The sequence below is a fragment of the Streptomyces lydicus genome (genome assembly GCF_000717345.1).
In the GTDB taxonomy this organism is placed as follows: Bacteria; Actinomycetota; Actinomycetes; order Streptomycetales; family Streptomycetaceae; genus Streptomyces; species Streptomyces lydicus.
Genome location: NZ_JNZA01000007.1, coordinates 1 through 219310 on the forward strand (window position 1 = coordinate 1; position 219310 = coordinate 219310).

Here is a 219310-nt window from a genome sequence, read left to right on the forward strand (position 1 = left end):
TCGTCGGCAGCGTCAGATGTGTATAAGAGACAGGTGTGGGGGTGTGCGGAGAGCATGGGTGGCACCGCCTCGGTGGGGTGGGAAGGAACCGGCGATCACCACCGTGCCGCAGTTCGCTCCGGCCCGCTCCGGCCTGTGGACGGCCCCGCCCGTGTGGATAACTCGGCCACCCGGGAGAGGGAGACCGAGGGGCGGCGGCGTGGCGCTACGGCAGCTCGATGCCCAGGTCCAAGCCCCCGTGGGCGTCGACGCACGGGCAGTCGCGGGCCGTGGTCTCAGGGAGGGCGGCGACCGTGTCGAAGAGCACCTCGCGCAGCCGGCCGACGTTCTGCGCGAAGACCTCCAGGACCTCTTCGTGGGAGACGCCGTCACCGGTCTCGGCGCCCGCGTCCAGGTCGGTGACCAGGGTCAACGAGGTGTAGCACAGGCTCAGTTCGCGGGCCAGGACGGCTTCGGGGTGGCCGGTCATGCCGACCACCGACCAGCCCTGGGCGGCGTGCCAGCGGGACTCGGCGCGGGTCGAGAAGCGGGGGCCCTCGATGACGACGAGCGTGCCGCCGTCGACCGGTTCCCAGTCGCGGCCGCGGGCGGCCGTGAGGGCGGCTCGGCGGCCGGCAGGGCAGTAGGGGTCGGCGAAGGACAGATGGACGACGTTGGGGACGCGCCCGCTCCACTTCGTTCCGCCTCCGCTCTCCGTCGCGTCCGAAGAGGCGGGGCCGGGCAGCGGCTCGCCGTCGAAGTAGGTCTGGACGCGGGCCTTGGTGCGGTCCACGAGCTGGTCGGGGACCAGCAGGGTGCCGGGGCCGTATTCGGGGCGCAGCCCGCCGACCGCGCAGGGGCCGAGGACCTGGCGCACGCCGAGTGAGCGCAGCGCCCACAGGTTGGCGCGGTAGTTGATGCGGTGCGGCGGAAGGCGGTGGTCGCGGCCGTGCCGGGGCAGGAAGGCGACCTGGCGGCCGGCGATCTCGCCGAGGAACACCGAGTCGCTCGGGCGGCCGTAGGGAGTGGCGACCGTGATCTCGGTCACGTCGTCGAGGAAGGAGTAGAAACCCGATCCGCCGATTACACCTATGTCCGCGTCAGCCATGGCGGTCACCTTAGCGGGGCCGCGCACGCCGGACCGTGGCGCCCCGGTGGCGGACATGCGGCGGACCCCGCCGTCAGGGACGGCGGGGTCCGAAGAAGCCGGTGGTGCCGGTGGCGCCGGTCGTCAGGCCGCGGAGCTGGTGCTCGTCGTGCTGCTCGACGACGACGCCGCCGGGGTGGACGACTTGGTGTCGGAGCTGCTCGACGAGGAGCCCGCGGAGTCCGAGGAGGACGAGCCGCCGGACGTGGTGGAGCTCTTCGCGGGGCTGCTGCTGGACGACGAACCGCGACTGTCGTTGCGGTAGAAGCCGGAGCCCTTGAAGACGATGCCGACCGCGGAGAACACCTTCTTGAGGCGTCCCTGGCAGGCGGGGCACTCCGTGAGCGCGTCGTCGGTGAACTTCTGCACCGCCTCGAGGCCCTCGCCGCACGCGGTGCACTGGTACTGGTAGGTCGGCACTTGACTTCCTCCTGGCACTCTCACTCGATGAGTGCTAACGACGCTCCATATTGCAGTATTCCCGTGCGTCCGTCCACCGCGACGAGGCCACGGTGACCGACCCCACGTCCCGGACCACGTCCGGCAGCGGGTCCGTCAGGCGTTCGTCAACTCCCGTCCCCGTTCCTGTTCCCGCTCCCCGGACGCGTGTCCGGCGGCGGTGGCTGCCGCGGAGCCCGCCGCGGCGGACGCGGCTGCCGGGCGCGGCACCAGGTGGGCGCGCAGCGCCAGCAGGACCACGAAGGCCAGCGCCGTGCCGGCGAGCGGCACCAGGAAGCCGGTGCTCGGCCCGAAGCGGTCCGCCAGCTGGCCGGCGGAAGTGGCGGCGGCCGCCTGGCCCAGCGCGACCGCGCCGGTCAGCCAGGTGAACGCCTCGGTACGGGCGGCGGCCGGCACCAGCGACTCGACCAGCGTGTATCCGGTGATCAGGGCCGGGGCGATGCACAGGCCGACCACCAGGCCGACCGCGCCCAGCAGCGGCACCGCGGAGAGCGTCCACAGCGGGGTGGTGGCCAGCGCCAGCAGGCCGTAGGCGACCAGCAGCCGGCGCCGCGGGCCGACCTTCCAGGCGACGGCGCCGCAGACGATGCCCGCGAGCATGTTGCCGCCCGCGAAGATCCCGTAGAGCACGCCGTTGATGCCGGGCTGGCCGATGTGCTGGGTGAACGCCGTCAGCGAGACCTGCATGCCGCCGAAGACGGCGCCGATGCCGAGGAACGCGACGATCAGCACCCGCACGCCGGGCACCGACAGGGCCGAGACCCGCGGTGCGCCACCGGACGCGTCCGTGTGGACCGGGGGCTGGCTGCGCTTCTGCGAGGCGAACAGCAGGCCGCCGGCCAGCGTCAGCACCGCCTCGGCGACCAGGCCGGCCGCCGGGTGGATGCCGGTGCACAGCGCCGTCGCCAGGACCGGGCCGACGACGAAGGTGAACTCGTCGGTGACCGACTCGAAGGCGGCGGCCGTCGGCATCAGCGGGCTGCCGCCGAGCCGGGAGGCCCAGCGGGCCCGCACCATCGGGCCGACCTGCGGGGTCGAGGCGCCTGTGGGGACGGCCACCGCGAGCAGCGCCCACAGGGGGGCGTGCGCGAGGGCCAGGGTGATCAGCGCGCACACGCCGGCGACGTGCACCAGCACGCCCGGGATCAGCACCGCGCGCTGCCCGAAGCGGTCCGCGAGCTTGCCGCTCTGCGGGGCGAACAGCGCCATCGAGACACCGGTCGCGGCGGAGACCGCGCCGGCGGTGCCGTAGGAGCCGGTGGTGGACTGGACGAGCAGCACGATGCCGATCGTCAGCATCGCGAAGGGCTGCCGGGCAAGAAAGCCGGGCAGCAGGAATGTCCATGCGCCGGGGGTGCGGAGCAGTTGTCCGTAACCGGGACGGGAGTCCTTGACCGCGGATGCCACGGCCGGGCCTTTCTGCCGCCTGGTAGCGCGCCGCCCGCAAGGTCGTCACGGGTACGCGCCGAGAGCTGTCCTCTCGCGCAGGACCGAGTGATACCGCGTGGTCCGCACCCCGAGAGGCGGCTGCGTGTGGCAGGGGACCGCGGCCGCCGAGCGGTCGCGCCAGCTCTGCATCAGGCAGAGTTGGTTCGTAGATGTTCGTTCTTCATACTACAGGTCGCACCGCGTGAAGCCCTGGGATTAACCAGGGCTTCACGCGGTTTTCCTTGGGATCCGTGGAGATCTGCAGCACATTTCCGGGGTGATCGCGCCCGGACCGGCGCGGCGGTCCGCCCGGGCCGCGGCCCGTGGGCCGCCTGTTCCGCCTGCTCCGCCTCAGGTCCGGCCGCCGCGGTGCGGGCGCCGGTGCGGGGTGCCGCCCGTGCCCAGCCAGCCGGCCAGCTTGCCGCCCTGGGAGACCGCCTGCAGCCGCCGCTCGGCCGCGTCGCGCACCGGGTCGGTGGCGACCACCAGCAGTTCGTCGCCGCGCCGCAGCACGGTGGACGGCGCCGGTACGAAGCTGGAGCCGTCCCGGACGACGAGGGTGACCGCGGCGCCCGCGGGCATCCGCAGCTCGCCGACCTCCACACCGTGCATCCGCGACGACGCCCCGATGGACGTCGACAGCAGATGGCCGCGCAGCCGCTCCAGGGGCGCCGACTCGATGCCCAGGTCCGCGGCCTCCTCGCCGTCGCCCAGCCGCAGCCGTCTGGCGAGCCAGGGCAGGGTCGGCCCCTGGATGAGGGTGTAGACGACGACCAGGACGAAGACGATGTTGAAGACGCGTTCGCTGCCGGGCACGTCGCCCACCATCGGGATGGTGGCCAGCACGATGGGGACCGCGCCGCGCAGTCCGGCCCACGACAGCAGGGTCTTCTCCCGCCAGGGCACCCGGAACGGCAGCAGTGCGGTGAACACCGACGTCGGCCGGGCGACGAGGGTGAGGATCATGCCGATGACCAGCGCGGGAACGATGTCGTCGAGCAGATTGTGCGGGGTCACCAGCAGACCCAGCAGGACGAACATCCCGATCTGGCCGATCCAGCCGAGGCCCTCGGCGAAGCCGCGGGTGGCCGGCGCGTGCGGCAGTTTGGCGTTGCCCAGGATCACCGCGGCCAGATAGACGGCGAGGAAGCCGGAGCCGTGGGCCAGCGCGCCGGCCGCGTAGGCCGAGACGGCGATGGCCATGACGGCGATCGGGTAGAGGCCGGACGCGGGCAGCGCCACGTGCCGCATCCCGTAGGCGCCGAGCCAGCCGATGGCCAGGCCGATGGTGGCGCCGATCGCGAGTTCCAGGGCGATCTCGCCGAGCAGGACGTACCAGTGGTCGACCTGTCGCGGGGTGGAGAAGGCGACGACCAGGATGACCACCGGGGCGTCGTTGAAGCCGGATTCGGCTTCGAGGACACCTGTCAGGCGCGCCGGCAGCGGCACGCTGCGCAGCACGGAGAAGACCGCCGCGGCGTCCGTGGACGAGACCACGGCGCCGATCAGCAGCGCCTGCCGCCAGTCGAGCCCGGCCAGATAGTGCGCGCCGGCCGCGGTGACGCCCACGCTCACCGCGACGCCGACCGTCGACAACGCCGCCGCCTGGGGAAGGGCCGGTTTGATCTCTTTCCATTTGGTGCCCAGGCCGCCCTCGGCGAGGATCACGACCAGCGCGGCGTAGCCGAGGAGTTGGGTCAGTTCGGCGTTGTCGAAGACGACGCCCCCGATGCCGTCCTGCCCCATGGCGATGCCTATCCCCAGGTAGATGAGCAGGCTGGGGAGCCCGCTGCGCGAGGAGAGGCGTACTGCGGCGACCGCGATGAGCAGCACGAGCGAGGAGAGCAGCAGGAGTTCATTGAGATGGTCGACAGTCAGGAGCTGGTCCTTCCTCGCACGGCCGGGCGTCGGACTGGGGGTGTTTCCTTACCGTATCTAGTTACTGAGACTAACAATTTACCATTACTTGAAAGTCGGATGCGCTGGCCCTGACTCCGCGTAGGGGTCGCCAAACCCGTGCGCCTATGGTTGCTCCAGCACTCCCACCCTGCCCCTCGAAGGACAGAGATGCCCGCCAACAAGTCCGGCCCGGTCCCCAGGAAGAAGAAGGGGCGGCGCGGCCGCCTCGTCGCGATCACTGTCGTGCTGCTGCTCGTGGCGGGCATCGGTTTCGGCGCGTTCTGGGGAGTGAGCACCGTGCGTGCCTCCTTCCCGCAGACCACCGGCTCGCTCAAACTCCCGGGCCTGACGGACCCGGTGGACGTCGTCCGCGACGCCAACGGCATCCCGCAGATCTACGCCGACACCGATGAGGACCTCTTCCGCGCCCAGGGCTACGTCCAGGCCCAGGACCGCTTCTGGGAGATGGACGTCCGGCGCCACATGACCGCCGGCCGGCTGTCGGAGATGTTCGGCAAGAGCCAGGTCAAGACCGACGAGTTCCTGCGCACCCTCGGCTGGCACCGGGTGGCGCAGAAGGAGTACGACACCAAGCTGTCGGCCGGGACCAAGAAGTACCTCCAGGCTTACTCCGACGGCGTCAACGCCTACCTCAAGGACCACGGCGGCTCCGCGCTGTCCCTGGAGTACGCGGCACTGGACTTCCAGAACGACTACAAGCCGGAGAAGTGGACGCCGGTCGACTCGGTGGCCTGGCTCAAGGCGATGGCCTGGGACCTGCGCGGCAACATGCAGGAAGAGATCGACCGCTCCCTGATGACCAGCCGCTTCACCCCCGAGCAGATCGCCCAGCTCTACCCGGCATACCCGTACAAGCGCAACAAGCCGATCGTCGACGGCGGCACGGTCGACCCGGCCACCAAGCGGTTCTCGCCCAAGGGCTCGGCCCACTCCACCGCCGCGTCCGCCGGCGCCGCCGCCACCGGCCTGCAGTCCCAGCTGTCGTCGCTGTCCAAGACCCTCGACAAGGTCCCCGCGCTGCTCGGCCCCAACGGCAACGGCATCGGCTCCAACTCGTGGGTCGTCTCCGGCGCGCACACCCCCACCGGCAAACCGCTGCTCGCCAACGACCCGCACCTGGCGCCCCAGATGCCCTCGCTCTGGTACCAGATGGGCCTGCACTGCCGTACCACCGGCCCCAAGTGCGGCTACGACGTCTCCGGCTTCACCTTCTCCGGCATGCCGGGCGTCGTCATCGGCCACAACCAGAACATCTCCTGGGGCATGACCAACCTGGGTGCGGACGTCACCGACCTGTACCTGGAGAAGATCAACGCAGACGGGTACCTCTACGACGGCAAGCAGCAGCCCTTCGTCACGCGCAAGGAGACCATCAAGGTCGCCGGCGGCGAGAGCCGCGAGATCACCGTCCGCTCCACCAACAACGGACCGATCGTCTCCGACCGCGACGACGAACTCGGCAACGTCGGCAAGGGCGCCCCCGTCGGCAACGCCGCACCGGACCGCGGCGACGGCTACGCCGTCTCGCTCCGCTGGACCGCGCTGGACCCCGGCAAGTCCATGGACGCCATCTTCGAGCTGGACCGGGCCAAGGACTGGAGCAGCTTCCGCAAGGCCGCCGGGCACTTCGAGGTGCCCTCCCAGAACCTGATCTACGCCGACACCCAGGGCAACATCGGCTACCAGGCGCCCGGCCGGATCCCGGTCCGCGGCAAGGGCGACGGCCACTTCGACGGCACCTACCCGGCGCCCGGCTGGGACCCGGCCTACCAGTGGAAGAGCTACATCCCGCAGAAGGCCCTGCCGTACGAGTACAACCCCGAGCGCGGCTACATCGTCACCGCCAACCAGGCCGTCGCCGATGAGAAGTACCCGTACCTGATCACCAAGGACTGGGGCTACGGCTCCCGCAGCCAGCGGATCAACGACCTGATCCAGTCCAAGATCAAGGACGGCAGCAAGGTCTCCACCGACGACATGCAGGCGTTCCAGAAGGACAACAGCAGCGAGATCGCCCGGGTGCTCACGCCCTACCTGACGAAGCTCGACATCAAGGACAAGTACGTCCGCGACGCCCAGCAGCTGCTGGAGGGCTGGGACTTCACCCAGGAGCCCGACTCCGCTGCGGCCGCCTACTTCAACGCCGTCTGGCGCAACACCCTCAAGCTCGCGTTCGGCAACAAGATGCCCAAGGAGCTGCGCCCCGAAGGGCAGTGCCTGACCGTCCGCCCGGCCGACGAGACCGGACCCGCCGACGAGAACGACAAGTACGTCCGCGAATGCGGCCAGCGGGCCGGCGACACCGCCCAGCCCGACGGCGGCGACCGCTGGTACGAGGTCGTCCGCACCATCCTCGACGACCCCAACAACGCCTGGTGGAAGACCGAGGACCGGCCCGGCCGCCCCGGCGACAAGAACCGCGACCAGCTCCTCGCGCACGCCATGAAGGACGCGCGCTACGAACTGACCTCCAAGCTGGGCAAGAACATCGACAACTGGACCTGGGGCCGGCTGCACCAGATGTTCCTGAAGAACCAGACGCTCGGCACCGACGGTCCCGGCTTCCTCCAGGGCCTGTTCAACCGCGGCCCGTGGAACGTCGGAGGCGGTGAGGCCGCGGTCGACGCCACCGGCTGGAACGCCGCCGGCGGCTACAAGGTCACCTGGGTCCCGTCGATGCGGATGGTCGTCAACCTCGCCGACCTCGACAAGTCCCGCTGGATCAACCTCACCGGCGCCTCCGGGCACGCCTACGACGCCCACTACTACGACCAGACCGACAAGTGGGCCAAGGGCGAGCTGCTGCCCTGGGCGTACAGCGAAGCGGCCGTGAAGAAGGCGGGCAAGGACACCCTGACGCTCTCGCCGTAGGGCCGCCGCCCTCGCACACCGCCGACGGGCGGGCCGGAGTCCTCTCCGGCCCGCCCGTCGGCGTTCCCGGGCTCAGCCGGGGAACCGGTGCACCGCCGACGGCGTCACCGCGGCGTGCACCCGCCGGTCGTGCGGCTCGGCCGGCACCTCCTGGAGCACCTCGTCGTCGTACAGCAGCACCACCAGCGAGGTCCGCGCGCCGGCCCGCTCCAGCCGCGCCAGCACCCGGTCGTACGAGCCGCCGCCGCGCCCCAGCCGCAGCCCCCTCCGGTCCACCGCCAGACCCGGCAACAGCACCACGTCCGCCCCGGTGACCGCCTCGGGGCCCAGCCGCTCCCCGGCAGGCTCCCGCAGCCCCCAGCCGGCCGGAACCAGCCGCTCGGGGCCCTCGTAGAGCGCCCATTCCAGATCGTTATCAGGCAGCAGCACGGGCAGCAGCACCCGCACCCCGGCCGCCCGCAGCCGCTCCAGCAGCGGCCCGGTGGCGGGCTCCCCGCCGATCGAGACATAGCCGGCGACCGTAGGGGCGGGGCCGGTCCGTTCGGCGGGCGGAGCGGCGAGATACCGCGCCAACTCGTCAAGTTCCAGGGCCCGTCGGGCCAGGGCCTCGCCCGTCGCCGCGACGACATCCGGCGGCAAGGATCTTCTTACCTCCAGGAGACCCCGCCGCAACCTGCGCTTTCTATCGTGCTCAGTGCTCACTGTGTGCCCTTGCTCCCGCTCTCATGCCCTATTCACCGGACCCTCATCATCGTTCCGAATGGGCCGGTTATGGTGTCGCGCATGACCCCATCGCACACACGGATCAGCAAGGCTGTCATCCCGGCAGCCGGCCTCGGCACCAGGTTTCTCCCCGCCACGAAGGCCACACCCAAGGAGATGCTCCCGGTCGTCGACAAGCCCGCCATCCAGTACGTGGTGGAGGAGGCGGCCGCCGCCGGACTCTCCGACGTCCTGATGGTGACCGGCCGCAACAAGCGCCCGCTCGAGGACCACTTCGACCGCAACTACGAACTCGAAGAGGCCCTGCACCGCAAGGGCGACGAGTCCCGCCTCGCCAAGGTCCAGGAGTCCAGCGACCTGGCGACCATGCACTACGTCCGCCAGGGCGACCCCAAGGGGCTGGGCCACGCGGTGCTGTGCGCCGCGCCCCACGTCGGCGACCAGCCCTTCGCGGTCCTCCTCGGTGACGACCTGATCGACCCCCGCGACCCCCTGCTGGCGCGCATGGTCGAGATCCAGGAACAGCACGGCGGCTCGGTCATCGCCCTCATGGAGGTCGACCCGGCGCAGATCCACCTCTACGGCTGCGCGGCCGCCGCCCCCACCGGCGACGACGACGTGGTGACCGTCTCCGACCTGGTCGAGAAGCCCGACCCGGCCGACGCCCCCAGCAACCTCGCCATCATCGGCCGCTACGTCCTCGACCCGGCCGTCTTCGAGGTGCTGCGCAAGACCGACCCGGGCCGCGGCGGCGAGATCCAGCTCACCGACGCCCTCCAGGCCCTGGCCGCCGACCCCTCCCTGGGCGGGCCGGTGCACGGCGTGATCTTCAAGGGCCGGCGCTATGACACCGGCGACCGTGGCGACTACCTGCGTGCCATTGTCAGACTGGCATGCGAACGTGAGGACCTGGGCCCCGACTTCCGGGCCTGGCTGCGCAGTTACGTCACCGAGGAGATGTAGGACGTTGAACAACGCCACCGGCCGGACCAGCCACCAGGACCGCGTCTGGTCGGTGGCCGAGCACCTCGACGACGTGCTCTCCACCATCGCCCCCCTGGAGCCGATCGAGCTGCAGCTCCTCGACGCCCAGGGCTGCGTCCTGGTGGACGACCTCACCGTCCCCGTCGCCCTGCCGCCCTTCGACAACAGCTCCATGGACGGCTATGCCGTCCGCGTCGCCGACGTGGCGGACGCGAGCGGGACCGCCCCGGTCACCCTCACCGTCATCGGCGACGTCGCGGCGGGCAGCGGCGAGCTGCCGGAGCTCGGCCCCGGCCAGGCCGCCCGGATCATGACCGGCGCCCCGGTCCCGCCCGGCGCCGAGGCTGTCGTCCCCGTCGAGTGGACCGACGGCGGCTCCGGCGAGGGGCCGGCGGACACCATGCGCGCCCACAGCGCCGCCCCCCAGGACGCCGCCGGCGAGGTCCGCGTGCACCGCCCGGTCACCGCCGGCGCCCACATCCGCGCCCGCGGCAGCGACGTCACCGAAGGCGAGCCGGCCCTCACCGCGGGCACCGTCCTCGGCCCCTCCCAGATCGGCCTGCTGGCCGCCCTCGGCTACGGCACGGTCCGGGTCCGGCCCCGCCCCCGCGTCGTGGTGATGTCCACCGGCAGCGAACTGGTCCAGCCCGGCGAGCCGTTGGGCCCCGGCCAGATCCACGACTCCAACAGCTTCCAGCTCACCGCCGCCGCCCGCGCCGCCGGCGCCCTCGCCTACCGCGTCGGCGCGGTCGCCGACGACGCCGACACCCTCCGCGCCACCCTGGAGGACCAGCTCATCCGGGCCGACATCCTCGTCACCAGCGGCGGCGTCAGCGTCGGCGCCTACGACGTGGTCAAGGAAACCCTGACCGCGCTGTCGGAGGAGACGGCACCGGACGGCTCGCCGGTGTCCGGCCGGGTCGAGTTCCGCAAGCTCGCCATGCAGCCCGGCAAGCCCCAGGGCTTCGGCCTCATCGGCCCCGACCGCATCCCGCTGCTGGCCCTGCCCGGCAACCCGGTCAGCTCGTACGTCTCCTTCGAGCTCTTCGTCCGCCCCGCCATCCGCGCCCTGATGGGCCTGCCCGACGCGCAGCGCCCCACCGTCCCCGCCCGGTGCACCGACGCCATCGCCTCCTCGCCCCAGGGCAAGCGGCAGTTCCTGCGCGGCTCCTACGACGCAGCGGCCGGCACGGTCACCCCCGTCGGCGGCCCTGGTTCCCACCTGATCAAGGCCATGGCGCACGCCAACGCCCTGATCGTCGTCCCCGAGGACACCACCGAGGTCCCCGCGGACGCGGACGTGGACGTCCTGCCGCTGGGATAGCCCGCCGGGTGGCCCACGGCCGCCAGGGGTACGGTGTCGTCCCACAGGCGGCAGTTTGGACCGGGAGAACGATGAGCAGCGGCCAGCAACACCTCACCCATCTCGACGCGGCGGGCGCGGCGCGGATGGTCGACGTCTCCGCGAAGGACGTCACCGCCCGCACCGCCACCGCCCGTGGCCGCGTCCTGGTATCGCCGCAGGTCATCGAGTTGCTGCGGGGCGAGGGCATGCCCAAGGGCGACGCCCTGGCCACCGCCCGGATCGCCGGCATCATGGGCGCCAAGCGCACCCCCGACCTGATCCCGCTCTGCCACCCCCTCGCCGTCTCCGGCGTCAAGCTCGACCTCGCCGTCACCGACGAGGCCGTGGAGATCACGGCCACCGTCAAGACCACCGACCGCACCGGCGTCGAGATGGAGGCGCTCACCGCCGTCTCCGTCGCCGCGCTCACCGTCGTCGACATGGTCAAGGCCGTCGACAAGGCCGCGGTGATCTCCGACATCCGCGTCGAGGAGAAGACCGGCGGCAAGTCCGGCGACTGGAGCCGGTCATGAGACCCGCCCGCGCCCTGGTCGTCACCGCCTCCAACCGCGCCGCGGCCGGCGTGTACGCCGACAAGGGCGGCCCGCTGCTCGCCGAGGGCCTCACGGCCATGGGCTTCGAGGTCGACGGCCCCCAGGTCGTCCCCGACGGCGACCCGGTGGAGGCCGCCCTGCGCCAGGCCGTCGACTCCGCCCGCTACGCCGTCATCCTCACCACCGGCGGCACGGGCCTCTCGCCGACCGACCGCACCCCCGAGGCCACCCGCCGGATCCTGGACCACGAGGTCCCCGGCATCCCCGAGGCGATCCGCGCGGCCGGCCGCGCGAAGGTCCCCACCGCCGCCCTCTCCCGCGGCCTGGCCGGAGTCGCCGGTACGACCCTGATCGTCAACCTCCCCGGCTCGACCGGCGGCGTCCGCGACGGCCTCGCGGTCCTCGCCGACCTCCTGCCGCACGCCGTCGACCAGATCCGCGGCGGCGATCATCCCCGTCCTTCCGGGAGCCCGAGCTGAACGCGCCCTGGCCGGTGGTCCTGACGGACGGTGATGTCACCCTCCGCCCGATAAAGGTGCGCGACCAGCGGGCCTGGCGCGAGGTCAACCGCCGCAACCGCGACTGGCTGCGCCCCTGGGAAGCCACCATCCCGCCGCCCCCGCCCGGCCTCGCCCCGCCCCACCGGCCCACCTACCGGCAGATGGTCCGCCATCTGCGCGCCGAGGCACACGCCGGCCGGATGCTCCCGTTCGTCGTCGAATACCGGGGCCGGCTCGTCGGACAACTCACCGTCGCCGGCATCACCTGGGGCTCCATGTGTTCCGGCCATATCGGCTACTGGGTCGATCAGGAAGTCGCCGGCCGCGGCGTCATCCCGACCGCCGTGGCGCTCGCCGTCGACCACTGCTTCCGTTCCGTGGGACTGCACCGCATCGAGGTCTGCATTCGCCCCGAGAACATCCCCAGCCGCCGCGTGGTGGAAAAACTCGGCTTTCGCGAAGAAGGCATCCGCCCGCGCTACCTGCACATCGACGGAGCCTGGCGCGACCACGCGGTTTTCGCCCTCACCGCGGAAGAAGCCCCCGAAGGGCTGCTCAGCCGCTGGCACCAGCAGAAACCCGCCGCTCCCGGCACACCCCACAAATAAAATAAACGTTCGAATGCAATCCCGAATTGGCCCGATTGGTGGGGGTGCGGATCTCTACCATCACAAAAAAGTTCGAGATATCAGCCAGATCGTGCGACACACCGGCCCAATTGGCGGATGGCCCCATGCAAACCCCTCTACCGTGTGAGTTGTGAGAAGCAGCGGCCTCATCTACGCAGTCATCGTCGGGGCCTGGGCCGCCTACTTGGTGCCGATGTGGCTCCGTAGACAGGACGAGCTCAACGAGGCCCGGCCGACCGAGCGCTTCAGCACCGCCATCCGGCTGCTGTCCGGACGCGCGGCCATGCAGCGTCGCTACGACAAGGAGCGCGGGGAGTACCCCGCCGACGACGCGGGCGACGAACCGGCCCCGGACGCCCTTGCCGACGAGGCCGCCGCGGGGCCCTACGGCGACCCCGCCCCCGTGGACGAGCCCGAGACTCACACCCGGGTGCAGCCCTCCGCGCCGCGCCCGTCCCTCTCCGAGCGGGCCAAGCGCGCCAAGGTCCTCGCCCGGCGCCGGCGCACCATCACCGTCCTCTTCCTCACCTTCACCACCGGCGCCATCGTCGCGGCCGTCGGCGGCCTGCCCTTCCTCTGGGCCCCGGCGATCCCCGCACTGCTCCTGACCGCGTACATCATTTACCTGCGCGCCCAGGAGCGCCGCCGCTTCACCTTCACCATGGACCAGCGCAAGGCGGAGGCGGCGGCGCAGCGGCTGCGGGAAGGCCGGCACCGCCCTCGCCAGGCGGCCGACCAGCCGCCCGCCGACGACCACCCGGCCGACGTCCACGCTGACGCCCCCCTCGACATCGCCCCCGAACCGCCCCGCGCGGCTCCCTCGTCCCGCCCTTCCCCCACGGCCGGCCGCCGCGCCGTGGTCGAGGAGACCGACCACGCCGAGTGGGTCGACCAGCAGCGCGAACGCGAGCGCCCGCGCCCGGCCACCGGCAGCTGGGACCCCGTCCCGGTCCCGCTCCCCACCTACGTCACGGCCCCGGTCGCCCCGCGCGCCACCAGCCACGTCGACCTCGACGCCGAGGACGCCTGGAGCTCCGCACGCTCCAGCGCCGCCCCCGACCACCCCCAGCCCGACACCCCCGCCCGCCGCTCCCGCGGCCGCACCCCGCTCTTCGACCAGTACGAGGACGAGGACCGCCCCCGCGCCGCCAACGAGTGACCCACCCCGCACCGGGCGAACGAGTGACAGCCCTCCACTGACCAGCACGGGAAGCGATTTCCGAGCACCGCGACCGGGATGCTAGAGTTTCTCTCGTCGCAAGGGCCTGTGGCGCAGCTGGTAGCGCACCTCGTTCGCAACGAGGGGGTCAGGGGTTCGAATCCCCTCAGGTCCACAGCACGTCAAAGCCCCCGCCGGGGATATCCGGTGGGGGCTTTGACGTGGTCAGGGCTGGGTGCGGCTGATCACTCGGCCTCGTTCGTCGCGGCGGTGCTTTCCCGCGCTGATCGACAGGCAGACCACCGCGGCGAACACGATGAAGCCGGCGGTCACCGTCAGCAGGTGCCACCAGCCTCCGTTGCCGACGCCGACCCAGGCCAGCACCACGGCGATGGCGAGCAGGGTGAGCCCCATGGAGATGCCCACCCAGTCCCTGGAGCGCACGTCCTCGTCCTCGATGAGGGTGGAGATCGAGGCGTCGACGTGTTCCCGGTACCGGCTCTTGCCCTCCAGGTCGTCGGGCATCATCGCCAACAGCTCGATGTCGCGCTTCAGTCGGTCTCGACCGTCGTAGCGCGTCCGCCGGCTTTGCCAGACGACCCCCGCGAGCGACAGCAGAGCGATCAGCACCGGGGTGAGGTCGGTCCACTTCATGGGGCTGGAGGCTACGGAGTGCGGCACCGCACCTCAAGGGCACGCAGGGCGCCGGGACGTTATTCGGGCGGGGCGTCATATTCGTGGGGGCGGGCGGGGTCAGCACGGTGACGTACTCGCCACGGCCGGGGGCGCAACGCCGCTCCGGCGACTGCCTGATGAGGAGCCTCTTCGATGTCCATTGCTTGTGGGGCTTATGAGGCTTGGGGGGCTGGTGGGGTGTCAGTTCGGGTGGGGGTGGGGGCGGGTGGTCAGTGGAGGAGGAAGGGGAGGTGTACGCCGTGTCTGGCCAGGTAGGTGAGGGGGTTGATGTCTGATCCGTAGCGGCGGCTGGTGCGTACCTCGAAGTGGAGGTGGGGGCCCGTCGCGCGGCCGGTGGTGCCGGTGTAGCCGAGGCGGGTGCGGGCGCCGACCTTCTGGCCGGGGCGGACGGTGATGCGGGAGAGGTGGCCGAAGAGGGTGTAGCGGCCGTCCTTCATGCGGATCGTGACGGCGTTGCCGTAGGCGCCGGACCTCTTGGCGAGGACGACGGTGCCGGAGCCGACGGAGCGGACCCGGGTTCCGTTGCGGACGGCGAGGTCGATGCCGGTGTGGTGGCCCGCCTGCCAGGTGCCGCGTACGCCGTAGGGCGAGCTGACGCGGTAGTGGGACCAGGTCTTGATCGGGCGGGTCCAGGAGTCCGCGGGGGCGGCCAGGGCAGTCTGGGCCACGGTCAGGCTGATGACCGAGCCCAGGGCCGCCGACGCTATGGCGTGCAGCAGCGTTCTGCGAAGCGGGGTGCTCGTGCGGTAGGTGGTCATAGTTGCGAGCCCACGCCCTGTGGCCGCCGGTCGCATCCCGGGGAGGGGCGGCGGGCGGCCGATCGGGTGGCGGGACCGTACGGGTGGCGGGACCGTACGGGAGGGTGGGCGAACCCCCCTGGCGGTGTCCGGCCGGTGGTCGGCCGGGTCGCTCAGGTGGTCAGGCGGGCGACCGTTGCGGCCACCGAGCCGGCGCCGTCCTCGGTGGCCAGGCGGCGGGCGGCGTGGCCGGCGCGTTCGCGGAGGGCGGGGTCGGTGGCGGCCCGGCCGAGGGCGTCGGCCAGCCGGGCCACCGCGTCCTCGGCGGAGAGGTCCTTGAAGGGGATCGGGGTGGCCGCGGCGCCCAGCGAGGCCAGGCGGGCGGCCCAGAAGGGCTGGTCGGCCGTGACCGGGACGGGGACGGTGGGGATCCCGGCGCGCAGGCCCGCGGCGGCGGTGCCGGCGCCGCAGTGGTGCACCACCGCGGCCATGTGCGGGAAGAGCAGGTCGTGCGGGACCGCGTCGATGGTCAGGACGTCGTCCGTCGGGGCCGCGGTCAGGCCGGCCCAGCCGGACTGGAGGACGCCGCGGACCTTGGCGCGGCGCAGGGCCCGTACCGCGAGGTCGCCCAGCCGCTCGCCCTCGCCGCCCGCCATGCTGCCGAAGCCGAGGAAGACCGGGGGCGGGCCGGCGGCGAGGAAGTCGTGGAGCACGGGCGGGAGTTGGGTGTCGGGGGCGTGCCAGGGCCACCAGTTGCCGACGACCTCCAGGCCGCTCGGCCAGTCCGCGGGGCGGGGCACCAGGACCTCGCTGAAGCCGTGCAGTACCGGCCGGCCGGTCGCTTCGGCGCGGCGGCGGACCGTACGGGGCGTGGCGGGCGGCAGGCCGAGCCGGGTGCGCAGTTCCCGGGTGGCGTCCGCGTAGAGGCGGTCGATGACGCGGAGGGAGAGGCGGCCGGCGGCGCGGTTGCCCCAGCGGCCCAGGGAGCGGCCGCCGCTGACCACGGGGGCGAAGTCGCCCGTGGGGGTGCCGGGGACGAGGGGCAGGTCCAGGGCGGGGATGCCCATCGCCTCGGCGAGGTTGCGGCCGAGCGGTGCGGTGGTGGCGGACAGCAGCAGCAGGTCGGTGCCGGGGCCCTGCTGGGCCGCGTCGGCGAGGCCGCCGCCCAGCTCCTTGACGAAGGCGGCGGCCCGGCGCAGGAGGTCGCCCCGGCCGGCCGGGGCGGCGGGCCGGGCCGGCGCGGTGGGGTCGGGGTGCCGGGTGCGCGGGTCGGCCGGCAGCCGGCGGAACTCCAGGCCGGCGGCGCGTACGAGGGGGGCGTAGCTGTCGTGGGTGGCGAGCGCGACGTGGTGGCCGTCGGCCAGGAGGCGGGCGCCGAGGCCGGTGTACGGGGCGATGTCGCCGTACGAGCCGGCGGCGGCGAGCAGGATTCTGGGCATGGGTGGACCAACCTTCGGGCCAGGGGGAGGGAACTATGAGCTAGCTACGGGGCGGGGCGTGGCCGCGCGGGTGGTTCAGGAGGCGTCGGGGGCCGCGGGCGGCGGCTCCGGTGCGTCCGGTGGCTGCGGTGCGTCCGGCGGGGTGGCCGTGGCCGGTGTGCCCGGCGGGGTGGGGGACGGCCGGCGTGCGGCGTTGGCGTGTACGGCCGTGCGGAGATACGGGGCGAGGCCGGGGCGCTGTTCGCCGGGCGGGACGATCAGGGCGAAGGCGCGCGGGTCGGCGGCGAACTCGTCGGCGATCCGGCCGTGCATGTCGGTGGGGCACGGCGTGAACCAGCGGATGAGGTGCTGCCGGTGGTCCTCCGCGAGGTCCGTCGCCCGCGCGCCGTCCGCCGGTTCCCCGGCCTCGAAGGCGGCGATCAGCTGCCCGCGCCACTCGGCGGACTCGGCCATGATCTTCGCCCAGTCCTCCTTGGAGTGCGCGGCGGCCCGCGCCATCGAACGCTGATGGCCCTCGCTGTGCTGCCACTTCAGGTGTGCCTGGGTGGCGTAGGTGAGGTCGAAGGTCACCTCGCCGAAGACCTCGAACCGCTGCTCGGGGGTCAGCTCCACCCCGGTCTGCTGGACCTCCATGGCCCGCTCGGCGACCTCCACCAGCCGTTGCAGCGAGGCGATCTGCTCGGTGAGCAGGCGGTGCCGGGCGCGGAGGTGGTCCAGGGCGTTGGCCTGCGGGTCCGCCAGGATGGTGGCGATCTCGTCGAGGGGGAAGCCGAGTTCCCGGTAGAAGAGGATCTGCTGGAGCCGGGCGAGGTCGGCGTCGCTGTAGAGGCGGTAGCCGGCCGGGCTGCGCTCGCCGGGGCTGAGCAGGCCGGTCCTGTCGTAGTGGTGCAGGGTCCGCACCGTGATCCCCGCGAAGCCGGAGACCTGCCCGACCGAGTAGCCCATCGCAGCGTCCTTCGCCCCGTCGTCGTGCCGGTTGCCGGCCGGGTGGCGGCCCGGCCGGTGGTGCGGCGTGCCACCACCGGCGTACGGGCTGCTTTCTCCGTACGACGCTCAGGGTGCGGCCTGACGTGGGGTCAGGGTCAACCCGGAGGGGCGACCCGGCCGGGCCCCGCGGGCCGGGGCCCGCTCACCCCTGCGCGTACCGCTCCTGGAGCACCGAGTTCACCAGCGCCTGGACGTCCTCCCGGTCCAGGCCCTCCCGCTGGGCACGCTCCATCCAGGAGCGGAGTTCCTCGCGCAGCAGGGCGTCCGCCGCGGAATCGGGGCGGGCCAGCGTACGGCTGACGAACGTGCCGAGGCCCGGGCGGGGTTCGACCAGGCCCTCGCGCTCCAGCTCGCGGTACGCCTTCAGGGTCGTATTGGGGTTGACCTTGGTGGTGGCGGCGACCTGCGCGGCGGTGGGCAGCCGGTCGCCCTCGACGAGGATGCCCAACCGCAGTGCCTGCTGGACCTGTTGGACGATCTGGAGGTAGGTGGCGACGCCGCTGCGGCGGTCGATGCGGAACTCGACGACGCTCACCACCTCTCTGCTGCTTCCACCCGTGTCACGCCGTGTGCCGCCGGGGTCGCTGTCACGCTGTGTGCCGCCGGGACTGCGCTGCCCGACCGCTTGATGATCGGGCCGCCCGTGCCGGGTGTCAAAGCGCCGCCCGGGTGCCGCGCCCCGCTGTTCAGAGCGGCCGCCGGTGGGTCCGCCACACGACGAGGGCCAGGACCGCGGCGGTCAGCGCCAGCAGTATCCCCGCGCCCAGCCACTGCATGCCGGGCATCTGCCCGTAATCGAAGTACTGGGTCACCCGGTTGACGATGCCGAGCTTGGCCCGGCACGCCGCGGTGTCGCCGTTGACGCAGGTGCCGTAGCCGTAGAGCCTGCCGTCGGCGGTGGAGACCCAGTCGTCGATCCGTACGGAGCCGGGCGGCAGGTGGGGGCCGTCGCCGTCGTACGGATAGCTGAGGCTGCGGAGCGTGCCGAGCCGCTCGCGGACCCGCTCGGACCAGACCACGGAGAAGGCGAAGCCGAACACGGCGGTGGCCGCCATGGCCGGCACCACCCGCTTGGCCAGCAGGCCGAGGGCTATGCCGCAGGCGGCCAGGAAGAGGGTCTTGGCGACCGGGACGGGGCCGGTGCTGTCGAAGGCGCCGCTCTGCAGCCAGTCGCCGCCGCCGACGAGGTCGTGGGCCGGTGACCACAGCCAGGTGAAGGCGGCCGACAGCAGCGCGGTGCACACCGCGGCGACCGCCAGCGGCAGCCCGAGCGCGACGGCGATCCACCGGCCGCGGCTCACCGACTGGGTGGTGACCAGCCGGATCGTGTTGTGCTCCCGCTCACCCGCGATGAGCGGGGCGCCGAGGAAGACGCCGACGAGCAGCGGCAGGGACTCCATGAACTGGAGGTCGCGGTTGAACATCGGGGTGAAGCTGCTCTGGAACTCGTCGAGCAGCCGCCCGTCCCCGCCCGGCGCGGACCCCTTCCCGTGCAGGAAGTCCAGCACGCCGATGCGCTGGTACGCGAAGAGCGCGCAGCTCGCGAGCGTCACCAGCAGGCCGATCCGCAGCAGGGTCCGGTGCCGGCGCCAGACCACCCAGGGCAGGCCGCGCAGCAGGGCGCGGCGCGGGGCGGGGGTGCCGGCGGGGGCGGGCGCGGAGTCTGCCGCGGCCGTCGTCGTGCCGGCGCGGCCGGCCGTACTGTTCCGGCTCATGCCGCCGCCTCCTTCGTGGCGTCGCTGTCGATCCGGGCCTCGTCCGTGATCAGGACGGGCGCCTCGGGCGAGCGGAGGTAGGCCAGCAGGACCTCCTCCATGCTCGGCACCAGGGCCTCCCAGCTGTCGGAGAGCGGGCCGCCGGGCCGGATCAGCGCGCTGAACTGCCGCCCGGTGACCCGGGACTCGACCACCGTGTGCTGCCGCAGCAGTTCGTCGGGCACGCCGCTGTCCCCGCCGGCCACGCCGGTCACCAGCATGTGCGCGGGCACCAGCTCCTCGGTCTGCCCGGCCATCCGCAGCCGGCCCTCGGCGAGCACGACGAGGTAGTCACACATGTCCTCCATCTCGGAGAGCATGTGGGACGACATCAGCACGGTCGTGCCGTGCTCGGCGGCCTCGGCCATCAGCAGCCCCGACAGCTCGTGCCGGGCCAGCGGGTCGAGGTCGGACATCGGCTCGTCGAGCAGCAGCAGCTCGGGCCGCTTGCCGAAGGCGAGGGCGAAGGCGACGCGGGTGCGCTGGCCGCCCGAGAGGGTGCCGATCCGGGCGGTGAACGGCACGTTGCCGGACCGTACGATCCGCTCGGCCAGCGCCTGGTCCCAGCGCGGGTTCAGCTCGCGGCCCAGCCGCAGGATCTCGGCGACCGTGAAGCGCGGATAGAGCGGCTTGTCCTGCGCCAGGAAGGCGAACCGCTCCAGCACGGCCGGGTCGCCGACCGGCACGCCGAACAGCTTCAGCGAGCCGGTGGTCGGCTGCACCAGCCGGGTCGCGGTGCCCAGGAAGGTGCTCTTGCCCGCGCCGTTGGGACCGACGAGCGCGCAGATGTGGCCGGCGGGGAGCCGGAACGAGCAGTCCTCCAGGGCCCAGCCGCGGCGGTACTTCTTCCCCAGTCCTCGGGCCTCGACGGCCCATGAGTTCGGCTCGCTCACCTGGATCCCCCTTTTAGCTAGTTCATTAGTGGAATGAGTATGGGGAGCGGCGCGGAACCCTGTCAACAAAAGCGTGGCGGGCCGGCCCGGCCCCTCAGCCGGCGGGCCCGGTCAGCGGCTTCGCCATGCACCGGCTGTCGTCGTACGTCCGGTACAGCCCGAACTTCGTCACCGGCGCATAGCCGGAGGAGGCGTACAGCTCCAGCGCCTCGGGCTGCTTGATGCCGGTCTCCAGCACCATCCGGGAGCGGCCGGCCGCCCGCGCGTCGGCCTCCAGCGCGGCCAGGATCTGCCGCGCCAGGCCCCGCCCGCGGGCCTCGGCCGTCACAAACATCCGCTTGATCTCGGCGTCGCCGGCCGCGTACCCCTCGGCCGCGTCCTCCTGCACCCGCCAGCCGCCGCTGGCCACCGCCCGGCCGCCGTCGTACGCGAGCAGGTAGATCCCCTGGGGCGGCACGAACATCCGCGGGTCCAGCGGGGTCATGTCACCGTCGCCGTAGCGCTGGACGTACTCCTGCTGCACCAGCGCGTCCAGCGCGACCGCGTCGGGGTGGTCGTAGCGGACCGGGCGGATCTCGACGGGGCGGGTGTCGACGGGGCGTATCCCGGCGGGGCTGCTCTCCATTCCATGAAGCGTACGGGGGGCCGGGCGGGGGCGGCGAAGGGACCGGAAACGATCAACCGGCGGGGATGGGTATCGTGCCGGGATGCTCACCGTGACCTCTGTGAATGTGAATGGACTGCGCGCCGCGGCCAAGAAGGGCTTCGTCCCGTGGCTCGCCGGGACCACGGCCGACGTGCTGTGCCTTCAGGAGGTACGGGCCGAGCCCGGCCAGCTGCCGGACGAGGTGCGCGAGCCCGCCGGCTGGTACACCGTGCACGCACCGGCCGCCGCCAAGGGCCGGGCCGGCGTCTCCCTCTACAGCCGCCGGGAGCCGGACCGCGTCCGGGTCGGCTTCGGGTCGTCGGAGTTCGACAGCAGCGGCCGCTACGTCGAGGCGGACCTGCCCGGCGTGACCGTCGCCAGCCTCTACCTGCCCTCCGGCGAGGTGGGCACCGACCGCCAGGACGAGAAGGAACGCTTCATGGCGGAGTTCCTCCCGTACCTCGTCGACCTGCGCGAGCGCGCGGCGGCGGACGGCCGTGAGGTCCTGGTCTGCGGCGACTGGAACATCGCGCACCAGGAGGCCGACCTCAAGAACTGGAAGGCCAACCAGAAGAAGTCCGGCTTCCTCCCCGAGGAGCGCGGCTGGCTCACCGACGTGCTCTCCGAGACCCGCGGCGGCTACGTGGACGTCGTCCGCGCCCTCCACCTCGGCGCCGAGGGCCCGTACTCGTGGTGGTCCTACCGCGGCCGCGCCTTCGACAACGACGCGGGCTGGCGCATCGACTACCACATGGCCACGCCGGGCCTGGCCGAGCGCGCGCTCAAGGCGTACGTCGAGCGCGCCGCGGCCTACGACCAGCGGTGGAGCGACCACGCACCGGTGACGGTGGTGTACACGTCCTAGCCGGGGTGGGGCGCCCCCCGGGGGAGTACGGGGGCGCCCCGGGGCGGCTCGCCGGGGTGGGGCGGGCCGCCCGGTCCGGGTCAGGGACGGCTGAACTTCACGTAGCCGCCGTTGTCCGGGCGGTCGAACCAGCCCTTGAAGGCCCAGTTGATGTAGCCGCCGTCGCCCTGGTTGGTGAACTCGCCGTCCTCGAAGACCCAGATGCCGTAGACGACGCCGTCGTAGGTGGCGGAACCGTACGCCTTCACGCCGTTGAGGTGCTCCTCGTAGGGCTGGCTGAGGTTGTGCACCATGACGTTGTACTGGCCGCCGCTCGCGTAGAACGCCGACTCCATCAGGTTCTTGACGAAGCCCTCGCGGTTCTGGGCGGTCTTGATCGACGACTCGATCTTGTTGGCTATGCCGAGCACGTCGACGTTGAAGTTCAGGTTGGCGTTGGCGCCGACGTCGACCGGGGAGTCACCCGCCGCCGCCGCGGCGGTGGCCGGCGCGGCCGACGCGGCCACCGGGAAGGCGGCGGCCGTCGCGGTGAGCGCGGCGCACAGGGCCACCGCGGCCAGGCTCTTCTTCAGGACGCCCGATGTGGACATGGTTCTCCTCCAGGAGTGGGGGGTGGACGGCTCCGGACCGAGCGGAAACGGAGCGCCGGGCCGGAGCGGCGGCAAGGGGTGAGCCGCCGCTCCGGCACTGCAACGAGCTTCGGCGGGGCCGCTCATGAACTGCTCACGCCGCGCTCACGCGGGCCGTCGTGGCAGGTCGGACGCGTCACCGGGCGCCGGCGCGGTCCATATAGTGAGAGCGGTGGCAAGGGCCGCAACCAGCCATGGTTTTCCGCGTCTTCAGTGGCGTGAGGGCGGGCCGTGGTTCCGTCCCGTTCGGCTGTTCGCACCAGAGGACACGATGGTTCAGTTGCGGCTCCTGGGGCCGGTGGAGATCGAGACCGACGAGGGCCGTCCACTGGCTCTGGGGGCGGGCCGCATCCGTACGGTGGCCGCGGTACTGATCAGTGAGGTCAACCAGGCGGTCACGGTGCAGCGGCTGATCGACCTGGCGTGGGACGGGGAGCCGCCGGCCCGTGCGCGGGGCGTGGTGCACAACCACGTGCACCGGCTGCGGCAGCTGCTGGACGGGCATGCCGAGCTGGTCACGCGGGGGCAGGGGTACGTCCTGATCGCCGACCCGGCCGCGGTGGACAGCCACCGGTTCCGGAGCCTGGTCTCCGCTGCCCGGGACGCCGACCCGCGGGCCGCGGTCGCCATGCTGCGCCGGGCCCTCGGGCTGTGGCGGGGCGAGGCGCTGGCGGACGTGCCCGGCGACCGGGTGCGCCGGACGCTGGGCGTCGGCCTGGCCCAGGCGCGGGTGGCCGCGCTCCAGGAACTCGGCGCGAAGCTGCTGCTGCTCGGCCGGTACGGGGAGCTGGTCACGGAGCTGACCGCGTGGACCGCGGAGCACCCCCTGCACGAGGAGCTGGCCGCGCTGCTGATGCGCGCCCTGCAGGCGAACGGCCGGCAGGCCGAGGCTCTCGACCACTACCACCGCACCCGCCGGCACCTGAAGGAGCAGCTGGGCATCGACCCCGGCCCGGCGCTCGGCGCGGCCTATCTGGAGGTGCTCGGCAGGGGCCCGGCCGCCTCGCCGCCGGCCGCCGCCCGCCCGCCGGCCGGACCGCCCCCGGCCGGTCCGTACGCCGAGGGCCCCCGGCCGGCGGTACCGCCCCGGGTCGCCCAACTGCCGCCCGCCGTCGTCGACTTCTGCGGCCGGGCACGCGAACTGGCGGTGCTGGAGCAGCACCTGGACCGGGTGCCGCGGCCGCACTGCCTGGTACTGGCGGGCGGCGGCGGGACGGGCAAGACCTCGCTGGCGGTGCAGTGGGCGCACCGGCTCACGGCGGAGTTCCCCGACGGGCAGCTCTTCGTCGATCTGCGCGGCTTCGAGCGGCCCCCGTTGCGGGCGGGCACCGCGCTGTCGGCGTTCCTGCGGGCCCTGGGCGTCCCGGAGGCGGCGATCCCCGATTCCGTGCCGGAACGCGCGGCGCTGTACCGCTCGCTGCTCGCCGGCCGGCGGATGCTCGTGGTGCTGGACAACGCGGGTACGGCGGAACAGACGCGCCCGCTGCTGCCCGCGACGCCGGGCTGTCTGGCCGTGGTGACCAGCCGGCGGCGGCTGAGCGGGCTGGTGGTCCGGGACGGGGCCGTCCTGGTGGGGGTGGGGCCGCTGACCCCCGGCGATGCGCTGCGGCTGCTGGCCAACGCGCTGGGGCCGCAGCGCATCGAGGCGGACAAGCCGGCGGCCAGGGAACTCGTCAGGTGGTGCGACGGGCTTCCGCTGGCACTGCGGATCGCCGCCGCGCGGCTGATGGCCCACCCCGAGTGGCCGTTGGGCTGGTGGACGCGGAAGCTGGCCGACGAGCGCCGCCGGCTCCAGGAGCTGTCCGCGCACGACGCCGATCTGGCCGTGGAGGCCAGCCTGTATCTGACCTACCGCGCGCTGTCGAGCGGTGCCGCCCGGCTGTTCCGCGTCCTCGGACTGCATCCGGGCCCCCGGGTCGGTGAGCTGGACGCCGCCGCGCTGGCCGGGCGGGACGTCGCCCGCACCCGTCGGCACCTGGCCGAGCTGTGCGACGCCCATCTGCTGGAGGAGCAGCCCCAGGGACACTACGTACGGCCCGAGTTGGTGCGCCTGTACGCGGCGCAGCGCGCGGTGGCGGAGGAGACGCGGGCCGACCGGGACCTGGCCGTGCGGCGGCTGCTCGACCAGGTCGCCCGGCTCCGTCCGGCGCGCGGCTGAGCGGCGGCCGTCCCGGGCGGTGCGGGTGGCGCGGGCGCTACGGCGCGTCCGCGGGGCCTTCCTTGTCGGCTCGGCAGTCCCGTTCCGGGCAGTCCCGGTCCCCCTGCTCGCGGAGCCAGGTCTCCAGTTCCGTGCGCACCCGGCGGTCCATGGCCATGGAGAGTTCGGCCTCCACCACGCCCTTGGACAGCGGGCGGAGTTTTTCGATGGTCCGGGCGATGTGGTCGACCTCCTGGGGGCCGGGGAGGTCGGCGGTGCCGGGGCGTTCGAGGATGTCGGCGAGGAGGTGGGTGCGGATCAGGGTGGTGAAGACGTCGGCCAGCGCGTCGGCGTGGGCGCGGACCGTGCGGCCGGCTTCCAGGACGGCGGCCAGCGGGATGCCGCGGTGGACGAGTTCGGTGGAGGCGTCCAGGAGGCGGCGGCTGATGTGGACGAACTCGTCGCCGTCGACGGCCAGATAGCCCAGGTCCAGGGACGCGGTGAGGTTCTCCGCCGTGACGTCCTGGCTGAAGTGGTCGGCGAGCTGTTCCGGGGTGAGCCGGACCGGGGTTTCCTCGGACCACGGCGGCAGCAACGGGGTCTGCAGGCCGAGCAGTTCGCCCACGTCGCGGCCGGCGTCGAAGGCGGCGAGGAGCTCGCCGATACCGCCGAGGGTGTGGCCGCGCTCCAGCAGGGCGCCGATGGTGCGCAGCCGGGCGAGGTGGTGATCGTTGTACCAGGCGATCCGGCCCTCGCGGCGGGGCGGCGGGATGAGCTTGCGTTCGCGGTAGAAGCGCAGCGTACGGACCGTGACGCCGGCTTCCGCGGCGAGTTCGGCCATGCGGAATTCGCGCGCGGGGCGGCCGCTTTCCGGGGGCCGCGCGGGCTCGTCCTGGGGGGTCTCGTTCGCTGCCACGGGGTCAGCCTATGCCGGGGGCCGGACGGCCGGCCGGGGTGCGACCGGCGGTAACTTCCTGCCGCCCGACCCCTACCGCTCGGTACGTGGGCTGCCCTACGCTCCCCCTGTGCCCAATCGCGCCAGTGATTGCTGGCACAGTTGGGACTCCCGCGGCCGCCAGGGCCGTGGGGTCGGGGTGGAGCGTCGGACTCGGGAGGCGGCGGATGGCCGAGCGCGAGCAGCAGCACGTGCGGGTGGCGGTGATCGGATCAGGCTTCGGTGGACTGGGGGCGGCCGTACGGCTGCGCCGCCAGGGAATCACCGACTTCGTGGTCCTGGAACGGGCCGATTCGGTGGGCGGTACCTGGCGGGACAACAGCTATCCGGGGTGTGCGTGCGATGTGCCGTCGCACCTGTACTCCTTCTCGTTCGCCCCCAACCCCGAATGGCCGCGGAACTTCTCCGGGCAGGAGCACATCCGTGCCTACCTGGAGCGGGTGACGGACACCTTCGGGCTGCGGCCGCACATCCGGTTCAACGCGGAGGTGCGCGGCCTGCGGTGGAGCAACAGCGCGCTGCACTGGGAGATCGAGACGGCGAGCGGGGCGCTGACCGCGGACGTGGTCGTCTCCGCCACCGGGCCGCTGTCGGACCCGAAGCTCCCGGACGTCCCGGGGCTCGGCACCTTCCCGGGGAAGGTCTTCCACTCCGCCCGCTGGGACCACGACTACGACCTGCGCGGCAAGCGGGTCGCCATGATCGGCACCGGCGCCTCGGCGATCCAGATCGTGCCCGCGATCCAGCCGGAGGTGAGCCGGCTGACCCTCTTCCAGCGCACCCCGCCCTGGGTGCTGCCGCGCGCCGACCGCAAGATCAGCGCGGCCGAGAAATGGCTGCACACCAAGGTGCCGGCGACCCGGGCCGCGCGCCGCGGACTGCTCTGGGGCATCAGGGAGTTGCAGGTCAGCGCCTTCACCAAGCGGCCCAACGAACTGGGCCTGATCGAATTCCTGGCGAAGAACCACATGCGCAAGGCGATCAAGGACCCCGGGATGCGGGCCGCCCTGACGCCGGACTACCGCATCGGGTGCAAGCGGATCCTGCTGTCCAACACGTACTACCCGGCGCTGGCCCGGCCGAATGTGGACCTCGTCCCGGCCGGGCTGACGGAGGTGCGCGGCGCCACGCTCGTCGCGGCCGACGGGAGCGAGACGGAGGCCGACGCGATCGTCTTCGGCACCGGCTTCCACGTGACGGACATGCCGATCGCCCAGCGGGTCACCGGGGCGAACGGGACGACGCTGGCCGAGGAGTGGAAGGACGGGATGGCGGCGCTGCGCGGTGCCAGCGCGGCCGGGTTCCCGAACTTCCTGACCCTCATCGGGCCCAACACCGGGCTGGGGAACAGCTCGATGATCCTGATGATCGAGGCGCAGCTGAACTACATGGTGGACTTCCTGCGGCAGCTGGACGTCCTCGGCGGGAAGATCGCGCTGACCGCCCGGCAGTCCGCGGTGGACGAGTGGACCCGGAAGATCCAGCGGAGGATGGAGCGGACGGTGTGGAACACCGGCGGGTGCGACAGCTGGTACCTCGACGCCAACGGGCGGAACACCACCGCCTGGCCGGGCACGACCGCTGAGTTCAAGAAGGTGACGCGGCAGGTCGACCTCGCCGAGTACGAGGTGCTGCGGCCGCCGGGGGCCGCCGTCGGCACGTCCGGCAGCGCGCGGGCGGAGGTGGCCGTATGAGCCGCCGGCCCGGACACGTCACGACCGGCCCCTACGCGCCGCCGGTGCCGCGCGAGAGCGTGACCCTCACCTCGGCCGACGGCGCCCGGATCCACGCCGAGATCCACGGCCCCGAGCACGCCCCGGCCGTCGTGCTGGCACACGGCTGGACCTGCTCGACCGCCTTCTGGGCGCCGGTCGTCCGCGACCTGTCCGCCGACCACAAGGTCGTCGTCTACGACCAGCGGGGCCACGGCCGCAGCCCGGCCGCCGTCCCGGCCGGCCACAGCACCGAGGCGCTCGCCGACGACCTGGTCGCCGTACTGGAGGGGACCCTCGCGGTGGACGAACGCGCGGTGGTGGGCGGCCACTCCATGGGCGGCATGACGATCATGGCCGCCGCCGGGCGCCCGCAGCTGCGCGCCCGGGCCGCCGCGGTCCTGCTGTGCAGCACCGGCAGCGCCGAACTCCCCGCCGAATCAAGGGTGTTCCCGCTGCGCAGCCCGGCCGGCCGGCGCCGCGCCCACCGGCTGCTGCTGGGCTCCCGCGCCCCGCTCGGCCCGGTATCACCGCTCACCAGGAGCGCGTTGAAGTACGCCACGATGGGCCCCGGTGCCACCGCCGAGCAGGTGGAAGCCTGCGCGCGGATCGTGCACGCCTGCCCGGCGGGCGTCCGGGCCCGCTGGGGCCATGTGCTGTCCGGCCTGGAGCTGACCGGCGGACTGGGCGCCCTGGAGATGCCGGCGGAGGTCATCGCGGGCACCGCGGACCGGCTGACGCCGCCGGTGCACGCCCGCCGGATGGCCTCCGTCCTGCCCGACCTCCGCCGGCTGACCGAGCTGCCGGGGCTGGGGCACATGACCCCCATCGAGGACCCCGGCGCGGTCGCCGGCCGGCTGCGCGTCCTCGTGCAGAACCATCTGCGGGCGGCCGGCACCGACGACGAGGGGCCGGCCGCGGGCGCCCCCGACCTCCCCGCCCAGGCCCCCGGGGCCGGGCGGCAGAAGAAGGAGAGCACGGCATGACCGGGAAACTGCAGGGACAGGTCGTCGTGGTGACCGGCGCGGCGCGCGGGGTCGGCGCGCTGCTGGCCCGCAAGCTGTCGGCGCGCGGCGCGACGCTGGCGCTGGTCGGCCTGGAGCCGGACGAGCTGCGCGCGGTCGCCGCCTCGCTGCACGGCCCCGCGCACCACTGGTACGCCGATGTCACCGACCACGAGGCGATGGCCCGCGTGGCGGGCGAGGTCAAGGACCGCTTCGGGAAGGTCGACGTGGTCGTCGCCAACGCCGGGGTGGCGACCGGCGGGCCGTTCGTCGACTCCGACCCGGTGGCCTGGAAGCGGGTCATCGAGGTCAACCTGATCGGCGGCGCGGTCACCGGCCGGGCCTTCCTGCCCGTACTGATGGAGTCCCGCGGCTACTTCCTGCAGATCGCCTCGCTCGCCGCGATCACCCCGGCCCCGATGATGACCGCGTACTGCGCCTCCAAGTCGGGTGTCGAAGCCTTCGCCCACAGCCTGCGCGCCGAGGTCGGCCACAAGGGCGTACGGGTCGGCGTCGGCTACCTGAGCTGGACCGACACCGACATGGTGCGGGGTGCCGACCAGGACGACGTGATGCGCGAGCTGCGCTCCCGGCTGCCCTGGCCGTCGAACAAGACCTATCCGCTGGGCCCCGCCGTCGACCGGATCGTCGCGGGCGTCGAGCGCCGTTCCGCGCACGTCTACGGGCAGTGGTGGCTGCGCGGGATGCAGTCGGTGCGCGGGTATCTGCCCGCGCTCATCGGCTCGGTGGGCCAGCGCGAGATGCGGCGGTTCGGGGAGCGCCTGGACGGGATGCGGGTCGGCCTGGTCGGGGCGGGCGGAGAGGCGGACGAGAAGGCGCGCGCGGACCGGTAGAGCCGGCCCGCGGATCACGGAGGGTAGCCATTCGTGATCGAAATGCGACGAATGTCCGGTCGTGTCACGCTGGTCGAGGCCCACCCCCTACACCCCACTAGGAGTGAACAGCATGGGCATCAAGGACCAGTTCCAGGACAAGGCCAACGAGCTCAAGGACCAGGCGCAGCACGCTGCGAACCGTGGTCGCGACGAGTCCCGGGAGCGCGGCCAGCAGGGCCGCGAGCAGGGCCGCGAGCAGGGCCGTGAGCCGGGCCGTGAGCCGGGTCGCGAGCCGGGCCGTGAGCGCGGTGGGCAGGAGCGCGAGCGTGGCCAGCAGGGCCGTCGCCCCGCCCCGGACCCGATGGACGAACTGCGCGACGAGCGGGACCGCTTCCAGAGCTGACGCCGCAGTCCTGAAGGCACGTGGCGGCGGACGCGCCGCCACGTGCGGGGCGCACCCGGTCGACCGGGTGCGCCCCTCAGCACGTTCCCCCGCTGCCCCCGTGCTGTCGCGCGCTCAGCGGCTCCGGTTTCCCGGACTCAGCTGACGACCGTGAGCTTCTTCGGCCAGCCGTAGTGCGCGGCCTTGGCGAAGAGGTTCTTGATGTGCGCGGGGGTCAGCTTGATGCAGCCCAGCGAGAAGTAGTCGTTGCTGCCGTCCCAGCGGTACGGGTTGTCCCGGCCGGGCTGCCGGGCGCCCTGGGTGCCGTCCGGCCGCATCTCGCTGTGCACGAACAGTTCGGTGCGCTTGGTGCGGCCGTTCCTGCACACCTTGTCCTGCACCTGGATCGCGTACCCGTTGACGCCCCGCGCCCCGCCGTTGTGGTGCGTGGTGTGGGCCAGCACCCGGTAGCTGCCGTTGGGCAGCCAGCCCTGCATGCTCGCGCACTCGTTCCTGCCGTTGCGGCCGCCGTTGCCGGAGCCCGCGCGGTACTTGGCGAGAACCTTGTCCCGGCCGTTGGGCACGCTCTTCTTGAGGTAGAGCACCGAATTGCTCGGGCTGCTCTGGTTCTTGTCGAAGTACAGGTACGTACCGCCGGCCGCGGCCGCGGTCTGCCCGGACGCCGGGTGGGCGGCCAGCGCCGGGGCGGCCTCGGTGGCGGCGAGGCCGCCGGTCAGCGCCAGCGCGGCGGCGAGCGGAACGATCCGTTGACGGATGCGCATCGGTGCATCTCCCGTTGTGGTGGTGGTAGTTGACGGCCCGGGCCGGTGCTCCGGCAGGGCAGGACAGACCTTGCTGGGGCCGCCGGTGTCCGGCAAGGGAATCCGCCGTCCCGGACGGGCCGCCGGCTGTCCGGGCAGGTCGGACGGGTGAGAGCGGCCCTGTCCGGGAGGGGGACGGCCGCTGTCCGGAGTGACGCGGACCGGTGTTGTGGCGGTGGCCGGGCGGCGGTTCAATGGCCCGCATGACACGCACGGGGGGAACCGGCGGATCAACCTCACGCCCGGCCGGCGGGGCGGACGCGCTCGTCGCACGGATGCAACAGCTCAAGGACCAGTCGGGGCTGACCTATCGTCAGCTGGAGCAGCGGGCCGCGGAGAACGGCGAGGTGCTGGCCCGCAGCACGCTCGCCGACGTCCTGCGCAGGCGGGCCCTGCCGCGGGAGGAGCTGCTCGGCGCGTTCCTGCGGGCGCACGGCTGCCCGCCCGACGAGGTGGCGGAGTGGCTCGCGGTGCGACGGCGCATCGAAGCGGGCGTAGCGGCCGGACCCGGCCGCGGCCGCCCGTCCCGCAAGCAGGTGCTGACGGCCGGCGCCGCCGCGCTCGTCGCGCTGCTGCTCGCGGGGGGCGCACTGCTGCTGGCCCGCGGCGGGGGCGGGGACGCGACCGGCGGCGGTGGTGCGCGGCCCGGGGCGGCGAACGCCGTGCCGCTGCCCACGGGCGAGGTCCTCATCCGTCCGCTGCGGACGCCCACCCTCTGCCTCACCGACGGGCGGGTGCTGCGGGCGCACGCCTACCGGACGGTCGCCGTCCGGCGGCCCTGCGCGCAGGCGGTACCCCCGCACACCCACCTGACCGCCGCCGGGGCGGGCCGCCACCGCATCCGGTGGACCCACCCCGACCACGGGACGGGCTGCCTGGTCCTGCTCCGCGACAAGGGCGTCGCGGGACTGCTGGAGCCCTGGGAGGACTGCACCGCGGGCGGCCCCGCGCAGTTGTTCCGCGTCGAACCGGTCACCGGGCGGCCCGGCCGGGCCGGCGCCGAACGGACCGTGTACCGGCTGCGGTTGAGCGGCCCGGACGGCGCCGACGACGGCCGGTGCGTCACCCTCGGCGGCGACGGGCCGGACGCCACCGCGCTGGTGCGGCCGTGCAGCGGGGCGGACGACCAGAAGTTCCTGATCGGCCCGGCGTGAGCGGCGCGTCGGGCGGGCTCAGGCCCCCTCGGCCCCCGCCTCCTCCTCGCCCGCGTTCCGCGGCGGCAGCGGGGGCCGCCGCCGGTCCGGCACGTCCGACAGGTCCGGCGGCGTGGCCGCCGGATGCCGCTCCAGCAGCTCCAGCGCCGTGCGCACGGCCACGCCCAGCGTCGGGTGCCGGCCCTCGGCCCAGTGCATCGGCGAGCGCAGCGTCTCGATGTCCGGCTCCACGCCGTGGTTCTCCACGTCCCAGCCGTAGAGCCGGAACCACGCGGCGTTCATCGGCACGGTGATCGCGGTGCCGTCCGCGAGCCGGTGCCGGCCGGTCATCCCGACCACCCCGCCCCAGGTGCGCATGCCCACCACCGGGCCGATGCCCAGCAGCTTGAACGCCGCGGTGATCATGTCGCCGTCGGACGAGGTCATCTCGTCGGCGACCGCGACGACCGGGCCGCGCGGGGCGTTGCTGGCGTACGAGACCGGCTCGGCGTCGCGGGTCAGGTCCCAGCCGATGATGGTGCGGGTCAGCTTCTCGATCACCAGCTCGGAGATGTTGCCGCCGGCGTTGCCCCGTACGTCCACGATCAGCGCGGGCCGGGCGACCTCCTTGCGCAGATCGCGGTTGAACTGCGCCCAGCCCGACCCGCCCATGTCGGGGATGTGCAGATAGCCGCACCGGCCGCCGCTCAGCTCGCGCACCACGGCGCGCCGGCGGGCGACCCAGTCCTGGTAGCGCAGCGGCCGCTCGTCGATCAGCGGGACCACCGCGACCCGGCGGGCGGGGCCGTCGCCGTCGGCCGGGGCGAAGGTCAGCTCGACGGTGGTGCCGCCGGCCGCGGCCAGCAGCGGCGCGGGACCGGCGACCGGGTCCACCGGGCGGCCGTCGACATGGGTGAGCGCGGACTCCTCGCGGATGCCCGTGCCGGCCAGCGGGGAGCGCGCCTTGGAGTCCGAGGACTCGCCGGGCAGGATCCGCTGGAGGATCCAACGCCCGTCCCGCTGGACCAGGTTGGCGCCGAGCAGGCCGATGGCCCGCTGGTAGTGCGGCGGCCCCTCGTTGCGCCGCGCGCCGGTGACGTACGCGTGGGAGGTGCCCAGCTCGCCCATCACCTCGCGTAGCAGGTCGGCGAACTCGTCGGGGGAGGCGACCCGTTCGACCAGTGGCCGGTACTGCGCGAGGATCGCGTCCCAGTCGATGCCGGACAGCCGCGGATCCCAGAAGTACGCCCGGATGATCCGGCCCGCCTCCTCGAACCCCTGCTGCCACTCGGCCCCCGGGTCCACGTCGTGCAGGATGCGCCGCAGGTCCAGGTAGACCGTCGAATCGCTGTCCCCCGGCTCGGTCGCGGGCACCGCGCGCAGCTCGCCGTCGTCGTTGACGACCAGCCGGGTGCCGTCGCCGCTGACCGCGAACTCGTCGAGGGAGCTGGTGAGTTCGGTGCGGCGCGCCTTGGTCAGGTCGAAGTGTTCCAGGGTGGGCTTGCCGGAGGTGTTGTCGGGATTGGCGAACGTCTCGCCCAGCGCCCCGGAGATCGGCCAGCGCAGCCACACCAGCCCGCCCCCGCTCACCGGCTGCAGCGAGGAGTACTTCGACGCCGCCACCGGGAACGGCGTGACCCGGTTCTCCAGCCCCTCCACCTCGACCAGCACCGGCCCCTCACCTCCCGGCGGGGGGTTCTCGTCCGGGTCCAGACCGCCCGCCGCGGGCCGCCCCTCCGGCGACAGCGCGAACGGCGAGGGGGTCGCCGAGGACAGCGGTACGAGGTAGGGGCGGCAGCCCAGCGGGAAGGACAGGTCGCCGGTGTGCACGTCGTAGACCGGGTCGAAGCCGCGCCAGGACAGGAACGCCAGGTAGCGGCCGTCGCGGGTGAAGACCGGCTGCTCGTCCTCGAAGCGGCCGTTGGTGACGTCCACGACGTGCCGGTCGGACAGCCGGGCCATCTTGATCAGCCGCAGCGAGCGGCCGATGCCCGGGTGCGACCAGGTCAGCCAGCGGGAGTCGGGGGAGAAGGCCAGGTCGCGGACCGGGCCGTTGGGGGAGCGGATCAGCTCGGTGACACCACCGGGCCCGGCGGCCTGCTCCTCCGCACTGCGGTCCTCCTCGGTCGGCTCCTCGTCCGGCCGCGTCACGTCCACCAGCAGCAGCCGGCCGTCGTTGGAGGCCACCGCCAGCCGCTCGCCGTCGGGCGACGAGGCCATCTCGTGGACCCGGCCCAGCTGCCCGACGGCCAGCCGGCGCGGCTCGCCCGGCGCGCTGGCCCGCGGCAGATTGGTGATCTCGACGGCGTCGTCGCCCTCGGCGTCGGTGACGTAGGCGATCCGGCCGGTGGAGCCCAGCATCTCGGGCAGCCGGACGCGGACGGCCGGGGTGTCGTGGATCGTCCGGGCCGGGCCGTCGCGGTGGGTGAGCCAGTACAGGCTGCCGCGTACGCCGATCGCGCTGGCCCGGCCCGTGGTGTCCACCGCGAGCGAGGTGACGTGCGAGGCGGCCGGGACCTGGTAGCTGCGCCGGCCGGCCCGCGGCCCGCCCAGCCGGACCGTCAGCTTGCGCGGCACCGCGTCCGGGCCGAGGTCGTCGACCAGCCAGAGGTCGCCGGCGCACTGGTAGACGATCCGCTCGCCGTCGGTCGAGGCGTGCCGGGCGTAGAAGTCGGCGTGGTCGGTGTGCCGGCGCAGATCGGTGCCGTCCGGCAGGCAGGAGTAGACGTTGGCGATGCCCTCGTGGTCGGAGAGGAACGCGATCCGCCCGCCGACGAACATCACCGAGTCGAGGTGCCCGTACAGCTCGGGCAGCAGCCGGGTGCCGTGCAGCCACATCCGGCCCATCGCGCCGCCCCGGTAGCGCTTCCAGGACGCGGGCTCGTGCGGCGGTTTGCCGGTGAGCAGCAGCGTGCGGCGCTCCCCGTCGACCTCGGACACCGCGATGTCGGCGACCGGGCCCCAGGGCAGCTTGCCGCCCGGACTGCCGTCCGTGGGCACGCTGTAGGCCCACGAGTAGTACGAGAACGGCTGGCCGTGCGAGGACACCGCGAGGACGTGCGAGGCGCCCTCGTGGTCGGGCGGCGACCAGCCGCAGACCCGGGCGTCCGTGCTGCCCCAGTACGTCAGCCGGCGGGCCGGGCCGCCCTCGACCGGGGCGAGATGGACCTCGGGGTCCAGGCTGCGCCAGGTGGTGAAGGCGATGTGCCGGCCGTCGGGCGAGAAGCGGGGGTGGCCGACCCGCGTGCGGTCGACGGTCAGCCGCCAGGCGCGGCCGGGCTCCTGCCCGTCCGCGGCGAGCGGTGCCACCCACAGATCGTCCTCCGCGGCGAAGCAGAGCAGCTCGCCGTGCAGATGCGGAAAGCGCAGATACCCGCCGGGCGGCGCGGGGGGTGTGGTCGGCATGCGGCGCAGCCGGCCCCGCGATTCGGCGGCGTCCGTCTCCGGGCGCGGCCCGGCGGCTTCGGGTGCATCGCTCACGTCCCCATCGTTTCGGCCCACGGATCGGGTGGCAACTCGGCCCGACGGCCCCGGCGCGCCCGCCGGGCGGTCAGATCCAGAGGACCTCGGGGCTGCGGCGGGTGTCGTGCCGGGGCTCCGCGATGCTGTGCACGGCGCCGCGGAATTTGACCTCGACGGTCTCGTCCTGCTCGGCGGCCAGCCGGGCTCCCAGCCTCAGCCAGGCGGCCGCGTACTGGGAGCAGAGCGCGCGCACCTGGGGCGCGGGCAGCTTGGCCACACCCGAGGCAAGGGCGTCGTCGAGAATCGCGCACCACGCACGGCTCCGCGTCGGAGCGGAGGTCGACATGCCCTTCCGCAGCTCCGCGGCGACGGATTGCAGCAGGTTCACCGTGCATGTGTGATCGCTCTGCGCGTCACTTTCCTGAAGCATTCCCGGTGGGAAGTCGGACCGCCGCGCGGCCGCCGGGTCGCTTTCCTGTACCGCGGCGATGAGAGTGGCCCGGTCGGCCCAGTCGCTCGGGCGGCCGCCCACGACGGCACGGAACGCGTCCCAGGCTCTCTCCTCGGCGCGCAGCCAGCATTTCAGGGTGTCGACGGCCGTGGAGCCGTTCCCGGCGCGTTCGCGCCAGTTCAGTTCCATCACCAGAGCGGCATCCCGCAGGAGGCGGCGGGTATAGCCCTCCAACAGGCACGCCACGGGGGGACAGGCGGAGTGCCCCCCTGGCGGTTCGGTGCTCGGGTAGGTGCTCCGCACGAAGTCGGCGAAGCACGGTTCCTCGCGCAGCCGGGCCAGGTCGGGGTCCTCGAACAGCATCCATGACCGTTCCAGCCTGGTGAATCCGCTCTCGGCTCGCAGGGCTGCCGTTTCCAATTGCTCCACGGCCATGTCCGCCAGTTTCTGGTATCTGTGTTCATCGATGTCGTCACGGTTTTCGGGCGGATACCGTTTCATCGCCACGGCATAGACGCAGGCGCTGTTGTAGTGGTCCTGCCATTCGTAGGAGGACATGCGCTGCGGCATGATCTCGCGGATGTGCGTGGCGAGGTCCGCGGGCGTCCGCCAGTCCCTGTGCCCGCGCCGGTCATAGCTTCGGCCACGCCAGCGGTCCGGCTCAGGGTGGCCCCACGGCCCGTGAGGTATCCGTGGCAGGTCGCCCATGGCCTGGTCCAGCTGCAGCGGCGCCCACACGTCGCGGTTGAGCTTCAGCGCCACGCGGCTGAACAACCGGAGCGGGCGGGTCTCAGTCACGTATGCGGGCGGCCAGATCCTTCGCAGAGCCCGCTTGATCCGGGCCCACCACTCCCACAGGGAGAGGCGCACACACAGATCGTCCCCCACGAGCCGGTAAAGCTCCTGCGCGGCAGCCCGTTGGAAGACCACGCGCACCATGTGCCGATCGTAGGTTGAGGCGTTGGTGGATCTCAGCCGATCGGCGAGCCACTTCTTCGTGATCTCTTCCACCCCGCACTTCGTGTACCTGCAGGCGGAAATGCGATCGCGGACGGCCGCCGCGAGGGCGAAGTCGACGGCGGCGGGCCAGTAGCGCTCGGCCAGGGTGAGCAGCAGCCCCTCCCATCTCCCGTCATGTTCCTCGGCAGGGTTCGGGTACCACGCCTCCGTGAGCCGCTCCCCGGTCCCAAGGATGATCGCGTTCCGGTAGCGCAGCCCGAGTGTCTCCCTGAACTGGAGGGGGCGCCACAGATACCGGAGCCTTCGCAGGGCCAGACGCCGGCGGACCCACAGCCGGTCGTTGTACGCGTCGGCGGTCTGACCGTCGAGGGCGAGACTCCGCTGGCAGGTGTCCAGCGCCTCGACCTGCAGGCCCAGCTTTTCCTGCGCCCCCGCGAACTCCGCCCGGATGTACGGATTCTGCGGGTCGAACCGCAGGGCATCGCGGTAACGCTCCAGCGCCTGGTCGTACCGTTGCCCCGCGCTCAGCGCCTTCGCCTCCTGGTAGGAGCGCAGCAACTCGGGCGGCAGTTCGCGGGCCCACCAGGCGTGCCACGGCGGCCGCCGGCCGGCCCGGGTCACCGGCAGCAGCGAGGCTTCCACCCAGTACGCGGCCCGGCACACCGCGTGCTCCCAGTCCCGCCCCCAGACCGTGGTGGCCCGCGCCCCGCTGAAGACGTACGCGGTGAGCGTGACGGTGATGCCGCAGGGTTCCGTCCGGTGCTCCCGCAGCTGGAGCACACCGCCCACGCGGTAAGCCAGTTTCGGCCGGAGCCGGCTGAGCAGGCGCGGAATCGTGGTGCCGGGCTTCGCGAGGTCCACGTCCCCGAGCAGGTCGAGGAAGCCGGTGGGCGGAGCCTCCGTCGGCACCGTCGTCGGCGGATAGAGGCTGCTCTCGGACAGCTGCATACGGAGGCGGGACGTCAGATCGTCCACCGGAAGCGGTTTGCGGTGGGCCGTGGCGTCGACGAGCTGCTGCACCTGCACGGGGCCGGGCCGGTAGCCCAGGAGGGAGCGGGTGGCCCGCCAGTACGCGTACAGGGCCAGCACCACCAGCAGCAGTCCCGCCAGCCGCAGCCCCGGGCTGATGCCGCTGCCGCTGAGGAAGGCCGCCAAGCCGTTGAAGAGGCGCGGGAGGACCCGGCCGAGGGCAACCGACCAGGTGTGCCCGCCTGCCCGCCACGCGAGCACCGCCACGGCCAGCACCAACACGGCCGCGGCCGACCCCCACGCCACGACCCGCGGAACGAGAAGCGGCGACGTAGGAGTCCGGGAGAGTTTGCCCGGTCGCTTGCCCATGTCAGCTTCCCCGACCGATCTCTGGTTCCAGTCTCTGCCGCTTGGCAGGTATCTGCCACTGCGCGGGAGAGCGGGCCCGCGGCGGCGTGCCGTGCGCCGGTGCGTACAACTGGCAGCCGTGGTCCACGCCGTTTCGCATGACGGGCGCTCTTGCAACTTGTTCGCAGCAGGCACCACCATTGGCTGGTTGCAGACCCTGGAGCGGAGAACCCGAGATGCACGTACCCGATGGATTCATCAATGCGCCGGTGTCGGTGGCGACCGGTGCGCTCGCCGCGGCCGCCGTCGCCGTCAGCCTGCGCGGCGCCCGCCGGGAGCTGGCGGGTACGGGCCAGGGCGGCGGCGCGGGCGCGGAGCGTACGGCGCCGCTGGCCGGTCTGGTGGCGGCCTTCATCTTCGCCGTGCAGATGCTGAACTTCCCGGTCGCCGCCGGCACCAGCGGGCACCTGCTCGGCGGTGCCCTCGCGGCGATACTCGTCGGCCCGTACACCGGCGTGCTGTGCGTCTCGGTCGTGCTGCTGATGCAGGGCGTGCTGTTCGCCGACGGCGGGCTGACCGCGCTGGGCGTCAACATCACCGACATGGCGATCGTGACGACCGTGGTCGCCTACGGCCTGTTCCGCGTGCTGGTCAAGGTGCTGCCGCGGAGCCGCCGCTCGATCACCGTCGCCTCGTTCGTCTCCGCGCTGGTCTCGGTGCCGGCCGCCGCCGTCGCCTTCACCGCGCTCTACGCGCTGGGCGGCACGGCCGACGTGCCGATCGGCAAGGTCTTCACCGCCATGGTCGGGGTGCACGTGCTGATCGGCATCGGCGAGGCCGCGATCACCGCGCTGACGGTGGGCGCCGTGATCGCCGTACGCCCGGACCTGGTCCACGGCGCGCGCGGCCTGACCGCGCCGCTGGAACTGCGGACCTCGCCGCTGACCGCCGCCGACGCCGCCCCGGCGGCCGCCGCCACCCCCGTCCCAGCCCCGGCCGCCACCGCCCCGCGCCGCTCCGTCCGCCGCGTCTGGCTGGCCGGCCTCGCCGCCGCCCTGGTCTGCGCCGGCGGCATCAGCTACTACGCCTCCGCCAGCCCCGACGGCCTGGAGAAGGTCGCCCACGACCAGGGCATCGACGCCAAGGCCAGGGACCACGCCGCCAAGGACTCCCCGCTCGCCGACTACAGCGTCAAGGACATCACCGACCCGCGGCTGTCCGGCGGCCTCGCCGGCGTCATCGGCGTCGGCGCGACCCTGGCCGTCGGCACCGGCGTGTTCGTCGTGCTGCGCCGCCGCCGGAACGCGGCGGACGCCCGGCCGACCGCCGCCGGCGCCCCCGCGGAACGGGTCTGAGATGGGCGCCGGCCACGCCCACAAGCTCTACCGGCACGGACACTCGCCGGTGCACGCCCTGCCCGCGCACTGCAAGATCGCCGCGGTCTTCTGCTTCGTGCTGGTCGTCGTCTCCACCCCGCGCGAGGCGGTCTGGGCCTTCGGGCTCTACGCCCTGCTGATCGCGGCCGCCGCCGGGGCGGCCCGGGTCCCGGCCGGGTTCCTGCTCAAGCGGCTGCTGATCGAGGTGCCGTTCGTCGCCTTCGCCGTCCTCATGCCGTTCGTGGCCGAGGGCCCGCGCGTCCACGTCGCCGGACTCGGGCTGAGCGTCTCCGGCCTCTGGGGCGCCTGGAACATCCTCGCCAAGGGGACGCTCGGCGTCGCCGCGTCCGTGCTCCTCGCCTCCACCACCGAGCTGCGGGAACTCCTGCTCGGCCTGCAGCGGCTGAGGATGCCGCCGCTGCTCGTGCAGATCGCCTCCTTCATGATCCGCTACGGCGATGTGATCACCGACGAGATGCGGCGGATGCGGATCGCCCGGCTCTCCCGCGGCTTCGAGGCCCGCGGGGTGCGCCACTGGGGCGTGCTCGCCAAGTCCGCCGGCGCGCTGTTCATCCGCTCCTACGAGCGTGGCGAACGCGTCCACCTCGCCATGGTCAGCCGCGGCTACACCGGCACCATGCCCGTCATCGACGCGACCACCGCCACCCGCACACAATGGACCCGCGCGGCCGTCCTCCCGCTCGCCGCGCTCGCCGTCTGCCTCCTGGGATGGACCCTTTGAGTACCACCACGCCCGCGCCCGCCCCCTCCCTGCACGTCTCCGGCCTCGCCTACGCCTACCCCGACGGCCACCAGGCCCTCTTCGGCGTCGACCTGACCGTCGCCCGCGGCGAACGGGTCGCCCTCCTCGGCCCCAACGGCGCCGGCAAGACCACCCTCGTCCTGCACCTCAACGGCATCCTCGAAGCGGGCGCCGGCAGCGTCGCGGTGGCCGGGCTCCCGGTCGCCAAGGGCAACCTCGCGGAGATCCGCCGCCGGGTCGGCATCGTCTTCCAGGACCCCGACGACCAGCTGTTCATGCCCACCGTCCGCGAGGACGTCGCCTTCGGCCCGGCCGCCGCGGGCCTGCGCGGCGCGGAACTCGACGCCCGGGTCACCGAGGCGCTCACCCGCGTCGGCATGGCCGACTTCGCCGACCGACCCCCGCACCATCTCTCCTTCGGCCAGCGCCGCCGGGTCGCCGTCGCCACGGTGCTCGCGATGCGCCCCGAGATCCTCGTCCTCGACGAGCCGTCCTCCAACCTCGACCCGGCCTCCCGCCGCGAACTCGCCGACATCCTGCGCTCGTTGGACGTCACCGTGCTGATGGTCACCCACGACCTGCCGTACGCGCTGGAGCTGTGCCCGCGCTCCGTCGTGCTCTCCGGCGGCGTGCTGGTCGCCGACGGCACCACCCAGGACCTGCTCTGCGACGAGGAACTGATGCGGAACCACCGGTTGGAGCTGCCCTTCGGCTTCGACCCGCGCTCGGTCACCGTCCCCCGGTGACGTCCCGGCACCCCCTCGCCGTGTGAGGAACACCACGGGCCGTGGCCCTGGTCATCAGCACCGATCCGCGCGTTGCACCATTGATGGGTCACGCAAAGCGACGGATGAACGGGAAGCGGGAAACAGTGGTGGACGTCCAGGGCACGGTCGAGGACGGCTTCGAGCCGGTCCGGGACGCCTTCGTGGCCAACTTCACCGGACGCGGGGAGCGCGGCGCGGCGGTCGCCGTCTACCGGCACGGGCGCAAGGTCGTCGACCTGTGGGGCGGTACGAAGGACGGCGACGCCTCCGACGGCGCCGCGCCCTGGGAGGCCGGCACCGCGCAGGTGATCCGGTCCGCGACCAAGGGCATCGCCGCCCTCGTCCCGCTGCTGCTGCACCAGCGCGGACAGCTCGACCTGGACGCGCCGGTCGGCACGTACTGGCCCGAGTTCAAGGCCGCCGGCAAGGAGCGGGTGCTCGTCCGTCATCTGCTGTCCCACCGCGCCGGACTGCCCGTCCTGGACACCCCGCTCACCCCCGAGCAGGCGATCGACGGCGTCAGCGGCCCCGCCGCGGTCGCCGCCCAGGCGCCCGCCTGGGAGCCCGGCACGGACCACGGCTACCACGCCCAGACCTACAGCTGGCTCCTCGGCGAGCTGGTGCTCCGGGTCACCGGGCGCACCCTCGGCAGCTGGATCGCCGAGGAGATATCCGGGCCGCTCGGCCTCGACCTGTGGATCGGTCTCCCGGAGGCCGCGCAGTGCCGCGTCGGCCGGCTCGCGGACCTCGAACCGCCGGCGGCGCCCGCCGCGTCCGGCCTGCGCGTCCGCCCCAAGCGGTCCGTCGCCGACGCCTACGCCGATCCCGCCTCGCTGACCAGCCGCGCCTTCGGCGCGATCTCCCCGGCTCCGGACGAGAACGCCGCGGCCTACCGCGCCGCCGAACTCCCCGCCTCCGCGGGCGTCGCCACCGCCCGCTCGCTGGCCCGCTGCTACGCCGCGCTGATCGGCGCCGTCGACGGCCACCCCCGCCTCTTCGCGCCGGCGACGCTGACCCTCGCCCGCACCGAGGAGTCCGCCGGCCTCGACCGCACCCTCCTGGTCAACACCCGCTTCGGCCTCGGCTTCATGCTGCACGGCCCGGCCTCGCCGCTGCTGGCCCCCGGCTCCTTCGGCCACCCCGGCCGCGGCGGCGCGCTGGCCTGCGCGGACCCCGAGAGCGGCCTCGCGTTCGGCTACGTCACGAACGGGATGCAGCGCAACGTCACGGCGGACCCCCGCGCGCAGGCGCTGCTGAGGGCCGTCTCCCGAGCCGCCGGCTGACCCGGGGGCTGTCGTTTTTCCCCTCCTCCCACCGGGCGGGAGCGCCCCACCGACGGGAGGGGGCGGGCCGGAGGGGGCGGGGTTCCGGACGTAGAGCGAAGCAAGTCCGGAAACCCGCCCCCGGAGGCCCGACACCGGCACCCACCACGAACCGGGCGCCCCCCGGCCCACCACCTCTCCGCTCCCGCCGAAGGCGGGAAACAGCAACCCCCACGGCGGGCCGGCCGACGACGTGGGAAGCAACCTCACAGGTCAGCCCGGATGCAGCATCAGCGCGATCCCCGCCACCATCAGCCCCGCCGCCGCGATCCGCGGAGCGCCGAAGCGTTCCTTGAAGAAGAGGGCGCCGATCGCGGCGCCGACGATGATGGACGATTCGCGCAGGGCGGCGATGGGGGCGAGCGGGGCCCGGGTCTGGGCCCACAGGACCAGGCCGTAGGCGAAGACCGACAGGACGCCGCCGGCCAGGCCGCGCAGGGCGAACGGGCGGAGCTGGCTGAGGAGTTGCCCGCGGCGGACGGCGAGCGCGTAGGCGGGGATGACGATGCCTTCGAGGATCATCAGCCAGCCGATGTAGCCGAGGGCGGTGCCGGAGGCGCGTACGCCCAGCCCGTCGACGGTGGTGTAGGAGGCGATGGCCAGGCCGGTGGCGACGGCGGCGAGGAGGGCCGGCCACTGCGGGTGGCTGCCGGAGCCGCGGATGCCCCACAGGGCGACGCCCACCAGGCCGGCCGAGGCGAGGGCGACGCCGGCGAGCGCCCAGGGACCGGGGATCTCGTGGACGAAGACGGCCGCGAGGACGGTGACCACGAGGGGCGCGGTGCCGCGGGCGATGGGGTACATCTGGCCGAAGTCGCCCAGCTGGAACGACCGCATGAGCAGGGCCTGGTAGACGATGTGCAGCACGGCGGAGCCCAGGAGGAAGGGCCAGGCGCCGGCGGCGGGCAGCGGTGAGCAGCCCGCCAGGACGGCGCCGCAGAGCGCACCGCCGCCGCCGACGAGGGTGAAGGCGAGCAGTTGGTCGCGTATGCCGTGGGCGATGGCGTTCCAGCTGGCGTGGGTGACGGCGGCCAGCAGGACGGCCGCGACGACGAGCGGGGTCATGCGGTGCGCTCGCGCACGTCCACCACGCGGCCCCGGGCGTGGTCGATCAGGGCGGCGGGGGCGAGCGGGAAGACGGTGTGCGGGGTGCCGGCGGCGGCCCAGACGGTGTCGTGGGCGAGCAGTCCGCGGTCGGCCAGCACGCGGGTGCGGGTGCGGTGGCCGAAGGGCGGTACGCCGCCGATGGCGTAGCCGGTGGTCTCGCGGACCAGCGTGGCGTCGGCCCGGCCGACCTTCGTCGCCCCGAGTTCGGCGCGGACCCGCTCCAGGTCGACGCGGGAGGCGCCGTCCATCAGGACCAGGACCGGTTCGCCCTCGCCGGAGCCGGGCGCCTCGGGGGACCCCCACACGGTGAAGATCAGGGACTTGACGATCTGCGCGAGGTCGCAGCCGACGGCCGCCGCGGCCTCGGCGGCGGTGCGGGTGGCCTCGGGGAAGCGGCGGACCTCGACACTCAGCCCCAGCTCCGCGAGCGCCTCGGCGAAGCGGGGGTGGGCCTGGGATGCCGCGGGTGCGGTGGACGCGGAATCGGTCATGGCCCGCAGGCTAGCGAAAGCTGTACGGGCCACGCGAAGGGAATCCGGTGGCTGGGACGGGGGCCCGTGGGCCCCCGTCGTGGCTCAGTGCGCGGTGAGGATGGCGCGGACCACCGGGCCCGCGTTGGAGCCGCCGTGGCCACTGGCCGGGACGACGGCGGCCGCGGCCACGTCGTCGCGGTAGGCGGTGAACCAGGCGTTGGGCTTCTTCTGGTTGTCGACCTCGGCCGAGCCGGTCTTGGCGCCGATGTCACCGCTGAGCCCGGACATCGCCTCGGCGGCCGTACCGGCGGTCGCGGTCAGCCTCATCAGCGACTTCAGTCCGCTGAGGGTGGCCGGCTTCATGGTGCGGGCGGCCTTGGCGAAGGGCCGGTTGTCCAGCGTCGGCGCGACGATGTACGGCTGGTGGAACGAGCCGGCGCGGACCGTCGCGGCGAGCGTGGCGACGTTCAGCGGGTTCATCCGTACGCCGCCCTGCCCGATCAGCGAGGCGGCCATCTGCGCGTCGTGCTGCACCGGCACCGCACCGTCGAAGGTGGGGATGCCGGTCTGCCAGTTCAGGCCGATGCCGAAGACGTCGCGGGCCTCGTTCGTCAGGTCGTCGTCGCTGAGGTCCTTGGCGTGCGAGATGAAGGCGTTGTTGCAGGAGGCGGCGAAGCTCTGCGCGAAGGTGCCGTCCTTGATCTCGGACTTGTTGAGGTTCTGGAACTTCCAGCCGCCGACCGTGACGTACTTGGGGCAGGGGTTCTTCTTGCCCGGCGAGGTCAGGCCCTTGTCCATCAGCATCGCCGAGGTGACGATCTTCATCGTCGAGCCGGGGGCCAGCGAACCCTGCGTGGCCATGTTGAACCCCTTGGCCGGGGAGTTGGCGAGCGCGAGGATCTCGCCGGTGCTGGGCTTGACCGCGGCAGCGGACGCCGACTTCTTGCCCGCGACGGCCTTCTCGGCGGCGGCCTGGAGGCCCGCGTCCAGCGTGGTCTTCAGGGTGCCGGGGGTGCCCTTGGAGAGCACCTTCAGGGTCTTGTCGGGCAGCTGGTCGGCGGGCTTGGCGCTCTTGGCGCGCTTGATGAACAGCTCCACGCCGGGCTTGCCGTCGGTCTTGTCGCCGTACTTGTCGCGCAGGCTGTCCAGCACCCCGGCCAGCGACGGATGCGCCTGGGGGGTCAGCTCGGCGCCGTTGCGGTCCACGGCCTTGATCGGGGGTGCCTCGGCCTCGCCCGTGCGCAGCTGGTCACCCTTGGCCAGGCCCGGGTGGAGCACCGCCGGCTGCCAGGCGATCTGCGGCTTCCCGGTGGTCTTGTCGCGCTGCACGGTCGCCGAGGTGCGGTAGGTGTACGGCGCCTTGGTGCCCTTGTAGTCGATCTGCGCGGCGACCGTGTACGGGACCTTGTCGCCGGCCGGGGTGCCCGGGGTCACCGTCACCTTCGAGAACCTGGCCTGCTTGCTGAAGGTCTCCAGCGCGGCCTTCGCGGCCGCCGGGCTGTCGGTGAGCCCGGCCGCCTTGGCGGCGTCGCCGGACTGCCAGGCGGTGAGGAACTGCTGCCCCGCCGTCTGGACCTCCTTGGCCGACAGCGGGCCGGTCGGGATCTTCGGCCCGGCCCCGCCCGGCTTGGCGTCGGCCGACCTGACCTCCTGCGGGGAGGCGTCGTCCGAGCCGCCGAACAGCGTGAAGCCGCCCACGACTCCCGCCACCAGGGCCACCGAGCCGCCGATCAGCCCGTACTTCACCTCACGGCGCATTGCCACCGATCCCCTCCCAGGAGTCTCGTCCTTGAATACGCACACAAGAACGTGCACCGCACTCTAAGGGACACGGGGAAGTGGTCGAGTCTCGATCCGGGCACGGTCCGGTGACGCGCTGTTGTACAGCTGTGACGGAATTGTCGAAGAGCGCGCCGGCCTCCCGCCTCACACCCAGCTGTCGAACCACATCCGGTGGTGCCAGGCCGACTTGGGGATCGGCATACCGGTATAGAGGGGATAGAAGTAGATGAAGTTCCAGACGATGAGAAGCACCAGGACACCGGCGCCGACCGCGCCGATGGTCCGGCGGCGTTCGGTGGAGCCCGGCGGGCCGATGAGCGCGCCGATCATCATGGCCAGCGCCAGGCACAGGAACGGGACGAACACCACCGCGTAGAAGAGGAAGATGGTCCGCTCCTGGTAGAGGAACCACGGCAGGTAGCCGGCCGCGACCCCGCAGGCGACGGCGCCGGCCCGCCAGTCCCGCTTGAACAGCCAGCGGTACAGGACGTAGAGCAGCGCGAAGCAGGCCGCCCACCACAGCAGCGGAGTGCCCAGCGCCAGCACCTCGCGGGCGCAGCCCTCGGCCGCGGTGCAGCCGTCCTGGCCGGCCTTGGGGTCCTCGTAGAAGTACGAGACCGGGCGGCCGAGGACCAGCCAGCTCCAGGGGTTGGACTGGTAGGTGTGCGGGGTGGTCAGGCCGGTGTGGAAGGCGTAGACCTCGGTCTGGTAGTGCCACAGGCTGCGCAGCCAGTCCGGCAGCCAGGTCCAGCCCGCCTTCTGGCCCTCGGGGGTGGTCGCCCAGTCGCGGTAATAGCCGCCCTTGGTGGCGATCCAGCCGGACCAGGACGCCAGGTAGGTGGCGAGGGCGACGACGACCGTCGAGCCGAAGGCGGGCAGGGCGTCACGGCGTACGGCGGAGCGGAAGGGGCGCCGGGCGCCGGCCGTACGGCGGGCCGCGACGTCCCACAGCACGGACATCAGGGCGAACGCGGCGAGGAAGTACAGGCCGTTCCACTTCGTCGCGGCGGACAGGCCGAGGCACAGGCCGGCCGCGATCCGCCAGGGGCGCCAACCGAGCCGCAGCCGGTCGCCGACCCCGGCGTCGGGGCGCGCCAAGCCGTCGGGGCCCAGCGGCAGCGCGTCCGCCAGCCGGCCCCGGGTGCGGTCCCGGTCGACCAGCAGACACCCGAACGCGGCCACCACCCAGAACATCACGATCAGGTCGAGCAGCGCGGTGCGGCTCATGACGAAGTGCAGCCCGTCCACCGCGAGCAGGGTGCCGGCCAGGCAGCCCAGGGCCGTCGAGCGCAGCAGCCGCCGCCCGATCCGGCAGACCATCAGGACGGACAGCGTGCCGAGCAGCGCCACCATGAACCGCCAGCCGAAGGGGTTCATCCCGAACACCCACTCGCCGAGCGCGATCAGCCACTTGCCCATGGGCGGGTGCACCACGTACGAGTGCTCGGGCGAGAGCAGGATCTGCGGCGGGTGCCCGACCAGGGCGTCGTTGGCGTTCTTGGCCCAGGTGCCCTCGTAGCCGTACTGCAGCAGCGACCAGGCGTCCTTGGGGTAGTACGTCTCGTCGAATATCACCTTCCGCGGGCTGCCCAGGTCCCAGAACCGCAGCACGCCGGCGAACAGCGTCACCAGCAGCGGACCGGCCCAGCCCGACCAGCGCGCGAGCCGGGCCGCCGCCCGCGGGCCCACACCGAACGCCGCCCACATCCGGCCGCCGGGCTCCGGGAAGGCGGGCACCAGCCGCGCCCGGACATCGGCCTGCGGGCGCGCCGGGTACCCGAAGCGGCGCAGGCGCCGCTGCCACACGGGGGGCTGCCCGGCCGGTTCCGGGGCGCGGTGCGCGGCGGCGTCGGTCGCGGTGGTCTCACTCGTCACCCGGCCCATCGTAGGGAAGCGGCCTGTGGACCGGTGCGGAGCGCCACCGGGGATGGCGCCGGACGGGGACGCGGCCCCGCCCTGGGAGGATGGGCGGGTGACTGGAACGCTGGTACTTGCAGGGACGCCCATCGGTGAGATCGCGGACGCGCCGCCGCGACTCGCCACCGAGCTCGCGGCCGCCGATGTGATCGCCGCCGAGGACACCCGGCGGCTGCGCCGGCTGACCCAGGCGCTGGAGGTGACTCCGGCCGGCCGGATCGTGTCGTACTTCGAGGGCAACGAGGCGGCGCGGACCCCGGAGCTGGCCGACGCGCTGGCCGGCGGCGCGCGGGTGCTGCTGGTCACCGACGCCGGGATGCCGTCGGTCTCCGACCCCGGCTACCGCCTGGTGGCCGCGGCCGTCGAGCGCGGCATCAAGGTCACCGCCGTACCGGGCCCGAGCGCCGTGCTCACCGCCCTGGCCGTCTCCGGGCTGCCGGTGGACCGCTTCTGCTTCGAGGGGTTCCTGCCGCGCAAGGCCGGCGAGCGGCGCTCCCGGCTGAGCGAGGTCGAGGGCGAGCGCCGCACGCTGGTCTACTTCGAGGCGCCGCACCGCCTGGACGACACCCTGGCCGCGATGGCCGAGGTCTTCGGCGCGGACCGGCGGGCCGCGGTCTGCCGGGAGCTGACCAAGACCTACGAGGAGGTCAAGCGCGGCCCGCTGGGCGAGCTGGCGGCGTGGGCGGCCGAGGGGGTGCGCGGCGAGATCACCATCGTGGTCGAGGGCGCGCCGCAGAGCGGGCCGCAGGAGACCGACGCCGCGGAGCTGGTGCGCCGGGTGCGGATCCGCGAGGAGGCGGGGGAGCGGCGCAAGGAGGCCATCGCCGCGGTCGCCGCGGAGGCGGGGCTGCCCAAGCGGGAGGTCTTCGACGCGGTGGTCGCGGCGAAGAACGCCGAGAAGGACGCCGCGAAGGACGCCGCGAAGGACGGAAAGGGCGCCGGGAAGCCGGGGAGTCCTGAGAAGAACGGTTAGCGGAATCCGGTCACCAGCGGGGGTCACGAAACCGTCCGCCGGGGAATGATGCGCAGCGCACGGCGAAAACCGACTCATCAGAAGGTAAACGGCTGGCCGGAAAGGTAAAGCGCGGGCCGAGGCAATGGGGTGATTTTCCTACCGTCGGCCAAATCTGCGCCAATACCACCGGCGATCAGCTGCGTCGCGGCCGGGAAAGGCGTCCACTGGGTGAGGGAACGAACCGTTCCCGAAGACCTTGTCCAGCGGACAAGAGGAGCGCACATGAGCGAAATCGCCAAGACCACCGGCGCACCCACGACCAGCGGCGCCCACCCCCAGCCCGAGCCCGCCGCGCACGAGGCGTACTCCTTCGCCTGCATGAGGTGCGGCCACGGCTGGGAGCAGGCGTACGAGATAGTCCACCAGCTCGACGGCAAGGGCGAGCTGCATGTCGTCTATTACGCGGACGGCGAGCGGGTGCCCTCACCACTGAGCCACCCCGACTGCCTCAAGTGCAGCAGCAACATCGTCCGCATCATGCGCTCCGGTCAGGTCACGATGGTCTCCGACGCGATCGCGCACCTGCACCAGCGCCAGCCCGGCAGCGGCCGCAGTGCGAAGCACGACCGGCACGACAAGCACGGGAAGCCCGAGGAGAACGCCGACGGAACGGTGCCTGCCGCAGCGACCCGGGGGCGCACCGGCAGCACCGCCGAGGACGGCCCGGACGCCGGCAAGCACCACTGGCACCTCTCCGACCTGCTGCACCCCTTCCAGCACCACCGCAGGTGAGGCGCCGGCCGCGGTCCTCGTAGGATCGCGGCCATGGCACCGCAGGACAAGAACACCCCGCCGCCGCTGCCCGAGCCCCTTCGGGTGGCGGTCGCGGACTCGCACACCCACCTGGACATGCAGGAGTGCACCGTCGAGGAGGCGCTCGCCAAGGCCGCCTCCGTCGGGGTGACCACCGTGGTCCAGGTGGGCTGCGACCTGGCCGGCTCCCGGTGGGCCGCGGACACCGCGGCCGCGCACGACGCCGTGCACGCCACCGTGGCCCTGCACCCCAACGAAGCGCCCCGGATCGTGCTCGGCGACCCCGATGGGTGGTCGCGGCAGGGCGCCAGGGAGCCCGGCGGGGACGCCGCCCTGGACGCCGCGCTCGACGCGATCGACGCGCTCGCCGCCCTGCCGCACGTCCGCGGCGTCGGCGAGACCGGCCTCGACTACTTCCGTACGGGCCCGGACGGCATGGCCGCCCAGGAGCGGTCCTTCCGCGCCCACATCGAGATCGCCAAGCGGCACGACAAGGCCCTGGTCATCCACGACCGCGAGGCCCACGACGACGTCCTGCGGATCCTGCGCGAGGAGGGCGCCCCCGAGCGGACCGTCTTCCACTGCTACTCCGGCGACGCCGCGATGGCCGAGATCTGCGCCGAGGCCGGCTACTTCATGTCCTTCGCCGGCAACGTCACCTTCAAGAACGCCCAGCCGCTGCGCGACGCCCTCGCCGTCGCCCCGGCCGAACTGGTCCTCGTCGAGACCGACGCCCCCTTCCTCACCCCCGCCCCGTACCGCGGACGGGCCAACGCCCCGTACCTCATTCCGGTCACCCTGCGGGCGATGGCCGAGGTCAAGGGGCTGACGGAGGACGCCCTGGCCACCGCGGTCGCGGCGAACACCGCCCGCGCCTTCGGTTACTGAGCCGCCGGCCGGCCGGCGGCGCTGCGCCACGGCCGCGAGCCGGGGCGCCGCGGGGCCATCCGAGGTACCCCGAAATGACCACTTTACGTATCGGTGTGACTTTGGCGAGGTATCCCCGCTCCGCTACATTCCGCCCGTCAACCGCATCCGGGCATGTGGAGCGCGCCGTGAGCCATTCACCAAGCACCCACCGCGCCGCGCGCAGCCGTCGCAGGCGCCGCGCCGCACACCCCGAAGCGCTGCGCCGGCTGCTGCCCCGGGCCGTGGTCGTCGCCTTCCTCGCCGGCGGCACCACCGCCTTCATCGCGCACGACAAGGCCGTCCGGCTCACCGTCGACGGCACCCCGCGCACCCTGCACACCTTCGCCCACGACGTCGACGACCTGCTGGCCGACGAGCACCTCGGCATCGGGGCCCACGACATCGTCGCGCCCGCCCCCGGCACCGAGCTGACCAGCGGCGACGAGGTCGTCGTACGGCACGGACGACCGGTCGTGCTCACCATCGACGGCCACCGCCGCACGGTGTGGACCACCGCCGGCACCGTCGCCGAGACGCTCCGCCAGCTCGGCGTCCGTGCCGAGGGCGCCTACCTGTCGGCCTCCCGCTCCCGCCGGATCGAGCGGCACGGCATGGAACTGGCGGTCCGCACCGAACGCTCGGTGGTCTTCCTCGCCGACGGCCGCGAATACCGCATCCGCACCAACGCCGCCACCGTCCGCCAGGCGCTCGCCGAGGCCGGCCTCGGGCTGCGCGACCAGGACACCACCTCGGTGCCGCCGGACAGCTTCCCGCGCGAGGGCCAGACCGTCTCCGTACTGCGCATCACCGGCTCCAAAGAGGTCCGCGAGGAGCCCGTCCCCTTCCGCACCGTCCACCGGCCCGACCCCACGCTGACCCGCGGGACCGTCTCCGTCGTGCAGCAAGGACGGCCCGGCGTGCGGCGGGTCACCTACCGGCTGCGCACCGTCAACGGCGTCAAGCAGAAGCCGAAACGATTGCGCACCGAGGTCGTGCGCGCCGCGCGCCCGCAGATCGTGCACCTCGGCACCCGCGTGCTGCCCCGCACCGTGCGCGGCGCCGAGCACCTCGCCTGGGGCGCGCTGGCCCGCTGCGAGGCGGGCGGCCGCCCGGACGCGGTCGACTCCTCGGGCACCTACGGCGGGCTCTACCAGTTCGATGTCGCCACCTGGCGGGCCCTCGGCGGCCGGGGCCGCCCGCAGGACGCCCCCGCCGAGGAGCAGACCTACCGGGCCAAGAAGCTGTACATCACCCGGGGGGCGACTCCCTGGCCGGTGTGCGGCCGTAAGCTTCACGGGTGAGCAACAGCAGCACCGACGACTCCGGCCCCCTCCTCGGGCCCGCCGACATCCGCGAGCTGGCCGGCGCGCTGGGGGTACGTCCCACCAAACAGCGCGGCCAGAACTTCGTCATCGACGCCAACACCGTCCGCCGGATCGTGCGGACCGCCGAGGTCCGCCCCGACGACGTGGTCGTCGAGATCGGACCGGGCCTGGGCTCGCTGACCCTGGGACTGCTGGAGGCCGCGGACCGGGTCATCGCCGTCGAGATCGACGACGTGCTGGCCGCCGCGCTGCCGAGCACCGTCGCCGCCCGGCTGCCCGGGCGCGCCGACCGCTTCGCGCTGGTGCACAGCGACGCGATGCACGTCACCGAGCTGCCCGGCCCCGAGCCGACCGCGCTCGTCGCCAACCTCCCCTACAACGTCGCGGTGCCGGTGCTGCTGCACATGCTCGCCACCTTCCCGAGCATCGACCGCACCCTGGTCATGGTCCAGTCCGAGGTCGCCGACCGGCTGGCCGCCCGCCCCGGCAACAAGGTCTACGGCGTCCCCTCGGTCAAGGCCAACTGGTACGCGGAGGTCAAGCGGGCCGGCGCCATCGGCCGCAACGTCTTCTGGCCGGCGCCCAACGTCGACTCCGGCCTGGTCTCCCTCGTCCGCCGCGACAAGCCGGTCGAGACCTCGGCCACCCGCGCCGAGGTCTTCGGCGTCGTCGACGCCGCGTTCGCCCAGCGCCGCAAGACGCTGCGGGCCGCGCTGGCGGGCTGGGCCGGCTCGGCCGCCGCGGCGGAGGCCGCGCTGGTCGCCGCGGGCATCTCGCCGCAGGCCCGCGGGGAGGCGCTGACGGTGGAGGAATTCGCACGGATCGCGGAGATGCGGGAGGCGGGCAAGTGACGGAGTCGGTGACGGTACGCGTCCCCGCGAAGGTCAATGTGCAGCTGGCGGTGGGCGCGGCCCGCCCGGACGGCTTCCACGACCTGGCGAACGTCTTCCTCGCGGTCGGCCTTTACGACGAGGTCACCGCCACCCCCGCGGACACCCTGCGGGTCACCGCCGAGGGCCACGACGTCGACCAGATCCCGCTGGACCGGACGAACCTGGCGGCCCGCGCCGCCGAACTGCTCGCGGCCCGCCACGGCATCGAGCCGCGGGTGCACCTCCACATCACCAAGGACATCCCGGTCGCCGGCGGCATGGCCGGCGGCAGCGCGGACGCCGCCGGCGCGCTGCTGGCCTGCGACGCCCTGTGGTCCACCGGCGCCTCCCGCGACGAACTCCTCGCCCTCTGCGCCGAGTTGGGCAGCGATGTGCCGTTCAGCCTGGTCGGTGGGGCGGCCCTGGGCCGGGGCCGCGGCGAACTGCTGACCCCGCTCACCGTCGGCGGTGCCTTCCACTGGGTCTTCGCGGTCGCCGACGGCGGGCTGTCCACCCCGGCCGTCTACCGCGAGTTCGACCGCCTGACCGCCGGGACCGACGTCCCCGCCCCCGAGGCCGACCCCCGGCTGCTGGCCGCCCTGGAGAGCGGCGACGCCACCGCCCTCGCCGCGGTCCTCGCCAACGACCTCCAGCCCGCCGCCCTCTCGCTGCGCCCCACGCTCACCGCCACACTGGAGGCCGGCACCGCCGCCGGCGCCCTGGCCGCCCTGGTCTCCGGCTCGGGACCGACCACCGCCTTCCTGGCCAAGAACGCGGAGGCGGCCCGGGAGGTGGCGGCGGCGCTGCTGGCCTCCGGCACCTGCCGCCAGGTACGGGTCGCGGACTCGCCGGCGGAGGGGGCGACGGTCCTTTAGCGGGGCGGGCCTTAGGGAGTGGGCGAACGGATCCCGTAAGGGGTGCCTGCGCCCCCTTCGGGGCCACAACGCGGCGGGGGCGGGCGGGTATTCCCGCAGCCGCCCCCTGACGCGCAGGGCCCGGGTGACTCAAGCGCCGGGCAGGCCCGCGTCCTTGACAGCGGTGACGAAGGACGACCAGGCGGCTGCCGGAAAGACGAGCGCCGGCCCGTGCGGGTCCTTGGAGTCACGAACGGGAACGATATGGGGGAGGCCGTCGACCACCTCGACGCAGTTCCCGCCGTCGCCGCTGGTGTAGCTGCTCTTGCGCCACACAGCGGTGCTCAAGTCAACGTCGCTGTTTGCCATTTCGGTAGTCCTCTACGGCCGCATCGATCATGGTGAGGGACGCCTCAGGAGCGAGTGCGGCGGCCCTGAGCCGATCGTATGCCTTGCGGTAAGTCTTCACGAGAGCCGGATCGTCGATGGTGTCGCCGCTGTACTCGGACTCCAGGTACGCCAGCGGGGGAGCGTCCGGGAACGTCATGAGCTGCAGCAACCCCACCAGCATGAGGGGATGCGGCCCACAATTCCACGGAAGAATCTGTGGAATGATCCGGTGGCGTTTCGTCAGCGCCGAAATGCGACCGAGCTGATCGGCCATCTCTTCCGGAGGCAGGAGCGGGCAGCGCAGCACTGATTCGGAGAGGATCACCCAGTACTCAGGAGTCCGGTGATCGTCCTCGAACAGCTGGGCCCGCGCCATGCGGGCGCTCACCTTCTCCTCCACCTCTTCGGGAGTCATCAGTGGGTGCGTCGCTCGTACCAGTGCCCGCGTGTACGCGGCGGTTTCCAATAATCCGGGAATGAGCGTCGGACACCACTCCTCGATCGTCTCCGCGCGCTTCTCGGCCTCCAAGGTGTGCTCGAACCAATCGGCATGTCCACTCCGCCTGGCCCTGCGCACGTCCTCACAACGCCGCTGGAAGAAGCCGTCCGTCTTCAACACCCGGTCCACGTGCTCGGCCAGCTCCGCCGGCATCCGCCGCTCGCCGCGTTCGATCTCGCTCAGGTGGCTCGGGCCGTAGAAGCTGCCCTCCACCAGCTGCTGGAGCGTGAGCCCGGCCAGCTCGCGCTGGTAGCGCAGCTCCTTGCCGTAGAAAGTGGGGACTCCGGCCGAGCCGTCAATGTCCTTGCGCCGTGCCACGGTTCACCGCCGTACCTGTTGCTGATTCCCGGTCGTTGCGGGACGGGCCGCGCGGCTCCCGCAATTTCCCCCACGGCACACCGCGTGTACCCGGACCACGACCGGGCGCCCAACCCTCTTTTACGCTACGCCGAGTGACGTCACGCTGTGAGTGCTTCGTCACAATGCGCACAGGGAAGTGCAAAGGGATATGCGAGACATGCACAGCGAACCGCCCACGAAAACGCACCGCGAACCGCACCGCGAACCGCACTGCGACCCGCACGACGACGTGCACGACAGCGCCGCGGAGCTGCGTACCGCGCTCCAGGACCACGGCATCACGCTGCCGTCGCTCGGTGTCGACCTGCCCGGTTTCGCCGGCGCCTACGGCGTCCCGCTCGTCGCCCTCGGTAACTGCAACGCGGCCACCGCCCGCCGGCTCGCCGACGCGCTCCGCAAGGCGGCCCCCCGTTGAACCGCACCACCGAACTGGTCCGCACGCTCCTCGAACCGCTGCTGAACCGGCTGGTGCCCGGCCGGGGCGGTCACCGGGCGACCAGCAGCACCGGCGCCCTTTCCGCCACCGCCTGGTCACCGGCGCCCCCGGCGCGCCGCCTCGTCCGCGCGCACCGGGTGCCGCCCGGCCTGCTCCCGCTGTGCGGTGCGGGCGGCCACGTCGTCCGCCCGTACGCCAACACGGCGGGAGGAGGGCGGCGGCCGCCCGTGGACCAGGTCGCCAGGCGCCGGGAACTGGAGGAGAGCGTGCGGAGGCTCAACACCTGGTCGTCCGGTGGGGGTGGGCGCCGTTGAGGCCACCGCCCGTGGGGCCGGGAGCCGCACGCCGCGCAGGCAGCCGGCCGGTGGCCCGGTCCACACGAGCCCGCGAGCCGCGGCGGGCCGTGCGGCGGCCGGCGGCCGTACTGTCGAACCCGTCACCGAGGAGGACTTCCGATGCGCAGCGTGACCTATTCGATGAACGTCTCACTGGACGGCTACATCGTCGGACCGGACGGCGGCTTCGACTGGACGGCGCCGGACGAAGACGTCTTCCGCTTCTGGATCGACGAGATCCGCGGGGTCGGCGTCCACCTGATGGGACGACGGCTGTACGAGACGATGCTGTACTGGGAGACCGCCGATCAGGATCCCTCGCTCGACGCCGCCATGCTCGAATGGGCCGCGCTCTGGAAGCCGCTCCCGAAGGTGGTGTTCTCCACCACGCTGTCGGCGGTGCAGGGCCATGCACGCCTGGCCTCCGGCGGTCCGGCGGAGGAGATCGAGCGGTTGCGAGCCGAGCCGGGGGAGGGCGAGATCGCGATCGGCGGCGCGACCCTCGCCGCCGAGGCGGCCGCGGCGGGTCTGATCGACGAGTACCGGGCCATGGTCCACCCGGTGCTGGTCGGCGGGGGCACTCCGTTCTTCCCCCGGCACGAGCGCCGGGTGGATCTCGAACTCGTCGAGACCCGGACCTTCAGCTCGCGAGTCGTCTACCTCCACCACCGCGTGGTGCGCTAGCCGGCTTTTCCACCGAGCCCCGGGAAGAACGGGGGCTTCCTAGCTCCCGGCCGCCGTCGCCAGTACCTCGGCCACCAACTGCCCCGCCCGTACCGCGTGTTCCGCGGTCGTCGGCAGGCAGCGGTCCGACGCCGGGTCGTACGCCGTCATGATCACGCCGGCGTGGTCGGTGTCCGGCTCCTGGAGCGTCACCGGGCGGCCCGCGGCACGCAGCGCCTCGGCCAGCTCGCGGGAGCAACGGGGGTCCACCACGGTGTCCCGGCTCCCGTGCACCAGGCGGACCGGGACGGCCGGGTCCAGGCCGTCGGCGACGTCGGCCAGCGGGCCCACGCCGGTGGTGATCGCCGGCAGGTCGTAGCGGCCCGCGACGCCGACCACCGCGGCGGGCCGCCACCCTCCGGTGACCTCGGGCCGCAGTGCGACACCCAGCGCCGCCCCCGCCCCGGCCGACCAGCCGGCCAGCACCAGCGACTCCCCGTCACCGCCCAGCCCGGCCGCCCCCGCGCGGACGAACGCCAGCGACTCCAGCAGCTGCGACCGGCCGCGGTCCGCGGCGTCCGAGGCCCAGTCCGGTACGAGCACCAGCAGGCCCCGCGCCGCGGCCGTCCGGGCCAGCGGTTCGAGGATGTCCCGCTCGTCGGGGCCGATGCCGTGCCAGAGCAGTACGGTCCCGGCCAGCCGCGCCGCCGCCGGGCGGTACACGTCCAGCCGCTTGCCGCCCGGGCCGTAGACCAGCCCCCGTACCGTCTCCACTGTCGTACCTGTGTCGGATGTCATGGACGCGACGCTAGCGGACGGGCGGCCGCGCCCCTCAGGCGCCCGCGACGCCCGGCGGCCTCCTCAGGCGCCCGCGATGCCCAGCGACACCAGCCAGGCGAGGGCCAGCACGCACGGCGCGGCGAGCAGGCAGACCACACCCGCCGTGCGCCGGCTGCCCATGCCGACGACGGTCAGCACCGCGGCCGTGACGGCGGCGGCGACGGGCAGGAAGGCAACGGTCTGCTGGCCGCCCGTCGAGCAGATCGGGCGTGCGTCGCCCTCGAAGCAGTTGTCGCTGGCCATGACGAACAGCGGCACGATCACCGCGGTGAGCCCGGCGCCCGCCAGCAGGAGCAGGCCGAGGACGAGACGGCCCAGGACGGCGCCCACCCCGTGCCGGGGCCCGTCGAGGGGCGGCAGCACGGCCGGTGCCTGGTGGTTGTTCATGGTGCACAAGGTATGCCCGCCGCACGCCGCCGCCATCGGTACGGCTACTCACCGGCTACCCAGGTGTCGGCCCGCCCCGGTGGGGATCTCCGCTCCGGGTCGGCGGCTTCCGCACGCCGACTAGGCTGGGAAGGTCGATCGACCCGAAGCGCAGGAGTGAGATGGCCGTCAACCTCGTCAATCTGGAAGCCGTCGGCAAGGTCTACGGAACCCGTGCCCTGCTCGACGGTGTCTCCCTCGGCGTCAACGAGGGGGACCGGATCGGCGTCGTCGGGCGCAACGGCGACGGCAAGACCACCCTGATCCGGATCCTCGCCAAGCTGGAGAGCGCCGACGACGGCCGGGTCACCCACTCCGGCGGCCTGCGGCTCGGGGTGCTGACCCAGCACGACTCCCTCGACCCGGCCGCCACCATCCGCCACGAGGTCATCGGCGACCTCGCCGACCACGAGTGGGCCGGCAACGCCAAGATCCGCGACGTGCTGACCGGCCTCTTCGGCGATCTGCACATGCCGGGCTTCGACAAGGGCCTGGACACCGTCATCGGCCCGCTGTCCGGTGGCGAGCGGCGCCGTATCGCGCTCGCCAAGCTGCTGATCGCCGAGCAGGACCTGATCGTCCTCGACGAGCCCACCAACCACCTCGACGTCGAGGGCATCTCCTGGCTCGCCCGCCACCTGCGCGCCCGCCGCTCCGCCCTCGTCGTGGTCACCCACGACCGCTGGTTCCTCGACCAGGTCTGCACGCGCATGTGGGACGTCCAGCGCGGCGATGTCCACGAGTACGAGGGCGGCTACAGCGACTACGTCTTCGCCCGCGCCGAGCGCGAGCGGATCGCCGCCACCGAAGAGGCCAAGCGGCAGAATCTGATGCGCAAGGAGCTGGCCTGGCTGCGGCGCGGCGCCCCGGCCCGTACGAGCAAGCCCCGCTTCCGCATCGAGGCCGCCAACGAACTGATCGCGGACGTCCCGCCGCCCCGCGACAACGCCGAGCTGATGAAGTTCGCCAGCTCCCGCCTCGGCAAGACCGTCTTCGAGCTGGAGGACGTCAGCGTCCAGGCCGGGCCGAAGGTCCTCCTCAAGCACCTGACCTGGCAGCTGGGCCCCGGCGACCGGATCGGCCTGGTCGGCGTCAACGGCGCCGGCAAGACCTCGCTGCTGCGGGCGCTGGCCGAGGCGGCCCGGACGCAGGGCGACGCGCAGCCGGCCGGCGGCAAGATCGTCGTCGGCAAAACCGTCAAGCTGGCCTACCTCTCCCAGGAGGTCGGCGAACTCCCCCCGACGCTGCGGGTGCTGGAGGCCGTCCAGCAGGTGCGCGAGCGGGTCGACCTGGGCAAGGGCCGCGAGATGACCGCCGGCCAGCTCTGCGAGAAGTTCGGCTTCACCAAGGAGAAGCAGTGGACCCCGGTCGGCGACCTCTCCGGCGGTGAACGCCGCCGCCTCCAGATCCTCCGCCTCCTGATGGACGAGCCCAACGTCCTCTTCCTCGACGAGCCGACGAACGACCTCGACATCGAGACCCTGACCCAGCTGGAAGACGTCCTCGACAGCTGGCCCGGCTCCCTCATCGTCATCAGCCACGACCGCTACTTCATCGAGCGCACCACCGACCGCGTCCACGCCCTCCTCGGCGACGCCACGCTCCGGATGCTGCCCCGCGGCCTGGACGAGTACCTGGAGCGCCGCCAGAAGGTCATCGAGGCCGCCACACCGTCCCCCGCCCCGCAGGCCACGGCCCCCAAGAAGGCCGCCGCCGTCAACCGCGCCGCCCAGAAGGAACTCCAGAAGATCGAGCGCCAGTTGGACAAGCTCGGCGACAAGGAGAGCAAGCTCCACGCCCAGATCGCCGAAAACGCCACCGACTTCGAAAAGGTAGCCGGCCTCGACGCCCAACTCCGAGAGCTCACCGCGGAGAAGGAAGAACTGGAAATGCGCTGGCTGGAGCTGGCGGAAGAGTCGTAAAGGGGATGTTCGGGGAAAGGGTGGCGGCCGTCTCGGATATCTCTTACCGGGAGCCTGCTACCTACCCTGGAGGGGCGCGGCCTGGCCAACCGCGTCCCCCTGGTCTCCCGATGCGTGGCAGGTGAGGGCGGGAAGGGGGCAGGGTTCCGGGGCTGCCCCTGCCGCTGTCCATACGGCTTCGAAGTCGCCTTCCGTGAGGGCGAATGCAGAGAATTCAGGCTGCGCCGCAACGTCTTCGAATTTTCCGACCGGGCCTTCGCTCAGCCCAATTTCTGCGGTCTCATCACTTCCATCGGTGCGCAGCAGTCGCTGATCTCGATACTCCTGGACCTTGCGCGTCTCGTAGCCCTCTTCGTCGATTTCACTGAAGAGCGTTACCGGCTCTTCCTCGAAATCGTGATGCCAGATGACTTTCCAGTACCGCATCATGTGGCGGGCCCCCTCCCTGTTTTCACCTCACCTGCTCAGGCCACTCTGGCACGCGGCACTGACCGGGTAACCCGTCTGCCCAGGCCGGCGGGGCGCCATGGCCTCCTCGATGCCCCCCGCGCCCCCACGCCGACGGCGCCAATCGGCCCCGAATGGGCGGGATTCCAGCATTCCGGGGGTCTTCTCCCCGGTAGGGGGCGCGCTCCGGCAGTCGAGCGTGTAGCTTCCCGGGGACGAGTGGCCCGGCCGGGGCCGCGCGGGGGCCCGCCGGGGTGGAGGGGGTTGCTCGATGGGCGTGCGGCTCATGGTGGTCGACGATCACCGTTTGCTCGCGGAGGCGCTCGCCTCGGCGCTGAAGCTGCGCGGGCACCGTGTGCTGGCGGCCGCCGCGCCGAGCGCCGGGGCCGCGGACCTGGTGGTGAGCCGGGCGCCGGAGGTGTGCCTGCTGGGCACCGCGCAGCCCGCCCAGCCGGGTGCCTTCGACCCGGTCGTGCGGATCAAGAAGGAGCGGCCGCAGGTCGCGGTGGTGGTGCTGGGGCCGGTGCCCAGCCCGCGCGGGATCGCCGCCGCCTTCGCGGCCGGGGCCTCCGGGTACGTCCGCAACGACGAGCGGATCGAGGGCGTGGAGCGCGCCATGATGAAGGCGCGGGCGGGGGAGTCGGCGGTCTCGCCGCAGCTGTTGCAGCAGGCTTTCGAGGAGCTGCTGCACCCCGCGGCGCAGCCGGACGACGAGGGCGCGCGGCTGCTGGAGCTGCTCACCCCGCGCGAGGTCGAGGTGCTGATGCGGGTCGCGGACGGTGAGGACACCCGGCTGATCGCGGCCGGGATGGACATCGCGCCGAGTACGGCGCGGACGCATGTCCAGCGGGTGCTGATGAAGCTGGAGGTGGGCTCGCGGCTGGAGGCCGCCGCCCTGGCGGCGCGTACCGGGCTGCTGGACCGGGCGGGCAGCGGCCGGGCCGGGCGGACGACGGCGGCGGGACCGGAGGATCCGGCCCCGCCGCGGCAATCCGGGTGAGCGACGCCCGGTTCAGCCCTTCGCGGGCTCGTTCTCGGCGGCGGCCGCCAGTTCTGCGGCGGTCGGTGGGACGGCCGGCCGCAGCTTCAGCCAGACCAGGAAGAACAGGCCGAGGGCGAGCATGCCCAGGCCGGTCCACAGGTTGATGTTGATGTCCTGGGCCTTCTTGAGGTCCGCGTCGCCGGCCGTCAGCCCGGCGATGGTGACGATCACGCCGTAGACGACGAACAGGCCGCCGATGATGAGCCGTACGTCGAAGAGCCGCGCGGCGGTCGCCGATTCGCGCTCCAGCTCCTCGACCTCGTGCTGGTGGTCACTCATGGTGGGTCAACTCCGCTGGTGTGGGGCCGGTGTCAGAAGGAGAACGGGATGTAGCAGACGGCGGCGAGGACGACCGCGCCCCAGCCCAGCAGGGCCGGCTTGCGGTACCAGGCGTCGTCGCCCTCGGCGGGCAGCTCCTCCATGCCGGGGGACCTCGTGCCGTAGACCAGTCCGGCCAGCGACTCGGCGGGCCGGGGTTTGGTGACCAGGGTGACCACGACCATCACCAGCGCGCCGACGACGAACGCGACGATCGAGGAGACGAAGTTGGCGCCCTGGTCGGAGGGGATCGCGATGATGCCCTGCTTGTAGAACCAGAAGTAGTTGACCATCGCGGCGGCGGTGCCGGACAGCAGGCCCCAGAAGCCGGCGGCGGCGCTGGTCCGCTTCCAGAACATGCCGATGATGAAGACGACGAACAGGGGCACGTTGAAGAAGGAGAAGAGCGTCTGCAGGTAGTTCATGATGTTGCTGAAGGACGAGGCGATGAAGGCGGTGCCCATGCCGATCAGCACGCCGACCGCGGTCACCACACGGCCCGTCTTCAGGTAGTACGCGTCCTCGCGGCCCTTCTTCAGGTACGCGGCCCATATGTCGTTGGTGAAGACCGTGTTGAAGGACGACACGTTGGCGGCCATACCGGCCATGAAGGCGGCGAGCAGGCCGGTCACGGCGATGCCGAGGACGCCGTTGGGGAGCAGGTCGCGCATCAGCACCGGGATGGCGTCGTTGTACTGCAGGCCGTCCTTGGACTTGCCCAGCGTCGGCTCCATGACCAGCGCGATCAGGCCGGGCACGACGACGACCATGGGTATGAAGATCTTGGGGAAGGCGGCGATCAGCGGGGTGCGCTTGGCGGCGGAGAGGTTCTTCGCGGACAGCGCGCGCTGCACCTCGGCGAAGTTGGTGGTCCAGTAGCCGAAGCTCATCACGAAGCCGAGGCCGAGGACGATGGTGAGCCAGTTCGCGCCGAGCGGGTTGCCCTCACCGATGCCGGTGCCCTTCCAGGCGGTCAGGAACGCGTCGCCGTGCGAGGAATTCAGCGAGTGGGTGAGGCCGTCCCAGCCGCCGACGCGCTTGAGGCCGACGACGGTCAGCGGGATCAGCGCGGCCAGGATGACGAAGAACTGGAGCACCTCGTTGTAGATCGCCGAGGTCAGGCCGCCGATGGTGATGTACGCGAGCACGAAGAAGCCGGCGACGACGATGGCCACCCACTGCGGCCAGCCGAGCAGCGCCTGCAGCACGATCGCCATCGCGTAGAGGTTCACGCCCGCGATCAGGACGGACGAGACGGCGAAGATGATCGAGGAGAGCAGGTGCGAGGAGGGGCCGAAGCGGTGCAGCAGGAATTCCGGCACCGAGCGGACCTTGGAGCCGTAGTAGAACGGCATCATCACCAGGCCGAGGAAGACCATCGCCGGGATGGCGCCGATCCAGTACCAGTGGACGGTGTAGGCCCCGTACTGCGCGCCGTTGGCGGCCATGCCGAGGATCTCGGTGGCGCCGAGGTTGGCGGCGACGAAGGCCAGGCCGGTGACCCAGGCGGGAAGTGACCGCCCGGAGAGGAAGAAGTCCAGGCTCGTCCGCACGCTCCGTTTGGCCGCGAATCCGATGCCGAGGACGACGATGAAGTAGAGGGCCAGGATCGTGTAGTCGAGCCCGTTGGTGGGGAGCCGTAGCCCTTCGGCCAGGGTGATCATGTCGGAGCTCACTTCCGGGGGTCCGGGGTCGCCCCCGGAGGACGCGTCATTGCGTGCGAACTGAACGCACAGAAAGCTACGCGCGGCCGGTCAGAAACTGAACACTTTTGTTCGATCGAGTTGTTGGATCGTGATGCGGCTGACCGGTATGAGGCGGTATGGGTGGGGGTGGACCGGCCATACGGGCGACATTGACGGCACTGTTTAGTTGTGCTTCATTGTGTTTGTTTGTGTTTGCTCGGCGGTGGTGCGTGTGATGAGGAGCTCCCGGTGAAGAAGACGACGACCCGGCTCGCGGACGGCCGGGAGCTGATCTACTACGACTCGCGCGACGACGTCGTACGCGACACCCCCGACCCGCGCCCCCTCGACCCCGTCGCCACCGCCTCCGAGATCCGCCACGACCGGCTCCTCGGCGACCGGGTCGCCGTCGCCTCGCACCGCCAGGCCCGCACCTACCACCCCCCGGCCGACGCGTGCCCGCTGTGCCCCTCGCGCGAGGGCCGGGACTCCGAGATCCCCGCCGCCGACTACGACGTCGTCGTCTTCGAGAACCGCTTCCCCTCCCTCGCCGGCGACCACGGCCGCTGCGAGGTCGTCTGCTTCACCCCCGACCACGAGGCGTCCTTCGCCGACCTCACCGAGGAACAGGCCGCCCTCGTCCTCGCCGCCTGGACCGACCGCACCGCCGAACTCTCCCAACTCCCCGGCGTCGAGCAGGTCTTCTGCTTCGAGAACCGCGGCCGCGAGATCGGCGTCACCCTCGGCCACCCGCACGGCCAGATCTACGCCTACCCCTTCACCACCCCCCGCACCGAGCGGATGCTGCGCTCCCTCGCCGCGCACCGCGAGACCACCGGCGGCAACCTCTTCGACGAGGTCGTCGCCGACGAGCTGGCCGACGGCCGCCGCGTCGTCCTGGAGGGCGAGCACTGGGTGGCCTTCGTCCCGTACGCCGCCCACTGGCCGTACGAGGTGCACCTCTACCCGCGGCGCCGGGTGCCCGACCTGCTCGCCCTCGACGACGCCGCACGCACAGAATTCCCCCAGGTCTATCTGGAAGTGCTGCGGCGCTTCGACCGGATCTTCGACGGCGGGGAAGACGGGCAGGCCGCGCCGCCGACGCCGTACATCGCCGCCTGGCACCAGGCTCCGCTGCGCGCCGCACAGCGCGAGGAATTCGCGCTCCACCTCGAGCTTTTCACCATTCGCCGGACTTCCGGCAAGCTGAAGTTCCTCGCGGGTTCCGAATCCGGCATGAACGTGTTCATCAACGACGTGCCGCCGGAGGCCGCGGCCGAGCGACTGCGAGAGGTAGCAAGCAAGTCATGAGCAAGCCTGAGTCTGGCAAGTACCTGGTGACGGGCGGGGCGGGTTACGTGGGAAGCGTGGTGGCCCAGCACCTGCTGGAGGCCGGCCACGCCGTGACCGTCCTCGACAACCTCTCCACCGGCTTCCGCGCGGGCGTCCCCGCCGGCGCCGAGTTCATCGAGGGCGACATCCGCGACGCCGCCAGGTGGCTGGACTCCACATACGACGCGGTGCTGCACTTCGCCGCGTTCTCGCAGGTCGGCGAGTCCGTCGTGAAGCCCGAGAAGTACTGGGACAACAACGTCGGCGGCACCATGGAGCTGCTCGCGGCGATGCGGACGGCGGGGGTGCGCAAGCTCGTCTTCTCCTCCACCGCCGCGACCTACGGCGAGCCGGTGAGCACCCCGATCACCGAGACCGACCCGACGGCCCCCACCTCCCCGTACGGCGCCAGCAAGCTCGCCGTCGACCACATGATCACCGGAGAGGCCGCCGCCCACGGCCTGGCCGCCGTCTCGCTGCGCTACTTCAACGTCGCCGGCGCCTACGGCAGCTGCGGCGAGCGGCACGACCCCGAGTCGCACCTCATCCCGCTCATCCTCCAGGTCGCCCAGGGCAAGCGCGAGGCGATCTCCGTCTACGGCGACGACTACCCCACCCCCGACGGCACCTGCGTCCGCGACTACATCCACGTCGCCGACCTCGCCGAGGCCCACCTGCTCGCGCTCGCCGCGGCCACCGCGGGCGAGCACCTGATCTGCAACCTCGGCAACGGCAACGGCTTCTCCGTCCGCGAGGTCATCGAAACCGTCCGCAAGGTCACCGGCCACCCCATCCCGGAGGTCGCCGCCCCGCGCCGCGGCGGCGACCCCGCCGTCCTGGTCGCCTCCGCGCAGACCGCCATCGACCGCCTCGGCTGGCGCCCCAGCCGCGCCGACCTCGCCGGAATCGTCGCCGACGCCTGGCAGTTCACGCAGAACCTCGACCGCGCACCCCACCACAACCAGCCCAAGGGGCCCTGATGACCGCTCACGGAGCCGCCACCCCGACCACCGAGCGCCCGCACGGCGCTCAGCACACCGCGGAGCGGTTCGCCGCGGTGTACGGCACCGCCCCCCAGGGCATCTGGGCGGCGCCCGGCCGGGTCAACCTGATCGGTGAACACACCGATTACAACGACGGTTTCGTGATGCCGCTGGCCCTCCCGCACACCACCCTCGCCGCCGCCGCGCCCCGCACCGACGGGGTGCTGCGGCTGCACTCCGGCGGCGCCGACGGCGGCATCGTCGAACTGCGCCTGGACGAGCTGCGCCCGGCGCCCGGAGCGGGATGGGCCGCCTACCCGGCGGGCATCGTCTGGGCGATGCGGGAGGCCGGCCTGCCCGTGGGCGGCGCGGACCTGCACTACGACAGCACGGTGCCCACCGGCGCCGGCCTGTCCTCCTCCGCCGCCCTGGAGGTCGCCACCGCCCTCGCGCTCAACGACCTCTACGGGCTCGGCCTGGAACGGCAGCGGCTGGCGCAGCTCGCCCAGCGGGCCGAGAACGCCTTCGTCGGCGTGCCCTGCGGGATCATGGACCAGACCGCGGCCGCCTGCTGCACCGAGGGCCACGCCCTGTTCCTGGACACCCGCGACCTCACCCGCCGCCAGGTCCCGTTCGACCTGGCGGCCGAGGGACTGCGGCTGCTGGTGGTCGACACCCGCGTCCAGCACGAACTCGGCGACGGCGCGTACGCCGAACGGCGCGCCGGCTGCGAGAGCGGCGCGCGGGCGCTCGGGGTACGGGCCCTGCGCGACGTGGCCGCCCCGCATCTGCCCGAGGCGCTGGCGAAACTGGCCGACCGGCCCGCCGTGCAGGCCCTGGTCCGGCACATCGTCACCGAGAACGACCGCGTCGAACAGGTCGTCGCCTGCCTGGACGCGGGGCGCCCCCGCGCCATCGGCCCGCTGCTGACGGCCGGCCACGCCTCGCTCCGCGACGACTTCAAGATCTCCTGCCGGGAACTGGACCTCGCCGTCGACACCGCCAACGCGGCCGGCGCCCTCGGCGCCCGGATGACCGGCGGCGGCTTCGGCGGCTCGGCGATCGTGCTCGTCGAGGAGACCGCCGCCCGGACCGTCGGCACGGCCGTCACCGAGGCGTTCGCGGCCGCCGGCCACGCCGCCCCCCGCATCTTCGAAGCCGTCCCGAGCGCGGGAGCACACCGGCTCGACTAGGGGCGCGGCAGGGCGGACAACGGGCGCGCGTCCACCGGACATCCGCCAATTGGCCCCGCTGGGGGAGGAGTTTCGCCAATCACCTTCCCTTGCCGCACCCCGTCCGTACGCTGAGACCCTGCACCGGTGGGGGCCGGTGCTGATCAGGGGGCGAGACCGTTCGGGTACGGCGTCCCGGGTGGGGGTAGTCATGTCGGCACGGCGGCGGCCGTGCTTGCTGAGGCGATCTTCAATCCGGGCGTCGTGCCCGCTATGGTCCGTTCACCGAGACAGGGGGTCTCTGTGCAACGCATCCGGGTTCTGGTGGTCGACGACCACCGCATCTTCGCCGAATCCCTGGCAGCCGCGCTCGCCGCGGAACAGGACGTGGACGTCGCGGCCGCGGGCAGCGCGCCCGCCGCCCTGCGCAGTCTGGACCGGGCGGCCACCGACGGCCGCCGGTTCGACGTGCTGCTCGCCGACGCCGACCTCGCCGCGCCGCTCCTCGCGGTGCCCGCGCAGGCTCCGGGGCCGGTCCGGGAGGCCGCCCCGCGGCCCTGCCCGCGCGACGGCATCGCGCTGGTGTCCGGCCTGCGCACCAGCCACCCGTACCTGCGCACGGTCGTCCTCGCCGACCGCGACGACCCGCGCCGCGCGGCCGCCGCACTGCAGGCCGGCGCCTCGGGGTGGGTCGCCAAGGACTGCTCGCTGTCCCGGCTGCTGGCCGTGATCCGCGGCGTCCTGCGCGACGAGACGCATCTGCCGCCGGCGCTGCTGACCGGCGTCCTGCGCGAGCTGACGGCCGCCCGCAAACACCGCTCGGAGAGCGAGCGGCTGGTGGAGTCGCTGACGCCGCGCGAGCGCGAGGTGCTGCGCTGCATGGTGGCGGGGCTGGGCCGCAAGGCGGTCGCCGAGCGGCTCTTCCTCTCCCCGCACACCGTGCGTACGCACATGCAGAACGTCCTGGGCAAGCTCGGGGTGCACTCGACGCTCGCGGCGGTGGCGCTGGCCCGCCGGGCAGGGGTCGGCCCGGTCGAGCTGGAGGCGGCGGCCACGGCGGCTTCGGTGCCGGTGCCGTAGGGCGCCGGCACCGCGGGGCGCGGCGCTCAGCCGTCCGTCAGCACGGCCACGCCCCGGGCGGCCAGCGTGACCCGCCCGACGGGCGCCCGCGCCGGCCCGTCCGCGGCGGCCAGCGCGTCGTACAGCGGCTCCGGCAGGTCCACGTCGACCGCCGACGCCCCGTGGTTGAGCAGGAAGACGTACCGTCCGGAGGCGCCCTCGCGGACGGTGGCCTGGACACCGGCCGGCAGCCCCGGCAGCACCGGCGCCACCCCGGCCGCCTCCCGCACGTCGTCCAGCAGGGCCCGCATCAGCGCCGGCTCCGGCCGGGTGCCGACGTACCAGACGGTGCCCTGCCCGTAGGCGTGCCGGGTCAGCGCGGGCCGGCCGGCGAGGTCGCCGTCCGTGAAGCGGGCCAGCGCCTCGGCCCCTTCGAGGTCGATGGCCTCCGACCACAGGTCCGCGCGGCCCGAATAGGCACCGTCTCCGATCCCGACCGTACGGCCCTCGTCCAGCGGCCAGAACTCCTCCACCCGCAGCCCCAGCAGCTCCCGCAGCGGTGCCGGGTAGCCGCCCGGATGGACCCGGTCGTGCGCGTCGACGATCCCGGAGAAGAACGACACCAGCAGCCGCCCACCGCCCCGTACGAAGGCCGCCAGCCGCTCGGCGTCGGCCGCGGTCAGCAGGTACAGATTGGGGACGACCACCAGCCGGTAGCCGGACAGTTCGCGCTGCGGTGGCGCCACGTCGCACGCCACGCCCGCCTCGAACAGCGGACGGTAGTGGTCCAGCGCGATCCGGGAGTGGTCCAGCGCCGTCGACGGCTTGGAGTCCAGCTCCACCGCCCACCAGCTGTGCCAGTCCGCCAGCAGCGCCACCTCGGCCCGCGACCGGCTCCCCTCGATGTCCGGGACGGACGCCAGCTCCCGCCCCAGCGCGGCCACCTCCCGGAAGATCCGGGTGTCGGTCCCGCCGTGCGGCAGCATCGCCGAGTGGAACTTCTCCGCGCCGCCCAGCGACTGCCGCCACTGGAAGTACAGCACCGCGTCCGCGCCCTGGGCGACGGCCTGCCAGCTCCACAGCCGCATCGCACCGGGCGGCTTGGGGCCGTTGCGGGGCCGCCAGTTGACGGCGCTCGGCGCCTGTTCGAGCAGCAGCCACGGCTGGCCGGAGCGCGCCGAGCGCATCAGGTCGAAGACGTAGCCCGCCCGGATGTGGTCGTCGGGCGCGTGCGGGTCCTGGTAGAAGTCCAGCGCCATCGCGTCCATGTGCGGCGCCCAGGCGAACGCGTCGACCGGCTTGTGCTGCGGCATCAGATTGGTGGTGACCGGTACCTCGGGCGTCAGACGGGTGAGGACCTCCTTCTCGGCGAGGTAGCAGGCGCGCAGCGCCTCGTCACTGAAGCGCAGATAGTCCAGTTGCTGGGCGGGGTTGGGGAACGTGGGGGCGGTGCGCGGCGGCAGCACCTCGTCGAAGGCGCCGTAGCCCTGCGACCAGAAGGCCGTCGACCAGGCGGCGTTGAGCGCCTCGACGCTTCCGTAGCGCACGCGCAGCCAGTGCCGGAAGTCCTCGGCCGACACGTCGCAGAAGCACTGGCGGGTGTGGCAGCCGAATTCGTTGCCCACGTGCCACATGGCGAGGGCCGGGTGGCCGGCGTAGCGGGTGGCGAGCTGCTCGACGAGACGGACGGCGTGGGCGCGGTAGACGGGGCTGGAGGGGCAGTAGTGCTGCCGGCCGCCGGGCCAGCGGCGCTGCCCGTCGGGGCCCTCGGGCAGGATCTCGGGGTGCGCGCGGGAGAGCCACGGGGGCGGGGAGGCGGTCATGGTCGCCAGGCAGACGGCGATCCCGGCGCCCGCCAGGCCGTCCATGACGCGGTCGAACCAGCCGAAGTCCCATTGCCCGGGCCGGGGTTCGACCTTCGCCCAGGAGAAGATCCCGGCGGTGACCATGGTGACGTGGGCCGCCTTCATCAGCTTCAGATCCTCGGCCCACACCTCCTCGGGCCACTGCTCGGGGTTGTAGTCGCCGCCGAAATGGATGCCCATGGATCCCCCTACGGATCGAAGCGCGGGCGGGGCGCGAGAGCCCCGCCCGTAGCCGGCTCAGCTCACGAAGAGTTCTTGTACACGCTCCAGCCGCCGTCCACGACGAGGCTCGCACCAGTGACGTAGGACGCGTCGGAGGAGAGCAGGAAGGTGATCGCGGCGGCGATCTCCTCGGGCCGCCCCAGCCGCCGCGCGGCCGTCTCGGCGGCGCTGGCCTGCCGCTGCTCCTCGCCGATGTCGTCCCAGGCCGCGGTCAGCACCGGGCCCGGCAGCACGCTGTTGACCCGCACCTCCGGGCCGTATTCGACGGCCAGTTGGCGCCCCAGGCCGGTCAGCCCGGCCTTGGCGGCGGCGTAGGCGGGCCGGCCGGGCAGCCCCATCAGGGCGTGCACCGACGAGGTCAGCACCACCGCGCCGTGCCGCGCCCGCAGATCGTCCAGGGCGGCCCGTACGCCGAGGAACGAGCCGGTCAGATTGACCGCGAGCTGACGGTCCCAGTCCGCGAGCGGCGTCTCGCCGGCCGCCGCCACGTAGGGCAGGAACGCGTTGCTGACCAGGCCGTCCACCGGGCCGTAGCGCCGCCGGGCCGCCTCGACCGCCCGCCGCCAGTCGTCCTCACCGGCCACGTCGCAGTGCTCGTACGAGGCCCGGCCGCCGGCCGCCCGGATGCGGCGTGCGAGGTGCTCGCCGCGCTCGTCGTCGATGTCCAGCAGCAGGACACCGGCGCCCTCGGCCGCCAGCCGGTCGGCGGTGGCCGCCCCGATGCCGGCGGCGGCCCCGGTCACCAGGACCGTACGGCCCTCGAACCGCCTGCCGTACGGGCCGTTCGCCGGGTGCGGTGCGCGCTGCTGGCTCATGGCGCGATCCAAGTGCACAACGCGAGCGAGGGGCAAGGGGACGGGATACCGGAGGGGCGCGCGCCGCATTAGGGGGCGCACGCAACTGGCTCGCGCGCCCTCAATTCAGGCGTGGAACACCTGTCGTGCGCGGTGGTGGGGCTCCCGTCGACCGTGCGTGCACCCGGCCCCGCGACCTCGGCAAACAGCGCCCGCGCCGTATGCCCGGGAGTGCACGCCCCTAGCCTGCCCCGGAAAATCGCCGAACGGCCCGCGTGTATTTCCGATCATCTGCCCGGGATGTCGCAGGAGCCTGTGCCCGGGACGTCATCGGTGCACCTGCCCCGGGCCGCCGCGGGAACGCCGGCGGGCGGCCGCTGACGGGGCGGCGCCGGTCGCTAGCCCGGGGTGTTGTCGAACGGACCGGTCAACCGCCGCAGCAGTCCGGCGAGTTCGCGGCGCTGCTGGGGGGAGAGTTCGGCCAGGATGGCGCGTTCCTGGACCAGCAGCCCGGCCAGCGACTGATCGGCCTTGTCACGGCCCTCGGCGGTCAGCCTGACCAGCACTCCCCGCCGGTCACTGGGGTCGGGCAGCCGCTCGACGAGGTCCTTCTTGACCAGCCGGTCGATCCGGTTGGTCATCGTCCCGGAGGTGACCAGCGTCTGGGTCAGCAGCGCCCCGGGGGAGAGCTGGTACGGCGCCCCGGCGCGGCGCAGCGCCGTCAGCACGTCGAACTCCCAGGGCTCCAGGCCCACCTCGGCGAACGCGATCCGGCGGGCCCGGTCGAGGTGTCTGGCCAGCCTGGACACACGGCTGAGGACCTCGAGCGGTTCCACGTCGAGGTCCGGGCGCTCACGGCGCCATGCAGCAACCAGCCGGTCGACCTCGTCCTCCATGACGATCAGTGTAGAGGGTCTGTCGACATGAAGTCTCTTGACGTCGAGATATATTTCGCTGGACTATGGGGCATCGTCGGCGGAGGCTCGGTTTCCAGCCGAGTCGGCCCGAACCAGACCGTGCAACACACCGTGCCAGCCTTGCGCCAACCCTGCACAGCGAAAGGGTTTACGACCATGCACGACGCGCCAACCTGGGACCCGCAGCAGTACCTCCGCCACGCCGGGCACCGCACCCGCCCCTTCCACGACCTGCTGGCCCGGATATCCGAGCTCCCCCGGGAGGGCCGCCCCGCCCGCATCGCCGACCTCGGCTGCGGCCCGGGCAACGTCACCGCCCTGCTCGCCACCCGTTGGCCCGACGCGCACATCACCGGATACGACAACTCCCCGGAGATGCTCAAGGAAGCCGAGAACCACGCCGGCCCCACCCCCGGCGGCGGACACCTCGACTTCGCACCCGCCGACGCCGCCGACTGGGCACCCGAAGAGCCGTACGACCTGATCGTCTCCAACGCGGCACTGCAATGGGTCCCCAACCACCCCGACTCCTTCGCCCGCTGGATCGACGCCCTCACCCCCGGCGGCACCTTCGCCTTCCAGGTCCCCGGCAACTTCACCTCACCGAGCCACGCCCTGCTCGGCGAGCTGTGCGACGCCCCCCAGTGGCGCGAGCGCCTCACCACCCACGGCCGCCGCTTCGTCCACATCCTCGAACCGGCCGCCTACCTGGAACGCCTCACCGACCTCGGCTGCACCGCCGATGTCTGGGAGACCACCTACGTCCAGCTCCTCCAGGGCGACGACCCGGTCCTCGACTGGGTCAAGGGCACCGCCCTGCGCCCGGTCCTGACCGCCCTCGAAAACGACCAGGCCACCTTGGAAGCGTTCCTCGCCGAATACCGCGACGCCCTCCGCAAGGCGTACCCCACCGGCCCCCACGGCACCGTCTTCCCCTTCCGCCGCATCTTCGCCATCGCCCGGAAACCCCTCGGCTGACCCCCTTCCGCCTCACCCCTCGGAGATGACGTACCCGTGATCACCGGCCTCGACCACGTCCAGCTCGCCGCGCCTCCCGGCACCGAAGACGCTCTGCGGGCCTACTACGGGGACCTCCTCGGCATGACCGAGCTACCCAAGCCCCCGGCCCTCGCTGCACGGGGCGGCTGTTGGTTTGGGGCCGGCACGGCCTTCCTCCACCTCGGCACCGACCCGTCCTTCCGCCCCGCCCGGAAGGCCCACCCGGGCCTCCGCGTCACCGACATCGACGCCTTCGCCACCCGCCTGACCGCCGCCGGCGCCCCCGTCACCTGGGACGACGGCCTCCCGGCCCACCGCCGCTTCTACACTAACGACCCGGTGGGCAACCGCCTGGAATTCCTGGAGCCGACGGCGCCGGACTGAGCAGGGAGCGGCCGAGGGGTGCCGGCGGACAGCTGTCGGGCGACGCCTTTGCTCCGACGCCGCCGGCGCTTTTTACGGAATGCGCTCCTTGTGCGTGAGCGTCCCGGGAAACAACGTCAGGAATTCCCGCTCCTGAGGAACCAGCAAAGTTCCCCAGGAACCATCGGTGAACCCGAACTGGAACTCCTTCCGCGCACCGTTCCGTCGACGGGTCCAGGCGAGGGTGGTGCGTGGGAAGCAGGCGCCCGCCTCGATGGCGCGGTCGGTCTGCGACCGCCGGACGTTCTGCACGTACACGAAGCGCAGGTGCAGTTCGGTGAGCGCCACACAGCTGATGACAGCCGTTTCCGCATGCGGTTGGCCCGCCGCCAGCCACTGCCCGGCCAAGCTGTCCCACGTTCCGAAGAACCGCCCGTTCTTCCGCTGCCGCTTCATACGGTCCGCAGGGTCGCCGGTGGCCCTGACCGGCCCCGGCTTCGGGTCGGTGAGCGTCGCGGTCTCGAACAGGAACGAGAGGAACCCACGTCGCTTGTCTCCCGGCCCGCTCCGGCCGACGAGCACCTTCGGTTGCCGGTCGGGCGGCACATCGGCGTCGTCCTCCCGGCGGTCGGACAGGGCGCGCCCGACCTCGAAGGCCCCCAGGAACCGTTCGTCCCTGGGCAGCACGGAGGTGACGCAGGTCATCAGGTCGGACTGCACGGGTGGCCCGCTCCTTTCCCGGAAGGTGTGGTGTCACGCAGTGGTACCGGGAATCACTTCGCGGCGAACGACCCGGGGCGGCGCCGCGAGGCCGAGGCGTCGGGCGCTGTGGTTGGTGGCCGCGTCTCAGTTCTTGCGGTGCCCTATGAGTCGGGGCTTGGCCTCCAGGTTGCCCAGGCCGTGCCAGGCCAGGTTGACGAGGTGGGCGGCGACCTCGGCCTTCTTGGGTTTGCGGGTGTCGACCCACCACTGGCCGGTCAGGGCGACCATGCCGACCAGGGCCTGGGCGTAGAGCGGGGCCAGTTTCGGGTCGAAGCCGCGGGCCTTGAATTCGAGGCCGAGGATGTCCTCGACCTGGGTGGCGATATCGCTGATCAGAGACGCGAAGGTACCGGTGGACTGGGCGACGGGGGAGTCGCGGACCAGGATGCGGAAGCCGTCGGTGTACGTCTCGATGTAGTCGAGGAGGGCGAACGCGGCCTGTTCGAGGAGCTCGCGGGGGTGGCCCGCGGTCAGCGCGCCGGTCACCATGTCCAGCAGCTGGCGCATCTCGCGGTCCACCACCACCGCGTACAGGCCCTCCTTGCCGCCGAAGTGCTCGTAGACGACCGGTTTGGAGACGCCGGCCTTCGCGGCGATCTCCTCCACCGACGTGCCTTCGTAACCGCGCTCGGCGAAGAGCGTGCGACCGATGTCCAGCAGCTGCTGCCGGCGCTCGGCACCGGTCATCCGGACCCTGCGGGCCCGGCGCGTCGCCGCGGCCGGAGAGGGTTTGCCCTTGCTGTCGCTCGTGCTGCTGTTGTCGATCGCCACCCGTCAATCATGCCTTCCTCAGCTACCGCTGGGCGGTACGCCCACGGCGGCCGTCTCCTGACGCCGCGCGTCGATGCGGGACGCGTTCGGCCAGCGGACGTCGTACGCCCAGCCCGCCTTCTCGAACCAGCGGATCAGCCGCGCGCTGGAGTCGAGCTGCCCCTTCAGTACGCCGTGCCGGGCGCAGGTGGGGTCCGCGTGGTGCAGGTTGTGCCAGGACTCGCCGCAGGACAGCACCGCCAGCCACCAGACGTTGCCGGAGCGGTCCCGGGACTTGAACGGGCGCTTGCCCACCGCGTGGCAGATGGAATTGATCGACCAGGTGACGTGGTGGAGCAGCGCCACACGCACCAGCGAGCCCCAGAAGAACGCCGACAGGGCGCCCTGCCACGACCATGTCACCAGGCCGCCCACCAGCGGCGGGATCAGCAGCGACACCGTCGTCCACAGGACGAACTGGCGGGAGACGTTGCGGATCGCGTCGTCCTTGATCAGATCCGGCGCGTACTTGTGCTGCGGTGTCTGCTCCTCGTCGAACATCCAGCCGATGTGCGCCCACCACAGGCCCTTCATCAGGGCCGGCACCGTGTCACCGAACCGCCACGGGGAGTGTGGGTCGCCCTCGGCGTCGGAGAACTTGTGGTGCTTGCGGTGGTCCGCCACCCAGCGGACCAAAGGGCCCTCGACGGCCAGCGAGCCCATGATCGCCAACGCGATCCGCAGCGGGCGCTTCGCCTTGAAGGAGCCGTGGGTGAAGTAACGGTGGAAGCCGATCGTGATGCCGTGGCAGCCGATGTAATACATCACCGTCATCAAGACCAGGTCCAGCCAGCTCACCCCCCAGCCCCAGGCCAGCGGCACCGCGGCCAGCAGTGCCACGAACGGAACGGTGATGAAGAGCAGCAGGGTGATCTGTTCGAGCGACCTGCGCTGCTCGCCACCCAGCGTCGCCGACGGCACCTGGCCGCCGGCCGCGACGGGCGAATCGGTGGAAAGAGGCGGATCCTCTACGGCTTCAGAACCAACGGTCATGGTGTCCCTCGTCGGGGGTTCGGGGGCACGGCTACGGCTACGGAACCGTAACCTACGGTGTCGTAAGTATGGCAGTGCCGCCGGCACGGGCAAGGGCGTGACAGGCCCCACACCCTTCTCACCGGCAATGCCCACCCACCGGACGGTGTGATCCGCCGGGACCGGGCAGACCTATCCTGGGGACGTCGGACAGCGCGGTCCGCACCCGCCCGCATCAGACAGTCCACGCGTCGCCCGCCACCCCCAACCCACGAGTCGCGGTGCAACGCCCCTGATCGCTGCAAGGAGCCGCACCTGTGAGCAGTGCCGACATCAACCCCGCCGCGCCCACCGCGGGCGACACCACCGCCGGCACCGGCGACAACATCGCCCTGCGCGCCGACATCCGCCGCCTCGGCGACCTCCTCGGCGAGACCCTCGTCCGGCAGGAAGGCCCCGACCTCCTCGACCTCGTCGAGCAGGTCCGCGCCCTGACCCGGTCCGACGGTGAAGCCGCCGCCCGCCTCCTCGGCGACACCGACCTGGCCACCGCCGCGAAGCTGGTACGCGCCTTCTCGACGTACTTCCACCTCGCCAACGTCACCGAGCAGGTCCACCGCGGCCGCGAGCTGCGCGCCCGGCGCGCCGCCGAGGGCAGCATCCTCGCCCGCACCGCCGACATGCTCAAGGACGCCGACCCCGAGCACCTCCAGCAGACCGCCGCCAACCTCGGCGTACGCCCCGTCTTCACCGCACACCCCACCGAGGCCGCCCGGCGCTCCGTCCTCACCAAGCTCCGCAAGATCGCCGAGCTGCTGGACAGCACCGACCCCGCCGAGCGCCGCCGCGCCGACCTGCGCCTCGCCGAGAGCATCGACCTCATCTGGCAGACCGACGAGCTGCGGGTGGCCCGCCCCGAGCCCACCGACGAGGCCCGCAACGCCATCTACTACCTCGACGAGCTGGGCCGCGGCGCGGTCGGCGACGTCCTGGAGGACCTGGCCGCCGAGCTGGAGCGCGCCGGCGCCCGGCTGCCCGCCGGCACCCGCCCGCTCACCTTCGGCACCTGGATCGGCGGCGACCGCGACGGCAACCCCAACGTCACCCCCCAGGTCACCTGGGACGTGCTGATCCTCCAGCACGAGCACGGCATCACCGACGCCCTGGAGCACGTCGACGAGCTGCGCGGCGCGCTGTCCAACTCCATCCGCAACTGCGGCGCCACCGAAGACCTGCTGGCCTCCCTGGACCGCGACCTCCAGGCGCTCCCCGAGATCAGCCCCCGGTACAAGCGCCTGAACAGCGAAGAGCCCTACCGCCTGAAGGCCACCTGCATCCGGCAGAAGCTCGTCAACACCCGCGACCGCCTCGCCGGCGACACCCCCCACGTCCCGGGCCGCGACTACCTCGGCACCGCCGAACTCCTCGACGACCTCGCCCTCATCCAGACGTCGCTGCGCGAACACCGCGGCGGTCTGGTCGCCGACGGCCACCTCGAACGCACCCTCCGCACCATCGCCGCGTTCGGCCTCCAGCTCGCCACCATGGACGTCCGCGAGCACGCCGACGCCCACCACCACGCGCTCGGCCAGCTCTTCGACCGCCTCGGCGAGGAATCCTGGCGCTACGTGGACATGCCGCGCGACTACCGCCGCAAGCTCCTCGCCAAGGAACTGCGCTCCCGTCGCCCCCTCGCGCCCACCCCGCCGCCCCTCGACGAGGCCGGCGCCAAGACCCTCGGCGTCTTCCGCACGATCCGCAAGGCCAAGGAGACCTTCGGCCCCGAGGTCATCGAGTCGTACATCATCTCGATGTGCCAGGGCTCCGACGACGTGTTCGCCGCCGCCGTCCTCGCCCGCGAGGCCGGACTCCTCGACCTGCACGCCGGCTGGGCCAAGATCGGCATCGTCCCGCTGCTGGAAACCACGGACGAGCTCAAGATCGCGGACCAGCTGCTCGACGAAATGCTCTCCGACCCCTCCTACCGCCGCCTCGTCGCCCTCCGCGGCGACGTCCAGGAGGTCATGCTCGGCTACTCCGACTCCTCCAAGTTCGGCGGCATCACCACCAGCCAGTGGGAGATCCACCGCGCCCAGCGCCTGCTGCGCGACGTCGCGCACCGCCACGGCGTACGCCTGCGCCTCTTCCACGGCCGCGGCGGCACCGTCGGCCGCGGCGGCGGCCCCTCCCACGACGCGATCCTCGCCCAGCCCTACGGCACCCTCGAAGGCGAGATCAAGGTCACCGAGCAGGGCGAAGTCATCTCCGACAAGTACCTCGTGCCGTCACTGGCCCGCGAGAACCTCGAACTGACCGTCGCGGCCACCCTCCAGGCGTCCGCGCTGCACACCGCCCCGCGCCAGTCCGACGAAGCCCTCGCCCGCTGGGACGCGGCCATGGAGACGGTCTCCGAGGCCGCGCACGGCTCCTACCGTCGGCTCGTCGAGGACCCGGACCTGCCCGCGTACTTCTTCGCCTCCACCCCCGTCGACCAGCTCGCCGAACTGCACCTCGGCTCCCGGCCCTCCCGCCGCCCCGACTCCGGCGCCGGCCTCGACGGACTGCGCGCCATCCCCTGGGTGTTCGGCTGGACCCAGTCCCGGCAGATCGTCCCCGGCTGGTTCGGCGTCGGCACCGGCCTCAAGGCCGCTCGCGAAGCCGGACTCGACACCGTCCTCGACGAGATGCACGAACACTGGCACTTCTTCCGCAACTTCCTGTCCAACGTCGAGATGACGCTGGCCAAGACCGACCTGCGGATCGCCCAGCACTACGTCGACACCCTCGTCCCCGACGAGCTCAAGCACATCTTCGACGTCATCAAGGCCGAGCACGAACTCACCGTCGCCGAGGTCCTGCGCATCACCGGGGAGAAGGAGCTGCTCGACGCGAGCCCCGTCCTCAAGCAGACCTTCCACATCCGCGACGCCTACCTCGACCCGATCTCCTACCTCCAGGTCTCCCTGCTGCACCGCCAGCGCACCGCCGCCGAACGCGGCGAAGAGGCAGACCCCGTCCTCGCCCGCGCCCTGCTCCTCACCGTCAACGGTGTCGCCGCGGGCCTGCGCAACACCGGCTGACCCCGCACCCGCACACGACGGCGGCCCGTCCACTCCCCGGAGTGGACGGGCCGCCGTCGTACCTCAACCCCCTACATCGCCGCGAACGCCGCCCCCAGCAGCAACGCCCCCAGCAAGCCCATCACCCACGCCGTACGCCGCAACCGCATCCCCCCGGCCACCACCAGCGCCGCCAGCAACAGCGAGCCCGCGAACGGCACCCACGCGTGCAGCACCCCGGCCGGCCCCGTCCGCACCGCCTGCGACGTCCCGGGCTTCAGCACCACCGCCACCCGCTCGCCCTTCGCCGGCGCCACGGCCTGCGCGATGGTCACCTTCGACCGCGGTCCGCCCGCCCCCGACACCGGCACGTACGGGCCCGTGCACCGCTCGCCCGCGCACGCCGCCACCGTCATCGTGCCGCGCCCCTGGGCCTTCACCAGCATCGCGTAGCGCGCCGTGTTCCACGACGTCCACACCCCCGCCACCAGCAGGAGCAACGCCAGTACGCCCATCACCCCCACCCGCGCGGCGAGCAGCAGCCCGAAGGCACTCTCCCCCAACCGCCGGCTACGGCTGCGTCTGACCGAACTGGTGCGCGTACTGCTTCTGGGCATGGCGGCGATCCTTGGCCATGCACCAGCACCCGGTCAACCTCGGAAAACAGTTCGTCAGAGGCTGACCCGCACTGCCCCATTCACGTGTTGTACGAACTCTGCGCCCGTTCCAACCCGTCCACGATCAACGTCTCGACCGCATCCGCCGCCCGGTCGACGAAGTAATCCAGCTCCCGCCGCTCCGCCGACGAGAAATCCTTCAGCACGAAATCCGCCACCTGCATACGCCCCGGCGGACGCCCGATCCCGAACCGCACCCGGTGATACTCCGCACCCAGCGACTTCGTGATCGACTTCAGACCGTTGTGACCGTTGTCGCCGCCGCCCAACTTCAGCCGCAACGCGCCGTAATCGATATCCAACTCATCATGAATTGCCACGATGTTGGCCACCGGCACCTTGTAGAAATCCCGCAACGCCGTCGTCGGCCCACCCGACAGATTCATGAACGACAACGGCTTCGCCACCACCACCCGGCGACTCCCCGGCCCGGGCGGACCGACCCGCCCCTCCACCACCTGCGCACGCGCCTTGTGCGCCTTGAAACGGCCACCCATCCGCTCCGCCAGGAGATCGGCAACCATGAATCCCACATTGTGCCGATTGGCGGCGTACTCAGGACCGGGATTCCCCAGCCCCACCACGAGCCAAGGGCCAACTGCATCCGACATCTGCAAGCTCCTTCAACGACGCGACCGTCGCCCCGCGCAACAGCGCGGAACGACGGTCACAAAGAGAAACCCGGGACGCACCGGCAACCCGCCTCGGCGGACGCCCACCCCGGAAGGGGGATCAGCCCTCGGCGCCCTCTTCGCCCTCGGCGGCCTCCTCGGCCGGAGCCTCGGCCTGCGCCGCCACGACCTGCAGGACGACCGCGTCGTCCTCGACCGTCAGCGAAGAACCCTTCGGCAGGACGATGTCCTTCGCCAGCACCGACGCGCCGGCGGCCAGGCCCTCGACCGACACGGTGACCGACTCGGGGATGTGGGTCGCCTCGGCCTCGATCGGCAGCGAGTTCAGCGCGTGCTCCAGGATGTGCTGGCCCGGCGCCAGGTCACCCTCGACGTGGATCGGCACCTCGACGGCGACCTTCTCGCCCTTCTTCACGGCCAGGAAGTCCACGTGGACCAGGAAGCGGCGGATCGCCTCGCGCTGCACATCCTTCGGGATGACCAGCTCGTTCTTGCCGTCGAACTCCAGGCGGATCAGCGCGTTGGAGGTCTTCAGGGCCATCATCAGCGCGTGGCTGTCGACCGTCACGTGCTGCGGCTCGGCACCGTGACCGTAGATGACGCCGGGAACGCGACCCTCACGACGCGCACGACGGGCCGCACCCTTACCGAAGTCGGTACGGGCGGCAGCGGCAAGCTTGATCTCAGCCATGACAAGCACTCCTCGTAACTCAGAAACATCTGGTGGGCGTCACCCGGCCCACGACAGACCAGCTACGAAGAGCGCGTCGATAACGGAGCACCCACCCAAAAGGGCGGCCTCCCTCGCCGAGCAACTCCACGAGTCTACCCGGCGGGAAGGCCGCCCCAAAATGGATCTAGCGCACCGCGCGAACGCCGACGCTCACTGCTCCTCGAAGAGGCTCGTCACGGAACCGTCCTCGAACACCTCACGGAGCGCCCGGGCGATCGTCGGCGCCATCGACAGCACCGTGATCTTGTCCAGCTCCAGTTCCGAAGGCGTCGGCAGCGTATTCGTGAACACGAACTCGCTCACCTTCGAATTCTTCAGCCGGTCCGCGGCCGGACCCGACAGCACACCGTGCGTCGCCGTCACGATCACGTCCGACGCGCCGTTCGCGAACAGCGCGTCCGCCGCCGCGCAGATCGTGCCACCGGTGTCGATCATGTCGTCGACCAGCACACACACCCGGTCCTTCACGTCACCGACGACCTCGTGCACCGTGACCTGATTCGCCACGTCCTTGTCACGCCGCTTGTGCACGATCGCCAGCGGCGCACCGAGACGGTCGCACCAGCGGTCCGCCACCCGCACGCGGCCCGCGTCCGGCGAAACCACCGTCAGCTTGTCGCGGTCGACCTTCGCACCCACATAGTCCGCCAGCACCGGCAGGGCGAAAAGGTGATCCACCGGGCCGTCGAAGAAGCCCATGATCTGATCCGTGTGCAGATCCACCGTGACCACACGGTCCGCACCCGCGGTCTTCATCAAATCCGCGATCAGCCGCGCCGAAATCGGCTCACGGCCACGGTGCTTCTTGTCCTGACGTGCATATCCGTAGAACGGCACGACCACGGTGATGCTTCGGGCCGAAGCCCGCTTCAGCGCATCAATCATGATCAGCTGTTCCATGATCCACTTATTGATCGGAGCCGTGTGGCTCTGAATCAAAAAGCAGTCCGCGCCACGCGCCGACTCCTGATAACGGACGTAGATCTCACCGTTGGCGAAGTCAAAAGCCTTCGTCGGGACCAGCCCGACACCCAGCTGATGCGCAACCTCCTCCGCCAGCTCGGGGTGGGCGCGGCCGGAGAAGAGCATCAGCTTCTTCTCGCCGGTCGTCTTGATCCCGGTCACAGCAAATCTCCTCGAATCACAGTTTGCGTGCGCTCATCACGGTACGCCCCGCACGGCGCACCCTCCCCCAGCTAACGCTGGGTGGTGCCCCCCTCACGATCACTGCTCGCCCTCGGACCCCCGGCGAGCAGTCGCAGCAGCCTGCGCGGCGGCACTTCCGGGCCGCTTACGCGCGACCCAGCCCTCGATATTCCGCTGCTGGCCACGCGCGACCGCCAGCGAACCCGGGGGCACATCCTTGGTGATGACCGAGCCGGCCGCCGTATAAGCGCCGTCCCCGACCGTGACCGGAGCCACAAACATGTTGTCCGACCCCGTCCTGCAATGCGAACCGACGGTCGTGTGGTGCTTCGCCTCACCGTCGTAGTTCACAAACACGCTCGCCGCGCCGATATTGGTGAACTCACCGATCGTCGCATCCCCCACATAGGAAAGATGCGGCACCTTCGTGCCCTCGCCGATCGACGCGTTCTTCATCTCCACGTACGCACCGGCCTTTGACTTCGGGCCCAGATCCGTTCCCGGACGCAGATACGCATACGGGCCCACATGCGCGCCCGCACCGATACGCGCACCCTCGGCCACCGTGAACGAGACCACCGCGCCCTCGGCCACCGACGTGTCCGTCAGCCGCGCCTGCGGCCCCACCTCGGCACCCGTGGCGACGTGCGTCGAGCCCAGCAGCTGCGTCCCCGGATGCACGGTCGCGTCCTGCTCGAACGTCACCGACACATCCACGAACGTCGACGCCGGGTCCACCACCGTCACGCCCGCCAGCATCGCGCGCTCCAGCAACCGCTCGTTCAGCAGCCGGCGCGCCTCGGCCAGCTGCACCCGGTTGTTGATCCCCAGGATCTCCCGGTGGTCACCCGCCACCGCGGCACCGACCCGGTGCCCCGCCTCGCGCACGATCCCCAGGACGTCCGTCAGGTACTCCTCGCCCTGGCTGTTGTCCGTACGCACCTTCCCCAGCGCGTCCACCAGCAGCCGGGCATCGAAGGCGAACACCCCGGAGTTGATCTCCCGGATCGCCCGCTGGGTGTCCGTGGCGTCCTTGTGCTCCACGATCGCGGTCACCGCACCGGTGCCCGCCTCCCGCACGATGCGGCCGTAGCCGGTGGCGTCCGGAACCTCCGCCGACAGAACGGTGACCGCGTTCCCGTCCGCCGCGTGCGTCTCGCCGAGCCGCCGGAGCGTCTCGCCGGTCAGCAGCGGTGTGTCACCGCAGACCACGATCACGGTGCCGTCGAGCACGACACCGCTGTCGCTCAGCTGCTCCAGCGCGGTACGGACGGCGTGACCGGTGCCCTTCTGCTCGTGCTGCACGGCGGTGCGCACGGCCGGGTCGACCTCGGCCAGATGTGCCTGCACCTGCTCGCGGGCATGGCCGACGACCACGACGAGGTTCTCGGGGTCCAGCTCACGGGAGGCGGCGACGACATGTCCGACGAGGGAGCGGCCGCAGAGGGCGTGCAGGACCTTGGGGGTCGCCGACTTCATGCGGGTGCCCTCACCCGCTGCGAGAACGACGACGGCTGCCGGGCGGTTGGCGCTCACGGGGATGCCCTTCGGCTTCTTGGCTACTTCGGGTGGTGGTCATCCGAAGGATACCGGTGCGTTTTCCCACCGAAACGCGCACGGGTCCCGACCGTGCGGTCAGGACCCGAACTTTGCTTGCTCCCCTGCCAGGACTCGAACCCGGACATAAGGCACCAAAAGCCTCAGTGCTGCCAATTACACCACAGGGGATAGTGGAGCGGTTCAAACCGGACATCCTGTCAGGCTGATCGCTTGGCTCCCCAACACTATGCCGTACCACCAGCCTTCGATGCGACGGCCTCCCGGTGTGGATGCGACTCGGCCCGGCAGGCGTGCGCACGGATGGAAAGGGGAAAATGTGGGCGATTCAACAGTTCGAGGGATAACCGGTGGTAACGGCTGGTAATGGGCCAGAGTCGTGGCCCGGAAGGCGGCGGGGAAACGGGAAGGGGCGCCCGTAGGCTGGGCGGTATGACCACGACGGGGGCAAGTGAAGGTGTGGCCGCGCGGGGCGCGCCGGTGAGCGGGCCGTGGTGGTGGGCCCGGCGGCGGAGTGCCGTACTGGATGTGCTGCTGGCGGTGGCGTCGGCGCTGGAGTGCATGGCCGAGGGGGTGCGGTTCGCGCAGGAGGCGCGGCTGCCCGAATTGCTCGGGGTGCTGCTGGGGCTGCTGGTGGGCTCGGTGCTGCTGGTGCGGCGTCGGTGGCCCGTGGTGGTGGTGCTGGTTTCGATAGCGGTGATGCCCGCGGAGATGGGCGGGCTGCTGAGCGTGGTGGGGCTGTACACGCTCGCCGCGTCGGAGGTGCCGCGCCGGATCACCACGTTGCTGGCGGGGATGACGGTCGTGGGGACGTTGGTGACGACGTTCCTCACGCTGCGGCAGGACGTGGCGACGCAGGAGGATTTCAACCCGCCGACGTGGGTGGTGCCGGTGATGTCGCTCGCGGTGGGGCTGGTGCTGACGGCTCCGCCCGTGCTGTGGGGGCTGTACATCGGGGCCCGGCGGCGGCTGGTGGAGAGCCTGCGGGAGCGGGCGGACGGTCTGGAGCGGGAGCTGTCGCTGCTGGCGGACCGGGCCGAGGAGCGGGCGGAGTGGGCCCGTAACGAGGAGCGGACCCGGATCGCGCGGGAGATGCACGACGTGGTGGCGCACCGGGTGAGTCTGATGGTCGTGCATGCGGCGGCGCTGCAGGCGGTGGCCCTGAAGGATCCGGAGAAGGCGTCGAAGAACGCGGGGCTGGTCGGTGACATGGGGCGGCAGGCGCTGACGGAGCTGCGCGAGATGCTCGGGGTGCTGCGTACGGCCGAGGGGACGGCGGCCCGCGGTGTGCCGGCGTCGGATGCGCCGGAGCGGCTGGCGGCGGTGGCGTCGCGGGCGCGGGTACCGGCGGAGGCGCCGGCGGGCGCGCGGTCGTCGGTGCCGGTGGCTGCGGGGGGCGTGTCGGAGGGGGACGGGGCGGTCCCGGGTGCCGGAGCGCCGGTGGAGGGCCAGGCCGAGGGGCCGTCTCTGGCGGACCTCGGGGATCTGGTGGGGCAGTCCCGGGCGGCGGGGATGGTGGTCGAGCTGTCGGTGGACGATCCGGCGGAGGAGCCCGTCGGGGCCGGCCTGCGGTATGCGGCGCGGGTGGAGCAGACGGTGTACCGGGTGGTCCAGGAAGCGCTGACGAATGTGCACAAGCACGCGCCGGGGGCGCGGGCGCGGGTGCGGCTGGCGCACCGGGAGGGTGAGCTGGCGGTGCAGGTGGAGAACGGGCCGTGTGAGGGCGACGCGGCGAACGCGGGCCTGCCGAGCGGCGGGAACGGCCTGGTGGGGATGCGGGAGCGGGTGACGGCGCTGGGCGGCGTCTTCGTCTCGGGCCCGACGGACGCCGGCGGCTTCCGGGTCTCGGCCGTGGTCCCGGCGTCCCTTCCGGCGGCCTGACCGGGCAGTCCCTGGGGTGACCGGCAACGAGGGATGCGGCCTCTGCTCGTTGCCTGCCGGCGTCGTGGGAGGCTCCCGACGGTGATGCCCCTGCCGTCTGCCGGTGACGCGAGGAGTGGCCCCTGTCCCTGTCGTCTGCCGGCACCCGTGCGAGGTGCCCCTGCCGTCAGCCGTCGACGTGCGACATGCCCCCGTCCTCAGTCCGCGACGTGCCCTCGGCCCTCAGTCCGCGACGTGGGACGCGAGTCCCAGGCGGCTCGGCTTGGTTCCCAGGACGAGGGTGCCCAGTGCCGTGTCGATGTCGGCGCCGAGGTACCAGTCGCCGGTGTGGTCGACGCTGTAGACGCGGCCTTCGGTGTCGATGGCGAGGGTGGCCTGGCCGTAGGTCGCGCCGTCCGGGTCGGTGAGTTCCTCGCGGCCCAGGGGGGCGACGTCCGTTTCGAGGGCGCGGCCGAGGTCGCCGAGGGTGCGGGCGAGGTGGAGGCCGTGCAGGGGGTTGATGACGAACGGGGCGGGGGCGATGTGGCGGCCGGGGCCGGGGCCGGTGATGTGCAGCCCGCCGAATTCGGCCCACGCCTCGACGGCGGCGGGGAAGACGGTGTGGCGGTGGCCGGCGGGGGAGGCGTGGGCGCGCAGGGCGTCGGCCCAGTGTTCGGCCTGCTGCATGTCCCAGCGGCCGGGTTGCCAGCCGGCTTCCTGAAGGGCGACGTCCACGGCGGCGGGGAAGCGGGTGGAGTCGGTGCGGTCGTGCGCGGGGGTGCGGGGGCCGGGGGTGGTGGGCGGCATGGTGACGGTCAGCTTCCTGTGGGCGTGGTGCCGATGGGCATGACGCCGAAGTGGGCGAGGAGGGCGTCGCAGGAGCGGCAGGGCGGGGCGTAGCTGCCGTGCTGGGGGTCGCCGTCCTCGCGGATGTGGCGGGCGGTGATTTTGGAGTGTTTGAGGGAGCGGCGGGCTTCGCCGTTGGTGAGGGGTTTGCGGGAGGCGCGTTTGGAGCGGTTGGCCTCGACGGCGGTGAGGTGGCGGGAGAGCAGGACGGCTTCGGGACATCGGCCGGTGAAGCGTTCGCGCTGTGCGGTGGCGAGGGTGTCGAGGAAGTCCTGGACCAGGGGGTGGAGGGTGGGGGGTTGTTCGGCCTTGCCGGCGGTGCAGGTGAGGGTTTGTCCGCGTACGGACAGGGCGGCGCCGATGGTGGGGAGGATGCCGTCGCGGCGGTGGTGGAGGGCGGGTGCGCGATGGGTGTCGGCGGTGCCGCTCCAGCCGATGCGTGGGTCCCCGGTGCCGGTGCCGTGGCGTGCGGTGGTGCTCATGGTGGTGCTTTCCCTCCCTGCAATCCCCCCGGTTGCGGGGGATCAGATTGCCAAATGTGCTGGGTGTTGCGGTAGTCGGACGGGCTGTCGTGGAGATCACGGGGAGCTGACGGGGCGTCGGCAGGTAGTCAACAGGGCTGGTGGGCGGGGTGGTGCGCGGGGGCTGCGGGGTGGTGGGGCGGTGGGTGACGCCGGTGTGTCGCGGGGCTGACGTGCACGGGGGCGGGGGCGCGGGCGGGTGTTGCGGCACGGCATAGGCTGTGCCCCAAAGCCAGCTTCAGCCAGGGGGCATCCGCGATGACGACAGGTCGGCCAGGGCTGGGGGCTCTCCCCGGCTCCCAGGCGGCGGGGCATGCCGCCGCGCCACCCAATTCGGCCTATGCCGGTCAGGTTGTGCATTTTCCGGATCCGGTGCGTGCCGCGCGGTACCCGGCGGGGGTGCGGATGGACGGGCGGGGCTTTCCGGAGTTCTCGCCGTACGCGCGGGCCGCTGCGGAGATCGCCGAGCCGCCGGAGGGCTTCGGCGTGGACGAGCTGCGGCTGACGGACTACGTGTCGGCGAACGCGGCGCTGCACGCGCAGGGACACGAGCTGTGGATAGACGTGCCCGCGGTGGCGACGCCGCACGGCTGGACGTGGCATCACGTCGCCGGTACGCGGCGGATGGAACTGGTCCCGGTCGAGGTGAAGGCGCTGCTGCGGCATCACGGTGGGCTGGCGACGGCGGCGGTGGCGCACGACAAGCGGGGCACCCGGCCGTTGCAGGAGACCCGGCCGGTGCACTTCGGGCTGCCGCACCGTGAGCTGGCGGTGGGCGAGGAGCAGGTGGCGCAGGCCGAGGAGGCGCTGGGCTACCGGCTGCCGGGTGCGTACCGCTCGTTCCTGAAGGCGGCGGGCGGGTGCGCGCCGGTGGGTGCGGCGCTGGACGCGGAGCTGGGGCTGCTGGTCGACCAGCCGTTCTTCACGGTGCGGGACGACGCGGCGGTCAACGATCTCGTGTACGTGAACAAGTGCCTGCGGGACCACTTCACCAAGGACTATCTGGGCGTGGGGTTCGTGCAGGGCGGTGTGGTCGCGGTGAAGGTGCGGGGTGACGCGCCGGGCTCGGTCTGGTTCTGCCCGTACGACGATGCGCGGGATCAGGACGGCTGGGGGGTGCAGGAGCGGGTGGAGCGGCTGCTGCTGCCGTGCGGTGCGGATTTCGATGATTTTCTGCAGCGGCTGGCGGGCAATCCGCCGGAGTTGGAGACCGTGGCGAACCTGATGGTGGACGGCGGTTTCGCGGCTGCTGTTCCGGTGGGGGGCTGATCGCGTTGGTGACGTTCGCGCAGGCGCAGGAGCGCGCGGAGCGGTGGGTGAACGGCGACGTGCCGGCCTCCCTGCACCGTGAGGTGCGGGTGCGGGAGTTCGATCTGGGCTTCGTGGCCTGGGCGGAGGACCGCGAGGGGGGCCCGTCGACGGGCTCGGCATCCGGGGAGCAAGAAGAGAGCCGGGGCGGAGCGCAGCGGAGCGGCGGCCGGGCCCGGCTGGTGATCGCGCGGGACAGCGGGGAGACGACGCTGTGGCCGGGGCTGCCGGTGGGTGAGGTGATCCGCCGGTACGAGGAGGAGTACGGGGCGGTCGCGGACGGCGGGTACGGGGCGGCCGAGCCGGCGCCGCAGCGTATCGATCTGGAGGCCACGTCCTTCCTGCTGACGCCGCCGGAGTGGCTGCAGCAGGCGGCGGACGCGAGGGGCATCCCGGACGGGCGGGGCGGTGCGGGGAGCGGAGCTGCGCCGTCCGCGCCCTCGGTGCCCGCGCAGGCGGGGCCGCCGGCCGCTGCGGCAGCCGCCGGCCCGGCTCCTGCCGCGCCGCCGGCCCCGGCCACCCCGTCCGTGCCGTCCGCTGCCGTTCCTTCCGCTTCGGACGCCTGGGCCGAGGTGAGCGTCAACGGTGCCGGGGACGGGGTTTCACAGGACGGTGCGGACGCCGCGGAGACGGGTCCGGTGCCGGGTGTGCCGGGCGGGTCCGGTGCGTCGGGTACCCCGGCCGAGGCGACGCCGTGGGCCGCGGCGGACACCACCAGCAGCGACGGCGGTGGTGAGGACCTTTCGGTGGGGCTGCCCCAGACGGTCTTCGCGCCGCCGCTGGCCGGGTTCGACGAGGAGGACGCGCCGGCCGCGCCGCGCGCCCGGCCCGAGGCCAAGACCGAACTGCTGCGGGGCGGTAGCCAGTTGCCGCGTACGCAGGTGGCGCCGGCTGTCGAGCTGCCGGACGGGACGGGGCCGGGCGGCGGTCCGGCGGGCGGGCCCGGTGGCGCGCCGCTGCCGCCGCCGATGCCGGCCGCACCGCCGGCGGTGCCCGGGCTGCCTGACCTGCCGCCGCCGTCGGGGCCGCCGGTCGCCGATGTGCCGCCCCCGCCGGGTGTGGCGGGCGCCGGTGCACCGGGCGTGCCCGGTCCCGGTACGCCGCCGGCACCGCCCGCGGGGGGCGGGGTGCATGCCGCGGCGACGATGCTGGCCGACGGCTCCTCGCTGCCCGGTAACGCGGCCGGTGGGCCGCCCCCGCCGCCCGGCGTGCCCGGTGCGGGGCGTGCGGGCGGGCCGCAGGACGCCGCGAAGCTCGCGGAGGCCGAAACGGGCAAGGCCGGGGTGCGTCCGCCCGGCGGCCCGGCGGCGTCCGGTGCGCCGGCCGGCGGTTACGTACCGACGCAGCTGGTGTCGCAGCTGGACGGCGCGGATCTTGATCTGAGTGCGGTGGACGGGCCCGGCGGGGCGGACCGGCCCGGTGGGACCGGTGGCCCCGGTGCCGGCGGTCCTGGTGGTCCCGGTGGTGGTGTGCACGCCGCGGCGACGATGCTCGCCGACGGCGCGTCGCTGCAGGCCGGACTGGCCGGTGCCGGCGGTCCCGGTGGTTCCGCCGGTGGCCCGGGTGTGCCGGCGCCCCCGGCGCCGCCCGGTGTGCCCGGCGCGCCGAAGCCGCCCGGTCCGCCCGGCCGTCCCGGTGCCTCCGCCGGTGGCCCGGAGAGCGGCGGCCGGGAGACCGGTGGTCCGGCCGGGCCGCCCCCGCCGCCCGCACCGCCGGTCTCCGGCGGCCCCGGCGCGGGTGGCCCCGGTGGCGGGGTGCACGCCGCGGCGACGATGCTCGCCGGTGGCGCCGCGCTGCCCGGCGGCCCGGGTGCCGGTGGCCCGGCGGGTCCCGGCATGCCGCCCGCGACGCCGCCGGCCGGCCCCCACGTCCCGCCGCCGGGAGTGCCCGGCCCCACGGGCGGCCCCGGCGGGCCGGGCGCGTACGGCTATCCGCAGGCGCCCAGTGGTCAGCCGACGGTCGGCCCGGGCTACATGGCCGTGCTGAGCTACCGCGCGCCGGACGGCTCGGAGCAGAAGATCGTGCGCCGCTCGGCGCCGGGTACGCCGCATCCGGAGTGGCAGCTGCTGCACGAGCTGCGGGGCATGAACGTCCCGCCGCAGCAGGTGCTGGAGCTGCACACCGAGCTGGAGTGCTGTGATCTGCCGGGTGGCTACTGCGCCCGGATGATCCGGGACAACTGGCCGCAGGTGCGGATCAGCCACACCGCCGCGTACGGCAGGGACCACGCCTCGCGTCAGCAGGGCGTACGGCATCTGGTCGAGCACCAGGGCGAGTTGCACCAGGTCGCGGACGGTCCGGCGCGGCCGGCGCCGGTGCGGGTGCCGCTGCCGCACCCCTCGCAGGTGCCGCCGGCGCCACCGGTGCCGCCCCAGGTGATCGGGCAGGAGCTGGAGCAGGCGTTCGGGCCGCAGGGCATCTTCCGGTTCGACCAGCGGGCGGTGTCCCGGCACGGCGTGCCCGACGTGGTGGCGCAGATGCTGGTGTGGGCCGGGCTGCCGGTCGACTTCGGGCCGTTCTTCTGGGCGCAGGCACAGCCGCACCGTCCGGTGCCGACGCTGGCGGAGCTGGCGTTGGAGCGCGGGGTGCAGCCTGCGCCGGACGCCGGGTCGTATCTGGTGATGGGCAACGACTTCGGTCGTCAGCTGTGTGTCCAGTACGGGACCGCGAACATCGTGGCGGTGCCCATGGAGGCCCACGGGGGGCAGTCGGCCGCGCCGCAGTTCGTGAACAGCGGGCTGCCGGAGTTCGTGCGGTGCCTGGCGATGCTGGGGCGGATGTGGCGGCTGCGGTACGGGCTGACGCCGGAGCAGGCGGGCCGGTGGACCGTCGACTTCCAGGCGCAGCTGGTGGCGCTGGATCCGCCGGCGCTGGGCTCGCCGGAGACGTGGTGGTCGGTGCTGCTGGAGCAGATGTGGGACGGCCTGCTGTAGGGCGGCGGGCGGCCCGGGCGGGCCCCGTGCCGTGCCCGGGCGGGGCGTTCGACCTGCGGGATGGGCCGGGCGCCTCGACCATGCGTATATGGGCCGTCCGATACCCCCGTCGTGGTCGTCGTCGCCGGCGACCCGGTACCGGGCCGGTGGCCGGCGCCGGCGTCCGCGCGGGCGGGCCGCCGGGCGGTGGGGCGGTCCGGGGCCGCGCCGGAGCCGGTGGGCGTGGCTGGGCTGGCTGCTGGCGGTGCTGCTGGTGCTGGTGGTCCTGGTGGTGGCGGCGGGGGCCGGGCTGTACATGCGGGCGGGGCGGCAGCTGCAGCACACGGCCGCGATTGCGGACTATCCGGGCCGGCCGGCCCCGGGCCGCGGCACGAACTGGCTGCTGGTCGGCTCCGACAGCCGGTCCGAGCTGACCCGGCAGCAGCGCAGGGAGCTGCACGTCGGCAACAACGACGTGCGGAACACCGACACGATCATGGTGCTGCACTACGGGGACCACGGCCCCACCCTGGTCAGCCTGCCGCGGGACAGCTACGTCCCGATTCCCGGGCACGGCAGCCGGAAGATCAACGAGGCGTACGCGGACGGCGGCCCGAAGCTGCTCACCCGGACGGTGGAGCAGGCCACCGGGCTGCGGATCGATCGCTATGCCGAGGTGAACTTCCTGGGGTTCGTGCGGATCGTGGACGCGCTGGAGGGCGTCCGGCTGTGTCTGGACAAGCCGCTCGTCGACGAGCGGTCGGGGGCGGACTTCCCGGCCGGCTGCCGGCGGATGAACGGGACGCAGGCGCTGGCGTTCGTACGGGCGCGCTACGCGGACCCGGAGGGTGACCTCGGACGGGTGAAGCGGCAGCGGCAGCTGCTCGGCGCGGTGGCGGACCGGATGGCCGGCTCCGACGTGTATCTGGACCCGTCCCGGCTGACGCGGGTGATGGACGCGTCGTTGGCGGCGCTGACCGTGGACGAGCGGGCCGGGGTGGGGCAGTTGCTGGAGATGGGCTGGTCGATGAAGCGGATCGCCGGGGGCGGTGGGGCGGCGGCCACGGTGCCGGTGCATCAGCCCGGGGTGATGGTGGCCGGTGCCGGGTCGGTGCTGCTGTGGGACGAAAGTGGGGCGAAGCGGCTGTTCCACTCCCTCCACAACGATGATCCAATTCCGACTTCTGCCGATAAATGACGCATCCTGGTGCAGTGGGCCGGTAGGCGTGCCGCGACGGCACGGAATCCCGGCCGGTCCGAAGAACAGCGCGCGTAACTGCACAGAGGGGCTTGAGGGATGAGTGCATCGGTGTCGCCTCACGGGTTCGAGACCGTACGAGGGCGTGGATACCGGCCGGAGGACGTGGACCGCCGCTTCGAGGGGCTCTCGGTCGACCGTGACTCCTGCTGGGAGCGCGCCGCACGGCTCACCGTCCTGTGCAACGAGATGGAGGCCGAACTCGCCGCGGTGCGGCTGCATCTGGCGACGCTGCCGCCGCAGACGTACGAATCCCTCGGCACCGAGGCCCGGTTGATCCTCACCACGGCGGAGTCGGAGTCGGAGCGGCTGCGCGCCGAGGCGGAGGAGGCCGCCGCGCACCTGCGGGACGAGGCCGACGCCTACGGGCGCGAGGCGCGGGAGGCGGCGGACAAGGCGGCGTACACGCTGCGCACCGAGGCGGACGAGCTGGCCCGGCGGACGGAGATCAGGGCGCAGGACGAGGCCGCGCGGATGGTGTCGGCGGCGGCCAAGGAGGCCGAGACGCTGCGCGGGGAGGCGGCCGAGGCGCTGGACGAGACGGTCCGGCGCACCGAGCGGATGGTGCGTGACCAGGAGAAGCAGCAGGCCGAGGGGTGGGACGCGGCGGGGCGGGAGATCGCCGAGCGGGAGGCGGCGACCGGCGACCTCGTCGCGGAACTGGACGCCCGCGGGCGGGCCGTGCTCGCCGACCACCGACGGCTGTACGCGGAGGCCGAGGAGGCCGCCCGGCACCGGCAGGAGGACGCCGAGGACCGGGCCGCCGGGCTGCTGAAGCAGGCAAAGGTCGAGGTGGAGCGGATCGAGCGGACCACCGAGCGGATCCTGCGCGAGCACGACGAGGAGCGTGCGGAGCTGCGCATCCACATGACGCACGTGCGCAACAGCCTGGCGGCGCTCACCGGGAAGGCGCCGGTGGGCCTGCCGGACGACCTCGACGGGGACCGCGCGGGGACCGCCGGCGCCGGCCCGGACGCCGCTGCCCCCGGCTCCGACGAGGCGGACACCCTGGAGACGGAGCTGCCCCGGCCGCGCCGCTGACCGGCCGTCCGGCACCGGGGCCGCTACGTCGCGCCCGGCTCCGTCCCGCCCGTACGGGCCCCGACGTCGTCGCCCGTGGGGGCCCCGCCGGCCGGGGCCCCTCCCGGTGGGGCGTCGGCGTGCACCGGGAAGCGTCGCGGCGCCAGCAGGACCAGCGCGAGCAGGGCGAGGGCGGCGGCCGCGGCGGCGCCGAGGTAGACGTGGCCGACGGTGGCGGCGACGGCGCGGCGGAGGTAGTCGGTGGCGTGGGCGGTGAGGGCGCCGGCGTGCTCCAGGGCGCGCGAGACCGCGTCGAGGTCGCCGGGCAGGCCGGGGCGGATGTCCGAAGGGGCGTCCGCGAGGCGGGCGTTGAGCGTGGTGTTGGCGACGGCGCCGAAGAGCGCGGCGCCGACCGACTGGCCGACCTGGCGGCAGAAGAGGATCGAGGCGGTGGCGGTGCCGCGCTCGGCGTAGCCGACGGACGACTGGACGCCGATGATCAGCGGCAGCTGGAACAGGCCGAGGGCGGCGCCCAGCGCCAGCATCAGCAGGGCGGGCTGCCAGGCGGCGCCGGGGTAGGGCAGCAGCGGGAAGGCGAGCAGGACCAGTCCGGCGGTGCCGATGCCCAGCACCGCGCAGTTGCGGATGCCGAGGCGGTTGTAGACGTGGCTGCTCAGGGCCGCCGACACCGGCCAGCTGAGGGTCATCACGGAGAGCACGAAGCCGGCGGCGGTCGGGCCGAGCCCCAGCACCGCCTGGGCGTAGGTGGGCAGGAAGACGGTCGGGGCGACCATCAGCAGGCCCAGTGCGCCCAGCGCGAGGTTGACCGCGGAGATGGTGCGGCGGCGCCAGACCCAGCCGGGGATGATCGGTTCCGCGGCGCGCCGTTCGATCAGGACGACGACCGCCGCGCACACCGCGCTGCCGGCGAACAGCAGCAGCGACGGGGCGGACAGCCACGGCCAGGCGACGCCGCCCTGGACCAGGGCGGTCAGCAGCAGCCCGCCGCAGACGAAGATCGCCAGCGCGCCGGGCCAGTCGACACGGGGGCGCCGGGCCGGCCGGTCGCCGCGTCCGGTCTCGGTGAAGTGCCGGGCGATCAGCCACAGCGCCACCGCGCCCACCGGCACGTTGATCAGGAAGATCCACCGCCAGTCGGCGTACGCGGCCAGCAGCCCGCCAAGTGCGGGCCCGGCCACCGCCGACGTGGCCCAGACGCTGGAGAGCTTCGCCTGGATCTTGGGGCGTTCCTTCATCGGGTACAGGTCGGCGGCGATGGTCTGCACCGTGCCCTGCAGCGCGCCGCCGCCCAGCCCCTGGAGGACCCGGAAGGCGATCAGCGACGCCATGTTCCAGGCGCCGGCGCAGGCCAGCGAGCCGATGAGGAAGAGCACGATGCCGGTGAGCAGGACGGTCTTGCGGCCGAAGGTGTCGGAGAGCTTGCCGTAGACCGGCAGGGTGACGGTGACGGCCAGCAGATAGCCGGAGAAGAGCCAGGAGAACACCGCGAAGCCGCCGAGGTCGCCGACGATCTGCGGGACGGCGGTGGCGATGATCGTGGCGTCGAGCGCGGCCAGGGCCATGCCGAGCATGAGGGCCGCGACGACCGGGCCGCGCCGGCGGGCGGCCGGGTCGCCGGCCTTCGGTATGCCCGGCTCCGGGCCGCCCGTGCCCCGGTCCGTGGGGCTGTCACTGTCCCTGGTCGTGCGGCTCACGCTTCCCCCTCCGCGGACGTACCGTCGGTGTGTGTAACGGACACCGTTCCGGTCGACAGCCAACCACGCACGGCCGGGATGCGGAACGGCGCTTCTCGCCGACCGGACACTCCCGGCCCCGCGCGGTGCGCCCCCCCGGGCGGGGTCGGCCGCTCCGACGGCGGGTTGTCGGTGGTCCGGCGTATCGTGGGCAGCCCCGCCCGTGCCACGTCGCGGGCCGTTCGCGTTGATTGCCTCGCTTGCTGGGACGGAACCTTTTCATGAGCCTGACTGGTCTGCTCGACGCCGTCGTACGGGACCCGGCGCTCGCCGAAGCGGTGCAGGCCGCGGCCGACGGACACCGCCGGCACGTCGATCTGGTCGGTCCGCCGGCCGCCCGCCCCTTCACGATCGCCGCCCTCGCCCGCGAGGCGAAGCGCCCCGTGCTGGCGGTGACCGCCACCGGCCGGGAGGCCGAGGACCTCGCCGCCACGCTGCGCAGCCTGATGCCGGCCGGCGAGGACAACTCCGTCGTGGAGTTCCCGTCCTGGGAGACGCTGCCGCACGAGCGGCTCTCGCCGCGCTCGGACACCGTCGGCCGGCGCCTCGCGGTGCTGCGCCGGCTCGCCCACCCGCGCGCCGACGACCCGACCGCCGGCCCGGTCTCGGTGGTCGTCGCGCCCATCCGTTCCGTGCTCCAGCCGCAGGTCAAGGGGCTGGGCGACCTGGAGCCGGTCAGTCTGCGCACGGGCGGGACGGCCGATCTGGAGGAGGTCGTCGACGCCCTGGCGGCGGCCGCGTACGCCCGGGTCGAGCTGGTCGAGAAGCGCGGCGAGTTCGCGGTCCGCGGCGGCATCCTGGACGTCTTCCCGCCCACCGAGGAGCACCCCCTGCGGGTGGAGTTCTGGGGCGACGACATCGAGGAGATCCGCTACTTCAAGGTCGCCGACCAGCGGTCGCTGGAGGTCGCCGAGCACGGCCTGTGGGCGCCGCCGTGCCGGGAGCTGCTGCTGACCGAGGAGGTCCGCACCCGGGCCGCCGCGCTCGCCGAGCGCCATCCCGAGCTGGGTGAACTCCTCGGCAAGATCGCCGAGGGCATCGCCGTCGAGGGCATGGAGTCGCTGGCTCCGGTGCTGGTCGACGAGATGGAGCTGCTGCTGGACGTGCTGCCGGCGGGCTCGATGGCCGTCGTCTGCGACCCGGAGCGGGTGCGTACCCGGGCCGCCGACCTGGTGGCGACCAGCCAGGAGTTCCTCCAGGCGTCATGGGCGGCCAGCGCGGGCGGCGGAGCGGCGCCGATCGATGTGGGTGCCGCCTCGCTGTGGGGCATCGCCGACGTCCGCGACCGGGCCCGCGAGCTGGGCATGATGTGGTGGTCGGTGAGTCAGTTCTCCGCCGGTGACGGCGCGGCGGACGACGGGCCGGCCGCCGGGGACGGCGACACCCTGAAGCTGGGCATGCACGCGCCCGACACCTACCGCGGCGACACCCAGCGCGCCCTCGCCGACACCAAGCAGTGGCTGGCCGACGGCTGGCGCACGGTCTTCCTCACCGAGGGGCACGGCCCCGCCGCCCGTACGGTCGAGGTGCTCGGCAGCGAGGGCATCGCGGCCCGCCTGGACCCCGATCTGCCCGAGATCTCGCCGTCCGTCGTGCACGTCTCGTGCAGTTCCCTCGACAACGGCTTCGTCGACCCCGGGCTCAGGCTCGCCGTGCTGACCGAGACCGACCTCTCCGGCCAGAAGGCGGCCGGCAAGGACGGCGCCCGGATGCCGGCCCGCCGCCGCAAGACCATCGACCCGCTCACCCTGGAGGCGGGCGACTTCATCGTCCACGAGCAGCACGGCGTCGGCCGCTACATCGAGATGGTGCAGCGCACCGTCCAGGGCGCCACCCGCGAGTACCTCCTCGTCGAGTACGCCCCCGCCAAGCGCGGCCAGCCCGGCGACCGCCTCTACATCCCCACCGACCAGCTGGAGCAGGTCACCAAGTACGTGGGCGGCGAGGCCCCGACGCTGCACCGGCTCGGCGGCGCCGACTGGACCAAGACCAAGGCGCGCGCCAAGAAGGCGGTCAAGGAGATCGCCGCCGACCTGATCAAGCTCTACTCCGCCCGCATGGCGGCCCCCGGCCACACCTTCGGCCCGGACACGCCCTGGCAGCGCGAGCTGGAGGACGCCTTCCCGTACGCGGAGACGCCCGACCAGCTCACCACCATCGCCGAGGTCAAGGAGGACATGGAGAAGTCGGTCCCGATGGACCGGCTGATCTGCGGCGACGTCGGCTACGGCAAGACCGAGATCGCGGTCCGCGCCGCGTTCAAGGCCGTGCAGGACGGCAAGCAGGTGGCCGTCCTCGTGCCCACGACCCTGCTGGTGCAGCAGCACTTCGGCACGTTCTCCGAGCGGTACGGACAGTTCCCGGTGAACGTGAAGGCGCTGTCCCGCTTCCAGACCGACACCGAGGCCAAGGCCGTCCTGGAGGGCCTCAAGGACGGCGCCGTCGACATCGTCATCGGCACCCACCGCCTCTTCTCCTCCGAGACCAAGTTCAAGGACCTCGGCCTGGTCATCGTCGACGAGGAGCAGCGCTTCGGCGTCGAGCACAAGGAGCAGCTGAAGAAGCTCCGCGCCAACGTCGACGTCCTCACCATGTCCGCAACGCCCATCCCGCGCACCCTGGAGATGGCGGTCACCGGCATCCGCGAGATGTCGACGATCACCACTCCGCCCGAGGAGCGCCACCCGGTCCTGACCTTCGTCGGCCCCTACGAGCAGCGGCAGATCGGCGCGGCCATCCGCCGTGAACTCCTGCGCGAGGGCCAGGTCTTCTACATCCACAACCGCGTCGAGTCGATCGACCGCGCCGCCGCCCGGCTGCGCGAGATCGTCCCCGAGGCCCGGATCGCCACCGCGCACGGGCAGATGGGCGAGACGCAACTGGAGCAGGTCGTCGTCGACTTCTGGGAGAAGAAGTTCGACGTCCTGGTGTCGACGACCATCGTCGAGTCCGGCATCGACATCTCCAACGCCAACACCCTCATCGTCGAGCGCGGCGACAACTTCGGCCTCTCCCAGCTGCACCAGCTGCGCGGCCGGGTCGGCCGGGGCCGCGAGCGCGGCTACGCCTACTTCCTCTATCCGCCGGAGAAGCCGCTCACCGAAACCGCCCACGAGCGGCTGGCCACCATCGCCCAGCACACGGAGATGGGCGCCGGCATGTACGTCGCCATGAAGGACCTGGAGATCCGCGGCGCCGGCAACCTCCTCGGCGGCGAGCAGTCCGGCCACATCGCGGGTGTCGGCTTCGACCTGTACGTCCGCATGGTCGGCGAGGCGGTCGCCGACTACCGCGCCTCCCTCGAAGGCGGCGTGGAGGAGGAACCGCCCCTCGAAGTCAAGATCGAACTCCCGGTGGACGCGCACGTCCCGCACGACTACGCGCCGGGCGAGCGCCTCCGCCTCCAGGCGTACCGGGCCATCGCCTCGGCCACGACGGAGGAGGACATCGCCGCCGTCCGCGAGGAACTCACCGACCGCTACGGCAAGCTGCCGGAGCCGGTGGAGAACCTCCTCCTGGTCGCCGGGCTGCGCATGCTCGCCCGCTCCTGCGGCGTCTCCGACATCACCCTCCAGGGCGCCAACATCCGCTTCGGCCCGGTGGAACTGCGCGAGTCCCAGGAGCTCCGCCTCAAGCGGCTCTACCCCCGTACGGTCCTCAAGCCGGCCACCCGCCAGATCCTGGTCCCCCGCCCCACGACGGGCAAGATCGGCGGCAAGCCGCTGGTGGGACGGGAACTCCTCGCCTGGGTGGGCGAGTTCCTCACGACCGTCCTGGGCTGACGGCCCGCCCGTCGCGGGTCTCCCCGTACGTCTCCGGCGGGTCCGGCGGAGACGTACGGGTCAGCGGGCGGACGTCCGGCGGAGGACCACGACGTCCGCCGCCCCGCCGAGGTAGACGTAGGTGGACTTCGGGTGGCGCGCCCGCGCCTCGGCGAGCAGCTGCCGCGGCGTCCGCTCGCGCAGCTGCGCGGTGATGTAGTCCGGCGCCAGCCCGCCCGTGTCGCCGGTCCAGAAGACCCGGGTGCGGTCGGTGAGCCGGCTCAGCGGCCGGATGTCGGACTCGACGGTCGCGCCGTCGGGTATGCGGTCGAGCAGCCGCTCCGCGGCGGTGACGCCCGGCGGGACGCGGTAGGTGGCGGCCTCGGTGAGGCGGGCCAGGGGGAGCGTGGTGGTCAGCGCGAGCGCGGCGGCCAGTACGGCGGCCGGCAGGTGGTGGGCGTAGGAGCGCAGCCAGGGGCGGGACGAGACCCGGGCCCGGGGCAGGGCGTCGACCAGGGCGAGGAAGACCACCGGCATCAGGACGGCGTTGTAGTGCCAGTCGATGCCCCAGTAGTGCGGCTCGTGGGAGAGGAACCGCCAGCCGAGGGTGGGCAGCGCGACCAGGAGGAGCGGGGAGCGCAGCGCGAGCAGTCCGGTGGTGGGCAGCAGCACCCACAGCGTGGTGCGCAGGGCGGTGTCGAGCGGGATGGTGGCGCCACCGCCGTCGGCGCCGAACTTGCTCCAGTAGTCGTACGAGCCCGAGCCGTTGACGGCGGGGATGAGGACGCCGAGGGTGAGGGCGGTGGCGGTCAGGCCGAAGGCGACCAGGGCGATCGGCAGCGGACCGGCCCGGCGGGTGCGGAGCAGGGCGAGGGCGCCGATCGTCGCGGCGGTGACGCCCAGGTCCTCCTTGACCAGGACCAGCGGGGCGGCCCAGCAGACCGCCGCGGTCCACCGTCCGCGCAGTACCGCTTCGAGGGCGAAGGCGAGCAGCGGCAGCGCGAACGCGATCTCGTGGAAGTCGAAGTCGACGGCCTTCTGCACCCCCCAGGACATGCCGTACGCGACGCCGAGGGCGAGGCCGGGGAGGCGGCCCAGGTAGCGGGCGGCGGCCCGGGTGACCGGGATCGCGGAGAGCGCGAACAGCGCGGCCTGGGCGAGCAGCAGGGTCAGTGAGGAGGGGAAGACCCGGTAGAGGGGGGCGAGCACCACCAGGGCGGGGCTGAAGTGGTCGCCGAGGATGTTGGTGCCGGGGCCCTTGAGGTCGACTATCGGGGCGCGGAAGTGGGCGTAGCCGCGTATCGCCTGTTCGAAGATGCCCAGGTCCCAGGAGGAGCTGGACAGCGTGCGGTACCGGCAGACGGCCAGCAGCGCGAAGCAGAGGAAGAAGAACGCGGCGGTCCAGTAGGGGTCGAGGCGGGGGACGCGCAGCGGGGCGGTCCGCTCCCGCAGGCGCCGGGCGGCGCGCCGCAGCGGTCCGGGGCCGGCCGGGGGGCGTTCGGGTGCCGGGGATGTGGAGGCGGTGGCCGCGGCGGCGGTCCGGGGCGCCGGCACGGTGCTGCCGTTCTCCCCCGTACTCCGTCCCGGGGCACCCCCAGCCGTTGCTGCGGCCGTGTTCATCAGGGTCCTCACTCACTCTCAACTGCCGGAAAGATACTCGAACGGACGCACGTATCTGCCGGAACGGTGCGGCCGACGTGCGCCGGCAGTGGTTCAGACGCGGCCGCGGGGCGGGCCGTTCCCGGGCAGCACGACGCCGGCCCGGCACCGCGGGGTCGCGGTGCCGGGCCGGCGGGAGTGCGGGAGGAAGCCGTGGTGAGCGGGCCTCAGATCGTCAGCTTCCAGTGGACGGCGTCGAGCATGAGGTCCGGGGTGACCTCGATGTCGAGGTCCTTCGCGGTCGGCGGGGCGTCGAAGACCATCTCCACGGTGGCGGTGGCGCCGGGGTTGATCGAGTTGCCGAAGTCGTGGTGCAGGATGCCGTGCTTGTCGTCGTCGACCTCCTGGGCCTCCTTGCCGTTGACCCGGGCCTTGGTCTGGACGAGGGGCTTGTCGAACGCCTTGCTGCCGGTGTTCTTGATCGTGACGGTGAGCTTGTACGCCTTGTTGCCGTCGGCGTGGCCGCTGACGAGGGTGCTCGGGTTCACGGTGTAGGGGGTCGCCTTCGAGACGGTCACCTGCACGCCGTTGTTGTACTTGGCCGTGGCGCCCGCGGTGAGCTCCTTGGCGCTCTGGCCCGAGCCGTCCTTCGGCTGGCCGGAGCTCTGCTCCACCTGCTTGTTCACCTCGTCGACGGCCTTGCTGACCGCCGTCAGGGTCACGATGACGCCCACGACGGCCAGGATGATCGCGACCACGCCCAGGAGCGCGCCGGTCAGTGCCACGCCCTTGTTCGTGGCCTGGCCCTTCTTGGCGCGGCTCCGGCCCACCAGACCGAAGATCAGCGCCAGGATGCCGAGCGGGCCGGCCAGCCAGAACAGGATCATCGGGATGCCGCTGAGGGCGCCGAGGATGCCGAGGATCAGGGCGGCGATGCCGAGCCCGTTGCGGGCCGCCTGGGGGGCGGGAGCGCCGGCCGGGCCCTGCGGGGTGGGCTGGTAGTGCATCTGGTGAGACATGCGAAGGGGCCCCTTCCGGGCACTCGTTCCAATTCCGCTGAAGCGATGGGTCAATAACAACAGAGGCTGTGAACCGAGTCAACACGAATGAAGGAACTGGATGAGTTCACGTCGTGAAGGGGGTGGTTGGGTGTGAATGGGTATGCTGCCGACACAGAGAGGTTCGGGGGTCACCGGAGGGAGCCAGCCAGGTGGCGCACAACGCATCGCCGGACAACGCGACGGACACCAGGACCGTGCCGACGGGTACACAGGCCCGGCCCACCGAGGTGACCGCCGCCGGCATCGCCCGGCTCGCCGGCGTCGGCCGGGCCGCGGTCAGCAACTGGCGGCGCCGCCATGCCGACTTCCCCAAGCCCGTCGGCGGCACCGAGACCAGCCCCGCCTTCGCCCTCCGTGAGATCGAGCAATGGCTGCGCGACCAGGGGAAACTCGCCGAGGTTCCGCTGCGCGAGCGGGTCTGGCAGCAGCTCGTCGGCCATCCCGCGGGCGCCGCCGCCGCGCTGCGGCAGGCCGGCGCCGTCCTGCTGCTGGCGCATGACCGCCCCGCCGCCTGGCAGCAGCTGCGCGCCGCCGCCGACGACGCCGAGCTGACCGGCGTCCTGCCCGCGGTGCTCGACGCCGTCCTCGCCGCCCGGCTCGGCCCCGGCCACCCCGTCCGCGGACTGACCCGCGAGGCGCTCGCCCCGTCCGCCGCGCTGGTCCGCGCCACCGGCGACCTCGCGGCCGCGGACGGCGCCGCCGCGGCGTACGACTTCCTGCTCGGCCGTCATCTGGACGCCAACCCCCGGCAGTACACCCTGACCCCGCCCGGGCCCGCCGCGCTGATGGCCGAACTGGCCGCCGTGGCCGGCCCGTCGGGCACCGTCCTCGACCCGGCCTGCGGCGCCGGCGCCCTGCTGGCCGCCGCCCGGGAGCGCAGCGCGGAGGAGAGCGACGCGGGGGAGCGCGATGCCGGGGAGGGCGACGCGGGAGAGGGCGAGGCGGGGGAGAGCGACGCCCCCGTCACCCTGTACGGGCAGGAGGCCGACGCCGACCTCGCCGCGCTCACCGCGCTCCGCCTGGCCCTCGGCGCCCCCGACGCCCAGGTCCGGGTGCGCGCCGCGGACACCCTGCGCGCCGACGCCTTCCCCGACCTCGCCGCCGACGCCGTCCTGGTCCACCCGCCGTTCAACGAACGCAACTGGGGCCACGACGAACTCGCCTACGACCCCCGCTGGGAGTACGGCTTCCCGGCCCGTACCGAGTCCGAACTCGCCTGGGTCCAGCACGCGCTGGCCCGGCTGCGCGAGGGCGGCACCGCCGTGCTGCTCATGCCGCCCGCCGCCGCCTCCCGCCGCTCCGGCCGCCGGATCCGCGCCGACCTGCTGCGCCGCGGCGCGCTACGGGCGGTCATCGCGCTGCCGGCCGGCGCCGCGCCGCCCAACGGCGTCCCGCTGCACCTGTGGGTGCTGCGCAAGCCCGGCACCACCCCGCCCGCCCCGCAGCTCCTCGTCGTCGACGCCGCGGGCCCCGCCCCCGGCCCGGCCGCCGGCCGCGACAAGCCCGACTGGCAGACCGTCCGGACCACTGCGGTGGAGGCGTGGCGGACCTTCGACCGCGACGGCGGCATCGAGGAACAGCCCGGCGTCCGCCGGTCGCTGGCCGCCATCGACCTCCTCGACGACGACGTCGACCTCGCCCCGGCCCGCCACCTCCCGCCGCCCGCGGCGGCCGGCGGCCCCGCCGAACTCGCCCGGATCCGCGAGCGGCTGACCACCACCCTCGCCCGCACCACCGCACTCACCCCGCGCCCCGACGGCGGCGCGGCCGGCCCCGCCCGCTGGCCGCTGACCACCGTCGGCGAACTGGCCCGCTCCGGCGCCCTGGTGCTGCGCGCGGGCGGCGCCGGCACCGCACCGGCCGGCGGGGCAGCCCCCGCGGTGCTCACCGACCACGACGTCATCGGCGGCGACGCCCCCTCCGGCACCCTCCCCGAAGCGCCCGCCTCGGGGCCCGCCGAGGAACCGGTCCTCCTCCAGGCGGGCGACGTCGTCGTCCCCGTCCTCGGCGGCGGCGCCGTCGCCCGGGTCACCGACGACAGCACCGCCGGCGCCGCCCTCGGCCGCAACCTGACCCTGCTGCGCCCCGACCCGGCCGCCCTCGACCCCTGGTTCCTCGCCGGGTTCCTGCGTGGCACCGCCAACAACCGGCAGGCCAGCAGCTACGCCTCCACCGCCACCCGGCTCGACGTCCGCCGCCTCCAACTGCCCCGCCTGCCGCTCGCCGACCAGCGCCGCTACGGGCAGCGCTTCCGCGACCTGGCTGCCTTCGAGGGGGCGCTGCGGCTCACCGCCCGCCTGGGCGAGCAGCTGGTGCAGGGGCTGCACGACGGGCTGACGGACGGGTCGGTCACCCCGGACTGACGAGGCGGCGCGGGCCGGACCCGGGCCCGGCGGGGCCCGGCGCCGGCACATTGCCCGGCCCATTCCGTACAACCCCGCACACGCACCCGGCGTCGTATATACGCTCAGGCGCACGTACGCGCACCCGAGCCCGCCCGCGCGAGGGGGCGGCGCCACCCCCACGGGCCGCCACGGCACCGCCTCGCCCGCCCGAACGACCCGTCAGGAGCAGCAATGCACGGCCCCGCCCCGGCCCACCCGCCGCAGCGTCCCCCGGGACAGGGGACGGTCATCGCGCTGCGGGTGCTGTTCGTGGCCGGCACGGTGCTCAGCCTGGGGTTCCTGGCCTGGGCGGCGCTGCTGCGGGCCGCGATCGTGCAGCGCAGGCCGCTGGGATGGTGGCTGTTCGGCGGCGACCTGGCGCTGGTCATCGGCACCAGCCTGTGGTCGGAGGGCTACCCCGAGACGGACTGGCGCACCGATGTCGCGGTGGCCCTGTTGCTGCTGCAGATGGCGGGCACCGTCGCGTACTACCTGGTCGTCGACATCCGGGCCCAGCGCGCCCCCGGGCCCGCGCCCCTGCCCGGCGCGGCGCCCTACCCCGGCCCGCCGCACGGGTACGGCCCCCCGCAGGGGTACGGCCCCCTCCACGACCGGCGGACCCAGCCGTACGGGCCGCACGGTGCCGGCCCGGTCAACCCGTACGCGGTCACCGAGACCCACCTGCCGCACCCGGGGCAGGGCGGACCCGCCCCGGCCCCGTACCGCCCCGCGCCACCGCCCCCGGAGCGGCCGCAGCCGCAGCGCCTCGACCGGGTGCGGGCAGAGCTCGATGAACTCAGCGACTACCTCCGCAAGGAGGAGGGGAAGTGAACGGCCGGGTCATCGGCGGGCGTTACGAACTGTCCGCGCTGCTCGGCCAGGGCGGGATGGGCCAGGTCTGGATCGGCTACGACCGCCGGCTGGACCGCCGGGTCGGCGTCAAGCTGCTGCGCCCGGACCGGGTGGCGGGCACCCCGGACGGCGAGGAGATGCGCCGCCGCTTCGTCCGCGAGTGCCGGGTCACCGCACAGGTCGACCACCCGGGACTGGTCACCGTCCACGACGCCGGCAGCGACGACGAGGACCTCTACCTGGTCATGCAGTACGTGGAGGGCGCCGACCTCTCCGACCACCTCGCCGAGCACGACCCCTACCCCTGGCCGTGGGCGGTCTCGGTCGCCGCGCAGCTGTGCGCCGTGCTGGCCTCCGTCCACGCGGTGCCGATCGTCCACCGCGACCTCAAGCCCCGCAACGTCATGATCCGCCCGGACGGTTCCCTGGTCGTCCTCGACCTCGGCATCGCCTCCGCCCTGGACACCGACACCACCCGCCTCACCCACACCGGCTCACCCATCGGCAGCCCCGCCTACATGGCGCCCGAGCAGGCCATGGGCGGTGCCGTCGGCCCGCACACCGACCTCTACGCCCTCGGGGTGCTGCTGCACGAACTGCTCAGCGGCGAGGTCCCGTTCGCCGGGTCGACGGCCCTGGGCGTGCTGCACCGCCACCTGCACGAGGAACCCGTCCCCGTGCGGCACCTGCGCCCCGACGTCCCCGAAGCGCTCGAAGCGCTGGTGCTGCACCTGCTGCGCAAGGATCCCGAGGCGCGCCCCGCCGACGCCCAGGAGGTCTACCAGGCGCTGGCGCCCCTGCTGCCCACCGCCGCCACCGGCCCGCAGGCCGCAGCCGCACCGCTCGCCCCCATGGACCCCACCCGCCCCTTCCGTCAGCCGCATGCTCCCTGGCCGGCCCGCTCGACGGCGGCACTCGCCCCGGCCCCCACGCCGACGGCGGTCTCCACCCCGCTGCTGCCGTCCGTGCCCGGGCCGCGGGGTGACCGGCGGCCGGCGTCCCTCGGGGCCGACGCGGCCGCCACCGGGCCGGGCCCCCGGGCCGCCGACCCCCGCGCCTCGGCCCTGTCCGGTATCCCGGCGGCCTTCGGGCCCGCCCCCTCGCACCCCGGGGCCCGGCCGGCCGCCGCCGACCCCCGGACGTCCGGCGCCGCCGCCCCGCACGGCACCGGCACCGGCGGCCCGGACGTCGCGGCCGCCGTCGAGGAGGTCAAGAGCCTGCTCGACCAGGGCCGGATCACCCATGCCGTGGACATCCTCGGCGGCATCCTGCCGGCCGCCGCCGAACGGCACGGCCCGCACTCCCCGGTCGTGCGCACCCTGCGCAAGCAGTACGCCGCCACCCTCATGGACGACGGCCAGTACCGCCGCGCGCTGCCCGAACTCCGCCTGCTGGCCGAGGAGTTCGGCAAGGAGTCAGGCGCCGGCGCCACCCGCCAGGCCCTCCAGTTCCACTTCGAGGCGGCCCAGTGCCTGGAGCAACTCGGTGAGGTCGCCCAGGCGCTGGAGGAGTACCGCGCCCTGCTGCCCTACTTCGAGCACTACGCCGACGACCCCGTACGCCCCCTGGAGATCCGGCGGTCCATAGGCCACCTGCTGCTGGCCCAGGGCGAACGCGGCGCCGCCCAGGAGACCCTCTCCCGCCTCCTCTACGACGCCGAGCGCCTGCACGGCCCGCACCACGCCTTCACCGAGGAGCTGCGGCGGACGCTGTACTGGCTGAGCCAGGTCCAGGGCTGAGCCGGACCGGCAGCCGTCCGGACCGGCGTCCCGGGCCCGGGCGGCCGGCGGTCACACGCCCGTACTGCCGTCGATGCGCTCGCGCAGGAGGTCGGCGTGGCCGCAGTGCCGGGCGTACTCGGCGATCATGTGGGTGTAGATCCAGCGCAGGGTGACCCGGCCGTCCCCGAAGGGCGCGGTGTCGTCGAGCGCGCGGCCCGCGCAGTTCTCCCGGCCGCGGTCCGTCTCGGCCCGCCACGCGGCCAGCGCCCGGTCGTACGTGGCCTCTTCGGCGAGGTCGAAGCCGCCGTCGTGGGTGCCGGGCCCGGCGTCCGGGCCGAAGAGGGGCGGGACGTCCTCCTCGGCCAGGACCCGGCGGAACCAGTTCCGCTCGACCTCCGCCAGGTGCTGGACGAGGCCGAGCAGGGTGAGCGGTGACGGTGGCGCGGACGCCGCACGGAGCTGATGCTCGGTCAGCCCGGCGCATTTCTGGGCCAGGGTCGTGCGGTAGAAGTCGAGCCAGCTCTCCAGCGAGGCCCGCTCGTCGGCGTCCATCGGCGGCAGGAGACGTTCGGTGGTCGTCATGGCCGCATCGTGGCACGGGGGTACGACAACGCGGCCGCGGCACCGCGGCCGGTGCCCCCGCGCCCCAAGCCCCGGCTCAGGCGAGCCGCAGCGTGCACCAGGGAATGGTCTCGCCCGGCAGCACATAGCGCTCGACCTCGACGAACCCGTGCTTCTCGGCGAAGCGCAGCCCGTCCGTGTTGGACGTCAGAACCACCGTCTCGATCGCCCCGGCGCCGAGCTCCCGCGCCCGCTTCAGCCCCCGCTCGTAGAGCCGACTGCCGAGCCCCTGCCCGCGGTGGCCGGGCAGCACGCGGGCGATCACCGTGGCCGTGGCGGTGTCGTCCGCGGGCGGGCGGACGGTCGTGCAGCCCACGAGGACGTCGTCGCGGTACGCCACCTCCAGGGTGTTGCGCCCGGCGCGCTCCCGCACGTCGTCGAGCGACAGCTGATGGGTGGGGATGATCAGGTTGTGGACGTACTGCCAGTCCTTGAACCCGGCGTCGTCGTCCGGCTGTTCGATGCGAAGGGTGCTCACCGCAGCAGCAAACCGGTGCGTACGGCGGAGCGTCAACCGCAATTGTCCGGCCGGGCGCGACCGACTCCGCCACAGCTCGTTGGCCGAAGCAGTGGCCTGGGCCACGACGACTCCTTAGCATCGATCACTCAAGGTCGAGACTCCGTCGCACGATCTGCCGGGAGGCCATGTGTTCCGCCGTAGGACAGCGCTCTCCGTATCCGCCACCGCCGCCCTGCTGGCCGCGACCCCGCTGCTCGCCGCCTGCGGGAGCGGGGCGCACCCCGGTGCCGCCGCCGTCGTCGACGGGAAGCGGATCACCGTCGCGCAGCTGCAGGCCAAGGTGAAGGACGTACGGGCCGCGCAGGCCAAGTCCCCGCAGGGCACCCAGCTGATCATGAACACCGGGCGGCTGAGCCTGGCCACCCTCAACGGCATGATCTTCGACCGGGTGCTGGCCCGCAGCGCCGAGCACGCCGGGGTGACGGTCACCCGCCGCGCGGTCCAGAAGTGGCGCGACCAGGCCGAGCAGCAGGCCGGCGGCGCCGAGCGGCTGAAGGCGATGTGGCTCCAGCAGGGCATCGCCCCCGACGAGGTCGACGCGATGGTCCGCAACCAGCTGCTGCTGGACGGCGTCGCCAAGCACCTCGGCGCCGACCGCGGCAAGCCGGAGGGCCAGCGCGCGCTCGCCCGGGAGCTGGCCAAAACCTCCCGCTCCATGGGCATCGACGTCAATCCGCGCTTCGGCAAGTGGGACGACCAGCAGGTGATCCTCGGCGAGACCAAGGACCCCTGGATCACCACCGGGCAGGCGAAGCAGCAGACCTGAGGCGGGGCGGCCGGCGGTGGTCGGCCGGGCAGGCGGCGGGCGGCGCCCGGCGATGTCGGTGGGGTGCGTTACGTTCGAGGCGTGAACGCTGACGCCTCCGCCGCCGACACCGGCGCCGACGCCCGCCCCGAGGGCACCGGCACCGGACGCCTGGTCCTGCTCACCACCAGCCACCGGGTCGCGCCCGGCCTGCTGTCCTGGCCCGCGTGGCAGACGCTGCGCACGGCCGACCGGGTGCTGTGCGCCGAGCCGGACCATCCGCAGCTGCCCTACCTGCGCGAGGCCGGCATCGAGGTGGAGACCGCCGCCCCGACGGCCCGCGAGCTGGTCGACGCCTGCGTGTCCGGCGACCGCACCGCCGTCGTCCTGACCTCGGCCTCCGGCGAGAGCACCCTGACCGACGGACTGGCCCGGCTGGCCGGGTCCGGCCGCGAGACCATGCCCGACCTGGAGCTGCTGCCCGGCTCGTACGACCTGCCCGGCGCGCGGCTGCTCGACCTCGTGCAGGTCATGGACCAGATCCGGGCCGAGTGCCCCTGGAGCAGCATCCGCACCCACCGCGATCTGGCCAAGTACGGCATCGAGGAGGCGTACGAGCTGGTCGAGGCGATCGAGGACGGCGACCGCGAGGCGCTGCGCGAGGAGCTCGGCGATGTGCTCCTCCAGGTCGTCTTCCACGCCCGGATCGCGCAGGACGACCCGGACGAGCCGTTCTCCCTCGACGACGTGGCGGGCACGATCGTGGACAAGCTGATCCGCCGCCACCCGCACGTCTTCGGCGAGGAGGAGGCCGCGACCCCCGAGGACGTCAAGGCGCACTGGCTGCGGACGAAGGCGGAGGAGAAGCAGCGCGCGTCGGTGACCGAGGGCGTGCCGCTGGCCCAGCCCGCCCTGGCGCTGACCGCGAAGCTGGCCTTCCGGGCCCGGAAGGCGGGGCTCGACGTCGCCCCGCCCGCCGGCGACGGCATCGGCTACGACCTGCTGGCGATGGCGGTGCGCGCCGAGGCGGACGGGGTCGACCCGGAGGCCGCGCTGCGGGCGGCGGCGCGGGCCTACCGGGACGCGGTGCTGGCCGCCGAGGGCGCGGCCGGGCGGTAGCCGCCGCCCGCGGCGGTGCGGTGCGCCGTCAGAGCGCGGCCGGCGCGGGCTCGGACCGGTGGCCGTGCTCCGTGCGGCCGCCGGCCGGGGGGACCGGCCGCAGCCGGTCGAGGACCCACAGCGTGACCCCGACCGCCGCGAGAGCCGCCCCCAGCACGCACACCCCGGGCCAGCCGCCGGCGCCCCACACCGCCGAGGTGAGCGCCGAGCCCACCGCCCCGCCCGCGAAGTAGCTGGTCATGTACGCCGAGTTGAGGCGGTTGCGGGCCTCCGGGCGGACGCCGTAGACCAGGTTCTGATTGCTGACGTGCACCGCCTGGGCGGCCAGGTCCAGCACGACCACGCCGGCCAGCAGCGCGGCCAGCGACCAGGCACCGCCCCCGCCGCCCAGCGCCAGCAGGCCCCAGGAGCCCAGGAGCAGGACCGCCGCGACACCGGTGACACGGTGCGCCAGCCCGCGGTCGGCCAGCCGGCCGGCCGCCGACGCGGACAGCGAGCCGGCGGCGCCGACCAGCCCCAGCAGCCCGATGGCCGACTCCTGCCAGCCGTAGGCCGGGCCGGACATCAGGAACGCCACCGCCGTCCACAGCACGCTGAAGCCCGCGAAGGACACCGCCCCCAGCACCGCCCGCCGGCGCAGCACCGGCTCCTGGCCGAACAGCGCCAGCGTGGAGCGCAGCAGCGCCGGGTAGCGCAGCCCGGCGCTGGTGCGCAGCGCGGGCAGCCGGAGCCGCAGCAGCACCGCCATCAGCAGCATCAGCGCGGCGTTGACCCAGTAGACGGTGCGCCAGCCGCCGAGCTCGGCGAGCAGGCCGGCGGCCGTACGGGCGAGCAGGATGCCCAGCAGCAGGCCGGTCATGACGGTGCCGACGGTCCGGCCGCGCTCGGCGGGCGCGGCCAGGGTCGCCGCGTACGGCATGACGACCTGCGCGGCGACCGAGGTCAGACCGGTGAGGGCGGTGCCGGTCAGCAGCAGGGCGGCGTTCGGCGCGCTCGCGGTGACGGTCAGGAACACCGCGGTCGCCGCGCACAGGACGACCGCCAGCCGGCGCCGCTCCACCATGTCGCCGAGCGGTACGAGCAGCAGCAGGCCGAGGCCGTAGCCGGTCTGGGCGACGGTCACCACCAGCGCGGCGGTGGCGGCGGACAGCCGCAGATCGTGGCCGATGACGTCCAGCAGCGGCTGGGCGAAGTAGTTGCCGGCGACGGCCAGGCCGGTGGCCGCCGACATCAGCAGCAGCGTGCCGCGTCCCAGCCGCCCCGGCTGCTCCGGCGCGTGGTCGGGCTCCATGGTGTGACCTCCCCGTGTCTCCCCGGCGTCGCCCGTCACCACGGTGGTGACGGGGGCCGGCGACTCCCAGACTGGGGCCGGCGGTATTGATGAGTCCAACACATCGTTTTCATCGCATCCATCGTGAAAAGAGATCGCTGGCTAGGATCGCGGCCATGGAGCTCCAGCAGATGCGTTATGTCGTCGCGGTGGCCGAGACCGGCGGGTTCACCCGGGCCGCCGAGCGCTGCCATGTGGTGCAGTCCGCGCTGAGCCATCAGATCGCCCGGCTGGAGAAGGAACTGGGCGCCCGGCTCTTCGACCGGACCAGCCGCAGCGTCCGGCTGACCGTCGCCGGTGAGGCGTTCGTACCGGTCGCGCGGCAGGCGCTGGAGGCCGCCGAGCGGGCCCGTGCGGAGGTGGCCGCGGCGACCGGAGAGGTGCGCGGCCGGCTGGCGGTGGGGGCGATCTCGACCGTCGCGGCCGTCGATCTCGCCCGCGAGCTGGGCGACTTCCGCAGCCGCTGCCCCCAGGTGCGGATCAGCCTCCAGATGGAGATGAGCGATCCGCTCCTCGCGAAGGTGCGGGAGGGGACGCTGGACGTCGCCTTCGTCGGGCTGGCGCCCGGCGTGCGCACGACCGGGGTGCGGGAGAAGGAGCTGGCGCGCGGCGAGCTGGTGGCGGTGGTGCCGCCGGGGCACCCGCTGGCCGGCCGGGAGTGGACCACGCTGGCGCGGCTGGCGCGGGAGACCTTCGTCGACTTCACGGCCGGGTCGGCGGCCCGGCGGCAGCGCGACGACGCGTTCCGGGCGGCGGGACTGACCTCGGAGGTGGCGTTCGAGGTGACCACCGTCGAGTTCCTGGCGAAGCTGGTGCGGGCGGGGCTGGGGGTGGGCATGGTGCCGGAGGCGATCGCCTCCGAACTGCCGGGGCTGCACATCGTCCGGGCGCGGCCGGCGCCGGAGCGTACCGAGCGGGTGGTGTGGAGCGGCCTCGGCCCGTCGCCGGCGGCGGTGGCGTTCCTCGCGGGGCTGGGGGTGGCGGCGGAGTAGCGGGGAGGCGCCCGCCGTCCGCCGGTCCACCGGAGTGCGCGCACCGGTTACGGTCGGAAGGTGCACGACAAGCCCGACGCCACCCCCGACGCCACCCCTGACACCGGCCCGCCCGGCGCCGTCCCCGAGCCCGGTCCGAACGCCGGCGCCACCGGCGCCACCGCCGTGGACGCGCCCGCCGACTGCCCCGCCGCGGCCGCCGGCCGGCCGCCCGCGCCCGACCTGTTCACCTGGGAGTTCGCCGCCGATCCGTACCCCGCGTACGCCTGGCTGCGCACCCACGCGCCGGTGCACCGGACCGCGCTGCCCAGTGGCGTCGAAGCCTGGCTGGTGACCCGCTACACCGACGCGCGGCAAGCGCTCGCCGACGCCCGGCTCTCCAAGAACCCGGTGCACCACAGCGAGTCCGCGCACGGCAAGGGCAAGGTCGGCATCCCCGGCGAGCGCAGCGCCAACCTCATGACGCACCTGCTCAACATCGACCCGCCGGACCACACCCGGCTGCGCCGGCTGGTCTCCAAGGCGTTCACCCCGCGCCGGGTCGCGGAGTTCGCGCCCCGTGTGCAGCAGCTGGCCGACGACCTCATCGACGGCTTCGCGGGCCGGGGCGAGGCCGACCTCATCCACGAGTTCGCCTTCCCGCTGCCCATCTACGCGATCTGCGACCTGCTCGGCGTCCCGCGCGAGGACCAGGACGACTTCCGCGACTGGGCGGGCATGATGATCCGCCACGGCGGCGGCCCGCGCGGCGGGGTCGCCCGGTCCGTGAAGAAGATGCGCACGTACCTGGCGGAGCTGATCCACCGCAAGCGGGAGAACCCGGGGGAGGACCTGATCTCCGGCCTGATCCGGGCGTCCGACCACGGCGAGCACCTCACCGAGAACGAGGCCGCCGCGATGGCGTTCATCCTGCTCTTCGCCGGCTTCGAGACCACCGTCAACCTCATCGGCAACGGCACCTACGCGCTGCTGCGCCACCCCGCCCAGCGCGAGCTGCTGCAGGGGGCGCTGGCGGCCGGCGACACCGAGCTGCTGGCCACCGGCATCGAGGAGCTGCTGCGTTACGACGGTCCGGTGGAGCTGGCGACCTGGCGGTTCGCGACCCAGGAGATGACGCTCGGCGGGCAGCGGATCGCCGCGGGCGACCCCGTCCTGGTGGTGCTGGCCGCCGCGGACCGCGACCCGGAGCGCTTCGCCGACCCGGACGTCCTGGACCTGACCCGGCGTGACAACCCCCATCTGGGATACGGGCACGGCATCCACTACTGCCTGGGCGCCCCGCTCGCCCGGCTCGAAGGGCAGACCGCGCTCGCGACGCTGCTGCGGCGCCTCCCCGACCTCCGGCTGGGTGCGGATCCGGACGCCCTGCGCTGGCGCGGCGGTCTCATCATGCGCGGACTTCGGTCACTGCCCGTGCAGTTCACCCCCGAGCGCGCTGACCAGCGGCGGGACGAAAGTGACACAGAGTCAGCTGCGTGACCTTTGCGTGATCTGCGCTACACCGACTTGTGACTACCCGTGACCCCGGCTACGTTTCCACCGACGATCTACAGGATCGAGGGATTCACTCGATCGGCAGAAGCGGTGACGGGGCGGACCGGTGTACGGGTGCCCTGTGTCCGCATCGGCCGGCGAGTGCCCCGTCGGCCCGTTCGTACCTGTGCGAACGGGTCGTCGACAACTCAACCGTCGCGCGAAAGGCATCCGCATGCGTTCCGGGAACGGCCGACATCGTCGCCCCCGTCAAGCACCGGCCATCTTTGTCACGGCGGGAGTCACCGGCGCGGGACTCGCGCTGCCCCTGCTCTCCGCCGGTGGTGCCCACGCCGCCGACACCGCGACCTGGGACAAGGTCGCCCAGTGCGAGAGCGGTGGAGTCTGGAGCGCGGCCTCGGGCAACGGCTTCTACGGCGGGCTGCAGCTGACCCAGGAGATGTGGGACCGCCACGGCGGCACGGCCTACGCCTCGCGCCCCGACCTCGCCAGCCGCGCCCAGCAGATCGCGGTGGCCGAGACGATCCTCGACGACCGCGGGCCGGACGCCTGGCCGAGCTGCGCGGTGAACGCGGGTCTGACCAAGGACGGCCGCGCCCCCGAGGTCGATCCGGGCAACACCAGCACCCCGCTGCCCGACCCGGCCGACCGGGACGACTCGACGGGGCCCACCGACTCGCAGGACGGAGCGGACCAGGGCCCGTCGGACGAGCCGTCCGAGGCGACGCCCTCGCCCTCCGCCCCCGACGCCTCGGGCCCGGGCGACTCCGGTGACACCACCGGCGCCAAGGACCGGACCCAGGAGCCGTCCGGCTCCACCACGCCGGGCGACGACGGGGACGGCACCTCCCGTACCGGCGACCCGTCGCACGCCGACGACGACCCGTCCCGCACCGGCGACCCCGCGGACTCCGCGGACCCGGCCGACGGCGGCAGCCGTACGGACACCGCCGGCGAGGCGCACCGGGAGCCCACCAAGGGCAGGCACCGCGGCGGCACGGACGACGGCGAGGGCGACGGCACCGACCGTGCCTCCGGCGGCCGGCACGCCTCGCGCGGCGACGACGCGCACCGTACGGACCCGACGGGCGGCGACTACACCGTCCGCCCCGGTGACAGCCTGTCAGCCATCGCGCAGGCCCACCGGCTGTCCGGCGGCTGGCCCGCGCTCTACGAGCGCAACGAGGGCGTCATCGGCTCCGACGCGGACCTGATCCAGCCCGGCCAGCTGCTCGATCTCGGCCACGACGCAGGCTAGTTCGCCGTCTTTGCCCCGTTGCGGCGAAAGTGAGACAAGCGTCTCTTTGCGCCGCGTGGGACCCGGTCCGTCCGTACTCGGGGTACCGGGTCCCACCTGCGAAGACGTGACCTCCCCGTGATCAAAAGCGGTCAACTTGGTCCAGATGCGGGGGTTTGAACATCAACGGGCTTCTGCTTACGGTCATGACCGCTCGCCAAAGCGGGCCCCTTCGATCACACGCCGAATCCTGCCGGTGGTCGGAGGCAGTTGACGCGCAAGCGCCGAAGGCAGGAGCGGGGGAACCAAGGTAAGTGCCGGCCCGGCCCGTGAAAGCGGGTCAGCCGGCTTGGGGTGAAGCCCGGTGCGTCCGACGCACCGGCCGGGCCACTCACAGTCCGAACCCGACAGCTCACCTCGTAGGCGTCGGTGAGGAAACGAACGAACCATGCTGATCAACAAGGGCAAGCACCGTCGTCCCTCCAAGGCCGTCCGCGTCGCCACCCTCGCCGGTGTGGCCGGTGCCGTCGTCGCGGTCCCGCTGATGGGCGCCACCTCCGCCTCCGCCGCCTCGGTCGCCACCTGGGACAAGGTCGCCCAGTGCGAGTCCGGTGGCAACTGGTCGATCAACACCGGTAACGGCTACTACGGTGGCCTGCAGTTCTCCAACTCCAGCTGGGCCGCCGCCGGTGGCACCCAGTACGCGGCGCGCGCCGACCTGGCCACCAAGTCGCAGCAGATCGCCGCCGCCGAGAAGCTCCTCGCCATCCAGGGCCCCGGCGCCTGGTCCTGCGCCGGCGCGGGCGGCCTGACCTCCGGTGGTCCGTCCCCCGACGTCGACACCTCCGGCTCCTCCGCGCAGACCAAGTCCGCGCCCCAGCAGGACCAGGGCAAGGCCGAGGTGAAGAAGGCCCCGGCCGCCTCCGAGCACGCCTCGCGCTCCACCGAGCGCAAGTCCCTGGGTCACGGCAACTACACCGTCAAGGCGGGCGACACCCTCGCCAAGATCGCCAAGGCCCACGGCACCAACTGGAAGTCGGTCTACGAGGCCAACAAGTCGGTCATCGGCGGCAACCCGAACCTGATCTTCCCCGGCCAGAAGCTCAACGTCTGAGCCGTCCGCGCACCGGGACTCCTCCCGGGCCCGGGCGGCGGGCCCTGAGGACCCCGGTCCGGACGGCGGGCCCCGGCCCTGCCGGATCCGGCCCTCCTGAGACAGCCCCGCCGCGGCGCGTCCCCCCCCGGGCGCCCCGCGGCGGGGTTTCTCCGTCGGTTCCCGCGCGCACGCCCCTGACCGGCGCCTTCCCGCGTTTTTCCCGTTCGGCGAACAATGCGGAAGAAGGTCCGTGAACTGGGCTTTCGGGGAGCTTTCCGGGTCGTTCCGTCCCACAGAGCGGGCCGCACGCAAGCGGACGCGCTCGGGGCCGTTAGGCTCGTGCTGCAGAACTCCAGACACCCACGAAGGAGACAACGTGCCGTCCATCGACGTCGTCGTAGCCCGCGAAATTCTCGACTCGCGAGGTAATCCCACGGTCGAGGTCGAGGTCGGCCTCGACGACGGCAGCACGGGCCGTGCCGCTGTGCCGTCCGGTGCCTCGACCGGCGCCTTCGAGGCCATCGAGCTCCGCGACGGCGACCCGAACCGCTACCTCGGCAAGGGCGTCGAGAAGGCCGTCCTCGCCGTCATCGAGCAGATCGGCCCGGAGCTCGTCGGCTACGACGCGACCGAGCAGCGGCTGATCGACCAGGCCATGTTCGACCTGGACGCCACCGACAACAAGGGCTCGCTCGGCGCCAACGCCATCCTCGGCGTCTCCCTCGCCGTCGCGCACGCCGCCTCCGAGGCCAGCGACCTCCCGCTGTTCCGCTACCTCGGCGGCCCGAACGCGCACGTGCTGCCCGTGCCGATGATGAACATCCTGAACGGCGGCTCGCACGCCGACTCCAACGTGGACATCCAGGAGTTCATGATCGCGCCGATCGGCGCCGAGTCCTTCTCCGAGGCGCTGCGCTGGGGCGCCGAGGTCTACCACACCCTCAAGAAGGTCCTGAAGGAGCGCGGGCTGTCCACCGGCCTCGGCGACGAGGGCGGCTTCGCCCCGAACCTGGGCTCCAACCGCGAGGCGCTCGACCTCATCCTGGAGGCCATCACGCAGGCCGGTTACGCCCCGGGCCAGGACATCGCGCTCGCCCTGGACGTCGCCGCCTCCGAGTTCTACAAGGACGGCTCGTACGAGTTCGAGGGCCAGACCCGCTCGGCCGCCCAGATGACCGAGTACTACGAGGAGCTCGTCGCGGCGTACCCGCTGGTCTCCATCGAGGACCCGCTGTTCGAGGACGACTGGGCCGGCTGGAAGGTCATCACCGACAAGCTCGGCGCCAAGGTTCAGCTGGTCGGCGACGACCTGTTCGTCACCAACCCCGAGCGCCTCGCCCGCGGCATCGAGGAGGGCTCCGCCAACGCGCTGCTGGTGAAGGTCAACCAGATCGGTTCGCTGACCGAGACCCTGGACGCCGTCGAGCTGGCCCAGCGCAACGGCTTCAAGTGCATGATGTCGCACCGCTCCGGCGAGACCGAGGACGTCACCATCGCCGACCTCGCCGTCGCCACCAACTGCGGCCAGATCAAGACCGGCGCCCCGGCCCGCTCCGAGCGCGTCGCCAAGTACAACCAGCTGCTGCGCATCGAGGAGATCCTCGACGACGCCGCGGTGTACGCCGGCCGCTCCGCCTTCCCGCGGTTCCGCTCCGCGAACCAGTAGGCACAGCGCTCCGCCAACCGGTCGGCACGGAACGGCGTTCCTCCGGAACGGCTGATCGGCTGACGTTACGGCCGAGCACCTCGTACGTCCCCGGCGACGGTCCCGTACCGTTGCCGGGGACGTACGTGCTTGATGCAGACCGGCGTCAGCCGGCGAGGGGAGACGACGTGCCCGCGGACCGGTTCTCGACCGCGACCCGACTCAAGGCGCTCGGCGAGCAGGCCGCCGCCCGCGTCTACCGCGCCCGTCCGGCCCGCCGCAACCGCCTCACCGGCCGCGCCGCGCTGCTGGCGCTGGTGATGTGCTCCCTGGTCGTCGCGCTCGCGTACCCGATAAGGCAGTACGTCTCCCAGCGCTCCGACATCGCCGACCAGCGCCGCAAGGCCCAGGACGCCGGTGCCGCACTGGAACGGCTGCGCGAGCAGAAGGCCCGGTGGCAGGATCCGGAGTACGTCCGCCAGCAGGCCCGCCGGCATCTGCACTACGTCAGGCCGGGCGAGACCGGCTACCTCGTCCGCGACGGCTCGGGCACGAGCACCGCCCCCAAGGGCTCGCAGGCCGCGCAGCGCCCCTGGTACGAGAACCTGTGGAGCGCGGTCGACGCGGCCGACAAGCGGTAGCGGCCGCACCGCCCGGGTGCCCCGGCCCGTACCGCAGGCCCGCGCGGGGCCGTACTGTCGACAGGGACGGCGGACCGTACCGCCGCCCCACCACCACTCACCGAAAGCGCACATGGAAACGCCTCCGCCCCAGACCGAGCCCACCGAGCCCACCGCCGCGGACATCGCCGCCTTCAAGGAGCAGCTCGGCCGCCCGCCGCGCGGCCTGCGCGCCATCGCGCACCGCTGCCCCTGCGGGCAGCCGGACGTCGTCGAGACGGCGCCGCGCCTGGAGGACGGCACGCCCTTCCCCACGCTCTACTACCTCACCTGCCCGCGCGCGGCCTCCGCGATCGGCACGCTGGAGGCCAACGGCGTGATGAAGGAGATGAGCGAACGGCTGGCGGCCGACCCGGAGCTGGCCGCCGCCTACCGCGCGGCCCACGAGGACTACATCCGGCGCCGCGACGCCATCGAGGTGCTCGAGGGCTTCCCGAGCGCGGGCGGCATGCCCGACCGGGTCAAGTGCCTGCACGTGCTCGTCGGCCACTCGCTGGCGGCCGGGCCGGGCGTCAACCCGCTCGGCGACGAGGCCCTCGCGATGCTGCCGGAGTGGTGGAAGAAGGGGCCGTGTGTGAACCCGTGCGGCGGGAGTGACGAGGGAGAGTCCGAGTGAAGCGCGTCGCCGCGGTCGACTGCGGTACGAACTCCATCCGGCTGCTGGTCGCGGACGTCGACCCGAGCACCGGCGAGCTGAAGGAACTCGACCGCCGGATGCAGATCGTCCGGCTCGGTCAGGGCGTGGACCGCACCGGGCGGCTGGCGCCCGAGGCGCTGGAGCGCACCTTCGCGGCCTGCCGGGAATACGCCGCGGTGATCAAGGGCCTGGGCGCCCAGCAGGTCCGCTTCGTGGCGACCTCCGCCTCCCGTGACGCGGAGAACCGCGAGGACTTCGTCCGCGGCGTGGTGGACATCCTGGGCGTGCAGCCCGAGGTGATCACGGGTGACCAGGAGGCGGAGTTCTCCTTCAACGGCGCCACCAAGGAGCTCCTCGGCCGGGCCGACCTGGCCAGGCCCTTCCTGGTGGTGGACATCGGCGGCGGCTCCACCGAGTTCGTCCTCGGCGACGAGGCGGTACGCGCCGCCCGCTCGGTCGACGTCGGCTGCGTCCGGATGACCGAGCGGCATCTGGTGCACGACGGCGAGATCACCGATCCGCCGACCGCGCGTCAGGTCGACGCGATGAAGGCCGACATCGCCGCGGCGCTGGACCGGGCCGAGGAGACCGTCCCGCTGCGCGAGGCCGCCACCCTGGTGGGCCTGGCCGGCTCGGTCACCACCGTCGCCGGTATCGCGCTGGGCCTGGACCACTACGACTCCGATGCCATCCACCACGCCCGGGTCCCGCTGGCCAAGGTCCGCGAGATCACCGAGCACCTGCTGTCCTCCACCCACGCCGAGCGCGCGGCCATCCCCGTCCTGCACCCCGGCCGGGTCGATGTGATCGCCGCGGGCGCGCTCGTACTGCTGTCGATCATGGAGCGGACGGGCGCCGAGGAGGTCGTCGTCAGCGAGCACGACATCCTGGACGGCATCGCCTGGCACGCCGCACTCGACGACGAGTGACCGCGGCCGCGACGGGTGCGCCGTCGCGGGTGAGCGGGTCGGCAGGGGCCGGCAACGACCTCTGCCGACCGGGCTTTTGAGCGGGCCGGATGCCCTTCTGAGCGGTCTCCGGGGGGTCTCACGGGGCTTCTCGGGGAGGCTCGGGAAGAAAGTTCGTGAAATCCTTCACATGAAAAAGCCTCCTGTTGGGCGAACAATCTGATCGTCCGACCGTCATTCGAAGGTTTCCGGGCCTCTCGACCCCGGGATTGCGCGGGTTCCGATATCCCGGGGGAGCGGCCGCAGGAGGCCCGGTCCCCCCGCCGCGGGGCCCACAAGCCCTGATCAACAGGGGTCTCCAACGCCTCGCGTACTACGGTGGTTCCGTTTCCCGGTATGGCGTCGGTCACGAAGCCGGCGGAGTGTAGCAGATACCCCTTAGGTCCTTGTGAAGGGGCTCACGAGCGACCCCCCATGTGGGGGTGGATACTCGATTGCATGAGCACCACGGAGCGTCCCAGGATCCTCGTAGTAGGCGGTGGGTACGTAGGCCTGTACGCAGCTCGGCGCATCCTCAAGAAGATGCGCTACGGCGAGGCGACCGTCACGGTCGTCGACCCGCGGTCGTACATGACCTATCAGCCCTTCCTCCCCGAAGCCGCCGCCGGCAGCATCTCCCCCCGGCACGTCGTCGTCCCGCTGCGACGCGTGCTGCCGAAGGCGGAGGTCCTCACCGGCCGGGTCACCACCATCGATCAGGACCGCAAGGTCGCCACGATCGCCCCGCTGGTGGGCGAGGCGTACGAGCTGCCTTTCGACTACCTCGTGATCGCCCTCGGCGCCGTCTCGCGGACCTTCCCGATCCCCGGCCTCGCCGAGCAGGGCATCGGTATGAAGGGTGTGGAGGAGGCCATCGGCCTGCGCAACCACGTCCTGGAGCAGCTGGACAAGGCCGACTCCACGACCGATGAGGACGTCCGCCGCAAGGCGCTGACCTTCGTCTTCGTCGGTGGCGGCTTCGCGGGCGCGGAGACCGTCGGTGAGGTCGAGGACATGGCCCGCGACGCCGCGAAGTACTACAACAACGTGAAGCGCGAGGACATGCGCTTCCTGCTGGTCGACGTCGCCGACAAGATCCTCCCCGAGGTCGGACCCAAGCTCGGTGCCTACGGCAAGGAGCACCTCGAGGGCCGTGGCGTCGAGGTCTACCTCAAGACCGGCATGGACTCCTGCGTCGACGGCCACGTGAAGCTCAACAACGGCCTCGAGGTCGACTCCAACACCATCGTGTGGACCGCGGGCGTCAAGCCCAACCCGGCGCTGGCCCGCTTCGGCCTGCCGCTCGGCCCGCGCGGTCACGTCGACACCGCCCCCACCCTCCAGGTGCAGGGCACCGACTACATCTGGGCCGCGGGCGACAACGCCCAGGTCCCGGACCTGGTCGGCCGTAAGAACGGCAACGAGAACGCCTGGTGCCCGCCGAACGCGCAGCACGCGCTGCGGCAGGCCAGGGTCCTCGGCGACAACGTGGTCTCCGGTATGCGGGGCTTCCCGCAGAAGGAGTACAGCCACGCCAACAAGGGTGCGGTCGCCGGTCTGGGCCTGCACAAGGGCGTCGCGATGATCGTCATGGGCAAGATGAAGATCAAGCTCAAGGGCCGTCTCGCCTGGTACATGCACCGTGGGTACCACGGCATGGCGATGCCGACGTTCAACCGCAAGATCCGGGTCTTCGCCGACTGGACGCTGGCCATGTTCCTCAAGCGCGAGGTCGTCTCGCTCGGCGCCATGGAGAACCCCCGCGAGGAGTTCTACGAGGCGGCCAAGCCGGCCCCCGCGCCGGCCGCCGCCGGCGACAAGCCGAAGGCCAAGGCTTCCTGAACCACCGGTCGGGTACTCCGACCAGCCCGAAGGGCGTCCGCCATCCGTGGGGCGGGCGCCCTTCGGCGTGTGCGCCGTGGCGAAATGTGGGCGGTTTGCGGTTCCCTTACGTGTGAACGGGACTATCCGGGCGCTTCATTGGCGTTTACGTGGTGGGTGAATCTTCTTCGCCCGACTCGTCAACACGGAGGTGTGCGACATGGCCGACGCCGCTGGACGGCTCACCAAGCTCGCCGAGGAGGTGCTGGGAACGCCGCTCCCGGTGCGCATCCGCGCCTGGGACCGCAGCGAGTCCGGCCCGCCGGGGGCACCCGTGCTCGTCATCCGCCATCGCCGCGCGCTGCGCCGGCTGCTGTTCAAGCCCGGCGAACTGGGCCTGGCCCGCGGCTGGGTGGCCGGTGACCTCGACATCGAGGGCGACCTCTACGAGGCGCTCGATCTGCTCGCCGGGCTGCTCTGGGAGCGCGCCGCCACCACCAAAGCGCCGCGGGCCGCCGCGTTGCGCGCCCTGGCCCGCCCGGAGCTGCGCGCCGCCGCCCGGGAACTGCTCGCCCTGGCCGGCGCCCCCGTACCACCCACCCCGCCCGCGGAAGAGGTCAGACGCCGCCGGGGACCGCTGCACACCCTGCGGCGCGACAAGGAAGCCATCAGCCACCACTACGACGTCGGCAACGACTTCTACGCGCTGGTCCTCGGCCCGTCCATGGTCTACTCCTGCGCCTACTGGGAGAGTCCCGACGCGAGCCTGGAGGACGCCCAGCGCGACAAGCTCGACCTGATCTGCCGCAAGCTCGCCCTCAAGGAGGGCCAGCGGCTGCTGGACGTGGGCTGCGGCTGGGGCTCGATGGTGCTGCACGCCGCCCGCGAGTACGGCGTACGGGCCGTCGGCATCACCCTCTCCGAGGAACAGGCCACCTTCGCCCGCAAGCGGATCGCGGAGGCCGGCCTCGCCGACCGGATCGAGATCCGGGTGCAGGACTACCGCGAGATCAAGGACGAGCCGTTCGACGCCATCTCCTCGATCGGGATGGCCGAGCACGTCGGCCGGGACCGGTACGCCGAGTACGCGAGCGCGCTGTACGCGCTGCTGAGGCCGGGCGGACGGCTGCTCAACCACCAGATCGCGCGGCGGCCGCTGGCCGACGAGGAGACCTACCGCGTCGACGATTTCATCGACCGGTACGTCTTCCCCGACGGCGAGCTGGCACCGGTCGGGCGGACGGTGGCCCAGCTGGAGGAAGCCGGGTTCGAGGTGCGGGACGTGGAGGGAATCCGGGAGCACTACGCCCTGACGCTGCGGCAGTGGGTCGCCAACCTGGAGAAGCACTGGGACGAGGCGGCGCGCCTGACGTCCCCGGGCCGGGCCCGGGTCTGGCGGCTCTACATGGCGGCGTCGGCCCTGTCGTTCGAGCGCAACCGCATAGGAGTCAACCAGGTCCTGGCAGTCCGCACCCCGGACTCGGGGACCTCGGGCGTGCGCCTTCGCGAGCGTAGCTGGGGTTGATCCCACGTTTTTGTCTGCGGCGCCGTGGTGGTTTCTCGCCGTGGCGCTTTGCGGCGCCGCCGCACGTTGTCGGCTTTCCCGCCGTGTTTCGTCTCGCCGTTGCGCCTGCGGCGGGCGAGGTGGTGTCGGGTGCGGTGCCGCTCCTCCGGACTTCGTCCTGCGGCGCGGCCCCTCCCGTAGTGGGTAGGAAATAGGCCGGTGGGGGCGAGCGTCTTACTGACGCTCGCCCCCACCGGCCTTCAACCTTCTTTCCCACGGGAGGGGACGGGCCGGAGGGGCCTGTTCTGTGGACGTAAAGCGAAGCAGTCCACAGAACAGGCCCCGGAGGTCCGTCACCGCACCCAGCAATCACCCGGCCCGCCGCAGGCGCAACGGCGAGAAACCACCACGGCGCCGCAGACAAACACGTGGGACTACTCCGCCTTAATGGCCGCCAGCATGTTCAGGCGCGCCGCCCGCCGGGCCGGCCAGAGGGCGGCCAGGACGCCGACCAGGGCGGCCAGGGCGAGGAAGATGCCCATCCGACCCCACGGCAGGACCAGTTCGTACGTCGCCATCGAGCCGCCGATCAGTTCACCGGCAGCCCAGCCGAAGAACACGCCGAGGCCGATGCCGAGGACCCCGCCGAAGAGGGAGATCACCAGGGACTCCAGGCGCACCATGCGCTTGATGCCGCGGCGGTCCAGGCCGATGGCGCGCAGCATGCCGATCTCCTGCGAGCGTTCGAAGACCGACATCGCCAGCGTGTTGATGACGCCGAGCACCGCGACGATCACGGCCATGGCCAGCAGCCCGTAGAGCATGTTCAGCATCAGGTTGATCATCTGCGCGATGCCGTCGGTGACGTCCTTCTTGTCGGCGACGGAGATCGCCGGGTTCTTGCCGAGCGCCTTGACCAGCGTGTCCTTGGTGGCGTCGGTGGCGCCGTCCGTCGTCTTGACCATCACCTGCATGTCGGTGATCTGCTTCTGGTGCGGCGCCAGCGTCGTGTTGTCCAGGATGATGCCGTGGATCATCTGGTTGCCCCGGTAGACGCCGGAGACGGTCAGCGTGCCCTTCTTGCCGTCCTCGAACGTCACCGGGAGGCGGGAGCCGGGGTGCCAGCCCTGCTCCTTGGCGGTGCTGTCGTCCACGACCGTCCGGCCGCCGCGCAGGTCGCCCAGCGTGCCCTGGGTGAAGTCGAGTCGGGTGAGCTTCCCGAAGTCCTTGCCGTTGACGCCGGTCAGGTACTGGGTGTCGGTGCCGATCCGGGACGGGGAGTTGCGCAGCGGGCTGACGGCGGTGACCTCGTCCAGGCTGCCGAGCTTCTTCGCCACGTCCGGGGAGAGCGGCGTCCGGGTGGCCATGGAGACGACGTAGTCGGCCTTGAGCGACGCGGTGGCCATCTTGTCGATGCCCTTCTGCACGCTGCCGGCGATCACCGTCAGGCCGGTGATCAGCGTCAGCCCGATCATCAACGCGGAGGCCGTGGCGGCCGTACGGCGTGGGTTGCGGACCGCGTTCTGGCGGGCGAGGGTGCCGGAGATCCCGAAGGCGCGCAGCACGGGTGAGGCCAGCGCGATCAGCGGGCGGGACAGCAGCGGCGTCAGGACGAACACGCCGATCAGCAGCAGCACCGCGCCGCCGCCCATCACGGCCTTGCCGTCGGACATGCCGGTGGCGACCAGGACCCCGGCGACGCCGGCGCCCGCGAACAGCGCGCCGACGGTGTTGCGCAGCACCAGCGACTTGGTGGTGGCGGTGGCGTGCACGCTGTTCATCGCGGCGACCGGCGGGATCTTCGCGGCGCGCCGGCCGGGCAGCCAGGCGGCCAGGACGGTGACGACGATGCCGACCAGCAGGGACGCCAGTACGGTCGAGGGCGCGATCACCAGGGGGCCGTCGGGGACGGTCGCGCCGGTGCTGCTCATCAGGGCGCGCAGGCCGGCGCCGATGCCGATGCCGGCGGCCAGGCCGGTGACCGCGGCGACCGTGCCCACGAGGAACGCCTCCAGCAGCACCGAGCGGGTCACCTGGCGGCGGCTCGCGCCGACCGCGCGCAGCAGGGCCAGTTCCTTGGTGCGCTGGGCGACCAGCATGGTGAAGGTGTTGGCGATGATGAAGATGCCGACGAAGAGCGCGATACCGGCGAAGGCGAGCAGGGCGGTCTTCATGCCGTCCATGCTCTTGGCGATGTTCTCGGCCTGGTCGGCGGCGAGCTTCTTGCCGGTGGTGGCCTCGGCGCCGTCCTTGGGCAGCACCTTGTCGACGGCGGACTTCAGCGCCGTCTGGGAGGTGCCCGCCGCGGCGCGGACGTCGATCTCGCTGAACGTGCCGGGTGCCGCGAACAGCTTCTGCGCGGTCGGGGTGTCGAACAGCGCGAGGCTGCCGCCGGCCGCGACGGTGCCGTCGTCGGTGGTGAAGACGCCGGTCAGCTTCTGCTCGCGGACCGGTCCGTCGACGGAGATCCGTACGGTGTCGCCGACCTTGTAGCCGGCCTTGTCCGCGGTGTGCGCGTCCAGGGCGAACTCGTGCGGGCCCTTGGGGGCGGCGCCGCTGCGCATCGGGTAGCGGGCGTCCTTGCCGTCCTTGCCGGCGAAGTAGTTGCCGCCGCGGGTCGAGAAGCCGTCGCCGATCAGCTGGCCCTTCTTGTCGGCGATGGCGGTGAAGCCGGAGACGGAGCCGGTGGCGGAGGCGGCGCCGGGCACGTGGGCGGCCTTCTCCAGCAGCTTCCGGTCGAGTGCCGGGGCCGCGCCGGGCGCGCCGGTGCGACTGTCGGAGGACCGCGGCTGGATGGCCACGTCGACGTTGTCGTAGCCCTTTTGGGAGCTGGCCTGGAACGCGTCGGAGATGGTCGAGGTGAAGACCAGGGTGCCGGAGACGAAGGCCACGCCGAGCATGACGGCGAGGACGGTCATCAGCAGCCGGGCCTTGTGCGCGAGCACATTGCGCAAGGCGGTACGGAACATGAGTGGGTCAGTCCTGGAGGAGAGGTCCGGAGTTCGGGTGGCGGCTGCCGCGGGTCAGCTCGTACGGCCCTTGGCGTCGAAGCCCTTCATCCGCTCGAGGACCATGTCGGCGGTGGGGTCGGGCATGTCGTCGACGATCCGGCCGTCGGCGAGGAAGATCACGCGGTCCGCGTAGGAGGCGGCGACCGGGTCGTGGGTGACCATCACCACGGTCTGGCCCAGTTCGCGTACGGAGTTGCGCAGGAAGCCCAGCACCTCGGCGCCGGAGCGGGAGTCGAGGTTGCCGGTGGGCTCGTCGGCGAAGATGATCTCGGGCCGGGAGGCGAGCGCCCGGGCCACCGCGACGCGCTGCTGCTGGCCGCCGGAGAGCTGGCTGGGGCGGTGCTTGAGGCGGCCGCCGAGGCCGACGGTCTCCACCACGCGGTCCAGCCAGGCGCGGTCCGGCTTCCGGCCGGCGATGTCCATGGGGAGGGTGATGTTCTCCAGGGCGGTGAGCGTCGGCAGGAGGTTGAACGCCTGGAAGATGAAGCCGATCTTGTCGCGCCGCAGCTGGGTGAGCTTCTTGTCCTTGAGGCCGGTCAGCTCGATGTCACCGATCCGGGCGGAGCCCCCGGATATCGCGTCCAGGCCGGCCATGCAGTGCATCAGGGTCGACTTGCCGGACCCGGAGGGCCCCATGATCGCGGTGAACTGGGCCTGCCGGAAGTCGACGGAGACCGCGTCCAGGGCGACCACCTGGGTCTCGCCCTGTCCGTAGACCTTGGTGAGATCCGTGGCGCGGGCGGCCACCGCGGTGGTGCGGCTGGCGGTGGAGACGCCGGAGTGGGTGGTGGTCACGGGAAGGAGCTCCTGTCGCAACGAGGGTGATCGGAGCCGCGGGCGGCCGGGGCGGTGCCACGGACGAGCGGACGTTTCCATCGTGGGTCAGGAAAAGGGGCGGGTACGTCAACCCCTGTGACCGTCCTCGGCCACACCTGGGAAGTAGCCGGGGGGTGCTCGGTCATCCCTGGGGAGGAGACGAACCCTGACGCCGCGGTTGACTCCGCGGCGGCCTCGGGCCGCCACCCGGAGGGGTGACGGGGCCGCGGAGGGGGGCGTCGAGTTTCCGTCAATTCGGGCACGAATTTGCGCCGCGGCAGGTCCTGGCGGAGTGGGGCATCAGGCATGTGCCCACGGCCTGTACCCAGCGCTGATGCTCCCTCAGTTGCCAATAAAATAAGACAACCTCGGGATGAGCGGCCGAACTGCGCCGGGCGCTGCGGGCTACGCTCGTGCTGCCCTCTTTGAGGTGGCATGGGGGATCCCAGGCCCGGATGGTGGAATGCAGACACGGCGAGCTTAAACCTCGCTGGCCTACGGGCCGTGCCGGTTCAAGTCCGGCTCCGGGCACTCCCGCGAACGGCGGGTCAAAGACAGGCGATTGACTGAATATTCAACGAGGAGGGCCGCCGGTGAATGCCGGCGGCCCTCCTCGCTTTGTTGTGTTGTCGGCCGGTGAGTGCCCTAGCGCTCGACGAGTGCGAACAGGCTCTCCCAGCGGGCCACAATCTCGTCCGTGGAGAACCGCTGGATGTTCTCCCGCGCGGCCTCGCCCATCGCGTCCCGGAGGTCCTTGTCGGACATCAACGTGTCGAGATGCCGGGCGAATTCGGTGATATTGCCCGGGGGAGCAAGGAAACCGTCCTCGCCGTCCGTGATGATCTCGTGGACGCCCGGCGCGACGTCGAAGGCCACACAGGGCACGGCGGTCGCCATCGCCTCCATCGGGGCCAGCGGGAAGCCCTCACCGCGCGAACTCAGCGCGAACACCGCGCTCTCCCGCAGCGCCCCGGGGACGTCGGAGGTCCGCCCCATCCACTCCACCGACGAGGTCACCCCCAGCTCCGCCGCCAGCTTCCGCAGCGCCTCGGCCTCCTCGCCGGAGCCGTAGATCCGCAGCGTCCAGTCCGGGTGCTGCGGCGCGACCCTCGCCCACGCCTCCAGCAGCAGGTCGACGCCCTTCTCCTCGTGCAGCCGGCCGATGCTGACCACGCACTTGCGGGACCGGTCCGAGGGGACGTCGGGGAAGAACGGCAGCGGGTTCGGCATGAAGCCGACGTTGTCCATCCGCTGCCTGATCCAGCGGTCGGCGTCCTCGCGGGTGAGCGTCAGCATCCGGTCGACGTCCGCGTAAAACCGCTTGACCCGGCCGAAGCGGGAGGACTTACGGCAGGTTTCGAACGATTCGTGGCTCATTCCGATCACGGTCAGGCCCGCGGTGTCGGCCAGCGCGACCCACTCCATCGCCCACACCTGCGTGACGATCACGATCCCGCCCGGCTTCGCCGCCCGGAACAGCGCGCTCATCTTGGCCGCCTGCTGCTGCATCCCCGCCTCACGGGCGGCCCGGCGACGCTGCTCGGCGACGTTGAGCCGGTCCTTCAGACCGCGTACGGGGCGCACGGACGGCGGGTGCTCGGAGTAGAGCGTGGTGGTCCGGAAGGGCAGGTCGTCGGCCAGCTCGTGGACCCGCCCCTCGGGCGGCGGCACGATGCCGACGACGTGCACCCGGTGGCCCCGCTCGCTGAACAGGCGCGCCATCTGGTGCGACCAACTGGTGATGCCGCCCATCTCGTTGACGCTGTTGGAGACGAAGAAGATGTCCCGCGGCTCGGCTGCGTACGGCTTGGTCATCAACGGCTCCACTGCGCAAAGAACTGATCGACGATGCTCCGGGCGGCGTCGCCCCGGTCGTATTCTCCGAACTTGGCGACAAATTCCTTACGGCTCTTGGCGTAATCGAGCGACTGGGACTCGAACGACTTGATCGCCTCGTGGAATTCGTCCTCGGTGCGGACCACCGGGCCCGGCGCGTGCTCCAGCAGATCGAAGTAGGTGCCGCGGCCCTCGTGGACGTATTCGTCGTAGTCGTAGGTGAAGAAGACCAGCGGCCGGTCCAGCAGCGCATAGTCGAACATCACCGACGAATAGTCCGTGATCAGCCCGTCGGCCAGGGCCAGGATCGGCGTCACGTCGTGCCGCGCGGAGACGTCGATGACCCGGCCCTGCACGGTCGGCGGCAGCACCACGTGATTGAGGTAGTGCGAGCGCACCAGGAGGACAAAGCGGTCGCCGAACTGATCCGCGAAACGCTCCACGTCGAAGGGCAATTCGAAGCGACCGTGCCGGCCGCCCGCCTTGCGGAAGGTCGGCGCGTAAAGCAGCACCGTCTTGTCCTCGGGAATGCCCAACTCCGCGGCCAGCGGCCCGCGTTCGCGATGGCCGAGCTCGGCCTCGCGTTCCCGGGCGCGCACCAGCGCGTCGTTGCGCGGGTAGCCCACCCGCAGCAGCGTCCGCTCCTTGAGCCGGAACGCCTTGGCGAGGGTGTGCACGTCGTGCTCGGAGCGGATCAGGAAGCGGTCGAAGCGGTCCAGGGACTGCTGCTGCTCGGCCTGCTGCTGCCGGGTCTGCGCCTTCAGCGACGGCTGGTCGAAGCCCATGTTCTTCAGGGCCGAGCCGTGCCAGGTCTGGAGGTAGGTGGTCTCCGGGCGCTTGGTGAGCTTGAGCGGGTAGCTCTGGTTGTCCACCCAGAACTCGGCCTGCGCCAGCGCCTTGAGGTACGGCAGCGACCAGCGCTTGACGAGCGTGACGTCCTTCGGGAAGTCCTTCGGGGACCCGGCGTACGACCAGATCGCCTCGAAGTCCAGGCCCTGGCGGCGCATCTCCTCGTAGATGGCGCGGGGGCTGTCGCTGTACTGCTTGCCCAGGTGGCTCTCGAAGACGACCGTGCGCTTCTTGATCGGCAGCCGGCTGAACACCTCGTGGTAGGCGCGCAGCTTGTTGTCGCCCGAGGTGACCTTCTTGCGCAGCGCCTTCGCCTTGCGGTAGCCGGTCTTGGCCAGCGTCCCCGGCGTGCCGCGCACCCCGCGGGTGATCAGCTCCTGGACGCGCTCGGCGTTGCGGCTCTCGCTGACCAGACGGAACGCCAGGTGCCCCTTCGAGGAGGCGTGCGGCTCCAGGTGATCCGCGACCATCCGCGTCAGCCGCGGCCGGACCGGGGGCCCGCCGGCCAGCGGGGTGTCGGCGACGGTGAGCCGGGTCGTGGTGCGCACCCCGTCCACGTCCAGCCGTAGCCGTACGTCCCAGATGGTGTCGACGATGCCCAGCGGGCGCAGCTGGGCGGTGAGATCAGCCGTGGCCTCCCAGTGGACGGTGTCGCCCTCGTGGCGCAGCGTTCGGACCGGGAACTGGAAGGACTGCAGGCTGCGCCGCCGGGCGCTGAACTCCAGCACGCCCTTCAGGCCGGCGTCCGGCGGGACGACGCCGAGCGGGTTGGTGATCCGGCCGGCCATCGTGACGGACCCGCCGGACGCGCGGTAGGAGGTCAGCTGGTTGCGCAGGAACAGCTGGTTGACCGGCTTCTCGTGGTAGCCGATGTCGGTGACGTCCAGCACCTGGCGGCCGAACGCGTCGTCGAAGTGCCCGCCGCACCAGTAGATCCGGCCGTCGTGCTCGGCGAGCGGTGAGGAGACCTTGTCGCGGTTGATGAGCGTGTCCACCGCGGGGATCAGGTTGTCCCAGTCACCCTGCTGGAGCAGATACGCACAGATGGCCTGTATCGGCTGGACGCGCTCGTACGCCTCGGGGGCGATGCCGGCGAGGTAGTCCCGGGAGAGCTCGGCGAACTCGCGGCGGTAGGACTCGTCGCGGAACGGCAGGTCCCGCAGATGCAGCACCAGGTCGTGCTTGAGGAATTTGACGTCCTTGGCGAGCCGCATCTCGCTGAGCCCGCGCTCGGCCAGCAATGCGTCGATACGCCGGTGGATCTCCAGCCGGTGCGCGTAGTTCGTCATTTCGTGCCGCCGGTTCGTCACCGACTTCACGGCGGCCCGCTCGAATACGTGCCAGAAATAGACCTGATTGGGGATCAGGGTGATGCGCTTCGCCGCCAGATAGGCATCGGCGATAAACATCAGGTCCTCGTAGAACATGCCCTTGGGGAAACGGAGGTCATGTTCGATGAGGAATTCGCGCCGATAGCACTTGTTGGTGGAGAGGGTGTCCCACACGAACAGGTCCGGCAATTCCGTGACGGATTCGATGGTTCGGGTGGTGGAATAAAGCCAGGAATACCACTCGTCCCGCTTCTGGTTGCGGGTGTCCTTGTGCAGCCGCACGCACAGGCCGGAAACGATGTCGGAGCCGGTGTCCTCGGCGGCCTCCAGCATATTCCGGCACGCATTGACCTCCAGGACGTCGTCACTGTCCAGGAACATGACGTAGCGGCCCTTGGTGTGCTGGATACCGGCGTTGCGCGGCTCGCCTCCCGCGCCGCTGTTCTCCGGCAGCTGGAAGGCCCGCACCCGCTCGGGGTGGGTGGCCGCGAGTTGCTGGGCGACTTCGAAAGAACGGTCGGTGCTGCAATCGTCGACGATCACCACCTCGACGTCCCGGAGCGTTTGATCCAGTACCGACTGGACCGCGGTCGGCAACCGGTCGGCGTCGTTGTAGACGATGACGACTACTGAGACGTCAGGCACAGGGACCTCAACCCTCTTTCGCTGCTGTTTCCCGCCAGAATAGCCCTATGTGTACCCTCGGTTTAAACCGATCGCGCCCGAGGGGCTACGCACAGTGAGTAGCCGGCGCATCGGGGAGGGCACTCCGGCGTCCGGACCATGACCACACGTCATCGGGGGATCCCGCGCCAGGGCAGGTCCCGGCCGGAGGAGAAGACGGCCGCTCCGGTGAATCGGTTGCCTGCGTGCCGTGTGACCTGCGTTGCGATCAGAGATTTATCGGACGCGGCGCGGAGCGGTGCGGTGGAGAGGGCGGATGTAGCGGGAAGCAGGGGGAAGAAGGCCGAAGTGGGGGAAGCGAGGGGAAATAGCGGTTCGTGTACGGCGGTGGCCGCACCGCCGGGCACCTCCGCGTCCTCCCGTACGTCCTCCTCTTGGCGGATGCGTCACGCCCGGATCGGGGAAAGATCCTGCTCAAGAACTAGGGACGTGTCTTTGCCAAGCCATTACGCTTGCCGTCAAGGCCGCGCAGGGCGGCCATGGAGGAGTGAGATGAGGAGCAGTAACCCGGTCTTCTCGCGACGGGGCTTCAGCCGCGACACCGGCTACGCGGGCTTCAACGCACCGCCGCAGGCCGGGGGCCCCACCGCGAACCCGTACGCCGGCGCCAACCCCTACGCCCAGGGCGGCAACCCGTACGCCCAGGGCGCACAGCCCACCACCCAGGCACCGCCGCAGTACGTACCGCAGACCCGCCCGATGACGATGGACGACGTCGTCACGCGCACCGGGCTCACGCTCGGCACGGTCGTCGTCGGTGCCACGCTCGGCTGGCTGTTCCTGACCGAGAACCTCGGCTTCGCCGTCGGTGCCGGCCTGGTCGCGATGGTGCTGGGCCTCGTCCAGTCCTTCAAGCGCAAGCCGTCGCCCGCGCTGATCCTGTCGTACGCCGTCCTGGAGGGTGTCTTCCTCGGCGCGCTCAGCGGCTACCTCAACGGCCTGCCGAAGATGAACGGCGCCCCCATGCAGGCGGTGCTGGGCACGATGGCGGTGTTCGTCGCGATGCTGGTCGCCTACAAGACGCGGATCGTGCGGGTCACCGCCCGCTTCACCCGCTTCGTGCTGATCGCGGCGCTGGGCTTCGTCCTGCTGTCGCTGGTCAACCTGGCGTTCATGGCCTTCGGTGGCGGGGACGGCCTCGGCTTCCGCAGCGGCGGCCTGGGCATCCTGTTCGGCGTCGTCGGCGTGGTGCTCGGCGCGCTGTTCCTGGCCCTGGACTTCAAGCAGGTCGAGGACGGCATCGCCTACGGCGCCCCGCGTGAGGAGTCCTGGCTCGCGGCGTTCGGCCTGACCCTCACCCTGGTGTGGATCTACATGGAGATGCTGCGGCTGATCTCGATCCTCCGGGGCGACTGACGCCGCACGGCGTCGCAGAACACACGGACGAAGGGCCCGCAGGCACTGCCTGCGGGCCCTTCGCCCTGTCTGTCGCGTGTCCCGAACCGGACAGGCCGAAGGCCCGTCATCGCAGGTCAGAACTTCCGCGCAGCGCGCCTGAGGTCGTGTTCGTGGACAATCGCCTTGGCGTGCCCGTAAGCGAGGTTGTGCTCACCACGGAGCCAGCTGACTTTTTCGTCGAAGCGGAAGAGAGCGGGGCCTTCCTCAACGGTGCGGAGCCATTCGGAGATTTCCCGGCCGGTGCAGTGCGGGATACGGGAGAGCATGTTCCGGTGGGTCTCTTCGGAGAAGAGCTGAGACATCGGCGCCTCCGGACGCGGTCGATGCTGGTTCTTCAGCACACCGTGCCTGAGGGTTCCGCCGTTGGCAACCACCCGGGAGTGGCGCATAGGCTCACGACGTGCTTGACGTGACCCCTTTGCAGACCGCCGTGGACGCCCTCGCCGACCGCCTCCGGACCCTGCCGCAGAGCAGGCTCGACCAGGGCGCGGCGGCCGAAGCGCTGGCGCTGGCACGGCAGTTGGCGACCCGTGCGCAGCTGATCGAGCGGCCGGGAGAGACGCCGTACGAGCTCCCGGACGCCGGGATGTTCGCGGCCGGCGACCAGCTCGCGGTGGCCGGACACGACCTCGTCGAGGCCCTGCGGACCGCGGCCGCCCGCCCGGCGGACTCTGACGCGAAAGTGGCCCCCGCCGACGAGCTGGCGGAGGCCGTGCGATGCGTACGGGCGGCGGCGGAACGCTGCTAGGGGAGCCCCCTCGGGCTGTCGCGCGCCGCCGCGCGGGTCAGAGTGAGGCGATGACGCGGTCGGCGAGCAGGTAGACGCTCTCCGCGCGGCCCTCGCCCCAGGAGAAGGTCAGCGCGTACCCGCCGGAGATGCCGGAGCCGCCCAGCAGCACCGGGGTGAGCCCGGCCCGCAGCGCCTCGGCGACCTGCTCGGCGGCCTCGCGCTGCCCGGGGGTCAGACAGAGCGTGGTGCCGTCGGCGAAGACGTAGACGTCCAGGGTGCCCAGCGGGCCGGGGCGGACGTCGGCGACCGGCGTGCGGTCCTGCGCCAGCTCCTCCAGGCGCGCGACGGTGCGCTCGTGGTCGCTGATCACCGGGGAGGGCGTGAAGTCGGGGTGCGAGGGGTGGCGCCGGCGGGCGGCGGCCAGCTCGGCGGACTCGGTCTCCTCGACGGGCTCCAGCTCCGGCGCGTCCAGGGACTCCAGCGCCTCCACCGACTCCAGGGTCTCCATCGCCTCCAGGGCGTCCGGGCCCAGCAGCGACTCGATGCCGGCGAAGTCCGCCTGGCGGGGCAGGAACGGCTGGGTGTCGAGCCGGTCGAACTCCGGCCGCTCGGGCAGGTCGCGCTGCTCGCCGCGGGCGTCCAGCAGGCCCTCGTCGCCGAGGCCGGCCAGACCGCCCAGCAGGGAGGGGGCGTCGGCGGCGTCCCGGGCCTCCTGCGCGGCCCAGAAGGCGCGGGCCTCGGCCAGTTCGCGCTCCCGCTCCTCGGCCAGCGCGTCGGCGACCGCGGCACGTATGTCCGCGAGCGGGGTCTCGGCGGGCGGGGAGGTGCGGGCGGCCGGAATGGCGGCGGTCGCTCCGTCCACCGCCTCGGCGCGTACGGCGGCGTCCTGGCGTGCGGCGACGAGCTCGGCGTGCAGCTCGGCGAGCTGGCGGCGCAGCGCGCGTGCGGTGCGCAGGGCGGCGGTGCCCAGCGCGACGGCGGCGGTCGCGGCCAGCAGCAGGACGAGGGTGGTGACGCTCATGCGGAAACCTCGCTTCGTTCGGGCGCGCACGGACGAGGCGCGCACCTTCGGGTGACCCGCTCGCTCATGCGTCCTCCCCACTTCGCTCGGCGGCCCACTTCCCACGGGCCGTGCATCGGTACATGGACTTCCCCCGCCACTTCGGTGGGGGCGACCCCCTTGATGCACTCGCTCACGGGATGACCGCTGGTGGCGGCTCGCTCTCCGGCGGACTCCCGTTAGCAGAATGTTCTCCGACTTCCTACATCAGCCTGCCGGGGGTCGGCGACCGCTCCCAGTGCGCTATGTCCCGAAATGCAGGGGGCTTTGGGCCTCGTACGCCGGAGCGAACCCATGCTGACCTGCAAGAACGCCGCGCCGCCGGGGCGTTGGTCACAATCCTGGGGGAGATTGGGTCGCGATCTTGTCACCGCGTGACACGGCTCACGCCGGGGTAGCCGCCTGTGTCCGTACAGGCACGAAGGGTGTGCGCGGGGCGGAAGTTGGTCCGTTTCGCGCACACCCTCACGCGACCCGAAGGCCGCCCCCACTGCTGCGGCTCGGCTCAGCCGCGCGTGCTCGTGGTCGCGCTGAGCTTCGCCTCCGCTGCGGGCAGGTGCCGGCACTCGTTCCTCGCACCGGCCCCTACCCTCCGCTGCGGCTCAGCTCAGCCGCTCGATCACCATCGCCATGCCCTGGCCGCCGCCGACGCACATGGTCTCCAGGCCGAACTGCTTGTCGTGCCACTGGAGGGAGTTGATCAGGGTGGTGGTGATGCGGGCGCCGGTCATGCCGAAGGGGTGGCCGACGGCGATCGCGCCGCCGTTGACGTTCAGCCGGTCCAGGTCGATGCCCAAGTCCCGGTAGGAGGGGATCACCTGGGCGGCGAACGCCTCGTTGATCTCGACCAGGTCGATGTCGGAGACCGAGAGACCGGCGCGCCGCAGGGCCTGCTTGCTGGCCTCGACCGGGCCGTAACCCATGATCTCGGGGGACAGGCCGGAGACGCCGGTGGAGACGATCCGCGCCAGCGGCGTCAGGCCCAGCTCGCGCGCCTTGGTGTCGGACATGATGACCAGCGCCGCGGCGCCGTCGTTCAGCGGGCAGCAGTTGCCGGCGGTCACCAGGCCGTCGGGGCGGAAGACCGGCTTGAGGCCGGAGACGCCCTCGACGGTGACGCCGGCGCGCGGGCCGTCGTCCTTGGAGATGACCGTGCCGTCGGGAAGCGTGACCGGGGTGATCTCCCGCTCCCAGAAGCCGTCCTTGATCGCCTTCTCGGCGAGGTTCTGGGACCGTACGCCGAACTCGTCCATGTCCTGGCGGGTGACGCCCTTGAGGCGGGCGAGGTTCTCCGCGGTCTGGCCCATCGCGATGTACGCGTCCGGGATCAGGCCGTCCTCGCGCGGGTCGTGCCAGTCCGCGCCCTCCTGCTCGGCGCGGGCCGCGGTGCGGGCCTCGGCGTCGGCGAAGAGCGGGTTGTGGGTGTCCGGGAGGCCGTCGGAGCTGCCCTTGACGCTGCGCGAGACGGTCTCGACGCCGGCCGAGATGAAGACGTCGCCCTCGCCGGCCTTGATGGCGTGCAGCGCCATGCGGGTCGTCTGGAGCGAGGAGGAGCAGTAGCGGGTGACCGTACAGCCGGGGAGGTGGTCCATCCCCATCTGGACGGCCACGATGCGGCCGAGGTTGTGGCCCTGCTCGCCGCCCGGCAGGCCGCAGCCGAGCATCAGGTCGTCGATGTCCCGGGGGTCCAGCTCGGGGACCTTGGCGAGGGCGGTCTCGATGATCTTCGCGGTCAGGTCGTCCGGACGCAGGTCCTTGAGCGAGCCCTTGAAGGCGCGGCCGATCGGGGAGCGGGCGGCTGAGACGATCACGGCTTCGGGCATCACGGCTCCAAAGGAGAGAGAACGCAGGACTGTGAGGGAAGTTACCTGCGCGTACTGCAGAGGTCACGGGGTGCGGCCTGTGATGCGGGCCTCTTTTCTAAGCGGGCGCTTATGGGAACGGGTGGGGGCCGCCGGGTATTCCCCCGCGGCCCACGGGTTCCCGTACGGCCGCACGGCCGGTCCCGGCCGTCAGCGGCCGATCGACGAGGGGTCGGTCGGCTCCGCCGACGGCAGCTGACGGCGCCTGCGGTGCTTGAGCAGCGCCCAGGGCGCACGGGAGGCGGTGACCTCCGTACCGCCCTCGGACGCCGCCTCGGCGGCCGCCTGCTCGACCGGCAGCAGACCCTCGCCGCGGGCCGGCTCCGGCCGCTCCCCCTCCGGCCACAGCCCCAGCGCCGCGCACAGCGTCGGCAGGACGGCCATCGCGGCGGTGGCATAGCCCTCGGCCGACGGGTGGTAGTTGTCCGGCCCGAACAGCTCGCGGGGGCGCGCCTCGAACTCGGGGCCCAGCAGATCGCCCAGCGAGACCGTACGGCCGCCGCTCTCGATCACCCCGATGGTCTGGGCGGCCGCGAGCTGCCGGGACAGCCGCCGGGCCACCCAGCGCAGCGGCTGGTAGACCGGCTCGATGGTGCCCAGATCCGGGCAGGTGCCCACCACCACCGCACAGCCCGCGGTGTGCAGCCGCCGCACGGCCTCGGAGAGGTGGCGTACGGACTGCGCGGGCGGCATCCGGTGGGTGACGTCGTTGGCGCCGATCATGATGACGCAGACGTCCGGGGCCCCGGAGCCGTCCGCCAGTATCAGCTCCACCTGGCGCGGCAGGTCGTCCGACTGCGCGCCGGGCAGTGCCACGTTGCGGAAGTCCACGGGCAGTTCGGAGACCGCCGCCAGGCCCGAGGCGAGCAGTGCGCCTGGTGTCTGCGAGGCGCGGTGCACGCCCTGGCCCGCGGCGGTGGAGTCGCCGAGGAAGCCCAGCCGCAGCGGCGGACGGTCCGTGCGGTGGCCGAGTGCCGCGCCGTACCGGCCGTCGGCGCACGGCGGGATGTCGCTGGAGCCGCCGACCGTACGGCGGGCGAGCCGCACCTCGGTCAGCAGCACGCCGACGGCGGCGACGCCGAGCAGCCCGATCCCGCCGCCGCCGAACGCGGCAGCGGTCGCGATCCGCCGAGCCACCCTCGCCCTGGACATCGTCATCGGCATGGGCCGGACACCTCCCCGTGCAGTGTGGGCGCGCCACGGCCGGGGGCCGGGCGCGCTCTTGAATCAGCAAGAACTCCTACAACAGGGTGTTGCCCGTTCCTGCACGGAACGCAACTCATCCGTCCTCCACAGGGCCCGGGCAATAGGCTGGCCGCACGGGCGCAGGAGAGCGTGCCCCCGACCGCGGAGACCACCGTGCAGTTTTACGATTCGATGATTGAGCTCGTCGGCAACACCCCGCTGGTGCGGCTCAACAACGTCACTCGAGGGATCCAGGCCACCGTCCTGGCGAAGGTCGAGTACTTCAACCCCGGAGGTTCGGTCAAGGACCGGATCGCGCTGCGGATGATCGAGGCCGCCGAGCAGTCGGGTGAGCTGAAGCCGGGCGGCACCATCGTCGAGCCGACGTCCGGGAACACCGGCGTCGGCCTGGCGATCGTGGCCCAGCAAAAGGGGTACAAGTGCATCTTCGTCTGCCCGGACAAGGTGTCCACGGACAAGATCAACGTGCTGCGGGCGTACGGCGCCGAGGTGGTGGTCTGCCCGACGGCGGTGGACCCCGAGCACCCGGACTCGTACTACAACGTCTCGGACCGCCTGGTGCGCGAGACGCCCGGGGCCTGGAAGCCCGACCAGTACAGCAACCCCAACAACCCGCGGTCCCACTACGAGACCACCGGTCCCGAGCTGTGGGCGCAGACCGACGGGCGGATCACCCACTTCGTGGCGGGCGTCGGTACCGGCGGCACGATCAGCGGCACCGGCCGCTACCTCAAGGACGCCAGCGAGGGCCGGGTCAAGGTCATCGGTGCCGACCCGGAGGGCTCGGTCTACAGCGGCGGCTCCGGGCGCCCGTACCTGATCGAGGGCGTCGGTGAGGACTTCTGGCCGACCGCCTACGACCGTACGGTCGCGGACGGCATCGTGGCGGTGTCGGACAAGGACGCCTTCCAGATGACCCGGCGGCTGGCCAAGGAGGAGGGCCTGCTGGTCGGCGGCTCCTGCGGGATGGCCGTGGTGGCCGCGCTGGAGGTCGCCGCGGAGCTCGGCCCGGACGACGTGGTGGTCGTGCTGCTGCCGGACAGCGGCCGCGGCTACCTCTCCAAGATCTTCAACGACGAGTGGATGGCCGACTACGGCTTCCTGGAGGAGGGCGGCACCGCCGCCCGGGTCAGCGACGTGCTCCAGTACAAGGAGGGCGCGCTGCCCTCGCTGGTGCACATGCACCCCGAGGAGACCGTCGGCGAGGCGATCGACGTGCTGCGCGAGTACGGCGTCTCGCAGATGCCGATCGTCAAGCCGGGCGCCGGCCACCCGGACGTGATGGCCGCCGAGGTCGTCGGCTCCGTCGTCGAGCGCGAGCTGCTGGACGCGCTGTACACCCAGCGCGCCTCGCTCACCGACCCGCTGGAGAAGCACATGTGCCCGCCGCTGCCGCAGGTCGGCTCGGGTGAGTCGGTCTCGGACCTGATGGCGGTGCTGGAGGGCGCGGACGCCGCGATCGTCCTGGTCGAGGGCAAGCCCAAGGGTGTGGTGAGCCGGCAGGACCTGCTGGCCTTCCTGGCCCGCGAGGCCGGCAAGTAAGGCCGGCCGCGGCGGCCGTCCCCGGTGGCGGCCGCCGCCCGTGCGGTGCCTGCGGGGCGTCAGGAAGCCGTCAGGAAACGGGCCGTCGCCGCAAGGTGTACGTATGCGTCATGTGCTGGCAGCACGGGCTTAACACTCGTCAGGCACATTGATGTGCACGGCGATACGGACCTCCGGAGCGGCTCCCGGACCTCCCGCATCGCCACCCGGATGCGACGACCGGCCCTGACCCGGGTCGCTTCCCTCGCGGGGACCGCCGTCGTCCCGCCCCCGGCTCCGGCCGGGGTGCGGCGGTCCCCGCCACATCCTCTTCCGTCGGGGCGTCAGTCCCACTCGCCGTCGCGGCGCTCCGTGCGCCGGCGCAGCAGGTTGCGCAGGCTCGCGCTGTGCACGGCGTTGACGCCGACGATGCCGGCCCAGCACACCAGCAGTCCCGGCAGTCCCGCGTTGACCGCCGCCACCGCGGAGAGTGGGACGGCCAGCACCAGCGAGAGGGCGGCGACCCCGAACCGCTGCCAGAAGTCGCTGCCGCCGCCGGCCGGGCGCGGCGGGCGGGCGCCGCGCGCCACCTGCACCTGCTGTTCGGCGAGCTGCCGCCGCACCCGCAGGTCGACGGTCCCTGCCAGCTTCTCCAGGAAGGACTCCACCAGCTCCGACTCGTACTCCGGCCCCAGCTCCTTACGGGTCTGCAGGGTCGCGTCGAGTTCCTTGCGCAGATCGGGGTCGTGTGTCGCCATACCGGCGAGCCTACGGACCGGCGGCGCGGCGTGCGGTAGGGCTAACCCCCCGATCCGGCGGGCGCGTTCGCCCCGTGCTCCGCGTCGGGCACCGCCGGCCGCGCCACGCGGGCGGTGTCGCGGCGGGCGGTGAGCCAGTACAGGACGGCCGGTACGGCGAGGCCCACGAGCCAGGAGACGTCCGCGCCGCCGAGCGGGTCCACCAGCGGCCCGGTGTAGAAGGCGGTGGCGAGGAAAGGGAGTTGGGCGAGCACACCGAGGGCGTAGACGGCCAGCGCCTTGACGTTCCAGGCGCCGTAGCGGCCGGCCGGGTCGCTGAGCGCCGGCACGTCGTACCGCTCCTTGGAGATCAGGTAGTAGTCGACGAGGTTGATCGCCGACCAGGGCGTGAAGAAGGTCAGCAGGAACAGCAGGAAGTCCTTGAAGGATGTCAGGAAGGAGTCCTTGCCCAGGAGGGCGACGGCGGTGCCGGCCAGCATGATGCCGGCGATGTACGCCGAGCGGCCGCGCGGCGAGAGGGTCCGCTGACCGCGGAAGCCGCTGACGCTGGTGACCAGCGACATGAAGCCGCCATAGGTGTTGAGGATGTTGATGGTGAGCTTGCCGAGCGCGATGACGAAGTAGAGGAACGAGGCGATCAGCCCGGTGCCGCCCAGGCCGACGAGGTAGCCGACCTCGTGCCCGACGAACGCGGCCGGCGCGGCGGCGGCCGCCAGCGCCCCGAAGGTCATCGACCACTGCGAGCCGAGCACCGAGCCGGACAGCGTCCACCAGAACGTGGCGCGCGCCGAGGTGTGCCGCGGCAGGTAGCGCGAATAGTCGGCGACGTACGGGCCGAACGCCAGCTGCCAGGAGGCCGAGAGGGAGACGGCGAGCAGGAAGGCCGGCAGGGCGAACCGGTGGTCGGCCAGGAGGGTGCCGAGGTCGGCGCGCTGGAGGAGGCGGATGCCCAGGTAGACGAAGGTCAGCGCGCAGACCAGGCCGGCGATCTTGCCCAGGGTGTGGATGAGGCGGTAGCCGACGGCCGCGGCGAGCGCGGTCACCGCGGCGAAGACGATGATGCCCGGGGTCTCGCCCAGGTGCGTCAGCTCGCCGACCGCCTGGCCGGCGAGCACGCTGCCGCTGGCGAAGAACCCGATGTACATCACGATGACCAGCGCCAGCGGGACCACCGCCCCGCGCACCCCGAACTGCGCCCGGGAGGTGATCATCTGCGGCAGTCCGAGCCGCGGGCCCTGCGCGGAGTGCAGCGCCATCACCGCGCCGCCCGCGAGGTTGCCGAGCAGCAGCCCGATCAGCGACCAGAAGGCGTTCGCCCCGAAGACGACGGCCAGCGCGCCGGTGACCACGGCGGTGACCTGGAGATTGGCGCCCAGCCAGAGGGTGAACTGGCTGACCGCGCTGCCGTGCCGTTCGTCGTCGGGGACGACGTCGATCGAGCGCCGTTCGACCACACCTGCCATGAATCCGCCCCGGGTCGTTGCCTGTATGGATTCATGCAGGATCGGCGTCGATGAATGGAAGGTCAATAGGTGGGGACCGGAAAGTGGTTGATTCGCGGTAACGGGGCCGGGCTCAGGCCGCCGGGGAGGCGTCGCCCATCGGCCGCAGCTCGTCCGCGTACGAGACCGAGACCCGCCGAATCAGGCCGTCGTCGGTGATGTCGTACTGGCCCAGCCGCCACAGTGGCGGCGAGTAGGCGTGCACCGACACCGCGTCGTCGGTCGCGCCGGTGAGGCGGTGGATGTGGTCGGGGCCGAAGCAGAAGGAGGCCCCGGCGCCGACGGCGGTGGCCAGGTGCTCCCCGCCGATCCGCGGGTTGGACTCGGTCAGCACGCCCTGCACGACACGGACCGCGCCGGAGGAGAGGTCGTGGTCGTGCCAGCCGGTGTCGTTCTGCCGCGTCCAGCACAGCAGCCAGACGTCGACGAACTCGTCGCGGTACAGGGACGCGTAGTGCCGCTCGTCGTCGGAGAACGCGACCTGCTCGCGCCACAGGTCCGGGCGCGCGGCGAGCCCGTCGACCAGGGTCTTCAGCTCGCGCTTGTCGAGGTTGCGCGCCGGCAGCGCGGCGAACGGCTGCGTGCCGCCGGCGGCCTCACGGACGGTCTCCCGGGAGGCGGCGGGGGTGGCGGCGGGGGTCATGGGCGGGCTCCTTTCGTCGGGCCCAGCAGGCGGGCCGGGTTGGCGGTGCGCAGGGCGTGGACGGCGGCCTCCGCGCCGAGGTCGGGGATCACGGGCCGGGCGTAGGGGCGGTCGCTGCCGCTGACGATCACATCGATGCCGACGGCCCTGACCAGGGCGTCCACCGCGCGGGTCCCGTACGAGGAGGTCTCGTAGAAGACGCGGTGGTCCACCCGGCCGCGGTCCGCCCCGCCGCCGCGGGCGACCAGCCGTTCGCCGTGCAGTGGCGCCAGGCCCGCCAGCGCCGCGAAGCAGACCCGCAGTCCGGGGTGGCGCGGCCGGCCGAAGGCGCGGAAGGCGAACCACGCGGCGTGCATCTGATGGACGTACGGGACCAGCGCCGGCCACCAGGCGGGCGCGCCGGGCGGTGCGACGGGGGCCGCGCCGGGGTGCACGAACAGCGGTTTGTCCAGCTCGGTGAGGACGTCCAGCAGCGGGGCGCAGCGGTCCCATCCCCCGGCGTCGAGCAGTGCGGTGGCGGGCAGTTGCAGGCCCACGCAGCCGCGGCGCAGCGCGTCCCGCAGCGCGGCGGTGTCCGGCCCGGGCGCGGACAGCCGGGCCGCGGCCCAGACACCGAAGGGGGCGGGCAGCTCCAGTGCGCCGTCGTGGAACGCGGCGAGCAGCGGGTCGGCCTCCTCGGGCGGCAGGTATTCGATGCCGAGCGGGCTGGAGAGCGACACCAGGGCCAGGTCCAGGCCGTCGGCGCGGGCGAGCGCGGTGCGGGCCGCGAGGTCGTGGTCGGCGGGCGCGACGTCGTACGGCGGCTCGCCGGGCAGGTGCAGGGTCCAGCCGTCGAGCCGGGGCGGTGCCTCGCGGGCCCGCAGCAGGGCGACGAACGCGGCCGGCCAGAGGTGCTGGTGGACATCGGTGGGCACGGGCGCCGACCTCCTCAACCGCTTCACTTAACCGCTTAACTGATGCGTTTAAGTGAAGCGGTTAACAACAGGGGCTGTCAAGCCTGCGCCGGATCCGCCGGGGTGACCGGCCCGCCTCGTGTGCCGGGCCGGGGCGCCTCCTTGGGTAGGCTTCCGGGCATGGCCAGGCCCAATAAGCGCACCACCCTCCGCGAGGTGGCCGAGGCCACCGGACTCTCCACCGCCGCCGTCTCCTACGCGCTGCGCGGCAAGCACGTGTCCAAGGAGACCGAGGAGCGGGTGCGCAAGGCCGCCGCCGAACTCGGCTACGAGGCCGACCCGATCGCCCGCGCCCTCGCCAGCGGCCGCACCAGCACCGTCGGGGTGCTCGCCGGCGACCTCCAGGACCTCTGGCAGCAGCAGCTGATGGCCGCCATAGGGCGCGAGCTGCTGGCCGGCGACCGCTACGCGCTGATCCTCGACGCGGGCGGCGACCCGGCCCGCGAACTGACCCTCGCCAAGCAGCTGCGCGACCAGCGCGTCGACGGTCTGCTGGTCTCGCCCGTCGACCCGTCCGCCGAGGGCTGGGCGGCGATCGCCGACGCGGTGCCGGTGGTCTCCATCGGCGACGCGCTGAGCCGGGCCCGTACCGCGGGCGAGGTGCTCTTCGACAACCGCGCCGGCATCGACGCCGTACTCGACTACCTGCGCGGCCTGGGCCACCGCCGGGTCACGGTGCTCACCCCCACCGGCCCCTCCACCCCCGACCGCCCCGCCGACGTCTATGTCCGCGAGGCCGCCGACCGGCTCGGCCTCGGCGTCGAAGTCCTGCCCTGCGCCCAGGAGCTGGGCGAGGCGACCGCGGTCGCCCGCCGGGTGCTGACCAACAGTCCCGACGGCCGCCGGACCACCGGCCCCGGCCTCGCCCCGCCCACCGCCGTCTTCTGCTTCTCCGACTCCATCGCCTACGGCGTCTACGCGGCCGCCGCCGAAGCCTCCCTCACCGTGGGCCGCGACCTGTCCGTCGTCGGCTTCGACGACCACCCCGTCTCCCGTGTGCTGACCCCGCCGCTGACCACCGTCGACTGGGGCCTCGGGGAGATCGCCAAGGAGGCCGCCCGGCTCGCGGTCGCCGCCATCGAGGGCCGCCGGGTCCGCCGCAAGCGCATCCTGTGCGCGCCCCGCCTGTCGGAGCGGGGGTCGGCGGTGCGGGTCACGGACTGAGGGGTGTCCGCCGGGCAGTCGCGGTCAGTGCCCTCGCCGGGCGTGCAGCATCAGCCAGTCGCGGTGGGTGGTCCACCGGGTGTCCCCGGTGACCTCGAAGCCCGCGTCGACCAGCATCCCGGTGAGCGGGGCGAGCCGGTGCCGGACGTACCAGCGCCGCAGCTCCGGGGCGTACGGGACGGCCTCCCAGTCCTCGCCGTCACCCTCGGCGAGACTCAGCACGAGACGGCCGCCCGGCCGGGTGATCCGGGCGAACTCGCCCAGCACCCCGGGTACTTCGGGGCGCGGAATGTGCAGCAGGGCGGCCACGCACCACACCGCGTCGACGGCCGACGGGGCCAGCGGCAGGGCGCGCATGTCCGCCTGGACGAGGCCGGGCACGCCGCCGGCGGCGAGCATCTCGCCGGACAGGTCGAAGCCGGTGGCCCGGAAGCCGCGCTCGCGCAGCAGACGGGTGTGGTGGCCGGGACCGCAGCCGATATCCGCGATCACCGCCCCGGCGGGGAGCAGCCCGGCGAGCCGGTCCGCCTCGGCGGTGACCGCGGCCGGGGTGGACTGCCAGCGCCGGGCGTAGGCGGCGGCGATGGCGTCGTACGTCTCGCGGGTGGTGGCGGCGAAGTCGGTCATGGCCGCACCATACGGCTCGCGGGCGGCCCGGCCGAGGGGCAGACTGGTGCCGGGCGCCCCGGCACCGTGGCGGGGGCAGAAGCCGGTGGCCGGCCGAACGGCCGGATGGGCGGGTCTCGATGAAACGGTCCTCGATGAGCGACACCACGGCGGTGGGCGGAGCGCCCGCCGCGGACCGGGCCGGGACGCCGGACGACGGTGAACAGCCGGCGGACCAGGGCGCGTTGGCGGACCGGCTGGAGGCGCATCGCACCGAGCTGACCGGCTACTGCTACCGCATGCTGGGCTCGGCCTTCGAGGCCGAGGACGCCGTGCAGGAGACGATGGTGCGGGCCTGGCGCGGCCACGACCGCTTCGAGGGGCGCTCCTCGCTGCGCTCCTGGCTCTACCGGATCGCCACCAACGTCTGCCTGGACCTGCTCAGGGGCAGCAAGCGCCGGGCCCGGCCGATGGACCTGTCCTCCCCGTCGAGCGTGGACACCCCGATCGGGACCGGGCTGCCCGAGACGACCTGGATCGGGCCGGTCCCGGACGAGCGGGTGCTGGCATCGGCCGGCGACCCGGCCGAGACCGCGGTCGCCCGGGAGTCGGTGCGGCTGGCGTTCATCGCCGCGCTGCAGCGGCTGGCGCCCCGGCAGCGGGCGGTGCTGATCCTGCGCGAGGTGCTCAGCTGGTCCGCGGCCGAGGTCGCGGAGCTGCTGGGCAGCTCGGTCGCCTCGGTCAACAGCGCGCTCCAGCGCGCCCGGGCCACCCTCGCCGCGGATGCCGGCACCACCCCCGACGCCCCGCCCGAGCCGCTGGGCGACGAGCAGCAGGCCCTGCTCCGGCGCTACGTCGACGCCTTCGAACGCTTCGACATGGACGCCCTGACCGCGCTGCTGCACGAGGACTGCACGCTCTCCATGCCGCCGTACGCGCTGTGGCTGCGCGGCCGCGCGGACATCCTGGAATGGCTGCTGGGGCCAGGCTGCGGCTGCCGCGGCTCGCACCTGGTGCCGGTCGCGGCGAACGGCCGGCCGGCGTTCGGCCAGTACCGCACCGGGGGCACCTCCCGGACAGGGTCCGGGGGCGGCACCCCCTGGGCGATCCAGGTCATCGAGACGGCGGACGGCCGGATCACCGCTCTGCAGTCCTTCCTGGACACCGAGCGGCTGTTCCCGCTGTTCGGGCTCCCGCCGCGGTACGACGGGCCCGCTACCGGTGACCGGGCGGCGGACGGCCGGTAGCGGGCGGCCGGTGGCGGGCGGCGCCTCACCCCAGCTTGTGCTTCTTCAGCCAGGCGTTCGCCACCCGGTCCGGGTCCTGCTTGTCCTTGTCGACGAGGCGGTTGAGCCGGGTGAGGTCGCCGGTCGTCAGGGCGTTGCCCAGCTCGGCGAGCGCCTTGCGGACCTTGGAGTCGGCCTTGCGGGCGGCGATCAGCGGAACGATGTGCTGGGCGGGGATGAGGTGCTTCGGATCCGCCAGCAGCACCCAGCCGTTCTCCGCGGTGTCGACGTCGGTGGTGAAGACGTTGGCGACGTCGACATCGCCCTTCTTCAACGCGCCCTTGACCAGCGGGCCGGACGAATCCAGCGCCTTGAATTCCTTGAATTCCACCCCGTACTGCTCCTTGAGGCCGACCACCCCGACGACCCGCTTCTTCATTTCGGCGGCGGCGCCGAACGTCAGCTTCCCGTTGACCTTGCGCAGGTCGGCGAGCGTGCTGAGGCCGTAGCGGTCGGCGGTCTCCCGGGTGACGGCGAAGCTGTCGCGGTCCTCGGCGGCCGCGTAGGGGAGCACCTCCAGGCCGTCGGGGACCACCGTGGCCAGCGCGTTCTGCATCGCGCCCGCCTCGGTCTCGGTGGCCTTCTTGTCGAGGTAGAGCAACAGGCTGCCCTGGTATTCGGGGAGCAGGTCGATGTCGCCGGAGCGCAGCGCGGGCACCACGATCTCGCGGGAGCCGAGGTTGGGCTTGACGGTGGCCTTGACCCCGGCGGCGGCCAGCACGCCCGCGTAGAGGTAGCCGAGGACCTGGTTCTCGGTGAAGTTGGCGGTCCCGATGACGAGTCCGCCGCTGCTGCTCCCGCTGTCGCCGCCGGCGCCGTCCCCCTTGAGGGAGGTAATGCCGGAGGAACAGGCGGCCAGCGCCGGGGCGGAGGCCCCGGCGAGCAGCGCGGCGAGGACGGAACGACGGTTCATGGGCGGGGCTCCTCGGGACGTACGGACGGGGGCGGGGCGGCGGCGGGCGCCCGGCGGGCCGCGGCGGGGGCGGCGGCGGGCATCAGCGGGCCGCGGCCGGCCGGCCGCGGAACAGCAGCCGCGTCAGGCCGCCCAGCGCCAGGTCGGCGACGACGGCGAGCACGGCGACCAGGGCCGCGCCGCCGAGCACCTGCACCAGATCGCGCTGTGCCAGGCCGTCGAAGACGTAGCGGCCCAGCCCCCCGAAGCTGACGTAGGCCGCGATGGTGGCGGTGGCGACGACCTGCACGGTCGCCAGCCGTACGCCGGTCATGATCAGCGGCAGCGCCAGCGGGAGTTCGACCTGCCAGAGGATCTGGCGGCCGCGCAGCCCCACGCCCTTGGCGGCGTCCTTCACCTCCGGGTCGACCGCGGCCATCCCCGCGTAGGTGTTCGTGATGATCACCGGCACCGCGAGGGCGACCAGGGAGACGTACACCGGCCACACGCTCAGCCCGCCGGCCAGGAAGACCAGCGTCACCAGCCCGACGGTGGGCAGCGCGCGGCCGAAGGAGGAGAGGTTCACGGCGAGGAACGCGCCGCGGCCGGTGTGCCCGATGAGCAGGCCGATGGGCAGCGCGATCACGGCCGCGGCGAGGGTGGCGAGCACCGAGTACTCCAGGTGCTCCAGGATGCGGGTGGCGATGCCCTCGGGGCCCGACCACTGGGCCGGGCTGGTCAGCCAGGACGCGAGGTTCTTCAACAGTTCGAGCATCGGCGCGTCACGCTCGCTTCCACAGCTTGAGGGCGGCCGGCAGCTTCGCGAACGGCGACGTCGCGGCGCGCGGCCGGGCGGCGCCGCGCCGCCAGGGGGTGCACAGCCACTGAACGGTCACCAGCAGCGCGTCGGCGACCAGGGCGAGCAGCAGGGTCAGGACCACACCGGCGACGACCGGAGTGGGGAAGTTGCGCTGGAAGCCGTCGGTGAAGAGCTGGCCGAGGCCGCCGTAGCCGATGTAACTCGCCACGCTGACCAGGGAGATGGACATGACGGTGGCGACCCGTACCCCCGCCATGATCACCGGGAGGGCGAGCGGCAGCTCGACCGTGAGCAGGGTGCGCAGCGGCTTGGTCCCCATCGCCTTGGACGCCTCGCGCGCCTTGACGGGCACCGCGTCCAGGCCCTCGACGGTGTTCCGTACGAGCACCACCAGGGTGTAGGCGGTCAGGCCGACGATCGCGGTGGTGCGGGTCAGCCCGGTGACCGGCAGCAGCAGCACGAAGAAGGCGAGGGAGGGGATGGTGTAGAGGATGTTGGAGGCGCCGAGGACGAAGGCGCGCAACGGCCGTACGCGGTGCGCGAGGACCGCCAGCGGCAGCGCGATCAGCAGGCCGAGGAGCACGGCGGGCACGGCGGTGGCGAGGTGGTCCGCGGTCAGTCGGGTCATCTCGTCGGCGTGGTCGGGGAACCAGCCCCATTCGATGGTCATGCGGGACGCTCCGTGGCGGCGGCCGCGGCGGTGGCCCCGGTGGCAGCCGCCGGCGTGGTGGTGCCCGCGGCCTCCGCGTGGCTGCGGCCGGCCCGGTCGTGGATCGCCTCGCGCGAGGTGATCCCGGTCAGCACGCCGTCCGTGGTGACCCGGGCGACCGCACCGGCCGGCGAGGAGACCGCCTCGTTGAGCGCCGACAGCAGGGAGTCGGTGTCGCGCAGCGGCCGTACGGGCGCCAGCGCGGCCTCGCCCGCGGTGCCGCCGGCGGGCAGGGCGTCGGTGTCGAGCCAGCCCAGCGGCTCCCCGCGCGCGGAGGTCACCAGGCGCCAGCGCCCGCCGGCGCGGGACACCGCACCGGCCGGCTCGTCCGCGCGTATCGCCCGGCCGGGCGCGGAGGGCACATCGGCCAGGCTGGTGAGCGAGAGCAGCTTGAGTCCGCGCTCCGCGCCCAGGAAGTCGGCGACGAAGTCATCGGCGGGCCGGGCCAGCAGCTCGGCGGGTTCGGCGCACTGGACGAGCCGGCCGCCGGTGCGGAAGACCGCGATCCGGTCGCCGAGCCGGACCGCCTCGTCGATGTCGTGGGTGACGAAGACGACGGTCTTGCGCAGCTCCTCCTGGAGCCGCAGCAGCTCGTTCTGCAGCTGGGTGCGGACGACCGGGTCGACCGCGCCGAACGGCTCGTCCATCAGCAGCACCGGCGGGTCGGCGGCCAGCGCCCGGGCCACGCCGACGCGCTGCTGCTGGCCGCCGGAGAGCTGGTGCGGATAGCGCTTGCCGGCGTCCCCGGGCAGCCCCACCAGCTCCAGCAGCTCGGCGGCGCGGGCGCGGGCCTTGCGCCGGCCCCAGCCCAGCAGCAGCGGGACGGTCGCGATGTTGTCGAGGACCGTACGGTGAGGGAAGAGGCCGGACTGCTGGATGACGTAGCCGATGCCGCGGCGCAGCTCGGCGGCGTCCGCCTCCAGGATGTCGCGGCCGCCGACGCTGATCGTGCCGGCGGTCGGCTCGACCATGCGGTTCACCATCCGCAGGGTGGTCGTCTTGCCGCACCCCGACGATCCGACGAGGACGGTGACGCCGCCCTCGGGGAGATCGAGGGACAGATCGTCCACGGCGGTGGTGCCATTCGGGTATCGCTTGCTGACTGCGTCGAACTTGATCATCCGCTGCCCCTTGCCCGGCCTGCATAGTGTCATGCAGAGTCTTAGGCGTATGAATAGAAGTCAATAGGCGGAAGTAAATCGCTCGTTACATCGCGTGGTGACGGCGCGCGATACCCGCGAGTTCTCTCCTGAATTCGCCTCGTACTTCGCTTCACCGTACGGAACGTGGTGTCGGACTTTCATTCACAAAGCGCGTTATAAGAGGGAGTTGAGCCCCTTGGTTTCCCACATGCTGGACACCGGACGGCGGGCCGGCCGGCGCATCACACTCGACGGCACCGGTCTGCACACCGCCGATATCGCCGCCCTCGCGGAGCGCACCGCCCGCCCCGCCCCGCCCGACCCCAAGGCGCTCGCCCGCGCCGAGGAATCCTGGGAGACCGCCCGCCGCCTCGCCGCCACCGGCCGCGTCTACGGGCGCAGCACCGGCGTCGGCGCGAACCGTACGGAGGACGTCGGGGCCGCCGACGCCGCCCACGGACTCCGCCTGCTGCGCAGCCACGCCGGCGCGATCGGCGACCCGCTGCCCGCCCGCGAGGTCCGCGCCATGCTCGTGGTGCGGGTCAACCAGCTGCTGGCGGGCGGCGCCGGCCTCAACCCCGCCGTCATCACCGCGCTCCTCGCCGCGCTGGAGTCGGGCGCGCACCCCGTCGTCAACGAGCACGGCGCGGTCGGCACCGGAGACCTCGCCGCCCTCGCCCAGACCGGGCTCGCGCTGGCCGGCGAACACCCCTGGACGTGTGCGCCCGGAGCCCGGGCCCCGGACCCGCTCGCCCTCGACAACAACGACGCGCTGGCCCTGATCAGCAGCAACGCCCTCACGCTCGGCCAGTCCGCGCTCGCCCTGGACGAACTCCGCCGCCTCCTGGCCGCCTCGCTGCCGGTCGCCGCGCTCTCCCTGCTCGCGGTCGGCGGCTCCCACGAACCCTTCGCCGAACCGGTGATGCTGGCCCGCCCGCACCGCGGCTCCGCGGCCGCCGCCACCCGTATGCGCACCCTCGCGGGCGTACCGCCGCGCCCCGCCCCGCCGCTGGGCCGCATCCAGGACCCCTACGGCTTCCGCTGCCTCCCCCAGATCCACGGCCCCGCGCTCGACGCCGCCGACACCCTCGACGACGTCCTCACCGTGGAGGTCAACGCCGCCGCCGAGAACCCCCTGATCAGCATCGAGGACCAGGCCGCCTACCACCACGGCAACTTCTACGCCGCCCATGCGGCGCTCGCCCTCGACACCTTCCGCCTCGCCGTCCTGCAGACGGCGCGGCTGTCCACCGCCCGCCTGGCCGCGCTCTCCGAGCCGGACTTCACGAGGCTGCGGCCCTTCCTGGGCGACGCCGCCCCGGCCAGCTCCGGCGTGATGATCCTCGAGTACGCGGCCGGCGCGGCCCTCGGGGAGATGCGTGCGGTCTCCCACCCGGCCTCCCTCGGCCACGCCGTGCTCTCCCGGGGCGTCGAGGAACAGGCCAGCTTCGCCTCGCTGGCCGCCCGCCAGACCCTGCGGGCCTGCACGTACTACCGTCAGGTCCTCGCCTGCGAACTGGTCGCCGCCGTCCGCGCCCTGCGCATGCGTTCCCTCGAACCCGACCCCGGCCTCCCCCTGACCGACGCCTACCACCTCGCCGCCGACGCCCTCGATCCCCGTATGGAGGACCGCCCGCTGACCGCGGACGTCGCGGTCGCGATGGGACTGCTGGACGAGCTGGCACGGATATGAACGGATGTGTGCGGATGAGGGGCCGGTTCCGGGGACGGGGGCGGGGCGCCGGCGGAGGGGGTGCTAGGCCCGGGGGCCGGGCCCCGGGGCCGGGGTGACGGGCCCGTCCGGCGCGCTCACGAGGCGTCGCGCGGGTCGGCGCGGGCCAGAAGTTCCGTACAGTCGGTCGACACAGGAGAAGGCCCCCGAACGGGCCGGGAAGAAGAGGCGATGAGCGGGGACGGGGACAACGGCGGCGTCGCCGGCGCGGCCGGCGGCCGGCCGGCCACCACGGAGCAGCAGCGCGCCCGCGAGACGCGGGGCGCGGAGAACGGTGCGGCCGGGGGCGCGGACACCGGCACCGCCGCCCGCCTCCAGAAGCTGTTCGAGGGCCACCGGCTGACCCCCACCCAGCGCCGGATCGCGCACTGCATGGTGCGCCGGGCCGCCGACGCGCCCTTCCTCTCCAGCGTCGAACTGGCCGAACTGGCCGGCGTCAGCCAGCCCTCGGTCACCCGCTTCGCCGTCGCCCTGGGCTTCGACGGCTACCCGGCGCTCCGGCGCCATCTGCGCGAGGTCGCCCCCACCGAGAAGCCCGACGACACCGGCTCGTACAACGAGTACCAGCAGGCCGTGCAGGCGGAGATCGACAACCTCCGCCACCTGGCCGCGGCGCTCGCCGACCCGGCGCCGGTGAGCGAGGCCGGCCGGCTGCTCGCCGCCTCCCGCCCGCTCCCCGTCCTCGGCCTGCGCGCCGCCACCGCCCAGGCTGCCGGCTTCGCCTACTTCGCCCGCAAGGTCCACCCCGACGTCCGCCTCCTGGACGAGGGCGGCACCATGCTCACCGACCGGATCGACGCCGCCGCCCGGGCCGGCGCCACCGCCCTCATCTGCTTCGCCCTGCCCCGCCACCCCCGCGAGGTCGTCGACGCCCTCGAATACGCCCGCACGGTCGGCCTGACCGTCATCACCGTCGCGGACAGCGCGTTCGCCCCCGTCGCCCACCACACCGACCTGCTCCTGCCGGCCCCGGTCGGCACCGGCCTGGCCTTCGACACGGCCTGCGCCCCGATGCTGCTGGGCCGCGTCCTGCTGGAGGCCATGTGCGACGCCCTCCCGGACGCCCAGGCCCGGCTGGAGGAGTTCGACTCCAGGGCGGCGGCACGGGGCCTGTTCGTGGAGTGAGGGCCGGCTGCCGCGCCGGGATGCCGCTCACCGCTCCCCGAGGCCGTCCAGCGCGTCCGTGTGGGCGGCGCCGCTCTCGACCGTGAGCTCCTCCAGGGTCTGGGGAGTGCGGACGGTCGCGAAGCGGAGCGTGCCGTCGGGGTCGGCCGCATAGCCGTAAATGCCCGGGCGGGGGAGCGAGTTGTAGGCGAAGTGGGTGGAGAAGTAGTACGCGCCGGTGTCCAGCAGGGCGGCGTGGTCGCCGGACTCCAGACGCGGCAGCGGCCGGTTCTCGGCGACCAGGTCGCCGGCGAAGCAGCAGGGCCCCGCGACGTCCTGGGCGACCGGCTCGCCCGTCTTGGGGCAGCCCTCCGCGTCGTAGGCGGCGACCCGCAGCGGCCAGGCGTCGGGCACGAAGACCGTACGGGTGGCGACCTGGGCACCGGCATGGGTGACCGCGATGGGACGGCCGCCCGCCGACTTCGCGTACTCGACGCGGGCGAGGATCGTGCCGTGCTTGGCCAGCAGTGAGCGGCCGAACTCGGTGACCAGGCCGTAGCGGCCGGAGAACAGGCCGGGAACGAGGGAGTGCAGCAGCGCCACGTACGTGCGGTAGGTGGGGGTGACGGCGTCCGAGGAGAAGTTCACCGGCAGGCCGCCGCCGATGTCCAGGGTGTCGATCTGACGTCGGCCGGCCTTCGCGTTGATCTCCTCGGCCAGTTCGAACGTGGCCAGTACGCCGGCGGCCATCAGCTCCAGCGGCATGCCCTGGGACCCCACGTGGGCGTGCAGCCGGGTCAGCCACGGCCGGTCGAGGAAGGCCCGTACGACCCACTCGCGGGCGCCCTCGTCGCGCAGCGCGATCCCGAACTTGGAGGTGTCGGTGGCGGTGCTCATCGCGCCGATGGTGCCGCCGCCGATCTGCGGATTGACCCGCAGGCCCAGTGGCGCGGCACTCGGCGCGGCGGCCATCAGCGCGTCGAGACGGGCCAGTTCCTCGGGGTTGTCGGCGTTGACGGCGATCCCGAGGGCGAGCGCCTCGCGCAGTTCCGCGGGGGTCTTGGCCGGGGAGTCCAGCACGGTGCGGGCGGCGGGCACCCCGGCGGCGCGGGCCAGCGCCAGCTCGCCGGGGCTGGCCACCTCGCAGCCGAGCCCCTCCCGTGCGAGCAGCCGCAGCACGGGCACGAGCGAGGCGGCCTTCACCGCGAACGCGTGCAGGACCGGGGTGCCGGGCGCGACGAACTCCTCGAAGGCGGCGCGTAGTTCCGCCGCGGAGCGACGCGCCCCGTCGACGTCCAGCAGCCCGGCGACGGGCCGGTCCGGTCCCACCAGCCCCCGCGCCACGGCTGCGCGTACCGCGCGGTCCCGCTCGCGGCCCCGCTCTCGATCTCGGTCCGGTTCTCGTGCTGGGTCTCGGTCCGTGAGGCTCATGACTCAACTCCATCATTGAGGACGGGGGGCCCGCCAACGAGGACGGCCTCGCGACCCGGCCGGGTTGCGGTACGACCCGTTCGGCCGCCCCGGCCGGGGCGGCCGGGTGACCGGTTGCCGTACGCGCCGTTCCGCTGCCCGGCCGGTCCGTGCCGGGCCTCAGGCGGTCCGGGCGTCGCCGGTCGACCTGCGGTGCCGCTGCGCGAGGCGGGAGCCGGATTCGCGGCGGGCGGCCCGGCGCAGGAGCGGTACGGCCAGGAGGAAGCCGAGCACGGCCCAGGCGGTCAGCACCAGGGCGACCGTCGGCAGCTCCCACGAGCCGGCCGGCTCCGCGGCCCGGGCGGCGTCGGGCAGCAGCGCCGAGCGCAGCCCCTGGGCCATCCACTTCAGCGGGAAGACCGAGGCGATCTTCTGGACCACCCCCGGCAGCGAGGAGAGCGGGAACATCGCCCCCGAGGTGATCAGCAGCGCCATCGCCGGCAGCATGATCAACGCCAGCGCCTCCCGCGGGTTGGGCAGCACGGCACCTATCGCGGCGCCCAGCGGCACGACGGCGAGCAACCCCAGCGCACTGACCCACAGCAGTGTCAGCCAGCCGCCGGCACTGTGCGGCAGCGGTCCGTCCACAAGGAGGGCCGCCGTGCCCAGGAGCAGGACCAGGGTGGCCAGCGCCAAGGCGACCACCAGCACCGACTTGGCGACGAGGTAGGCCGGTATCCCGCCGGGGGTGGCGCGCAGCCGCAGCAGGGCGCCCTCCTCCCGCTCGGTCACCAGGATCTGCGGAAGGCTGACCAGGCCGATCTGGAACAGCAGATAGGCGGCGAAGCCGGAGAGCGTCAGATGGGCCATGGGCACGTGGGTGCCGGGCACGTCGCCGCTGAGGTAGCTCGCGAGGGTCAGGGCGACGGCGATGTTGAGCAGATTGCCGGTCATCTCCTTGGGGTTCCGCAGGAGATGGCGTATCTCGATCACGCCGCGCTGGAACCCGGCCCGCCAGTGCCGCCGGGCCGCGGCGGACCGCCGCCCGGTGTGCGCCGTCCGGACCGCACCGGCCGCACGGGCCCCCTCGGTCGCACCGCCCCTCCCGACCGTCGTCGTTGCCGCCGCCCCTGTTGTCCCTGCCGGCCCTGCCGCCCCGTCCGCGCCTGCTGCCGCAGTCATGCCTGCTGTGTCCGTCGTCCCTGCCGTCACCGCTGTCCCCCCGTCGTATCCGTCCGCGGTCACTTCGTTTCCCCCGCCCCGTCCGTGTCGTCGCGGTGCACCATGTGCAGATAGGTGTCCTCCAGCGTCGGGCGGCGGACCTCCAGGTCGGCGATCGGGCCGCCCGCCTCGCGGTGGAGTTCCCACACCAGGCCGGACGGGTCCGCGGTGCGCTCGCGGCGGGCGGTGCCGTCGGACGCCGTCCAGCGGACCTCGGCCCGGGCGGCGGCCCGCCGGGCCAGCTCAGCCGGGGTGCCGCAGGCCCGGATCCGGCCGTTGACCAGCATCGCTATGCGGTCGGCCAGCCGCTCGGCCTCCGCCAGGTCGTGGGTCGTGAGCAGGATCGTGACGCCCTCGTCGCCGGCGAGCCGGGCGATCAGCGCGTGGAAGTCGCGGCGCGCCTCCGGGTCGAAGCCGGTGGTCGGCTCGTCGAGGAAGAGGAGCTCGGGACGTCCGACGAGGGCGAGTGCCACGTCCAGCCGCCGGCGCTGCCCGCCCGACAGCCGGTCGACCCGCTGGTGCGCCTGCTCGGTGAGCCCCACCACGGACAGCAGCTCGGCGGGGTCGCGCGGATCCGGGTAGTACGTGGCGAAGTGCGTCAGCAGTTCGGTGACCTGCCAGCGGCGGTGGTCGCGCCAGGACTGGAGGACCAGGCCGATCCGGCCGCGCCAGGCGTTGTCGCCGCGCGCCGGGTCCGTACCCAGGACGTGGACCTCCCCGGCGGACCGCTGCCGGAAGCCCTCCAGGATCTCGACCGTGGTGGTCTTCCCGGCGCCGTTGGGGCCGAGCAGGGCGAAGATCTCGCCGCGGTGGATGTCGAGGTCGATGCCGTGCAGCACATCGGCGCTGCTGTACGCCATGCGCAGGCCGCTGACACGGATGACGGGCGCGGCGGCGCCGGGGGCGCCCGGCGCCGGGACTGCCGCCGGCTCGCTTGCGGTCGTGGTCATCGGCCGGCCTCCGCGTGGTGCTGCTGTGACGCCGGTGCCGTCCGCGCGGTGGCGGGCTCCGGCTCGGCCGCCGTGCGGGGTGCCGTGGCCCCCGCACCCTCGACGATCGCCCGGAGCGCGGCCACATGGCCCTCGAAGGCGGTCCGGCCGCGCTGCGTCAGCCGTACCTTCGTGCGGCGTTTGCGGCCGCCGCCCTCCTTCCGGATCTCCAGATATCCGGCCTCCTCCAGGGTGTGCAGCTGCTTGGAGAGCGCGGAGTCGCTGAGCGAGAGGCTGTCGCGGATGAAGGGGAAGTCGGCCCATTCCGTGGCGGCGAGCAGCGCCACGACGGACAGTCTCGTCGAAGGGTGGATCAGTTCGTCGAAGCCGCTCGGGGTACTCATCGCGCCTCTCCCTCTAGGACGGCCCGCGCGCCCCGGGCGCGCAGGGTGCTGACCGCCCAGCGGTTCGCCGGCCCGACGAGGAGCACGAAGACACCGGCCGAGACGGTGGCCTGGATGAGGCTGCCGAACGGCAGTCCAAGCGACTCCACCAGCCGGTCGGAGAGCAGGATGGTCGCGGCGGTCACGACCATGCCCGCGAAGAACATGGCGAACTGGCGCCAGCTGTGCCGCGAGCGGTGCAGCCGCAGCCGGGACCGGCGGTTGAAGTGGTAGCCCAGGGCGCCGAGCCCGACGACGTAGCCGGCGAGTACCAGCCAGAACGCCCACTCCGGGAGGTCCAGCCCCCAGCTGGCGATGAAGACCCACATGATCGCGGCCGTGGTGTACGTCGACCGCGCGTCGCGGTGGGCGCAGCGTTCGATCTCGTCGTAGACGCGCTCCTCCGGGACCCGGATGCGCTGCAGATCCAGCCATGCCTGTTCGGCATCCACCGATGTGCTCATGCCCTTCGCCTCCCCAAGGCGTGACGGACGGTTCCCCGTTTACTTTCCTACAAGGAAAGTTACCGCGAACTTTCCCGGTGGGCAAGTCGAATCCGCCAGGTCGCCGAGGGGTGCTCCGCCGTTCGCGCCGGCCGGTTCCCATCGGGTGGGGCGAGCCGGTCGCCGGGACCTGTTGACTAGCGCTATTCAGCAACGTCAGTATGTGAATAGCTCAATCCATTCGATGTCGAGGAGGCACGGCCCATGTCGGGACCGCGACCCGTGCGGGCGCCGCGCGGTACGGAACTGAGTGCTCGGGGATGGCAGCAGGAAGCCGCGCTGCGCATGCTGCAGAACAACCTCGATCCGGAGGTGGCCGAGCACCCGGACAAGCTCGTCGTCTACGGCGGCACGGGCAAGGCCGCCCGTGACTGGCGCTCCTTCGACGCGATGGTGCGCACGCTCACCACGCTCAAGCAGGACGAGACGATGCTCGTCCAGTCCGGCAAGCCGGTCGGCGTGATGCAGACGCACGAGTGGGCGCCGCGGGTGCTCATCGCCAACTCCAACCTCGTCGGCGACTGGGCCAACTGGGAGGAGTTCCGCCGCCTGGAGGCCCTCGGCCTCACCATGTACGGGCAGATGACCGCCGGTTCGTGGATCTACATCGGCACGCAGGGCATCCTCCAGGGCACGTACGAGACCTTCGCGGCCGTCGCGGCGAAGAAGTTCAACGGCACCCTGGCCGGCACGATCACCCTCACCGCCGGCCTCGGCGGCATGGGCGGCGCCCAGCCGCTCGCCGTGACCATGAACGACGGCGTCGCGATCTGCATCGACTGCGACCCGCGCGCCATCGAGCGGCGCATCGAGCACCGCTACCTGGACGTGAAGGCGGACAACCTCCAGCACGCCCTCCAGCTCGCCGTCGAGGCCCGCGACCAGCGCAAGCCGCTGTCCATCGGGCTCCTCGGCAACGCCGCCGAGCTGCTGCCGCAGATGCTCGCCGAGGGCGCGCCGATCGACATCGTCACCGACCAGACCAGCGCCCACGACCCGCTGGCCTACCTGCCCGTCGGCATCGACTTCGCCGACATGGCCGCCTACGCCACGGAGAAGCCCGCCGACTTCACCCAGCGGGCCCGCGAGTCGATGGCCCGGCACGTCGAGGCCATGGTCGGCTTCATGGACGCCGGCGCCGAGGTCTTCGACTACGGCAACTCCATCCGCGGCGAGGCCCAACTCGCCGGCTACGAGCGGGCCTTCGCCTTCCCCGGCTTCGTGCCCGCCTACATCCGCCCGCTGTTCGCCGAGGGCAAGGGCCCGTTCCGCTGGGCGGCGCTGTCCGGTGACGCCCGCGACATCGCGGCCACCGACAAGGCGATCCTGGACCTCTTCCCGGAGAACGAGTCGCTGGCCCGCTGGATCAAGATGGCGGGGGAGCGGGTCCACTTCCAGGGCCTGCCCGCGCGGATCTGCTGGCTCGGCTACGGCGAGCGGGACAAGGCCGGCGAGCGCTTCAACGAGATGGTCGCCGACGGCACCCTGCAGGCCCCGCTGGCCATCGGCCGCGACCACCTCGACTGCGGCTCCGTCGCCTCGCCCTACCGCGAGACCGAGGCCATGAAGGACGGCTCGGACGCGATCGCCGACTGGCCGCTGCTCAACGCCATGGTCAACGTCGCCTCCGGCGCTTCCTGGGTCTCGCTGCACCACGGCGGCGGCGTCGGCATGGGCCGCTCGATCCACGCCGGCCAGGTCACCGTCGCCGACGGCACCCCGCTGGCCGGGGAGAAGATCCGCCGGGTGCTGACGAACGACCCGGGCATGGGCGTCATCCGGCACGTCGACGCGGGCTACGAGCGGGCCGACGAGGTCGCCGCCGAGCGCGGTGTCCGCATCCCGATGCGCGAGGGCGAAGGCGAGGGCGCGTGACCGCCTCGTTCCACGAGATGTGGCAGGAGCTGCGGCCCCTCGGCCGCAGCTCCGCCTCCGGGGGCTACCGCCGCTACGCCTGGACCGGCGCCGACGCCGACTGCCGCGCGTGGTTCAAGGCGCAGGCCGAGGCCCGCGGGCTGACCTACGAGCTCGACCGCAACGGCAACCAGTGGGCCTGGCTCGGCGCCACCGGCTACCAGGACGTGGCCCCCGGCGAGGCCGTCGTCACCGGCTCCCACCTGGACTCCGTCCCGGACGGCGGCGCCTTCGACGGCCCGCTGGGCGTCGTCTCCTCCTTCGCCGCGCTCGACGAACTCCGCGGCAGGGGAGCGGAGTTCGGCAAGCCGCTGGCGATCGTCAACTTCGGTGACGAGGAAGGCGCCCGCTTCGGCCTGGCCTGCGTCGGCTCCCGGCTGGCCGCCGGCGCGCTGACCCCCGAGGCCGCGCACCAGCTGCGCGACGGCGAGGGCACCACCCTGCCGCAGGCCATGGAGCGCGCCGGCTACGACCCCGAGGCCATCGGCCCGGACCCCGAACGGCTCGCCCGGATCGGCGCCTTCGTCGAACTCCACGTCGAGCAGGGCCGCGCCCTCGACCTGTCCGGCGACCCGGTCGGCATCGCCTCCGCCATCTGGCCGCACGGCCGCTGGCGGTTCGACTTCCACGGCGAGGCCAACCACGCGGGCACCACGCGCCTGGAGGACCGCCGCGACCCGATGCTCAGCTACGCCGCGACCGTGCTCGCCGCCCGCGAGCAGGCCCGGCTGGCCGGCGCCCTGGCCACCTTCGGGAAGATCAGCGTGGAGCCGAACGGCGTCAACGCCATCCCCTCGCTCGTCCGCGGCTGGCTGGACTCCCGCGCCCCCGACCAGGACACCCTGGACACCGTGATCGAGGGGATCGAGCGGGCGGCCGCCGAGCGGGCGGCGCGCGACGGGGTGGACCTGACCGTCGTCCGGGAGTCCTTCACCCCCGTCGTGGAGTTCCAGCACGCGCTGCGCGACGAGCTGGGCGCGATCCTCGGCAAGTCGGGGGAGCGCCCGGTGCCCGTCCTGGGCACCGGCGCCGGACACGACGCAGGTATTTTGTCCGGAACCGTCCCCACGGCCATGCTGTTCGTCCGCAACCCCACCGGCGTCTCGCACTCACCCGCCGAGGCGGCGGAGGAGAACGACTGCGCCGCCGGGGTCCTCGCACTCGCCGACGTACTGGAGGGGCTGGCGTGCCACTGACGCCGCAGGCAACACCGACGACGTACTGGCTCGAACACGCCTGGCTCGGCACGCACGTCGAGCCCGGCGTGACCGTGGAGGTCGCCGACGGCCGCATCACCGCCGTCCACAAGGGCGCCGCCACCCCGCCGCCCGGTGCCGTCGTCCTGCGCGGCCTGACGATCCCCGGGCTCGCCAACGCCCACTCGCACGCCTTCCACCGCGCCCTGCGCGGCACCGTGCAGGTCGGCTCCGGAACTTTCTGGACCTGGCGCGAGCTGATGTACCGCACCGCCGACCAGCTCACCCCGGACAGCTATTACGCCCTCGCCCGCGCCGTCTACGCGGAAATGGCGCTCGCCGGCATCACCTGCGTCGGCGAGTTCCACTACCTCCACCACGCGCCCGGCGGCACCCGCTACGACGACCCCAACGCCATGGGGCAGGCGCTGATCGCGGCCGCCGCCGACGCCGGCATCCGCCTCACCCTGCTCGACACCGCCTACCTCTCCGCCGGCTTCGGCGCCCCGCCCGACCGGCACCAGCTGCGCTTCTCCGACGGCACCGCCGAGCGCTGGGCGCAGCGCGCCGACGGGATCAAGGCGGACCGCGCGTACGTCCGGATCGGGGCCGCCATCCACTCCGTACGGGCCGTGCCCGCCGAGCAGTTGGGCACCGTCGCGGACTGGGCGCGCGAGCGGCAGGCGCCGCTGCACGTCCATCTCTCCGAGCAGACCGCCGAGAACGAGGCGTGCCTGGAGGCGCACGGCCGCACCCCCACCCAGCTGCTGTCCGACCACGGCGTGCTGGGCCGGCGCACCACGGCCGTGCACGCCACCCACCTCACCGACGAGGACGTCGCCCTGCTCGGCGACTCCACCACCGGTGTGTGCATGTGCCCCACCACCGAACGCGACCTCGCCGACGGCATCGGCCCGGCCGCCCGCGTCCAGGACCGGGGCAGCCCGCTCTCGCTCGGCAGCGACAGCCACGCCGTCATCGACCTGCTCGAAGAGGCCCGCGCCATGGAGCTCGACGAGCGGCTGCGCACCCGCACCCGCGGCCACTGGACGGCCGCCGCCCTGCTGCGCGCCGCCACCGCCGACGGCCATGCCGCCCTCGGCTGGGACGACGCCGGCACCCTCGAACCCGGCGCGCTCGCCGACTTCACCACGATCGCGCTGGACTCCGTACGCACCGCCGGGCCACTGCCCCGGCTGGCCGCCGAGACGGCCGTATTCGCCGCCTCCGCGGCGGATGTGCGGCACACCGTCGTCGGCGGGCGGCAGATCGTCCGCGACGGCGTGCACACCCTCGTCCCCGACGTCCCCACCGCCCTCGCAGAGTCCATCGCCGCCCTGCGCGGCTGAAGGAGAACACCCCCGCGATGACGACGAACTCCGCGCCGACCACCGCCCTCACCCACATCGCCCAGCTCGTCACCAACGACCCCTCCCTCGGCGAAGGCCCCCTCGGCCTGATCCAGGACGCGGCGGTCGTCATCGACGGCGACCGCATCGCGTGGGTCGGTCCGTCCGGCAAAGCACCCGCCACCGACAACGCCGTCGACGCCGGCGGCCGGGCCGTGATCCCCGGCTTCGTCGACTCCCACTCCCACCTGGTCTTCGCCGGCGACCGCACCGAGGAGTTCAACGCCCGGATGTCCGGGCGGCCCTACTCCGCCGGCGGCATCCGCACCACGGTCGCCGCGACCCGCGCCGCCGGCGACGACGTGCTGCGCGCCAACGTCGCCCGGTACCTCGCCGAGGGGCTCCGCCAGGGCACCACCACCCAGGAGACCAAGTCCGGCTACGGCCTGACGGTCGAGGACGAGGCCCGCGCGCTGCGCATCGCCGCCGAGCAGACCGACGAGGTCACCTTCCTCGGCGCGCACATCGTCCCGCCCGACCACGCCGACGACCCGGCCGGCTACGTCGACCTGGTCACCGGCCCGATGCTGGACGCCTGCGCCCCGCACGCCCGCTGGGTCGACGTCTTCTGCGAGAAGGGCGCCTTCGACGGCGACCAGGCGCGGGCGATCCTCACCGCCGGCGCGGCCAAGGGGCTCGTGCCGCGGGTGCACGCCAACCAGCTCGGCCACGGCCCCGGCGTCCAGCTCGCCGTCGAGCTCGGCGCCGCCTCCGCCGACCACTGCACCCACCTCACCGACGCCGACGTCGACGCCCTCGCGGGGTCGGAGACCGTCGCCACGCTCCTGCCGGGCGCCGAGTTCTCCACCCGCGCCACCTGGCCGGATGCCCGCCGGCTGCTCGACGCCGGTGCCACCGTCGCGCTGTCCACCGACTGCAACCCCGGCTCGTCCTTCACCAGTTCCATGCCGTTCTGCATCGCGCTGGCCGTCCGGGACATGGGAATGACCCCCGACGAGGCCGTCTGGTCGGCCACCGCGGGCGGCGCCCGCGCCCTGCGCCGTACGGACGTCGGCCGGATCACCCCCGGCGCCCGCGCCGACCTCGCCCTGCTGGACGCGCCGTCACACGTGCACCTCGCCTACCGGCCGGGTGTGCCGCTCGTCTCGGCCGTGTGGCACAAGGGAGTTCTCGTCTGAGTTCCCGGCGCCCGAACGCGGAGGAGGGCCCGTCCCGGTAACCCCGGGGCGGGCCCTCCTCCGCGCGGGCGACTGCCGGCCGCACGGGGCCGGCAGGTACCGCGGGTGCCTCACTCGTCGATCATCAGGCCCTTGCGGAGCTTCACGAGCGTGCGGGAGAGCAGACGGGAGACGTGCATCTGGGAGATGCCCAGCTCCTCGCCTATCTCGGACTGCGTCATGTTGGCGACGAAGCGCAGCGAGAGGATCGTGCGGTCGCGCGACGGGAGTTCGGCGATCAGCGGCTTGAGGGACTCGACGTACTCGATGCCCTCCAGGCCGTGGTCCTCGTAGCCGATGCGGTCCGCCAGCGCGCCTTCGTTGTCGTCCTCCTCGGGCTGGGCGTCCAGCGAGCTCGCGGTGTAGGCGTTGCTCGCGGCCATCCCCTCGACGACCTCGTCACGGGTGATCCCGAGGCGGTCGGCGAGTTCCTGCACCGTGGGGGCGCGGTCCAGCTTCTGCGCCAGTTCGTCGCCGGCCTTGGCGAGGTCCAGCCGCAGTTCCTGCAGACGCCTCGGTACCCGCACCGACCAGCTGGTGTCGCGGAAGAAGCGCTTGATCTCGCCGACGATGGTCGGCATCGCGAACGTCGGGAACTCCACGCCACGGCTGAGTTCGAAGCGGTCGATCGCCTTGATCAGGCCGATCGTGCCGACCTGGACGATGTCCTCCATGGGCTCGCTGCGGGAGCGGAACCGGGAGGCCGCGAACTTCACGAGGGCGAGATTGAGCTCGACCAGGGTGTTGCGGACGTACGCGTATTCGTGGGTGCCTTCCTCCAGCGATTCGAGCCGCTCGAAGAGGGTCTTGGACAGAGCCCTCGCGTCCACCGGGCCCACCTCGTCGAACGGCGGGATCTCGGGCAGACCGTCGATCTCAGACATTCCTGCCAGGTCTGATTCGGCAGGGCTGGACTGGGAAGGGATCTGCCCGGTCAGGTCGGACAGGGGTGTCGACGATGCGGGCTGCCGGTGGTCGTCGGTGCGCAGTTCGTCGAGCCGGGGTGACATGGTCTCCTCCATCGTTCTCGGCATATGGCTGCCGAAGCCTCTCCGTGAAGCTGCGGTGTGCGGCGCCTCCAAAGCCGGCCGTTTCGAATGTGTGCTTCTACGCCTACCTGGCTTTGCGGGAAGATGGCAAGTGCGTGTTGTCCGTATATTGAGCAATATGCGGATTGTTCGGCTACCCGTGCGCGTCAGGAAGGCGTAGGGTTCGACGAGCGCAGTCGTAAGCAATTCAGTCGTCTAGACAGCAAGAGGGGTGCGCGTCGCATGGACCGCGGGACGGTCGGCAGTGCAAGCCGGGGCCGGCTGCACGTCGAGATCCGCCATCACGGCGCGAGCGCGGTCGTGACGGTGACAGGTGAGCTCGATCACCACACCGCCGACCTGTTGCGTGAGTCACTCGAAGGCTGCATGGACGACGGCTATGCGCGCCTGGTGGTGGACTGCTCACGCCTTGAGTTCATGGACTCCACCGGGCTCAATGTGCTGCTCGGCGCGCGCCTGAGGGCGGAGGCCGAGGGGGGCGGGGTCCACCTGGCCGGAATGCAGCCCGTGGTGGCCCGGGTTTTCGAGATCACTGGCGCGGAGGCGGTTTTCACGGTGCATGACTCGGTCGATACCGCCCTGTCCGACTGACGTGACACGGAGTGCCCGGAACGACGCGTTCCGGGCACGTAGTACGCGTCACAACTTCCGTGCCCAAGAAGTGGGTGTTCTCACGGTCCGGTCGGGCAGGAGACATCTGAATCCGTTGCAATCAGTCAGTTATCTGTTCTCCGTGAATAGGCGAATCGGTGAGGTGAAGCGCTGATGAGCACCACCCGGCCGTATCCGCCGGGCGACCTCGGCCCGGAGCCGGGCGGCGCCGGTGCTTCCGCCGCCGGACCGGCCGCTGCCGTGCCCGCGGGCCAGATCCGCCGGCTGCGCCTGGCGGGCACCAGGGGCACCGTGGCGCGGGCCCGTGACTTCGCCCGGGAGGCCCTGCACGACTGGGGCTGGCTGCCGGCTGCCGGCGCCGACCAGCGGGCCGCGGCCGAGGACGCGCTGCTGGTCGTCTCGGAGCTGGTGACCAACGCCTGTCTGCACGCCGAGGGCCCCGAGGAGCTGCGGCTGCGCTGCACCGCCAAGGTGCTGCGCCTGGAGGTCAGCGACCTGGGCGCGGGCTCACCGGCGCCCCGCAGCCCGCACCGCCCCGGCCGTCCCGGTGGTCACGGCATGTTCATCGTGCAGCGGCTGTGCCTGGACTGGGGTGTGGTACGTCACGCCGACGGCACGGGCAAGACCGTGTGGGCGGAGCTCGCGGCACCGGCCTGAAGGCGTGGGCGGGAAGTCGGGAAAGGTGAGCGCGGGTCTGCGGGCCCGCGCTTTGTCGTGTGCGGCCGGCGGCCCCGCGTCCGCCGGATGCGGCCGCGCCCCGGCGCCGGCAGGCCGGAATCCCACCGCCGCGGCGGGCCCGTGCCGATCGGGGCTGTGCTGTGCCTTCCCTCGGCAAGGTCCCCGGCGTACCTTGAGCGGCCAATCTGATGTGCCGTCAGTAACGTCCGGCGGTGCGCCCACCGGGAGAAGGGGAACGGAACGTGGCCCGCTTCTACGAACAGCACGGCAGGTGCCCGCGCCGGGCGGCCGGCCTCGCCGCTGCCGTGGCGATGGCGGCGGGGTCCGCGGTGATGCTCACCGCGCCGGCCGCCCACGCCGAGGTCGTCGACGTCAACTACCAGTGCAAAACGCCGATCGGGAACAAGGGCGCGGTCTCGCCCATCGACATCAAGGGCACTGCCGGCGGCAGCGCCTACAAGCTCGTGATGTCCTTCCGGAAGGGCGTCTCCTCCAGTCCCGTGGAGCTGGGCAAGGGCGCCATGAAGCCGAGCGCGCTGATCAAGCTGGGCGGCACGGAGACCGGGACGGTGCCTGTCTCCGGACCGCCGAACGACAAGGCGATACCGGCCAACACCCCCATCAAGATCAGTGACTTGAGCGGGACGTACACCCCCAAGGGCAGCGGCAAGGTCACCTTCACGGCGTCCACGCTCACCATCAAGGCGCTCGGCACGACCACCACCTGCACCCCCGCCAACAGCCCCAAGCCCTCGCTGACCCTCGACGTGAAGGGCTCCGGCGGCGGCACCTCGGGCGGCTCCGGGGGCACCTCCTCAGGGGGCACGTCCTCCGGCGGCTCCTCCGGCGGAGAGCTGCCGCAGACCGGGCCCGCGGACTCCGCGGTCGCGCTGGGCACCTTCGGCGGCACGGTGCTGCTGGCCGGCGCGGCCGGGGTGCTCTGGCTCACCCGCCGCCGGCAGCGCGCCTGACCCACCGCGCACCGCCCCGTCTCCGCACCGTGTACGCGCACGAGCACCTGGAGCCGCCGATGCCGTTCCGTCCTCGCACAGCGCTCCGCGGCGCGGCCCTCGCGGCCGCCGCCGGCCTGCTGTGCCCCGCCCCGGCCGCGGCCGCGCCGGCGGGCCCCGGCTGGTCCGCCGCGCCCGCGCCCGCCGCCGGGACCGCCCCGGGACCGCAGGACCGCCCGTACTTCTATCTGGAGGGCGCGCCGGGCACCGTCATGACCGACCGGCTCTCCCTCGGCAACCCCACCGGACGCGCCGTCACCGTCCGGCTGCGCGGCACCGGCTCGTGGCTCGCGCTCGCCGCACGGGAGGTGAGGGTCCCGCCGCGCACCCGCGCGAGCGTCCCGTTCACGGTGACCGTGCCGCGCGACGCCGCCCCCGGCGAGCACCCCGGCACGCTCGTCGCGACCAGTGGCGGACGGGACGGCCGGCGGGCCGCCGTCCCGGTCCATCTGCGGGTCACCGGGCCGCGGCTGTCGGCACTGACCGTCGAGAACGTGGCGGTGAGCGGGCAGGGGAGCGCCGCGGTCATCCGGTACACGCTGGTCAACCGCGGCAACACGGTGCTCAGCCCGCGGCTCGCGCTGCGCGCCGACGGGGTGTTCGGGCCGGTGCTGCGGCGCCCCGCCCACCGCCTGCCGGCCCGGCTGCGGCCCGGCGGGCGCGTCGACCTGACGGAGAGCTGGCCGGACCCGCCCGCGCTGGACGCGGTCGCGGTGCGGCTCACGGTGACCGCGCTGGGCGGCGCGTACGGGTCCGCCACGGCCTCGTACACGCCGGTCGGGTGGGGCGCCGTCGTCGGGGCGGCGCTGGTGCCGGTGGCGGGGGCGGGCGGCCTGGTGGCCGTACGGCGACGGCGCCGCGCCGCGGCGAAGGGTGGTCCGGTGACGGGTGGGCCGGGCGGCCGGGCCGGCGGTGAGCGGGCCCCCGGCACCGAAACGGCCGAAGGGACGGGGCAGTTGGCGGGCTCGGCGTCAGGAGCGCGGGCGTGAGCGGCGGGGCGGGGAAGCAGACGGGCACAGCGACCGTGGCCGGCAGGTTCACGGCCCCCACCGGGCGCCGGGCCGCGGCCGTGCCGGCCCTGTGCGCCGCACTGGCCCTGGCCCTGGCCCTGCTGCCGGCCGCCGTCGCCGGTGCGGCCACCCGGGCCGACGACGGCCCGCGCACGGTCCAGCTCTCCCGCAAGGAGGCCGGCAAGGGCGGCAGCATCACGGTGACCGGCCGCGGCTGGCGGCCCAAGGCCCTGCTCACCCTGCTGATCTGCGGACAGAACATGATCGGCGGCACCAACTCCTGTGCGAACGGGGACGGACGGGCCGTCACCACCGACGCACACGGCGCCTTCCGCCGGAGCCTGCCGGTCGCCGAGCCGCCCAAGCCCTGCCCCTGTGTGGTGCATGTGGCGACCGTGACGGGTGAACCGGCCGCCGCGGACGCCGCGTTCAAGGTCGCCGGCCATCCGGTGGCGCCGCTGCCCGACGAACGCGCCGGCGGCCGGCTGACGGTGCTCGCCCCACCCCGGCTGACGGGCAGCAGCGGCCTGCTGACGTGGTTCGGCGCCCCGCCGCAACGCGAGCTGACCGTCACGGTCGGCAACCTCGGCTCGGCGCCGGCCAAGGACCCGGTCTTCACGGTCGGCACCTCGCACGGCGTGCTCGCCCCCGAGTGGGAGGAGCAGCAGTGGCGGGGGACCGTACCCGCCGGGAAGAAGGCCGAGGTCAGGCTGCCCGTCGAGCTGGCGGCCGGCGCCCACGGCGACTATCTGGTCTCCCTGAAGTACGGCGACAAGGTCCTGGTCGAGCAGCCCTGGGGTGTCGGCAGGCCCTGGGGCGTCACGCTCTTCTGGGTGCTGTTGTGCCTGGTGATTCCCATGGCGGTGTTCCGCATCGGCATGGCGATCGTGGACCGGGTGCGGCCGCGCCGTACGGCGGGCACTGCCGCCACACGTGGCACCACGCCGGCCGGCGGTTCCGCCGCGCTGCCGTGGTTCACCCCGGACACCGCACCGTCCACCACCACATCAACCGAACGACCGACGTCGAAAGGTTCTGCGTGATGAGGCAACGGAGGAGAGCTGCGGTGGCCTCGGCGGCCGCGCTGGTGCTCGCGGGGGCGGGCGTGCTGACCGCGGCCGGCACCGCCCGGGCAGCGGAGGTGTCGTACAAGACGGAGTGTCTGCCGCCGCCGATATCGGGGCTGCCGCCGATCGAGGGCACCACGAAGGTGGACGTCAGCGCGCCCGCGACGGCGAAGGTCGGGGACGAGATCACGGTGGTCCTGAAGACCGTGGAGGGGGCGTCCAAGAACCCCGACATCCTCGACCTGGGGGAGAACACCGTCCAGCCCACCGGCACGATCAAGGTGGCCGGGGCGCAGACCGGCGATCTGCCGATGCAGGGACCGCGGCAGAACCCGCCGATCCCCAAGGGCAGTCCGATGAAGCTGTCCGACATGACGGGCAAGCTGAAGCTGACCAAGCCCGGTGAGGTCACCCTGACGCCCGGCTTCTACAACATCAACGTCAACAAGCCGATCTCCACGGACACCAAGTGCTCGCCCAAGGAGGCGGTGCAGCCCGCGGTCACCATCAAGGTCACCGACGGCGGGGGCGGCACCACCGGCGGTACGACGGCCGGCACCAGCGGCGGCAGCACCGGCAGCACGACCAGCGGCACCACCGGCGGTTCGACGGCCGGTACGAGCGGCGGCGGCACCAACGGCGGCGCGGCCGGCGGCGGTACGGACGGCGGGACGACCGCCGGCACCGCGGGCACGTCCGGCGGCAGCGGCGGCGACCCCGACGGCACCGCGTACAAGGGCAAGGAAATCCAGGTCCCGTACGCCTGCAAGACCCCCATCGGGGACAAGAAGGCGACCTCGCCGGTCCAGGTGAACGCGGTGAAGAAGGGCGGCAGTTACGACCTGACGGTGCAGTTCAAGAAGTCCGTCATGGACAGCCCCGCGGACATCCCCAAGGACTCGGTCAAGCCGTCCATGGACGTCAAGGTCGGCGGCGCGGACAAGGGTTCGGTCAAGGTGACCGGCCCGACCAACGCCCAGCCGATCAAGTCGGGCGACCCGATCGAGATCCCCGACCTGAAGGGCACCTACAAGCCGGGCGCCACCGGCAAGGCCACGCTGACCCCGGGCGTGCTCACCGTCAACGCCCTGGGGACGACCACCACCTGCACCCCGGAGAAGGACCCGGGTGTCTCGCTCGCCCTGGACACCTCGGCGCAGCAGGGCGGTACGTCCGGGGGCTCGGCGGGCGGCGCGGCGGCCTCCGGCGGCAGCGCGGCGGGGCCGGCCAGTGTCTCGGGCGGCAGCGGCAGCAGCGGCAGCAGCGGCGGCCTCGCGGAGACCGGTGCCGGCGACCACGGCGCGCTGACCGCGCTCGGTCTCCTCGCCGGGACCGCCGTCCTGCTGGGCGGTGCGGTCTTCACGTTCCTGCCGCGGCGCCGGACCCGGATCCGCTGACGGGGCGGCCGAGCCGGACACCCCGCACGGGACGCACGAAGGGGGGCGCCGCACCAGCTGGTGCGACGCCCCCCTCACTCGCTGTCAGGGACCGGCAGGCGTCAGTTGACGCTGCCCATCATCTCCTTGACCCGCTTGCGGGACATCCAGATGCCGAGGCCGGCGACGACCGCGAGGGCGGCCTCGATGGCGACCGCGCCCGAGGTGTTCAGATCGACGTTCAGCTGCGGCGACGTCAGCAGACCCGACACCGAGTCACCCGCGGTGACCGCGAGGAACCAGACACCCATCATCTGGGAGCTGTACTTGGCGGGCGCCATCTTCGTGGTGACCGACAGGCCGACCGGGGAGAGGCACAGCTCACCGACGGTCTGGATGAAGTAGATCGCCACCAGCCACAGCGGGCTGACCTTCCCGCCGTTGGCGGCGGTGTCGAACAGCGGGATCAGGAAGACGCCGAAGGAGACGCCGATCAGCGCGAGGCTGGACGCGAACTTGACCGCGGTGCTCGGCTCCTTGCCGCGCTTGTTCAGCCACAGCCATCCCGAGGCGACCAGCGGGGCGAGCGCCATGATGAAGATCGGGTTCAGCGACTGGTACCAGGACGTCGGGAAGTGGAAGCCCAGCAGGTCGTTCGTCGTGGAGTTCTCACCGAAGATCGAGAGCGTCGAGCCGTTCTGGTCGTAGATCATCCAGAAGACGGCGGCGACCACGAAGAACCAGATGTAGCCCGAGAGCTTGGACTGCTCGAGGTTGCTGAGCTCCTTGTCCCGCTTCATGCGGAACAGGACCGCGATCGGGATGACCAGACCGGCGATGGTGATCGGCATCAGCGCCCAGTTGGCGAAGTTACCGGTCACGGCGAGCACGGTGTAGAACACGGCCGCGACGATCAGCCAGATCAGGCCCTTGCGCAGCACGGACGCCTTCTCCTCGGGCGTCGCGGGCTGGGCGACCACGCTGCTCTCCGCGCTCAGGTGGCGGGTGCCGAGCATGAACTGGGCGAGGCCGAGCGCCATGCCGACGGCGGCGAGCGTGAAGCCGAAGTGCCAGTTGACGTTCTCGCCGACGGTGCCGATGCTCAGCGGGGCCAGGAAGGCGCCGAGGTTGATGCCGATGTAGAAGAGCGTGAAGCCACCGTCACGGCGCGGGTCCTCCGGGCCGTTGTAGAGGTGGCCGACCATCGTGGAGATGTTCGCCTTCAGCAGGCCGGAGCCGAGCGCGACCAGCACGAGGCCGGCGAAGAAGCTCGCCGCGGTGGGGAGCGCGAGCGTGATGTGACCGGCGATGACGACACCGGCGCCGATGGCGACCGTCTTGCGCGGCCCCCAGAAGCGGTCGGCCATCCAACCGCCCGGCATCGCGAGCAGGTAGACCATCGCCATGTACACGGAGTAGATCGCCGTGGCCGTGGTGGCACTCATGTGCATGCCGCCGGGCGCGATCAGGTACAGCGGGAGGAGGGCCTTCATGCCGTAGAAGCTGAAGCGCTCCCACATCTCGGTCATGAAGAGAGTGGCCAGTCCCCGGGGGTGGCCGAAGAAGGTCTTGCCGCCGTCTGCAGGGTTCCCCTGCTTGGCCGCGTCCTTCGTCAGGCTGGACGCCATGGTGGTTCCTTGCTGCTCGGGACGCGTTCGAAGGCCGTTACGCGCCCGGTGGGGGATGACCGGCACCGGCGTGGACCTGCCCGCCCTCACGTCCGGGAGGTTCGAAGCCGCTCGACAACGAGTCAGCTTCGGCAGAACGGTCCGACACCGGGATCCACGCCCCCCGTGCTGCTGCGCGGTGGACCCGGTCGACAGGTCAATCACTGTGTATCGGATCCGGGGGTTCCGGAACCGCACACAACGAGGGACCGGTGACGACAGGTGCGTCACGGCCCCACTGGTTGTGCATTGGACGTTCCGCCCACCATACGTCCGGTTCACCTTCTGTTGGCGGCCGTGAGACAACGGTCACACTGCCGCCGGGAACCATGCGCGCCCCCTCGTGCGACCGTGCCCGCCCGCGTGCGCCGCACGCGTCGCAGCTCAGGACGGCTCCGGTGCAGGAACGGTCCGCCTCGGCCATCCGTGCAGGTCCGCCCCTCGGGCGTGACGCATCGGACTACCATCGGCCCATGACCCGTGTACTGCTCGCCGAGGATGACGCGTCCATCTCGGAGCCGCTCGCCCGCGCACTGCGCCGCGAGGGTTACGAAGTCGAGGTGCGCGAGGACGGCCCGACGGCTCTCGACGCCGGTCTCCAGGGCAACATCGACCTCGTCGTCCTGGACCTGGGGCTGCCCGGCATGGACGGCCTGGAGGTCGCCCGCCGGCTGCGCAACGAAGGCCATTCCTTCCCCATCCTGGTGCTGACCGCGCGCGCCGACGAGGTGGACACCGTCGTCGGCCTGGACGCCGGCGCCGACGACTACGTCACCAAGCCCTTCCGGCTCGCCGAACTCCTCGCCCGGGTACGGGCCCTGCTGCGCCGCGGCTCCACCGCCGAGCCCCAGCAGCCCCCCGCCACCCACGGCGTGCGGATCGACGTCGAGTCGCACCGCGCCTGGATGGGCGAGGAGGAACTCCAGCTCACGGCGAAGGAGTTCGACCTGCTGCGGGTCCTGGTGCGGGACGCGGGCCGGGTCGTCACCCGCGACCAGCTGATGCGCGAGGTCTGGGACACCACCTGGTGGTCGTCCACGAAGACGCTCGACATGCACATCTCCTGGCTGCGCAAGAAGCTCGGGGACGACGCCGCCAACCCCCGCTACATCGCCACCGTCCGCGGAGTCGGCTTCCGCTTCGAGAAGAGCTAGGGGCCCGTGCGCCGCCGCCTGATCAACTCCACGCTCGCCGTGGTGCTCGTCGTGATCGCCGTCTTCGGCGTCTCGCTCGTCATCGTCGAGACCCGGACGATCCAGTCGGGGGCCCAGGAGAGCGTGGCCTCCGAGGCGGTCCGGCTCGTCGGGATAGTGGAGAGCCGGCTCGGCAGCGGCGAGAAGATCACCCCCGACGTTCTCTCCGAGCAGATCACCGCCAAGCGGCACGCCGAGATCAAGGTGCCCGGCAAGCCGCCGATCGAGATCGGGCAGCGGCCGGCGGGCGAGGTCATCCAGTCCACGGTGCGCGGCGACCGCGGCGAGTCCGTCACGGTCCAGGAGTCCCGCTCCACGATCAGCTCGGAGGTCGGCCGGACGCTGCTGGTCATCCTCGCCGTGGCGCTGCTGGCGATCCTCGCCGCCGTCGTGCTGGCCGTCCGCCAGGCCCGCCGGCTGACCGCACCGCTGACCGACCTCGCCGAGACCGCCGAGCGCCTCGGCTCCGGCGACCCCCGTCCGCGCCACCGCCGTTACGGCGTGCAGGAGCTCGACCGGGTCGCCGATGTGCTGGACGCCAGCGCCGAGCGGATCGCGCGGATGCTCACCGCCGAGCGGCGGCTGGCCGCGGACGCCTCGCATCAGCTGCGGACGCCGCTGACCGCGCTGTCCATGCGGCTGGAGGAGATCACCCTCACCGACGACCCGGACACCGTGAAGGAAGAGGCCACCATCGCGCTGGCGCAGGTGGAGCGGCTGACCGACGTGGTCCAGCGGCTGCTGACCAATTCCCGTGACCCGCGCACCGGCTCCGCGGTCGCCTTCGACCTCGACGAGGTGGTCAAGCAGCAGATCGAGGAGTGGCGGCCGGCCTACCGCAGCGCCGGGCGGGCCATCGTCCGCTCCGGCAAGAAGGGCCTGCGGGCCGTCGGCACCCCGGGCGCGGTCGCCCAGGTGCTGGCCACGCTGATCGAGAACTCGCTGATGCACGGCGACGGGACGGTCGCGCTGCGTACCCGCGTCACCGGCAACCAGGCGGTCGTCGAGGTGACCGACGCCGGGCCCGGGGTGCCGCCGGACCTCGGCTCACGGGTCTTCGAGCGGACGGTCTCCGGCCGTAACTCCACCGGGCTGGGGCTCGCCGTCGCCCGGGACCTGGCCGAGGCGGACGGCGGACGGCTGGAGCTGCTCCAGCAGCACCCGCCGGTGTTCGCGCTGTTCCTGGCCCGCGAGGCGGAGCCCGTCATCGAGGCGTGACCCGGCACGGGCCGCCCGGGCGCCGCTACTTCCTGGAGGCGCTGCGCGGACGGTGCGAGCCGTCGGCGAGGAAGGACTCCGCCGTCTCGATCGCCTCACGGGCGGGCAGCGTGCGGAAGACCCAGGTGCGGTAGGACCAGAAGCGGAAGAGCGTGGCCAGGGCGATGCCCAGGAACTTGAAGACGTTGCTCTGCAGCGGGCTGTCCCAGTGGAACGCGTACGTCGCGACGTAGAGCAGGCCGTTCTCGATCACCAGGCCGACGGCGCTGAACAGCAGGAAGAGCGTGAGCTCCTTGGTGCGGCCCTGCTTGTCGCGGTCGCGGTAGGTGAAGTAGCGGTAACCGAGATAGTTGGTGCCGGTCGCCACGACCGTGGCGATGATGCTGGCCCGGACGACGGGGACCTCGGTCCAGTGCCGTACGAGGTTGAACACCGCGAAGTTGACCACGACGCCGGCGCCGCCGACCGCACCGAACTTCATCAGCTCGCGAAAGAGCGCCGCCAACCGCACCCGCAGTGCGCTCCGTTCACTCATGGTGATCGTTCAGCTCCCTGGCGTGGACGGTGTGCGCGGGCCGTCAACGCTGGTCCGCACCCTCATGCTAACCACGCCCGGAGGGCGGTGCCCGCCGCCGTGCGGTTCGCGCCGACGGCCTCGCCGGGCGGGCGGTCAGCCCACCCTGACACGGAAGTTGAGGGTGCGGGCGCCCGGCTCGTCGGCGGCGCCGGCGGCACAGGTCCGGCAGCGCAGCAGCCGTAAGTCCGTCCGGCCCGGGCGCACCGCCTCGAAGTCGAGGTGGCGTGCGGTGCCGGCCGTGGAGGGGCCGCCGGGGACCTCGTGGCGGCCCGTCGCCCTGAGCACGGCCGGGTCGGGGCGGGGCTCGGCGATGATCCAGCGATAGCCGTCGGCCGGCTCGTCGGGGACCCGCACGCTGAAGTGGTCCCCCGTGGAGACCGCGATCTCGGTGTCGTCCGCGTCGAAGACCTTCGGCGCGGAAAGCTGGCTGAAAACGGAGTACAGGGCGATCAGCAACCCGGCGACCGCCACGACGGTCACCAGGTTCCTGCCACCCCGCGTTATGCCGCTGTTCTCCATCCGGCCTCCCCTTGACCGGGCCCGAGCCCGGCACCCCTCGCACACCCGTGCCCGACAGTAATGCGCTGAGTCGATCTTCCCTCGCCGCTCTTCGAACGCGCGACCTCGGAGGATCATCCAAGCCGGGGTCGGGGCAGCGGCGCCGTGCGGATACCCTGGGGAGCGTGACTTTCCCGGTAGTCGGCATGGTGGGCGGCGGTCAGCTCGCCCGTATGACCCACGAGGCGGGTATCCCCCTCGGCATCAAATTCAAGCTCCTCAGTGACACTCCGCAGGATTCGGCGGCCCAGGTGGTCAGCGAAGTCGTCGTCGGCGACTACCGCGACCTGGACACGCTGCGCGCCTTCGCGCGCGGCTGCGACGTGATCACTTTCGACCACGAGCACGTGCCCACCGCGCACCTGCGGGCCCTGGAGGCGGACGGCGTTCCCGTGCGGCCCGGGCCCGATGCGCTGGTGCACGCCCAGGACAAGGGGGTGATGCGGGCGAAGCTGGACGCGATCGGCGTCCCCTGCCCGCGTCACCGCATCGTCTCCGATCCCGAGGACGCGGCCCGCTTCGCGGCCGAGGTCGCCGGGGGCGGCGCGCAGCACCTCGGCGAGGGGCGGTGGCCGGGCGACGGCGACGGGTCGGGCGGCTTCCCGGTGGTCCTCAAGACGGTCCGCGGCGGCTATGACGGCAAGGGCGTCTGGGTCGTGCGATCCTCCAAGGAGGCCGAGGAGCCGTTCCGCGCCGGGGTGCCGGTCCTTGCGGAGGAAAAGGTCGATTTCGCCCGCGAACTGGCGGCCAACATCGTCCGCTCCCCGCACGGCCAGGCCGTCGCCTACCCCGTGGTGGAGTCCATCCAGGTCGACGGGGTCTGCGACACCGTGATCGCGCCGGCGCCCGGCCTCGACCCCGAGCTGGCCGGCCACGCCCAGGAGCTGGCGCTACGGATCGGCCAGGAGCTGGGCGTCGTCGGCCACCTCGCCGTCGAGCTCTTCGAGACCGCCGACGGCCGCATCCTGGTCAACGAACTCGCCATGCGCCCGCACAACTCCGGCCACTGGACCCAGGACGGCGCGATCACCTCGCAGTTCGCCAACCACGTCCGTGCCGTGCTCGACCTCCCGCTCGGCGACCCGCGCCCGCGCGCCCGCTGGACGGTGATGGCCAACGTCCTCGGCGGCGACTATCCCGACATGTACTCCGCGTATCTGCATTGCATGGCACGGGACCCGCAGCTGAAGATCCATATGTACGGCAAGGACGTGAAGCCCGGTCGTAAGGTCGGGCACGTCAACACCTACGGCGACGACCTGGCGGAGGTGCGCGAGCGCGCCGCACACGCCGCCGGCTACCTGCGAGGAACGATCACCGAATGACGGCCAGCACCTCTCCCGACCTTCCCCGAGCTCACAGCTCCGACGCGCACCCCGTGATCGGCATCGTCATGGGCTCCGACTCCGACTGGCCCGTCATGGAGGCCGCCGCCCAGGCCCTCGACGAGTTCGAGATCCCCTACGAGGTCGACGTCGTCTCGGCGCACCGGATGCCGCGCGAGATGATCGCGTACGGCGAGGACGCCGCCGACCGCGGCCTGAAGGCGATCATCGCGGGCGCCGGGGGCGCGGCCCACCTCCCCGGCATGCTCGCGTCCGTCACCCCGCTGCCGGTCATCGGCGTCCCGGTCCCGCTCAAGTACCTCGACGGGATGGACTCGCTGCTGTCCATCGTGCAGATGCCGGCCGGTGTGCCGGTCGCCACCGTCTCGGTCGGCGGGGCCCGCAACGCCGGACTGCTCGCCGCCCGGATGCTCGCCGCGCACGACGCCGAACTCCTCGGCCGGATGCGGGACTTCCAGCAGGAGCTGAACGAGCAGGCCACCGAGAAGGGCAAGCGGCTGCGCAACAAGGTCGCCAGCCCCGGCGGCTTCGGTTTCGGCGGCGGCAAGTGAGCTCCGCGGGGGGCGCCGCGCGGGACCTGCTCGCGCGCTGGCCGGTCGTCGACGGCCACAACGACCTGCCCTGGGCGCTGCGCGAGCAGGTCCGCTACAACCTCGACCGGCGGGACATCGCCGCCGACCAGTCCGCCCACCTGCACACGGACCTGCCGCGGCTGCGGGCCGGCGGCGTCGGCGCGCAGTTCTGGTCGGTCTACGTCCGCGCCGACTACGCGGGCGACACGGCGGTCAGCGCCACCCTCGAACAGATCGACGTGGTCCGGCAGTTGGTCAGCCGCTACCCGGACGAGCTGCGCCTGGTGCTCAACGCCGACGGCATGGAGGCGGCCCGCGCCGACGGCCGGATCGCCTCCCTCATGGGCGCCGAGGGCGGCCACTCCATCAACAACTCGCTGGCCACGCTGCGCGCACTGCACCGGCTGGGCGTGCGCTACCTGACCCTCACCCACAACAACACCATCGACTGGGCGGACTCCGCGACCGATGAACCCCGCCACCAGGGCCTGAGCGCCTTCGGTGAAGAGGTCGTCCGTGAGATGAACCGCTGCGGGATGCTGGTCGACCTCTCGCACGTCTCCGCCGACACCATGCACGACGCCCTGCGCGTCAGCACCGCGCCGGTGATCTTCTCGCACTCCTCCTCGCGGGCCGTCTGCGACCACCCCCGCAACATCCCCGACGACGTGCTCGCCCAGCTGCCCGCCAACGGCGGCATCGCGATGGCCACCTTCGTGCCGAAGTTCGTGCTGCCCGCGGCCGTCGAGTGGACGCTGCGGGCGGACGAGAACATGCGCGCCCACGGCCTGCACCACCTCGACACCACCGAGGCCGGTATGGCCGTCCAGCGGGCCTTCGAGGCCGCCAACCCGCGGCCGAAGGCCACCGCGGCGACCGTCGCCGACCACCTCGACCACATGCGCGAGGTCGCCGGCGTCGACCACCTCGGCATCGGCGGGGACTTCGACGGCACCGCCTTCACCCCGGACGGCCTGGCCGATGTGGCCGGCTACCCGAACCTGATCGCCGAACTGCAGGACCGCAAGTGGTCCGAGGCCGATCTGGCCAAGCTGACCTGGCAGAACGCGGTCCGCACGCTGCGCGCGGCGGAGGACGTGGCGCGCGCCGAGCAGGGCCGGCGCGGCCCGTCCAACGCCACGATCGAGCAGCTGGACGGCGCGCCCGCCGCTACCTGAAGCAGAGGCAGAAGGGGTGCCCGACCGGGTCGAGGTAGACCCGGAAGTCGCGCACCCCTTCGTCGTGCTGCACGAGCTTCGCGCCCAGCCCGGTGACCTTGCGCTCGGCCTCGTCGATGCGGTCCCGCGGTACGTCGAAGTCCAGGTGCAGCTGCTGCGGCACGTCCTGGCCCGGCCACTGCGGCGGCCGGTAGCCCTCGTCCACCCGCTGGAAGGCGAGCGCCCGGCCGTTCGGCCCGGCCACCTCGATCCACTCGTCGTCCGCGTCGTCGCCGTCGTCCACCACCCGCCAGTCGAGCGCCGCGGCGTAGAACGCGGCCAGCTCCCGGGGAGCGGGACAGTCCAGTGCGACGACGCCGAGCGTGATCAGGCTCATGGCGTTACCTCCTTATGTCTCCAACCGGTAACCACTCGTTACTAGATGATGGCAGCAATCGGTAACATTGCAAGGGTGGCATCCCGAAAAGCCCCGGATTCCCTGCTGCTGGTGCAGGACCTGGTGAACACGCTCGATGTGGAGACCGGCGAGGACGCGCTGGCCGCGCCCGACGGCCTCGCCGTCTTCCTGCGCGACCACGACGCGCCCGGCCTCCCGCCCGAGGAGCCGGAGCCGGCGTCCGTCGCGGAACTCCACGAGCTGCGCGAGGCGCTCCGGGAGGTCTGTCTGGCGCACACCGCGGGCACCCCCGTGCCCGCGCCGGCGGCCCGGTCCCTGGACCGGCTGCTGGCCGCCGCGCCGCTGGTGCTGACGATGGCCCCGGACGGCGGCGCCGCGCTGCGGCCGGCCGCCGGGCTGCGGGGCACCGCCCGCCTCACCGCCCGTATCGCCGCCGGCATCGCGACCGCGGTCGCCGACGGCACCTGGCAGCGGCTCAAGGCGTGCGAGGCGCACGACTGCCGCTGGGCCTTCTACGACAGGAGCCCGGCCGGCCGCAGCCGCTGGTGCACCATGGCGGTCTGCGGCAGCCGGGCGAAGATGCGGACCTACCGCGCCCGCCGCGCGGAGTCCGACACGTAGCGGCGGTCGTTCGGATCAGGCGCGCGGGCGGCCCAGGGCGCGGTACGTCCAGCCGGCCTTCCGCCACAGCTGCGGGTCCAGGGCGTTGCGGCCGTCCAGGATGCGGCGCTCGGCGACCACCTCGCCCAGGGCCGCCGGGTCCAGCTCGCGGAACTCGCGCCACTCGGTCAGGTGCAGCACCGCATCGGCGCCGCGCACCGCCTCCAGCGCGCTGTCCGCGTACGCCAGCGTCGGGAAGAGCCGCCGGGCGTTCTCCATGCCCTTCGGGTCGTACACGGTGACCTGGCCGCCCTGGAGGTGGATCTGGCCGGCGACGTTGAGCGCGGGGGAGTCGCGGACGTCGTCCGAGTCCGGCTTGAAGGTCGCGCCGAGGACGGCGACCCGCTTGCCGAGGAAGCCGCCGCCGACCGCGTCCCGGGTCAGCTCGACCATGTGGCCGCGGCGCCGCATGTTGATCGAGTCGATCTCGCGCAGGAACGTCAGAGCCTGGTCGGCGCCCAGCTCACCGGCGCGCGCCATGAAGGCCCGCAGGTCCTTGGGCAGGCAGCCGCCGCCGAAGCCGATGCCGGCGCGGAGGAACTTCTTGCCGATCCGCTCGTCGTGCCCGATCGCCTCGGCCAGCTTCACCACGTCGCCGTCGGCGGCCTCGCACACCTCGGCCATCGCGTTGATGAAGGAGATCTTGGTGGCCAGGAAGGAGTTGGCGGAGGTCTTCACCAGCTCGGCGGTCGGGTAGTCCATGACGATGAACGGGGAGCCCTCGGCGATCGGGGTGGCGTACACCTCGCGCAGCAGCTCCTCGGCCCTCCCCCAGCTACCGCTGGGAGGTGCCCCCACGCCGGCCACCCCGGCCACCAGCCGGTCCGGGTGCAGGGTGTCCTCGACGGCGAAGCCCTCGCGCAGGAACTCCGGGTTCCAGGCCAGCTCGGCGTCCGCGCCCGCGGGGGCCGCCGCGGCCAGCCGCTCGGCGAGCCGGGCCGCGCTGCCCACCGGCACCGTCGACTTGCCGACCACCAGCGTGGGCCGGGTCAGATGCGGCGCCAGCGCGTCGAAGGCGCTGTCGACGTACGACATGTCACAGGCGTACTCACCGTGCTTCTGCGGGGTGTTCACGCAGACGAAGTGCACATCGCCGAACGCCCCGACCTCCTCGTAGGAGGTGGTGAAGCGCAGCCGGCCGGTGGAGCCCTCGATCCCGGCGACGTGCCGGCGCAGCAGCTCCGCCAGGCCCGGCTCGTACATCGGGACCTCGCCGCGCTGCAGCATCTCGATCTTCTCGGGCACCACGTCGAGCCCCAGCACCTCGAAGCCCAGCTCGGCCATGGCCGCGGCGTGGGTGGCACCGAGGTAGCCGGTGCCGATCACGGTGATCTTGAGGGCCATGAAGAACGCTCCAGAAGCTGACGGGAAAGGGCGCGGACCGAGCATAGTCGCGCGTCGAACGCCCTACTCCAGCCGTGGTGGGGGCGCACGGGTAACTGTCGGCAACCTCACGTATCCGCAGACGGGGTCCGGCACCTAGAATCCGGGATGGACACGGGTTACTTAACGGTAGTTAGCACTGGCATTCACCTCACAGGGGAGTGAGAAACGTTGGCGGGAACCGCTGATTTCGATCTGTACCGGACGTCGGAGGAGCACGACATGCTCCGCGAGTCGGTGCGCTCGCTCGCCGAGGCGAAGATCGCGCCGTTCGCCGCCGAGGTGGACGAGGAGGGTCGCTTCCCGCAGGAGGCGCGCGACGCGCTGACCCTGAACGACCTGCACGCCGTCCACGTCCCCGAGGCGTACGGCGGCGCCGGCGCCGACGCGCTGGCCACGGTCATCGTCATCGAGGAGGTCGCCCGGGTCTGTGCCTCGTCCTCCCTGATCCCGGCGGTCAACAAGCTCGGCTCGCTGCCGGTGATCCTCTCCGGCTCCGAGGAGCTGAAGAAGAAGTACCTGGGCCCGCTGGCCAAGGGCGACGCGATGTTCTCGTACGCCCTGAGCGAGCCGGACGCGGGCTCGGACGCGGCGGGCATGAAGACCAAGGCCGTCCGCGACGGCGACTTCTGGGTGCTCAACGGCGTCAAGCGCTGGATCACCAACGCCGGCGTCAGCGAGTACTACACGGTGATGGCCGTCACCGACCCCGAGAAGCGCTCCAAGGGCATCTCGGCGTTCGTCGTAGAGAAGAGCGACGAGGGCGTCTCCTTCGGCGCCCCGGAGAAGAAGCTCGGCATCAAGGGCTCCCCGACCCGCGAGGTCTACCTCGACAACGTCCGGATCCCGGCCGACCGCATGATCGGCGCCGAGGGCACCGGCTTCGCCACCGCCATGAAGACCCTGGACCACACCCGCATCACCATCGCGGCCCAGGCGCTCGGCATAGCCCAGGGCGCCCTGGACTACGCCAAGGGCTACGTCCAGGAGCGCAAGCAGTTCGGCAAGCCGATCGGCGACTTCCAGGGCGTCCAGTTCATGCTCGCCGACATGGCGATGAAGCTGGAGGCCGCCCGTCAGCTGACCTACGCCGCGGCCGCCCGCTCCGAGCGGATCTCGGCCGGCGGCAAGGGCGAGGACCTGACGTTCTTCGGCGCCGCGGCCAAGTGCTACGCCTCCGACGCGGCCATGGAGATCACCACCGACGCCGTCCAGCTGCTCGGCGGCTACGGCTACACCCGCGACTACCCGTTGGAGCGGATGATGCGGGACGCCAAGATCACCCAGATCTACGAGGGCACCAACCAGGTCCAGCGCATCGTGATGGCGCGCAACCTGCCGTAGCAGGGATTTCACAGGTCAGCGCTCATCTTTGGCGGCCTGTGGGCTCCATCCGGTCCGCACGGGTCGGGTTTGGGGCGATCGCGGACGTAAGAGGCCCCTGCGTCGCAGGGGCCTCCCTCTTTTTCAAGAAACGCATGTCACTGATGGGCGTCAGGCCGCCACCAGTGGCACAGCCTCATGCAGTCATGTCAGATCCAACGGACGCAGGAGTTTCGAATGTAGTTTCCTTCGAACCTTCCCACCTCGACACCGATCTTGCCGATCCCGCTGCTGTCAGTCGCGTGGGTCTTCCATTTCTGCCAGGTGCCGTTGCCCTTGGTGTTGATGTGCCACGACCACTTTTTGACTGTGCTGATGTTCGATGTGAGGAGTCGGATACCTGCATTTTTTCCGTCGGGGAGGATGTCGTCCACCTGCAACGACACATTGATACTCTTCACCCCGTTGTGGAAATCCCGGACCGTGATGGTTCCGTTGGCACCGGTGGTGTGGCAACTCGGCTGTACAGTGGTGGCGCTTGCCGTAGCTGACTGAAGTGTCGTGAGTGCCAAGGTCGCCATACCGACCCCCAGTATTTTCTTGCCGATATGCATTCTTGCCCCCATTTTCCTGACTGAATTCGAATGCCATCACAATGCGGCCTTCAGGTCCTCGGACCGTGTGATGTGCGTATTACGCTAGCAACTGACGCACGCAGGTGCCCATTAATTTGCCAGTGCGGCGATTCCATCCCGAATCTGCATTAGTAATCACAAATCACCGCGGCGTGCCGCCCCGAGAGGTGCCGCCGAAGGACCGATCGGCCGCCCTGGGTGCCGGCGGGCGTGATCGCGCTTTCGGGTTTGATGGATTTTCCTTGGCGGCGAGGTGACTGACGGAGCGTCCTCTCCGTGGAGAGGCGCACCTCTAGGGAAATGGAAACTGGCCACAAATGGCGTGGGTGTAGCCACGGCCCAAGGTGTGCCGGGTCAGTGGAGCAGCAGCAGTGCCGGAGCGTGGACTGCGCATTGGTGGTGCGAGCTGATGACAGCACGGTCCTGGCATCCGGCACGAGAAGAGGGCCCCGGGTCGCCGTCGCGACCCGGGGCCCTTTGCCGTGCGGCCGGCGGTCAGTTGCCGCTGACCGTGACCTTCTCGTCGTTGTTCAGCTGCTGCACCAGCTGCTGCAGCTTGGCCTTGTCCCAGACCAGGTTGCCGCCGGTGGAGCCGGAGACCGGCATGTTCATCGACTTGCCGTCGCCGCTGGTGACGCCCTTCATCGCGAAGAACATTTGGCCCAGGTCCCACAGGCTCATGTCCTTGTCGACGATGAGGGTGTCCAGGCCGGCGCCCATCGTCGGGTAGAGCTTGAAGGGGTTGAGCACGGTGGCGGGGGTGGCCGTCTGGCTCGCCAGCGCGGACAGGAACTTCTGCTGGTTCTTCGTGCGGTCCAGGTCACTGCCCGCGAAGGCGTGCCGGGTACGGACGAAGGCGAGTGCCTGCTGGCCGTTGAGGGTCTGCTTGCCCGCCGGGAAGTCGGCGCCCGACCACTTGTCCTTGAACGCCTTGGGGATGTTCAGCTCCACACCGCCGATGGCGTCGACGATGTTCGCGAAGCCGGCGAAACCGATCTCGACGTAGTGGTCGATGTGCAGGTGGGTGTTGGACTCGACGGTACGCACCAGCAGCTCGGGGCCGTCCTCGGCGTAGGCCGCGTTCAGCTTGGTGTGCCGGCCGGTGCCCGGGTACTTCTTGCCGGAGTCCGAGCCGACGAAGGACGGTATCTCGACGTCCGAGTCACGCGGCAGCGAGATCAGCGTCGGGCCGTTGCTGCCGTCGTGCAGGATCATCATCGAGTCGGTCCGCTTGCCCTCCGCGGAGCCGGTGTGCAGCTTCTTCTTGTCCGCGGCGGTCATGCCCTCACGGCTGTCCGAGCCGACGATCAGGTAGTTCGTGCCGTCGCCCGTCTCCGGCCGGTCGATGACCTTGCTCAGGTCGACCTGGCGGCGCAGCTTGCCGTCGGCCCAGAAGTACGTGGCGACCGAGCCGACCAGCAGCACCGCGACCAGCGTGATCACGGTCCACTTGATGCGCCGGCCCCAGCGGGGGCGCGGCCGGCCGCCGTAGCCGTCGTCGTGGCCGCCTCCGCCACCGCGGCCACCGCCGCCGTAGACCTGGCCGGTGTTGTAACCGTCGTACGCGTCGTCGTAGCCCTGGGACTGCTGCGGCGGCACACCGGCGCCCCTGCGCGGGGACATCGACGGCGGGAGCGGGGGCTCGTGCCGCGGATAGCCGGGGGCCGCGTCGCGCCGCACCTGCGGCATCGCACGCGCACCCTCCGGATCGGCGCTGCTGCTGCCGCGTCCGTACCGGTTGCCGCTCTGGTCGCCGGACCACCCGTTGGGCCACTCATTCATACGGGGAAGTGTGCACGGCTCCGGGGGTGCTCCCATAGAGCGGGTGCCGGATCGGGGCGGGGCTGTTGCAGAGCTGATGCAAAGCTACGGCGGCCTACCAGCGCATATCTGAAGCGGATGTGACCTTTACGACGGTGCTGAATGGAAGCATCCATTCCGGATGGTTTCCGGCCGGGCGGCGAGACCTGTGTCACGTACGGCGGGCGCGGGTGCCCTCCGGTCCCCGCTTACGCTGGCTGCATGACCGAACTCGTCACCAGCGACCCCGACGGTGAGCTCGTGGGCAAGCCCACCTCCGTGTCCCGCATCACGCTCAGCCACATCATGACGGCCGGCGACACGAACCTCCTCGGGTCGGTGCACGGCGGCGTGATCATGAAACTGGTCGACGATGCCGCGGGCGCGGTGGCCGGACGCCACTCCGGCGGCCCGGCCGTGACCGCCTCCATGGACGAGATGGCCTTCCTGGAGCCGGTCCGGATCGGGGACCTCGTCCATGTCCGCGCCCAGGTCAACTGGACCGGCCGCTCCTCGATGGAGGTCGGCGTACGGGTCCTGGCCGAGCGGTGGAACGAGTCCAGCCCCGCCCAGCAGGTCGGCTCCGCCTACCTCGTCTTCGCCGCCGTCGACGAGCACGGCAAGCCGCGCCGGGTGCCGCCGGTGGTCCCCGAGACCGAGCGGGACAAGCGCCGCTACCAGGAGGCGCAGATCCGCCGTACGCACCGCCTCGCCCGGCGCCGCGCGATCATGGAGCTGCGCGAACGGCGCGCCGCGGAAGGACTCGACGACGCATGACGGTCACCGCCAGCTGACCGAGCAGCCCGAGGCCGGCGCCGAGCACCGTGCCGGCCGCCGCGCACAGCACGTCGTCGACATCGGCGATCCGCCCGGCCCGCATCAGCAGCTGCGCCGTCTCGATCATCAGGCACAGCCCCACCCCGAGCAGGAACGCCGCGGCGGCCGGCACCCGCGGCGCCGCGAACCGCAGCAGCAGCGGCGCCGGCACGAACAGCGCGGCGTTGGCCGCCTGCCGCCGCACCAGCATCGCCAGCTCCGCGGGCTCCAGCTGGGCCCCCAGGTCGAGCAGCCCCTCACCGGGCCGCCACCACACCGTCGCGTCCCCCGAGCCGATCGGCTGGGTCGGCGCGAGCGTCGCCACCAGGAGCAGCAGCAGCCAGCCGGCCAGCAGGACCCGGGCGGTGGCGCGCGGTGCGCCGCTGGCCGGGGCGAGGGCGGCCCACAGGGCGAAGCCCACCGCCAGACCCAGCGCCGCGACCAGGAAGAGCGTCACGGTGGTGGGGGTGATGCCGAGCACGACCTGCCACACGAGGCGCGCCTTTCCGAAAGGTCCGGCAGTCCGGACGACGTCAGCTGCAACTCCACTTGGTGACGTAGAACGCCTCCCCGTGCTCCATGACGCCGCGGATGCACTCGTCCGCGAGCATCTCCACCCGGCCGCTCAGCACCACCGCGCCGCCCTGCGTCCGGCGGGTGCCGAACCAGCCGGGGAACGCGGTGATCCGGGGGTTCTTGCGCTGGTAGCCGAGCCGCACGGTGATCTCGTCGGCGCCGTCCCGCCCGTCGTCCCCCGCGAGCGCCCCGGCGGGAGCCGCGCCGCGCCGGGCCGCGGTGTGCCGCCGGTAGGCCGCGGTGTAGGTCCCGTCGGACCCCACCGGACCGCTCAGGCACAGCTGGCCGCGCACCAGGTCCCCGCAGCCGGTCGGCGCGTCGGGCGCCGGCGGGGCCGCCGCGGCGGTGGCCGCCACCAGGCACAGCGCCGCGACGCCCACCACCGCCCGGCGCGCGCGGCGGCGTGCGTCCGGCCGGCGGGCGGGCGGCCCGGTCAGGGTGCGGCGGGGCGCCGGCACACTCATGCCGCACCCCCGCCCCGCCCGGCCCCGCACGCGCGAGGCCGGCACCTTCCGACGACGGGCCCGCTCCGGCCGCTCATGGGCACACGGCCTCGTCGCCGGTGATCGCCGAGATCGCGCCGGGCTTGGGGTCCGGCTCCTCGGCCCGCACCCGCTTGACGGTGGTGTGGTTCCGGCCGACCGTCACCCGCATCGCCGGCCCCTGCCCGGGCACCGGCCGCAGCTCGGCCCCCGGCAGCGCCGCGGCCAGCGACCGGGCCGAGCGGTCCCAGCGCGGGTCGTAGGCGATGACCGTGCGGCCGACCTTGCCGAGCGTGGAGTTCCCGGGGGTGCCGACGGTGGCGAACCCGGTGGCGCCGAGCTGCTCGGCCACCGCGGCCCCCAGCCCCGCCCGGTCGGTGCCGTTGTCGACCTGCACCTGGATCTGGCCCGGCGGCACGTCCACGACCGCGGCCCGCGGCTTGCGGTCGTGGTGCACCGCGATCGGCCGGTCCTCGCGGATCGCCCGGAACAGCCGGGGCGCCGCCACCGGATCCCACCGCACCGTCGAGCCGACGCCCGGCACCGGCTGGGCCAGATTCCCCAGCGGCACCGAGGTGAACTCGGAGGACGACGGGGTGAACCCGCGCATCGCCTGCCCCAGGTCGACCAGGTCGTTGGCTGCGAAGCCCGAGTCGGCGCGGACGGACTGCAGCATCGTGTCGGCCACGTCCTTGAAGCGGATCGGGTTCATCAGCACTCCGGAGGAGGTGATCTTGTGAATGAGGGCCGCCAGGAAGCGCTGCTGGCGCTGCATCCGGCCGAGGTCCGCGGAGCCGTCGATGTGCCGCGAGCGCACGTACTGGAGCGCCTGCCCCCCGTTGAGCTGCGACTTCCCGACCGGCAGACGCAGCCCCGTATAGCTGTCGCGCAGCGGTCGTACGGTGCAGACCTCCACCCCGCCGACCGCGTCCACGCTGCGCATGAAGCTGGTGAAGTCGACCTCCAGATAGTGGTCGATGTGCACCCCCGTCATGTGCTCGACGGTCCGCACGGTCAGGTTGGGGCCGCCCTCCGCGTACGCCGCGTTCAGCTTGATCGCGTGCTGCGGGCGCAGCCGCCCGGTCGCCGCGTCGGTGTGCGCGGGCACCTCGGCGTAGGAGTCCCGCGGCAGGCTGACGACGCTGGCCCGGTCCCGGTCGGCGGACAGGTGCACCAGCATCAGGGTGTCGGTGCAGTGGCAGGGCGCGCCGCCCAGGTGGTACTTGCGCTTCTCCTCGCCGGTGAGCTTGTCCCGCCCGTCCGTGCCGACGACCAGGAAGTTCAGCCCGTCACCGCCCCCGGGCCGGTCGCTCATCCCCGTGAAGGCGTCCACCCGCCCGATGCCGCTCTCCACCCCGGTGACCATCGCGTGCCCGACGCCGCTCGCGGCCAGCAGCAGCACGGACGCGACGGCGCCGATCCGCAGCCCCCACCGCCGGCCCGACGCACCGCGGTGCGTCTCGGGCCGGTCGGCCGGGTCGGGGGAGCGGAACGGCGCTGTCACGGGGGACACCTCCGCGGCTGGCCGGGCGTGAGGGGTGCCCGGCGGGGGAGCGGTCGGGGAACGGGTGAGTGGGAGGAAACCGGCGCGGACACCGTAAGCCCATACGATCTGCTGCAAAGCGCCACACGCCGGGCATCGGCCGTCCGCCCACCCGGCTGCGTCCGAGGGCGTCCCCCATTCGCGGTAACGTGAGGCGCGATTCTGCAGTCTCCCGGCGGGCGCTGCCGTCGCTGGCGGCTCCGCCACGGGCCGTACCCGCGAGGAACCATGCCGCAGCAGCAGCCCCCGGCCGTCTCCGTGATCATGCCGGTGCTCAATGAGGAACGACACCTGCGCAATTCGGTCCGGCACATCCTGGAGCAGGAGTACGCCGGCGAAATGGAGGTGGTGATCGCCCTCGGCCCGTCCACGGACCGGACCGACGAGATCGCCGCCGAGCTGGTGGCCGAAGACCCCCGGGTGCACACCGTGCCCAACCCCACGGGCCGCACCCCCGCCGCGCTGAACGCCGCGATCAAGGCGTCCCGGCACCCCGTCGTGGTGCGCGTCGACGGTCACGGCATGCTCTCGCCCAACTACATCGCCACCGCGGTGCGCCTCCTGGAGGAGACCGGCGCCGCGAACGTCGGCGGCATCATGCACGCCGAGGGCGAGAACGCCTGGGAGGACGCGGTCGCCGCCGCGATGACCGCCAAGATCGGCGTGGGTAACGCGGCCTTCCACACCGGCGGCGAGGCCGGCCCGGCGGACACCGTCTACCTGGGCGTGTTCCGCCGTGACGCCCTGGAGCAGCAGGGCGGCTACAACGAGGAGTTCATCCGCGCCCAGGACTGGGAGCTGAACTTCCGCATCCGCGAGGCCGGCGGCCAGGTCTGGTTCTCGCCCGAACTGCGGGTCCAGTACCGGCCGCGCCCGAGCATCAAGGCGCTGGCCAAGCAGTACAAGGACTACGGGAAGTGGCGGCACGTGGTCGCCCGCTACCACGCCGGCTCGATCAACCTCCGCTACCTCGCCCCGCCGGCCGCGGTCTGCGCGATCGCCGCGGGGCTCGTGGTGGGCGCGGCCGTCACCCCCTGGGGCTTCGTCGTCCCCGCCGGCTACCTCGCGGCCATCACCGCGGGCTCCCTCCCCGCCGGCAAGGGCCTCTCCGTCAAGGCCCGGGTCCAGATCCCGGTCGCCCTGGCCACCATGCACATGTCCTGGGGCCTGGGCTTCCTCACCAGCCCCCGTTCGCTCGCCAAGCGGGTCATCGCCAGCCGCCGCCCGGCGGTGCCGGCACCGCCGGCGGACGTGGAGTAGGGGACTCCTGTTTTTTCCCCGCCGGCCACCCCCCTTCGGGGGGTGGCCGGGTGTATGTGCGCGGATCGCCGGCCCGCCAGAAATCGCCGGCCCGCTAGAAGGTGTACTGCGGATTCACCTTCATGCACGCCTTGGTGTCCTCGCCGTTGAGGGCGTCGGCGCTGTCGGGGGCCTTGTCCGCGGACTTCCCGCCGTCCTGCTGCTTCGGGTACGTGGCACCGCTGCGCCAGTCGTTGCCGACCACCAGCTGCATCCCGGTGGCCGAACTCGACTCCCGGACCGCGCTCTTGGGCAGCCCGAGCGCCTTGGCGACGGCCAGCGCATCGCCGCGCCGGTCCGCGCCGTGGTACGTCAGGGTGGTGTCGGCCTGACTGGTGAGCACGGAGGTGGTGGACGCCGCGCCGTAGCCGAGGTTCGCCAGCTGCTGCTGGACGACCTTGGCGCGCCCGGAAGCCGGGCCGCTGACCGTGCTGTTGGTGCCGTTCTGCACGACAACCTCCAGCTGGCCCTTGGGAGTTGACGCCTTGGGGTCGGCCGCCGGCTTCTTCTTCCGGTCCTTGCCGTCGAGCGCGGTGTCGTTGCGCAGCAGCGCGAAGGTCGCGTCCGCGTCGCCGGGCTTGGGCAGGACGTACGCCTCACCGGGACCGTAGACCCACGGCATGGTCACCATCGTGATCCGCTTGGTCGGTACCCGGCTGAGGTCACCGCCCAGGTCGTAAAGCTTCTTGACGGTGTCGAGCCCGTTGTCGACGGTGAGTGCGTTGGTCGCGGCCTCCGCCAGGTCCCGCAGCTGGCCGGGGTTGGTGAGCTTGGTGCCCTTCTTCAGCTGGCGGACCATCGAGTTCATGTACATGTGCTGGGCCTTGGCCCGGCCGATGTCGGTGTTGTCCTCGAAGCCGTAGCGCGTCCGCAGCCACTGCAGGGCCTGCACCCCCTTGACCGGGTGGGTGCCCTTGGTGAGCCGCAGACCGCTGCCGTGGCCCTTGCTGTCGTGCGAGTAGACGTTGTTGTCGACGCAGACCGGGACGCCGCCGATGGCGTCGGCCATGTCCACCACGCCGGAGAAGTCGACCATCATGAAGTGGTCGATGTAGACGCCGGTCAACTCCTGCCAGGTGGCGAGGGTGCAGCCCGGGCCGCCGTGCTGGAGCGACTGGTTGATGGCCCCGGTGGTCTGCGGATAGACCGCGCCGTTCTTCGGGTCGGTGCACTTGGGGATCATCACCCGGGTGTCCCGCGGGATGGAGATCACCGACATGTTGCTGCGGTCGGCGGAGACGTGCACCAGCATCTGGACGTCGGCCAGCGGCTTGCGGTCCGCGTCCTGACGGGCGCCGCCGAGCTCGATGTTCTTCTTGCTGTTCCGGCCGTCGGAGCCCAGCAGCAGGATGTTCAGCGGGCTCTGCCCGAACGCGTTGGGGTCCGGCTTCTTCAGGCCACCGCCGCCCAGGGACCGGGGTGCCTTACGGAGGTTCGCGTTGAGGTGCTCGTAGTACCAGTAGCCGGCGCCGGCCGCGCCCACTATGACGACGGCGACCGTCAGCGCGGTCCAGCGCAGCACCTTGCGGCCCTTGCCCTTGCGCGGGCGGCCCCCTTTGCGGTGGCCTCCGCCGTCGGGCCCGTCACCGTTCCCGGCACCGTCGCCGGCCGGCACGGCGCTGCCCTCGGGCGGCGTCCAGCCGGGCGCGTCCGGCGGCAGCCCCTGGTCCTCGTAGAGGCTGTCGTCCCAGCCCAGTTCCTGCGCGTCCGGTTGGCGCCGGCGCCGCCGTGATCTGTCACCACGCACACTGCTCTGCCGCATTGGGCCTTCTCCCCGTTGGATCAGTCCGGTGGTGCGCCCCGGCCGCCGTGCAGGGCAGCCGGGGTCCGCTCGTTACTTCGCGCAGACGTTCTTGTCGTCCGCGTTGACGTTCTGGACGTTGTCCGGAAGCTCGGTCGGCGCCGCGATCGGTGTGCCCGGTGCCGTGAAGTCCTTGCCGAGGATCAGCTTCATCGGCACCCGGTCCCCGGCGTTCTGCGAGGACTTCTTCAGCGCGCTCTTGGACAGACCCATCCAGTCGGCCAGGGTGGCGGCCTGGTCGGCCTGGTTCGGGGCGTACTCGAGACGGGTGGCGGACAGCTTGGCCGGCGCGTTGCCGGCGTTGGTGGACAGCCGGGCGCCCTTGGAGTTCTGCAGCCAGTCCACGGTCTCCTGCGCCGAGCCGATCGGGCCGCCGCCGTTGGTCACGTCGACCCGGACGAGCCCGGGCGGGGCCTTGCTGACCGGGGCCTTCTTGCCCTTGCCCTTCTTGCCCTTGGCCAGGGCGTGGTCGGCCCGCACCATCGCGAACAGCGGGTCGGCCTTCCCCTTGTCCAGGATGACGGTGGCCTTGTCGTTGGGGTTGTCCAGCACCGGCACCGTGGCGAAGGTGATCTTGTCGATGTTGACCCGCTTGAGGTCCTGGCCGAAGTCCAGCAGCTTCGACGCGCTCCCGATGCCGGTGTCGACGGTGAGCGCCTTGGTCGCCGCCTGGCTCACGGCGTAGAGCTTGCTCGGACTGCTGAAGGCGTCGGACTTCAGCTTGCGGATCAGCGAGCTGAGGAACTGCTGCTGCATCTTGATCCGGTCCAGGTCGCTGCCGAATCCGATGGCGTGCCGGGTACGGACGAACGCCAGCGCCTGCTCGCCCTTGACGGTGTGCCGGCCGGCCTTCAGCCGCAGGTGCGACTTGGGGTCGTTGAGGTCCTTGGCGGCGCACACCTCGACGCCGTCCACCGCGGTGGACAGTTCCTTGACCGCGTTGAAGTCGGCCATCATGAAGTGGTCGATCTTCAGGCCGGTCAGCTTCTCGACGGTCCGCCAGGTGCAGCCGGGGTCCCGGCCCTCCTGGCCCAGGCTGGTGTTGAAGCGCACCCCGTGCTCACCGGGGATGGTCTTCCTCGACCCGTCCTTCTGCTTGGTCGGGCAGTCGGGGATGTCGGTGATCATGTCGCGCGGGATGCTCAGCGCGGTGGCGTTCGACCGGTCCTTGGAGATGTGCATCAGCAGCGTGGTGTCCGCGTGCCCGACGCTGCCGGCGTCGCCGTAGCCCGAATTGCCCTTGCCGGAGCGGGCGTCGGTGCCGATGATCAGGACGTTCACCGGGCCGTCCGAGACGGCGTCGTTCTCCACGCCGACGTCGACCTTGTTGATGTTGCCGTTCAGCTGTTGGTACAGGTAGAACGCGCCGCCGCAGCCCGCGACGAGGACGAAGCCCACCACGCCGGCCGTCCAGTACAGCGCCTTCTTCCTGCCGGACGGCTTCGGTTTGCGCTTGCGGCGGCTCGCCGGGCCCGCGACCGGGGCCGAGGCCGCGGCCGAACGACTGCCGGACCGGCGGGCGGCCCGGCCGCCCGGGGGCCGCTCCTCCGCCTCGTCCGCGCCCCGCCCACCGCGCCGGCCGCCCTGGGCCGGCAGCGGACGGGTGTCGGTGTCAGCGACCTCGCCACCCGGCTTGCGCGCGGCGCGTCTTGAGCCGGGCGCCCTGCGGTCGGAGGGCCGAGCGGGAGCTTGACCGGCAGGGTCAAGTCGCAGCTCGTAGTTGCCGGTGTTCGGATCGAACACCCACTGATCGGCCGGGTCGACGTTGTCGTCGCCCGCCTGCCCACGGCCTTGCGCGTCCACGGTGCCTTGAGTCCTCCGTCGGTGCCACGCGGCGCCATCCCCTCAAGGCGCTCGGTAGGTCGATCGTGCGGTGCTGGTCATGCGTGCATGGTCATCGGTCAGCAGTACGTGCGGACCGGATCGCTCACACTATCCGCCCAGTTCAGCGCCCCGCGACGCGCGTGACAAATTCCACTTCCCTACAACTGGGCAATCCGCCCAATCCATTCGAGTCGCCGAGCGTACTTTGCGGCATCTTTATTCGCAGACCCCGTGTTCCGCCGTCGTCCCGGGAAAGGTCGGACCCGAACTCGCCGGCGGCGAGGGAGATCCTTCCGGCTTGCCGTCCGGGGAACCGGCCCCTGAACGGACCGGATTCTCCCCGCTCTCCCGCGCCGGGTCCACCGCCACCGGAAGATCCCTGCGCAACTGCCCGAAGAGCCGCTCGGCGTCCGGCTGCACCAGCTCGTCGCGGTTGGTGTCGAAGCGGTACTCCCGGCGCGGCACGGTCAGGAACTGGACCCGGTCGGTGGGAATGCTGCGGGTGCTGCGCACCAATTCGTACAGGCCCCGCAGAGAAGCCAGCGCGGCATCCGTGGTCAGTGAACTCGTTGCGGCGTCCAGCACCGGATACAGCCGGGTCGGATTGAGCAGGACACCATTACTCTGCACTTTCTTCACCAGAGCACCAAGAAATCGCTGTTGCCTCTCCATGCGCTGCGTGTCGCTGCCGTTGCCCAGGCTCTTCCGGGCCCTGACGTATCCGAGCGCGGCCTCCCCGTACAGCGTCTGCCGGCCCGCGGGCAGCCGCAGATGCGCCTCGTCGTCGCGCACCGCCTGCGGCAGGCAGACCTCCACCCCGTCCACCGCGTCGACCATCTTCGTGAACCCGACGAAATCGATGATCATGTAGTGGTCGATGCGGATGTTGGTCATCTTCTCGACTGTGCGGATCGAGCAGGCCGCCCCGCCGAACGCGAACGCCCAGTTGAACTGGGCCGTCTGCGACGTGGTCTCCGCCCCGTCGGAGCGCTTGCAGTGCGGCACCTGCACCATCAGGTCGCGCGGGATGCTGACCGCGGTGGCGCTCTTCCGGTCCGCCGCCAGGTGCAGCAGCATCGTGGTGTCCGAGCGCTGGCCGCGGCTGCTGCCGTACTTGCGGTTGCCGCCGTTGCGGCTGTCGGAGCCGATCAGCAGCAGGTTCTGGGCGTTGGGCGGGCCCGCCGGGGGCCGCTCGGACTCCCACTTGCGCAGCTCCCGCTCGGTGGCGCTGTCGGTGTGGATGTTGCTGTTGAGCTTGGTGTAGAGCGCCCAGCCGGTGCCCGCCCCGGCCAGCAGCGCCCCGGTGGCCCCGAGCGCGACCCAGCGCCGCCAGTGCCGGCGCACCGGCCCCGGCCCCCTGGCCGGGCGCTCGGCCCAGCCGGTGAACCTGGGGGGCTCGGGGGTCTCGGTCACCTGTGCGTCCATCCCTCACGGAGTCGGCCTCGCGCCCGCACGCGGGGCCGGACGGAAGAAGAGACCGGCGAAACCCGCGCAGGGTTGTACGTAACTCACGATCATGGACCTAAATGGGCGAAGGGGCCCGTCACGGACGCCTTTGCTGCGCCGGACGGGGGAGCGCCCGTCAGGACACCGCCGGCGGCGCCCGGAACGTGATCTTCTCGCTGGCCTCCCGGTCCGCCGCGGCCCCGGCGCCCAGCCGGTCGTGGTGCCGGCAGAGCACCACCGAGCCGCCGGCCGCCAGCGGCGCGTACAGCCCGTACGACAGGCCCTGCCAGCTGTCGTACGGCAGCGCCGACAGCACCCGCGGCGCCCCCGGCATCCCCGCCGCGTCCCCGTCGGCCAGCGCCCGGGCCGTGATGCCGGCGCCGGTCAGCTCCTCGCCGCCGACGACCAGCGCCACCTCACCGGGGTCCACCGGCGCGAACGGCGCGAAGCGGTCGCCCTGGCCCGGCACCTCCACGGCGTAGTCCGCGAAGCCCGCGGGCGGCTGCGGGAAGCGCCCGCCGAGCGGGCGCAGCGCCAGCGCCACCCGCTCCCCGGAGCACGCCCGCGCCGCGTCCAGCCCGTCAGGCCCGGCGACCACGAGGTCCGCCCCGGCCGGGTCGCCGCCCACCTCCGCGACCACACCCACCGCGGAGCAGGCCAGCAGCCACACCGCGGTCTGCCAGTGGGCGGGCAGCAGCAGCGCCAGCCGGTCGCCCGGCGCGGCGGCCAGATCGCCCTGGAGGTAGTTGGCGGTCTTGGCCACCCAATTGGCGAAGGTCGCGACGGACAGTTCCACGCGCTCGCCGGTGGCATCGTCGTAGAAGGTCACCAGCGGGCGGGCCGGATCCGCGGCGAGCGCGGAACTCAGCAGGTCGGCGGGGGTACGTTCGGTGGCGTTCATGGCGGCCAGGGTACGCAGGGCGGCTGCTGACGGTCGGTCGGGCGCGGCAGGCCCGGACACCGGATCGGCCGATGCCCCGTCAGGCCACCGTTGGCGGGTTGCCGCCGGCCGTGTCCACGATGCTGTCCATGCGCCCCTTCCTCGCGAGCTGCCTCGGCGCGGCGTGCACCGCCGCCCTCGCCCTGCCCTTCGCGCCGGACGCCGGTGCCAGCGCCGCCGGCCGCCCGCCGGCCCCGGCGCCGGCCGCGGCACGCGCCGGGGACCTGCCGGGCAGCACCCAGTCCCTGCCGGTGGCGGCCCTCGGCGCACCCGCCCCGGACACCACCCACCGCGAGACCCTCGGCGCCCCCCGCACGCTCGGCCTGCCGGCCCGCGGCGTGCGGCCGTTCTCGCTGCTGGGAGTCGTCTGGGACGACGCCGACGCCGCACTGCACGGCCGCGTCAAGGTCCGTACCCGCGCCACCGGCAGCGGCCGCTGGTCCGGCTGGCAGGACGTGCAGACCCACAACGACGACGCCCCCGACCTCGGCGCCGCCGAACGGCACGACAGCGAGGTACGGGGCTCCACCGCGCCGCTGTGGGTCGGCGACTCCGACGCCGTCCAGCTGCGCATCACCCCCGAGACCCGCCGCCGTGCCCCGGTCGCCGTCCCGGCCGGGCTGCGGCTGGAACTCGTCGACCCCGGCAGCCGGCCGCCCGCCGACCGCGGCGACCGGGCCGGCCCCCCGGCCCCGCTCGGCCCGGCCGCGGCGGCCGCCTCCGCCGCCAACGCGGGCCTCGCCCCGCTCGGCGCCACCGAGATCCCGGCGCTCGACCGCGCCGCCTCCCAGGCCGACATCGCCGCCGCCGGCCTGACGCCCCCCGCGCGGACCGCCGTCGGCCCGCGCCCGCGGATCGTCACCCGGGCCGGCTGGGGCGCCGACGAGTCGCTGCGCGAGAAGAAGTTCATCTACACCAAGACCGTGCGCGCCGCCTTCGTCCACCACAGCGGATCGGGCAACAACTACAGCTGCGCACAGGCCCCTTCACTGATCCGCGCGATGTACCGCTTCCACGTCAAGAGCAACCACTGGCGGGACATCGGCTACAACTTCCTCGTCGACAAGTGCGGAACGGTCTACGAGGGCCGCGCCGGCGGCGTCGCCAAGCCCGTCATGGGCGCCCACACCCTCGGCTTCAACAACGACAGCACCGGGATCGCCGTCCTCGGCACCTTCACCGGCGCCGAGCCGCCCAAGCCCGCCCTCGACGCGATCTCCCACCTGACGGCCTGGAAGCTCGGCCTGCACAGCGTCGACCCGCGCGCCACCGTCCAGCTGCTGTCCCGCGGCGGCAACCGCTACCCCAAGGGCGCCAAGGTCCGGATGCACACCATCTCCGGCCACCGGGACGGCTTCCTCACCGACTGCCCCGGTGTCCACCTCTACAACAAGCTCGCCACCACCCGTCTCGCGGCCGCTCAACTCCAGGGCCGCTGACCCGTTTTTGGCCGGTCAGAGCGGGACTCGGTGGTTTGCGCGGGTCTGCTGTGGTGCATGTTGCAGTCACCAATGAACCGTTCCTGCGGTGCGCGCGTCTTAACGATCACGACGAATTGCGTCTCCGTTGTGTTCCACGTCCCACCCAGGGCGACCGGAAAACCGTCTGCCTACACTGGTCCGCCGATCGGCCGACCCCAGCAGGAAGCAGAGAAGACAAGGTGACTGAAGCGATCCTTCTGGTCGGCGGCAAGGGCACCCGGCTGCGCCCGCTGACGGCGCGCACGCCCAAGCCCATGGTCCCCGCGGCAGGTGTGCCGTTCCTCACCCACCAGCTCGCCCGCGCCCGGGCCGCCGGTGTCGAGCACATCGTCCTGGCCACCTCCTACCTCGCCGAGGTCTTCGAGCCGTACTTCGGCGACGGATCGGCCCTCGGACTGCACCTGGAGTACGTCACCGAGCGGGAGCCGCTGGGCACCGGCGGCGCCATCCGCAACGTCGCCGAGCGGCTGCACTCCGCCCCCGGCGACCCGGTGCTGATCTTCAACGGCGACATCCTCACCGGCCTGGACATCGGCGCCCTCGTCGACACCCACCGCACCTCCGGCGCCGACGTCTCCCTGCACCTCACCCGGGTCGAGGACCCCCGCGCCTTCGGCCTGGTGCCCACCGACGACACCGGCCGGGTCACCGCCTTCCTGGAGAAGCCGCAGACCCCCGAGGAGATCGTCACCGACCAGATCAACGCCGGCGCCTACGTCTTCAACCGGTCGGTCATCGACGCCATCCCGGCCGGCCGCCCGGTCTCCGTCGAGCGCGAGACCTTCCCCGGGCTGCTCGCCGACGGCGCCCACCTCCAGGGCATGGTCGACTCCACCTACTGGCTCGACCTCGGCACCCCGCAGGCGTTCGTCCGCGGCTCCGCCGACCTCGTCCTCGGCCGCGCCCCGTCCCCGGCGGTGCCCGGCCGCCGCGGCGACCGTCTGGTCATGGAGACCGCCGAGGTCGCCGTGGACGCCAAGCTGACCGGCGGCACCGTCGTCGGCCCGCGCACGGTCATCGGCGCCGGCGCCCGCATCGACGGCAGCGCCGTCCTCGAAGGAGCGGTCGTCGAGGAGGGCGCCCACATCCGTGACTCGCTGATCGGCGCCGGGGCGCGCATCGGGGCCCGTACGGTCCTGGACGGCGCGGTCATCGGCGACGGCGCGGTGATCGGCGCGGACAACGAGCTGCGCGACGGCATCCGGATCTGGTGCGACGCGCGCATCCCGGACGCCGCGGTCCGCTTCTCCTCCGACCAGTAGGGCGGCGCCGGGGCCGGACATCGCCGGCCCCGCCATCGCCTAACCTGGCCGCATGCCCGCCCGCACCTGGGTTCCGCCCGGCCCGTACGACCTGCACCGCACGCTGTGCGTGCTGCGGCGCGGCCCCGGCGACCCGGCGTTCGCGGTGCGCGGCGGCGAACTGTGGCGGGCCTGCCGTACGCCCGCGGGCCCCGGCACGCTGCGCCTGGTGGCGCGGGCGGCCGAGGGCCGGGTCGAGGCCGAGGGCTGGGGGCCGGGCGCGGACTGGCTGCTGGAGCGGTTGCCCGAGCTGCTGGGGGAGCGGGACGACCCGGCGCTGCTGACCGCCCGGCACCGCGTCGTCCACGAGGCGCGCCGGCGCCACCCCGGCGTCCGGCTGGCCCGCACCGGCCTGGTCCTGGAGTCGCTGATCCCCTCGGTCCTGGAGCAGAAGGTCACCGCCGACGAGGCGTACCGCGCCTGGCGGCTCCTGCTGCAGCGGCACGGCGAGCCCGCGCCCGGCCCCTGGGACCGGCTGCGGGTGATGCCCGAGCCGCGCGGCTGGGCGCTGATCCCCTCCTGGGAGTGGCACCGCGCCGGCGTGGACGCCAAGCGCTCCTCGACGATCCTGCGGGCGGTGCGGGTCGCGCGGCGCATGGAGGAGGCGGCGCGGATGGATCTCGCCGACGCCACCCGCCGGCTGACAGCGATACCGGGCATCGGCCCGTGGACCGCCGCCGAGACGCTTCAGCGCACCCTCGGCGCCCCCGACGCGATCACCGTCGGCGACCTCCACCTGCCGAAGATCATCGGGTATGCCCTCACCGGCCGCCGCGGCACCACCGACGAGGAGATGCTCGACCTCCTCGCCCCCTACGCGGGCCAGCGCCACCGCGCCGCCCGCCTCATCCTGCTCTCGGGCGTCACCCCGCCCCGCCGGGCCCCCCGCTTCCCGGTCGGCGACATCGCCCGCCTCTGACCGGCCCCGGCGGCGCCGCCCCGCGGCCGGTACCGAGGCGCCGGCGCACCGGCGCCCGGCGTCAGCGCACCACGACGAAGTCGTCGGCCGGGCGCGGCGGGCGCTCCTTCGGCGCCTCGGCCGGGTGCCCGATCGCCACCGCGCCCATCGGCTCCCAGTCGCCGGGCAGCCCCAGGACGTCCCGTACGACGTCCCGGCAGAACATCGTCGAGGAGATCCACGCGGAGCCCAGGCGTTCGCCCGCCAGCGCGACCAGGAAGTTCTGGATCCCGGCGCCGTGGGCGACCACGAACATCTCGCGCTCGGCCGCGTTCCGCCGCGCGTCCGGGTAGGTGTGCGCGCCGTCGGTCACCAGGCACGGCACCGCCAGATACGGGGCCTGCCGCAGCACCTCGCCGCGCCGCACCCGCTTGGCGACGGACTCCTCGGACTTGCCGTCGCTCCGCAGATCCGCGATCCAGGCGTCCCGCATCGCGTCCAGCAGCCGCGTCCTGGACTCCGCCGACTCCAGCAGCACGAACCGCCACGGCGTGGTGTGGTGCGGCGCCGGCGCGGTGAGCGCCGCCGCCACCGCGCGCCGGACCGCCCCCGGGTCGACCGGCTCGCCGGTGAACGACCGGACCGTACGCCGCAGCGTCACCGCCTCCCGTACGGCCTCCGAGGTGCCCAGCCGGAACATGTCGTCCGCGGCGCCGCGCACCATCGCGCGGGCCCCGTCACCGTCGCCGGCCGCCTCGACGACGTGCCCGAGGCCGCGCACCACCGCGACCGGCAGCCCGGCCGCCTTGCCCTTCACCAGGTCACCGGCGGCGGCCAGTTCGTCCGCGGTGGCCACCACCGTCGCGCCGAGCGGATTGCCGTACGCGTCGGTGCCGCCGCGCAGATCGTCCAGCACCCGCACCCCGGCCGCCCCGATGGCGACATCGGTGAGGCCGTTGCGCCAGGGCCGCCCGAAGGTGTCGCTGATGACGACGCCGACGTCGACGCCGAGCGCGGCGCGCAGGCCCGCGCGCAGGGCACGGGCCGAGGCGTCCGGGTCCTCCGGCAGCAACAGCACGGTGCCCTGTGGGGTGTTGGAGGCGTCCACGCCGGCCGCCGCCATCACCAGGCCCTGCCGGTTCTCCACGATCCGCAGCGTGCCGCGGCGGGCCACCACCCGCACCGTCTCCCGGTCGATCGCCGCCTCCCGGTCGGTGGCCTCGACCACCCGCCCCTCGGCCTTGCTGACGATCTTCGAGGTCACCAGCAGCACATCGCCGTCGGCGAGCCCGGGCGGCCCGTCGGCGGTCGCCGCCGCGGCGATCAGCTTCACCAGGTCGTCGCCGGGCCGCACCTCGGGGATCCCCGGCAGCGCCCAGACCCGGTACCCGGGCAGCCGGGTCACGCCCGGACCTCCTCGGCCAGCGCCAGTGCCTCGCGCGCCATCGCGGCGGTGGCGTCCAGGTCCGTCATCATCAGCGGCACGGCCCGGCAGCGGATCCCGGCGGCCTCGACCTCCGGCACCCGGCCCGCGTCCACGGTGTCGACCAGCCAGCCGTCCAGCAGCCCGGCGCCGCCCTCCGCGGGCAGCCGCTTCGCCGCGCCGTAGTGCCTGGCCACCGCCGAGGCGGTGGACTCCACGCCGACCGCGGCCAGCACCTTGTCGGCCATCCCGCGCACCGGCGCGTCACCGACGAGGGGGGAGAGGCCCACGACGGGCGCGCCGGCCTCCGCGATGGCCTCCCGGATGCCCGGGACGGCGAGGATGGTGCCGACGCTGACGACGGGGTTGGACGGCGGGAAGAGGATCACATCGGCCTGCGCGACGGCCTCCAGCACACCGGGCGCGGGCGTGGCCCGCTCGGCGCCGACCGGCACCACGGCCTTGGCGTCCACCGCGGCGCGCAGCCGCACCCAGTACTCCTGGAAGTGCACCGCCCGCTGTTCGCCGTCCTCCTCGATGGCGACGTGGGTCTCGACCCGGTCGTCGGTCATCGGGAGCAGCCGGACGCCCGGCTGCCAGCGGTCGCACAGCGCCTCGGTCACCGCGCTGAGCGGGTACCCGGCGCCGAGCATCTGGGTACGGACGATGTGCGTGGCGAAGTCCCGGTCGCCGAGCCCGAACCACTCGGGGCCGACGCCGTAGGCCGCCAGCTCCTCCTTCACCCGGAAGGTTTCGTCGGCGCGGCCCCAGCCCTGGTCCTCGTTGATGCCGCCGCCGAGCGTGTACATCACGGTGTCCAGATCGGGACACACCTTCAGGCCGAACAGATGGATGTCGTCGCCGGTGTTGCCGATGACGGTGATGTCCGCGTCCGGAGCCGCTGCCTTCAGTCCCCGCAGAAAGCGGGCGCCGCCGATACCGCCGGCCAGAACCACGATTCGCATGGCGACAGTCTGTCAGCCGACGGCGGCGTCGACGGGGGCGGTGGTCGCGGTGGGCGTCAGGGGGCGAGCACCTCGGGCGCGGCGGCCACGGCGCCGGGGGCGGCGGCCTGGCTGGGGTGCATCGGCATGTCGGTGAGGCCGGGGAAGTAGACGTGCAGGCTGACCGCCGGCTTCAGGGAGTCGTTGACGACCTCGTGGACGTAGCCGGGGGCGAACACCCGCTGCGCGCCGGCGGTGAGCGTACGGGGCCCGTCCGCGGCGTGCTCGGTCAACTCGCCTTCCAGGACGGTCAGTACGCCGGAGGACCGCCCGTGGTCGTGGCGTCCGCTGCCCTGGCCGGGCACCCAGCTCAGCAGCCACACCTCGTAGCCGACCGGGGCCAGGGGAGCGGAGCCGGGCGCCTGCGGCACGGCGCGCAGCCGGTGGTACCAGCGGGTGGTGGCGTCGTAGCGGACGAGCGGCGCCCAGGAGGCGCGGTCGGCGGCGATCGCCCGGGCCAGCCCGGCGAAGCCGGCGACGGTGGCCGGGTGGGCGGGGACGGGCGGCAGCAGGTGGGGGATGGCGAGGGGGTCGCCGGCGATCTGGACGTCGCTGTTCATCGGTTTCGGATTCCTCGGCGGAAGTGCGGGGTGGTCGCGCATGGGGGGTGCGGCACGGCGCGGGCTCTCCCTGTGGGGGGCGCGGCACGGGACGCGAAGCAGGGGCGCTGCGGGGTGATGCGGCGAAAGGGCTGGAGCTCAGTGGCTTCAACAGCTGGAACAGCGACAGCGGGCCTGCGCAGCGCAGAGCGACCCGTAGGCACGGGTCAGTCGGGGCGCGGCAGTCGCTGGCATGCGGTCAAGGAGACCGGGTTCGCGGCGCGATGTCAACCGGACGTCTGGTTTGCCGTAAATCTTTCACCTCATCCGGTTACTCCGCCCGGAGAAAGGTTTGTGCAGTCCCCGACCCGGAGACATCGACCGGCAACCGCGCCTCCAAACGCCGTTGCGGTCCCGTGATCCGCTTGTGATCTTCCCCGCTCCGGCGCGCGGGGTGCAACGTGAATGCCGCCTGATCGCGTCTTCATGGCCGACGCGGACGTGCCCGGGTGGCACGCCCGGGGAAGTGTCCTGGTTTTTACAGATTTGAACACTTTCCGTATCCGCTTGGTTCCGCCGAGTGAATAAGAGGCTCAATAGCAGATCTCGGCTTGACTGGCCCGGATCACCACACTTGTAATTTCACTCGTGTCGTTCAGCCGAAATCGATCACGGCTTGATCACGGGGACGTAAAGACAGACGAGGGGCGCACATGACCGAGCTGTTCCAGGAATTGCTGGTCGAGGAGGCGGACGAGGAGCTCGGCTGGCAGGAGCGCGCACTGTGCGCCCAGACCGACCCCGAGTCCTTCTTCCCGGAGAAGGGTGGCTCCACCCGCGAGGCGAAGAAGGTCTGCCTCGCCTGTGAAGTCCGGTCCGAGTGCCTCGAATACGCCCTCGCCAACGACGAGCGCTTCGGTATTTGGGGCGGTCTGTCCGAACGCGAGCGGCGCCGGCTCAAGAAGGCCGCCGTCTGAGATGACCGAGCAGCCGTCCGGACCGACGGCGCGCGGCCTTCCGGACCACGCCGCCGCACCACCCCAACTCCCCATATCCCCCTATAGCGAACTCTCCGCCTCCAGCGCCCACGCCGCCGGAGGCGGACTGCTGTGCGCTGCTTCGCACCGGCCCCGTCGGGGCGGCGGCGCGAAGCATTAGTGTGGGGCCCCGTCCGAGATGCGCCGCCGCCCCGTAGGGCGCGTGCGTCGCCTCGTAGTCCGTCGCAGTGTCTTCCGGGGGCGGGTGCCCTGAGCGACTTCGCCGCGGGTCCCGAACTCCCGGGTCCGGAGGGCCCGTACCTCGATGTCCGTGCACAGCCAGCCGGCCGCCCAGGCCACCTCATATGAAGCCGCCACCCCTGAGTTCCCGCGGCACGTCGTCACCGCCGTGATCGTCTCCCATGACGGGGCCCGCTGGCTGCCGGACGCGCTCGCCGGGCTGCTCGGCCAGGAGCGCCCGGTGCAGAACGTCATCGGTGCCGACACCGGCAGCGCGGACAACTCCGCCCAGCTCCTCGCCGAGGCGATCGGCGACCAGCGCGTGCTGCACCTCGCCCGCCGCTCCGGATTCGGCACCGCCGTCGACGAGGCCGTCCGCACCGCCCCCGCGCTCACCCCCGACGACCTGCCGTACCTGCGCCGCCCCAGCGGCTGGGACCCGGTCAGCCGCACCTGGCGCGACGAGGCGTACGACATGCCGGAGTTGCCGCACGGCGAACCGGTCCAGTGGCTGTGGCTGCTGCACGACGACTGCGCGCCCGAGCCGGACGCCCTCGCCGAGCTGCTCCGGGTCGCCGACGCCAGCCCCGCGACCGTCATCGTCGGCCCCAAGCTGCGCAGCTGGTACGACCGCCGGCAGCTGCTCGAAACCGGCGTCAGCATCGCCCGCAGCGGCCGCCGTTGGACCGGCCTGGACCGCCGCGAACAGGACCAGGGCCAGCACGACCAGGTGCGCCCGGTGCTGTCCGTCTCCACCGCCGGCATGCTCATCCGCCGCGACGTCTACGAGGAGTTGGGCGGCTTCGACCGCCGGCTGCCGCTGATGCGCGACGACGTCGACCTGTGCTGGCGCGCCCAGGCCGCCGGCCACCAGGTCCTGGTCGCCCCGGACGCCGTCCTCCGGCACGCCGAGGCCGCCGCCCGCGAGCGCCGCCCGATCGACTGCGTCGGCCGCTCGGTCGCCAACCCGCACCGCGTCGACAAGGCCGGCGCCGTCTACACGCTGCTCACCAACACCCGCGGCCGGGTCCTGCCGTACGTCCTGCTGCGGCTGCTGCTCGGCACCTTCCTGCGGGTCATCGCCTACCTCGTCGGCAAGGTCCCCGGCCAGGCGCTGGACGAACTCGCCGGGCTCTTCGGCACCCTGCTGCGGCCCGGCAAGATCCTCGCCGCCCGCAAACGCAGAGGCAGGCCGGCGGTGGACCCCGGCGAACTGCGGCCGCTCTTCCCACCGCCCGGCGCGACCGTACGGGCCACCGTCGAGCAGATCGCCGGCAACCTCGCCGGCCGCGCCGCCCCCGACGTGGCCTCGGCCGGCCGGCACGGCGCCGTGGAGTCCGGGCCCGGCGGCGACGACGCCGACTTCCTGGAGATCGAGCAGTTCGCCCGGCTCAAGCGGATCGCCCGCAAGCCCGCACCGGTGCTCTTCCTCGTCCTGCTGCTGGTCTCGCTGATCGCCTGCCGCGGACTGCTCGGCGCGGGCGCCCTCACCGGCGGCGCGATGCTGCCCGCCCCCGGCAGCGTGTCCGACCTGTGGTCGGCGTACCTCGACAGCTGGCACGCGGTCGGCGTCGGCGACAGCGCCTCCGCGCCGCCCTACCTGGCGATCGTCGCCCTGGTGTCGAGCGTCTTCCTCGGCTCGACCGGCTTCACCGTCACCCTGCTGCTGGTCTGCTCGGTCCCGCTCGCCGGCCTCACCGCCTACTTCGCCTCCCGCCCGCTGGTCGCCTCCCGGCTGCTGCGGGCCTGGGCGAGCATCGCCTACGCCTTCCTGCCCGCGGCGGCCGGCGCGCTGGCCGGCGGTCGGCTGGGCACCGCGGTACTGGCGATCCTGCTGCCCCTGATGGCGCGCGCCGCGATCGCCGCGAGCGGGCTGCGGCTGCCCGCGGGCACCCGGCCCAGCTGGCGCGCCACCTGGGCGTACGCCCTGCTGATCACCTTCACCGCCGCCTTCACCCCGGTCGTCTGGCCGATGGCGCTGCTGCTGGGCCTCGGGCTGCTGGTGCTGCGGTTCCTGGGCTCCGCGTCCGGGGTCGGCGGCCGTGACCAGGCGATGGCGTACGTGCTGCGCTTCCTGGCCGTGACGCTCGCCCCGCTCCTGGTGCTCGCGCCCTGGTCGCTGTCGCTGCTGACCCACCCGTCCCGCTTCTTCCAGGAGGCCGGACTCGACTACGGCGCCGGCTCCGCCTCCGTGCTCGACCTCGTCGGCCTCAGCCCCGGCGGCCCCAAGGCCGCCGGCGGACTGCTGCTCTTCGGCATCGTGCTGGCCGCGCTCGCCGCGACGCTGCGCGACGCCCGGCAGCTCGCGATCCGCGCCGCGTGGGCCGTCGCGCTCACCGGACTGCTCTTCGCGGCGCTCGGCAACGGCTCCGGCTGGACCGGCCCCGCGATGCTCGTCTACGGCCTGGCGCTGCTGTGCGCCGCGGCGATCGGCGCCGAGGGCATCCGCACCCGCATGGCCAGCCTCGGCTTCGGCTGGAAGCAGCCGGTCGCCGTGCTGATCGCGCTGGCGTCCCTGCTCGCCCCGCTCTACGCCGCCGTCAGCTGGATGATCACCGGCGCGGACGGCCCGCTGGAGCGCCGCAACCCCGAGCAGGTCCCGGCCTTCGTCGCAGAGGAGTCCGGCACCGCCGATCGGGCCCGCACCCTCGTCCTCGACGGCCGGCCCGGCCACGTCGACTACTCCCTCGTCCGCGGCTCCGGCGCCCGCCTCGGCGACGCCGACCTGGCCGCCGAGGCGGGCGAGGACCGGCGGCTGAGCGGCATCGTCGCCCACCTCGTCGCCGGCTCCGGCGCCGACCAGACCAACCAGCTCGGCGGCTACGCGGTCCGCTACGTCCTGGTCAGGAACGGCGCGCCGCGCGAAATGGGCCGCGTCCTGGACGCCACCCCGGGCCTGACCCGGCTCAGCCAGGAGGACGGCAGCGCCCTGTGGCGGGTCGACCGCCGCGTCTCGCGGGTCTCGATCACCGCCCCGCAGGCGCAGGACGGCACCACCGCCGGGGACGCCGCCGCGCCCGTCGCCGTGCCGTCCGGCCCCGTCGAGGCGCACACCAAGGTGCCCGCCGGCCCCGCCGGCCGGGTGCTGCGGCTCGCGGACGCCGCCGACGAGGGCTGGCAGGCCACTCTCGACGGCACCCCGCTCAAGCCGGTCACGGTCGACGGCTGGGCCCAGGGCTTCACGCTCCCCTCCGACGGCGGCACCCTCGACCTCACCCACGAGAACCCCCTCGGCCACACCCTCTGGCTGTGGGCCCAGGGCCTGCTCGCCGTCGTCCTGGTGGTCCTCGCGCTGCCGGGCCGCCGCCGGGAGATCGACGACGACCTGCCCGAGGACACCGCCGCAGCCCAGGCCGCCGCGGCCACCGGCGACGGCCGCCGGGCCCGCCGGCTGCGCGCCCAGGCCGAGGCCGCGGGCACCCCCGAGGCGGCGGGCGCCGGCATCCCGGCGGCGCCCGACGGTGAGCTGCCGGACGCCCCGGACGCCGACCCGACGGTGCAGGCGGTACCCGCCCAGGACCCCGCCGCGACGGGCGACCCGTACGCCGCGGTGCCCCAGCAGCAGACGTACGAGGACTGGCAGGCCGCCCAGCAGGCGCAGCCCTACGCCCCCGCCGACCCCTACCAGGCCGGCCAGTACGGGCAGCAGTACCCGCAGACGGACCCCTACGGGGCGCCGGCCGACCCGTACGCCGCCGACCCCTACCAGGCGGGCGCCTATGACCCGTACGGCTACGGCCGGCAGCAGTACGCGGACCCGGCGCAGCAGCCCCAGCAGCAGCCCTACGACGACGGCGCCCCGTATCCCGGGTACCCCGGCTCCTACCCCGAGCCGCGCCGTGACGGGAGCGACCAGCAGTGAAGCGCACCATGATGTCCCTGATCGGCGTGGCCGTCGCGCTGGCCGCGGTCTCCGGCGTCGCCGCCGTCGCGGCCCCGGACGGCGGCACCGGGGAGAAGGCCGGCACCGGTACCCGGCTGCCCGTCCAGCGCTCCGCGCTGCTCTGCCCGGCCCCGACCTCCTCCGAGGTCGGCGAGACGGCCTACACCGCGTTCGCGCCCAAGGGCGCCGCGGCCGGCGCGGACACCAAGAAGGGCACCGCCCAGCTGCTGCCCGCCGGGACCGTCAAGGACGCCGGCGGCGACCAGGGCAAGGGAAAGAACGGCAAGGGGAGCAAGGGCGGCAAGGGGAAGACCGGCGGCGCGGACCCCGCGGGCAGCCAGGTCCTGCCGCCCCCCGACACCAAGCCCGTCGTCCCGCTGCGGCAGGCGGGCACGCCGGTCACCACGACCACCGACAGTCCCGACGCGCCCGCGCTGGTGGGCTCCGCGGACGGCACCCTCGCCCCCGGCTGGACCGTCCAGCAGACCACCGCCGTCGCGGCCGGCTCCGGGCGCGGACTCCTCGGCCTGGGCTGCACCGCGCCGGACACCACCTTCTGGTTCCCCGGCGTCAGCACCGCCACCGACCGGCAGGACTACGTCCACCTCACCAACCCCGACCCGGTCCCGGCCGTCGTCGACCTCGAACTGCTCGGCAAGGACGGCTCGTTGGCCGGCTCCGCGGGCGAGGACATCACCGTCCCGCCGCACACCACCGTCCCCGTGCTGCTCTCCACCCTGACCACCGCCCCCACCACCAACGCCTCGCTGCACGTCGTCGCCCGCGAGGGCCGGGTCGGTGCCGCCGTCCAGGCGACCGACAGCAAGCTCGGCAGTGACTGGCTGCCGGCCGCCGCCGACCCGTCGCCCAGCGTGGTGCTGCCCGGCATCCCCAAGGACGCCACCTCGGTCCGGCTGGTGGCGCTCGCGCCCGGGCAGGCCGACGCCGACCTGAAGGTGCAGCTGGCGACCCCGACCGGACTGATCACCCCGGCCGGCCTGGAGACCCTGCACCTCAAGAGCGGGATGACCACGGCGGTGGACCTGAAGGACGTCACCAAGGGCGAGGCCGGCTCGCTGGTGCTCACCCCGTCCGGCGGCGACGCCAAGGCCCCGGTCGCGGCCGCGCTGCGGGTGACCCGCGGCAAGGGCGACAAGCAGGAGATGGCCTTCATCCCCGCGACCCGCCCGGTCGAGAAGCGCGCCACCGCCGCCGACAACGGGGCCAAGGGCAGCACCCTGTCGCTGGTCGCCCCCGAGAAGGGCAAGGACGCCAAGGTGAAGGTCACCGCGTCGGCCGGCAGCGGCGGCGGCACGCCGGTCACCAAGACGTACACGGTCAAGGGCGGCACCACCCTCGACGTCGCCCCGCCCCGCCCGCAGGGCCTCAAGGGCAGCTACGCGCTGACCGTGGAGCCCGAGCCCGGCAGCGGGCCCGTCTACGCGGCGCGGATGCTGGAGCGCCCCCAGGGCGGGGTGCCCGCCTTCACCGTCCAGACGCTGCCCGACGACCGGGGCTCGGTCGTCGTACCGACCGCCGGCCAGAAGCTGTCCGTCCTCACCGACTGACCGTCCACCGGACCCGCGCCGGGCCCGTCCCGACCGGGCGGGCCCGGCGGCTCACTCCTGGCCGTAGCGCGGGTCCACCGACTCGGGGGCCAGCCCGAGCAGCTCGGCGACCTGCTCGACGACGACCTCGTGGACCAGCAGCGCGCGCTCGTCGCGGCTCTTCGTACGGATCTCCACGGGGCGGCGGTAGATCACGATCCGGTCGCGATGTCCGCCCGCCGCCGGCAGCATCCGTCCCAGCGGAACGGTCTCCTCGTCGGCGACCGCCTCCGGCCCGCCGTCGGGGCCGAAACCGGGCACCTCCAGCACCAGGAAGTCGACCTGGGAGAGCTGCGGCCAGCGTCGCTCCAGGCGGTCCCGCGAGTCGTACACGAGATCCACGAAGGCGTCGGCGCGGGTCACCGACAGCGGCACCTGCGGCGGCGCGATCGGGCCGCGCATGCCGCGGCCGTGCCGGTCGCGGCGGCGGAGCCGCGGCTCCGCGGGTCGGGGAGGTACGGGGCTGTCCATCACCATCGAGCGTAGCCGTCGGGGCCCGCCGGGCACCGCAGAGCGCGGCAAGACGCACCATGTCGCCGGCTGACCGTACGAGTCCGGACCGATGTCGTTTCCGCTCTGCCGACGATCGGGAATCATGTCCGGATTGACTGGAAGTGCCACAACCTGTGACGGGTTTCCGTGCCGCACGTCGTCCGCCCCGGCGTGTCCCGGCCAGGTCCCCCCGAGCGGGTGCAGGTCAGACGCATCGGACGAAGTGGGACGACACGGTTGGGTGAGCCGGGGGAGAGTCGTCGCGGCCCGCTCAAGAGTGCGGTACCGTCCAACGTCGTGAGCCCTGTACGTCGCTGTTCGCGCACTGCGTGCGGCCGCCCCGCCGTCGCAACGCTGACGTACGTCTATGCGGATTCGACCGCCGTGCTCGGACCGCTCGCCACCTACGCCGAACCGCACTGCTACGACCTGTGCGCCGAGCACTCCGAGCGGCTGACCGCCCCCCGCGGCTGGGAAGTCGTCCGCCTCGCCATCGACCCCGGCCCGGCCCGCCCCAGCGGCGACGACCTCGAAGCCCTGGCGAACGCCGTCCGCGAGGCCGCCCGCCCCCAGGAGCGCGCCGCCGGCGACGGCTCGTCGCCGCACGGCGACCGCGACCCGCACCCCATGGAGGTCGCCCGCCGCGGCCACCTGCGGGTCCTGCGCTCACCCGACTCCTGACCGGCCGTCCGGCGAACGCACCGGCGCGCAGCGAAAGCTGAGGACGTGACAGGTGCGCAGCGCGGCGAACGGTAAGTTGGGGAGGTCCGAACACACCCCCAGGAGGACTGGCTCGTGACCGACCTGTCGCAGATCGTCAAGGCGTACGACGTACGCGGTGTCGTCCCCGACCAGTGGGACGAATCGCTCGCGGAGCTGTTCGGCGCCGCCTTCGTCGAGGTCACCGGCGCGGACGCCATCGTGACCGGGCACGACATGCGGCCCTCCTCGCCCGGCCTGTCCGGGGCCTTCGCCCGCGGCGCGGCCGCCCGCGGCGCGGACGTCACCGAGATCGGGCTGTGCTCCACCGACGAGCTGTACTACGCCAGCGGCGCGCTCGGCATGCCCGGCGCGATGTTCACCGCCTCGCACAACCCCGCCCAGTACAACGGCATCAAGATGTGCCGGGCCGGCGCCGCCCCGGTCGGCCAGGACTCCGGCCTCGCCGACATCCGCGCCCTGGTCGAGCGCTGGTCCGACGAGGGCGCCCCCGAGCCCGCCGAGAAGCCGGGCGCCGTCACCCGGCGCGACGTCCTCGGCGACTACGCCGCCTACCTGCGCAGCCTCGTGGACCTCGGCGCCATCCGCCCGCTGAAGGTCGCGGTGGACGCGGGCAACGGCATGGGCGGCCACACCGTACCGACCGTCTTCGAGGGCCTCCCCCTCGAACTCGACGCCCTGTACTTCGAGTTGGACGGCTCGTTCCCCAACCACGAGGCCAACCCGCTCGACCCCGCGAACCTCGTGGACCTCCAGGCCCGGGTCCGCGAGATCGGCGCCGACATCGGCCTCGCCTTCGACGGCGACGCCGACCGCTGCTTCGTCATCGACGAGAACGGCGACCCGGTGTCCCCGTCCGCGATCACCGCCCTGGTCGCCGCCCGGGAACTGGAGAAGCACCCCGGCGGAACGATCATCCACAACTGCATCACCTCGTGGTCCGTCCCCGAGGTCGTCCGCGAGCACGGCGGCACGCCCGTCCGCACCCGCGTCGGCCACTCCTTCATCAAGGCCGAGATGGCCGCCACCGGCGCGATCTTCGGCGGCGAGCACTCCGCGCACTACTACTTCCGCGACTTCTGGAACGCCGACACCGGCATGCTCGCCGCGCTGCACGTCCTGGCCGCCCTCGGCAGCCAGGACCGCCCGCTGTCCCAGCTGGTCGCCGAGTACGACCGCTACGCCGCCTCCGGCGAGATCAACAGCACCGTCGACGACCAGGCCGGCCGCCTCGCCGCCGTCCGGACCGCCTACGAGGGCCGCCCCGGCATCACCCTCGACGAGCTGGACGGCCTGACCATCAGCGCCGACGACTGGTGGTTCAACGTCCGCCCCTCGAACACCGAGCCGCTGATCCGCCTGAACGTCGAGGCCCGCGACCGCGAGACCGTCGAACGGGTCCGCGACGAGGTCCTGGCGATCATCCGCGGCTGACCCCGCCTCCCGCCCGCCACCGGCCGGCCCGGTGGCGGGCACCCCGGCAACGCCACCGCCCCGTCTCCCCGTCGAGCAGGCCCCCGTACGCCCACCGGCGGTACGCTGGCCACGCCGCAACCACCCCGAAGGAGCCCCGTCCATGCCGGTCGAAGCCAGCCTGATCCAGATCCTCGCCTGCCCGGCGTGCCACGCCCCGCTGGAGGACCGGACCGACGCGGACCCCGCGGAACTCCTCTGCACCTCCGGCGACTGCGGCCTCGCCTACCCCGTCCGTGACGGCATCCCCGTGCTCCTGGTCGACGAAGCACTCCCCCGTAGCCCGAAAGGCACGGGTGGTACCCCCAGCCCCGCCTGACCCGGGCAGCGCCGGGGCCCGCCCCGGCACCGCCCGGCGTACCCCCGCCCGTACCGGCGATCGGAGGCCGCGCCCACCATGCTCGACGAGTCACTCCTCGACACCCCTGACGCGCTGGCCGGGGCCGACCGCTTCGGCCTGCTGCGCGGCGTCGCCGAGTCCGGCGCCCGGGTCCGCACCGCCGCCCGCAGCGCCACCGAATCCGGCATCCCGGAACTGACACCCGACGGACGGCCGCGCGCCGTCCTCGTCGCCGGGCCCGGGCCGGCCGCCGCCGGGGTCGCCGACCTGCTGCGCGCCCTCAGCGGCGGCAGCTGCCCCGTCAGCCTCATCCCGCCCACCGGCGTCGCCCCGCTGCCCGGCGCCCTGCGCTGGACCCTCCCCGGCTGGGCCGGCCCCCTCGACCTGCTGCTGCTCGCCGGCCCGGACGCCGCCGACCCCGGCCTCGCCGAGCTCGTCGAGCAGGCATACCGCCGCGGCTGCGCGGTCGTCGCCGTCACCCCCGCCGGCGGACCGCTCTCCGACGCCGTCATCCAGGCCCGCGGCCTCGCCGTACCCCTGGCCACCACCGCCTACGACGCCGAGTTCGACGTCGAGGGCGCACCGCCCGCCGCCCCCGGCACCCTCTGGTCGATCCTGATCCCGCTGCTCTCGCTCACCGACCGGATCGGCCTGATCAGCGCCTCCCCGGACGACCTCGGCAAGCTCGCCGACCGCCTCGACGAGATCGCCGAGCGCTGCGGCCCCGCCATCCCCACGTACACCAACCCCGGCAAGGCGCTCGCCGCCCACCTCGCCGACGCGCTCCCGCTGATCTGGACGGAGGGCACCGTCGCCCCCGCCGTCGGCCGGCACTTCGCCACCGAACTGGCCGGGCTCGCCGGCCGCCCCGCGCTCCCCGCCGAACTGCCCGAGGCGCTCACCACCCACCGCACCCTGCTGACCGGCGCGCTGGCCGCCGACGCCGACCCGGACGACTTCTTCCGCGACCGCGTCGAACAGCCCACCGCGAACCGACTGCACGCCAGGGTGGTGCTGCTGCGCGACCAGGAACCCGGCCCGCTGTCCGCCACCCGCGCCGCCCGGGCGCTCGCCGAGGAGCGCGACACCCCGCTCAGCGAGCTGGAACCAGGCACCGGAAGCGATTTGGAGAAGGCCGCGGAACTTCTCGCCATCGCAGATTTCGGCGCCGTTTACCTGGCGCTCGCCGGCACCGAGTGATCTTTGAGGACCGGCCCGCCACCGCGGGCCCGGCACACCACTCCGCAGACCACGAAGAGCAGGAAGCAGCAGCCCCATGGACCGCCTCGCCAATACCGTGCGCCCCTACGCCTGGGGCTCCACCACCGCCCTCCCGGAACTTCTCGGCACCGCGCCGACCGGCGAACCGCAGGCGGAGATGTGGATGGGCGCCCACCCCGGCGCCCCCTCCCGCATCGACCGCGGCGCCGGCCCGGTCTCCCTGGCCGAGGTGATCGACGCCGACCCCGAGGCCGAGCTGGGCCCCGACGCCGTCCGCGCCTTCGGGCCCCGGCTGCCCTTCCTGTTCAAGGTCCTCGCCGCCGGCTCCCCGCTCTCCCTCCAGGTCCACCCCGACCTCACCCAGGCCCGGGACGGCTTCGCCGACGAGGAGCGGCGCGGCGTCCCGATCGACGCCGCCCACCGCAACTACAAGGACGCCAACCACAAGCCCGAGCTGATCGCCGCGCTCACCCCCTTCGACGGCCTGTGCGGCTTCCGCCACCCGGCGCAGACCGCCGACCTCATGGAGGACCTCGGCATCGACGAGCTCACGCCGTACGTCGACATCCTGCGCGCCAGCCCCGAGGATGCGGCCCTGCGTGAGGTGCTCACCGCGGTGCTCAGCGCCGACCACCACGACATCGCCGGAACCGTCGAACGCGCCGCCGTCGCCGCCGAGCAACTCGCCGCCAAGGGAGGGCCGCACGCCGACGCCTACGCCGCCTACGCCGTCCTCGCCCACCACTTCCCCGGCGACCCCGGCGTGCTCGCCGCGATGCTGCTCAACCACGTCCAACTCCAGCCCGGCGAGGCGCTGTTCCTGGGCGCGGGCATCCCGCACGCCTACATCAGTGGTCTCGGCGTCGAGCTGATGGCCAACTCCGACAACGTGCTGCGCTGCGGCCTGACCCCCAAGCACGTCGACGTCCCCGAACTCCTGCGGGTGGTCCGCTTCGAGGCCGGCGACGCGGGCGTGCTGCGCCCCGAGGAGGTCGCCGGCGAGGAGGTCTACGAGACCCCCATCGACGAATTCCGGCTCTCCCGCTTCGTCCTGGCCGCCGCCGGCCGACCGCGCGCCCTGGTCTCCCGCACCCCGCAGATCCTGCTGTGCACCGCGGGCACGGTCCGGCTGCGCACCGCCGAGGAGGACCCGGAGGGCACCGGGCAGACCGAGCTGACCCTGGCGCCCGGCGAGGCCGCGTTCGTCCGCGCCGGTGAGCAGCTCACCCTCGCGGGCGAGGGCACCCTCTACCGCGCGACCGTCGTCGCCTGACGCGCCGCCCGCGGGCGGGCCGTCGTCCGTCCGTCAGGTGGCCTCCTGCCACCCGCCCCGTCCCGGGCTGCAACAATGACCGCCGCACGGCATTAAAGGGGCGGTAAAGCGGTCAGCCCCGTCGACGGAAGGGACACGCGGCACTCATGAGCGCATCAGGCGGCACCAAGGCGATCGTTGCGGCGCTGGGCGCCAACCTGGCGATCGCCGCAGCGAAGTTCGTGGCCTTCGCCTTCAGCGGCTCGTCCTCGATGCTGGCCGAAGGCGTGCACTCCCTCGCGGACTCCGGCAACCAGGGGCTGCTGCTGCTCGGCGGCAAGAAGGCCAAGCGGGCGGCGACCGCCGAACACCCCTTCGGCTACGGCCGTGAGCGCTACATCTACGGCTTCCTGGTCTCCATCGTCCTGTTCACCATCGGCGGCGTCTTCGCGCTCTACGAGGGTTACGAGAAGATCCACGAACCGCACCCGCTGGACAACTGGGTCTGGCCGGTCGGCGTCCTGGTCTTCGCGATCATCGCCGAGGGCTTCTCCTTCCGCACCGCCATCAAGGAGTCCAACGAGCTGCGCGGCCAGCAGACCTGGACCCAGTTCGTCCGCCGCGCCAAGGCCCCCGAGCTGCCGGTCGTGCTGCTGGAGGACTTCGGCGCGCTGATCGGTCTGGTCCTCGCGCTGGGCGGCGTCGGCCTCACCCTCGCCACCGGCGACGGCGTCTGGGACGGCATCGGCACCATGTGCATCGGCGTGCTGCTGGTGGTCATCGCCCTGGTCCTGGCCGCCGAGACCAAGTCGCTGCTGCTGGGCGAGGCGGCCGGCCCCGAGCAGGTCGCCGCGATCCGCGAGGCGGCCGTCGACGGCGAGGTCGTCACCCGCGTCATCCACATGCGCACCCTCCACCTCGGCCCCGAGGAACTGCTGGTCGCCGCCAAGATCGCGGTCCGGCACGACGACACCGCCGCCCGGGTCGCCGAGGCCATCGACGCCGCCGAGGCCCGGATCCGCGCGGCCGTGCCGATCGCCCGGGTCATCTACCTGGAGCCGGACATCTACGACGAGGCCACCGCCGCCGCGGGCGCCGACCCGTCGAAGGAGCCCGGCGGGCACTGACCAGTGGGCGAGGCCCCCGCACCCGAGCCGGGTGCGGGGGCCTCGTGCTGCCGGCACCCGTGCCGGGTGCGGTGGTCCGGCGCTGCCGGCCGGCGGCGCGGCTACCGGATCTCGGCCAGCACCGCCAGGACCTCCGCGGTGCCCTCGGCCCCCTGGAGCCGGGCCCGGAAGTCCGGGTCCATCAGCTTCCGCGACAGCAGTGCCAGGATGCGCAGGTGCTCGTCACCGGCCGCCGCCTCCGGCACAGCGATCATGAAGACCAGCCGGGCCTTCGTACCGTCCGGCGAGCCCCACTCCACACCCTCCGCCGACCGCGCGAAGCACACCACCGGAGCGGTCACCGCATCCGTCTTGGCGTGCGGGACGGCGATCTCCTCGCCGAGCCCGGTGGTGCCCTGTGCCTCCCGCGCCAGCGCCACCCGGACCAGCTCGGCGACGTCCGTCACCCGCCCCGTCCCGGCGGCCAGTTCGGCCATCTCGCGGATCGCCGCCTCCTTCTCGCCGGCCGCGAGCCGCGTCCTGACGGTCCGCGCGGTGAGGTAGCCGGACAGGACCTCGGGGGAGGGAGAGGGGGAGGGGACGGAGTGTCCGTCGGCGGGGGCCTGCGCACCGTCCCCGCGGCCCTCGTCGCTGCCCTCGTCACCGGCGCTGCCCTCTTCACCGACGCCGTCCTCGTCTCCCTCGCCGGCCGTCGGCGCGGGTGCGGGCGCGGGTGCGGCGGCGGGTACGGGCGCGGCTTCCGTACGCGTTCCCGTCGCCGCAGCCGTACCGGACGGGCCCCCGGCGCCGGCCCCGGCCGCCACCGCCACCGTCACCGCCGGCGCGGCCGCGGCACCGGCCGGCGCGCCCTTCCCGCCCTTCCCGCGCTCCGAGAGGTCCACCAGCGCCACCGTCGTCAGCGCCGTCACCACCGCCCCGACGACCACCGCGAGGAAGAACACCGGCACCCCGCCGACCGCGCCGAGCACCGCCACGATCGGCCCGCCGTGCGGCACCGCGTCCGTCACCCCGGCCGTCCCCGCCAGCGCACCGGCCACCGCACCACCCAGCATGTTCGCCGGAATGACCTGCGCGGGCCGCGCCGCGGCGAACGGGATCGCGCCCTCGGAGATCCCGAAGAGCCCCATGAACAGCGCCGCCATGCCCGTCTCGCGCTCCTGCTCGGAGTACAGGCGCCGGCGGAGCAGCGTGGCCAGTCCCTGTCCCAGCGGCATGACCGGGATCGCCGCCGCGCACATCCCCATCACCGTCTGGTTGCCGGACGCGATCAGCCCCGCGCCGAACAGGAACGCCGTCTTGTTGACCGGGCCGCCCATGTCGAAGGCGATCATCAGCCCGAGGATCGCGCCGAGCAGTACCGCGCTCGACCCGGTCATCCCGCCGAGCCAGCCGGTGAGATGGGTGAACACCCAGGAGATCGGCCGGCCGATGACGTAGATGAAGAACAGCCCGAGCGCCGTCGTCGCCACGATCGGGATCACGATGATCGGCATGATCGGCTGGACGAACCGGGGGACCCTGACCTTCTTGATCCACACCACCAGAAAGCCGGCCAGGAATCCGGTGACGATCGCCCCGATGAAGCCCGCGCCCGCCTTGGAGCCGTAGAGCGCACCGGTGTTGGCGATCCAGCCGCCGATCATGCCCGGCACCAGCGCCGGCCGGTCGCCGATCGCGTAGGCGATGTAGCCGGACAGCACCGGCACCATCAGCGTGAACCCGATGACACCGATGTCGTTGACGTGCTTCCAGAACGACCCGTCCGGGATCACCAGACCGCCGTCCGCCTGCGGGTGCCCGCCCAGCGCCAGCGATATCGCGATCAGCAGCCCGCCGACCACCACGAACGGGATCATGTAACTGACCCCGTTCATCAGCGCCTTGTAGCCGACGCTGCGCTGCTTGCCGCCCCCGGTGCCGGCGGACGCGGCGGCTCCGGCGGCCGTACCGGCCCCGCCGTCCTCCTCGCCGTACACCGGCGCGGTCCGCACCCGCTCGATCAGCTCCCCGGGATGCCGGATGCCCTCGGCGACCCCGACGACGAGCACCCGCTTGCCGACGAACCGGCTCCGGTCGACGTCCTTGTCCGCGGCGATGATCACGCCGTCCGCGCCTCTGACATCGTTGTCAGACAGTACGTTCTCAGCCCCGATGGAGCCCTGCGTCTCCACCTTGATCTCATGGCCGAGCGCCTCGGCGGCCTGCGTGAGCTTCTCCGCGGCCATGTACGTATGGGCGATCCCGGTCGGACAGGCAGTCACTGCGAGCAGCTTCAGCCCCTGCCCGTCCCTCCCCGCATCCCTGGGGGAAGCAGCCGGACTGGTGGTCACGTGGTTCTCCTCTTGGCTGTGCGCACCGGCCGTACGGACACCCGCGCGCACCCCGCCCCGCCGCCCCCCGGAGGGGACACGGCCCGGCCGGCGATCACGTGGCCCACCTCACGCCCCGGCGCGCGGTCGTACGGACATGCCGGCGTAGCCGCGCTCCAGGCATCCTGCATGACGACCCGGCCCGCGCAAACCCCCCAGGTCGAAGCCGCGCGACGGCCCGCACCCCGGCCGGCCCGCGCCCCGCCGCCCGGCCCGCCATCGCACCCCGGCCTGGCCGGGACCTCACGGGAACGGCCCCTCCGGGCTGGGGTTCACTGGGCCGATCGGTGTAGATTCGTGACCAGTGCCAGACGTCGCTGCTGATGGCGGTCGGGCGGCCCGCCCCGCGGACCGGCCGAGGGAGAGAGGGCCTCCGACGGACTGCGCTGCGGCCAGGGAAGAGGTGTGTCCGCATCCGCGTACGCTCCTCGGCCGGCAATCGCCGGTGCGCCCCAGCCCGCGCCGCAGACAGCCAGCCCATCCACCTCGACGCTCGAGGAGCAGCCCGCATGACGACAGCAGCCACCGGCCAGGACTTCAAGGTCGCCGACCTTTCCCTCGCCGCCTTCGGCCGCAAGGAGATCACCCTCGCCGAGCACGAGATGCCCGGCCTGATGGCGATCCGCAAGGAGTACGCCGCCAGCCAGCCGCTGGCCGGCGCCCGGGTCACCGGCTCCCTGCACATGACCGTGCAGACCGCCGTCCTGATCGAGACTCTCGTCGCCCTGGGCGCCGAGGTCCGCTGGGCCTCCTGCAACATCTTCTCCACCCAGGACCACGCCGCGGCCGCCATCGCCGTCGGCCCGAACGGCACCCCGGACAACCCCCAGGGCGTCCCGGTCTTCGCCTGGAAGGGCGAGACCCTCGACGAGTACTGGTGGTGCACGGAGCAGGCGCTGACCTGGCCGAACTCGCCCACCGGCGGCCCGAACATGATCCTCGACGACGGTGGCGACGCCACCCTCCTCGTCCACAAGGGCGTCGAGTACGAAAAGGCCGGCAAGGTCCCCGCGATCGAGACCGCGGAGAGCGACGAGCACCGGTCCATCCTGGAGCTGCTCACCCGCACCCTCGCCGAGTCGCCCCAGAAGTGGACGAACCTCGCCTCCGAGATCCGCGGCGTCACCGAGGAGACCACCACCGGCGTCCACCGCCTGTACGAGATGCAGCGGGACGGCGACCTCCTCTTCCCGGCGATCAACGTGAACGACGCCGTCACCAAGTCGAAGTTCGACAACAAGTACGGCTGCCGCCACTCGCTCATCGACGGCATCAACCGCGCCACCGACGTCCTCATCGGCGGCAAGACCGCCGTGGTCTGCGGCTACGGCGACGTCGGCAAGGGCTGCGCGGAGTCGCTCCGCGGCCAGGGCGCCCGCGTCATCATCACCGAGATCGACCCGATCTGCGCCCTCCAGGCGGCGATGGACGGCTACCAGGTCACCACCCTCGAAGACGTCGTCGAGACCGCCGACATCTTCATCACCACCACCGGCAACAAGGACATCATCCTGGCCTCCGACATGGCCCGGATGAAGCACCAGGCCATCGTCGGCAACATCGGTCACTTCGACAACGAGATCGACATGGCCGGCCTGGCCCAGCTCCCCGGCATCGTCAAGGACGAGGTCAAGCCGCAGGTCCACACCTGGACCCACCCGGACGGCAAGGTCCTGATCGTGCTGTCCGAGGGCCGCCTCCTCAACCTGGGCAACGCCACCGGCCACCCCAGCTTCGTGATGTCCAACTCCTTCGCGGACCAGACCCTGGCCCAGATCGAGCTGTTCACCAAGCCTGAGGAGTACCCGACCGACGTCTACGTGCTCCCCAAGCACCTCGACGAGAAGGTCGCCCGCCTCCACCTCGACGCCCTCGGCGTCAAGCTCACCGAGCTCCGTCCGGAGCAGGCCGCCTACATCGGCGTCCCGGTCGAGGGCCCCTTCAAGCCCGACCACTACCGCTACTGAGCCGGGCAGCGCCCTCAGGCTGACCGGCACCACCGGCCCGCCACGGCGCACCCACCGCAGCCGGTATCCCCAGGCCCTCGCCACACACGGCGGGGGCCTGGCCCGTAAAACCACCCCCACGACCTCCGCCCCCGGCCGGGTCCCCACCCGGCACCCCCGCCAGGCACCACCCACCGGCCGCCGCACCGGCCGGCCGCCGCACGAAGGACAGCCCCCATGCCCCGCGGCCACTACTCCCTCCACGACCCGCACGACCACACCCCCCTCGGTGAAGAGCACTTCCACTGCGCCACCGGCCCCTCCGGCTGGCGCTACGTCTCCCAGATCGTCAACCCCGCCGGCGACCACACCGGCTCCGTCGACCTCACCCTCGACGAACTCGGCCGCCCCATCCGCCTGGAACTCCACGCCTCCGCCTGGCAGGTCCGCGGCGCCGCCCTGGACGGCGTCACCTGGGTCCGCACCGACCCCACCGGCGAACACGCCACCGAAGGCAACGCCGCCGCCCACGCCTTCACCGGCGCTTCCCCCGCCTTCCTCATCGCCACCGCCCGCCTGCTGCGCCCCACCCTGGGCGCCGGCGCCGTCCGCACCCGCCTCGTCGCCCTCACACCCCCCGTCCTCGCCCCCCACACCCTCGACCAGTCCTGGGCCCTGCTCAAGAGCACACCACACGCCACTGACAACGCCCCCCTCATCGCCGACGAGTACCAGGTCAACGACCTGCAAACCGGCGAACAGCACACCGTCCACCTCACCGGCGACGTAGTCCTCTCCGCCCCCGGCATAGAACTCGAATCCCTCGACTCCCCGCCCTCAACCTTCCCCTGACCCACCCCCACCGGCCGCCGCACCGGACAGGCCCCCCATTTCCGCACCGCAGGCCGCAGCCACCCCGCCCACCCTCACCCGAGCGACCCGAAACGCCCCGCGTCCCAGCCAAAACCACAGGCCACCGAAGACGCCGAAGACTCCCGCGCCGCAACGCACCCACCCCGCCGGTCACCACACTCAACGCCGTCCCGGCCGCTGCCACCCGAGCGACCCGTAACGCTCCCGCAGACCCGCCAGGACTACAGCCACCGAAGCGGCCAAAGGCTCCCGCGCTGCAACGCAGACACCGGCCGTTCACCGCCGCCGGCGCTCGCGTGGTCAGAATCGGCCCGCGGACAGCCGGCCCACGGGCCACCGAGGCGGGCCCAGGCTCCCGCGCCGCCAGCGCTGCCCCGACCGCTCCCACCCGAGCGGCCCAGCCCTCCCGCGGAGCCGCCAGGGCTCCAGACGTCCGAGGGCGCCGCGGCCCCCGCGCCCCAACGCGGCCACACCTAGCCAGCGCCGCCCCGGCCGCCCCCACCCGTAGAGCCCCTTCGATCAGCCAGGCCCACACCCCTCCGAAGGCGCCGAAGACTCCAGCGCCGCAACGGCGCAGCGCAGCGCCCGGCCCCGGTGACCGCCGCCAGTGCACTGACCGCGGTCACCCCTCTCAGACATGACGGGGCCTGCAGACTTGCGCGCCGGCGCCCGGCCCGAGACCCATAGCCCCACCACGCCCGCAAGGCGGTGCAAGCCCCTCACCCGCCCCACGCCCCACGGCTCGCGCCCCAGCCCGCATCGGCCTCACACCGGCGGCGCAAACCCCGTACGCGACCCGCTCCCACGCTCACCACTACGGCCGCCCACCTCGCCCCCACCCCCGGACTCCCGGCCAACCGCCCCCGCACCCCTCACTCC

At 72.8% G+C, this 219310-nt stretch carries 187 protein-coding genes, 3 tRNA genes and 1 riboswitch; of the genes, 99 read left to right on the forward strand and 91 right to left on the reverse strand.

Annotation, left to right across the window (positions count from 1 at the left end):
• Positions 1–205: 205 nt before the first annotated feature.
• From OO62_RS07490 to OO62_RS07505, 4 genes are all read right to left on the reverse strand, one after another.
• Entirely contained in the window at positions 206–1087 is an 882-nt protein-coding gene (locus OO62_RS07490; protein ID WP_033266468.1) for an S-methyl-5'-thioadenosine phosphorylase, read from the reverse strand.
• A 123-nt stretch (positions 1088–1210) separates the two neighbouring features.
• Complete coding sequence (locus OO62_RS07495; RefSeq protein ID WP_033266469.1) at positions 1211–1546, reverse strand: FmdB family zinc ribbon protein; 336 nt, start codon at positions 1544–1546, stop codon at positions 1211–1213.
• Between the two features lie 135 nt (positions 1547–1681).
• Positions 1682–2992, reverse strand: a complete 1311-nt coding sequence (locus tag OO62_RS07500) for an MFS transporter (RefSeq protein WP_033266470.1) — start codon at positions 2990–2992, stop codon at positions 1682–1684.
• Between the two features lie 372 nt (positions 2993–3364).
• Positions 3365–4891 carry a potassium/proton antiporter gene (locus OO62_RS07505; protein ID WP_077192674.1) on the reverse strand — a complete coding sequence of 509 codons (1527 nt, stop codon included), beginning with the start codon at positions 4889–4891 and terminating at the stop codon, positions 3365–3367.
• A 189-nt stretch (positions 4892–5080) separates the two neighbouring features.
• Between OO62_RS07505 and OO62_RS07510 the strand changes: the two genes are divergently transcribed.
• Positions 5081–7804 (forward strand): penicillin acylase family protein, encoded by a 2724-nt coding sequence (locus OO62_RS07510; RefSeq protein WP_033266471.1) that lies wholly within the window; start codon positions 5081–5083, stop codon positions 7802–7804.
• A 72-nt stretch (positions 7805–7876) separates the two neighbouring features.
• Here the strand turns inward: OO62_RS07510 and OO62_RS07515 are convergent, their stop codons facing one another.
• Positions 7877–8476: a 5-formyltetrahydrofolate cyclo-ligase gene (locus OO62_RS07515; RefSeq protein WP_077192672.1), complete on the reverse strand. Its 600-nt coding sequence runs from the start codon at positions 8474–8476 to the stop codon at positions 7877–7879.
• A gap of 111 nt (positions 8477–8587) precedes the next feature.
• Between OO62_RS07515 and galU the strand changes: the two genes are divergently transcribed.
• The 7 genes from galU to OO62_RS07550 all read left to right on the forward strand — a co-directional run bounded on the left by galU (position 8588) and on the right by OO62_RS07550 (position 13873).
• Entirely contained in the window at positions 8588–9490 is a 903-nt protein-coding gene (gene galU, locus OO62_RS07520) for a UTP--glucose-1-phosphate uridylyltransferase GalU (RefSeq protein WP_033266473.1), read from the forward strand.
• 4 nt (positions 9491–9494) lie between these two features.
• Positions 9495–10835, forward strand: coding sequence for a molybdotransferase-like divisome protein Glp (glp, locus tag OO62_RS07525; protein WP_033266474.1), 1341 nt, complete (start codon positions 9495–9497; stop codon positions 10833–10835).
• Between the two features lie 71 nt (positions 10836–10906).
• Positions 10907–11389, forward strand: a complete 483-nt coding sequence (gene moaC / locus OO62_RS07530) for a cyclic pyranopterin monophosphate synthase MoaC (protein WP_033266475.1) — start codon at positions 10907–10909, stop codon at positions 11387–11389.
• The gene (locus tag OO62_RS07535; protein ID WP_033266476.1) at positions 11386–11889 is read left to right on the forward strand and encodes a MogA/MoaB family molybdenum cofactor biosynthesis protein; all 504 of its coding nucleotides are present in this window, start codon (positions 11386–11388) and stop codon (positions 11887–11889) included. Before moaC ends, OO62_RS07535 begins: the two co-directional genes overlap by 4 nt.
• Positions 11886–12518: a GNAT family N-acetyltransferase gene (locus OO62_RS07540; RefSeq protein WP_077192671.1), complete on the forward strand. Its 633-nt coding sequence runs from the start codon at positions 11886–11888 to the stop codon at positions 12516–12518. The genes OO62_RS07535 and OO62_RS07540 overlap by 4 nt, the downstream gene beginning before the upstream one ends.
• Before the next feature lie 151 nt (positions 12519–12669).
• Positions 12670–13698: a divisome protein SepX/GlpR gene (sepX, locus tag OO62_RS07545; RefSeq protein WP_033266478.1), complete on the forward strand. Its 1029-nt coding sequence runs from the start codon at positions 12670–12672 to the stop codon at positions 13696–13698.
• A gap of 102 nt (positions 13699–13800) precedes the next feature.
• Positions 13801–13873 (forward strand) — tRNA-Ala (locus OO62_RS07550).
• 50 nt (positions 13874–13923) lie between these two features.
• On the opposite strand, the gene OO62_RS07555 is transcribed toward OO62_RS07550, so the two are convergent.
• From OO62_RS07555 to OO62_RS07590, 8 genes are all read right to left on the reverse strand, one after another.
• Positions 13924–14352: a hypothetical protein gene (locus OO62_RS07555; RefSeq protein WP_033266479.1), complete on the reverse strand. Its 429-nt coding sequence runs from the start codon at positions 14350–14352 to the stop codon at positions 13924–13926.
• Between the two features lie 251 nt (positions 14353–14603).
• Complete coding sequence (locus tag OO62_RS07560) at positions 14604–15152, reverse strand: M23 family metallopeptidase (protein ID WP_033266480.1); 549 nt, start codon at positions 15150–15152, stop codon at positions 14604–14606.
• A gap of 152 nt (positions 15153–15304) precedes the next feature.
• Positions 15305–16570, reverse strand: a complete 1266-nt coding sequence (locus OO62_RS07565) for a glycosyltransferase (RefSeq protein WP_033266481.1) — start codon at positions 16568–16570, stop codon at positions 15305–15307.
• Positions 16571–16645: 75 nt separating this feature from the next.
• A complete protein-coding gene (locus OO62_RS07570) occupies positions 16646–17515 on the reverse strand; it encodes a MerR family transcriptional regulator (RefSeq protein ID WP_051732863.1) in 870 nt (289 codons plus the stop codon).
• Positions 17516–17699: 184 nt separating this feature from the next.
• On the reverse strand, positions 17700–18095 hold the full coding sequence (locus OO62_RS07575; RefSeq protein ID WP_033266482.1) for a GntR family transcriptional regulator: 396 nt from the start codon (positions 18093–18095) through the stop codon (positions 17700–17702).
• A 148-nt stretch (positions 18096–18243) separates the two neighbouring features.
• Positions 18244–19272, reverse strand: a complete 1029-nt coding sequence (locus OO62_RS07580) for an ABC-2 transporter permease (RefSeq protein WP_033266483.1) — start codon at positions 19270–19272, stop codon at positions 18244–18246.
• Complete coding sequence (locus OO62_RS07585; protein ID WP_033266484.1) at positions 19269–20204, reverse strand: ABC transporter ATP-binding protein; 936 nt, start codon at positions 20202–20204, stop codon at positions 19269–19271. The genes OO62_RS07580 and OO62_RS07585 overlap by 4 nt, the downstream gene beginning before the upstream one ends.
• A gap of 94 nt (positions 20205–20298) precedes the next feature.
• Positions 20299–20829, reverse strand: a complete 531-nt coding sequence (locus OO62_RS07590) for a GNAT family N-acetyltransferase (protein ID WP_051732864.1) — start codon at positions 20827–20829, stop codon at positions 20299–20301.
• A gap of 82 nt (positions 20830–20911) precedes the next feature.
• Between OO62_RS07590 and OO62_RS07595 the strand changes: the two genes are divergently transcribed.
• Positions 20912–21715, forward strand: a complete 804-nt coding sequence (locus tag OO62_RS07595; RefSeq protein ID WP_033266485.1) for an exodeoxyribonuclease III — start codon at positions 20912–20914, stop codon at positions 21713–21715.
• 80 nt (positions 21716–21795) lie between these two features.
• Here the strand turns inward: OO62_RS07595 and OO62_RS07600 are convergent, their stop codons facing one another.
• Complete coding sequence (locus tag OO62_RS07600; protein ID WP_051732866.1) at positions 21796–22305, reverse strand: hypothetical protein; 510 nt, start codon at positions 22303–22305, stop codon at positions 21796–21798.
• 310 nt (positions 22306–22615) lie between these two features.
• Between OO62_RS07600 and OO62_RS07605 the strand changes: the two genes are divergently transcribed.
• A complete protein-coding gene (locus tag OO62_RS07605) occupies positions 22616–24502 on the forward strand; it encodes an AfsR/SARP family transcriptional regulator (protein ID WP_228332463.1) in 1887 nt (628 codons plus the stop codon).
• 37 nt (positions 24503–24539) lie between these two features.
• Here the strand turns inward: OO62_RS07605 and OO62_RS07610 are convergent, their stop codons facing one another.
• Positions 24540–25397 (reverse strand): MerR family transcriptional regulator, encoded by an 858-nt coding sequence (locus tag OO62_RS07610; protein ID WP_077192667.1) that lies wholly within the window; start codon positions 25395–25397, stop codon positions 24540–24542.
• A gap of 206 nt (positions 25398–25603) precedes the next feature.
• Between OO62_RS07610 and OO62_RS07615 the strand changes: the two genes are divergently transcribed.
• The 4 genes from OO62_RS07615 to OO62_RS07630 all read left to right on the forward strand — a co-directional run bounded on the left by OO62_RS07615 (position 25604) and on the right by OO62_RS07630 (position 29391).
• A complete protein-coding gene (locus OO62_RS07615) occupies positions 25604–27130 on the forward strand; it encodes a flavin-containing monooxygenase (protein WP_033266486.1) in 1527 nt (508 codons plus the stop codon).
• On the forward strand, positions 27127–28134 hold the full coding sequence (locus OO62_RS07620; RefSeq protein ID WP_033266487.1) for an alpha/beta fold hydrolase: 1008 nt from the start codon (positions 27127–27129) through the stop codon (positions 28132–28134). The genes OO62_RS07615 and OO62_RS07620 overlap by 4 nt, the downstream gene beginning before the upstream one ends.
• A complete protein-coding gene (locus tag OO62_RS07625; RefSeq protein WP_033266488.1) occupies positions 28131–29006 on the forward strand; it encodes an SDR family oxidoreductase in 876 nt (291 codons plus the stop codon). The genes OO62_RS07620 and OO62_RS07625 overlap by 4 nt, the downstream gene beginning before the upstream one ends.
• A 112-nt stretch (positions 29007–29118) precedes the next feature.
• Positions 29119–29391 (forward strand): hypothetical protein, encoded by a 273-nt coding sequence (locus tag OO62_RS07630; RefSeq protein WP_033266489.1) that lies wholly within the window; start codon positions 29119–29121, stop codon positions 29389–29391.
• A 137-nt stretch (positions 29392–29528) separates the two neighbouring features.
• Here OO62_RS07630 and OO62_RS07635 read toward each other — a convergent pair whose 3' ends face one another.
• On the reverse strand, positions 29529–30152 hold the full coding sequence (locus tag OO62_RS07635) for a hypothetical protein (protein WP_033266490.1): 624 nt from the start codon (positions 30150–30152) through the stop codon (positions 29529–29531).
• A 242-nt stretch (positions 30153–30394) separates the two neighbouring features.
• On the opposite strand from OO62_RS07635, the gene OO62_RS07640 reads away from it, so the two are divergent.
• Positions 30395–31345 carry an RICIN domain-containing protein gene (locus OO62_RS07640; protein ID WP_129322976.1) on the forward strand — a complete coding sequence of 317 codons (951 nt, stop codon included), beginning with the start codon at positions 30395–30397 and terminating at the stop codon, positions 31343–31345.
• A gap of 18 nt (positions 31346–31363) precedes the next feature.
• On the opposite strand, the gene OO62_RS07645 is transcribed toward OO62_RS07640, so the two are convergent.
• Positions 31364–34729 carry a S41 family peptidase gene (locus tag OO62_RS07645; protein WP_033266633.1) on the reverse strand — a complete coding sequence of 1122 codons (3366 nt, stop codon included), beginning with the start codon at positions 34727–34729 and terminating at the stop codon, positions 31364–31366.
• A gap of 145 nt (positions 34730–34874) precedes the next feature.
• Entirely contained in the window at positions 34875–37535 is a 2661-nt protein-coding gene (locus OO62_RS07650) for a tetratricopeptide repeat protein (RefSeq protein ID WP_129322975.1), read from the reverse strand.
• Positions 37536–37750: 215 nt separating this feature from the next.
• On the opposite strand from OO62_RS07650, the gene OO62_RS07655 reads away from it, so the two are divergent.
• From OO62_RS07655 to OO62_RS07670, 4 genes are all read left to right on the forward strand, one after another.
• Complete coding sequence (locus OO62_RS07655) at positions 37751–38869, forward strand: energy-coupling factor ABC transporter permease (RefSeq protein WP_033266493.1); 1119 nt, start codon at positions 37751–37753, stop codon at positions 38867–38869.
• Between the two features lies 1 nt (position 38870).
• A complete protein-coding gene (cbiQ, locus tag OO62_RS07660; protein WP_033266494.1) occupies positions 38871–39632 on the forward strand; it encodes a cobalt ECF transporter T component CbiQ in 762 nt (253 codons plus the stop codon).
• Positions 39629–40399 carry an energy-coupling factor ABC transporter ATP-binding protein gene (locus tag OO62_RS07665; RefSeq protein WP_033266495.1) on the forward strand — a complete coding sequence of 257 codons (771 nt, stop codon included), beginning with the start codon at positions 39629–39631 and terminating at the stop codon, positions 40397–40399. Before cbiQ ends, OO62_RS07665 begins: the two co-directional genes overlap by 4 nt.
• Before the next feature lie 104 nt (positions 40400–40503).
• Positions 40504–41703, forward strand: coding sequence for a serine hydrolase domain-containing protein (locus tag OO62_RS07670; RefSeq protein ID WP_033266496.1), 1200 nt, complete (start codon positions 40504–40506; stop codon positions 41701–41703).
• A gap of 252 nt (positions 41704–41955) precedes the next feature.
• On the opposite strand, the gene OO62_RS07675 is transcribed toward OO62_RS07670, so the two are convergent.
• The 4 genes from OO62_RS07675 to OO62_RS07690 all read right to left on the reverse strand — a co-directional run bounded on the left by OO62_RS07675 (position 41956) and on the right by OO62_RS07690 (position 46988).
• Positions 41956–42807 carry an EamA family transporter gene (locus OO62_RS07675; RefSeq protein ID WP_033266497.1) on the reverse strand — a complete coding sequence of 284 codons (852 nt, stop codon included), beginning with the start codon at positions 42805–42807 and terminating at the stop codon, positions 41956–41958.
• Positions 42804–43340: a YbaK/EbsC family protein gene (locus OO62_RS07680; RefSeq protein ID WP_033266498.1), complete on the reverse strand. Its 537-nt coding sequence runs from the start codon at positions 43338–43340 to the stop codon at positions 42804–42806. Before OO62_RS07680 ends, OO62_RS07675 begins: the two co-directional genes overlap by 4 nt.
• 84 nt (positions 43341–43424) lie before the next feature.
• On the reverse strand, positions 43425–45080 hold the full coding sequence (locus OO62_RS07685; protein ID WP_033266499.1) for a penicillin-binding transpeptidase domain-containing protein: 1656 nt from the start codon (positions 45078–45080) through the stop codon (positions 43425–43427).
• Positions 45081–45248: 168 nt separating this feature from the next.
• Positions 45249–46988 carry a dolichyl-phosphate-mannose--protein mannosyltransferase gene (locus OO62_RS07690; protein ID WP_033266500.1) on the reverse strand — a complete coding sequence of 580 codons (1740 nt, stop codon included), beginning with the start codon at positions 46986–46988 and terminating at the stop codon, positions 45249–45251.
• Positions 46989–47076: 88 nt separating this feature from the next.
• On the opposite strand from OO62_RS07690, the gene rsmI reads away from it, so the two are divergent.
• The 6 genes from rsmI to OO62_RS07720 all read left to right on the forward strand — a co-directional run bounded on the left by rsmI (position 47077) and on the right by OO62_RS07720 (position 52770).
• Positions 47077–47994, forward strand: a complete 918-nt coding sequence (gene rsmI, locus OO62_RS07695) for a 16S rRNA (cytidine(1402)-2'-O)-methyltransferase (RefSeq protein ID WP_033266634.1) — start codon at positions 47077–47079, stop codon at positions 47992–47994.
• Between the two features lie 264 nt (positions 47995–48258).
• Complete coding sequence (locus OO62_RS07700) at positions 48259–48768, forward strand: hypothetical protein (protein WP_033266501.1); 510 nt, start codon at positions 48259–48261, stop codon at positions 48766–48768.
• Positions 48769–48801: 33 nt separating this feature from the next.
• The gene (locus OO62_RS07705) at positions 48802–49677 is read left to right on the forward strand and encodes a TatD family hydrolase (RefSeq protein WP_033266502.1); all 876 of its coding nucleotides are present in this window, start codon (positions 48802–48804) and stop codon (positions 49675–49677) included.
• 74 nt (positions 49678–49751) lie between these two features.
• Complete coding sequence (locus OO62_RS07710) at positions 49752–50999, forward strand: resuscitation-promoting factor (protein WP_272868189.1); 1248 nt, start codon at positions 49752–49754, stop codon at positions 50997–50999.
• Complete coding sequence (gene rsmA, locus OO62_RS07715; RefSeq protein ID WP_033266504.1) at positions 50996–51874, forward strand: 16S rRNA (adenine(1518)-N(6)/adenine(1519)-N(6))-dimethyltransferase RsmA; 879 nt, start codon at positions 50996–50998, stop codon at positions 51872–51874. Before OO62_RS07710 ends, rsmA begins: the two co-directional genes overlap by 4 nt.
• Positions 51871–52770 (forward strand): 4-(cytidine 5'-diphospho)-2-C-methyl-D-erythritol kinase, encoded by a 900-nt coding sequence (locus OO62_RS07720; protein WP_033266505.1) that lies wholly within the window; start codon positions 51871–51873, stop codon positions 52768–52770. Before rsmA ends, OO62_RS07720 begins: the two co-directional genes overlap by 4 nt.
• A 129-nt stretch (positions 52771–52899) precedes the next feature.
• On the opposite strand, the gene OO62_RS07725 is transcribed toward OO62_RS07720, so the two are convergent.
• Positions 52900–53118, reverse strand: a complete 219-nt coding sequence (locus tag OO62_RS07725; RefSeq protein WP_033266506.1) for a DUF397 domain-containing protein — start codon at positions 53116–53118, stop codon at positions 52900–52902.
• Positions 53099–53956 carry a helix-turn-helix domain-containing protein gene (locus tag OO62_RS07730; RefSeq protein ID WP_033266507.1) on the reverse strand — a complete coding sequence of 286 codons (858 nt, stop codon included), beginning with the start codon at positions 53954–53956 and terminating at the stop codon, positions 53099–53101. The genes OO62_RS07725 and OO62_RS07730 overlap by 20 nt, the downstream gene beginning before the upstream one ends.
• 199 nt (positions 53957–54155) lie before the next feature.
• Between OO62_RS07730 and OO62_RS07735 the strand changes: the two genes are divergently transcribed.
• The 3 genes from OO62_RS07735 (at position 54156) to OO62_RS07745 (ending at position 55453) form a co-directional block, all read left to right on the forward strand.
• Positions 54156–54413, forward strand: a complete 258-nt coding sequence (locus OO62_RS07735) for a hypothetical protein (RefSeq protein WP_228332699.1) — start codon at positions 54156–54158, stop codon at positions 54411–54413.
• Positions 54410–54748 carry a hypothetical protein gene (locus OO62_RS07740; protein ID WP_033266508.1) on the forward strand — a complete coding sequence of 113 codons (339 nt, stop codon included), beginning with the start codon at positions 54410–54412 and terminating at the stop codon, positions 54746–54748. Before OO62_RS07735 ends, OO62_RS07740 begins: the two co-directional genes overlap by 4 nt.
• Positions 54749–54889: 141 nt before the next feature.
• On the forward strand, positions 54890–55453 hold the full coding sequence (locus OO62_RS07745; RefSeq protein ID WP_033266509.1) for a dihydrofolate reductase family protein: 564 nt from the start codon (positions 54890–54892) through the stop codon (positions 55451–55453).
• A 39-nt stretch (positions 55454–55492) separates the two neighbouring features.
• On the opposite strand, the gene OO62_RS07750 is transcribed toward OO62_RS07745, so the two are convergent.
• Both OO62_RS07750 and OO62_RS07755 read right to left on the reverse strand, forming a co-directional pair.
• A complete protein-coding gene (locus tag OO62_RS07750) occupies positions 55493–56230 on the reverse strand; it encodes an alpha/beta hydrolase family protein (RefSeq protein ID WP_033266510.1) in 738 nt (245 codons plus the stop codon).
• A 63-nt stretch (positions 56231–56293) separates the two neighbouring features.
• On the reverse strand, positions 56294–56659 hold the full coding sequence (locus tag OO62_RS07755; protein ID WP_033266511.1) for a hypothetical protein: 366 nt from the start codon (positions 56657–56659) through the stop codon (positions 56294–56296).
• A 161-nt stretch (positions 56660–56820) separates the two neighbouring features.
• Here OO62_RS07755 and OO62_RS07760 point away from each other — a divergent pair, with 161 nt between their 5' ends.
• Positions 56821–58620 carry an ABC-F family ATP-binding cassette domain-containing protein gene (locus tag OO62_RS07760; RefSeq protein WP_033266512.1) on the forward strand — a complete coding sequence of 600 codons (1800 nt, stop codon included), beginning with the start codon at positions 56821–56823 and terminating at the stop codon, positions 58618–58620.
• 57 nt (positions 58621–58677) lie between these two features.
• Here OO62_RS07760 and OO62_RS40160 read toward each other — a convergent pair whose 3' ends face one another.
• Positions 58678–59049, reverse strand: a complete 372-nt coding sequence (locus tag OO62_RS40160; RefSeq protein WP_063738986.1) for a DUF6881 domain-containing protein — start codon at positions 59047–59049, stop codon at positions 58678–58680.
• Positions 59050–59338: 289 nt separating this feature from the next.
• Between OO62_RS40160 and OO62_RS07770 the strand changes: the two genes are divergently transcribed.
• Complete coding sequence (locus tag OO62_RS07770; protein WP_033266513.1) at positions 59339–60067, forward strand: response regulator transcription factor; 729 nt, start codon at positions 59339–59341, stop codon at positions 60065–60067.
• Between the two features lie 12 nt (positions 60068–60079).
• Here OO62_RS07770 and OO62_RS07775 read toward each other — a convergent pair whose 3' ends face one another.
• Both OO62_RS07775 and OO62_RS07780 read right to left on the reverse strand, forming a co-directional pair.
• Entirely contained in the window at positions 60080–60388 is a 309-nt protein-coding gene (locus OO62_RS07775) for a hypothetical protein (RefSeq protein ID WP_033266514.1), read from the reverse strand.
• A gap of 32 nt (positions 60389–60420) precedes the next feature.
• Entirely contained in the window at positions 60421–62091 is a 1671-nt protein-coding gene (locus OO62_RS07780) for a sodium:solute symporter family protein (protein ID WP_033266637.1), read from the reverse strand.
• Positions 62092–62361: 270 nt separating this feature from the next.
• Here OO62_RS07780 and galT point away from each other — a divergent pair, with 270 nt between their 5' ends.
• The 4 genes from galT to OO62_RS07800 all read left to right on the forward strand — a co-directional run bounded on the left by galT (position 62362) and on the right by OO62_RS07800 (position 66679).
• Positions 62362–63423, forward strand: a complete 1062-nt coding sequence (gene galT / locus OO62_RS07785; RefSeq protein WP_033266515.1) for a galactose-1-phosphate uridylyltransferase — start codon at positions 62362–62364, stop codon at positions 63421–63423.
• Complete coding sequence (gene galE, locus OO62_RS07790) at positions 63420–64424, forward strand: UDP-glucose 4-epimerase GalE (RefSeq protein WP_033266516.1); 1005 nt, start codon at positions 63420–63422, stop codon at positions 64422–64424. Before galT ends, galE begins: the two co-directional genes overlap by 4 nt.
• Complete coding sequence (gene galK, locus OO62_RS07795) at positions 64424–65620, forward strand: galactokinase (protein WP_033266517.1); 1197 nt, start codon at positions 64424–64426, stop codon at positions 65618–65620. Before galE ends, galK begins: the two co-directional genes overlap by 1 nt.
• A 282-nt stretch (positions 65621–65902) precedes the next feature.
• The gene (locus OO62_RS07800; RefSeq protein ID WP_033266518.1) at positions 65903–66679 is read left to right on the forward strand and encodes a response regulator transcription factor; all 777 of its coding nucleotides are present in this window, start codon (positions 65903–65905) and stop codon (positions 66677–66679) included.
• A 26-nt stretch (positions 66680–66705) separates the two neighbouring features.
• Here OO62_RS07800 and OO62_RS07805 read toward each other — a convergent pair whose 3' ends face one another.
• The 3 genes from OO62_RS07805 to OO62_RS07815 all read right to left on the reverse strand — a co-directional run bounded on the left by OO62_RS07805 (position 66706) and on the right by OO62_RS07815 (position 70435).
• Positions 66706–68703: a beta-galactosidase gene (locus OO62_RS07805; protein WP_033266519.1), complete on the reverse strand. Its 1998-nt coding sequence runs from the start codon at positions 68701–68703 to the stop codon at positions 66706–66708.
• Between the two features lie 62 nt (positions 68704–68765).
• On the reverse strand, positions 68766–69560 hold the full coding sequence (locus OO62_RS07810) for an SDR family NAD(P)-dependent oxidoreductase (protein WP_033266520.1): 795 nt from the start codon (positions 69558–69560) through the stop codon (positions 68766–68768).
• A gap of 377 nt (positions 69561–69937) precedes the next feature.
• On the reverse strand, positions 69938–70435 hold the full coding sequence (locus tag OO62_RS07815; RefSeq protein WP_033266521.1) for a MarR family winged helix-turn-helix transcriptional regulator: 498 nt from the start codon (positions 70433–70435) through the stop codon (positions 69938–69940).
• Positions 70436–70612: 177 nt separating this feature from the next.
• Between OO62_RS07815 and OO62_RS07820 the strand changes: the two genes are divergently transcribed.
• On the forward strand, positions 70613–71434 hold the full coding sequence (locus OO62_RS07820; protein WP_033266522.1) for a trans-aconitate 2-methyltransferase: 822 nt from the start codon (positions 70613–70615) through the stop codon (positions 71432–71434).
• Positions 71435–71470: 36 nt separating this feature from the next.
• A complete protein-coding gene (locus OO62_RS07825) occupies positions 71471–71839 on the forward strand; it encodes a VOC family protein (protein WP_033266523.1) in 369 nt (122 codons plus the stop codon).
• A 72-nt stretch (positions 71840–71911) separates the two neighbouring features.
• Here OO62_RS07825 and OO62_RS07830 read toward each other — a convergent pair whose 3' ends face one another.
• The 3 genes from OO62_RS07830 to OO62_RS07840 all read right to left on the reverse strand — a co-directional run bounded on the left by OO62_RS07830 (position 71912) and on the right by OO62_RS07840 (position 74383).
• A complete protein-coding gene (locus OO62_RS07830; RefSeq protein ID WP_033266524.1) occupies positions 71912–72538 on the reverse strand; it encodes a hypothetical protein in 627 nt (208 codons plus the stop codon).
• A gap of 126 nt (positions 72539–72664) precedes the next feature.
• Positions 72665–73351: a TetR/AcrR family transcriptional regulator gene (locus OO62_RS07835; RefSeq protein WP_033266525.1), complete on the reverse strand. Its 687-nt coding sequence runs from the start codon at positions 73349–73351 to the stop codon at positions 72665–72667.
• 18 nt (positions 73352–73369) lie between these two features.
• Entirely contained in the window at positions 73370–74383 is a 1014-nt protein-coding gene (locus OO62_RS07840) for an acyl-CoA desaturase (RefSeq protein ID WP_033266526.1), read from the reverse strand.
• 296 nt (positions 74384–74679) lie between these two features.
• Between OO62_RS07840 and ppc the strand changes: the two genes are divergently transcribed.
• A complete protein-coding gene (gene ppc, locus OO62_RS07845) occupies positions 74680–77442 on the forward strand; it encodes a phosphoenolpyruvate carboxylase (protein ID WP_381573666.1) in 2763 nt (920 codons plus the stop codon).
• Positions 77443–77513: 71 nt separating this feature from the next.
• Here the strand turns inward: ppc and OO62_RS07850 are convergent, their stop codons facing one another.
• The 6 genes from OO62_RS07850 to OO62_RS07875 form a co-directional block, all read right to left on the reverse strand.
• Entirely contained in the window at positions 77514–78038 is a 525-nt protein-coding gene (locus OO62_RS07850; protein WP_033266527.1) for a hypothetical protein, read from the reverse strand.
• 80 nt (positions 78039–78118) lie between these two features.
• Positions 78119–78709, reverse strand: coding sequence for an aminoacyl-tRNA hydrolase (gene pth / locus OO62_RS07855; RefSeq protein ID WP_033266528.1), 591 nt, complete (start codon positions 78707–78709; stop codon positions 78119–78121).
• Between the two features lie 121 nt (positions 78710–78830).
• Entirely contained in the window at positions 78831–79421 is a 591-nt protein-coding gene (locus OO62_RS07860) for a 50S ribosomal protein L25/general stress protein Ctc (RefSeq protein ID WP_033266529.1), read from the reverse strand.
• 192 nt (positions 79422–79613) lie between these two features.
• Positions 79614–80588 (reverse strand): ribose-phosphate diphosphokinase, encoded by a 975-nt coding sequence (locus tag OO62_RS07865; RefSeq protein WP_006605140.1) that lies wholly within the window; start codon positions 80586–80588, stop codon positions 79614–79616.
• Positions 80589–80687: 99 nt separating this feature from the next.
• Positions 80688–82145 (reverse strand): bifunctional UDP-N-acetylglucosamine diphosphorylase/glucosamine-1-phosphate N-acetyltransferase GlmU, encoded by a 1458-nt coding sequence (gene glmU / locus OO62_RS07870; RefSeq protein WP_033266530.1) that lies wholly within the window; start codon positions 82143–82145, stop codon positions 80688–80690.
• 120 nt (positions 82146–82265) lie between these two features.
• A tRNA-Gln gene (locus tag OO62_RS07875) sits at positions 82266–82337 on the reverse strand.
• 261 nt (positions 82338–82598) lie between these two features.
• Between OO62_RS07875 and OO62_RS07880 the strand changes: the two genes are divergently transcribed.
• On the forward strand, positions 82599–84047 hold the full coding sequence (locus tag OO62_RS07880; protein ID WP_078617068.1) for a sensor histidine kinase: 1449 nt from the start codon (positions 82599–82601) through the stop codon (positions 84045–84047).
• 222 nt (positions 84048–84269) lie between these two features.
• Here the strand turns inward: OO62_RS07880 and OO62_RS07885 are convergent, their stop codons facing one another.
• Together OO62_RS07885 and OO62_RS07890 are read right to left on the reverse strand one after the other, a co-directional pair.
• The gene (locus OO62_RS07885; protein ID WP_033266532.1) at positions 84270–84833 is read right to left on the reverse strand and encodes an SUKH-3 domain-containing protein; all 564 of its coding nucleotides are present in this window, start codon (positions 84831–84833) and stop codon (positions 84270–84272) included.
• Between the two features lie 8 nt (positions 84834–84841).
• Entirely contained in the window at positions 84842–85354 is a 513-nt protein-coding gene (locus tag OO62_RS07890) for a YwqJ-related putative deaminase (RefSeq protein WP_033266533.1), read from the reverse strand.
• 297 nt (positions 85355–85651) lie between these two features.
• Between OO62_RS07890 and OO62_RS07895 the strand changes: the two genes are divergently transcribed.
• From OO62_RS07895 to OO62_RS07910, 4 genes are all read left to right on the forward strand, one after another.
• The gene (locus tag OO62_RS07895; RefSeq protein WP_033266534.1) at positions 85652–86662 is read left to right on the forward strand and encodes an HNH endonuclease; all 1011 of its coding nucleotides are present in this window, start codon (positions 85652–85654) and stop codon (positions 86660–86662) included.
• 5 nt (positions 86663–86667) lie between these two features.
• On the forward strand, positions 86668–89634 hold the full coding sequence (locus OO62_RS07900; protein WP_063738987.1) for an SUKH-4 family immunity protein: 2967 nt from the start codon (positions 86668–86670) through the stop codon (positions 89632–89634).
• Between the two features lie 295 nt (positions 89635–89929).
• Positions 89930–90811 carry an LCP family protein gene (locus tag OO62_RS07905; RefSeq protein ID WP_228332648.1) on the forward strand — a complete coding sequence of 294 codons (882 nt, stop codon included), beginning with the start codon at positions 89930–89932 and terminating at the stop codon, positions 90809–90811.
• Between the two features lie 99 nt (positions 90812–90910).
• Positions 90911–91912: a coiled-coil domain-containing protein gene (locus tag OO62_RS07910; RefSeq protein WP_033266536.1), complete on the forward strand. Its 1002-nt coding sequence runs from the start codon at positions 90911–90913 to the stop codon at positions 91910–91912.
• Positions 91913–91935: 23 nt separating this feature from the next.
• Here the strand turns inward: OO62_RS07910 and OO62_RS07915 are convergent, their stop codons facing one another.
• On the reverse strand, positions 91936–93606 hold the full coding sequence (locus OO62_RS07915; protein ID WP_051732869.1) for an MFS transporter: 1671 nt from the start codon (positions 93604–93606) through the stop codon (positions 91936–91938).
• A 260-nt stretch (positions 93607–93866) separates the two neighbouring features.
• Between OO62_RS07915 and mfd the strand changes: the two genes are divergently transcribed.
• A complete protein-coding gene (mfd, locus tag OO62_RS07920; protein WP_033266537.1) occupies positions 93867–97427 on the forward strand; it encodes a transcription-repair coupling factor in 3561 nt (1186 codons plus the stop codon).
• Between the two features lie 60 nt (positions 97428–97487).
• Here mfd and OO62_RS07925 read toward each other — a convergent pair whose 3' ends face one another.
• Both OO62_RS07925 and OO62_RS07930 read right to left on the reverse strand, forming a co-directional pair.
• Positions 97488–99026, reverse strand: coding sequence for a DUF2079 domain-containing protein (locus OO62_RS07925; protein ID WP_078617070.1), 1539 nt, complete (start codon positions 99024–99026; stop codon positions 97488–97490).
• A 206-nt stretch (positions 99027–99232) separates the two neighbouring features.
• Positions 99233–100024, reverse strand: a complete 792-nt coding sequence (locus OO62_RS07930; protein ID WP_033266539.1) for a DUF4190 domain-containing protein — start codon at positions 100022–100024, stop codon at positions 99233–99235.
• 191 nt (positions 100025–100215) lie between these two features.
• On the opposite strand from OO62_RS07930, the gene OO62_RS07935 reads away from it, so the two are divergent.
• The 3 genes from OO62_RS07935 to OO62_RS07945 all read left to right on the forward strand — a co-directional run bounded on the left by OO62_RS07935 (position 100216) and on the right by OO62_RS07945 (position 105041).
• Entirely contained in the window at positions 100216–102429 is a 2214-nt protein-coding gene (locus OO62_RS07935; protein ID WP_398742298.1) for an N-6 DNA methylase, read from the forward strand.
• Between the two features lie 213 nt (positions 102430–102642).
• Positions 102643–103281: a hypothetical protein gene (locus tag OO62_RS07940; protein WP_033266540.1), complete on the forward strand. Its 639-nt coding sequence runs from the start codon at positions 102643–102645 to the stop codon at positions 103279–103281.
• Positions 103278–105041 (forward strand): protein kinase domain-containing protein, encoded by a 1764-nt coding sequence (locus OO62_RS07945; protein ID WP_033266541.1) that lies wholly within the window; start codon positions 103278–103280, stop codon positions 105039–105041. Before OO62_RS07940 ends, OO62_RS07945 begins: the two co-directional genes overlap by 4 nt.
• 51 nt (positions 105042–105092) lie before the next feature.
• Here OO62_RS07945 and OO62_RS07950 read toward each other — a convergent pair whose 3' ends face one another.
• Together OO62_RS07950 and OO62_RS07955 are read right to left on the reverse strand one after the other, a co-directional pair.
• Positions 105093–105605, reverse strand: a complete 513-nt coding sequence (locus OO62_RS07950; RefSeq protein WP_033266542.1) for a DinB family protein — start codon at positions 105603–105605, stop codon at positions 105093–105095.
• 76 nt (positions 105606–105681) lie between these two features.
• Positions 105682–106122 carry a GNAT family N-acetyltransferase gene (locus OO62_RS07955; protein WP_033266543.1) on the reverse strand — a complete coding sequence of 147 codons (441 nt, stop codon included), beginning with the start codon at positions 106120–106122 and terminating at the stop codon, positions 105682–105684.
• Between the two features lie 169 nt (positions 106123–106291).
• Between OO62_RS07955 and OO62_RS07960 the strand changes: the two genes are divergently transcribed.
• Both OO62_RS07960 and OO62_RS07965 read left to right on the forward strand, forming a co-directional pair.
• On the forward strand, positions 106292–106930 hold the full coding sequence (locus OO62_RS07960; protein ID WP_033266544.1) for a SurA N-terminal domain-containing protein: 639 nt from the start codon (positions 106292–106294) through the stop codon (positions 106928–106930).
• An 81-nt stretch (positions 106931–107011) separates the two neighbouring features.
• Positions 107012–108028, forward strand: a complete 1017-nt coding sequence (locus tag OO62_RS07965) for a nucleoside triphosphate pyrophosphohydrolase (protein WP_033266545.1) — start codon at positions 107012–107014, stop codon at positions 108026–108028.
• 28 nt (positions 108029–108056) lie between these two features.
• Here the strand turns inward: OO62_RS07965 and OO62_RS07970 are convergent, their stop codons facing one another.
• A complete protein-coding gene (locus OO62_RS07970) occupies positions 108057–109319 on the reverse strand; it encodes an MFS transporter (protein WP_051732871.1) in 1263 nt (420 codons plus the stop codon).
• A 155-nt stretch (positions 109320–109474) separates the two neighbouring features.
• Between OO62_RS07970 and OO62_RS07975 the strand changes: the two genes are divergently transcribed.
• The 10 genes from OO62_RS07975 to OO62_RS08020 all read left to right on the forward strand — a co-directional run bounded on the left by OO62_RS07975 (position 109475) and on the right by OO62_RS08020 (position 121432).
• On the forward strand, positions 109475–110350 hold the full coding sequence (locus tag OO62_RS07975; protein ID WP_033266546.1) for a LysR family transcriptional regulator: 876 nt from the start codon (positions 109475–109477) through the stop codon (positions 110348–110350).
• Between the two features lie 165 nt (positions 110351–110515).
• On the forward strand, positions 110516–111829 hold the full coding sequence (locus OO62_RS07980; protein WP_051732899.1) for a cytochrome P450 family protein: 1314 nt from the start codon (positions 110516–110518) through the stop codon (positions 111827–111829).
• 229 nt (positions 111830–112058) lie between these two features.
• On the forward strand, positions 112059–113102 hold the full coding sequence (locus OO62_RS07985; RefSeq protein WP_033266548.1) for a transglycosylase family protein: 1044 nt from the start codon (positions 112059–112061) through the stop codon (positions 113100–113102).
• A gap of 251 nt (positions 113103–113353) precedes the next feature.
• Positions 113354–113522, forward strand: a riboswitch (cyclic di-AMP (ydaO/yuaA leader).
• Positions 113523–113529: 7 nt separating this feature from the next.
• Complete coding sequence (locus OO62_RS07990) at positions 113530–114195, forward strand: LysM peptidoglycan-binding domain-containing protein (RefSeq protein WP_033266549.1); 666 nt, start codon at positions 113530–113532, stop codon at positions 114193–114195.
• 358 nt (positions 114196–114553) lie between these two features.
• On the forward strand, positions 114554–115843 hold the full coding sequence (gene eno / locus OO62_RS07995) for a phosphopyruvate hydratase (protein WP_033266550.1): 1290 nt from the start codon (positions 114554–114556) through the stop codon (positions 115841–115843).
• Positions 115844–116010: 167 nt separating this feature from the next.
• Complete coding sequence (locus tag OO62_RS08000) at positions 116011–116463, forward strand: FtsB family cell division protein (protein ID WP_033266551.1); 453 nt, start codon at positions 116011–116013, stop codon at positions 116461–116463.
• A gap of 112 nt (positions 116464–116575) precedes the next feature.
• The gene (locus OO62_RS08005; protein ID WP_033266552.1) at positions 116576–117118 is read left to right on the forward strand and encodes a DUF501 domain-containing protein; all 543 of its coding nucleotides are present in this window, start codon (positions 116576–116578) and stop codon (positions 117116–117118) included.
• Positions 117115–118068, forward strand: a complete 954-nt coding sequence (locus OO62_RS08010) for a Ppx/GppA phosphatase family protein (RefSeq protein WP_033266553.1) — start codon at positions 117115–117117, stop codon at positions 118066–118068. The genes OO62_RS08005 and OO62_RS08010 overlap by 4 nt, the downstream gene beginning before the upstream one ends.
• Positions 118069–118545: 477 nt before the next feature.
• Positions 118546–119928: an NAD(P)/FAD-dependent oxidoreductase gene (locus OO62_RS08015; protein WP_033266554.1), complete on the forward strand. Its 1383-nt coding sequence runs from the start codon at positions 118546–118548 to the stop codon at positions 119926–119928.
• 199 nt (positions 119929–120127) lie between these two features.
• Positions 120128–121432 carry an SAM-dependent methyltransferase gene (locus OO62_RS08020; RefSeq protein WP_033266555.1) on the forward strand — a complete coding sequence of 435 codons (1305 nt, stop codon included), beginning with the start codon at positions 120128–120130 and terminating at the stop codon, positions 121430–121432.
• A 413-nt stretch (positions 121433–121845) separates the two neighbouring features.
• Here the strand turns inward: OO62_RS08020 and OO62_RS08025 are convergent, their stop codons facing one another.
• Both OO62_RS08025 and OO62_RS08030 read right to left on the reverse strand, forming a co-directional pair.
• Positions 121846–124380, reverse strand: a complete 2535-nt coding sequence (locus tag OO62_RS08025; RefSeq protein WP_033266556.1) for an ABC transporter permease — start codon at positions 124378–124380, stop codon at positions 121846–121848.
• A gap of 54 nt (positions 124381–124434) precedes the next feature.
• Positions 124435–125217, reverse strand: coding sequence for an ABC transporter ATP-binding protein (locus OO62_RS08030; RefSeq protein WP_033266557.1), 783 nt, complete (start codon positions 125215–125217; stop codon positions 124435–124437).
• 470 nt (positions 125218–125687) lie between these two features.
• Between OO62_RS08030 and OO62_RS08035 the strand changes: the two genes are divergently transcribed.
• Positions 125688–125769, forward strand: a tRNA-Leu gene (locus OO62_RS08035).
• 114 nt (positions 125770–125883) lie between these two features.
• On the opposite strand, the gene OO62_RS08040 is transcribed toward OO62_RS08035, so the two are convergent.
• On the reverse strand, positions 125884–127053 hold the full coding sequence (locus OO62_RS08040) for a glycosyltransferase (RefSeq protein WP_033266558.1): 1170 nt from the start codon (positions 127051–127053) through the stop codon (positions 125884–125886).
• On the reverse strand, positions 127053–129899 hold the full coding sequence (locus OO62_RS08045; protein WP_033266559.1) for a bifunctional glycosyltransferase/CDP-glycerol:glycerophosphate glycerophosphotransferase: 2847 nt from the start codon (positions 129897–129899) through the stop codon (positions 127053–127055). The genes OO62_RS08040 and OO62_RS08045 overlap by 1 nt, the downstream gene beginning before the upstream one ends.
• A 531-nt stretch (positions 129900–130430) precedes the next feature.
• Here OO62_RS08045 and OO62_RS08050 point away from each other — a divergent pair.
• Positions 130431–131294 (forward strand): Bax inhibitor-1/YccA family protein, encoded by an 864-nt coding sequence (locus tag OO62_RS08050; RefSeq protein ID WP_033266560.1) that lies wholly within the window; start codon positions 130431–130433, stop codon positions 131292–131294.
• A 116-nt stretch (positions 131295–131410) separates the two neighbouring features.
• Here the strand turns inward: OO62_RS08050 and OO62_RS08055 are convergent, their stop codons facing one another.
• Entirely contained in the window at positions 131411–131638 is a 228-nt protein-coding gene (locus OO62_RS08055) for a DUF4287 domain-containing protein (RefSeq protein WP_033266561.1), read from the reverse strand.
• A 98-nt stretch (positions 131639–131736) separates the two neighbouring features.
• Between OO62_RS08055 and OO62_RS08060 the strand changes: the two genes are divergently transcribed.
• Entirely contained in the window at positions 131737–132084 is a 348-nt protein-coding gene (locus OO62_RS08060) for a hypothetical protein (RefSeq protein WP_033266562.1), read from the forward strand.
• 37 nt (positions 132085–132121) lie between these two features.
• Here the strand turns inward: OO62_RS08060 and OO62_RS08065 are convergent, their stop codons facing one another.
• The 3 genes from OO62_RS08065 to OO62_RS08075 all read right to left on the reverse strand — a co-directional run bounded on the left by OO62_RS08065 (position 132122) and on the right by OO62_RS08075 (position 136152).
• On the reverse strand, positions 132122–133087 hold the full coding sequence (locus tag OO62_RS08065; RefSeq protein ID WP_033266563.1) for a hypothetical protein: 966 nt from the start codon (positions 133085–133087) through the stop codon (positions 132122–132124).
• Positions 133088–133728: 641 nt separating this feature from the next.
• Complete coding sequence (locus OO62_RS08070) at positions 133729–134949, reverse strand: acetyl-CoA C-acetyltransferase (protein ID WP_033266564.1); 1221 nt, start codon at positions 134947–134949, stop codon at positions 133729–133731.
• 189 nt (positions 134950–135138) lie between these two features.
• Positions 135139–136152: an SGNH/GDSL hydrolase family protein gene (locus OO62_RS08075; RefSeq protein ID WP_078617071.1), complete on the reverse strand. Its 1014-nt coding sequence runs from the start codon at positions 136150–136152 to the stop codon at positions 135139–135141.
• Positions 136153–136347: 195 nt separating this feature from the next.
• On the opposite strand from OO62_RS08075, the gene OO62_RS08080 reads away from it, so the two are divergent.
• A complete protein-coding gene (locus OO62_RS08080) occupies positions 136348–137736 on the forward strand; it encodes a cystathionine beta-synthase (RefSeq protein ID WP_033266643.1) in 1389 nt (462 codons plus the stop codon).
• Positions 137737–138059: 323 nt separating this feature from the next.
• Here OO62_RS08080 and OO62_RS08085 read toward each other — a convergent pair whose 3' ends face one another.
• The 4 genes from OO62_RS08085 to OO62_RS08100 form a co-directional block, all read right to left on the reverse strand.
• The gene (locus tag OO62_RS08085) at positions 138060–138473 is read right to left on the reverse strand and encodes a hypothetical protein (protein ID WP_033266566.1); all 414 of its coding nucleotides are present in this window, start codon (positions 138471–138473) and stop codon (positions 138060–138062) included.
• Positions 138474–138514: 41 nt separating this feature from the next.
• Positions 138515–139936 carry a purine-cytosine permease family protein gene (locus OO62_RS08090; RefSeq protein ID WP_033266567.1) on the reverse strand — a complete coding sequence of 474 codons (1422 nt, stop codon included), beginning with the start codon at positions 139934–139936 and terminating at the stop codon, positions 138515–138517.
• Between the two features lie 112 nt (positions 139937–140048).
• Positions 140049–140618, reverse strand: coding sequence for a cysteine dioxygenase (locus tag OO62_RS08095; RefSeq protein ID WP_033266568.1), 570 nt, complete (start codon positions 140616–140618; stop codon positions 140049–140051).
• Positions 140615–141532: an amidohydrolase family protein gene (locus tag OO62_RS08100; protein WP_033266569.1), complete on the reverse strand. Its 918-nt coding sequence runs from the start codon at positions 141530–141532 to the stop codon at positions 140615–140617. Before OO62_RS08100 ends, OO62_RS08095 begins: the two co-directional genes overlap by 4 nt.
• A 159-nt stretch (positions 141533–141691) precedes the next feature.
• Here OO62_RS08100 and OO62_RS08105 point away from each other — a divergent pair, with 159 nt between their 5' ends.
• The gene (locus OO62_RS08105) at positions 141692–142735 is read left to right on the forward strand and encodes a LacI family DNA-binding transcriptional regulator (RefSeq protein WP_033266570.1); all 1044 of its coding nucleotides are present in this window, start codon (positions 141692–141694) and stop codon (positions 142733–142735) included.
• Positions 142736–142759: 24 nt separating this feature from the next.
• Here OO62_RS08105 and OO62_RS08110 read toward each other — a convergent pair whose 3' ends face one another.
• Positions 142760–143362 (reverse strand): class I SAM-dependent methyltransferase, encoded by a 603-nt coding sequence (locus OO62_RS08110; protein ID WP_051732872.1) that lies wholly within the window; start codon positions 143360–143362, stop codon positions 142760–142762.
• A gap of 134 nt (positions 143363–143496) precedes the next feature.
• On the opposite strand from OO62_RS08110, the gene OO62_RS08115 reads away from it, so the two are divergent.
• Positions 143497–144588, forward strand: coding sequence for a sigma-70 family RNA polymerase sigma factor (locus OO62_RS08115; RefSeq protein WP_033266571.1), 1092 nt, complete (start codon positions 143497–143499; stop codon positions 144586–144588).
• Between the two features lie 25 nt (positions 144589–144613).
• Here the strand turns inward: OO62_RS08115 and OO62_RS08120 are convergent, their stop codons facing one another.
• From OO62_RS08120 to OO62_RS08135, 4 genes are all read right to left on the reverse strand, one after another.
• Positions 144614–145540: an ABC transporter substrate-binding protein gene (locus OO62_RS08120; protein WP_033266572.1), complete on the reverse strand. Its 927-nt coding sequence runs from the start codon at positions 145538–145540 to the stop codon at positions 144614–144616.
• An 82-nt stretch (positions 145541–145622) separates the two neighbouring features.
• Complete coding sequence (locus OO62_RS08125; RefSeq protein WP_033266573.1) at positions 145623–146294, reverse strand: ABC transporter permease; 672 nt, start codon at positions 146292–146294, stop codon at positions 145623–145625.
• A gap of 7 nt (positions 146295–146301) precedes the next feature.
• Positions 146302–147009 carry an ABC transporter permease gene (locus tag OO62_RS08130; protein WP_051732874.1) on the reverse strand — a complete coding sequence of 236 codons (708 nt, stop codon included), beginning with the start codon at positions 147007–147009 and terminating at the stop codon, positions 146302–146304.
• Complete coding sequence (locus OO62_RS08135; RefSeq protein ID WP_033266574.1) at positions 147006–148169, reverse strand: ABC transporter ATP-binding protein; 1164 nt, start codon at positions 148167–148169, stop codon at positions 147006–147008. Before OO62_RS08135 ends, OO62_RS08130 begins: the two co-directional genes overlap by 4 nt.
• Before the next feature lie 229 nt (positions 148170–148398).
• Here OO62_RS08135 and OO62_RS08140 point away from each other — a divergent pair, with 229 nt between their 5' ends.
• Positions 148399–149883 carry an aromatic amino acid ammonia-lyase gene (locus tag OO62_RS08140; RefSeq protein WP_033266575.1) on the forward strand — a complete coding sequence of 495 codons (1485 nt, stop codon included), beginning with the start codon at positions 148399–148401 and terminating at the stop codon, positions 149881–149883.
• A 210-nt stretch (positions 149884–150093) separates the two neighbouring features.
• Positions 150094–151047, forward strand: coding sequence for a MurR/RpiR family transcriptional regulator (locus tag OO62_RS08145; RefSeq protein WP_033266576.1), 954 nt, complete (start codon positions 150094–150096; stop codon positions 151045–151047).
• A gap of 27 nt (positions 151048–151074) precedes the next feature.
• Here OO62_RS08145 and OO62_RS08150 read toward each other — a convergent pair whose 3' ends face one another.
• The 5 genes from OO62_RS08150 to OO62_RS08170 form a co-directional block, all read right to left on the reverse strand.
• A complete protein-coding gene (locus OO62_RS08150; RefSeq protein ID WP_051732878.1) occupies positions 151075–152457 on the reverse strand; it encodes a type III PLP-dependent enzyme domain-containing protein in 1383 nt (460 codons plus the stop codon).
• 159 nt (positions 152458–152616) lie between these two features.
• Positions 152617–153618 carry an ABC transporter permease gene (locus OO62_RS08155; RefSeq protein ID WP_078617072.1) on the reverse strand — a complete coding sequence of 334 codons (1002 nt, stop codon included), beginning with the start codon at positions 153616–153618 and terminating at the stop codon, positions 152617–152619.
• Positions 153619–153677: 59 nt separating this feature from the next.
• Positions 153678–154607, reverse strand: coding sequence for an ABC transporter ATP-binding protein (locus OO62_RS08160; protein WP_051732882.1), 930 nt, complete (start codon positions 154605–154607; stop codon positions 153678–153680).
• Complete coding sequence (locus tag OO62_RS08165; protein WP_033266577.1) at positions 154604–154990, reverse strand: transcriptional regulator; 387 nt, start codon at positions 154988–154990, stop codon at positions 154604–154606. The genes OO62_RS08160 and OO62_RS08165 overlap by 4 nt, the downstream gene beginning before the upstream one ends.
• Positions 154987–155493: a hypothetical protein gene (locus OO62_RS08170; protein ID WP_180290045.1), complete on the reverse strand. Its 507-nt coding sequence runs from the start codon at positions 155491–155493 to the stop codon at positions 154987–154989. Before OO62_RS08170 ends, OO62_RS08165 begins: the two co-directional genes overlap by 4 nt.
• Before the next feature lie 243 nt (positions 155494–155736).
• Between OO62_RS08170 and hutU the strand changes: the two genes are divergently transcribed.
• The 4 genes from hutU to hutI are packed head-to-tail and all read left to right on the forward strand — an operon-like array spanning position 155737 to position 161190.
• A complete protein-coding gene (gene hutU, locus OO62_RS08175; protein WP_033266579.1) occupies positions 155737–157407 on the forward strand; it encodes a urocanate hydratase in 1671 nt (556 codons plus the stop codon).
• 17 nt (positions 157408–157424) lie between these two features.
• Positions 157425–158642: an allantoate amidohydrolase gene (locus OO62_RS08180; protein WP_228332646.1), complete on the forward strand. Its 1218-nt coding sequence runs from the start codon at positions 157425–157427 to the stop codon at positions 158640–158642.
• Positions 158633–159991, forward strand: a complete 1359-nt coding sequence (locus OO62_RS08185; protein WP_033266581.1) for a formimidoylglutamate deiminase — start codon at positions 158633–158635, stop codon at positions 159989–159991. The genes OO62_RS08180 and OO62_RS08185 overlap by 10 nt, the downstream gene beginning before the upstream one ends.
• A gap of 17 nt (positions 159992–160008) precedes the next feature.
• A complete protein-coding gene (gene hutI, locus OO62_RS08190) occupies positions 160009–161190 on the forward strand; it encodes an imidazolonepropionase (protein ID WP_033266582.1) in 1182 nt (393 codons plus the stop codon).
• A gap of 110 nt (positions 161191–161300) precedes the next feature.
• Here the strand turns inward: hutI and OO62_RS08195 are convergent, their stop codons facing one another.
• Positions 161301–162251 carry an RNA polymerase sigma factor SigF gene (locus OO62_RS08195; RefSeq protein ID WP_033266583.1) on the reverse strand — a complete coding sequence of 317 codons (951 nt, stop codon included), beginning with the start codon at positions 162249–162251 and terminating at the stop codon, positions 161301–161303.
• 249 nt (positions 162252–162500) lie between these two features.
• On the opposite strand from OO62_RS08195, the gene OO62_RS08200 reads away from it, so the two are divergent.
• The 6 genes from OO62_RS08200 (at position 162501) to OO62_RS08225 (ending at position 168052) form a co-directional block, all read left to right on the forward strand.
• Positions 162501–162869, forward strand: a complete 369-nt coding sequence (locus OO62_RS08200; protein WP_033266584.1) for an STAS domain-containing protein — start codon at positions 162501–162503, stop codon at positions 162867–162869.
• Positions 162870–163043: 174 nt separating this feature from the next.
• Positions 163044–163547, forward strand: a complete 504-nt coding sequence (locus OO62_RS08205; RefSeq protein WP_033266585.1) for an ATP-binding protein — start codon at positions 163044–163046, stop codon at positions 163545–163547.
• A gap of 263 nt (positions 163548–163810) precedes the next feature.
• Positions 163811–164539 carry an LPXTG cell wall anchor domain-containing protein gene (locus OO62_RS08210; protein ID WP_033266586.1) on the forward strand — a complete coding sequence of 243 codons (729 nt, stop codon included), beginning with the start codon at positions 163811–163813 and terminating at the stop codon, positions 164537–164539.
• A gap of 59 nt (positions 164540–164598) precedes the next feature.
• Positions 164599–165567 carry a COG1470 family protein gene (locus OO62_RS08215; protein ID WP_033266587.1) on the forward strand — a complete coding sequence of 323 codons (969 nt, stop codon included), beginning with the start codon at positions 164599–164601 and terminating at the stop codon, positions 165565–165567.
• 35 nt (positions 165568–165602) lie between these two features.
• Positions 165603–166631: a hypothetical protein gene (locus OO62_RS08220; protein WP_033266649.1), complete on the forward strand. Its 1029-nt coding sequence runs from the start codon at positions 165603–165605 to the stop codon at positions 166629–166631.
• Complete coding sequence (locus tag OO62_RS08225) at positions 166631–168052, forward strand: hypothetical protein (RefSeq protein ID WP_033266588.1); 1422 nt, start codon at positions 166631–166633, stop codon at positions 168050–168052. The genes OO62_RS08220 and OO62_RS08225 overlap by 1 nt, the downstream gene beginning before the upstream one ends.
• A gap of 101 nt (positions 168053–168153) precedes the next feature.
• On the opposite strand, the gene OO62_RS08230 is transcribed toward OO62_RS08225, so the two are convergent.
• The gene (locus OO62_RS08230; RefSeq protein WP_033266589.1) at positions 168154–169659 is read right to left on the reverse strand and encodes a peptide MFS transporter; all 1506 of its coding nucleotides are present in this window, start codon (positions 169657–169659) and stop codon (positions 168154–168156) included.
• Positions 169660–170171: 512 nt separating this feature from the next.
• Here OO62_RS08230 and OO62_RS08235 point away from each other — a divergent pair.
• Together OO62_RS08235 and OO62_RS08240 are read left to right on the forward strand one after the other, a co-directional pair.
• A complete protein-coding gene (locus tag OO62_RS08235) occupies positions 170172–170852 on the forward strand; it encodes a response regulator transcription factor (RefSeq protein ID WP_033266590.1) in 681 nt (226 codons plus the stop codon).
• A 6-nt stretch (positions 170853–170858) separates the two neighbouring features.
• On the forward strand, positions 170859–172109 hold the full coding sequence (locus OO62_RS08240; protein ID WP_033266591.1) for an ATP-binding protein: 1251 nt from the start codon (positions 170859–170861) through the stop codon (positions 172107–172109).
• A 25-nt stretch (positions 172110–172134) separates the two neighbouring features.
• On the opposite strand, the gene OO62_RS08245 is transcribed toward OO62_RS08240, so the two are convergent.
• Together OO62_RS08245 and OO62_RS08250 are read right to left on the reverse strand one after the other, a co-directional pair.
• The gene (locus OO62_RS08245) at positions 172135–172644 is read right to left on the reverse strand and encodes a GtrA family protein (protein ID WP_033266592.1); all 510 of its coding nucleotides are present in this window, start codon (positions 172642–172644) and stop codon (positions 172135–172137) included.
• Positions 172645–172779: 135 nt separating this feature from the next.
• Positions 172780–173205 (reverse strand): protease inhibitor I42 family protein, encoded by a 426-nt coding sequence (locus tag OO62_RS08250; protein ID WP_228332462.1) that lies wholly within the window; start codon positions 173203–173205, stop codon positions 172780–172782.
• A gap of 164 nt (positions 173206–173369) precedes the next feature.
• Between OO62_RS08250 and OO62_RS08255 the strand changes: the two genes are divergently transcribed.
• Genes OO62_RS08255 through OO62_RS08265 form a run of 3 tightly spaced genes read left to right on the forward strand, consistent with a single transcriptional unit; the run spans position 173370 to position 176340 of the window.
• On the forward strand, positions 173370–174569 hold the full coding sequence (locus OO62_RS08255; RefSeq protein ID WP_106974824.1) for a 5-(carboxyamino)imidazole ribonucleotide synthase: 1200 nt from the start codon (positions 173370–173372) through the stop codon (positions 174567–174569).
• Complete coding sequence (purE, locus tag OO62_RS08260; protein ID WP_051732884.1) at positions 174566–175141, forward strand: 5-(carboxyamino)imidazole ribonucleotide mutase; 576 nt, start codon at positions 174566–174568, stop codon at positions 175139–175141. Before OO62_RS08255 ends, purE begins: the two co-directional genes overlap by 4 nt.
• The gene (locus OO62_RS08265) at positions 175138–176340 is read left to right on the forward strand and encodes a dipeptidase (RefSeq protein WP_033266595.1); all 1203 of its coding nucleotides are present in this window, start codon (positions 175138–175140) and stop codon (positions 176338–176340) included. The genes purE and OO62_RS08265 overlap by 4 nt, the downstream gene beginning before the upstream one ends.
• On the opposite strand, the gene OO62_RS08270 is transcribed toward OO62_RS08265, so the two are convergent.
• Entirely contained in the window at positions 176333–176716 is a 384-nt protein-coding gene (locus tag OO62_RS08270) for a VOC family protein (protein WP_033266596.1), read from the reverse strand. The genes OO62_RS08265 and OO62_RS08270 overlap by 8 nt on opposite strands.
• A gap of 75 nt (positions 176717–176791) precedes the next feature.
• Here OO62_RS08270 and OO62_RS08275 point away from each other — a divergent pair, with 75 nt between their 5' ends.
• Entirely contained in the window at positions 176792–177358 is a 567-nt protein-coding gene (locus OO62_RS08275; protein WP_033266597.1) for a CGNR zinc finger domain-containing protein, read from the forward strand.
• Positions 177359–177373: 15 nt separating this feature from the next.
• Here the strand turns inward: OO62_RS08275 and OO62_RS08280 are convergent, their stop codons facing one another.
• A complete protein-coding gene (locus OO62_RS08280) occupies positions 177374–178741 on the reverse strand; it encodes a UDP-glucose dehydrogenase family protein (protein WP_033266598.1) in 1368 nt (455 codons plus the stop codon).
• A gap of 210 nt (positions 178742–178951) precedes the next feature.
• Here OO62_RS08280 and OO62_RS08285 point away from each other — a divergent pair, with 210 nt between their 5' ends.
• Entirely contained in the window at positions 178952–180124 is a 1173-nt protein-coding gene (locus tag OO62_RS08285) for an acyl-CoA dehydrogenase family protein (protein WP_033266599.1), read from the forward strand.
• Positions 180125–180312: 188 nt separating this feature from the next.
• On the opposite strand, the gene OO62_RS39520 is transcribed toward OO62_RS08285, so the two are convergent.
• Together OO62_RS39520 and OO62_RS08295 are read right to left on the reverse strand one after the other, a co-directional pair.
• On the reverse strand, positions 180313–180717 hold the full coding sequence (locus tag OO62_RS39520; protein ID WP_129322974.1) for a hypothetical protein: 405 nt from the start codon (positions 180715–180717) through the stop codon (positions 180313–180315).
• 516 nt (positions 180718–181233) lie between these two features.
• Positions 181234–182520 carry an LCP family protein gene (locus OO62_RS08295; protein WP_033266601.1) on the reverse strand — a complete coding sequence of 429 codons (1287 nt, stop codon included), beginning with the start codon at positions 182518–182520 and terminating at the stop codon, positions 181234–181236.
• 240 nt (positions 182521–182760) lie between these two features.
• Here OO62_RS08295 and OO62_RS08300 point away from each other — a divergent pair, with 240 nt between their 5' ends.
• Entirely contained in the window at positions 182761–183315 is a 555-nt protein-coding gene (locus OO62_RS08300; RefSeq protein WP_033266602.1) for an acyl-CoA thioesterase, read from the forward strand.
• Here OO62_RS08300 and OO62_RS08305 read toward each other — a convergent pair.
• From OO62_RS08305 to OO62_RS08315, 3 genes are all read right to left on the reverse strand, one after another.
• Positions 183266–183847 carry a VanZ family protein gene (locus tag OO62_RS08305; protein WP_033266603.1) on the reverse strand — a complete coding sequence of 194 codons (582 nt, stop codon included), beginning with the start codon at positions 183845–183847 and terminating at the stop codon, positions 183266–183268. The genes OO62_RS08300 and OO62_RS08305 overlap by 50 nt on opposite strands.
• Positions 183848–183887: 40 nt before the next feature.
• Positions 183888–184394 carry a hypothetical protein gene (locus OO62_RS08310; RefSeq protein WP_033266604.1) on the reverse strand — a complete coding sequence of 169 codons (507 nt, stop codon included), beginning with the start codon at positions 184392–184394 and terminating at the stop codon, positions 183888–183890.
• Between the two features lie 73 nt (positions 184395–184467).
• Positions 184468–185916 carry an LCP family protein gene (locus OO62_RS08315; protein WP_033266605.1) on the reverse strand — a complete coding sequence of 483 codons (1449 nt, stop codon included), beginning with the start codon at positions 185914–185916 and terminating at the stop codon, positions 184468–184470.
• Between the two features lie 267 nt (positions 185917–186183).
• On the opposite strand from OO62_RS08315, the gene OO62_RS08320 reads away from it, so the two are divergent.
• Complete coding sequence (locus tag OO62_RS08320; protein WP_033266606.1) at positions 186184–187215, forward strand: glycosyltransferase family 2 protein; 1032 nt, start codon at positions 186184–186186, stop codon at positions 187213–187215.
• Between the two features lie 94 nt (positions 187216–187309).
• Here the strand turns inward: OO62_RS08320 and OO62_RS08325 are convergent, their stop codons facing one another.
• The 4 genes from OO62_RS08325 to OO62_RS08340 form a co-directional block, all read right to left on the reverse strand.
• Positions 187310–189016 carry an LCP family glycopolymer transferase gene (locus OO62_RS08325; RefSeq protein WP_033266607.1) on the reverse strand — a complete coding sequence of 569 codons (1707 nt, stop codon included), beginning with the start codon at positions 189014–189016 and terminating at the stop codon, positions 187310–187312.
• Between the two features lie 72 nt (positions 189017–189088).
• Positions 189089–190858, reverse strand: coding sequence for an LCP family protein (locus tag OO62_RS08330; RefSeq protein ID WP_033266608.1), 1770 nt, complete (start codon positions 190856–190858; stop codon positions 189089–189091).
• 237 nt (positions 190859–191095) lie between these two features.
• Entirely contained in the window at positions 191096–192304 is a 1209-nt protein-coding gene (locus OO62_RS08335; protein WP_033266609.1) for an LCP family protein, read from the reverse strand.
• A gap of 157 nt (positions 192305–192461) precedes the next feature.
• A complete protein-coding gene (locus OO62_RS08340) occupies positions 192462–193226 on the reverse strand; it encodes a TIGR03089 family protein (protein WP_033266610.1) in 765 nt (254 codons plus the stop codon).
• Between the two features lie 128 nt (positions 193227–193354).
• On the opposite strand from OO62_RS08340, the gene OO62_RS08345 reads away from it, so the two are divergent.
• From OO62_RS08345 to OO62_RS08355, 3 genes are all read left to right on the forward strand, one after another.
• Positions 193355–194704, forward strand: a complete 1350-nt coding sequence (locus OO62_RS08345; RefSeq protein ID WP_033266651.1) for a peptidoglycan recognition protein family protein — start codon at positions 193355–193357, stop codon at positions 194702–194704.
• 221 nt (positions 194705–194925) lie between these two features.
• On the forward strand, positions 194926–196008 hold the full coding sequence (gene manB / locus OO62_RS08350; RefSeq protein ID WP_033266611.1) for a mannose-1-phosphate guanylyltransferase: 1083 nt from the start codon (positions 194926–194928) through the stop codon (positions 196006–196008).
• Positions 196009–196060: 52 nt separating this feature from the next.
• The gene (locus OO62_RS08355; RefSeq protein ID WP_033266612.1) at positions 196061–196966 is read left to right on the forward strand and encodes a DNA-3-methyladenine glycosylase family protein; all 906 of its coding nucleotides are present in this window, start codon (positions 196061–196063) and stop codon (positions 196964–196966) included.
• A gap of 61 nt (positions 196967–197027) precedes the next feature.
• Here the strand turns inward: OO62_RS08355 and OO62_RS08360 are convergent, their stop codons facing one another.
• From OO62_RS08360 to OO62_RS08370, 3 genes are read right to left on the reverse strand one after another with little or no spacing between them, the layout of a single operon-like run.
• Positions 197028–198350 carry a coenzyme F420-0:L-glutamate ligase gene (locus tag OO62_RS08360; RefSeq protein WP_033266613.1) on the reverse strand — a complete coding sequence of 441 codons (1323 nt, stop codon included), beginning with the start codon at positions 198348–198350 and terminating at the stop codon, positions 197028–197030.
• Positions 198347–199333: a 2-phospho-L-lactate transferase gene (gene cofD, locus OO62_RS08365; RefSeq protein ID WP_033266614.1), complete on the reverse strand. Its 987-nt coding sequence runs from the start codon at positions 199331–199333 to the stop codon at positions 198347–198349. Before cofD ends, OO62_RS08360 begins: the two co-directional genes overlap by 4 nt.
• A 56-nt stretch (positions 199334–199389) precedes the next feature.
• Positions 199390–199932: a cysteine dioxygenase gene (locus OO62_RS08370; protein WP_033266615.1), complete on the reverse strand. Its 543-nt coding sequence runs from the start codon at positions 199930–199932 to the stop codon at positions 199390–199392.
• 692 nt (positions 199933–200624) lie between these two features.
• Between OO62_RS08370 and OO62_RS08375 the strand changes: the two genes are divergently transcribed.
• The 3 genes from OO62_RS08375 to OO62_RS08385 all read left to right on the forward strand — a co-directional run bounded on the left by OO62_RS08375 (position 200625) and on the right by OO62_RS08385 (position 206579).
• Entirely contained in the window at positions 200625–200888 is a 264-nt protein-coding gene (locus OO62_RS08375; protein WP_003983763.1) for a WhiB family transcriptional regulator, read from the forward strand.
• Positions 200889–201213: 325 nt separating this feature from the next.
• Entirely contained in the window at positions 201214–204990 is a 3777-nt protein-coding gene (locus OO62_RS08380; protein WP_033266616.1) for a glycosyltransferase family 2 protein, read from the forward strand.
• Positions 204987–206579 (forward strand): DUF5719 family protein, encoded by a 1593-nt coding sequence (locus OO62_RS08385; protein WP_033266617.1) that lies wholly within the window; start codon positions 204987–204989, stop codon positions 206577–206579. The genes OO62_RS08380 and OO62_RS08385 overlap by 4 nt, the downstream gene beginning before the upstream one ends.
• 51 nt (positions 206580–206630) lie before the next feature.
• Here OO62_RS08385 and OO62_RS08390 read toward each other — a convergent pair whose 3' ends face one another.
• A complete protein-coding gene (locus OO62_RS08390; RefSeq protein ID WP_173675731.1) occupies positions 206631–207089 on the reverse strand; it encodes a metallopeptidase family protein in 459 nt (152 codons plus the stop codon).
• Between the two features lie 258 nt (positions 207090–207347).
• Here OO62_RS08390 and OO62_RS08395 point away from each other — a divergent pair, with 258 nt between their 5' ends.
• The 6 genes from OO62_RS08395 (at position 207348) to OO62_RS08420 (ending at position 213243) form a co-directional block, all read left to right on the forward strand.
• Positions 207348–207791 carry a DUF3499 domain-containing protein gene (locus tag OO62_RS08395; RefSeq protein ID WP_077192600.1) on the forward strand — a complete coding sequence of 148 codons (444 nt, stop codon included), beginning with the start codon at positions 207348–207350 and terminating at the stop codon, positions 207789–207791.
• 114 nt (positions 207792–207905) lie between these two features.
• Positions 207906–209264, forward strand: a complete 1359-nt coding sequence (locus OO62_RS08400) for a phosphomannomutase/phosphoglucomutase (RefSeq protein WP_033266619.1) — start codon at positions 207906–207908, stop codon at positions 209262–209264.
• A gap of 142 nt (positions 209265–209406) precedes the next feature.
• Positions 209407–209622, forward strand: a complete 216-nt coding sequence (locus OO62_RS08405; protein ID WP_033266620.1) for a Trm112 family protein — start codon at positions 209407–209409, stop codon at positions 209620–209622.
• A gap of 78 nt (positions 209623–209700) precedes the next feature.
• Positions 209701–210843, forward strand: coding sequence for an SIS domain-containing protein (locus OO62_RS08410; protein WP_033266621.1), 1143 nt, complete (start codon positions 209701–209703; stop codon positions 210841–210843).
• A 76-nt stretch (positions 210844–210919) separates the two neighbouring features.
• A complete protein-coding gene (gene manA, locus OO62_RS08415; RefSeq protein ID WP_033266622.1) occupies positions 210920–212137 on the forward strand; it encodes a mannose-6-phosphate isomerase, class I in 1218 nt (405 codons plus the stop codon).
• Between the two features lie 146 nt (positions 212138–212283).
• Positions 212284–213243: a cation diffusion facilitator family transporter gene (locus tag OO62_RS08420; protein WP_033266623.1), complete on the forward strand. Its 960-nt coding sequence runs from the start codon at positions 212284–212286 to the stop codon at positions 213241–213243.
• 101 nt (positions 213244–213344) lie between these two features.
• Here OO62_RS08420 and OO62_RS08425 read toward each other — a convergent pair whose 3' ends face one another.
• On the reverse strand, positions 213345–215504 hold the full coding sequence (locus OO62_RS08425; protein ID WP_033266624.1) for a fructose-specific PTS transporter subunit EIIC: 2160 nt from the start codon (positions 215502–215504) through the stop codon (positions 213345–213347).
• Between the two features lie 617 nt (positions 215505–216121).
• On the opposite strand from OO62_RS08425, the gene ahcY reads away from it, so the two are divergent.
• A complete protein-coding gene (ahcY, locus tag OO62_RS08430; protein WP_033266625.1) occupies positions 216122–217579 on the forward strand; it encodes an adenosylhomocysteinase in 1458 nt (485 codons plus the stop codon).
• Positions 217580–217795: 216 nt separating this feature from the next.
• On the forward strand, positions 217796–218410 hold the full coding sequence (locus OO62_RS08435; RefSeq protein ID WP_033266626.1) for a hypothetical protein: 615 nt from the start codon (positions 217796–217798) through the stop codon (positions 218408–218410).
• The last annotated feature ends 900 nt before the right edge of the window (positions 218411–219310 follow it).

Bases quoted from the DNA above. Each gene is read 5' to 3' on its own strand.
- OO62_RS07745 (WP_033266509.1), top strand. From the start codon at position 54,890: ATGCGCAGCGTGACCTATTCGATGAACGTCTCACTGGACGGCTACATC.
- OO62_RS08405 (WP_033266620.1), top strand. From the start codon at position 209,407: ATGCCGGTCGAAGCCAGCCTGATCCAGATCCTCGCCTGCCCGGCGTGC.
- OO62_RS07535 (WP_033266476.1), top strand. From the start codon at position 11,386: ATGAGACCCGCCCGCGCCCTGGTCGTCACCGCCTCCAACCGCGCCGCG.
- OO62_RS07930 (WP_033266539.1), bottom strand. From the start codon at position 100,024: ATGTCTCACCAGATGCACTACCAGCCCACCCCGCAGGGCCCGGCCGGC.
- OO62_RS08225 (WP_033266588.1), top strand. From the start codon at position 166,631: ATGAGGCAACGGAGGAGAGCTGCGGTGGCCTCGGCGGCCGCGCTGGTG.
- OO62_RS07600 (WP_051732866.1), bottom strand. From the start codon at position 22,305: ATGTCCACATCGGGCGTCCTGAAGAAGAGCCTGGCCGCGGTGGCCCTG.
- OO62_RS08245 (WP_033266592.1), bottom strand. From the start codon at position 172,644: ATGAGTGAACGGAGCGCACTGCGGGTGCGGTTGGCGGCGCTCTTTCGC.
- OO62_RS08085 (WP_033266566.1), bottom strand. From the start codon at position 138,473: ATGGCGACACACGACCCCGATCTGCGCAAGGAACTCGACGCGACCCTG.
- OO62_RS08170 (WP_180290045.1), bottom strand. From the start codon at position 155,493: ATGAGCACATCGGTGGATGCCGAACAGGCATGGCTGGATCTGCAGCGC.
- OO62_RS07990 (WP_033266549.1), top strand. From the start codon at position 113,530: ATGCTGATCAACAAGGGCAAGCACCGTCGTCCCTCCAAGGCCGTCCGC.
- OO62_RS08070 (WP_033266564.1), bottom strand. From the start codon at position 134,949: ATGCCCGAAGCCGTGATCGTCTCAGCCGCCCGCTCCCCGATCGGCCGC.
- OO62_RS08370 (WP_033266615.1), bottom strand. From the start codon at position 199,932: ATGAACAGCGACGTCCAGATCGCCGGCGACCCCCTCGCCATCCCCCAC.
- OO62_RS08155 (WP_078617072.1), bottom strand. From the start codon at position 153,618: ATGACTGCGGCAGCAGGCGCGGACGGGGCGGCAGGGCCGGCAGGGACA.
- OO62_RS08140 (WP_033266575.1), top strand. From the start codon at position 148,399: ATGCTGGACACCGGACGGCGGGCCGGCCGGCGCATCACACTCGACGGC.
- OO62_RS07595 (WP_033266485.1), top strand. From the start codon at position 20,912: ATGCTCACCGTGACCTCTGTGAATGTGAATGGACTGCGCGCCGCGGCC.
- OO62_RS07630 (WP_033266489.1), top strand. From the start codon at position 29,119: ATGGGCATCAAGGACCAGTTCCAGGACAAGGCCAACGAGCTCAAGGAC.
- OO62_RS08215 (WP_033266587.1), top strand. From the start codon at position 164,599: ATGCCGTTCCGTCCTCGCACAGCGCTCCGCGGCGCGGCCCTCGCGGCC.
- OO62_RS07925 (WP_078617070.1), bottom strand. From the start codon at position 99,026: ATGAACACGGCCGCAGCAACGGCTGGGGGTGCCCCGGGACGGAGTACG.
- OO62_RS07635 (WP_033266490.1), bottom strand. From the start codon at position 30,152: ATGCGCATCCGTCAACGGATCGTTCCGCTCGCCGCCGCGCTGGCGCTG.
- OO62_RS07705 (WP_033266502.1), top strand. From the start codon at position 48,802: ATGGCACCGCAGGACAAGAACACCCCGCCGCCGCTGCCCGAGCCCCTT.
- OO62_RS07640 (WP_129322976.1), top strand. From the start codon at position 30,395: ATGACACGCACGGGGGGAACCGGCGGATCAACCTCACGCCCGGCCGGC.
- OO62_RS08335 (WP_033266609.1), bottom strand. From the start codon at position 192,304: ATGGACGCACAGGTGACCGAGACCCCCGAGCCCCCCAGGTTCACCGGC.
- OO62_RS08420 (WP_033266623.1), top strand. From the start codon at position 212,284: ATGAGCGCATCAGGCGGCACCAAGGCGATCGTTGCGGCGCTGGGCGCC.
- OO62_RS07975 (WP_033266546.1), top strand. From the start codon at position 109,475: ATGGAGCTCCAGCAGATGCGTTATGTCGTCGCGGTGGCCGAGACCGGC.
- OO62_RS08090 (WP_033266567.1), bottom strand. From the start codon at position 139,936: ATGGCAGGTGTGGTCGAACGGCGCTCGATCGACGTCGTCCCCGACGAC.
- OO62_RS08150 (WP_051732878.1), bottom strand. From the start codon at position 152,457: ATGAGCCTCACGGACCGAGACCCAGCACGAGAACCGGACCGAGATCGA.
- OO62_RS08390 (WP_173675731.1), bottom strand. From the start codon at position 207,089: ATGGACAGCCCCGTACCTCCCCGACCCGCGGAGCCGCGGCTCCGCCGC.
- OO62_RS07620 (WP_033266487.1), top strand. From the start codon at position 27,127: ATGAGCCGCCGGCCCGGACACGTCACGACCGGCCCCTACGCGCCGCCG.
- OO62_RS08160 (WP_051732882.1), bottom strand. From the start codon at position 154,607: ATGACCACGACCGCAAGCGAGCCGGCGGCAGTCCCGGCGCCGGGCGCC.
- galE (WP_033266516.1), top strand. From the start codon at position 63,420: ATGAGCAAGCCTGAGTCTGGCAAGTACCTGGTGACGGGCGGGGCGGGT.
- OO62_RS07895 (WP_033266534.1), top strand. From the start codon at position 85,652: ATGACGACAGGTCGGCCAGGGCTGGGGGCTCTCCCCGGCTCCCAGGCG.
- OO62_RS07970 (WP_051732871.1), bottom strand. From the start codon at position 109,319: ATGGAGCCCGACCACGCGCCGGAGCAGCCGGGGCGGCTGGGACGCGGC.
- OO62_RS07750 (WP_033266510.1), bottom strand. From the start codon at position 56,230: ATGACATCCGACACAGGTACGACAGTGGAGACGGTACGGGGGCTGGTC.
- OO62_RS08205 (WP_033266585.1), top strand. From the start codon at position 163,044: ATGAGCACCACCCGGCCGTATCCGCCGGGCGACCTCGGCCCGGAGCCG.
- OO62_RS08280 (WP_033266598.1), bottom strand. From the start codon at position 178,741: ATGGCCCTCAAGATCACCGTGATCGGCACCGGCTACCTCGGTGCCACC.
- OO62_RS07840 (WP_033266526.1), bottom strand. From the start codon at position 74,383: ATGACCGTTGGTTCTGAAGCCGTAGAGGATCCGCCTCTTTCCACCGAT.
- OO62_RS08055 (WP_033266561.1), bottom strand. From the start codon at position 131,638: ATGTCTCAGCTCTTCTCCGAAGAGACCCACCGGAACATGCTCTCCCGT.
- OO62_RS07820 (WP_033266522.1), top strand. From the start codon at position 70,613: ATGCACGACGCGCCAACCTGGGACCCGCAGCAGTACCTCCGCCACGCC.
- OO62_RS07565 (WP_033266481.1), bottom strand. From the start codon at position 16,570: ATGCCCAGAATCCTGCTCGCCGCCGCCGGCTCGTACGGCGACATCGCC.
- OO62_RS08195 (WP_033266583.1), bottom strand. From the start codon at position 162,251: ATGGAGGAGACCATGTCACCCCGGCTCGACGAACTGCGCACCGACGAC.
- OO62_RS07680 (WP_033266498.1), bottom strand. From the start codon at position 43,340: ATGACCGATTCCGCGTCCACCGCACCCGCGGCATCCCAGGCCCACCCC.
- manA (WP_033266622.1), top strand. From the start codon at position 210,920: ATGGACCGCCTCGCCAATACCGTGCGCCCCTACGCCTGGGGCTCCACC.
- OO62_RS08270 (WP_033266596.1), bottom strand. From the start codon at position 176,716: ATGAGCCTGATCACGCTCGGCGTCGTCGCACTGGACTGTCCCGCTCCC.
- OO62_RS07950 (WP_033266542.1), bottom strand. From the start codon at position 105,605: ATGACGACCACCGAACGTCTCCTGCCGCCGATGGACGCCGACGAGCGG.
- OO62_RS07890 (WP_033266533.1), bottom strand. From the start codon at position 85,354: ATGAGCACCACCGCACGCCACGGCACCGGCACCGGGGACCCACGCATC.
- OO62_RS08145 (WP_033266576.1), top strand. From the start codon at position 150,094: ATGAGCGGGGACGGGGACAACGGCGGCGTCGCCGGCGCGGCCGGCGGC.
- OO62_RS08065 (WP_033266563.1), bottom strand. From the start codon at position 133,087: ATGAGCGTCACCACCCTCGTCCTGCTGCTGGCCGCGACCGCCGCCGTC.
- OO62_RS07670 (WP_033266496.1), top strand. From the start codon at position 40,504: ATGAACGGGAAGCGGGAAACAGTGGTGGACGTCCAGGGCACGGTCGAG.
- OO62_RS07735 (WP_228332699.1), top strand. From the start codon at position 54,156: ATGCACAGCGAACCGCCCACGAAAACGCACCGCGAACCGCACCGCGAA.
- OO62_RS08005 (WP_033266552.1), top strand. From the start codon at position 116,576: ATGGAAACGCCTCCGCCCCAGACCGAGCCCACCGAGCCCACCGCCGCG.
- OO62_RS08095 (WP_033266568.1), bottom strand. From the start codon at position 140,618: ATGACCCCCGCCGCCACCCCCGCCGCCTCCCGGGAGACCGTCCGTGAG.
- OO62_RS07775 (WP_033266514.1), bottom strand. From the start codon at position 60,388: ATGAGTGACCACCAGCACGAGGTCGAGGAGCTGGAGCGCGAATCGGCG.
- OO62_RS08340 (WP_033266610.1), bottom strand. From the start codon at position 193,226: ATGAACGCCACCGAACGTACCCCCGCCGACCTGCTGAGTTCCGCGCTC.
- ahcY (WP_033266625.1), top strand. From the start codon at position 216,122: ATGACGACAGCAGCCACCGGCCAGGACTTCAAGGTCGCCGACCTTTCC.
- OO62_RS08435 (WP_033266626.1), top strand. From the start codon at position 217,796: ATGCCCCGCGGCCACTACTCCCTCCACGACCCGCACGACCACACCCCC.
- galU (WP_033266473.1), top strand. From the start codon at position 8,588: ATGACCCCATCGCACACACGGATCAGCAAGGCTGTCATCCCGGCAGCC.
- OO62_RS08130 (WP_051732874.1), bottom strand. From the start codon at position 147,009: ATGACCATCGAATGGGGCTGGTTCCCCGACCACGCCGACGAGATGACC.
- OO62_RS07650 (WP_129322975.1), bottom strand. From the start codon at position 37,535: ATGGGCAAGCGACCGGGCAAACTCTCCCGGACTCCTACGTCGCCGCTT.
- OO62_RS07780 (WP_033266637.1), bottom strand. From the start codon at position 62,091: ATGATCACCCTGGCCGAAGGGCTACGGCTCCCCACCAACGGGCTCGAC.
- cofD (WP_033266614.1), bottom strand. From the start codon at position 199,333: ATGCGAATCGTGGTTCTGGCCGGCGGTATCGGCGGCGCCCGCTTTCTG.
- mfd (WP_033266537.1), top strand. From the start codon at position 93,867: ATGAGCCTGACTGGTCTGCTCGACGCCGTCGTACGGGACCCGGCGCTC.
- OO62_RS40160 (WP_063738986.1), bottom strand. From the start codon at position 59,049: ATGATGCGGTACTGGAAAGTCATCTGGCATCACGATTTCGAGGAAGAG.
- OO62_RS08310 (WP_033266604.1), bottom strand. From the start codon at position 184,394: ATGAGTGTGCCGGCGCCCCGCCGCACCCTGACCGGGCCGCCCGCCCGC.
- moaC (WP_033266475.1), top strand. From the start codon at position 10,907: ATGAGCAGCGGCCAGCAACACCTCACCCATCTCGACGCGGCGGGCGCG.
- OO62_RS07910 (WP_033266536.1), top strand. From the start codon at position 90,911: ATGAGTGCATCGGTGTCGCCTCACGGGTTCGAGACCGTACGAGGGCGT.
- OO62_RS08300 (WP_033266602.1), top strand. From the start codon at position 182,761: ATGACCGAACTCGTCACCAGCGACCCCGACGGTGAGCTCGTGGGCAAG.
- cbiQ (WP_033266494.1), top strand. From the start codon at position 38,871: ATGGGCGCCGGCCACGCCCACAAGCTCTACCGGCACGGACACTCGCCG.
- OO62_RS07645 (WP_033266633.1), bottom strand. From the start codon at position 34,729: ATGCCGACCACACCCCCCGCGCCGCCCGGCGGGTATCTGCGCTTTCCG.
- OO62_RS08345 (WP_033266651.1), top strand. From the start codon at position 193,355: ATGCGCCCCTTCCTCGCGAGCTGCCTCGGCGCGGCGTGCACCGCCGCC.
- OO62_RS07580 (WP_033266483.1), bottom strand. From the start codon at position 19,272: ATGAGCCGGAACAGTACGGCCGGCCGCGCCGGCACGACGACGGCCGCG.
- OO62_RS08115 (WP_033266571.1), top strand. From the start codon at position 143,497: ATGAGCGACACCACGGCGGTGGGCGGAGCGCCCGCCGCGGACCGGGCC.
- OO62_RS07560 (WP_033266480.1), bottom strand. From the start codon at position 15,152: ATGACCACCTACCGCACGAGCACCCCGCTTCGCAGAACGCTGCTGCAC.
- OO62_RS07655 (WP_033266493.1), top strand. From the start codon at position 37,751: ATGCACGTACCCGATGGATTCATCAATGCGCCGGTGTCGGTGGCGACC.
- OO62_RS07590 (WP_051732864.1), bottom strand. From the start codon at position 20,829: ATGGAGAGCAGCCCCGCCGGGATACGCCCCGTCGACACCCGCCCCGTC.
- hutU (WP_033266579.1), top strand. From the start codon at position 155,737: ATGTCGGGACCGCGACCCGTGCGGGCGCCGCGCGGTACGGAACTGAGT.
- OO62_RS07700 (WP_033266501.1), top strand. From the start codon at position 48,259: ATGAGCGAAATCGCCAAGACCACCGGCGCACCCACGACCAGCGGCGCC.
- OO62_RS08050 (WP_033266560.1), top strand. From the start codon at position 130,431: ATGAGGAGCAGTAACCCGGTCTTCTCGCGACGGGGCTTCAGCCGCGAC.
- OO62_RS07850 (WP_033266527.1), bottom strand. From the start codon at position 78,038: ATGCCCAGAAGCAGTACGCGCACCAGTTCGGTCAGACGCAGCCGTAGC.
- OO62_RS39520 (WP_129322974.1), bottom strand. From the start codon at position 180,717: ATGCATATCGGCAAGAAAATACTGGGGGTCGGTATGGCGACCTTGGCA.
- OO62_RS08410 (WP_033266621.1), top strand. From the start codon at position 209,701: ATGCTCGACGAGTCACTCCTCGACACCCCTGACGCGCTGGCCGGGGCC.
- galK (WP_033266517.1), top strand. From the start codon at position 64,424: ATGACCGCTCACGGAGCCGCCACCCCGACCACCGAGCGCCCGCACGGC.
- OO62_RS07725 (WP_033266506.1), bottom strand. From the start codon at position 53,118: ATGGCAAACAGCGACGTTGACTTGAGCACCGCTGTGTGGCGCAAGAGC.
- OO62_RS08105 (WP_033266570.1), top strand. From the start codon at position 141,692: ATGGCCAGGCCCAATAAGCGCACCACCCTCCGCGAGGTGGCCGAGGCC.
- OO62_RS07510 (WP_033266471.1), top strand. From the start codon at position 5,081: ATGCCCGCCAACAAGTCCGGCCCGGTCCCCAGGAAGAAGAAGGGGCGG.
- OO62_RS07860 (WP_033266529.1), bottom strand. From the start codon at position 79,421: ATGGCTGAGATCAAGCTTGCCGCTGCCGCCCGTACCGACTTCGGTAAG.
- OO62_RS08020 (WP_033266555.1), top strand. From the start codon at position 120,128: ATGGCCGACGCCGCTGGACGGCTCACCAAGCTCGCCGAGGAGGTGCTG.
- OO62_RS07605 (WP_228332463.1), top strand. From the start codon at position 22,616: ATGGTTCAGTTGCGGCTCCTGGGGCCGGTGGAGATCGAGACCGACGAG.
- OO62_RS07815 (WP_033266521.1), bottom strand. From the start codon at position 70,435: ATGGAGGACGAGGTCGACCGGCTGGTTGCTGCATGGCGCCGTGAGCGC.
- OO62_RS07770 (WP_033266513.1), top strand. From the start codon at position 59,339: ATGGGCGTGCGGCTCATGGTGGTCGACGATCACCGTTTGCTCGCGGAG.
- OO62_RS07885 (WP_033266532.1), bottom strand. From the start codon at position 84,833: ATGCCGCCCACCACCCCCGGCCCCCGCACCCCCGCGCACGACCGCACC.
- OO62_RS08320 (WP_033266606.1), top strand. From the start codon at position 186,184: ATGCCGCAGCAGCAGCCCCCGGCCGTCTCCGTGATCATGCCGGTGCTC.
- OO62_RS08355 (WP_033266612.1), top strand. From the start codon at position 196,061: ATGCCCGCCCGCACCTGGGTTCCGCCCGGCCCGTACGACCTGCACCGC.
- OO62_RS08075 (WP_078617071.1), bottom strand. From the start codon at position 136,152: ATGCCGATGACGATGTCCAGGGCGAGGGTGGCTCGGCGGATCGCGACC.
- OO62_RS08230 (WP_033266589.1), bottom strand. From the start codon at position 169,659: ATGGCGTCCAGCCTGACGAAGGACGCGGCCAAGCAGGGGAACCCTGCA.
- OO62_RS08110 (WP_051732872.1), bottom strand. From the start codon at position 143,362: ATGACCGACTTCGCCGCCACCACCCGCGAGACGTACGACGCCATCGCC.
- OO62_RS08015 (WP_033266554.1), top strand. From the start codon at position 118,546: ATGAGCACCACGGAGCGTCCCAGGATCCTCGTAGTAGGCGGTGGGTAC.
- hutI (WP_033266582.1), top strand. From the start codon at position 160,009: ATGACGACGAACTCCGCGCCGACCACCGCCCTCACCCACATCGCCCAG.
- OO62_RS08040 (WP_033266558.1), bottom strand. From the start codon at position 127,053: ATGACCAAGCCGTACGCAGCCGAGCCGCGGGACATCTTCTTCGTCTCC.
- OO62_RS08200 (WP_033266584.1), top strand. From the start codon at position 162,501: ATGGACCGCGGGACGGTCGGCAGTGCAAGCCGGGGCCGGCTGCACGTC.
- OO62_RS08250 (WP_228332462.1), bottom strand. From the start codon at position 173,205: ATGGAGAACAGCGGCATAACGCGGGGTGGCAGGAACCTGGTGACCGTC.
- OO62_RS07615 (WP_033266486.1), top strand. From the start codon at position 25,604: ATGGCCGAGCGCGAGCAGCAGCACGTGCGGGTGGCGGTGATCGGATCA.
- OO62_RS08120 (WP_033266572.1), bottom strand. From the start codon at position 145,540: ATGAACCGTCGTTCCGTCCTCGCCGCGCTGCTCGCCGGGGCCTCCGCC.
- OO62_RS07940 (WP_033266540.1), top strand. From the start codon at position 102,643: ATGCACGGCCCCGCCCCGGCCCACCCGCCGCAGCGTCCCCCGGGACAG.
- pth (WP_033266528.1), bottom strand. From the start codon at position 78,709: ATGTCGGATGCAGTTGGCCCTTGGCTCGTGGTGGGGCTGGGGAATCCC.
- OO62_RS07905 (WP_228332648.1), top strand. From the start codon at position 89,930: ATGCGGGCGGGGCGGCAGCTGCAGCACACGGCCGCGATTGCGGACTAT.
- OO62_RS07805 (WP_033266519.1), bottom strand. From the start codon at position 68,703: ATGGGCATCCATTTCGGCGGCGACTACAACCCCGAGCAGTGGCCCGAG.
- OO62_RS08180 (WP_228332646.1), top strand. From the start codon at position 157,425: ATGTGGCAGGAGCTGCGGCCCCTCGGCCGCAGCTCCGCCTCCGGGGGC.
- OO62_RS07690 (WP_033266500.1), bottom strand. From the start codon at position 46,988: ATGGGCCGGGTGACGAGTGAGACCACCGCGACCGACGCCGCCGCGCAC.
- OO62_RS08380 (WP_033266616.1), top strand. From the start codon at position 201,214: ATGTCCGTGCACAGCCAGCCGGCCGCCCAGGCCACCTCATATGAAGCC.
- OO62_RS07755 (WP_033266511.1), bottom strand. From the start codon at position 56,659: ATGAACAACCACCAGGCACCGGCCGTGCTGCCGCCCCTCGACGGGCCC.
- OO62_RS07810 (WP_033266520.1), bottom strand. From the start codon at position 69,560: ATGAGCCAGCAGCGCGCACCGCACCCGGCGAACGGCCCGTACGGCAGG.
- OO62_RS07555 (WP_033266479.1), bottom strand. From the start codon at position 14,352: ATGAAGTGGACCGACCTCACCCCGGTGCTGATCGCTCTGCTGTCGCTC.
- OO62_RS08295 (WP_033266601.1), bottom strand. From the start codon at position 182,520: ATGAATGAGTGGCCCAACGGGTGGTCCGGCGACCAGAGCGGCAACCGG.
- OO62_RS07685 (WP_033266499.1), bottom strand. From the start codon at position 45,080: ATGCGCCGTGAGGTGAAGTACGGGCTGATCGGCGGCTCGGTGGCCCTG.
- OO62_RS08165 (WP_033266577.1), bottom strand. From the start codon at position 154,990: ATGAGTACCCCGAGCGGCTTCGACGAACTGATCCACCCTTCGACGAGA.
- OO62_RS08235 (WP_033266590.1), top strand. From the start codon at position 170,172: ATGACCCGTGTACTGCTCGCCGAGGATGACGCGTCCATCTCGGAGCCG.
- OO62_RS07880 (WP_078617068.1), top strand. From the start codon at position 82,599: ATGACCACGACGGGGGCAAGTGAAGGTGTGGCCGCGCGGGGCGCGCCG.
- OO62_RS08375 (WP_003983763.1), top strand. From the start codon at position 200,625: ATGACCGAGCTGTTCCAGGAATTGCTGGTCGAGGAGGCGGACGAGGAG.
- OO62_RS07985 (WP_033266548.1), top strand. From the start codon at position 112,059: ATGCGTTCCGGGAACGGCCGACATCGTCGCCCCCGTCAAGCACCGGCC.
- OO62_RS07490 (WP_033266468.1), bottom strand. From the start codon at position 1,087: ATGGCTGACGCGGACATAGGTGTAATCGGCGGATCGGGTTTCTACTCC.
- OO62_RS08125 (WP_033266573.1), bottom strand. From the start codon at position 146,294: ATGCTCGAACTGTTGAAGAACCTCGCGTCCTGGCTGACCAGCCCGGCC.
- OO62_RS07760 (WP_033266512.1), top strand. From the start codon at position 56,821: ATGGCCGTCAACCTCGTCAATCTGGAAGCCGTCGGCAAGGTCTACGGA.
- OO62_RS08135 (WP_033266574.1), bottom strand. From the start codon at position 148,169: ATGATCAAGTTCGACGCAGTCAGCAAGCGATACCCGAATGGCACCACC.
- OO62_RS08025 (WP_033266556.1), bottom strand. From the start codon at position 124,380: ATGTTCCGTACCGCCTTGCGCAATGTGCTCGCGCACAAGGCCCGGCTG.
- OO62_RS07625 (WP_033266488.1), top strand. From the start codon at position 28,131: ATGACCGGGAAACTGCAGGGACAGGTCGTCGTGGTGACCGGCGCGGCG.
- OO62_RS07570 (WP_051732863.1), bottom strand. From the start codon at position 17,515: ATGGGCTACTCGGTCGGGCAGGTCTCCGGCTTCGCGGGGATCACGGTG.
- OO62_RS08325 (WP_033266607.1), bottom strand. From the start codon at position 189,016: ATGCGGCAGAGCAGTGTGCGTGGTGACAGATCACGGCGGCGCCGGCGC.
- purE (WP_051732884.1), top strand. From the start codon at position 174,566: ATGACGGCCAGCACCTCTCCCGACCTTCCCCGAGCTCACAGCTCCGAC.
- OO62_RS07710 (WP_272868189.1), top strand. From the start codon at position 49,752: ATGACCACTTTACGTATCGGTGTGACTTTGGCGAGGTATCCCCGCTCC.
- OO62_RS07675 (WP_033266497.1), bottom strand. From the start codon at position 42,807: ATGACCCCGCTCGTCGTCGCGGCCGTCCTGCTGGCCGCCGTCACCCAC.